Source organism: uncultured Schumannella sp., assembly GCF_905479755.1.
Lineage (GTDB): Bacteria > Actinomycetota > Actinomycetes > Actinomycetales > Microbacteriaceae > DCRR01.
In genome coordinates, this window is the sequence record NZ_CAJQNT010000010.1 from 1 (window position 1) to 173,420 (window position 173,420).

The following is a 173,420-nucleotide window of genomic DNA, read 5'->3' on the forward strand; positions in this document are numbered from 1 at the left end:
GACGGCACGCAAGACAACGGGATCGCGGTCGACGAGGCGGTTCGTCGCATTCGCGAGGCGATCGACAGCCACGCGCAGGTCTGATGAGCGACGAGGCCGGAGCCACCGACTACGACGGGATCCGTTATCCGAACGCCGAACGCGCGGCGGCGTTCGCCGGCGTTCCCGACGGTTTCCAGCGGCTGTGGAGCCCCCATCGGATCGCCTACATCCAAAGCGGACTCTCGAGCCCCACGGAGGACGAGTGCGTGTTCTGTGCCGCTCCGAAGCTCGACGACGCCGAGGCGCTCATCGTGCATCGCGGTGAGCTGGCCTACGTGATTCTGAACCTGTATCCCTACAACGCCGGCCACCTGCTGGTGGTGCCGTACCGCCACGTTGCGACGTATGACGCCGCCACACCCGCCGAGGCGACCGAGATTGCTAGCCTGACGCAGACGGCCATGCGGGTGCTCCGCGAGACCTCCCGGACGGACGGCTTCAACATCGGCATGAACCAGGGGGCGATCGCCGGTGCCGGGATCGCCGCGCACCTGCATCAGCATGTCGTCCCGCGCTGGGCTGCCGATGCCAATTTCTTTCCGATCATCGCCCAGACGAAGTCGATCCCCCGGCTTCTGGGCGAGGTGCGCGACGAGCTGGCCGCGGCCTGGCCCGCCTGAAATCAAGCCACGCACATCCCTGCGGCACGGAGCCGCATCCCAGTCACGAAAGTAGAATCAAGGTCATGAGCGACACCACGAGCACCGAATTCGGCACCAACCGCGTCAAGCGCGGTCTGGCGGAGATGCTGAAGGGCGGCGTCATCATGGATGTCGTCACCGCGGAGCAGGCGAAGATCGCCGAGGACGCCGGTGCGGTCGCGGTCATGGCGCTTGAGCGCGTTCCGGCCGACATCCGCGCCCAGGGGGGCGTCGCGCGGATGAGCGACCCTGACCTGATCGACGACATCATCTCGACCGTGTCGATCCCGGTCATGGCGAAGGCGCGCATCGGCCACTTCGTCGAGGCGCAGGTGCTGCAGACGCTCGGAGTCGACTACATCGACGAGTCCGAGGTGCTCTCGCCCGCGGACTACGTGAACCACATCGACAAGTGGCCCTTCACGGTGCCGTTCGTCTGCGGTGCCACGAACCTGGGGGAGGCGCTTCGCCGCATCACCGAGGGCGCGGCCATGATCCGCTCGAAGGGCGAAGCCGGAACCGGTGACGTCTCTGAGGCGACCAAGCACATCCGCACGATCACGGGCGAAATCAACGCCCTGAAGTCGAAGACCAAGGACGAGCTCTACGTGGCGGCCAAGGAGCTGCAGGCTCCCTACGATCTGGTCGCCGAGATCGCCGAGACTGGCAAGCTCCCGGTGGTGCTCTTCACCGCCGGCGGCGTCGCGACGCCGGCGGATGCGGCGCTGATGATGCAGCTCGGCGCCGACGGCGTGTTTGTCGGATCGGGCATCTTCAAGTCGGGCAACCCGGCGAAGCGCGCCGCCGCGATCGTCAAGGCCACGACGTTCTACGACGACCCCTCGGTCATCGCCGAGGTCTCGCGCGGACTCGGGGAGGCGATGGTCGGCATCAACGTCGCCGACCTCGCGGCGCCGCACCGTCTCGCCGAGCGCGGGTGGTGACAGCCGCGACGTCGAGCCTGGGCGAGGCGCTGACGGTCGGGGTGCTCGCCCTGCAGGGCGACTTCCGCGAGCACCTCGCGTCGCTGCGCGCGCTCGGAGCGGATGCGCGGCCGGTGCGCCGCCCGGAGGAGCTCGCCGCGGTCCAGGGTCTCGTGATCCCGGGCGGTGAGTCGAGCGTGATGGACAAGCTGAGCCGCATCTTCGGCCTCGCCGAACCGCTGCGTTCCCGCATTGCCGACGGGATGCCGGTCTATGGCACGTGTGCCGGCCTCATCATGCTGGCCGATCGCATCGTCGACGGGATCGAGGGGCAGCAGACGCTCGGCGGGCTGGACATCACGGTCCGCCGCAACGCCTTCGGAAACCAGAACGACTCCTTCGAGACGGACCTGGCGATTCCGGCGCTCGGCGAGGAGCCGGTGCATGCGGTGTTCATTCGCGCTCCCGCCATCGAGAGCACCGGCCCGGGGGTGACCGTCCTGGCCTCGCTTCCGGACGGTCGCGGCGTCGCGGTTGAGCACGGCAACCTGCTCGGCACCGCGTTCCACCCGGAGGTCACGGGGGAGCGCCGGTTCCACGAGCGCTTCCTGCAGCTGGTCCGCGCCGCGGCGTAGCCGCTCGCGCACGGATGCGGGACCGGCCATGCTGGGAACATGAACTGGTACTCGGACTTCCCGGCCCGTCGCACCCGGCAGGTGATCGGCGATCTCATCGCGATCGCCACGATCGTCATCGCGATTCTCGTCGGCGTCTCGGTGCAGACGTTCATCGCGACCTTCGCCGATGTCGGCGTTCAGCTGGAGGAGGCCGGGACTGGCTTCGAGGAGACGATGACGGAGGTGGGGGAGAATCTCGGTGGGGTTCCGCTCATCGGGTCCGGCATCCGCGCCCCCTTCGACGCCGCCAGCGGTGCCGGTGGCGCCCTCGCGGAGGCAGGTCAGGCGCACCAGGATCTGGTCAACCAGGGGGCGCTGCTCGCCGGCGTGCTCGTGGCGTCCGGGCCGATCCTCGCGGTGCTCGTGCTGTGGCTGCTGCCGCGGCTCTCCACGGCCCGCCGGGCGCGAGAGGCGCGGGCCCTGGCGGGAAGCCCCGACGGCCATGAACTGCTCGCGCTGCGCGCGCTGGCGAACCGGCCTTTCCGCGAACTGGTGACGGTGCATGCGGAGCCGCTGACCGCGTGGCGTTCGCGCGACCAGGTGGCCGTGCGGGGACTCGCGCAACTCGAACTCCGGCGCGTGGGCGTGCGGCTGCGCTGAGGCGCTACAGGGTCTCGGTGTGCAGGAAGATGGCCGCCGGGATCGCCGTCTGGATCGCCCGGTAGGCGGCGGAGGCGCGCAGGGACTTCTCGAACTCGATGCTGGCGGGCGGGCTGAAACACCAGGCGTGCCCGCGCCCGAGCGCCCGGCGGGCCGGAGTCCAGCGGTAGGCGAGTGTCACCGAGAGCTGCACGATCGGTTCGTCGTCGCCCTCTCGCACCAACTGCCGCGTCAAGTCCACCGTGAAGCGCTCGGCGTCGGCATCCGGTCCCCACTGCCAGAGCAGTCCGTCTCCCTGATCGGTGATGCGCGCGTGCTGGGCGCGGAACTCGCGATAGAACGCGAGCACGAGCGTCGTCGCCTCGGGCACGCGCAGACCCGGGAGAGCCGTGCCGCGGGCGTCGAGGAATCGGCGAAACGCGTTCTCGGCGTAGGTGATACGAAACCAGCGTGACGGCATCCCGCGAGCCTAGTCGGCGGGCGGTCGCTGCGGCCTCGCTAGAATGGGCGAGATTTCCAGCAGCGAAGGAGCACCGTGAGCGGGCATTCCAAATGGGCCACGACCAAGCACAAGAAGGCGGTCATCGACCAACGCCGGGCGAAGTCGTTCGCGAAGCTCATCAAGAACATCGAGGTCGCCGCCAAGATGGGCGGCGCCGATCTGTCGGGCAACCCGACGCTCGTCGACGCCGTGCAGAAGGCCAAGAAGACCTCCGTTCCCAACGACAACATCGACCGCGCGATCAAGCGCGGCGCGGGTCTCAGCGGTGAGTCGGTCGACTACCAGACGATCATGTACGAGGGCTACGGCCCCAACGGCGTCGCCCTGCTGGTCGAGTGTCTGACCGACAACAAGAACCGCGCCGCCGCCGAGGTGCGCACCCTCATGACGCGCAACGGCGGGACGATGGCCGACCCCGGCAGCGTCGCCTACAACTTCAGCCGCAAGGGCGTCATCTCGATCACCAAGACCGAGGGCGTGACCGAGGACGACATCCTGCTGGCGGTGCTCGACGCGGGCGCCGAGGAGGTCATCGACCAGGGCGGCGGGTTCGAGGTTCACACCGACCCCTCACAGCTCGTCGCGGCGCGAACCGCGCTCGTGGACGCCGGCATCGACTACGACTCCGCAGAAGCCGAGTTCGTGCCGAGCCTTCAGGTGGAGGTCGACGCGGATACCGCGCGCAAGGTCTTCAAGCTGATCGACGCGCTCGAAGACAGCGATGACGTGCAGAACGTCTTCAGCAACTTCGACATCCCCGCCGACGTGCAGGCCGAGCTCGACGCCGACGAGTAGTCGCTCGGGCGGACGACTCGTCGCCCGGCTCGGCGCGCCCTCGTACATATGTTCGAGTGAATCGAGTAGCGTCGAGGTATGCGCGTTCTGGGAGTCGATCCGGGTTTGACCCGGTGCGGGGTCGGGGTGGTCGACGTCTCGGCCGACCGCCGCGCACGGCTCGTTCACGTGGGTGTCATCCGCACCGCGCCCGAGGTGCCGCTCCCGGAGCGGCTCCTCGCGATCTCGACCGAGCTGCGACTTCTCGTGGCGGAGCATCGTCCCGAGGCGCTCGCGGTGGAGCGGGTCTTCGCGCAGCACAACCTTCGTTCGGTGATGGGAACCGCCCAGGCGAGTGGCATCGCGCTGCTCGTCGCCGCGGAACACGAGTTGCCGATCGGGCTGCACACGCCGAGCGAAGTCAAGGCGGCGATCACCGGCTACGGCGCCGCCGACAAGGCGCAGGTCGGCGCGATGGTGGCGCGCGTGCTCTCGCTTCCCGAGATTCCACGCCCGGCGGATGCCGCCGACGCGCTCGCGATCGCGATTTGCCACGCGTGGCGCGGGGGAGCCGCCGAGGCGTCGACGGCGGCGCTGACTCCCGCCCAGCGCGCGTGGCGCGACGCCGAGCGCCGCGGGGCTCGTAAGGTGGCGCCATGATCTCGTCGGTTCGCGGCCTCGTGCTGGCGGCATCCGGCTCGCTCGTCGTGATCGAGGTGGGCGGCATCGGCCTCTCGGTGCAGACCACGCCCGCGGCCGTTCTGTCGGTGCGGGTGGGCCACGAGGCGCGCTTGCACACCGCGCTGCTCGTGCGGGACGACGAGTTGGCCCTGGTCGGATTCCCCACGACGGAGGAGCTCGAGGTCTTCGAACTGCTGCGCAGTGTCTCGGGCGTCGGCCCGAAGTCAGCGATCGGCGTGCTCGCCGCGCTCAGCCCGGCAGAGGTCGCCGCGGCCGTCGCTGCCGACGATGACGGGGCATTCCGCAAGGTCTCGGGCATTGGGCCGAAGACCGCGAAGCTCATCGTGGTGTCGCTGGCCGGCAAGGTGCACGCCCCGGCTCATGCGGCTCCCGCGATCCGCGCGCGGGGCGTCGACGAGAGCGTCGTCACGGCGCTCATCGGGCTCGGCTGGCCCGAGCGCGTCGCGAGTCAGGTGGTCAGCGAGGTCGTCGACGGGGCGCCCGACGAATCCGACGTCCCCGCCGTCCTGCGGCTCGCGCTGGCCAGGCTCGGCCCCGGAGGGCGTTCGTGAGCGAGCCGGATGACGTGATGCGCGCGGCGCCGGAGTCGGATGTGGAGCTCGCCTTCGAAGGCGCGCTCCGCCCGCGCTCCCTGGCCGAGTTCGTTGGCCAGGCGAAGGTGCGCGGTCAGCTGCAACTGCTGCTCGATGCCGCCGCCTTGCAGAACCGGACCCCCGACCACATTCTGCTCGCCGGCCCTCCCGGCCTCGGCAAGACGACCCTCGCGATGATCGTGGCGCACGAGTCGGGTCGACCGCTGCGCATGTCGAGTGGCCCCGCGATCCAGCACGCGGGCGACCTCGCGGCGATCCTGTCGAGCCTGGTGCCCGGCGAAGTTCTGTTTATCGACGAGATCCACCGCATGGCGCGCTCCGCGGAAGAGATGCTCTACCTCGCGATGGAGGACTTCCGCATCGACATCATGGTCGGCAAGGGCGCCGGAGCGACGAGCATCCCGCTTGAACTCGCGCCGTTCACCCTCGTCGGCGCGACAACGCGCTCGGGCTTGCTTCCCAACCCGCTGCGCGACCGCTTCGGGTTCACCGCCCATCTCGAGTTCTACGGGGACGGTGAACTCGAACAGGTCTTGGATCGCGCGTCGCGACTGCTCGAGCTCGACATCCCGACGGAGGCGCGCCACGAGATCGCGTCACGAAGCCGGGGGACTCCGCGCATCGCCAATCGACTGCTGCGCCGCGTTCGCGACTACGCCCTCGTGCACGGCGCCGACGACGGCCGCGCGCGGCTCGAGCACGTGAATGCGGCCCTCGAGCTCTACGACGTCGATGCGATCGGACTCGATCGCCTGGACCGCGCGGTCCTCGACGCGATCGTCCGCCGTTTCGACGGCGGCCCGGTGGGACTCGGAACGCTGGCCGTGTCGGTGGGCGAAGAAGCCGAAACCATCGAGTCCGTGGTGGAGCCGTTTCTGGTGCGGATCGGGCTGCTCTCTCGGACGCCTCGCGGTCGCGTCGCGACCCGTCAGGCCTGGTCGCACCTCGGAGTGGCGAGGTCGGACGCCGGAGTGCTCTTCGACGATGACGTATGATTTCTAGGAACCGTCGAGCCGTTCTCTGACGCTCCGAATCGGTTCCCCCTCAACTTGGAAGGTCTCCCTCTCCCCATGGATCCGCTCACAATCGGCCTGTTCGCGCTCATCGCAGTCATGATCTTCTTCATGTTCCGCAACTCGCGGAAGCGTCGCCAGGAGGCCGAAGAGCTCGCGCTCAAGATGGTCCCCGGCGCCGAGATCATGACCCAGCACGGCATCTACGGCACGCTCATCTCGCTCGACGAGGAGAAGAACGAGGCGATCGTCGAGACGATGCCCGGAACGCAGCTGCGCGTGCACCGTCAGACGCTCGCGCGCGTCGTCGAGCCCGAGGTGGCCGAGGAGGCCGAGGCCGACGCGGCCGAGCCGACCTACTCGCTCAACGAAGACACCGCGATTCCGGCGGAGCCGGAGTTCGGTGAGCGCACCGAAGACGCGAAGCCGAAGCGCGCCCCGCGCAAGAAGGCCGCGGAGTAACCGCTAACCTGAGGTGCTCTCCCGGTCTGACCGGGATGAGCCGCCCGGTCTTTGCCGGGTGCCCGTTGCACGCCTGAAAGAAAGCAGAGCCGCCCCGTGGTGACGACGACGAGATCGACCCCGGTCCGCAAGGCCTGGAGATCGCTCATCTGGCTGGTCGTGATTTTCGCGGTCCTGTTCGGTATTCAAGGCGCCGGTGCGATGTTCGCGAACTGGGGATGGGCGCCGAAGCTTGCGCTCGACCTCGAAGGCGGAACTGCCCTCACGCTCACCCCGCAGCTCGCGGAGGGCCAACAGGTCTCGCAGGAACAGCTCGACCAGGCTGTGGCGATCATCCGCCAGCGCGTGGATGCGGCGGGTGTCGCCGAGGCGGAGATCTCGACCCTGGGTGTTGGGACCGAGCAGAAGATCGTCGTCAGCCTTCCCGGCGAGCCGGACGCGGAGACGCTCGCGCGCATCCAGTCGTCGGCGAAGCTCGAGTTCCGTGCGGTGCTCGCCGCCGATCTGGCGTCGAACGTCATCGCGCCGGAGCCGACCGAGACGGCCGAACCGACGGATGGCGATGCGACCGACGGCGATGGAACGGATTCGGAGGCCGAGCCGACTCCCGATCCCACCCCGACCGATGCGAGCGACCTCGCCTGGATCACGGACGAACTCCAGGCCGAGTTCGACACCTTCGACTGCTCGACGATCGACGCGGCCGAGACGAACGTCGCGCCGGCCGACGAGCCGCTGATCACCTGCGACGACATCAGTTCGGTGAAGTACATCCTCGGCCCGGTCGAGGTGAGCGGTGAGACGATCTCCGACGCCACGCACGGCCTCGTGACGACCTCGACGGGCGCCTCGACGGGACAGTGGGCCGTCAACATCGTCTTCAACGACGAGGGCACGACGCAGTTCGCGCAGGTGACGACACGACTGATCGCCCTCTCCGGAGTGCAGAACCAGTTCGCGATCGTCCTCGACGGCCGCGTCATCTCCGCGCCGACGACGAATGCGGCGATCACCGATGGCCGGCCGCAGATCACCGGCAGCTTCACCGAAGCCAGCTCGAAGTACCTCGCCGACCAACTGAAGTTCGGTGCACTGCCGATCGGCTTCCAGCTGGAGAGCCAGGAGACGATCGACGCGACCCTCGGGGCCAACCAGCTCGAGAGCGGCATTCTCGCCGGACTGATCGGTCTCGCGCTCGTCGTCGTGTACTCGTTCTTCCAGTACCGCGCGCTCGCCTCGGTGACGATCGCGTCACTCGTGGTTGCGGGGGCCCTGACCTACTCGGTCATCACGATCATGTCCTGGCACTACGGCTACCGCCTGTCGCTGGCCGGCGTCGCGGGTCTGATTGTCGCCATCGGCTTCACCGTCGACTCGTTCATCGTCTACTTCGAACGCATCCGCGACGAGTTGCGCGACGGTCGCGGTCTGGTCGGGTCGGTCGAGTCCGGCTGGAAGCGCGCACTCCGGACGATCTACGCCGCCAAGGGCGTCAACCTGCTGTCGGCGATCGTGCTCTTCATCCTCGCGGTCGGAAGCGTCCGAGGCTTCGCCCTCACCCTCGGAGTGACGGTCATCATCGACGTGCTCGTCGTCGTGATCTTCACGCACCCGATGATGCAGCTGCTCGCGACGACCCGCTTCTTCTCCAGCGGCCACCCGTTGTCCGGTCTTGACCCGCAGGCTCTCGGCGCCGTGTACCGCGGCCGTGCCGAATTCCGCTTCACCGCCGAGTCCCGCAAGTCGGGCGCCAACCGCGAGGCCCAGCGTCGTCAGACCATCGCCGAACGCAAAGCCGCCGAACTCGCCGGGACACCGCGCGACGGCGGGAAGGAGTCCTGATGGCGGCCAGCATGCTGACCCGGTTCGGCAACGACCTCTACACCGGTGAGCGCTCCGTCGACTTCGTCGGCAAGCGCAAGATCTGGTTGACCATCGCGGTCGCCCTCATGACGCTTGCGGTGCTCGTGCCCTTCGTGCGCGGCGCGGGGGACTACGCGGCCGGCTTCAACTTCGGCATCGAGTTCCGCGGGGGATCGCAGTTCCAGGTGCTCGGAGTCTCCAACACCGATCCGACGATTGCAGAAGACGCGATCCAGGAGATCGTTCCCTCCACGGTTGTGCGCGTCACCACCGTCGGGGGCGACGGCCTGCGGATCCAGACCGAACAGGTCACCAACGACGAGACCCAGGAGATCGCCGCGGCGCTCGAAGTCGCCTACGACACCGACTCGATCACGAGCTCGTTCGTCGGCGCCACCTGGGGTGCCGACATCACGCGTCAGGCCCTGATCGGTCTCGGCACCTTCGTGCTGCTGGCGGCGCTCATCATGGCCATCTACTTCCGCACCTGGAAGATGTCGGCGGCCGCGATGCTCGCGCTCCTCCACGACCTCGTGATCACCGTCGGCGTGTACGCCGCATCCGGATTCGAGATCACCCCGGCGGCGGTCATCGGCTTCCTGACGATCCTCGGCTACTCGCTCTATGACACGGTCGTGGTCTTCGACAAGATCCGCGAAAACACGAGCGAGCTCGCCACCGACAGTCCGCGCACCTTCGGCGAGACGGTCAACCTTGCCGTCAACCAGACGCTCGTCCGCTCGATCAACACGAGTGTGGTCGCGGCGCTGCCGGTGGCCGCGATTCTGTTCCTCGGCTCCCTCGTGCTGGGCGCGGACACGCTGCGCGACATCTCGCTCGCGCTGTTGGTCGGCATCCTCGTCGGCACCTACTCGACGCCGTTCATCGCGGCGCCGCTCTACGCGCTGTTCCGTCGCAACGAGCCCGAGATCGTCGCGCGCGACAAGCGCACGCTCGCCCTCCGGGACAAGAGCGTCGCGGCCTGATCGCGGCGCCCAGCCTTCGCATCTTCGTGACTCGTAGAATCAACGTGTGAGAGCGGAGGCAGGCACGCGATGACCGAAACACAGTCGCCGAGCTCCGCGTCGCTGCGGACGATCTTGCCGAGGCTGTTTTCGCGTGCGCAACCGGCGGGTTCGGTGGAACGGCTGCTTCGCACGATTCGCTCACACCACCCCAAGGCCGACCTGGCGCTCGTCGAACGGGCATATAAGGTCGCGAACAAGGCCCACGCCGGCCAGACGCGCAAGAGCGGCGAGCCGTACATCACGCATCCGGTCGCGGTGGCGCAGATCCTCGCCGATCTCGGCATCGGCGCGAAGACACTCGCGGCCGCGCTCCTGCACGACACCGTGGAAGACACCGAGTACGCGCTCGACGAGCTTCGCGCCGACTTCGGTGACGAGGTGGCCATGCTCGTGGATGGGGTCACGAAGCTCGACAAGCTGAAGTACGGCGACAGTGCGCAGGCCGAAACGGTGCGCAAGATGGTTGTCGCGATGAGCAAGGACATCCGCGTCCTGATCATCAAGCTCGCAGACCGCCTGCACAACGCACGCACGTGGGGCTTTGTCCCTGCCGAGTCGGCGCGGCGCAAGGCCCAAGAGACGCTCGAGATCTATGCGCCGCTCGCTCATCGGCTCGGAATCCAGACGATCAAGTGGGAGCTCGAAGACCTGAGCTTCGCTATCCTGCACCCGAAGCTCTACGTCGAGATCGAGAGCATGGTGCGTGAGCGCACCCCGCAGCGCGAAGAGTTCGTTCAGCAGGTGATCGACGCCGTCACGGAGGACCTCCGCGAGAGCCGCATCAAGGGGCAGGTCGTCGGGCGGCCGAAACAGTACTACTCGATCTACCAGAAGATGGTCGTGCGCGGGCGCGAGTTCAGCGACATCTACGACCTGGTTGGGATCAGGGTCCTGGTCAACAACATTCGCGACTGCTACGCGGTGCTGGGCGCGATTCACGCCCGTTGGAACCCCATCCCGGGTCGGTTCAAGGACTACATCGCGACACCGAAGTTCAACCTCTACCAGTCGCTCCACACGACGGTGATCGGCCCCCAGGGGCGCCCCGTCGAGTTGCAGATCCGCACGCACGAGATGCATCAGCGTGCCGAGTTCGGGGTGGCCGCGCACTGGAAGTACAAGGAGCGGATGGCGACCGGCCGCTCCGATCCCACGACCGGGCCGGACACCGAGATGGCCTGGCTCGCGCACATCAGTGACTGGCAGTCCGAGACCGCCGATCCGGGGGAGTTCCTCGACAACCTGCGCTTCGAGATCGGCGCCAAAGAGGTCTACGTCTTCACCCCGCAAGGCAAGGTCATCGGCCTCCCCGCGGGCGCCACACCGGTCGATTTCGCCTACGCGGTGCACACCGAAGTCGGCCATCGCACGATGGGGTCGAAGGTCAACGGACGCCTCGTGCCACTGGAGAGCACGCTCAATTCCGGCGACGTCGTCGAGGTCTTCACCTCGAAGAACCCGGATGCCGGGCCCAGCCAGGACTGGCTGAACTTCGTCAAGAGCCCCCGAGCGCGCAACAAGATCCGCGGATGGTTCACCAAGGAGCGCCGCGAAGAGGCGATCGAGCAGGGCAAAGACTCGATCGCGCGCGCCATGCGCAAGCAAAACCTCCCCTTGCAGCGCCTGATGTCGGCCGATGTCGTCACGGAGATCGCGTCGCAGATGCGCTACGAGTCGGTGGAGGCTCTCTACGCCGCGGTGGGCGAGGGGCACGTCTCGACGCAGCACGTCATCGAGAAGGTGCTCGCCTCGATGCAGGCGGCCCCCGAGAACGACGAGAACGACGTTCCCTTCACGACCAAGGGGCGCGCGCGTCAACTTCGGCCGAGCGAGTCGGGGGTCTTGGTGCGCGGCGCCGACGACATCCTCGTCAAGCTCGCGAAGTGCTGCACGCCGGTGCCCGGTGACGACATTGTCGGCTTCGTGACGCGCGGAACGGGCGTCTCGGTGCACCGCTCCGACTGTCAGAACGTCGCATCGTTGCTCGCCGAGCCGGACCGGATGATCGCCGTCGAGTGGGCGCCGACCTCGTCGAGCGTGTTCCTGGTTCAGATCCAGATCGAAGCCCTCGATCGCTCGGGTCTGCTCTCCGATGTCACGCGCGTGCTCTCCGAGCACCACGTCAACATCCTGTCCGCCTCCGTGAATACGTCGACGGATCGCTTGGCGATCAGCAGGTTCGTTTTCGAGATGGGCGACACCGTGCACCTCGATCGGCTCTTGAGCGCGGTTCGACGCATCGAGGCCGTCTACGACGCGTACCGCGTCACGGGCGGCTGAGGTCGCGGTCGCCTCGGCGACCGAGCTCTTCGAGTCGTTGCCTCGCGCGCGCGGCATGCGTGAGGTGCCGCCGCGCATCCATCTCCCGGCGCGCGGCGGCCGGATCCATGCGGGCGTGCACGAGCAGTGCGGCGACGACATCCGAGTCGTAGGCGTCGTCCGCGCGAAACCGCGCGAGGTCGATCGCCGTTCGCACCGGTGACGTCACGCGGCGCCCAGCGAGCGTCACGATCTCCTCCTCGGCAATCGCGACCTCCCGCAGCGCGTCGACGGCGCCCGGTGCGAGGCGAGCGCGCTCCGCGAGACGCGCGCAGAACTCGAACCGAGCGGGGGAGGTCGCCCGTGCGCCCCAGATCCAGGCGGCGGTGTCGAGTTCGGCGATCAGGCGGCGAGAGTGTCGACCGAATGCACCCCGGATCCGATCGCCAGCGCTATCGAGGCCATCGGCGACCACGCAGGCGTTGCCGAGGGGGAACACCGTGTGGTCAAGCCGCAGGGCGCACAGTTCGGCCGCGGGCAGTTCGTCGATGAGGACGTCGGGAAGGCGGTGCGACTCGCGAGAGAGCGGCGCGGAGGTCGAGTCGAGCATGCTGAGAGGATGCCGACCGCGGCCACACTGCGGAGAGTCCGTGGGCGCATTCGTGGAGAACGACGCCTGGGGACGAACGCTCAGCTGCCGATGGCGCCGAGCCACACCTTGCGGGCGGCGATGGCCTCCTCGGCCTCTTTGATCTTCTTCTTATCGCCCGCCGACTTCGCCTCGGCGAGTTCGGCTTCGAGTTTCGCGATCGCCGATTCGAGCTGCGAGGCGAGGCCTTCCGAGCGCGCCTGCTTCTCCGGGTTCGAGCGGTTCCAGTGATCCTCGTCGAGCTTGCGCACATGCGTCTCGACCTTGCGCAAGCGGTCTTCGACGGCGCGGAAGTGGTCACGCGGGACCTTGCCGATCGCATCCCACTTGCGCTGAATGCCGAGCAGCTTCTCTTTCGCGGCGGTGCGGTCGGTCACCGTGAGGAGCTTCTCGGCCTCCTCGAGCAACGCCAGCTTCTCGGTGAGGTTTCCGGCGTACTCCTCGTCCTCAAGCGCCAGCTGCTCGGCCTTGGCGGCGTAGAGCGCGTCGCCGGCCTCCTTGAACTTGGCCCAGAACGCGTCATCGAGCTTCTTGCCGGCGCGACCGGCCGCCTTCCACTCATCGAGCAGGCGACGGTACTCGGGGATCGCGTCGGCGCCCTGCGAGGCGAGCTTCTCGGCACGCTCGATCAGCGCCTGCTTGCGCGCACGGACCTCCTTGTGCACCGAATCGAGTTCGGCGAAGAAGGCCTTGCGGTGGGTCTCGATCGTCGTCCGAGCCGCGCGGAATCGCTTCCACAGCTCGTTGCTCTCGTTCTTGGGAAGACGGGGGCCGTTCTTCTGGTGGTCCTGCCACCGCGCGAACAGAGCATCGAGCTCGGCGCCGACCTGCTTCCACTGCGCCTTGGCGGGGTCGGCCGCTGCAAGCGCTTCGGCTTCGGCGACGAGCGCCTCGCGTGCGGCGAGTGCGTCGGCGACGGCGGCCTTGTTCTCTTCGAGCTGCTTCTCGGTCAGTTCGCCGACCGTGCCACCCAACTTCTGCAGGCGCTCCGTGAGCGACGCGAGGTCGCCCACCGCGTTGGCGCCGGTGATGGATTCGCCCAGATGCTCAACCGCCTTGGCGACGTCCTTGGCGGGAGCACCGCCGCGCACGCGCTGCTCCAGCAGCGCGACCTGGCCTTCCAGCTCGGTGAATTTGCGCGTGAAGTACGCGAGCGCTTCCTCGGGTGTCGCATCGGGGTATTGCCCGACCATCCGCTCACCGTCCGCCTCGCGGACGTACACGTTTCCCTCGTCGTCGACGCGGCCCCACGGGGCCTTCTCGTCAGTCGCCACTGGTCAATTCACCTCACGTCGTCGTCGGCGGCCTCTCGCCGGACCGACTCAGCCTATTGCACCGGTGTCGGCACACCCTTACTGCAGGGAGATCTCGGTGATCGTGGTCGCGACCAAAGGGGCTCCCGTGCCGTCGATCCCGAGTTGCTCGGGATCGATCCCCGCCGAGGTGATCTGCGCGATCAACTCGTCGAGCCCACTCGTGATCGTGCCGAGCACGGTGTATCCGCCGGCCTCGTCGGAGGGAATCGTCGAGTCGCCGTAGACGAGGAAGAACTGGTGCCCGTTGCTGGAGGCATCGCCGCTCGCGCGGGCCATGGCGATCGTCCCGGCGGGGTAGACGTCATCCGCCGGGGCGTTCTCGATCGGACCGTAGGTGAAGTCCGGGTCGCTGGATCCGAGACCATCGATCGACCCGCACTGCAGAAGCTCGAAACCCTCGCTCGTCGCCAGGCGGTGGCAGGTCTTGTCGACGTAGTAGCCGGTATCGACATCGGACAAGAAGGCGGAGACCGCTTGCGGAGCCGCCGCGCCGTCGAGCTCGATGCCGAGTGTGACGTCGTTCAGCGTCAGCTCGCCCGTCCAGGTGCGGTACTCCGCATAGTCGGCCGAGGGGACGCCGACGTTCGCCCCCGACACGGCGCTTGCGCTCGGCTCGGGGGTCGGGGCGCCGGGGCCGGCGGAGAAGTAGAAGTACTGTGTCGTCGCCGTGAGCGCGATGATGGCCGCGACACCGAGCACGGCGATCAGGTTGTCGCGAGTGCGACGTGAACGGGCGTGCTCGTGGACCTGCTGCCGCGCGGTGTAGGCCTTGAGGCGCTCGCGAACTTCTCGCGAAGTGCGGTCCTTGTTCTTCGATGCCACGCGGTGCTCCTCCATCTGGCCGCGCTCGCGCGGTCCACGAGAACTCTAGTCAGGGCGGTCCGCCTGGCGCCAAACGCGGGCGCCGCATCGGTCTGCCCGATTACGATGACAGGCATGAGCGCATCGTCGGGACTGCGAACGGGCGCCACGCCCCTCGCCGTCCGGATGCGACCGACCTCGCTCGACGAAGTCGCCGGTCAACGCCACCTGTTGCGCCCCGGTTCGCCGCTCGTCAACCTGGCCAACGACGTCACCGGGGAGTCCGGGTCGGTGTCGGTGATCCTCTGGGGACCGCCCGGCACCGGCAAGACGACACTCGCTCAGGCGATCGCGCACAGTTCCGGCCGACGCTTCGTCGAGCTCTCGGCCGTCACCGCGGGCGTCAAGGACGTGCGCGAGGTGATGGAGCGCGCGCACGCCGATCGTGACCTCTACGGGCTCTCGACGGTCCTGTTCCTGGACGAGATCCACCGGTTCTCGAAAGCGCAGCAGGACGCCCTGCTCCCGGGTGTCGAAAACGGCTGGGTCATCCTGGTGGCCGCCACGACCGAGAATCCGTCGTTCTCGGTCGTCGCGCCGCTGCTGTCGCGCTCCCTGCTGCTGACCCTGGAGGCGCTGAGCGACGACGACCTCGGTGTGGTCGTGGATCGTGCCGTCGATGACCCCCGCGGACTCGCCGGCAAGGTGTCGCTCTCGGAGGAGGCGCGGGAGTCGCTCATCCGGCTCGCCTCGGGTGATGCGCGCCGCGCCCTGACTGCGCTGGAAGCGGCCGCGGTCGCGGCGAGCGCCGACGCGGAGGTGGAAGGGGCGCCGGTAGTCACCGCCGAGATCGTTGCTGAGACCGTCGACCGCGCGCTACTTCGCTACGACCGCCAGGGTGATGAGCACTACGACGTCATCAGCGCCTTCATCAAATCGGTCCGGGGGAGCGACGTCGACGCCTCGCTGCACTACCTCGCGCGCATGATCGAGGCGGGGGAGGACCCGCGCTTCATCGCTCGGCGCATCATGATCCTTGCCGCCGAAGACATCGGCATGGCCGACCCGCAGGCGCTGCCGCTCGCCGTCGCCGCAGCCCAGGGTGTCCAGCTCATCGGAATGCCCGAGGGGCGCATCCTGCTCGCCGAAGCTGTCGTGTATCTGGCCACGGCGCCCAAATCGAACGGCTCCTACCGGGCGCTCGACGCCGCGATCGCCGACGTGCGGGCGGGCCGCATCGGATCGATTCCCGCGCACCTGCGCGACGCGCACTATCCGGGAGCCAAGCGCCTCGGTCACGGCAAGGGATATCAGTACTCGCACGACGCCGAGCACGGCATCGCGACCCAGCAGTACCTTCCGGATGCCTTGCGTGGCACCCGCTACTACGAGCCGACCTCCCATGGCTACGAGCGGGATGTGGCGGCCAGGCTCGAGCGGATCCGGGCGATCCTTCGCGGCGAGTAGAGCCGCGCGCTCGGTCTGGTAGTCTTGATCGGCTTGCCAGTGTCGATCGAGACCGTCGAGCGCATCCCCTTCTTTCACAATCCACCGGCACGTGTCGACGTGCGCGCCGGCCAGGTGAACGGGATGGACGTCTGTGAGGCGCGAAAGACGCGTCCACGTGGTGGAAGGATTTCCGTTTTGGTTACCAAGTCTCAGGACCGTCGCAAGGTCCGCCTTTCTCGTGCGCTCGGCATCCCGCTGACGCCGAAGGCGGCCCGTTACCTCGAGAAGCGTCCCTACGCTCCGGGTGAGCACGGCCGCACCAAGCGCAAGGCCGACAGCGACTACGCCGTTCGTCTGCGCGAGAAGCAGCGTCTGCGCGAGCAGTACGGCATTCGCGAGAAGCAGCTTCGCATCGTCTTCAACGAGGCCCGCCGCACCCAGGGTCTGACCGGTGAGAACCTGGTCGAGCTGCTCGAGATGCGTCTCGACGCCCTCGTCCTGCGCGCCGGCTTCGCCCGCACCACCTCGCAGGCGCGTCAGTTCGTGACGCACCGCCACATCCTCGTTGACGGCAAGATCGTGGACCGCCCGTCGTTCCGCGTGAAGCCGGGCCAGGTCATCCACGTCAAGGAGCGCTCCGAGGGCACCGAGCCCTTCCAGGTCGCTGCCGCCGGTGGCCACGCCGAGGTTCTTCCCCCGGTTCCGGGCTACCTCGAGGTCGAGCTCGACAAGCTGCAGGCGCGCCTCGTGCGCCGCCCGAAGCGCGCCGAGGTTCCCGTGACGGCCGAAGTCCAGCTCGTCGTCGAGTACTACGCGGCTCGCTAGACCCGTCGTTTCGCGATTCCAGACGGCCCCGGGGTTTTCCTCGGGGCCGTCTCGTATTCCCGGCAGGGGATGCACAGCACCGGGGGAGCCTGCAACCGGGCCTCCGATGCCGACTAGGCTGGAGGGGCGGCGCCGTGTCCGGCGTCCGATCACTTCACCGGAAGGATTCGCTCTCATGAAGAACGTTCTGCTGCTGATCGTTGGTGCCGCGGTGGGGTTCGTCGCGGCGCACCAGTTCTCGAAGACCCCGCAGGGTCAGGAGTTCTTCGCCGACGTCGACGCCAAGGCGAAGGACTTCGGCTCGGCCGTCGTCGACGGCTACAAGGCCCGCGAAGCCGAACTCCGCGAGGCCGTCGCGAACGCCGAAGAGGTCATCAACGACCTCACCAACCGCACCAAGTAGCGCCGCGCCGGCGCAGCGCCCCCGTCGTCACCCTCACCAACCCGGCACCGCTGTGCCCGTCAGGATCACCCCGTGCAGACCGCTGAAATTCAACGCCGTTGGCTGACCTTCTTCGGAGAGCGCGACCACACGGTCGTGCCCTCGGCGTCGCTCGTGAGCGACGATCCGGCGCTCCTGTTCACGGTCGCGGGCATGGTCCCGTTCATCCCGTACTTCACCGGCGTCGTGCCGGCGCCGTACCCGCGTGCCACGAGCGTGCAGAAGTGCATTCGCACGCTTGACATCGAAGAGGTCGGCAAGACCACGCGCCACGGCACGTTCTTCCAGATGAACGGCAACTTCTCGTTCGGCGACTACTTCAAGGAACAGGCGATCGCCTACGCCTGGGAGCTGCTGACCAGTTCCGAGGCCGACGGCGGTCTCGGGTTCGCCGAGAAGGACCTCTGGGTCACCGTCTACGAGGACGATGACGAAGCCGCCGCGCTCTGGACCAAGATCGCAGGTCTGCCGGCGGAACGCATCCAGCGTCTCGGCCGTGCCGACAACTACTGGCACACCGGCCAGCCGGGCCCCGGCGGACCGTGCTCGGAGATCTACTTCGACCGCGGTCCCGAATTCGGGCCCGAGGGCGGCCCGGCCGTTGACGATACGCGGTACATCGAGATCTGGAATCTCGTCTTCATGCAGTACCTGCTCACCGATGTGACCAGCAAGGTCGACTTCACGGTGCTCGGCGAACTGCCGAAGAAGAACATCGACACCGGCATGGGCATGGAGCGCGTCGCGTTCCTCAAGCAGGGCGTCGACAACATGTACGAGATCGACCAGGTGCGCCCGGTGCTCGATCGCGCCGCCGAAATCTCGGGCCGTCGCTACGGCGCCGACCACGATGACGACGTGCGGATGCGGGTCATCGCCGACCACGTGCGCTCGAGCCTCATGCTGATGACCGACGGCGTCACGCCCGGCAACGAGGGCCGCGGCTACATTCTGCGTCGCCTGATGCGCCGCGTGGTGCGCGCGATGCGCCTGCTCGGGGTCGACTCGACGAGCTTCCCGGAGCTGTTCGCCGCCTCGCGCGACGCGATGTCGCCGGCCTACCCGGATGTGGCCGAGCACTGGGAGCGCACCTCGCGTCTTGCGTTCGGCGAGGAGGAGACGTTCCTCCGCACGCTCGCCGGCGGCACCACGATCCTCGACACCGCCGTCGCCGACACCAAGAAGTCGGGCGGTGAGGCACTCCCCGGCGACACGGCGTTCCTGCTGCACGACACCTTCGGGTTCCCGATCGATTTGACTCTCGAGGTCGCCGAGGAGGCGGGCCTCACCGTCGACCGCGCGGCGTTCGACACGCTCATGCAGGAGCAGCGCCAGCGCGCGAAGGCCGACGCGAAGGCCAAGAAGGGCCAGATCGCCGACCTCTCGGTGTACTCCGACATCCGTGCCGAGGGCGAGACGGTCTTCACCGGCTACGAATACCTCGAGACCGAGTCGCGCATCCTCGGCATTCTCGTCGGCGGGCAGCCGGTGCTGAAGGCGAGCGCGGGCGAGATCGCCGAGGTCATCCTCGCCGAGACCTCGCTGTATGCGGAGTCCGGCGGCCAGTCGGCCGACCAAGGCTCGATCGTCGGGAACGGCTTCGACCTCGAGGTGCTCGACGTGCAGAAGCCCGTCAAGGGCCTCATCAGTCACACCGTGCAGGTGCGCTCGGGTGAGGTCGCCGTCGACGACGCGGCGACGACGGTGGTGGATGCGGTCTACCGCCACGCGGCAGCGCAGGCGCACTCGGCCACCCACCTGATCCACGCGGCCCTGCGCGACACGCTCGGCCCCGACGCGCACCAGTCCGGATCCTTCAACAAGGCCGGCTACATGCGCCTCGACTTCTCGTGGAACCAGGCGCTCAGCCCGGCGACGCGCAGCGAGATCGAGGAGATCGCCAACAACGCGGTGCGCGACAACCTGGAGGTGACGACGCGCATCATGCCGCTCGATGAGGCGCGCAAGGCGGGCGCGATGGCGCTGTTCGGCGAAAAGTACGGCGAGACGGTGCGCATGGTCGATATCGGCGGACCGTGGTCGCGGGAGCTCTGCGCCGGTACGCACGTGCGTAGCTCGGCCGAGGTCGGCCTCGTCAACCTGGTCAGCGAGTCGAGTGTGGGGGCGACCAACCGTCGCGTGGAGGCACTCGTCGGTATCGACGCGTTCCGCGAACTTGCGGCCGAGCGCACCCTCGTCTCGCAACTGACGAGCGCACTCAAGACCCCGAAGGACCAGCTTCCGGGCCGCATCGAACAACTTGTCGCCGATCTCAAGGCGGCCGAGAAGAAGATCGCCGCGTTCGAGGCGCGGCAACTTGCGGGCCGGGTGCCGGCCCTCGCCGACGCGGCCTCACCGATCGGCAACGTAGTCGCCGTGGTCGAGGATCTCGGCGAGCTGAGCTCGGCCGACGAGGTGCGTTCGCTCGTCACGAGCGTGCGTGAGCGCCTGGCTGCGCAGCCGGCGGTCGTCGCCCTTGCGGCGCGCATCGATGGCAAGCCCGTCGTGATCGTCGCGACCACCCCGGCGGCGCGCGATGCGGGTGCGAAGGCGGGTGCCCTCGTCAAGGTCGCCGCGACCGAACTCGGCGGCGGCGGAGGCGGCAAGGACGACATGGCGCAAGGCGGCGGCGCGAACGCGGCGGCGATCCCGGCGGCTCTCGACGGCATCCGTCGCGCGCTGAAGGGCTAGCGTGCGCCCGGGAGTCCGCCTCGGCGTCGACGTCGGCCGTGCCCGCGTCGGTGTGGCGGTCTGCGACCGCGACGGCCTGCTGGCAACGCCCGTCGTCTCGCACCCGCGCGGCAAGGACGACGAGGGGGCCTTCCGCGGCTTGATCGAGGAGTACTCGCCCGTTGAGATTGTCGTCGGACTGCCGTTGTCGCTCGCGGGCACGGATACGCCCTCGACGGCGGATGCGCGGGAGTTCGCGCACTGGCTGACGACGCTCGGCGGGCCGCCGGTGCGCCTCGTTGATGAGCGGATGTCGACCGTGAGCGCTCAGCGCGGGCTGCACCAGGCCGGACGGAATACCCGCACCTCGCGCGCCGTGATCGACCAGGCGGCCGCTGTTATCATCCTGCAGAACGCCCTCGACTTCGAACGCTCGGCCGGTCGCCCGGCCGGGACTGCGGTCGCCCCTGACGAAGGACTCTGATTCGTGGCTCAAGAACCCAGCTGGGACGACATCTTCCGGCCGAGCGGGACTCCGGCGCCCGCAGCGCCCCGAGCTGTCGCGCCCGAGGCGCCGACTCCGGACTCCGCAGTGGGGTCGCGCCGCGCCGCCCGTGAGGCGGGCAGCCACGGGGGAGGGCGCGGACCTCGCAGGAAGCGCAACCTCTGGTGGCTCTGGGTCCTGATCGCGCTGCTCGCGATCGGCATCGGCGGTGCCGCGACGGTGTGGGTGCTGTACGAAGACAAGGTGCGCGAGGTGCTCGGCTGGGAACTGCCGAACGACTACGAGGGCTCGGGCAACGGCGTCGAGGTGACGATCGTCATCCAGAGCGGCGACATCGGGTCCGACGTCGCGCGCACCCTGAATGAGGCGGGGGTCACGATGACCTTCGACGCCTTCTACGACCTCTTGCTGACGCGCCCCGATGTCAGCTTCGAGCCCGGAAACTTCCTGCTCCAGGAGCAGATGAGCGCCTCGTCGGCGCTCGACGCGCTGCTCGATCCGGCGAACAAGATCACCAATACCGTCACGATCCCGGAAGGCACCTCCTACGAAGACGCGCTCGCGCTGATCGGGTCGGCCACCGGGATCTCGGTGGATGAACTAATGGCGGCCGCCTCCGACCCGACGGTCTACGGGGTGCCGGCCGAGGCTCCGAACCTCGAGGGCTGGTTGTTCCCGGCTACCTATCCGCTCGATCCCGGCGTCACCGCCGAGGAGGTCATCCAGCGCCTCGTCGACGAGATGATGACGCGACTCGATGGGTTCGGCGTCGAGCCGGAAGACCGGCTCGAGGTGCTCATCAAAGCCTCGATCGTGCAGCGCGAGGCGGGCTCGAACATCGACGACTTCTACAAGGTCGCGCGGGTCTTCCAGAACCGTCTTGACCAGGGCTGGCGCCTCGAGTCCGATGCGACCGTCGCCTACGGCACCGGCAACACGCACACCGTCTGGACCACGGGCGAGGAGCGCGCGGACGCGAGCAATCTCTACAACACCTATGCCAACGACGGGCTTCCGATCGGGCCGATCGGTCTGCCCGGCGAGGCGGCGATCGAGTCCGTGTTGAACCCGGCCGAGGGCGACTGGATGTTCTTCGTTCCGATCAACCTGAAGACCGGTGAGACGGTGTTCTCGGAGACCGTGGCGCAGCACGAGGCCGCGGTCGCGCAGTTGCAGGCCTGGTGCCGCGCGAGCACGGAGAACGCGTCCTACTGTGCCTGAGTCGCCGCGGTCCCGTCTCGCGGTGCTGGGGTCGCCGATCGCGCACTCGAAGTCGCCCGCGCTGCACGCGGCGGCCTACGAGGTGCTCGGCCTCGACTGGAACTACGAGGCGATCGAACTGGATGCCGCGGAGCTTCCCGCGTTCGTCGAGGGCCTCGATGCCTCGTGGCGCGGTCTGTCGCTGACGATGCCGCACAAGCACGTCGTGCTGTCGGTGCTCGACGAGCGCGACCCGCTGGTCGACCTGGTCGGTGCCGCGAACACGCTGCTGCTCGACGGCGGAGTGCGGCGCGGCTTCAACACCGACGTCGAGGGGATCGTGCGCGCGTTCCGGGACCACGGGGTGACCGAACTCGAGTCCGCCGACGTGCTCGGTGCCGGGGCGACCGCACAGAGCGCTCTCGTCGCGGCGCACCGGTTGGGCGCGCACACCGTTCGGGTCGCGGTGCGCGACCTGGACCGCGGTCGAGCGCTCCTGCCGCTCGCGGAACGACTCGACCTCGAGCTGACGCTCGTGCGTTTCGGCGAGCCTCGCGCGGCGGACCTGCCCGACGCAGTCATCTCCACACTCCCCGGCGGAGCGGCCATCGATCACGAGTACTCCGCCGAGTTGCGCTCGCACGCGGTGCTGTTCGACGTCGCCTACGACCCATGGCCGAGTGCCCTCGCGGTCTCATGGGCCGAGGCATCCGGACGCGTCGTGAGCGGCCTCGAGATGCTCGTGAATCAGGCGGTGGCACAGGTGCGAATCTTCGTCTCGGGGAAGATGGAGACCGAACTTGACCTCGAAGACCAGGTCCGCGGTGCCATGCGGTCGGTCGTCGGCTTGTGAACCTGGAAGAATCGATCCCATGCTTCGTTGGTTGACCGCCGGAGAGTCGCACGGCCCCGAACTCGTCGCGATTCTCGAAGGCATGCCCGCGGGCGTGCCGATCTCGCCCGAACAGATCCAGGACGACCTCCAGCGTCGCAAGCTCGGCTATGGCCGCGGCGCGCGCATGAAGTTCGAACAGGACGAACTCTCGATCTCGGGCGGTATCCGTTTCGGCAAGACCGTCGGTGGCCCGGTCGCGCTGCGGGTGGGCAACACCGAGTGGCCGCGCTGGGTCGACGTCATGAGCGCAACCCCCGTGGACCCGGAGACGCTGCCCAAGGGTCGCGGCGCCGCGCTCACGCGCCCGCGGCCGGGCCATGCCGACCTCGTCGGCATGCAGAAGTACGACTTCCCGGAGTCGCGCAACGTGCTCGAGCGCGCGAGCGCCCGTGAGACGGCGGCGCGCGTCGCGCTCGGCGCGGTTGCGCGCGCCTTCCTCGCCGAGCTGGGCGTGCGCCTGGTCGCGCACACCCTGTCGATCGAAACGGTGCGCGTGCCCGAGGGTGCCGCCCTGCCGACGCCCGACGACGTCGAGGCGCTCGACGCGGATCCGCTGCGCTGCTTCGACGCCGCCACGAGCGCCGAGATGGTCGCCCGCATCGATCGCGCCCACGACGACGGCGACACGCTCGGCGGCGTCGTCGAGGTGCTCGCCTACGGCCTGCCGCCGGGGCTCGGCAGCTACGTGCACTGGGACCGACGGCTGGATGCCCAACTCGCCGCCGCGATCATGGGAATCCAAGCGATCAAGGGCGTCGAGATCGGCGACGGGTTCGAGACGACCCGCCGTCCCGGCTCGCAGGCGCACGACGAGATCGTCACCACCGGCGGCATGATCGGTCGGTTGAGCGATAAGGCCGGCGGCACCGAGGGTGGCATGTCCACGGGCACGCTCCTGCGCGTGCGCGCGGGGATGAAGCCGATCGCGACGGTCCCGCACGCCCTGCGCACCGTGGACGTCGCCACCGGCGAACAGGCGGCGGCGCACCACCAGCGCTCCGACGTCTGCGCGGTTCCCGCCGCGGGCGTCGTCGCCGAAGCTATGGTCGCCCTCGTGCTTGCCAACGCGATGCTCGAGAAGTTCGGCGGGGACTCGATCGGCGAGACGCGCCGCAACCTCGACGCCTACCTGGCGGCCATTCCCGAGTCCTTGCGAACGGCCTCGGCGACGGTCTTCGAGTGAACGCGGCGCGTCCGGCGGCGGTGTTCATCGGCCCGATGGGGGCCGGCAAGTCGCGCATCGGCAAACGCGTCGCCAAGCTCCTCGGCGTCGGGTTCACCGACACCGACAAGGTTGTTGTCGCCGCGCACGGACCGATCGCCGAGATCTTCGAGACGCACGGCGAGGCGCACTTCCGGACTCTCGAACGTGCGGCGGTCGCGGCGGCGATCGCGACCGACCACGTCGTCTCGCTGGGCGGTGGGGCGATTCTCGACTCCGACACGCAGGCCGAGCTGCGCGACCTCCCCGTCGTCTATCTGACGGTGACCGCCGAGTCCGTCGAGCCTCGGTTGACGGACGGCAGCCGCCCGCTGGTGAAGGACGGGATCGAGAGCTGGCAGCGGATCTTCGACGCCCGCCGCCCCATTTACGAACGGCTGGCGCACCTCACGGTCGCCACCGACGGCCGCCGCAACGACGAGATCGCCCAGGAGGTGGCCGAATGGCTGCGCACGAAGTAGACGCGACGACGATCCCGGTGGCGGGGACGCCGGGCTACGACGTGACGATCGGTCGGGGCCTGCTCGGCGCGCTCTCGACCCAGCTGGGCGCGGGGGTGGCGCGCGTGCTGATCGTGCACGCGCCGACGTTGGGCGCCCGAGCCGAGGCGCTACGCGAGCAGTTGTCGTCGCAGTACCAGGTCTACCTCGCCGAGATCCCGGATGCCGAGGGCGCCAAGCGCGTGGAAGTGGCGGCGTTCTGCTGGCAGATCATGGGCCAGACCGACTTCACCCGCTCCGACGTCGTCATCGGTCTCGGCGGCGGCGCGACGACGGATCTTGCCGGATTCGTGGCCGCCACCTGGTTGCGCGGCGTGGATGTCATCCAGATCCCGACCACGGTGCTCGGGATGGTGGATGCCGCGGTCGGCGGCAAGACCGGGATCAACACGGCCGAGGGCAAAAACCTGGTGGGGGCCTTTCATGCTCCCCGGGCGGTGCTGTGCGACCTCGACCTGCTCGACGCCCTTCCCAAGAACGAGATCCTCGCGGGCTACGCCGAGGTGGTGAAGGCAGGCTTCATCGCCGAGCCGGAGATCCTCGACATCGTCGAGGCCGATGTGGATGCGGCCACCGACCCGACCACGCCGGAGTTCCGGCGCTGCATCGAACTCGCCATCGGCGTGAAGGCATGCGTCGTGGGGGAGGACTTCACCGAGCAGGGCCTGCGCGAGATCCTGAACTACGGTCACACGCTCGGACACGCGATCGAGCACGCCGAGCGCTACCAGTGGCGGCACGGCGCCGCCGTCGCCATCGGCATGATGTTCGCCGCGGAGCTCTCCCGCCTCACCCGCTCGCTGAGTGACGACGAGGTGGATCGGCACCGCCGCATCCTGGAGTCGCTCAGCCTGCCGACGACGTACCCGGTGGGACGGTGGAAGACGCTGTACGCGACGATGCAGCGCGACAAGAAGGCGCGCGGGTCGATGCTGCGGTTCATCGTGCTCGACGGAATCGGGCGTCCGACGACGCTCAACGGCGCCGAAGAAGCGCTCCTCTTCACGGCGTATCAGGAGATCGCCGAGTAGTCGCGGCCCCTGCGCGACCGAGGTGGAACGCGAGGTCTTCTTGACGTCGTCGGCGCGATGTCTACGCTGGCGGTATGAAGGGCGAAGAGCTCCTCGGCGGTGAGCCGGGTGAGGTGATTCTTCCGGGTGACGATGGCTACACCGAGGCCGCCACCTCGGACTTCCTGGTGGGCAGCCCGCTCGCCATCGCGCGGCCTGTGACACCCGCCGGAGTCGCGTCCGTCGTCCTCGCGGCGGCCCGGACGGGGCGTGCGTTGTCGGTGCGCAGCGGAGGTCACACGACCTGGGGAACGAACGAAGGCGGGGTCGTCCTCGACCTCTCCGCGATCGCCGACGTCGAAGTCGATGGCGAGGTTGTGCGGGTCGGTGGCGGCGCGCGCTGGGGCGACGTCGCTCTGGCACTGGCCGAGCACGGCCTCGTCATGACCTCGGGCGACACGGCGAGTGTCGGCGTCGGCGGAATCGCACTCGGTGGCGGCATCGGCTGGATGGTCCGCGCGCACGGCCTCACGATCGACAATCTGCTCGGTGCCGAACTGGTGACCGCCCGGGGCGAGGTCGTCCGCGCCGACCCGGTCACGAATCCGGACCTGTTCTGGGCGCTGCGCGGAGGCGGCGGCAATTTTGGCGTCGTGACGCACTTCGAGCTCCGCGCGCGCCGACTCGACGGCGTCGTCGCGGGATCGTTCGAGTTCGACCCCCCGCAACTCGTCGACGCAGTGAAGCTGTGGCGCGACGTGATGGCGGGAGCGCCCGACGAGCTCACCGCCACCTTCGTCTCCATGCCGGAACTGGGGCCCGGGATGCCCGCGGCCGTGCAGATCGTCGCCGTGTGGGCGGGGGACGACCTCGACGCGGCGCGGGCTGCCACCGCGCCCTTCGCACAGCACCCCGGCGTGCGCGGGGGAGACCTTGCGCGCGTGTCCTACCGATCACTCCTCGACGAAGACATGGAGTTCGAGGGCGCCGCGCCGGTCATGGCCGTCGCCTCCGACTTCCTGCGGGTGCTCGAGGACGACACGGTGGAGGAGCTGGCGAGAATCCACGCGGCGTATCCCGGTTCGATGCTCATGCTGCGGAGCCTCGGCGGTGCGTTCGGGCGCGTGGCGCCCGACGCGACGGCGCTCGCACACCGCGACGCCGAACTGCTCGCGCTCTTCGTCGCATTCCTGCCGCCGGGGGCTGCTCCCGCCGACGTCGACGCCGTGCACAGCACGTGGCGCGCCGCAACCAGGACGCAGAGCCTCGGCACGTACGGCAACTTCCGGACCGATGAGTCGCCAACCCTCCTCGACGAGATGTACCCGCCGGCGACCCTTGAACGGTTGCGCGCGGTCAAGCGCGAGTGGGACCCGGAGAACGTCTTCCGGCGCAACCACAACCTCGCGCCCGCCTGAGCGTGGCTCCCGGCTTCGCTAGGCTCGCACCCATGACGCGCGTCTTCGTTCTCAACGGACCCAACCTCGGCCGCCTCGGCAGCCGGGAGCCGGAAGTCTACGGGCACCAGGATCTCTCGGCCCTGCGCGTCATGCTGGCGAGCGATCCGAGCGCCGAGGGCGTCGAGATCGATCTGCGCCAGACCGACGACGAGGGCGAACTGATCGGCTGGTTGCATGAGGCGGTCGACGCGAACGCCCCGGTCATCCTGAATCCGGCCGCCTTCACCCACTACAGCTACGCCCTGCGCGACGCGGCGGCGCTCGTGACCAAGGCCGGGTTGCCGCTCGTCGAGGTGCACATCTCGAACCCGCACGCACGCGAGACCTTCCGGCACACGAGCGTCATCTCGGGGGTCGCCTCGGGCGTCATCGCCGGGTTCGGCTTCGACTCCTACGTGCTCGCCCTCGTGGCGGTTCGTCGCGCGAACTAGCGCTCGTCTACACTCGACTGCGGCACTGCGGGGTCTCGATACGCCGCTTCACGGCTACCCGACCCGCTCCAGGAGGCAAACATGGCGACCACCAACGACATCAAGAACGGCAGTGTGCTGTCGATCGACGGGCAGCTTTGGAACGTGATCGAGTTCCAGCACGTCAAGCCCGGCAAGGGTGGCGCGTTCGTTCGCACCAAGCTCAAGAGCGTGATGAGCGGCAAGACCGTCGACCGCACCTTCAACGCAGGCACCAAGATCGACTTCGCCACGGTGGATCGTCGCGACTTCCAGTACCTGTACAAGGACGGCGAAGACTTCGTGTTCATGGACATGAGCGACTACGACCAGCGGACCGTTCCGGCCGCGGTCGTCGGCGATGCCGCCAACTTCATGCTCGAGAACCAGATCGCGACGATCGCGACGCACGAGGGCGAGGCGCTCTACGTCGAGCTGCCCGCCTCGGTGATCCTCGAGGTCACCTACACCGAGCCGGGCCTGCAGGGCGACCGTTCGAGCGCCGGCACCAAGGCCGCGACGCTCGAGACCGGCTACGAGATCCAGGTTCCGCTCTTCCTCGAGCAGAACACCCGGGTCAAGGTCGACACCCGCGACGGGTCGTACCTCGGCCGCGTGACCGACTAGTGAGCGCACGGACCAAGGCCCGCAAGCGCGCCCTCGACATCCTGTTCGGAGCCGACGTGCGCGGCATCCCGATCGCCGACCTGCTCGCCGATGAGTCGGTGCGGGCTGCCTCGCAGCCGCAGCGCGAGTCGTCCTGGCTCTACGCGCGCGAAATCGTCGCCGGCGTGCAGGAGCACCTCGACGAGATCGACGCGGCCATCGTGGAGCACGCACAGGGCTGGAAGCTCGATCGGATGCCCGCCCTCGACCGCGCGCTCGCCCGGCTGGCGACGTGGGAGATCCTCTTCAACCCCGAGGTGCCGAACCCGGTCGCGATCTCCGAGGCCGTCGAGGCCGCGACGATCATGAGCACGGACGACTCCGCGGGCTTCCTCAACGGCCTGCTCGGCGGGGTCGCACGCAGCCAGGAGTAGCGACATGCGCGGCGCGCTGATTCTCGATTTCGACGGCACCCTGTGCGTCGGTGACGCGCCCGTGCGGGAGTTCGCGCGGCACGCGTTCGAGAGCGTCTCGGACGGCCCGACACGGTTGGCGCGCCTGGACGCGTTCCTGGAGCGGGGCGACGGGATCGACTCGGCGCGCGATGGGTACCAGGCGGTTGCGGCGCTGGCGCGCGAGGTGGACGTGCCCCGTGCGGTACTCGAAGCGGCGTTCCAACGCAGTCGTGCCGACATCGCGAGTTGGATCGACGAGGTGCACGCCCCGGCTGGCATGCGGGATCTTCTCGCCGAGATCGGCCACGTGACGCGCGTTCTCATCACCAACTCGCCCGCGGGCGGACTCGACCAGGTGATCGAGGGCCTCGGCATCCGTGACGTTCTCGACGTCATCGTCACCGACGCCGGCAAACCCTCGGGGATGGCATCCGCGCTCGAGGCCGCCGGGGTGCAGATCGACGGGCCGGCATTGGCGAGCCTGGGTGACATCTGGGTGAACGATCATGCCGAGATCCAGGCGCGGGGCGGCACGACGTTTTTGATCGATCGGCACGCCCGAGGTGACGGTCTTCCCACGCGGCGCGCCGTGCGTGCCGAAGACCTCTACCCGGAGATTCGCGCCTGGGCCGCGCCGCTTGCAATGTAAACGTTGGGGAAACTCTCACATCTGGTGTCCTCCACCGAATCGAGGCACGCTTAACGTGGAGCGGTGGCCCTGTCTGAGGGGTCGCGATTCCAGCGCCGCACCTCGGCGGCGATTGAGGCATGGAGGACAACGTGAAGAAATCGTTCCTGACCCTGGCGACCCTTGCGGTCGCGGGTCTTGCACTTGCGGGCTGCACGCCCGCCGAAGATGCGGCGCCCGAAGCACCCGAGACGCTCGTCGTCGGCCTGGTGCCCTCGCAGGACGTCGACCAGCTCGTCCTCGACGGTGAAGAGCTCGCGGGCCTCCTCGGAGAGCAGCTCGACATGCCCGTCGAGGTCATCGTGACCGACAGCTACAACGCCCTCGTCGTCGCGATGCAGGCCGGCCAGGCCCATGTCGGCATGTTCGGCCCCATCGCGCTCGTCCAGGCCGTCGACCAGGCCGGCGCCGAGGCAGTTCTCCAGTCGGTGCGCTTCGGCTCGAGCACCTACGTGACGCAGTGGTTCACCAACGACACCGACCGCTTCTGCACGACCGACATCGTGACCGACGAGGACGGCTACACCTTCTGCAACGGCACCGACTCCGCCGACGGCGGCCCGGTCGGCCAGGAGGCTCTCGCGAACATCACCGAAGACGAGATCATCGCCTTCGTCGACGAGGGTTCGGCCTCGGGGTACTACTACCCGGCCACGCAGCTCCAGGAGGTCGGACTCGACCCGTTCAACCTGAGCGGCGCGTTCTTCGCCGGGGGACACCCGAACGCGGTCAGCGCCGTGGCGCGCGGTGAGGCCACCGTCGGAACCAGCTACAACGATGCGCGTTCCAACGTCGTCGAAGAGATCCCGACCGTCGGCTCCGACGTGACGGTCTTCGCCTGGTCGACCAACATCCCGAACGACGGCATCGCCGTCGGCGGCGACCTGCCCGAGGACCTGAAGGAGGCCATCACGGCGGCCTTCCTCGCGATCGCGGACACCGAGGACGGCATCGCCATCCTCAACGCCATCTACAACATCGACGGACTCGTGCCGGCCGACCTCGAGGCGCTTGACGCCGCGCGTCAGGTCGAGGCCAACTTCGGCGAGTAACCGAAGCAGTTCCGTGGCTCGGGGGCGGCGCGAAAGCGTCGCCCCCGGGTCGTTGGTTGGACCCGTCGCCGGGCGATGGGAGAGGATGTCAGAGTGATCCGGTTTTCGAAGGTCTCGGTGCGCTACCCGAACGGGACCGTCGGTCTCGACGAGATCGATCTGGAGATCCCAGACGGGCAGTTCGTCGTCGTCGTCGGGCTCTCCGGTGCCGGCAAGTCAACGCTCGTCCGCTCGATCAACGGGCTCGTCGCCACGACCGGGGGCGAGCTCGAGGTGTCGGGCCAGCGAGTTGACGCATCCAAGAAGGGTGCTCTGCGGCGACTGCGTGCCAAGGTCGGCATGGTCTTCCAGTCCTTCAACCTGGTCACCCGCACGAGCGTGCTCAACAACGTTCTCGTCGGCCGGTTGCACGCGACGCCCACCTGGCGCGCGATTCTCGGCTGGTATCGCAAGGCCGACGTCGAGATCGCCTTCCAGTCGCTGGAGCGCGTCGGCATCGTCGAAAAGGCCTACACGCGCGCCTCGCAGCTCTCGGGCGGGCAACAGCAGCGCGTTGCCATCGCGCGCGTGCTCGCGCAACAACCCGACGTGATCCTCGCCGATGAGCCGGTCGCCTCGCTCGACCCGCCCACCGCCAACCTCGTGATGCGCGACCTGCGCCGGATCAACCGCGAACTCGGCATCACCACCGTCGTTAACCTGCACTTCCTCGACCTCGCTCGCACCTACGCGCAGCGGATCATCGGGATGCGCGCCGGCAAGATCGTGTTCGACGGGCCACCCGAAGACGCCGACGACGCCGTGTTCGCCGAGATCTACGGTCGCTCGCTGACCGCCGAGGACCTCCTGCCGGACGTCGAGGCGCCGGCCACGACGGCCCCGGGCCTGACCGAATGACGTCGGTGAGCACCCCAACACCCCCGGCCGCTGTCGCCCGACCTGCGCGTCCCGCGCCGCCGCTCGGCGCCTGGTCGCTCCTCGCGATCGCGGTCGTGATCACGATCGTCGCCGGCAGTTCGATCGACTTCACGATCCTCCCGCTGTTCACCGACACCGGGCGCGGTTGGTTCATCGTCAGTCAGTTCTTCGCTCCCGACTGGAGCTTCCTGGTCCAGACGATCCAACCGATGTCGGTCACCCTCGCCACGGCCGTCGTCGCGACCGTCATCGGGACGGGCATCGCGCTCGTCGTGTCGTTCCTCGCGTCGACGGTGTCGAACCCCAACGCGTTGGTGTACCGCGCGGCGAAACTGGTGCTGTCGGTCGGCCGTTCGCTGCCCGACGTCGTCTGGGGTCTGCTGTTCGTCGCGTTTGTCGGCATCGGTGCCCTCGCGGGCGTGCTGGCCCTCGTCATGTTCAACATCGGCATCATCGCCAAGCTCACCGCCGAAACGATCGACGCCGTAGATCCGGGTCCGCTCGAGGCCGCCGACGCATCCGGGGCGAACGTCGTCCAGCGCTCGCGCGTCGCCGTCCTGCCGCAGATCCTGCCCAACTACGTGTCGTACTCGATGTACGTCTTCGAGCTCAACGTGCGCGCCTCCGTCGTGCTCGGCTTCGTGGGGGCCGGCGGCATCGGAACCCAGATCGCCGTGCAGCTCGCGAGATTCAACTACGACAACCTCTCGGCGATCATCGTGTTGCTGTTCGTGGTGGTGTTCCTGATCGATCAGTCCTCCAGCTACCTCCGACGGAGGCTCGCCCGATGACCTCGACCGCACCCGTCCCGGTGACCACGGTCACGCGCCCCACGCCGCCGAGGAAATGGCGCGTCATCACGATCGAGCTCCTCGCGCTCGCGATCGTGCTGCTGTGCCTCTCGGCGATCGAGATCAAGTGGGAGCGTCTCGCGCAGTTCCCCGAAAACTTCGTCACCTACACCGGGCTCATGCTCCGCGGCGCGCTCAACAACCCGCTCGAGGCGCCGTACACCGAGTACTGGCTGACCTCGCTCGAATTCATGGGGCAGTCCCTCGCCATGGCGTGGGTCGGAACGGTGATCGGCGCGCTGCTGTCGTTCCCGATCGGATTCCTGGCGGCATCCAACACCGCCCCGCGCTGGATCGTGCTCCCGACGCGCCAGGTGCTCAACGCCATCCGCACGGTGCCCGACGTCATCTTCGCGATCGTCATCATGGTGCCGATCTTCGGCCTGGGGCCGCTGCCGGGAGCGCTGGCGCTCGGGGTCGGATCGATCGGCACGCTCGGCAAACTCACCAGCGAAGTGATCGAAGGAATCCAGACCGGCCCGGTCGACTCGGTGCGCTCCTCCGGCGCCACCCCGCTGCAGGTGCTGCGGTGGGCGGTCATCCCGCAGATCATGCCGGAGGTCATCGCGTTCTGGCTGTATCGCTTCGAGGTCAACATCCGCGCCGGGGCCATTCTCGGCGTCGTCGGGGCGGGCGGAATCGGGTCGCTGCTGTCGCGGGTCTTCGACCAGCGCGACTGGGATCGCATCGGGATCGCGCTCATCGTGATCATCCTCGTGACGATGATCGTCGACGCCATCTCCGGCGCGGTGCGCCATCGCATCATCGCGGGCGCCCCCACGAAGGCCGCCGGCGCCGTCGTGTAACCGCGTCTGCGTCGAAGTGTGACGCAAGATTTCGTTCCATGACGGCCCGCGTTGAGGTGCGGCAGAGATGTCCGTAACTTCACAGCCATGCCTTCCGTCACCTCCGTCGCCACCGCGCCCGCGCTTCGCGTGGGTCTGCGTGGTGTCGGTCGCAGTTTCCCGACCGACACGGGGACGTCGCGTGTCATCCTGCAGGACGTCGACCTCGATGTCCGGCCCGGCGAGATCGTCGCCCTGCTCGGTCCCTCCGGCTGTGGCAAGTCGACGCTGCTGCGCCTGATCAGCGGACTGGACCAGCCGGGCGCGGGGGAGCTGCAGATCGACGGTGCGCCGGTCGCGTCCGTCGACCAGCGCTGCGCGGTCGCGTTCCAGGAGCCGAGGCTGCTGCCGTGGCGCTCCTTGGAGAAGAACGTCGAACTCGGACTCCCGCGCGGCACCGACCGCGCCGAGGGGAGCGCGCGCGTCAACGAGCTGCTCTCGCTCGTGCAGCTCGACCACGCGGCGCAGCTTCGCCCGCGCCAGATCTCGGGCGGCATGGCGCAGCGCGCCTCGCTTGCCCGGGCGCTCGCTCGAGGCCCCGGCGTGCTCCTGCTCGACGAGCCCTTCGGTGCGCTCGACGCGCTCACCCGGCTGACGATGCAGGATCTGCTGCTCAACATCCACGCGGCCGAGCCCGCGACGATCGTGCTCGTCACGCACGACGTCGACGAGGCGCTCCAGCTCGCCGACCGCATCGTGCTCCTGGGCACGCAAGAGGATCACCCCGGACCGTCGATCCGGCGCATCCTCGAGGTGGGCAAGCCCCGCCCGCGCGATCGCGCCGACCCCGGAATCGCGATCCTCCGCGCCGAACTTCTCGACCTTCTCGGAGTCGAGACGCACCACCCCGAGAACTACATCACCAAGGCGATCAAGGCGCAGCGCGCGCAACGCGGCTCTTGATCGCACCTCCACCCGAATCCCCACACAGCACAAAGGACATCCCATGAAGAAGACCCTCCTGGCCGCCGCGGCGACCGCGGTCATCGCCTCGCTTGCCCTCACGGGCTGCGCCGGCGAGAACGCGACGCCCGACGCCGGCACCGGCGGTGAGTGGAGCAAGTCGACGCTGAGCCTCGACTTCGCCACCTACAACCCGCTCAGCCTCATCATCAAGGAACAGGGCTGGATCGAGGACACGCTCGGTGACGACGTCGCCGTGACCTGGACCCAGTCGCTCGGGTCCAACAAGGCGAATGAGGGCCTGCGCGCCGGTGCCCTCGATGTCGGATCGACGGCCGGTTCGGCGGCGCTGCTGGCGCGCGCCAACGGCTCGCCCATCCAGACCATCGGGATCTACACCCAGCCCGAGTGGTCGGCGCTCGTCACGCTGCCCGGCAGCGGCATCGAGACCGTCGCCGACCTGCGCGGCAAGACGGTCGCCGTCACTATCGGAACCGACCCGTACTTCTTCCTGCTGCAGGCGCTCGACGAGGCGGGCGTCGACCCGAGCGAGGTCGACATCCAGAACCTGCAGCACGCGGACGGCGGCGTGGCGCTCGTCAACGGCAGCGTCGACGCCTGGTCGGGTCTTGACCCGATGATGGCCGCGCACGAGTTGAACGACGGCGTGGAGCTGTTCTACCGCCACGTCGAGTTCAACACCTACGGCTTCCTCAACGCCACCGAGGAGTTCATCCAGAACAACGCGGATCTGGCTCAGGTCGTCGCCGACGCCTACGAGAAGGCCCGCGCCTGGGCGCTCGAGAACCCGGACGAGACCGCGCAGCTGCTGGCTGACGTGTCGGGTCTCGACCTCGAGGTCGCCTCCGTCGTGCTCCTGGAGCGCACCGTCATCGACCTTCCGTTCGCCCCGGGCGCCGCGCAGTACTCGGTGCTCGAGGTGGTCGGCCCGATCCAGGTCGCCAATGGCGACATCCCCTCTCAGGACCAGGCCGACGCGGCGCTCGAGACGTTGTTCAACACGACGTTCGCCGACGCCGCCGACCCGAGCCGGGTGGGCTGAGCATCATGGCGGCTTCCCCCGAATACCTGACCGGCGACACGGTCGTGCGCGGCGGCAACGCCGGGCCCTCCGCCGACCCGCAGGTGACGGGGGAGGCCGCCTCGCTCGTCGCGGGCGGGCGTCCGCGCGCCGGCCGTCGCGCCGGGTCGCGCGCGGTGCTCGGCGCGATCATCCCGCTCGCGCTGCTCGCGTTGTGGTGGGCGGCGTCCCACCTCGGGTGGGTTCCCGCCTTCAAACTGCCGACTCCCGAGTCGCTCGTCGTTGCGGCGATCGACCTCGCCCAGCGCGGGCTGCTCTGGGAGCACATCGGCATCTCCACCCAACGCGTCTTCCTCGGTTTCGCGATCGGCGCCGTGGTTGGGCTTGCGCTCGGCTCGCTCGTCGGACTCTCGCGTCTCGCCGACGGGTTCCTCGCCGCGACGATCGGCGCGGCGCGTGCCGTACCGTCGCTGGCCTGGGTGCCGCTGCTGATCCTCTACCTGGGATTCGGCGAAGACTCGAAGGTGACGCTGGTCGCCATCGGCGCCGTGTTCCCCGTCTACACGACCGTGGCGGGCGCGTTGCGGCATGTCGATCCGCACCTCGTCGAGCTGGGTCGGGCCTACGGCTTCCACGGCGTCCGCCTGCTCTTCACGGTGCAGCTGCCCGCCGTCATCCCGGCGATCGTGTCGGGTCTGCGCCTCGCGCTCGCGCAGGCGTGGCTGTTCCTCGTCGCCGCCGAGCTCCTCGGCTCGACGATGGGACTCGGCTTCCTGCTGATCGAATCGCAGAACAACGGCCGCATCGATCGCCTGTTCCTCGCGATCATCGTCCTCGCCATCCTCGGCAAGCTCTCCGACGCCCTCATCGGCCTCCTCGAGCGAGCCCTTCTCACCCGCTGGGGCTAGCCCCGGCCCCACCGTTTTCAGGAGGAAGTGTGACGGATGTGGGAGAAGCGTCCCATCGACGTGACGCACGCCACATCCGTCACACAAACTCCTGAAAAGGGAAGTGCTAGTGTGAGCGGAGTTTGACCACCTTTAAGTCCGTCCGGGAGGCGGGGAAGGAGGTCCAGATGCGCACGCGAACCGTGCTGCAACAGGACGACATCCAGAGGGCTCTCACCCGCATCGCGCACGAGATCCTCGAAGCCAATCGCGGAGCGTCCGATCTCGTGCTCCTGGGCATCCCGACCCGGGGAGTGCTCCTCGCCGAGCGCCTCGCCACGACGCTGGAACAGCTCGAGCCCGGCTCCGCCACCGTCGGCGCGCTCGACGTCACCATGTACCGCGACGATCTCGCCGCCCAGCCGACGCGCACGCCGAGCCCAACGCGCATCCCCACCGGCGGGATCGACGGCAAGACCGTCGTGCTCGTCGATGACGTGCTCTACTCGGGCCGCACCATTCGTGCCGCACTCGACGCGCTCAACGACCACGGCCGTCCTCGCGCGGTGCGCCTGGCGGTCCTCGTCGATCGCGGCCACCGCGAGCTGCCGATCCGCGCCGACTACGTCGGCAAGAACCTCCCCACCTCGACCACCGAGCGCATCAACGTGCACCTCGCCGAGACCGACGGCGACGATCTGATCGCGATCGCGACGCCGGATGCGGGGGATGCGGCATGACCGAACTCCGTCACCTGCTGAGCGCGCACGACCTCGATCGCGGTACCGCGATCGCCATTCTCGACATCGCCGAAGACATGGCCGAAGTCGCCACGCGCGCCGTGCCGAAGCTCCCGACGCTGCGCGGTCGCACCGTCGCCAACCTGTTCTTCGAGGATTCGACCCGCACGCGCCTGAGCTTCGAGTCGGCGGCGAAGAAGCTCTCGGCCGACGTGATCACCTTCAGCGCCAAGGGGTCGAGCGTGTCGAAGGGCGAGAGCCTGAAGGACACCGCCCAGACGATCGCCGCGATGGGCATCGACGCAGTGGTGATCCGCCACGGCGCCTCGGGCGCCGCCCACACCCTCGCCACGAGCGGCTGGATCGACGCCGCCGTCGTCAACGCGGGCGACGGCACCCACGAGCACCCCACCCAGGGCCTCCTGGATGCGTTCACCATGCGCAAGTCGCGTCACGGCGCCGCCTCGCGCGGCAAGGATCTCACCGGCCTCACCGTCACGATCGTCGGCGACGTGCTTCATTCGCGTGTCGCCCGCAGCAACGTCTGGTTGCTGACGACGCTCGGCGCGCGGGTTCACCTCGTCGCGCCGGAAACTCTGCTGCCGACCGGGGTCGGATCGTGGCCGGTGACGACCGGTTCGAGCCTCGACGAGGCGATTGCGGCGAAGCCCGATGTGCTGATGATGCTGCGCATCCAGCAGGAGCGGATGCATGCCGCGTTCTTCCCGCACGAGCGTGAGTACGCCCGCCAGTGGGGGCTCGACGACGCCCGATTCGCCCAGCTTTCGCCGCATACGATAGTGATGCACCCCGGACCGATGAATCGCGGTCTCGAGATCTCGGCGGCGGCCGCCGATTCGCCGCAGTCGCGCGTGCTGGATCAGGTCACCAACGGGGTGTCGATTCGAATGGCGGTGCTCTACCTCGTGCTCTCGGGAACCTCGACGACCGCACCCACCACGACCGGAGGCCTTCGCGCATGACCATCCTGATCCAGGGCGCGACGCTCCCGACCGGTGAGACGACCGATCTGCTCGTCGAGGGCGGCGTGATCGCCGAACGCGGAACCGGGATCACCTCCGCCGGCGCGCAGGTCATCGACGCGAGCGGTCTCCAGGCTCTGCCCGGCCTCGTCGACCTGCACACCCACCTGCGGGAGCCCGGCTTCGAGCAGAGCGAGACGGTGCTGACCGGTTCGCGCGCGGCGGCGGCCGGCGGCTTCACGGCCGTGCACGCGATGGCGAACACCTTCCCGGTGGGTGACACCGCGGGCGTCGTCGAGCAGGTCGCGTCACTCGGCGCCCAGCACGGCTACGTCACGGTGCGCCCGATCGGCGCGGTCACCGTCGGACTTGCGGGGGAGCGCCTCAGCGAGATCGGCGCGATGGCCCAGTCCCGCGCCCAGGTGCGCGTGTTCAGCGACGACGGGATGTGTGTACACGACCCGCTGCTGATGCGGCGCGCGCTCGAGTACGTCTCGACCTTCGGCGGAGTGGTCGCCCAGCACGCGCAGGAACCGCGCCTGACCGAGAACGCGCAGATGAACGAGGGCGAGCTTTCCAGCCGCCTGGGGCTTGCGGGCTGGCCCGCCGTCGCCGAGGAGTCGATCATCGCCCGCGACGTGCTGCTCGCCGAACACGTCGGCGAGCGCCTGCACATCTGTCACCTTTCGACCGCGGGCAGCGTCGAGGTGGTCCGCTGGGCGAAGGCGCGCGGCATCCGGGTCACGGCGGAGGTCACCCCGCACCACCTGCTGCTGACGGAGCAGCTGGTCGAAAGCTACGACCCGCGTTTCAAGGTCAACCCGCCGCTGCGCCGCGATGAGGACGTGCACGCGCTCCGCGCGGCGCTGGCCGACGGCACGATCGACATCGTGGCCACCGACCACGCCCCGCATCCGGTCGAGTCGAAGGAGTGCGCCTGGGCGGAGGCCAGCTTCGGCATGGTCGGCCTCGAAAGCGCGCTGAGTGTCGTGCAGGAGTCCGTCGTCGACAGCGGCCAGCTCGACTGGAGCGATGTGGCCCGCGTGCTCTCGAGTGCCCCGGCGCAGATCGGCCTGCTCGAGGGCTACGCCGCCGCCTTCGAGGTGGGCAGCCCCGCACACGTCACCCTCTACGACCCGAGCGCCCGCTCCGACTTCGGCATCGAGCGACTCCGCGGCAAGGGCATCAACTCGCCCTACCTCGGGCGTTCGCTTCCCGGCCGCGTCGTCGCGACCCTCCACGGCGGTGTGCCGACCGTGCTGGACGGGGAACTGCGGCCCGCCGAGGAGGTGGCGCGTGGATAAGGTGCTGCCGACCCTGATCGTCGTCGCGGTTCTTGCGCTGGTCTTCGGTTCCCTCGCGGTCGCCTGGCGCGCCCGCGCGCGCCGGCACGCGGCACTCGGCCAGGTCGAGACGCTTCCCGCCGGGCTGGGGGAGGCGCGCGACAGTTTCGACGTGCTCTACCTCGCCACGACGCACGCCGAGAAGCCCCTGGAGCGGATCGCGCTGCCCGGCCTCGGGTTTCGGTCAAACGCGACGCTGCGCATCCACGAGGCTGGTCTCGAACTCGACCTCGGCGGGCGCTCCGGCCCCGCGTTCATCCCACGCGAGCGGATGCTCGGCGCCGGCCGCGCCAATTGGACGATCGACCGCGCCTCGGGCGGCGACCGTCTGGTCTTCGTCCGCTGGCGCCTGGGCGACGGCGACCCGGGCGACGGCGAGCTCGCGGTCGACTCCACCTTCCGCGCCGCCGATCCCGCACGCCTCGCCGACGCCCTCCTTTCTCTCGTTCCTGTTTCAACCGAAAGCGACGCCTCATGATCCGTCACGACCCCGCCGTCCTCGTCCTGGAGGATGGCACGCGCTACCCGGGCCACGCCTACGGCGCGCGCGGCCGCACCCTGGGCGAGGCGGTGTTTGCCACCGGCATGACCGGCTACCAGGAGACCCTCACCGACCCGAGCTACGCGGGACAGATTGTCGTGCAGACCGCGCCGCACATCGGCAACACCGGCATGAACGACGAAGACCCCGAGTCGCGCCGCATCTGGGTGGCGGGCTACGTCGTGCGCGACCCGTCGCGCGTGGTCAGCAACTTCCGTGCGAAGCGCTCCTTGGATGACGAACTCGTCGACACGGGGATCGTCGGCATCAGCGGGATCGACACCCGCGCCCTCACGCGCCGCTTGCGCGACGCGGGTTCGATGCGCGCCGCGATCTTCTCCGGGGTCGACGCCGAACTGGATGCCGATGCGCAGCTCGCGATCGTCCGCGAAGCTCCGAAGATGGCCGGGCAGAACCTCTCGGCCGAGGTCTCGGTCGAGGCCGCGGCCGTGACGCCCGCCCAGGGCGAGCGTCTCGGCAACCTCGCCGTGCTGGACCTCGGCATCAAGCAGTCCACCGTCGACAACCTGGCCGCCCGCGGCTTCGAGGTGCACGTGCTGCCGCAGTCGGTCTCGCTCGACGAGGTGCTCGCGATCGACCCGGTCGCCGCGTTCTACTCGAACGGCCCGGGCGACCCGGCGGCGAGCGACGGCCACGTCGAGCTGCTTCGCGGCGTGCTCGACGCGGGCCTGCCGTTTTTCGGCATCTGCTTCGGCAACCAGCTGCTCGGACGCGCGCTCGGCTACGGCACCTACAAGCTTCCCTTCGGTCACCGCGGCATCAACCAGCCGGTGCTCGACAAGGCGACCGGCAAGGTCGAGATCACCGCGCACAACCACGGCTTCGCGGTCGACGCGCCGCTCGACGCCCCGAGCGAGAGCCCGAACGGCTACGGCAAGGTCGAGGTGAGCCACATCGGCCTCAACGACCAGGTGGTCGAGGGCCTCAATGCGCTCGACATCCCCGCGTTCTCGGTCCAGTACCACCCGGAGGCGGCGGCCGGACCCCACGACGCCAACTACCTCTTCGACAAATTCCGCGACATGGTCGTGGCCCACCAGAGCAAGAAGGCAAAGAACTAGTGCCCAAGCGCCCCGACATCAACTCCGTCCTCGTCATCGGCTCCGGCCCGATCGTCATCGGGCAGGCGGCCGAGTTCGACTACTCCGGCACGCAGGCTTGTCGCGTGCTCCGCGAGGAGGGCGTCCGCGTAATCCTGGTGAACCCGAACCCGGCGACGATCATGACCGACCCGGACTTCGCCGACGCAACCTACATTGAGCCGATCAACGCCGAGGCGTTGGAGGCGATCATCGCCCACGAGAAGCCGGATGCGATCCTGCCCACCCTGGGCGGCCAGACCGCGCTGAATGCCGCGATCGCGCTGGACGCCGCCGGCATCCTCGAGAAGTACGGCGTCGAGCTGATCGGCGCCAAGGTCGAGGCGATCAACAAGGGCGAAGACCGCCAGATCTTCAAGGACCTGGTGATCGAGGCGGGTGCGGACGTCGCGCGCAGCTACGTCGTCAAGACGGTGCCGGCGGCGGTGGAGGCGGCCGAGGAGCTCGGCTACCCGCTCGTGGTGCGTCCCTCGTTCACGATGGGCGGTCTCGGCTCGGGCTTCGCGCACGACCGCGCCGAGCTGGTGCGGATGGTGACCGACGGTCTGCACCAGTCGCCGACCACCGAGGTGCTCCTGGAGGAGTCGATTCTCGGCTGGAAGGAGTACGAGCTCGAGCTCATGCGCGACACCGCCGACAACACGGTGGTGGTCTGTTCCATCGAGAACGTGGACCCGGTCGGCGTGCACACCGGTGACTCGATCACGGTGGCGCCCGCGCTCACCCTGACCGACCGCGAGTACCAGCGACTGCGCGACATCGGCATCGACATCATCCGCGCGGTCGGTGTCGACACCGGTGGCTGCAACATCCAGTTCGCGATCGACCCCGCCAACGGGCGGATCATCGTGATCGAGATGAACCCGCGCGTCTCGCGCTCCAGCGCCCTCGCGTCGAAGGCGACCGGGTTCCCGATCGCGAAGATCGCGGCAAAGCTGGCGATCGGCTACCGGCTCGACGAGATCCCGAACGACATCACCAAGGTGACCCCGGCGAGTTTCGAGCCGACCCTCGACTACATCGTGGTGAAGGTCCCGCGCTTCGCGTTCGAGAAGTTCCCGAGCGCGGATGCGACCCTCACGACGACGATGAAGAGCGTCGGCGAGGCGATGGCGATCGGCCGCAACTACGCGACGGCGCTGCAGAAGGCGCTCCGCTCGCTGGAGAAGCGGGGGAGCAGCTTCCACTGGGGCGAGGAGCAGCGCTCGAAGGCGGAGCTGATCGAGATCAGCCGCACCCCCACCGACGGCCGCATCGTGACGGTGCAGCAGGCGCTCCGCCACGGCGCCACCGTGGACGAGCTGTTCGAGGCGACGGGGATCGACCCGTGGTTCCTCGACCAGATCGTGCTCATCAACGAGGTGGCGGAGGAGATCGCGGCCTCCGCCGAGCTCGACCTCGAGGTGCTCTCCTTCGCGAAGGACCACGGCTTCTCGGACGTGCAGATCGCGCAGCTGAGGGGGCTCGGCGAGCAGGAGGTGCGCGAGCTGCGCTGGCAGCTGGGCCTGCGGCCGGTGTTCAAGACCGTGGACACCTGTGCCGGCGAGTTCCCCGCGCTCACGCCGTACCACTACTCGAGCTACGACACCGAGACGGAGGTGGCGCCGTCGGAGGGCAAGAAGGTCGTCATCCTCGGTTCGGGGCCGAACCGCATCGGCCAGGGCGTCGAGTTCGACTACTCGTGCGTGCACGCGAGCTTCGCGCTCTCGGCCGCCGGGTACGAGACGATCATGATCAACTGCAACCCCGAGACGGTCTCGACCGACTACGACACGAGCGACCGACTGTACTTCGAGCCGCTCACCCTCGAAGACGTGCTCGAGGTGATTCACGCCGAGTCGCAGTCGGGTGAGCTGGTCGGCGTCATCGTGCAGTTGGGCGGTCAGACCGCGCTCGGGCTCGCGAAGGGGCTGGAGGCCGCCGGCATCCCAATCCTCGGGACGAGCCCGGAAGCGATCGACCTCGCCGAGGAGCGCGGGCACTTCTCGCGCATCCTCAAGGAGGCGGGCCTCGTCGCCCCCCGCAACGGCACCGCGACGGATGCGCCGAGCGCCATCCGCGTGGCCGAAGAGATCGGCTACCCGGTGCTGGTGCGCCCGAGCTACGTGCTCGGCGGTCGCGGCATGGAGATCGTCTACGACTCGCCGAGTCTTGCGGACTACTTCGAGCGGGTGCGCGAGCACGCCATCATCGGCCCCGACGCGCCGCTGCTCGTCGACCGCTTCCTGGATGACGCGGTCGAAATCGACATCGATGCCCTCTATGACGGCACCGAGCTCTACGTCGGCGGCATCATGGAGCACATCGAGGAGGCCGGGGTTCACTCGGGCGACTCGGCCTGCACCCTGCCGCCCGTCACGCTCGGGCGCGGCATTCAGGATCAGGTCGTCGACGCGACCCGCAAGATCGCCGAGGGCATCGGCGTGCGGGGTCTCATCAACGTGCAGTTCGCGATCGGCGCGGGCGTGCTCTACGTGCTCGAAGCGAACCCGCGCGCCAGCCGCACGGTGCCGTTCGTCTCGAAGGCGCTCGGAATCCCGCTCGCCAAGGCGGCTTCGCTCGTCATGGTCGGCCGCTCGGTGCGCGACCTGGTCGCCGAGGGTCTGCTGCCCGAGCACGACGGCTCGATCGTCTCGCTCGATTCGCCGGTCTCGGTGAAGGAGGCGGTGCTGCCGTTCAAGCGCTTCCGCACGCGTGAGGGCAATGTCGTGGACTCGGTGCTCGGCCCGGAGATGCGCTCGACCGGCGAGGTCATGGGCATCGACGCCGACTTCCCGCGGGCCTTCGCCAAGAGCCAGGACGCCGCCTACGGTGGGCTGCCCGAGAGCGGCACGGTCTTCGTGTCGGTCGCCGACCGCGACAAGCGCGCGACCGTGCTGCCGATCCTGCGCCTCAGCCAGCTCGGCTTCGAGATCGTGGCGACGGAAGGCACCGCCGAGGTGCTCGCCCGCAACGGCATCGAGGCGACGACGGTGCGCAAGTACTTCGAGGGCCAGATCGACGACGGCGGCGAGCCGACGGTCGTCGACCTGATCAACGCGGGCGAAATCGACGTCGTCATCAACACGCCGAGCGGTCGCGCGGCGCGCGCCGATGGCTTCGAGATCCGCACCGCGACGGTCGCCGCCGACAAGCCGCTGTTCACGACGATCGCGCAGCTCGCGGCCGCCGTGGCGGCGTTCGAGATCAAGCGCGGAGACATCCGGGTGCGCAGCCTCCAGGACTACGCGGCCGATCGCGCCGTGCGGGAGGCCGCGCGGTGAGCGAGCCGGCCGAGGTCTCCGCGGCCGCGAGCTTCGGCTCGCGACTCGCGGCGGTGTTCGAGGCGCGGGGTCGGCTCTGCGTCGGCATCGACCCACACCGGGGCCTGTTGGATGCCTGGGGGCTCAGCGACGACGCCGCGGGAGTGCGCGAGTTCGGTCTGCGCGTCGTGGAGGCGTCTTCGGACACCGCGGGCGTCGTCAAGCCTCAGGTCGCCTTCTTCGAGCGCCACGGCTCGGCCGGTTTCGCCGCTCTCGAGGAGGTACTGGCCGCGGCGCGGGCGGCAGGCCTGCTGGTGATCGCCGACGTCAAGCGCGGCGACGTGGGCAGCTCGGTCGACGCCTACGGCGAGGCCTGGCTGACCCCCGGTTCGCCGCTGGAGGCGGACGCCATGACGGCGGTCGCCTATCAGGGCGTCGGTTCGCTCGACGGCGTGCTCGCGCAGGCCTCGACGCACGGCAAGGGCGTCTTCGTGCTCGCGGCCACCTCGAATCCGGAGGCCGCCGGCGTGCAGACCGCGCTCGTCGGCTCCGGCGAGTCGGCGGGTCGCACGGTCGCGGCGGCGACGGTCGACGAGTTGCGGGCCCGACGGACCGCGTCGAGCCTGGCCGCCCCGCTCGACGACTACGGCGTGGTCATCGGCGCCACGGTGAACCTCGCCCAGTACGGGCTGGCGGCCGAGGAGCTGGCGCGCACGCCGATCCTCGCGCCCGGCTTCGGGCATCAAGGCGCGACTTTCGCCGAACTTCCCGCGCTGTTCGGCCCGGCGCTCGGCGCGGTGGTCGCGAACGCGTCGCGCAGCATTCTGTCGGCCGGCCCGCGCGACGTGGCCGCCGCGATCGCCCGGGCCGTCTCGGAGGTGGAGGCCGCATGCCGCGCCTGACGCCGCCGGAGGTTGACCGGGTTGCCGCATCCCGCGCCGCAGTCGCCGCACGTCGTGCGCGCGCCGCGATCAAGCACTCCGTCGCCACGGGAGACAAGCGGGCGCTGGAGATCGCCGAGACCGGGTGGGCCGCCGAGCCGACCGCGCCGGAGGCGACGCTCCGGGTGCGGGAACTGCTCATGAGCATCCCGACCGTGGGTGCCACCCGCGCCGATCGCGCGCTCGAGGAGCTCGGGATCGCGAGCTCGAAGCGGGTCGGCGGTCTCGGCGTCCGGCAGCGCGCCAAGCTCCGCGACTACCTGTTGACGCGCGAGGGTCGCGTCGAGGTCCCGCACAGTCGACTCGTCGTGCTTGCCGGTCCGACGGCCGTCGGCAAGGGCTCGGTGTCGACGTTCATCCGCGAGAACTATCCCGACGTGATGTTCAGCGTGTCGGCGACGACGCGCGCGCCGCGCCCGGGCGAGATCGACGGCGAGCACTACTACTTCGTGAGCAACGACGAGTTCGACCGGATGATCCGCGACGGCGAGTTCCTCGAGTACGCGACGGTGCACAACGCCTACCGCTACGGAACACCGCGTCCGCCCGTCGACGCCGCCCTGGCCACGGGCCGCAGCGTCCTGCTGGAGATCGATCTGCAGGGGGCGCGTTCGGTGCGAGAGGCCATGCCGGAAGCGCTTCTGGTGTTCCTGTTGCCACCCAGTTGGGAGGAACTCGTGCGCCGGCTGGTCGGGCGCGGCACCGAGGATTCCGCCGAACAGGCCCGCCGTTTGGAGACCGCGAAGATCGAATTGCGCGCCCAGGACGAGTTCGATGTGCGCGTCGTCAACCGCGACGTCGGCCAAGCGGCACGCGAGGTCGTAGAATTGCTGGCAGTGCCCGGCGCCTGAGCCGCGGCGCGACAACTCTCCGGAAGGAATCCCATGGCTGACAAGAGCAAGGGCATCATCGACCCGCCCATCGACGAGCTGCTGTCGCGCGTCGACTCGAAGTACCAGCTGGTGATCTTCGCGTCCAAGCGCGCCCGCCAGATCAACGACTATTACGCCGACCTCCACGAGGGTTCGCTGTTCGACAATGTCGGCCCGCTCGTCGACTCGACGATCGAGGACAAGCCGCTCTCGGTCGCGATGCACGAAATCAACGAGGACAAGCTGGTCCTCACGCGCACCGCGGAGTAGTCCGGTCCCGCAATGAGGATCGTCGTCGGGATCACCGGCGGCATCGCCGCGTACAAGGCGGTGAATGTCGTGCGCGCCTTCGTGCTCGCCGGTCACGACGTCCAGGTCATTGCAACGGAGGCGGCGCTGCGCTTCGTGGGTCGCCCGACCCTCGAAGCGATCAGTCGCAACCCCGTGCACAGCGAGCTCTACGAGGGCGTCGCGGAGGTGCGCCACGTGGCCCTCGGCCAGCGCGCCGAGCTCATCGTGATCGCCCCGGCGACCGCCAACACGCTCGCGAAACTCGCGCACGGACTCGCCGACGATCTGCTCGGCAACACCGTGCTCGCCAGTACCGCCCCGCTCGTACTGGCCCCGGCGATGCACACCGAGATGTGGCAGCACCCCGCCACGGTCGCGAACATCGCGATACTGCGTGAGCGAGGGGCCACGATCGTCGGACCGGCGTCCGGGCAGCTGACGGGGGCCGATTCCGGTCCCGGGCGGATGTCGGAGCCCGAGGACATCGTCGCCGCGGCGCTGGCGGTTGCCAGCCCGCGAGACCTGGTCGGTCAGCGCATCGTGGTGACCGCCGGCGGGACGCGCGAGCCGCTGGATCCGGTGCGCTTCCTCGGCAATCGTTCCAGCGGCAAGCAGGGAGCGGCGATCGCACGTGCCGCCGCGGCTCGCGGGGCCGAGGTCACACTGATCGCCGCACACGTCGATCCGGGCGTTCTCGAAGGGCGGCTCGCGGGGATCGAGCTGGTGACCGTCGAGACGGCGCGGGAGCTCCGCGACGCGACCCACCGGGCCGCGAAGCAGGCGACGGTCGTCGTGATGGCCGCTGCGGTGGCCGACTACCGCCCGGAGGCAGTTTCGGACCGCAAGATCAAGAAGGAGACGCAGGGCGACGTGCTCGAACTGCGGCTCGTGAAGAACCCCGACATCCTGCGCGAGGTGGTCGAGGCGCGCCGCCCGGGTCAGACGATCATCGGTTTCGCGGCCGAGACCGAGCCCGACCGTGAGGCGCTGCTCGAGTTGGGGCGTCGGAAGGTGCAGCGCAAGGGCGCTGACTTCCTCGTCGTCAACGCCGTCGGCTGGTCGGAGGGTTTCTCGCGCGATGACAACCGGATCATCGTCCTCGATTCGGCGGGGTCTATAGTGGCGGAGGCCTCCGGCAGCAAGGCGTCGGTGGCCGACCGTATTCTGGATCTCACGCGGTGACCTCCGGATCACCGCCGATCCCCGCCCCTCGACCGACAGGCCGACCGTGACTTCTGCTTCCTCCTCTTCGCTCCGACTCTTCACCTCTGAATCGGTGACCGAGGGCCACCCCGACAAGATGTGCGACCAGATCAGTGACGCGATCCTCGATGCGCTGCTCGCCCTGGATTCCGGCGCGCGCGTTGCCGTCGAGACGCTCGTCACCACCGGTCTCGTCCACGTCGCCGGCGAGGTGTCGACGCACGGCTACGTCGACATCCCGGGAATCGTGCGCAAGACGATCACCGACATCGGCTACGACTCCTCCGATGTCTGGTTCGACGGCCGCTCCTGCGGTGTGTCGATCTCGATCGGCGAGCAGTCACCTGACATCGCGGGTGGCGTCAACACGGCCCTCGAGGTCCGGGAGCACGCGAGCGTCGACGACCTCGACAAGCAGGGTGCGGGCGATCAGGGGATCATGTTCGGCTACGCCGTGCGCGAGACCCCGAGCCTGATGCCGCTCCCGATCTGGCTGGCCCACCGGATGTCGGAGCGGCTCGCCCAGGTGCGTCACGAGGGGATCGTCGACTACTTGCGCCCCGACGGCAAGACCCAGGTCACGGTCGGCTACGACAACGGCGTTCCGGCGTCGATCCACACGGTCGTTCTGTCCACGCAGCACGCCCCCGAGGTGACGCTCGCCACACTGCGCGCCGAGATCGAAGAACTCGTGATCCGCCCGGTGCTGGATGCGGTCGATCTGCCGTCCACGACGCCGCGACTATTGATCAACCCGAGCGGCAAGTTCGAGATCGGCGGCCCGCACGGCGATGCCGGGCTCACCGGTCGCAAGATCATCGTTGACACCTACGGCGGGGCTGCCCGTCACGGTGGCGGTGCCTTCAGCGGCAAAGACCCGTCGAAGGTCGACCGCTCCGCCGCCTACGCGATGCGCTGGGTCGCCAAGAATGCCGTCGCCGCCGGCCTCGCCGACAAACTCGAGATCCAGGTTGCCTACGCCATCGGCGCCGCCTCGCCCGTCGGCCTGTATGTCGAATCCTTCGGGACGGCCCACGTGCCGGAGGAGCGCATCATCGAGGCGATCCGTGAGGTGTTCGACCTGCGCCCCGCCGCGATCGTGCGCGACCTCCAACTGATGCGCCCGATCTATTCGAAGACGGCGTCCTACGGCCACTTCGGGCGCGAACTGCCCGACTTCACGTGGGAGCGCACCGACCGCGTCGACGACCTTCGCGCCGCAGCAGGTCTCTGAGGAAGCGAGCAGTGTGAGAATCGCCCGGGTTCTCGTCGATTCGCCGCTGCCGCAACTCGATCGACTCCTCGACTATCGGATTCCCGAGCAGCTGGAGGGCGTCGAGCGCGGGCAACGCGTGTCGGTTCCCCTGCGCAGCGCGGGTCGGCTCGCGACCGGGTTCGTGGTCGAGATCACTCAGCAGCGCGAATACCCGGGCCCGCTGAGCGACGTGTCCGCGCTGGTCTCCCCGGTGCCCGTGCTGGCGCCCGAGGTGTGGCGTCTCGCGCGCGCGGTCGCCGATCGTGCCGCCGGCTCGGCCAACGATGTGCTTCGCCTGGCGATCCCGAAGCGCCAGGCGCGGGTCGAGAAGACCTGGCTGGCTCGCGACTCCGACGTGCTGCTGGAGGCCTTCGAAGCCCCCGTGGTCACCGACTTCGCCCCCGGCGAGCTCGAGACCGCGCTCGCGGAGCGACGGCGCATGGCGCTTGCCGTGCGGCCGGGGGTGACCCGCACGGCCGACGGAGCGTGGGTCGGTCGCTGGGCGCGCACGCTCGCCCAGTTGGCGGCACGCACGCTGGCCTCGGGGGAGTCGGCGATCCTGGTCGCGCCCGATCACCGCGACCAGGAACAGCTTGTGGCCGCCCTCTCGGAGCTGGTTCCCGCCGAGGCGCTCGTCCGTGCGGATGCCCGGCAGAGCGATCCGGAACGGTATCGCGGGCTGCTGCGCGCCCTCGAAACGGCCCCGACGATCATCGTCGGCAGCCGCTCGGCGATCTACGCTCCCGCGACGAAGCTGGGGCTGATCGCCCTCTGGAACGACGGCGATCCGCTGCTCGGCGAGCCGCTCGCGCCCTACGTGCACGCGCGAGATGCCGCCCTCGTGCGACAGGAACAGCAGGGCGCCGCGCTCGTCTTCGCCGGGCACACCCGCACCACCGAGGTGCAGCGCCTCGTCGAGGTCGGCTGGCTGGGGGAGGCGGCTCCGGAGCGGCCACGGCACCCGCGCGTCGTGCCCACGGCCAATATGGCGGCCAACGACGGGCTCGCCGCTCAGGCGCGGATTCCGTCGTTCGCCTGGAACCAGGCGCGTGCCGCGCTCGAACACGGTCCCGTGCTCGTCCAGGTGGCGCGGCCCGGCTATGCGCCGGGGCTCCGTTGTCAGGACTGCGGCACGGCGGCGCGATGCCGCACCTGTGCCGGTCCGCTGCGCGAACGCGCGCAGGGCGCGGTGCCCTCCTGCACCTGGTGCGGCGCGCTCGAGACGTCGTGGAGGTGTCCGTCCTGCGAGTCGACGAGACTTCGCCGCAGCGGGGTCGGCGCGGGGCGCACCGCGGAGGAGCTCGGACGAGCCTTCCCCGGCGTGCGCATCATGATCGCCGACGGGGACCGCACCGTTCTCGAGGTCGATCACCGGCCCGCCCTGGTGATCGCGACCCGCGGTGCGGAACCGATCGCAGCCGAGGGCTACCGCGCGGTGCTGCTGCTCGACGGCGACCGGATGATCGCGCGCGAGAGCCTACGCGTCGCCGAGGATTGCGCGAGGTGGTGGGCCGATGCCGCGTCGTTGGCGGCGGACGACGCCGTCGTGGTGCTCGTCGGCGTGGGCGGCGCTCTGGCCTCGGCGCTCGTCACCTGGCGCTTCGACTCCCTCGCGGCATCGGAGCTCGCCGATCGTCGCACCTTGCGTTTCCCGCCCGCGGTGCGGATGGCGACCCTCGACGGGTTCCCCGACGTCGTGTCGGCCGCCGTGGCGGAGCTCCCGCCGAGCGTCGACGTGCTCGGGGTGACCGAACACGACGGCCGCAGTCGTGCGCTGCTGCGCTTTGACTACAGCGCGGGGGCCGCGGCCGCTCAGGCCGTGCGCGGCGAGATCGTGCGGCACGCGACACGCCGACGCAAGCCCGTCCCGGGAAGTCCGCGACGAGGTCGTCAGCCCTTGCCACTGCGGGCCCGGTTCGATGATCCGGAGCCCTTCGAGGAATAGCCCACCCGGTTGCTGAGAGAATGGTCCAATGCCCGACCCGCTCCGCCTCATCTTCGCCGGCAGCCCGGCGGCTGCCGTTCCCAGCCTGGAGGCGCTCATCGCGGGCCCGCACGAGGTCGTTGCCGTCGTCACTCGAGAAGACTCCCCACAGGGGCGGAAGCGCCAGCTGACGCCCACTCCCGTCGCCGAGCGCGCCGAGCGCGCGGGAATCCGGGTGATCCGGGCGAATCGACTGGCCCCGGTCAGTGACGAGTTGCGCGCCCTCGGCGCCGACCTCGGTGTGATCGTCGCCTACGGCGGCCTGATCCGGGAGCCATTGCTCTCGGCGCCTCGGAACGGCTGGATCAATCTGCACTTCTCGCTGCTTCCGAAGTGGCGTGGCGCCGCGCCGGTGCAGCGCGCGATCATGGCGGGCGACACCGAGACGGGCACCGCGGTGTTCCAACTCGTCGAGGAACTCGACGCGGGCCCGGTGTTCGCCCAGGAGTCGGTGCCGATCACCCCGCTGCAGTCCGCGGGACACCTGCTCGATGCCCTCGCGGTGTCCGGCGCTCGCCAGCTGGCGCGGGTCGTCGACGACATCGCCGCCGGTCGCGCGCACGCGGTGGCACAATCCGGTGAGCCGAGCGCCGCGCCCAAGCTCGGGCTCGAGGACGGACGCATCGACTGGAATCAGCCCGCCGACCGCGTGAGCGCGCGGATTCGCGGGGTCACGCCGGAGCCGGGCGCCTTCACCACGCTCGGCTCGGATCGCCTCAAGATTCTTGAGATCGCCCCGGCGCGCGATGCGGCACGAATCGCTCCGGGGGAGCTGGTGGGCGCGAACGCCGCCGTGCTCGCCGGGACGGCGACCGACCCGATCGAGCTGGTGCTCGTGCAGCCGGCCGGGAAGAAGCCTATGCGCGCCGCCGACTGGTGGCGAGGGCGCCCCGTCGACGCCGAGGCGGTGGCCTCGTGACCGAGACGCGGACCGACGCGAAGCGCCCCCGGCCCACCCGCGCCTCGAGCTCCCGTCGCGTCGCCTACGACATCATCGCCGCGGTGCGCGAAAGCGACGCCTACGCCAACCTGCTTCTTCCCGCCCGCTTGGCCGAGGCCGGCCTCGATGCCGCCGACTCCGCCCTGGCCACCGAGCTCACCTACGGCACGCTGCGCGGCCTGGGGCGCTACGACCGCGTGATCGAACTCGCAGCCGGGCGCCCCACCCACAAGATCGATGTCGAGGTGCTCGACGTCTTGCGGCTCGGCGTCCACCAGCTGCTCTCGACCCGCATCCCGCCGCATGCCGCGGTGGATGAGTCGGTGCAGTTGGTGGTCGCCCTCGGTCGTCGTTCGGCGAGCGGATTCGTCAACGGGGTCTTACGCTCGATCGCGCGCAAGCCCCCCGAGACGTGGCTCGCGGAGTCCGTCGAGGGGCTGACGGGCGAGGCGCGACTCGCCATGGAGCATTCGCATCCGCGGTGGATCGTGGAGGCCTTCCGTGCGGCGCTCAGTGCCGAGGGGCGTGCCGACGAACTCGATGAGCTCCTGCACGCCGACAACGTGCCGCCCGCGGTCAGTCTCGTGGCGCTACCGGGCCTTGCCGAGCCGGCCGATGTCGGTCGAGCGGGGACCGTCTCTCCGGTCGCGGTGCGTTCGCCCGGCGGCGACCCGCGTGCGCTGCCGCTCGTGGCAAGCGGGCGCGTTCGGGTGCAGGATGAGGGATCCCAGCTGGCCGCGCTCGCGCTCAGTCGGGCACGTCCGATCCGCGCGGGGGAGCGCTGGCTCGATCTGTGCGCCGGACCCGGTGGCAAGGCCGCGCTGCTCGCGGCGGAGGCGCTGCGAGGTGGCGCGAAGCTCACCGCGAACGAGCTGATTCCGGCACGTGCGGGGCTCGTCCGGAACGCGCTCGCAGTGTTCGAGGCGCCGCCCGTCGTGCTCGAAGGCGACGGCGCGCGCTTCGGCACGGGCGACGGGGCGCAAGCGCCTGGCCGCTACGACCGCATCCTGCTCGACGCTCCGTGCACGGGCTTGGGAGCTCTGCGACGCCGTCCGGAGGCGCGCTGGCGCAAACAGCCCGGCGACCTCGCTGAGTTGACCCCTCTGCAGGGCCGGCTGCTGGACGCCGCCATCGACGCCCTCGCGCCGGGCGGGATCCTGGCGTATGTGACGTGCTCGCCGCACCTCGCCGAGACCCGCGAGGCGGTCGAGGCTGCGCTGACGCGGCACCCGGCGCTGCGCACCGTCGATACCGGAGAGGTCGTCTCCCGCATCGCCACGAGCGACCTGGAGTTGCCGGACGGAACCGCGGTCCAGCTCTGGCCGCACCGGCACGGGACCGACGCCATGTTCATCCAGCTTCTGACTACGCTCGACTCGTGACCGCGCGCATCCAGCCGAGCATTCTCTCGGCCGACTTCGTCAACCTCCAGGCCGAGATCGAGCGGATCGGCCGCGCCGATGGCGTCCACGTCGACGTGATGGACAACCACTTCGTGCCGAACCTCACGTTCGGGCCGCAGATGGTGGGGCGCATCCAGGAGGTGTCCGCCCTTCCGCTCGACGTGCACCTGATGATCACCGACGCGGACCGCTGGGCCCCGGGCTACGCCGAACTGGGGTGCTTCTCGGTCACCTTCCACGCCGAAGCGACCCAGGATCCGGTCGCCCTCGCGCGGCGGATGCGTGACATCGGCTCGCGCGTCGGTCTCGCAGTCAAGCCCGGCACGGCCATCGAGCCCTACCTGGAGCTGCTGCCCGAGTTCGATCAGATCCTGGTGATGACGGTCGAGCCGGGCTTCGGCGGGCAGAGCTTCATGCGCGACATGATGCCCAAGCTGCGGTTGCTGCGCGCCGAAGCGGACCGCACGGGGTCGGCGGTGTGGCTGCAGGTCGACGGCGGGATCAGCGCCGACACGATCGGGGTCGCGGCGGAGGCGGGAGCCGACACCTTCGTCGCCGGATCGAGCGTCTACGGCGCCGGCGACATCGACGGCGCGATCGCGGAGTTGCGCGCCGCGGCGGCAGGACATTCGCACGTCTGATTGACTTGAGCCATGAGCAACAAGACGAAGCCCGAGATCGAACCGACCCTCGGCGATGCGCCCACCGACCTCGTCATCACCGACCTCGAGGTGGGTGACGGCGCCGAGGCGACGCCCGGCGCGAACGTCGACGTCCACTACGTCGGAGTCGACTTCGAGACCGGCGAGCAGTTCGACGCCAGCTGGGACCGCGGCGCCTCGATCCAGTTCCCGCTCAACGGCCTCATTAAGGGCTGGCAGGACGGCATCCCCGGCATGAAGGTCGGCGGTCGCCGTCAGCTGATCTGCCCGCCGCAGTACGCCTACGGTCCCGCGGGCGGAGGCCACCGCCTCTCGGGCCGCACGCTCGTCTTCGTGATCGACCTTCTCGCCGTCGGATAAGGCTCCGCGCGCCGGTACCCTGGAGTCGTGAAGACTTTCGACTCGCTCTACTCGGAACTCGCCGAGAAGGCCGCGACCCGTCCCGCTGGCTCGGGGACGGTCGCGGAACTCGACGCGGGCGTCCACGCGATCGGCAAGAAGATCGTCGAGGAGGCCGCCGAAGTGTGGATGGCCGCCGAGTACCAGAGCGACGCCGAGACGGCGGAAGAGATTTCGCAGCTCCTGTACCACCTCCAGGTGCTCATGCTCGCGAAGGGCTTGAGCCTCGAGGACGTCTACCGACATCTGTGAACGTCGCCCTGACCGTCACGTTCACCACCAGAAAGCAGAATCATGCTGAGAATCGCGGTGCCCAATAAGGGCTCGCTCTCGGAGACCGCCGTCGAAATGCTGCGCGAGGCGGGCTACGCCACCCGTCGCGACCCCAAAGAGCTCATCGTCGCTGATCCGCGCAACAACGTGGAGTTCTTCTACCTGCGCCCGCGCGACATCGCGACCTACGTCGGCTCCGGAGCCCTGGATGTCGGGGTCACCGGCCGCGACCTGCTGCTCGACTCGCAGTCGCCGGCCGTCGAGATCGATGAACTCGACTTCGGCGCCTCCACATTCCGGTTCGCCGGGCCGACGGGTCGCTTCACCGAGCTGAGCGATCTCGCCGGGTTGCGCGTGGCCACGAGCTACGACGCGCTGGTCCGGGACTTCCTCGCCTCGCACAATGTCGAGGTGGAGGTCGTCCGGTTGGATGGCGCCGTGGAGTCCGCGGTGCGTCTCGGCGTCGCCGATGCGGTCGCCGACGTGGTCGAGACCGGTTCGACGCTGAAGAAGCAGGGCCTGGAGATTTTCGGCCCAGTGATCCTCAAGTCGCAAGCCGTCTTGATCGCTGCGCAGCCCGACGTCGCGGGGCTGCAGACGCTCCGGCGTCGGATCCAGGGCGTCATGGTCGCCCACCAGTACGTGCTCATGGACTACGACCTCCCGGCCGAGCTCGTCGAGCAGGCATCCGCGATCACCCCCGGATTCGAGTCCCCGACGGTCTCGCCGCTGCGCGACAGCGGCTGGGTCGCGGTGCGCGTCATGGTGCCGCGCGCGGAGACCAACCAGGTGATGGACGAGCTCTACGGCCTGGGCGCGCGTGCCATCCTGGTCAGTTCCATTCACGCCGCACGGATCTGATCATGACCGTGGCTGTGACTGTTCCCGCGGTGACCCGGTGAGCGTCGCCACGCGGGTGATCCCGTGCCTGGATGTGGCGGCCGGCCGCGTCGTAAAGGGCGTGAACTTCCTCAACCTCCGCGACGCCGGTGATCCCGTCGAGCTGGCGAAGCGCTACTACGAGCAGGGCGCCGACGAGGTGACCTTCCTCGACGTCACGGCGACGGTGGAGGACCGCGCCACGATGTACGAGACAGTGACCGCGACGGCCGAACAGGTGTTCATTCCGCTCACCGTCGGTGGCGGCGTGCGCTCGACCGACGACGTCGGTCGCCTGCTCGGCTTCGGCGCCGACAAGGTGGGGGTCAACAGTGCCGCGATCGCGCGTCCCGACCTGCTCGGCGAGATCGCCGACCGCTTCGGCGCGCAGGTGCTGGTGCTCTCGCTCGACGTGAAGCGGTCGACGCGCACCCCGAGTGGTTTCGTGGTGACGACGCACGGCGGTCGGAGCGAGACCGATCTCGACGCGCTCGCCTGGGCGCGGGAGGCGATCGAGCGGGGCGCGGGCGAACTGCTCGTCAACTCCATCGACGCTGACGGAACCAAGCAGGGCTTCGATCTGGAGATGGTCGCGGCCATGCGCGAGTTAAGCACCGTCCCGGTGATCGCGAGCGGCGGAGCCGGCGCGCTCGAGCACTTCGCCCCGGCGGTGGCGGCGGGCGCCGATGCGGTTCTCGCCGCCTCGGTGTTCCACAACGCGGAGCTCACGGTGGGCCAGGTCAAGGATGCGCTGCGGGCAGAAGGAGTGGTGGTTCGATGAGCACGCTCGACGCGACGACGGTCGGCGAGGTGGTGGCGCGAGCTCGCTTCGACGCCCAGGGTCTGCTTCCCGCGGTCGTGCAGCAGCACGACACGCGCGAGGTTCTCATGCTCGGCTACATGAACGCCGAGGCGCTGCGCCGCACGCTCACGGAGGGCCGCGTGACCTACTGGTCTCGCAGCCGTCAGGAGTATTGGCGCAAGGGTGACACGAGTGGCCACATCCAGCTGGTGCGCGGCGCGGCGCTCGATTGCGACGGCGATACGCTGTTGCTCCAGGTCGAGCAGGTCGGGCCCGCGTGTCACACCGGCGCCCACGCCTGCTTCGACGTCGACCCGCTCGAGCCTGTTCTCGGAGAGACCGAATGACGACCACCACGCGCGACGACTTCGCCGGATCCATCGCGGCCGGACACCGCGTCGTTCCCGTGCTGCGGAGCCTGTTCGCCGATGGGGAGACGCCGGTCGGCGTCTACCGGAAGCTCGCCGAGGGGCGGCCCGGGACCTTCCTCCTCGAATCGGCGGAGCAGGGCGGCATCTGGTCGCGTTATTCCTTCGTCGGCGTCGGCTCTCTCGGCGTGCTCACGCAAGAAGATGACCGCGCCGTCTGGCTCGACTACGGGCTCTCGGCCGAGCGCGCGCTCGGCGACGACGCCCCCACCGCCCCCCTCGACGCCTTGGCGCACCTCTACGCGCGCTGGTCGACACCGCATGTCGTCGACCAACCGCCGCTCACGGGTGGTCTCGTCGGATTCGTGGGCTGGGAGGCGATCCGCCAGCTCGAGCGCCTCCCGAATCAGCCTCCCGCGGATTACGTTGTTCCCGGTCAGGCACTGAGTTTCGTCTCCGAACTGATCGTGCTCGACCACCGCACCGGCACCGCGACGCTCATCGTCACGGCGCTGAACGATGGGGTGGAGTCGGCCGATGAGTTGTGGGAGACGGCACAGCAGCGCCTCGATGCCCTCCAGCTCGGACTCGCCGCGCCGACGGAGGCGTGGATCGGCGAAGTCGATCTGAGCGTCGAGCCCTCGCCGATCGCGCGGGTTCCCGCGCAGGCTTTCCTCGACGCGGTCGAGACCTCGAAGCAGTACATCCGCGACGGTGACGTGTTCCAGGTCGTGATCTCGCAGCGGTTCGACCATGAGATCACCGCCACCCCGCTCGAGGTCTATCGCGTGCTGCGGATACTGAATCCGAGTCCTTACATGTACCTGTTGGCGCTCGAGTCGCCCGCGGGGGAGGCGTATTCGGTCGTGGGAAGCTCGCCGGAGGCGCTCGTGAAGGTCAAGGACGGCCGCGCCTTCACGCATCCGATCGCCGGATCCCGCCCGCGCGGCGAGACGCCCGAGCACGACGGCGAACTCGCCGACGAACTGCTCGCGGACCCGAAGGAGCAGGCGGAGCACCTCATGCTCGTCGACCTGGCGCGCAACGATCTCTCGAAGGTGTGCGTGCCCGGCTCGGTCGATGTCACCGAGTTCATGCAGGTGGAGCGATTCAGCCACATCATGCACCTGGTCTCGAGCGTCGAGGGCGACCTGCGACCGGACGCCACCGCGATCGATGCCTTCCGCGCGACCTTCCCCGCCGGAACGCTCTCGGGCGCCCCCAAGCCGCGGGCTCTCGAAATCATCGACGAGCTCGAGGTCGCGCAGCGCGGCGTCTACGGCGGAGTGGTCGGGTACTTCGGTCTCGCGGGCGACGCGGACCTGGCGATCGCGATTCGCACCGCCACGATCGTCGGCGGTCTGGCACGCGTTCAGGCGGGCGCCGGCCTTGTCGCCGACTCCGACCCCGCGAGCGAGCACCTCGAAGCCCAGAACAAGGCCGCGGCCCCGCTGCGTGCCGTCGCCATCGCCAACGCCCTCCGCCGCGTCGCGTCGTGATGCGGCGACCCAAGTCCCTCCTGCTGTCGCTCGTCGCGCTGGCGGGGCTGGCGTTGCTGCTCGCCTGGTCGCAGGACTGGTTCGTCGTCGAGATGGCCGGCACCGCGCATCCCGTCGGGGGCGACGTCGCCGCCGGAGCGATCGCCGCGCTCGCCCTGACGGCCCTTGCGGTTGTGGCCGCGCTCGCGCTCTCGGGCCCCGTCTTCCGGGTGATTCTCGGGGCCTTGACCGTCCTCGTCGGCGGCAGCGTCGTGCTCGTCACCGTGTTCGTGCTCGCCGAGCCGATCCTGGCGGTCGCGCCCGCCCTGAGTGAGCAGTCGGGAATTTCGGGTCTGGCCTCGCTGACCGAACTCGTGGACGCCATCGAGCCGACCGCGTGGCCGTCGGTCGCCGCCGCCGTCGGCGTCGTGCTCGCTCTGGCCGGCGTCGCCGTCATCGCGACCTCGGCGCGCTGGCCGCGCTCGGGTCGCCGTTTCGCGCGCGAACCGGTGCAGTCCGTCGACGGCGGGAGCGCCATCGACGAGTGGGATGCTCTGAGTCACGGCGACGATCCCACCGAAGAGCACGGCCCCACGCGCGACGACCGCTAGACTCGTCACGCCGACACACCTTGAAGGAGCATCGCTGTGAGCAACGAAAACGAGCCGGGACACGGACACTCGGTCGCCGCCTGGACCTCGGTTGTGGTGATGCTCATCGCAGTGACCGGCGGCACCATCGCGTACTGGTTCGCGGTGGAGTGGCTCGTCTGGGCCTTCGCCGGCCTGCTGCTGGTCGGCGCGGTCCTCTGGGGTCTCCTGAACAAGCTCGGCTTCGGCGAGAAGGTTCACGAGTCCATCGAGAAGGTGCACTCCTAGAGTGCTCTCCGATCTCGTTGCCGGGGCCGTCGCAGACGCCTCGGAGCGGCGCGCTACGCGCAGTCTGTCCGAGGTCGAGGCTGCGGCGCTCGAGCGCTCGCCCGCCCTCGACGCCATGACGGTGCTCGCTCCCGCCGATCGCGTCAAGATCATCGCCGAGGTCAAGCGTGCGAGTCCCTCGCGCGGTGCGCTGGCCGAAATCGCCGATCCTGCGTCCCTTGCCGTCTCGTACCAGACGGGCGGCGCCAGCGCGATCAGCGTGCTGACCGAGGGGCGGCGTTTCCAGGGATCGCTCGCCGATCTCGAGAACGTGCGCGCCGCGGTCGATGTGCCGGTCCTCCGCAAGGACTTCATCGCCGAGCCCTACCAGGTGTTCGAGGCACGTGCGGCGGGCGCCGATCTCGTGCTGCTCATCGTCGCCGCGCTCGAGCAGCCCGTGCTGCGCGAACTCCACGACCTCATCCTCCAGCTGGGCATGACCCCTCTCGTCGAGACGCATTCGGCGGATGAGGTGGAACGAGCGCTCGACGTCGGAGCCTCGATCATCGGGGTTAACGCGCGCGATCTGAGTACCTTCGAACTCGATCGCGACCTGTTCGGCCGTCTTGCCGATCGCATCCCGTCGGGCGTGATTCGCATCGCGGAGTCGGCCGTGCTCACCCCAGAGGACGTCACCCATTACCGCTCGGCGGGTGCCGATGTCGTGCTCATCGGCGAGGCGCTCGTCCGCGGGGCCGACCCGGTTTCCACTCTCGAGTCGTTCCTGGCGGCCGGATCACACGGAGCAGAATCATGAGCCTGCGGGATCAGCCCGGCCCCTTCTTCGGAGACTTCGGCGGGCGCTTCATGCCCGAGTCGCTCATCGCGGCGATCGACGAGCTCGCCGCCGCCTACGAGTCGGCGAAGGCAGATCCGGGCTTCCAGGCGGAGCTCGCCGAACTGCACCGCACCTACACGGGGCGCCCCTCACTTATCACCGAGGTGCCGCGCTTCGCCGAGCACGCCGGCGGCGCGCGCATCATCCTGAAGCGCGAGGATTTGAACCACACCGGCTCGCACAAGATCAACAACGTGCTGGGCCAGGCACTGCTGACGCGGCGCATCGGCAAGAAGCGCGTGATCGCCGAGACCGGAGCGGGCCAGCACGGCGTCGCCACCGCCACGGCCGCCGCGCTCTTCGGGCTCGAGTGCACGATCTTCATGGGCGAGGTCGACACGCAGCGTCAGGCGCTCAACGTGGCACGCATGCGGCTGCTCGGCGCCGAGGTGGTTTCGGTCACGACGGGGTCGCGCACGCTCAAGGACGCGATCAACGAGGCCTACCGCGAGTGGGTGACGAGCGTCGAGACGACCAACTACGTGTTCGGCACCGCGGCGGGCCCGCACCCGTTCCCGGCGATGGTGCGCGACTTCCAGAAGATCATCGGCGAAGAAGCCCGAGAGCAAGTGCTCGCGCTCACCGGCCGCCTGCCCGATGCGGTTGCCGCGTGCGTCGGCGGCGGGTCGAATGCGATCGGCATCTTCCACGCCTTCCTCGACGACGCCGACGTGAAGCTCTACGGTTTCGAGGCAGCCGGCGATGGCGTCGACACCGAACGCCACGCGGCGTCGATCGAGCGGGGACGCCCCGGCATCCTGCACGGAGCCCGCAGCTATCTGCTGCAGGACGAGGACGGCCAGACCATCGAGTCGCACTCGATCTCGGCCGGACTCGACTACCCCGGGGTCGGCCCGGAGCACGCCTTCCTGGCGGATGCGGGCCGCGCCGAGTATCTGCCGGCGACCGACACCGAAGCCATGGAGGCGCTGCGCCTGCTGAGCCGCACCGAGGGCATCATCCCGGCGATCGAGTCCGCGCACGCGCTCGCGGGCGCGTTGCGGCTCGGGCGCGAACTCGGCCCCGACGCGATCATCCTGGTAAACCTCTCCGGCCGCGGCGATAAGGATGTCGCGACCGCGGGGGAGTGGTTCGATCTGTTCGACGAGGGAGCGGTGCAATCGTGAGTGCGACCCCGTTGTCGGTGGGAACCCGCATCGCCGAGCGTCGCATCGACGGTCGCGGCGTGCTCGTCGGTTACCTTCCGGTCGGCTTCCCCGACCTGGCCACGAGCATCGATGCGGCGGTGGCGCTCGTCGAGAACGGCGTCGACGCGATCGAGTTGGGGTTGCCGTACTCCGACCCCGTCATGGATGGGATCGCGATCCAACAGGCGACGCAGGTCGCGCTGTCGGCCGGTTTCCGCATCCGCGATGTTTTCACCGCGGTCGAGGCCGTTCGGTCGCGGGTGGATGCCCCCGTGCTGGTGATGACCTACTGGAACCCGGTCGTGCAGTACGGCGCCGACCGTTTCGCCGATCAGCTTCGGGACGCCGGCGGCGCCGGTCTCATCACTCCCGATATCACTCCCGATTCCGCCGCGGACTGGATCGCCACAAGCGTTCGCACCGGGTTGGATCGGGTCTTTCTTGCCGCACCGTCCTCGACCGACGAGCGTCTCAAGCTCACCGTCGAGAACTCGCGCGGCTTCGTCTACGCCGTGTCGACGATGGGCATCACCGGTGCCCGCGCCGACGTCGCCGCCTCGGCCCGAACCCTCGTCGAGCGACTGCGCGCCGCCGGTGCCGAGAACACCTGCGTCGGCATCGGCATCTCACGCGGTGATCAGGTCGCCGAGGTGCTCGAGTACGCCGACGGCGCAATCGTCGGCTCGGCCCTCGTGACGGCTCTCGCCGAACGAGGCGTTGCGGGGGTCGCGGCGACCGCCGCCGAATTGGCGACCGGCCTCCGCTCCGGCACCGCCCGCCCGCAAGCTCACTAGACTCGTCCCCGGCGCTTCGCGCCTTCGATCCTCGCCGAAAGGTCCGCCGTGTTCCCGCTGAGTATCCCGAGCCCGCCGTCCGATTGGCGCTACTTCGATCTCGGTGCGTGGCTCGCCTCCGTGCTGCCATTCGTGCCGGAGGGCTTCTCGCTGCGCATCCACGCGTACGCGATCCTGATCCTGATCGGGATCTTCGCCGCCGTGGTGCTGACCAACCACCGCCTCACCAAGCGCGGCGGCGAGCCGTGGATCATCATCGACATCTCGCTCTGGGCCGTCGTCTTCGGCATCGTCTTCGCGCGGCTTTATCACGTCGTGACGCACCCCGGCGACTACTTCGGCGAGGGCAAGGACCCGTGGGAGATCGTCCAGATCTGGGACGGCGGAAACGCGATCTTCGGCGCCCTGATCGGCGGCGCGATCGGCATTGCGATCGCCTGCCGAATGACGGGACTCCGTTTCTGGAGCGTCGCCGACGCACTCGCCCCCGGCCTCCTGCTCGCCCAGGCGATCGGACGCCTCGGCAACTACATGAACCAGGAACTCTTCGGTCTTCCCACCGACCTGCCCTGGGGGCTCGAGATCGACCGCCCGAATTCGGCGATCCCGGTCGGCATCCCGGAGGATGCGCTCTTCCACCCGACGTTCCTCTACGAACTCCTCTGGAACCTCGCGGGTGTCGCCGTGATCCTGTTGATCGAGAACCGCGTGCGCGTCGTCGCCGGCCAGAAGCTGCCGGAGTTCGAACGCCGCGCCGACTGGCAGTGGGGCAAGGTCCTCGGCCTGTATCTCATCTGGTACGGCATCGGCCGCACCTGGTTCGAGTCGATCCGCCTCGACCCGAGCGAGACGTTCCTCGGAGTGCGATCCAACGTCTGGGCTGCGCTCGCGGGCATCGTCATCGGCTTGTTCATCCTGCTCTACCAGTCGCGCAACCACCGCGGCGTCGAGCCGAGCGTCTACGCCCCGGGCCGCGAGTGGTCGCCGTCGACTGCGATAGACTCCGAAGACACCTACTCGGAGGTCGACGACATCGACGACGCTCTTGGGGGCGTGGATGAGGCACCCGCCACAAGTGGGAGCGCCAGCCGCTCGTAGCAGAGCTCCACGTCGACAGGTCGGACTCCGCACCCTGGCGGCCCGGCACCCCTCCACCTGTTGGGCCAGCGACGTCCCACCACCAGCACCATCGTGAGGACGGTACTCATGGCGCCACGCAGCCCTTTTAACTCTTTTTCCAGCGTTCCCGCAGCGCAGGGTCTCTACAACCCGCGCAGCGAACGCGACGCCTGTGGGCTCGCGATGGTGGCGACGCTGCGCGGCACCGCCGGGCACGACATCGTCCAGAACGCGCTCGATGCGCTGCGACACCTGGAGCACCGCGGCGCGGTGGGATCGGATGCGGGCACGGGTGACGGGGCCGGCATCATCACGCAGATCCCCGACGAGTTCTTGCGGGCGGTCGTGCCCTTCGAGCTTCCGGCCGTGGGCCGCTATGCCGTCGGCATGGCGTTCTTGCCGCTGGATGAGCAGGAGCGCGCCGAGCAGAAGGCCGGGATCGAGTCGATCGCGCGCGCCGAAGGCCTGAAGGTTCTCGGCTGGCGCGAGGTGCCCACCGACCCCACTCACCTCGGGAACCTGGCCCGTGAGGCGGCGCCGGCGTTCGAGCAGCTGTTCCTGACCGACGACATCACCGACCCGGAGGACACCCCGCGCGACGGGATCCACCTCGACCGCGTCACGTTCCGGGTGCGCAAGCGCGCCGAACGCGAGTTGGGGGCGTACCTGCCGTCGCTGTCCAGCCGCACCCTCGTCTACAAGGGCATGGTCACGACGCTGCAGCTGGAGCCGTTCTACCCGGATCTCTCGGATGAGCGCTTCGCGACCAAGCTCGCCCTGGTGCACTCGCGCTACTCCACCAACACGTTCCCCTCTTGGCCGCTCGCGCAGCCCTTCCGCATGATCGCGCACAACGGCGAGATCAACACGGTGCAGGGCAACCGCAACTGGATGCGCGCGCGGCAGTCTCAGCTCGAATCCGAGGTGCTCGGCGACCTGCGCCCCGTGTTCCCGATCGTGAGTGAGGGCGCGAGCGACTCCGCCTCCTTCGACGAGACCGTCGAGCTGCTCGAGCTCGCCGGTCGGCCACTCCCGCACGCGATCATGATGATGGTCCCGGAGGCGTGGGAGAACCAGGCCGACATCGACCCGACGCGTCGCGCGTTCTACGAGTTCCACTCGATGCTCATGGAGCCGTGGGACGGCCCGGCCGCTCTCGTCTTCACCGACGGCTCGCTGGTCGGAGCCACGCTCGACCGCAACGGCCTGCGCCCCGGCCGGTTCCTCGTCACCGACGACGGCCTCGTCGTCCTCGCGAGTGAGATCGGCGTGCTCGACTTCCCGGCGCACAAGATCGTCCGCAAGGGTCGCCTGCGCCCCGGGCGCATGTTCCTGGTCGACACGGCGGAAGGCCGCATCGTCGAAGACGATGAGATCAAGGCCGAGCTCGCCGCCTCCGGTCCGTGGCAGGAGTGGCTCGACGAGGGGCGGATCAACCTCGCCGATCTCCCCGAGCGCGAGCACATCACGCACACCCCGGCCTCGGTGAACCGTCGCCAGCGCACCTTCGGCTACACCGAAGAAGAGGTGAAGATCCTCATCACGCCGATGGCGCAAAACGGCGCCGAACCGCTCGGGGCGATGGGGTCCGACACGCCGATCGCGGTGCTGAGCGACCGCCCGCGCCTGCTCTTCGATTACTTCACGCAGGCCTTCGCACAGGTCACAAACCCGCCGCTCGACTCGATCCGCGAAGAAGTCGTCACGTCGATGAAGCTGGGGCTCGGTCCCGAGCGCAACCTGCTCGACGCCACGCCCGAGCACGCGCGCCAGATCGTGCTGGACTTCCCGGTGATCGACAACGACGAGCTCGCCAAGATCCAGCACTTCGAGACGCGCAGCGGTCGCCGTCCGGCGCACATCATCCGCGGCCTCTACCGTGTGGACGACGGCGCCGAGGGGCTCACCGAGCGCCTCCAGGCGATGTGCGACGAAGCCGATGAGGCGATCGAGGCCGGCGCGCAGTTCCTAGTGCTGAGCGATCGCGACTCGACGGCCGACCTCGCCCCGATTCCCTCGTTGCTGATGCTCGCCGCCGTGCACCACCACCTGATTCGCCAAGAGACCCGCATGAAGGTCGGCATCGTGGTCGAAGCCGGCGACGTGCGCGAGGTGCACCACATTGCGCTGCTGATCGGCTACGGCGCGAGCGCGATCAACCCCTATCTGGCGATGGAGACGGCTGAGCGGCTCGTGCTGAGCGGCATGATCCAAGGTCTGACCACCGAGAAGGCGCAGAAGAACCTGATCAAGGCGCTCGGCAAGGGCGTTCTGAAGATCATGTCCAAGATGGGCATCTCGGTCGTCGGCTCCTACGCGGGCGCCCAGGCGTTCGAGGCGGTCGGGCTCAGCCAGCAGTTCGTCGATCAGTACTTCACGGGAACCACGTCGCTCCTCGGCGGCGTCGGCATCGACGTGATCGCGCGCGAGAACGCCGCGCGTCACAAGGCCGCCTACCCGGACGACTCCGCCGCGCTCGCGCACCAGCGGCTCGAGGTCGGCGGCGAGTACCAGTGGCGTCGCGAAGGCCCGCCGCACCTCTTCAACCCGGAGACGGTGTTCCGCCTGCAGCACGCGACGCGGTCGAAGCGCTACGACATCTACCGCGACTACACGCGCATGGTCGACGACCAGGCCGAGAGCCTGAAGACGCTGCGCGGGCTGTTCCGGTTCAAGGAGGGCGTCCGCCCGCCCGTGCCTCTCGACGAGGTCGAGTCGGTCGCCTCGATTGTCTCGCGCTTCAACACGGGCGCGATGAGCTACGGCTCGATCTCTCAGGAGGCACACGAGACCCTCGCGATCGCGATGAACCGCCTCGGCGGTCGCTCGAACACCGGTGAGGGCGGCGAAGATGTCGAACGTCTCCTCGACCCCGAGCGTCGCAGCGCGATCAAGCAGGTCGCGAGTGGACGCTTCGGCGTCACGAGCATGTATCTGACGCACGCGACCGACATCCAGATCAAGATGGCGCAAGGCGCGAAGCCCGGAGAGGGCGGGCAGCTGCCGCCCACCAAGGTGTACCCGTGGGTGGCGCGCACACGCCACGCGACCGCGGGCGTCGGCCTGATCTCGCCTCCGCCGCACCACGACATCTACTCGATCGAGGATCTCAAGCAGCTGATCTTCGACCTCAAGCGCGCCAACCCCGAGGCGCGCGTGCACGTCAAGCTGGTCTCGCAGTCGGGCATCGGCGCGGTGGCCGCGGGCGTCACGAAGGCCCTGGCCGACGTCGTGCTCGTCTCGGGCCATGACGGCGGCACCGGTGCGAGCCCCTTGAACTCGCTCAAGCACGCGGGCACGCCGTGGGAGATCGGCCTCGCCGAGACCCAGCAGACCCTCATGCTCAACGGCATGCGCGACCGCGTCGTCGTGCAGGTCGACGGCCAGATGAAGACGGGTCGCGACGTGGTGATCGCCGCGCTGCTGGGCGCGGAGGAGTACGGCTTCGCGACCGCACCGCTCGTCGTGAGCGGCTGCATCCTGATGCGCGTCTGCCACCTCGACACCTGCCCGGTCGGCGTCGCGACCCAGAACCCGGAGCTTCGCGCGCGGTACACCGGCAAGCCCGAATTCGTCGAGACGTTCTTCGAGTTCCTGGCCCAAGAGGTGCGCGAGTACCTCGCGGAGCTCGGCTTCCGCTCGCTGGAGGAGGCGATCGGGCACGCCGAACTGCTCGACGTCGACCGCGCCGTCACGCACTGGAAGTCCGACGGACTCGATCTGACGCCCGTGCTCGTCGGTCCCGTGTTCGCTGACGACGCCCCGCGATCGCACCGTCGCAACCAGAACCACGAGCTCGAGGAGCACTTCGACCAGGAGCTGATCCGGCACAGCACCGCCGCGCTCGAGCGCGGCGAGCACGTGCAACTGGACTACGCGATCAAGAACACCGAGCGCGCCGTCGGAACGATGCTCGGCCACGAGGTGACCAAGCGCTACGGCGAGCACGGACTGCCGGAGGGCACGATCGAGGTGCTGCTGCGCGGCTCCGCCGGGCAATCGCTCGGCGCCTTCGTGCCGAACGGCATCACGTTGCGGCTCGAGGGCGACAGCAACGACTACGTCGGCAAGGGGCTGTCGGGCGGACGGATCGTTGTGCGCCCGCCGCGCGACGCCGTTCTTGCGGCGGAACGCAACGTCATCGCGGGCAACGTCATCGGCTACGGCGCCACGCAGGGCAGCATGTTCATCCGCGGTGTCGTCGGTGAGCGCTTCCTGGTGCGCAACTCGGGTGCGACCGCGGTGGTTGAAGGCGTGGGAGACCACGCGCTCGAGTACATGACGGGTGGTCTCGCGGTCATCCTCGGCAGCACCGGCCGCAACCTCGGCGCCGGAATGTCGGGAGGGACGGCGTACATCTACGACCTGAAGCGAGAACGCGTCAACCGCGACGCGCTCGCCAGCGGCGAGTTGGAGCTGCACCCGCTCGACAGCGCCGACAAGGAGATCTTCGTCGACCTGCTGCGCCAGCACATCGAGGAGACCGACTCGGCACTCGCTTCGCGACTGCTCGATGACATCGATCACTCGATCGAGAAATTCGTCAAGGTTGTTCCTCGCGACTATGCCGCGGTGCTGAAGACACGACAAGCCGCGCTCGACGAGGGACTCGATCCCGACGGCGACGTGACGTGGCAACGAATTCTGGAGGTGACCGGTGGCTGATCCCAAAGGCTTTTTGAAGACCCAGGAGCGCGAGCTCCCTAAGCGTCGGCCTGTGCCGGTCCGCATCATGGACTGGAAAGAGGTCTACGAGAATCAGGATCCGGCGCAGCTTCGGCGGCAGGCCGGTCGCTGCATGGACTGCGGTGTGCCGTTCTGCCACGCCGGCTGCCCGCTCGGCAACCTGATTCCCGAGTGGAACGACCTGATGTGGCGCGGCGAAGGGCGTCAAGCGATCGAACGCCTCCACGCGACCAACAACTTCCCGGAGTTCACCGGGCGGCTGTGCCCCGCGCCGTGCGAGTCGAGTTGTGTGCTCGGCATCAACCAGCCGGCGGTCACGATCAAGCAGGTCGAGGTCTCGATCATCGACCAGGCGTTCTCGAACGGATGGGTGACCCCGCATCCGCCCGAGCGCCTCACCGGCAAGACGGTCGCCGTCGTCGGCTCCGGCCCCGCTGGCCTCGCCGCGGCGCAGCAGCTCACACGCGCCGGCCACACCGTCGCGGTGTTCGAGCGCGATGACCGCATCGGCGGACTGCTTCGCTACGGCATCCCGGACTTCAAGATGGAGAAGCGCCAGATCGAGCTGCGGCTCGCTCAGATGCAGGCCGAAGGAACCCGCTTCCGGGCGGGCGTCGAGATCGGCCGCGACATCTCCTGGGATGACCTGCGGACGCGCTACGACGCCGTCGTGGTGGCGACCGGGGCCACGGTTCCGCGCGACCTGCCGATCCCCGGTCGTGATGCCCTCGGCGTTCACTTCGCGATGGAGTACCTGGTTCAGCAGAACAAGGTCGTCGCGGGCGGCACGGTGCCGAACCAGATCACGGCCGAAGGCAAGCACGTCGTGGTGATCGGCGGCGGCGATACCGGTGCCGACTGCATCGGCACCGCGCACCGTCAGGGTGCGTTGAGTGTGACGAACCTCGCCATCGGCGTGCAGCCGCCGAGCGAGCGCCCCGAGCACCAGCCGTGGCCGATGGACCCGACGCTCTTCGAGATCTCGAGCGCGCACGAGGAGGGCGGCGAGCGGATGTTCCTCGCCTCCACGGTCGAGTTCTTGACCAACGACGCCGGCGAAGTCCGGGCCCTGCGCGTGGCCGAGACCGAGTACCTCGACGGTCGCCGTGTGCCGAAGTCGGGCACCGAGCGTGAGATCCCCGCCGACCTCGTCCTCATCGCGATGGGTTTCACCGGTCCCGAGAAGGAGTACCTCGCCGAGCAGATCGAGATCCCCTTCGATGACCGCGGCAACGTCGTCCGTGACGACGACTACCAGACATCGCTCGCGGATGTCTTTGTCGCCGGAGATGCCGGTCGCGGCCAGTCGCTCATCGTCTGGGCCATCGCCGAGGGCCGTGCCGCGGCCGCCGCGGTGGACCGCTACCTTGAAGGGGAGACGCAGTTGCCATCTCCCGTTCGCCCGCGCGATCGAGGGATCACGATCTAAGTAGCCGCACGGTGCACGAACGCCGTGCGGTACTTCGACTCCCACCACCACCACCAATTCGAAGGAAGTCATGAGACGCGCCAAGATCGTCGCCACCCTAGGGCCCGCGACATCGAGTTACGAAAACGTGCGAGCCATCATCGAGGCCGGCGTCAACGTCGCCCGCATGAACCTCAGTCACGGCAGCTACGACGTTCACAACGAGGTCTACGCCAACGTCCGCAAGGCCGCCGCGGATCTCGATGCGCCGGTCGCCGTGCTCGTCGACCTCCAGGGCCCCAAGATCCGCCTCGGCAAGTTCGAGAACGGCCCGCACGAGCTGGCCGTGGGTGACATCTTCACGATCACCACGGAAGATGTGCTGGGAACCAAGGACCTCGTCGGCACGACCTTCAAGGGTCTTCCCGCCGATGTCGCTCCCGGCGACTTCCTGTTGATCGACGACGGCAAGGTCAAGGTCAAGGTTCTCGACACCGACGGTGTCCGCGTGCGCACCGAGGTCATCGTCGCGGGACCGGTCTCCAACAACAAGGGGATCAACCTCCCCGGCGTCGCGGTCAACGTTCCGGCGCTCTCCGAGAAGGACGAGGCGGACCTCCGCTGGGGCCTCGACCTCGGCGCCGACTACATTGCGCTGTCGTTCGTGCGCGACGCCGCCGACGTCACCCGCGTGCACGAGATCATGGCCGAGCAGGGCCGCCGCGTCCCCGTGATCGCGAAGATCGAAAAGCCGCAGGCCGTCGAGAACCTCGAGGAGATCATCGACGCCTTCGACGGGATCATGGTCGCCCGCGGCGACCTGGGCGTCGAGCTGCCGCTCGAGGCCGTCCCGATCGTGCAGAAGCGCGCCGTCGAGCTCTGCCGTCGCATGGCGAAGCCCGTCATCGTGGCGACGCAGATGCTCGAGTCGATGATCTCGAGCCCGGTGCCGACGCGCGCCGAGACCTCCGATGTCGCCAACGCGATCCTCGACGGCGCGGACGCCGTCATGCTGTCGGGCGAGACGAGCGTGGGGGAGTACCCCGTCGTCACCGTCTCGACGATGGCGCGCATCGTCGCCTCCACGGAAGAGCACGGCCTGGAACGCATCCCCGAGCTCGGTACCAAGCCGCGCACCCAGGGCGGGGCGATCACGCTCGCCGCAGCAGAGGTCGCGGACTTCGTCGACGCGAAGTTCGTGTGCGTGTTCACCGAGTCGGGCGATTCGGCGCGCCGAATGTCGCGACTGCGCTTCCGCATTCCGATGAAGGCGTTCACGCCGGACGAAGCGATTCGCCGTCGCATGAACCTCACCTGGGGCATCGAGTCGTTCCTCGTCGAGCGCGTCGATCACACCGACGCGATGTATCGCCAGGTCGACGAGACGCTGCTCGCACGCGGACTCGCCGAGGTCGGAGACAAGGTCGTGGTGATCTCGGGTTCCCCTCCCGGAATCGCGGGGTCGACGAACGACCTGCGCGTGCACGTTGTCGGGGATGCGGTCAATGCCGCAGCACCCGCCTGGCAGAGCGGCGCACACGCCGACTGAGCACCCCTCACGAAGATCCCCTCGACCGAGCGCGTCGTCTCCGGCAGAGTAGAGACGACGTGCTCGGCCCCCAGGAAGTGGAATGAATCGGATGACAGCTGGCCCCGCGGCCCCTGGCTGGTATCCGGACCCCTGGAGAGCGGGATTCTCGCGCTGGTGGAACGGTTCCGCGTGGTCGGAGCATTCGCAGCCGGGGGCGCCCCCGCCACCGAAGGCCGAGCAGACGTATCGGGTCGAACCGGAGGTGGTCGTCGAGCGACAGTCGAGCGCTCCGCAGGCTGCGTCCGACGACCACTTCCGCCGCATGGCCGAAGTCGCCGAGGCGACGCGCACCGCGGAGATCCCGCGCGTCGCACCGCACGCGGCTCTTCCTCCGCGCGAACGGATGCCGGAGGTCCGACGTCGACGCCCGTGGGCCGCCGCCCTCGTGGGTGCAGGCGTCCTGATCGCTCTTGTGGGCAGCGCCAGCGTGGCCATCGGCACCGGGGCGCTCGAGACGCTGGCCGACGTCTCGGCCAGCCAGAACTCCTACGCCAACGATGTCGAGAATCTTCTCGTGACGAGCATCGCCGAGGCCGACGAGGTCGACGTCGAGTCGGTCGAATGTCCCGACCTGACCGAGCGCACCGCGGACACCGAATTCAGCTGCACCGCGATGCTGGCCTCGGGCGAGAAGCTCGCGATCGTCGCGCGCGTCGAGGGCGCCGGCGAGAAGATCGTCTGGATGCACGCGACGCCGTAAACGGTGCCGGATGTGGGACTTGAACCCACACGTCCTCACGGACAACCGATTTTGAGTCGGTCGCGTCTGCCATTCCGCCAATCCGGCCTGTGCCGCCCGCCTTCCGGCGAAGCACAGCATCCCAAACGATACCGTAGGCTGAACGCGTGACAGACCCGCAGGAAACCACCACCACCGCTCCGCGACGCGTCGTCGTTGCCGAGGATGAGTCGCTCATCCGACTCGACATTGTTGAGATCCTTCGTGACAACGGTTTCGAGGTCGTCGGTGAAGCGGGCGACGGGGAAACCGCCGTCGCCCTCGCGACCGAACTGAAGCCGGACCTCGTCGTGATGGACGTCAAGATGCCTCAGCTCGACGGGATCTCGGCCGCCGAACGGCTCTCCAAGAACCACATCGCGCCCGTTGTTCTGCTCACGGCGTTCAGTCAGAAGGAACTCGTCGAGCGCGCGAGCGAAGCGGGCGCTCTCGCCTACGTCGTCAAGCCGTTCACCCCGAGCGACCTGCTGCCGGCGATCGAGATCGCGCTGAGCCGCTACCAGCAGATCGTTGCGCTCGAGTCCGAGGTCGCCGACATGGTCGAGCGCTTCGAGACCCGCAAGCTCGTCGACCGCGCCAAGGGCCTTCTCAACGAGAAGATGGGCCTCAGCGAGCCGGATGCGTTCCGCTGGATCCAGAAGGCGTCGATGGATCGTCGCCTCACCATGCACGATGTCGCGCAGGCGATCATCGAGCAGCTGTCGGCGAAGAAGTAGCGTCTACCGGTCGCGGAGGAAGTTGGTCATCCGCACCGTGGAGAGCCGGCGACCCTGCTCGTCGGTCATCACGATCTCGTGGGTGCAAAGCGTCCGGCCGAGAACGAGCGATCGGCAGGTGCCGGTGACAAGGCCTTCGGTGACCGACCGCGAGTGCGTGGCGTTGATCTCGATGCCGACCGCGTAGCGACCCGGGCCGGCGTGGATCGCGGACGAGATCGAGCCGAGCGACTCGCCGAGCACGACGTGCGCACCGCCGTGCAGCAGTCCGACCACCTGGGTGTTGCCCTCCACCGGCATGGTCGCGACCGAGTACTCCGCCGAGAGCTCCAGGAAGTCGATGTTCATCTTCTGCGCGAGCGCGCCGCCCCCGGTGCCGGTGAGCCGTTCGATGAGTTCGGGATCCAGATCGGCGGGGAGCTTCGTCATGAACTTCCGTTCCTTGAGGTGTCGGGAGCCGCGACTAGGCTGACTCCGTGCCGGACAGCGTCGAAAAGCCTACCCTTCTGATCATTGACGGCCACTCGTTGGCCTTCCGAGCGTTCTACGCGCTCCCGGTGGACAGCTTCGTCACCCGCGACGGGCAGCACACGAATGCGATTCACGGCTTCATCTCGATGCTGCTGAACCTGCTGCAGGCCTACAAACCGACCCACCTCGCGGTCGCCTTCGACATCTCGCGGTTCTCGTTCCGCACGCGCGAATACCCGGAGTACAAGGGCACGCGCGCCGAGACCCCGCCGGAGTTCAAGGGTCAGATTCCCCTGCTGGAGGAGGCGCTCACGGCGATGGGCATCCAGACCCTGAGCAAGGAGGATTTCGAGGCCGACGACATCCTCGCCACGCTCGCGGCGCGGGGGAGCGCCGATGGGTTCAAGGTCTTCGTGGTCTCGGGCGACCGCGACACGATCCAGCTCGTCACCGACGAGGTCACGCTGCTCTACCCGAACGTCCGCGGCGTCTCCGAGCTCAAGGTCTACGACCCCGAGGCCGTGCGCGAGCGCTACGGCATCGAGCCGCAGCAATACCCCGACATCGCCGCCCTCGTCGGCGAGACCAGCGACAACCTGATCGGTGTCGACAAGGTCGGCGAGAAGACCGCCGTCAAGTGGATTCAGAAGTACGGATCCCTCGATGAGGTGATGGCGCACGCCGAGGAGATCACCGGTGTCGTCGGACAGAATCTGCGCGACCAGATGGATCGCGTGGTGCGCAACCGCAAGCTGAACCGCCTGCTTCCCGACATCGAGTTGCCGATGGGTCCCGCCGAGCTGAAGCGCGGAGAGCCGGATGCCGCCGCGATTCGCGAAATCTTCGGCCGACTGCAGTTCCGCACGCTGCTCGATCGCGTCTTCAAGCTGGAGGGCATCACCGATTCCGGAGAGCCGGCCCCCGAGGCGGATGCCACCGCGGTGCCGGCGATCCGAACGATGGTGGACGAAGAACTCGCGAAGTGGCTCGACGACGCCTCGAAGAAGGGCACCGAGCCACTCGGGTTGCGCGTCGCCGCCGTCGACGGTGAGATCACCGGTTTCGGCATCGCGAGCGCCACCGACTCGGCTTGGGTGCCGTGGGCGCCCGGTCGCCCGGACTATGTGGCTCTCGAAGCATGGCTCGCGAGCGACGCACCCAAGTACGTGTACGACGGCAAGGGGCAGGTCACGGCGCTGGCAGCGGCCGGGCTCGAGCTCGGCGGGATCGCCTTCGACGTCAGCCTGGCGGCGTGGCTGTTGAAGCCCTCCTCGAAGTTCGAGAGCCTGGCGAGTCTCGTCTACGCCCAGCTCGGCGAAACGCTCCCCGAGCCCGATCCGCGCCAACTCGTTCCCGAGACCGAGCCGCTCAGCCCCGCCACGGAGGCGTGGTACGTGCGACGACTGGTCGACGAATACACCGAGCAACTCGACGAGGGTTCACTCGGCGTGCTCACCGACATCGAAATCCCGCTGATCTCCGTGCTCGTGCGCATGGAACGCCAAGGCATCACCGTCTCGCGCGAGCTGCTCGCCGGCTTGAACTCGCGCCTGGCGGCGCGCGCTGCCGAGGTGGAGACCGCGGCCTTCGCGACCATTGACCGCGAGGTCAACCTCGGCTCGCCCAAACAGTTGCAGGAGGTGCTCTTCGAGCAGCTCGGGATGCCGAAGACCCGCGCCACCAAGACCGGATTCTCGACCGACGCGGCCGCCCTCGCCGACCTGCAAGACCAGCACCCGCATCCATTCCTGGAGCTGGTGCTCCAGCACCGCGACGCGACGAAGATCCGCCAGATCGTCGAGACGCTCGAGAAGAGCATCGGCGACGACGAGCGCATCCACACCACCTACGAGCAGACCGGCTCCGCGACCGGGCGGATCAGCTCGAACGACCCCAACCTGCAGAACATCCCGATCAAGACCGAGGTGGGTCGCGAGGTGCGCGCCGCGTTCCAGTCCGGCGCCGGGTTCGAGACCCTGCTCACCGCCGATTACTCGCAGATTGAGATGCGGATCATGGCGCACCTCTCCGACGACGAGGGACTCATCGAGGCCTTCCAGTCGGGGGAGGACCTGCACCGTTTCGTCGGCTCGCGCGTCTTCGGCGTTGACCCCTCCGAGGTGACGCCGACGATGCGCACCAAGGTGAAGGCGATGTCGTACGGTCTGGCCTACGGGCTGTCGGCCTTCGGACTCAGCAAGCAGCTGCGCATCGAGCAGTCCGAGGCGAAGGCGCTGATGACCGACTACTTCGCCCGGTTCGGGGGAGTGCGCGACTACCTCCGCGGCGTCGTCGAGCAGGCCCGCGTCGATGGCTACACGACGACGATCTTCGGACGTCGTCGGCCATTCCCGGAGCTGTCCTCGTCGAACCGGGTGCTGCGTGACAACGCGGAGCGTCAGGCGCTCAACTCGCCGATCCAGGGCTCCGCGGCCGACATCATCAAGCGCGCGATGCTGCACATCGACGCCGACATCCGTGAACACGGGCTCGCCTCACGCATGCTGCTCCAGGTGCACGACGAGCTGGTCTTCGAGGTCGGCGAAGGTGAGCTCGAGACGATGACGCGCATCGTCACCGAGCGGATGTCGACCGCGGCAGAGCTCAAGGTTCCCCTCGACGTGCAGCTCGGCACCGGGCCGAACTGGGACGCTGCGGCGCACTAGCTTTCCGGCGTCGGCGAACTACGCTGGCACCATGACGGAAGCTTCGACTCCTCCTGTCCGCACGCCCAGCGCGATCGATGAGATCGCGGAGGAGTGGGTCACCACTCTCGTTGATCTGGACCCCGACTACGCGATCTGGATCGGCGTCGAGGGCCGCACCGGGGAGTACGGCGATCTCTCCCCGGCGGGTCACGAGGAGCGGATCGCGGCGGCGCGCGTCGCGGCGGCGAGGCTGACGGCGGCTGCGCCGGTCGACGCAGTCGACGAGGTGACCAAGACCGATCTGCTCGCGCAACTGAACCTCGACATCGAAAGCGCCGAACTCGGGCTCCACTACCGCGATCTGAACGTCATCGCCTCTCCCGCGCAGGGCATCCGCGACTCCTTCGACCTCATGCCCACGGCAACGGAAGAGAACTGGGCGCGCATCGCCGAGCGCATGTCGAACGTGCCCGGCGCGGTCGGCGGCTACATCCAGACCCTGCGCGAGGGCATCGCACGCGGGGTCGTGCCCGCGCGGCGGCAGGTCACCGAGGTGGCGCAGCAGGCGCGGAAGCACGCCAACCCGTCCGGGTTCTTCGGGGAGTTTGCCGAGGGAGCCGCGGCGGACGGTGAGACGCCGTTGCCCGCCTCGCTGCACGCGTCGCTGCGCGCCGGTGCCGCGACGGCGGCCACCGCCTACGGCGAACTCGCCGAGTTCCTTGAGACTGAGCTCGCCCCGGTCGCCGGCGAGCAGGACGGCGTAGGGCGCGACATGTACGCGCTCCACTCCCGCTCGTTCCTCGGCGCCGAGATCGACCTCGACGAGACCTACGAGTGGGGCATCGCCGAACTCGCGCGCATGATCGAGGAGCAGACCCGCACCGCGGGGGAGATCATGGCGGGAGCCAGTGTCGAGGAGGCGATCGCCGTTCTCGAAGGCGACCCGTCGCGGAAGCTGCACGGCACGAAGGCGCTGCAGGAGTGGATGCAGGAGACCTCGGACCGTGCCGTCGCCGAGCTCGCCAAGACCCACTTCGAGATCCCGGATGCGATCCGCCGACTGGAGTGCATGATCGCGCCGACCCAGGAGGGCGGCATCTACTACACCGGCCCGAGCGACGACTTCTCGCGCCCCGGCCGGATGTGGTGGAGCGTTCCGGAGGGCGTCACCGAGTTCGACACCTGGCGCGAACTCACCACCGTCTATCACGAGGGGATCCCCGGTCACCACCTGCAGATCGGGCAGGCGACCTACAACCGCGGCACGCTCAACACCTGGCGGCGCCAGCTCGCCGGCACGAGCGGTCACGCCGAGGGCTGGGCGCTGTATGCCGAGCGTCTGATGGAGGAACTCGGCTACCTCGATGACCCCGCCGACCGCCTCGGCATGCTCGACGGCCAGCGGATGCGCGCGGCTCGCGTCGTGCTCGACATCGGTGTGCACCTCGGCAAGCCGCGCCTCGACGGCTCCGGCGTCTGGGATCACCAGTACGCGCTCGACTTCATGCGCCAGAACGTCAACATGAACGACGCCTTCGTGCGCTTCGAGGTGAACCGCTACCTCGGCTGGCCCGGACAGGCGCCCTCCTACAAGGTGGGGCAGCGCATCTGGGAGGAGATCCGTTCGGCGGCCCAGCAGCAGGCGGGTGCGAACTTCTCGTTCAAGGACTTCCACAAGCAAGCGCTCGACCTCGGCGGTGTCGGCCTCGACACCCTGCGGTCGGCGCTGCTGGCGTGACTCGCACCGTCGTCGTCGCCGGAGCATCCGGCTTCATGGGTCGGCACCTGGCCGACGAGTTCCGTGCCGCGGGCGACCGCGTCATCACCATCGGGCGCGGGTCCGGAAGCGATGTTCGCTGGTCGGATGCGGAGGGCATCCGAGCGGCAATCGACGGGTGCGCGCTCGTGATCAATCTCGCTGGTCGCACCGTCAATTGCCGTTACACGGCGCGCAACCGGGCCGAGATCGTGGACTCGCGCGTCGACACGACCCGCACGTTGGCGGACGCGATCGGTGTCGCGATGGCGCCGCCGCCGCTGTGGATCAACTCCTCGACCGCGACGATCTACCGGCACGCCGACGATCGCCCGCAGGACGAGGGCGCGGGGGAGCTCGGGACCGGGTTCTCGGTCGAGGTCGCGAAAGCGTGGGAGGCGTCGTTCTTCGAGCGACCACTCGCGGGAACTCGCCGGGTGGCGTTGCGCACCGCGATCGTGCTGGGCGACGGTGGCGTGCTGACCCCGCTCATCCGACTCGTCCGTCTCGGTCTGGGCGGCGCCCACTACGACGCTCCGTGGCTTCCGAGCGCGCGTCGACGCCGGTTCGGCACCGAGCACCGCTTTGGCACGCCGGGCGGTCGCCAGCGCTTCTCCTGGGTGCACCTCGCGGATGTGGTGCGTGTGATTCGCTTTCTCGAGACTCACCCGGAGCTCGACGGGCCGATCAACCTGTCGTCGCCGAATCCCGTCGACGACCGGACCTTCATGGCGGCGCTCCGTCGGGTGCTGCGCGTGCCCGTCGGTCTGCCGATGCATCGTTGGATGCTCGAACCCGGCGCGTGGGTGATCCGCACCGAGACCGAGCTCGTGCTGAAGAGTCGGTGGGTGGTCCCGACGCGGCTGCTCGAGGCTGGGTACGCGTTCGAATACCCCGAAATCGACGGCGCACTGCGGCAGGTCGTGGACTCGAGGGCCAAGAATCGCTAGACTCGAGTGTTGCTTTCGCAACGTTCTGTCCGCATGCCTGCGGCGACCGCAACCCGCAACACCCGTCTCAGGCCCTATTTTGTCCCCATTCGGAGCATCTACTACATGACCACCGCAACGACCGCCACGGCCCCCAAGCAGGTCGCCATCAACGACATCGGATCTGCTGAAGACTTCCTGGCCGCGGTCGAAAAGACCCTGAAGTTCTTCAACGACGGAGACCTCATCGAAGGCACCGTCGTCAAGATCGACCGTGACGAGGTTCTCCTCGACGTCGGCTACAAGACTGAGGGTGTCATCCCCTCTCGCGAACTTTCGATCAAGCACGACGTCGACCCCAGCGAGGTCGTCAACGTCGGCGACAGCGTCGAGGCCCTCGTTCTCCAGAAGGAGGACAAGGAAGGCCGGCTGATCCTCTCCAAGAAGCGTGCTCAGTACGAGCGTGCGTGGGGCGACGTCGAAAAGATCAAGGACACCGATGGCGTCGTGACCGGTCAGGTCATCGAGGTCGTCAAGGGTGGGCTCATCGTCGACATCGGCCTCCGCGGCTTCCTCCCGGCCTCGCTCATCGAGCTGCGCCGCGTGCGCGACCTCACGCCGTACCTCGGCCAGGAGATCGAGGCGAAGATCCTCGAGCTCGACAAGAACCGCAACAACGTCGTCCTGAGCCGCCGCGCGCTGCTCGAGCAGACGCAGAGCGAGTCGCGTTCGACCTTCCTCAACAACCTCCAGAAGGGCCAGGTCCGCAAGGGCGTCGTGTCCTCGATCGTCAACTTCGGTGCGTTCGTCGACCTGGGTGGCGTGGACGGCCTCGTGCACGTCTCCGAGCTCTCGTGGAAGCACATCGAGCACGCCAGCGAGGTCGTCGAGGTGGGCCAGGAGGTCACCGTCGAGATCCTCGAGGTCGACCTCGACCGCGAGCGCGTGTCGCTCTCGCTCAAGGCGACGCAGGAAGACCCGTGGCAGGTGTTCGCCCGGACCCACGCGATCGGTCAGATCGCTCCGGGTAAGGTCACCAAGCTCGTTCCGTTCGGCGCCTTCGTGCGCGTCGCGGACGGCATCGAGGGCCTGGTTCACATCTCGGAGCTCAGCGGCAAGCACGTCGAGCTCGCCGAGCAGGTCGTGTCGGTCGGCGAGGACGTCTTCGTCAAGGTCATCGACATCGACCTCGACCGTCGCCGCATCTCGCTGAGCCTCAAGCAGGCCAACGAGGGCATCGACCCGAACAGCTCGGAGTTCGACTCCGGCCTCGCCGCGCTCTACGGCATGGTCACCGAGTACGACGAGCAGGGCAACTACAAGTTCCCCGAGGGCTTCGACGCGACGAGCGGCGAGTGGCTCGAGGGCTTCGACACCCAGCGCGAGGCGTGGGAGGCCGAGTACGCGGCCGCCCAGACCCGCTGGGAGGCCCACAAGGCGCAGATCATCGCCGCCGAGGCCGCGGATGCGGCTGCCGAGAGCGCGCCGCGTGCGGCGTCCTCGGGTTCGGCATCGGGCGGGTTCTCGAGCGAGTCGAGCTCGGCGGGAACCCTCGCCGACGACGAGTCGCTCGCCGCGCTTCGCGAGAAGCTGTCGAGCAGCAACTAAGTCAGCTTCTCAGCGGGTCGGCTGCCTTCGGGCAGCCGACCCGCTGGTCGTTTCCGGCCAGGCGCGCCACCCCGACCGCGGCGAGTTTGCCTACGCGGTGCCGCCGCGGTGCGGGATCGGGGGAATCGTTCCACCGTCCCGCGCGGTGCGCCGGGCAGCAGCGCGGCGGCGCATGCGGCGCCGCAGCAGCACGAAGCCGACGATGAGGCTCGCGAGTCCGGCGATGACAAGCACGGGCAGCACGATCGCCAGGGCGCTGAGAACCAGCGCCGACAGGTCTTCGACCGTGCTGAGGACGGGCGCCGCGACCCCGGCGGTCGCCGCGTTGGCGATCGGCCGCGCCGCCATCTTGCCCGCGTGGACGGTCAGGGCCAGGACGATCCCGATGACGATCGGAACCCACTGGTTGCTGGCGAAGAACGCCGCCGGATCCGTCACCGTGGCCGTCTCGGCGGCGGTGCCGGAGCCGAACACGATTCCGCCCGACGCGGGACGCACCACCGTCTGGATCCAGTCGTTGATGGTGTCGACCGCCGGAATCTTGTCGGCCACGATCTCGAGCAGCAGCAGCACCGCGAGAATTCCGAGCACCCACTCGTTCTCCAGCCATGCCCACCCGGCCGGCAGGTTGACGACGTCGAACAGCCGACTCGAGAGGCCGAGCACGAGCATCGGGATGTACGCGTTGAGGCCGGCGGCCGCCGCGAGACCCGTTCCGGTCAGGAACTCCAGCATGCGGTGAGGCTAGCACCCGCCCGCACTCCGGGCGATCGCCACTAGCATGACGGGATGCTGCTCGTCGCCGTCACCGGGGGGATCGCCTCCGGCAAGTCGTCCGTCGCGAGCCGGCTCGGCGAGCTCGGCGCCGTCGTGGTCGACGCGGACCAGCTGGCGCGTGACGTCGTCGCACCGGGGGAGCCGGCGCTCGAGCGCATCGCCGAGGTGTTCGGCGCGGGCGTCATCGCGGCGGATGGAACTCTCGATCGGGCGGCCCTCGCCTCCCTCGTGTTCCGCGATCCCGAGAAGCGCCTCGCCCTGAACGAGATCACGCATCCGGCCGTCGGCGCGCTCTCGCAGGCGCGTTTCGCCGAGGCCGCAGCCCAGGATGCGAACGCGATCGTCGTCTACGACGTCCCGCTCCTGGCCGAGAGCGGTGCGCGGCTCGGGGAGTTCGACCTCGTCGTGGTCGTGCACGCCGACAGCGACACCCGGATTCAGCGGCTGGTCGAACTGCGCGGCATGACCCGGGAGGAGGCGCGGCACCGGATCAACTCGCAGGCCAGTGACGCCGAGCGGCTTGCGATCGCCGACGTCGTGATCGACGCCAACGGCACACTCGCCGACACCCGCGCGCAGGCCGAGGCGCTGTGGAGCTCGCTGCGAGCCCGGCAGTCTGACGGTGGTCGCGCCTAGGCTGGAGCCATGGAGCCCACGCGTGCTGTTCGACCGTTCGAGGTCGTCAGCGAGTATCAGCCGAGCGGCGATCAGCCGGCCGCGATCGCCGAACTCGCGCACCGGGTGACGGCGGGCGAGAGCGATATCGTGCTGCTCGGCGCCACCGGAACCGGCAAGTCGGCGACGACGGCCTGGCTCATCGAGCAAGTCCAGCGCCCCACGCTCGTGCTCGCGCACAACAAGACGCTCGCGGCGCAGCTCGCGAACGAGTTCCGCGAACTCATGCCGAACAACGCGGTCGAATACTTCGTCAGCTACTACGACTACTACCAGCCCGAGGCCTACGTTCCGCAGTCCGACACCTTCATCGAAAAGGACTCGTCGATCAACGCCGAGGTCGAGCGACTGCGGCACTCGACGACGAACTCGCTGCTGAGCCGTCGCGATGTCGTCGTCGTCTCGACGGTGTCGTGCATCTACGGGCTCGGCGCCGCCGAAGAGTACCTGGGCGCGATGACGGCGCTACAGGTTGGAGAACACATCTCGCGTGATCGCCTGGTGCGCCGTTTCATCAACATGCAGTACGAGCGCAACGACATCGACTTCAGCCGCGGCAAGTTCCGCGTGCGCGGCGACACGATCGAGATCATTCCCGTCTACGAAGAGCATGCCGTGCGCATCGAGATGTTCGGCGATGAGATCGAGGCGCTCTACGCCCTGCACCCGCTGACCGGCGAGGTGCTGCAGAAGATGGATGCGGTCTCCGTCTTCCCAGCGACCCACTACGCGGCGAGCACCGAGGCGATGCAACGCGCCATCGGAACGATCCGCGAGGAACTCGCCGAGCGTCTCGACGAGTTCGAAAAGCAGGGGAAGCTGCTCGAGGCGCAGCGCATCCGCATGCGCACGAGCTTCGACCTCGAGATGATGGAGCAGATCGGCTTCTGCAACGGCATCGAGAACTACTCGCGCCACATCGACGGCCGGCAGCCGGGCCAGCCGCCGAACACGTTGCTCGACTACTTCCCCGACGACTTTCTCGTCGTGATCGATGAGTCGCACCAGACCGTGCCGCAGATCGGCGCGATGTATGAGGGAGACGCGAGCCGCAAGCGCACCCTCGTCGACCACGGCTTCCGACTGCCGAGCGCCCTCGACAACCGGCCGCTGCGCTGGGAGGAGTTCCTCGAGCGCGTCGGGCAGAAGGTCTACCTCTCCGCGACGCCCGGCCGGTATGAGCTGGGCGTGGCCGACGGCGTCGTCGAGCAGATCATTCGACCCACCGGTCTGGTCGATCCCGAGATCGTGGTCAAGCCGAGCGCCGGCCAGATCGACGATCTGCTGGAAGAGATCCAGGTGCGGGCCGAGCGCGACGAGCGCGTGCTCGTCACGACCTTGACCAAGAAGATGGCCGAAGAACTCACCGCCTTCCTCGACGAGCACGGTGTCCGCGTGCGCTACCTGCACTCCGACGTCGATACGCTGCGTCGCGTCGAGCTGCTGACCGAGCTTCGAGCGGGCGTTTACGACGTGCTCGTCGGCATCAACCTCCTGCGTGAGGGGCTCGACCTGCCGGAGGTCTCGCTCGTCGCGATTCTCGACGCCGACAAGGAGGGATTCCTGCGCTCCTCGACCTCGCTCATCCAGACCATCGGGCGCGCGGCGCGCAACGTGGGCGGGCAGGTGCACATGTACGCCGACAACCTGACCGATTCGATGAAGCGGGCGCTCGAGGAAACCGACCGGCGTCGCGAGAAGCAGGTCGCCTACAACCTTGAGCACGGGATCGACCCGCAGCCGCTGCGGAAGAAGATTGCCGACATCACCGCGGTGCTCGCGCGCGAGGGCGCCGACACGGCGAAGCTGCTCGCCGAGCGCGGCGGAAAGAAGCGTTCCCCCACCCCGAACCTGCGCCGCGAAGGCGTGGGCGCCGCCGGCGCCGCCGAGCTCGAGTCGATCATCTCCGATCTCAACGACCAGATGCTGCAGGCCGCCGCCGAGCTGAAGTTCGAGCTCGCCGCGCGGCTGCGCGACGAACTCGGCGACCTCAAGAAGGAGCTGCGGCAGATGGAGGCGGCGGGGCACGTGCGATGAGCGCCCCCGCTCGGTGCCGACGACAAGGCGGTTTCGCCGTGGGCGTGCGCCCACGACGAGCGCAATGACGGCAGCGCTCCGTAGACTCGCGGGGTGTCGATTTCTGCCGTGCCCGCAAAAGCCTCCCAGAACTCCGTTCTGAGCGTTCGAGGTGCGCGAGTCCACAATCTGAAGAACGTCGACCTGGAGATTCCGCGCGATTCCCTCGTGGTCTTCACGGGGCTCTCCGGTTCCGGCAAGTCCAGCCTCGCCTTCGACACCATCTTCGCCGAGGGGCAGCGCCGCTACGTCGAGTCGCTCTCCTCGTATGCCCGGCAGTTCCTCGGCCAGGTCGATCGGCCCGACGTCGACTTCATCGAAGGCTTGAGCCCGGCCGTCTCGATCGACCAGAAGTCGACCAACCGCAACCCGCGGTCCACCGTCGGCACCATCACCGAGATCTACGACTACATGCGCCTGCTCTGGGCGCGCATCGGCATTCCGCACTGTCCCGAGTGCGGGGAGCGCATCCAGCGGCAGACGGTGCAGCAGATCGCCGACCAGCTGATGGAGCTCGAAACCGGCACGCGCTACCAGGTGCTCGCGCCGGTGGTCAGCCAGAAGAAGGGCGAATTCGTCGACCTGTTCGCCGAACTGGCGGCGAGCGGGTACTCGCGCGCCGTCGTCGACGGCGACATGGTCCAGCTCACTGAACCGCCGACGCTCAAGAAGTCGTACAAGCACGACATCTCGGTCGTCGTCGACCGGCTCGTCGCCTCCGATGAGCTGCTGACGCGGCTGACCGATTCGCTCGAGACGGCACTCCGGCTGACCGACGGGATCGTGATGATCGATTTCGTCGACGTCGAAGGCGCGGGAGGCATTCGCACCTTCAGCGAGAAGCTCTCCTGCCCCAATCAGCACCCGATCCAGCTGACCGAGATCGAACCGCGCACCTTCTCCTTCAACGCGCCCTTCGGCGCCTGCCCCGAATGCTCGGGCCTCGGCACCAAGATGAGCGTCGACTCCGAACTGCTCATCGGCGACCCCGAGCTGACGCTCAACGAGGGCGTCATCCTGCCGTGGAACCAGGGCGGAAAGGGCCTCTACAGCTACTTCCAACGCCTCCTGGAGGGCCTGGCCCGCGATCTCGACTTCTCGCTGGACACGCCCTGGGGCGAGTTGAGCGAGGAGGTGCAAACCGCGATCCTGCGCGGCAACGACTTCGAAGTCTCGGTGCAGTGGCGCAACCGCTTCGGCCGCACCATGAAGTATTCGACCGGTTTCGAAGGCGTCATGCCCTACATCGAACGCAAGTACCACGAGGCCGAGTCCGACTGGTCACAGCAGCGCTACGGGGAGTACCTGCGCGAGATCCCGTGCCCGGTCTGCGACGGCAAGCGGCTGAAGCCCGAGATCCTTGCGGTGCAGGTGGCCGGCAGCAGCATCTCCGACGTCGCCGAGTTGAGCCTTCAGGAGTCGTACGAGTTCATGGCCGAGCTCTCGCTCACCGAGCGGGAGGCGCGCATCGCCGCCCAGGTGCTGCGCGAGATCCGCGTGCGCCTGGAGTTCCTGCTCGAGGTCGGTCTCGGCTATCTGACGATGGCCCGCGCGGCCGGCAGCCTCTCCGGCGGTGAGGCGCAGCGCATCCGGCTCGCGACCCAGATCGGATCCGGGCTCACCGGCGTGCTCTACGTGCTCGACGAACCGAGCATCGGCCTGCACCAGCGCGACAACCGACGACTGATCGACACCCTCGTCAAACTCAAGAACCTCGGCAACACGCTGATCGTCGTCGAGCACGACGAAGACACGATCCGTACCGCCGACTGGATCGTCGACATCGGTCCGGGCGCGGGGGAGCACGGCGGCGAGGTGGTGCACTCCGGCGGCTACGACGAGCTGCTCGCCAACCGTCGCTCGATCACGGGCGACTACGTCGCCGGCCGCCGGTCGATCGCGGTGCCCGTCGAGCGTCGCACGATCGACCCGGCACGCGTCATCACGGTCGAAGGCGCACGCGCCAACAATCTCAAGGATGTGACGGTCGAGTTCCCGCTCGGCGTCTTCGTCGCCGTGACCGGCGTCTCGGGCTCCGGCAAGTCGAGCCTGGTCAACGACATCCTCTACAAGGTGCTCGCGAACCAGTTGAACGGCGCCAAGCAGGTGCCCGGCAAGCACAAGCGTGTGCTCGGGCTCGACCAACTCGACAAGGTCGTGCACGTCGACCAGGCGCCGATCGGGCGCACGCCGCGCTCGAACCCGGCCACCTACACGGGCGTCTTCGACCGCATCCGCGCGCTGTTCGCCGAGACGATCGAGGCGAAGGCCCGCGGCTATCAACAGGGCCGATTCAGTTTCAACGTCAAGGGCGGGCGCTGCGAGAACTGCTCCGGCGACGGCACCATCAAGATCGAGATGAACTTCCTCCCCGACGTCTATGTGGCGTGCGAGGTCTGCGAGGGCGCACGGTACAACCGCGACACCCTGCAGGTGCACTACAAGGGCAAGAACATCGCCGAAGTGCTCGAGATGCCGATCAGCGAAGCGGCCGAGTTCTTCGAGCCGATCACCGCCATCCACCGCTATCTGAAGACACTCGTCGACGTCGGGCTCGGCTACGTGCGACTCGGCCAGAGCGCCACGACGCTCTCCGGCGGCGAGGCGCAGCGCGTCAAGCTCGCGACCGAGCTGCAGAAGCGGTCCAACGGGCGCAGCGTCTACGTGCTCGACGAGCCGACGACCGGGTTGCACTTCGAAGATGTGCGCAAGCTCTTGCTCGTGCTCGACGGGCTCGTCGACAAGGGCAACACGGTCATCGTGATCGAACACAATCTGGACGTGATCAAGAGCGCCGATTGGCTGATCGACCTGGGACCCGAGGGCGGCGCGGGCGGCGGCGGCGTGCTCGCCGTCGGGACGCCCGAACACCTCGCCACCGTCGACGAGAGCCACACCGGACTCTTCCTGCGCGAGCTCTTCGAGGCCGAACGCGGGGCGGGTGGCCGGAAGGCCGGCTGATGGCCGCCCCGGTTTCGCGACCGCCGCGCGCCGACACCCTCGCCTGGCGACCCAAGCCGAGCGAGATCCCCACCGGCCCCGGCGTCTACCGTTTTCGGGACGGCACGGGACGCGTGCTCTATGTCGGTAAGGCGATCAACCTCCGCGCCCGCCTCGCCAACTACTTTCAACCGCTCAAGAGCCTTCACGAGCGCACCCGGCACATGGTGCTCTCGGCCGCGAGCGTCGAATGGACCAGCGTCGGAAGCGACGTCGAGGCGCTCCAGCTCGAGTACAGCTGGATCAAGGAGTATGCGCCGCCGTTCAACATCAAGTTCCGCGACGACAAGACCTACCCGCTGATGGCGATCACGCTCGCCGACGAGGCACCGCGCGTCATGGTCACCCGCAACGATCGGATCCCCGGCGCCAAGTACTTCGGTCCGTACCCGAAGGTGTGGGCGGTGCGCGAGACGATCGACGAGATGGTGCGGGCCTTCCCGATTCGGACCTGTTCGGATGCGAGCTACAAGCGAGCCATGCAGACCGGTCGCTCGTGTTTTCCCGGCCAGATCGGCCGCTGCGGGGGACCGTGCTCGCAGCGCGTGACGGTGGCCGAGCACCGGAAGATCGTCGACCAGTTCATCGCGTTCATGTCCAGCCACGATCGACGGTTCATCGCCGAGCTGGAGAAGCAGATGGCGGCCGCCTCGGCGGAACTCGACTTCGAGCACGCCGCGGTGCTGCGCGACCGCATCCACGCACTCCAGAACGTTCTCGAAAAGAGCGCCGTCGTGCTGCCGGGAGCGCCCGACGCGGACGTGTTCGGCATCGACCACGATGAACTCGCCGCCGCCGTGCAGCAGTTCATGATCCGGGGTGGGCGCGTGCGCGGCGTGCGCTCGTGGGTCGTCGACAAGGAGCTCGACGTGCCGCTCGATGAGCTCGTCGAGTCGGTGCTCGAGCGCGCCTACGACCGCGACGAGCCGCCCAAGGAGGTCGTGGTGCCCGCGCTCCCCGTCGACGCGCCCGCCCTGGAGACCTGGCTCACCGGCCGGCGTGCGAAAGGCCGCGTGTCGGTGCGCACGGCGCAGCGCGGCGATCGGGCCGCCGTGCTCGAGACAGCGACCCTCAACGCGCGCCAGGCGCTCGCGCTGTACAAGTCGCGCCGCAGCGCCGACTACGTGGCCCGCACCACCGCGCTCAACGAGCTGGCGGAGGCGCTCGGGCTCGCCGAGGCTCCGCTGCGGATCGAGTGCTACGACGTGTCGCACCTGGGTGGCACCGGGATCGTCGCGTCCATGGTGGTGTTCGAGGACGGACTGCCCAAAAAGAGCGACTACCGCAAGTTCTCGATCGCCGAGTACGCGGACGACACCGCCGCACTCGCCCAGGTGATGCGCCGCCGACTGGCCCGGCTCGACGATGACCCCTCCGGCGTCGAGACCGAGGGGGAGTCGCCGCGACGCCGATTCGCCTACCGTCCCGGACTCCTGCTGGTCGACGGCGGACAGCCGCAGGTCGCGGCGGTCGCGCGCGTGCTCGACGAACTCGGAATCGATGACATCCCGGTGGTCGGCATCGCCAAGCGCCTCGAAGAGCTCTGGCAGCCCGGGAGCGACTTCCCGGTGATCCTGCCGCGCAACAGCGAGGCGCTGTTCCTGGTGCAGCGACTCCGGGACGAGGCGCACCGATTCGCCATCACGTTCCAGCGCCAGAAGCGGAAAGCCAGCGTGTCGTCGACGCTCACCGACATCCCCGGACTCGGCCCGGCGCGGGTGAAGGAGCTGCTCGCGCACTTCGGCTCCGTCTCCCGGCTGCGCGGCGCCAGCGCCGACGAGGTCGCCGAGGTCCGCGGAATCGGACCCGCCCTGGCCGCGTCGATCGTCGCTAGGCTGAACCCACCCGAGGGAAAGCAGCCCAGCGCATGACCGATACCCGAGCCGAGCGCGAGATCCTTCTCGTCACCGGCATGTCCGGCGCGGGCAGGTCCACGGTCGGCAACGCACTGGAAGACCTCGGCTGGTACGTCGTAGACAACCTGCCGCCGCAGATGCTGCGCCCGCTCGTCGAGCTCGCCGAGCACACCGGGGAGGCGATTCCCCGGGTGGCGGCGGTCGTCGACATTCGCGGCGGCAAGCTCTTCGCCGACGTCGAAGCGGCGCTGGAGCTCCTGCGCGGCTCGGCGGCGGTCCGTGTCGTCTTCCTCGATGCCACCGACGCGGTGCTCGTGCGCCGCTTCGAGCAGGTTCGCCGTCCGCATCCGCTCCAAGGGCAGGGGACGCTCCTCGACGGGATCGCCGAAGAGCGTCGCCGAGTGCAGGCGCTGCGCGCGGCGAGCGACCTGATCATCGACACCTCGGACCTCAACATCCACGAGCTGTCTCGCGTGGTCAACGATCACTTCGGCGACGCCGCCAGCAAAGAGACGCGCGTGACCATCATGAGCTTCGGCTACAAGTACGGGCTCCCGCCCGACGCCGACCTGGTGGCCGACTGCCGCTTCCTGCCGAACCCGTTCTGGATCCCGGAGTTGCGTCCGCACACCGGCCAAGACGCCGAGGTGCGAAACTACGTCCTCGGCCAGCCCGATGCGGATACATTCATCTCGGCATATCTGACGGCGTTGGGCCCCGTGCTCACGGGGTACCGTAAGGAGAACAAAAGACACGCGACGATCGCCATCGGCTGTACCGGTGGAAAGCACCGCTCGGTGGCCGTCGCTGAAGAACTCGCTCGACGCATGAACGCCCTGCCCGGCGTTGCGGTCAGCGTGAAGCACCGCGACCTCGGTCGCGAATAGAAGACGAAGGGCATCCGGTGGCACTGACCTCCGACGTGAAAGAAGAACTCACGGCCGTCGAACTCGGCAAGACGACCGTTCGAGCCGCCGAGCTGACGGCACTGCTGCGCTTTGCCGGCGGCCTGCACATCATCTCCAACCGCATCGCGGTCGAGGCCGAAGTCGACTCCCCGCAGATCGCGCGACGCATCCGCAAAGATCTCGCCGAGCTCTACGGGATCCGCAGCGACGTCTCGGTGATCTCCGGCAGCAACGCGCGGCGATCCAACAGCTATCTCGTCCGCGTCATGGAGGGCGGCGACACGCTCGCCCGCCAGACCGGCCTTCTCGACGCGCGTCGTCGTCCCGTGCGCGGCCTCCCCAACCGGCTCACCACCGGCTCGCGCGAAGAACTCGCGGCGATCTGGCGTGGTGCGTTCCTCGCGGCAGGTTCGCTGTCCGACCCGGGGCGGTCGGCCGCCCTCGAGATCTCGTGCCCGGGCAACGAGTCGGCCATGGCGCTCGTCGGTGCCGCGGGCCGACTCGGGATCTCCGCCAAGGCGCGCGAGGTGCGCGGCGTGCACCGCGTCATCGTGCGCGAGACCGAAGCGATCGCCGAAATGCTGCGCGCGATCGGCGCCGAGAAGACGCTGGGGGACTGGGAGGCGCTGCGACAGCGACGCGAAGTGCGGGCGACCGCCAACCGGCTCGTCAACTTCGACGACGCCAACCTGCGCCGCTCCGCCCAGGCAGCCGTCGCCGCCTGCGCCCGCGTGGAGCGCGCGCTCGAGATCCTCGGCGACGACGTGCCGGAGCACCTGCGCTACGCGGGCGAACTGCGACTGAACCACCGCGACGCGAGCCTCGACGAGCTCGGCCACCACGCCGATCCGCCGATGACGAAGGACGCCGTCGCTGGACGCATCCGACGCCTCTTGGCGATGGCCGATAAGTCGGCGAGCGACCGGGGCATCCCGGGCACCGAATTTGGCGTCCCGGCCGAGCTCGCCGACTGAGCCACCGGCGCCGAACGTTGCGGCGCTGACCTGCGCCCACCGGCGCGCAACCCTAGACTGGAATCGTCACTCGGGCGCGGAATCTGCGCCCCCGGAGACCGAACGCGAGGAGAGACAACCGATGGCCGTGTACACGCTTCCCGAACTTCCCTACGACTACGCAGCCCTGGAGCCGCACATCAGCGCGCGCATCATGGAGCTTCACCACGACAAGCACCACGCCGCGTATGTGGCCGGCGCGAACACGGCGCTCGAGCAGCTCGCCGAGGCCCGCGACTCGGGCAACTTCGGTTCGATCCCGAAGCTCGAAAAGGACCTCGCCTTCCACCTCGGCGGCCACATCAACCACTCCATCTTCTGGAAGAACCTGTCGCCGAACGGCGGCGACAAGCCGACCGGTGAGCTGGCGGCAGCGATCGACGAGTTCTTCGGCTCGTTCGACAAGTTCGTCGCGCACTTCACGGCCGCGGCGATGAGCCTGCAGGGCTCCGGTTGGGCCGTCCTCGCCTGGGATCCGGTGGGCTCGCGCCTCCTGATCCACCAGCTCTTCGACCAGCAGGGCAACACCCCGCTCGGCGTCATTCCGATCCTCCAGCTCGATATGTGGGAGCACGCCTTCTACCTCGACTACGTCAACGTCAAGGCGGACTACGTGAAGGCCTTCTGGAACATCGCCAACTGGGCCGACGCGGGCGCACGCTTCGAAAGCGCGCGCAAGACCGGCGACGGGCTCCTGCTACTGTCGTAGAGGTCCCGTGCGGGGAGTTCCGGCCCCCCGCACGCACCCGATTTACCCCACCACAACCACCACAAAACCGGATGCGCGTGCGCGCGCTGCAGCTAGGAGACCCAGTGTCCGTCAAGATCGGTATCAACGGATTCGGCCGCATCGGCCGCAACTTCTTCCGCGCCGCCCTCGCCAAGGGCAGCGACATCGAGATCGTCGCCGTCAACGACCTCACCGACAACAAGTCGCTTGCCCACCTCCTCAAGTACGACACCATCACCGGCCGTCTGGACGCCACGGTGGAGTACGACGAGACGCAGATCATCGTGAACGGCAAGGCCATCAAGGTCTTCGAAGAGCGTGACCCCGCGAACCTGCCCTGGGGCGAGCTCGGCGTCGACATCGTGATCGAGTCGACCGGCCGCTTCACCAAGTCGTCGGATGCCGCGAAGCACGTTGCCGCCGGCGCCAAGAAGGTCATCGTGTCGGCCCCGGCCTCGGGCGACGACGTCGCCACGCTCGTGCTCGGCGTCAACGAGGACAGCTACGACCCCGCCGTGCACACGATCATCTCGAACGCGTCCTGCACGACGAACTGCCTCGCGCCGCTCGCCAAGGTGTTCATGGACAACTTCGGCATCGAGCGCGGCCTGATGACCACGGTGCACGCCTACACGGCCGACCAGAACCTTCAGGACGGCCCCCACGGCGACCTCCGCCGTGCGCGCGCCGCGGCCGCGAACATCATCCCGACCTCGACCGGTGCCGCGAAGGCGCTCGGCCTGGTCATCCCGGAGCTCGTCGGCAAGCTCGACGGCTACGCGCTGCGCGTCCCAGTGATCACCGGATCGATCACCGACCTCACGCTCACGGCGACGAAGTCGGTCACGGTCGAGGAGATCAACGCCGCGTACAAGGCGGCCGCCGAGGGTCCGCTCAAGGGCATCCTCAAGTACACCGAGGACGAGATCGTCTCCAGCGACATCGTCGGCGACCCGCACTCCTCGATCTTCGACGCCGGCCTCACCAAGGTGATCGGCGACCAGGTCAAGGTCGCGTCGTGGTACGACAACGAGTGGGGCTACTCGAACCGACTCGTCGACGTCACCGAGTTCGTCGCCGCGCGTCTCTAAGACACAAGGACACGACACCATGGCGCTCCGCACCATCGAGAGCCTCGGTGAGCTCTCCGGCAAGGTCGTTCTGCTTCGCTGCGACCTCAACGTTCCTCTCACAGACGGTGTGATCGGCGACGACGGGCGCATCCGCGCGTCGTTGCCGACCATCAACGCGCTGCTGCACTCCGGTGCGACGGTCGTCGCGATGTCGCACCTCGGACGGCCGGACGGCGAACCGAATCCCGCGTACAGCCTGGCGCCCGTCGCGCAGCGCATGAGCGAGTTGTTGGGTTGCCCCGTGGTCTTCTCGGGCGACACCTTCGGGCCGGGTGCGGTCGAGGCGATCTCGAGCCTCAGCGAGCCCGGCGTCGTTCTGCTGGAGAACCTCCGCTTCCACGCGGGGGAGACGAGCAAGGACGCGGCGGAGCGCGCGGAGTTCGCGGCCAAGCTCGCGGCGCTCGGCGATGTCGTCGTCGAAGACGGTTTCGGAGTCGTGCACCGCAAGCAGGCGAGCGTGTTCGAGCTCGCCGAGCAGCTTCCGAGTGCCGCGGGAACGCTGATCGCGGCCGAGCTGGATGTGCTGGAGCGCCTCACGAGCAAGCCGGAGCGGCCCTACGCGGTCGTTCTGGGCGGCTCCAAGGTGTCCGACAAGCTCGGTGTCATCGGTCACCTCCTGCCGCGCGTGGACACGCTGCTGATCGGCGGCGGCATGCTGTTCACCTTCCTCGCAGCGCTTGGCCACAAGGTCGGCTCGAGCCTGCTGGAAGCCGATCAGATCGAGACCGTGCGCGGCTACCTCGCCGAAGCCGAGAAGCGCGGTGTGGAGATCGTCCTTCCGACGGATGTCGTGGTCGCCTCGACGTTCGGCGCCGACGCGGAGCACGTCGTGGCTCCCGCCGACGGGATCGAGGACACGCCCTTCGGCGCGAGCGGATTGGGCCTGGACATCGGCCCGGAGACCGCTGCGAAGTTCGCGGAGATCATCGCGGGCTCGAAGACGGTCTTCTGGAACGGCCCGATGGGCGTGTTCGAGTTGGCGCCGTTCGCGGCCGGCACCCGCGCGGTCGGCGAGTCGTTGACCGCGGTCGACGGACTGAGCGTCGTCGGCGGGGGAGACTCCGCGGCCGCCATCCGCCAACTCGGGTTCCGTGACGAGCAGTTCGGTCACGTGTCGACCGGCGGAGGCGCAAGTCTTGAATTCCTGGAGGGCAAGCAGCTCCCGGGCCTGGAAGTTCTCGGATGGGAGCAGCACTGATGGCTAGCCGTACCCCGCTCATCGCGGGCAACTGGAAGATGAACCTCGATCACCTGCAGTCGATCGCGTTCGTCCAGAAGCTCGCCTGGACGCTCAAGGATGCGGGCCACGACTTCGGCGCGGTCGAGGTGGCGGTGTTCCCGCCGTTCACCGACCTGCGTTCGGTGCAGACCCTGATCGGTGCCGACGACCTGCCGATCAAGTTCGGCGGCCAGGACCTGTCGCGGTTCGACAACGGTGCGTACACCGGCGAGATCTCCGGTGCGTTCCTCGCGGCCCTCGATGCCGAGTACGTGATCGTCGGACACTCCGAGCGCCGCCAGTACCACGGCGAGACCGACGAACAACTCGCCGAGAAGGTCGCCGCGGCGCACCGTCACGGGCTCGTTCCGATCCTGTGCGTGGGCGAGACCGCCGAAGACCTGGAGCAGCACGGACCGAGCGCCGTTCCCGTGGCCCAGATGCGCGCGGCTCTCGCCGGCGCCGCGAAGGGCAAGGAGATCGTCATCGCCTACGAGCCCGTCTGGGCGATCGGCTCCGGCCAGGCCGCGACCAGTGACCAGGCCCAGCAAGTGTGCGCCGCCTTGCGGGTCGCGCTCGCTGAAGAGCTGGGAGACGAGGTCGCGCAGGCGACGCGCATCCTCTACGGCGGCTCCGTCAAGTCGGGAAACATCGCTGGCTTCATGCGCGAGGCCGACGTGGACGGCGCTCTCGTCGGCGGGGCGAGCCTTCAGCTCGAGGAGTTCGCGAGCATCGTGCGCTTCCAGAAGCACGTCGGCCTGTAGACCAGCCGATATACTGACCCCCGGCCGAGTTTCGGCATCGAAAGGTTTCGCGTGGAATTTCTGACAGTCGCCGTGCAGGTCGTGCTGGGTATCACCAGCCTGCTCTTGACGCTCCTGATCCTGTTGCACCGCGGTCGCGGTGGCGGCCTCTCCGACATGTTCGGAGGCGGCGTGACGTCGAACCTCGGCTCATCGGGTGTCGCCGAGCGCAACCTCAACCGCATCACGGTCATCCTCGCGCTGGTCTGGGTCGCGAGCATCGTCGTGCTCGGCCTCATCATCAAGTTCGACACCGGCGCCTGAGTCACCGGGCCCGACCACTCACTTCACAACGGAGGCATCATGGCATCTGGCGGTAGCGCGATTCGAGGATCCCGCGTCGGATCCGGTCCGATGGGCGAGCAGGACCGCGGGTATCACGCGGACCGCGTCGCGATCTCGTACTGGGATGCTCTCGGCAACGAGACGGTGCGGCACTTCGCGGCGAATCTCCCCGATGAAGAGATCCCCGAGACGATCGACTGCCCCGCATCGGGACTGCCGGCCGGTCGCGACAAGGCGAACCCGCCCGCGGTCTCCAAGATGGAGCCGTACAAGACTCACCTGGCCTACGTCAAGGAGCGTCGCAGCGAGGACGAGGCGAAGCAGATTCTCGACGACGCGGTGCAGCAGTTGCGCGAGCGCCGCGGAACCGCCGCCGCATCCTGAACTGAGCCACCTCGGCGTCGCAGCGTTCGCTGCGGCGCCGTCTCAGTTCGCGGGCAGGTCGTGCGCCGCGGTCCAGTAAGAGTTCGGCGCGATGAGCGCCTCCGGGACCTCCGCCGCCGCGTCCCGGTCGACGAAGAACACGGTGCGCTTTCGCCCTTCGGCGCCGGCTGCCGGAACATCGTTGATGCTCGCGCCCGCGAGCGTCAAGCCCAGAGCACCGGCCTTGTCGGCGCCGGCGAGCACCAGCCAAATGCGGTCCGAGGCGTTGAGCACGGGCAGGGTGAGCGTGAGCCGCTCCGACGGCGGCTTGGGGGAGTCGGTCTCGGCGAGGACGACGCGGTCGGTGTCGTGCACCGCCGCGTGATCGGGAAACAGCGAGGCGATGTGACCGTCCGGGCCCACGCCGAGGAAGGTGACATCGAACCGCGGGAAACGCCGCCCCTCGGGCGCCGCCTCCGCAAGCACCGTCTCGAAGTACTCCGCGGCCGCGTGGATGTCGTCGTGTTCGCCCGGTGCCGGAAAGCTCTTGATCTGCGACTCGTCGAGGGGCAGGTGGTCCAGGAGCGCGTCGCGCGACTGGGTCTCGTTGCGCTCGGCATCGCCGCGCGGAAGGTAGCGCTCGTCGCCCCACCAGAACGTGATCCGACTCCAGTCGACACTGTCGCGCGCGGGGGACGAGTTGATCGCCGCGAGAACCGCGGCTCCCATCGTGCCGCCCGTGAGGCAGACGTGGGCGAACTCCTGCTCTTCGATCACGTCGATGATCTTGGTGATGAAGCGCGCCGCCACACTGCCCGCAAGTGACGACTTGTCGGGGTGGACGAGAACTCGCCGTTCGTTGGTCATAGAGTCTGCCTCACTTGCCACGGGACGACGTCGCGTCGTGCGCGATCGCGTCCATGTGTCCGATTCCTTGCGTGAGGACCTCTCCGTAGAGGTCATCGGGGTCGAGCCTACGCAATTCCTCGGCGAGGCAATCGCGCAGGTTGCGGCGCGGCAGCGAAATGTCGTGAGTCGGCTGGTTCGGCTGACTGAGCGTGGCGACGTTCGGCTGTCCGCGCTCGAGCACGACGTCTCCGGATGCGCGCTCCAACGTGACGCCGTGGATGCCGCTGGATCCGTGTGAGTGGTTGCTCATCTCGAGCGCGACATCGACCTTGAGCTGAAGCCCCAGCCATGCAGCGAGCAGGGATGTCGACGCCGAGTCCGCCGCGCCGCTCACCGAGACGGCCGTGACCGGCTCGTAGGGCGGTTGGTCGAGCACCGCGGCCAGCTGGGCGCGCCAGAGCGTGAGACGGGTCCAGGCGAAGTCGGTGTCGCCGGGACCGTAGTTGCGAGCGAGCATCGTCATCGACTCGAGCGGACTGCCTGCCGCCGCGGAGTCGGTGATGCGCCGCTGGGCGATCCGTCCGAGGGGAGACTTCGCGGGGTTCTCGGGGTGCGCGGTGGGCCACCAGACGACGACGGGGGCGTCCGGCAGCAGGAGGCTCGTTACGAGTCCCTCCTCGTCGCCGCCGACCGCGCCGTAGGCGCGCAGCACGACGACCTCGCTCGCCCCGGCGTCGCCGCCCACGCGAATCTGGCCGTCGAGGCGGGCTTCTTCGTCGTCCGGGTTCTCGCTGCGCGACAGCACGATGACACGCATCGGATGCTCACGGGAGGCGTCGTTCGCCGCCTCGATCGCTTCCTCCTCCGCGCCGTGGACGGCCGCGATGACGAGCGTGAGAACGCGGCCCAGGGCGACGGCGCCGCCCTCTTCACGGATCTTGACGAGAGCCTTCGACACCTGGCTGGTGGTCGTGGCGGGCAGATCGACGATCACGGGCGTCTCCAGACTCGGCCGTCGCGGGCCAATAGCTCATCCGCCGAAGACGGGCCCCAGGTTCCCGGCCGGTACTGCTCCGGTTGCCCCTGGGTGGCCCAGTACTCCTCGATCGGGTCGAGAATCTTCCAGCTGAGTTCAACTTCTTCGTGGCGCGGGAACAACGGCGGGTCACCCAGCAGCACGTCGAGAATGAGGCGTTCGTAGGCTTCCGGGCTCGCCTCGGTGAAGGCATGGCCGTAGCCGAAGTCCATCGTGACGTCGCGCACCTGCATCCCCGCGCCGGGGACCTTGGAGCCGAAGCGAATCGTCACGCCCTCGTCCGGCTGGACGCGGATCACGAGCGCGTTCTGGCCGAGTGCGCTCGTCTGGCTCTCTGCAAACAGGTACTGCGGCGCGCGCTTGAACACGACGGCGATCTCGGTGACCCGACGGCCCAGTCGCTTCCCGGCGCGCAAATAGAACGGCACCCCCGCCCACCGGCGCGTGTTGATGTCGAGGCGCATCGCCGCAAAGGTCTCGGTGACCGAGTCGGGGTTCATGCCGTCCTCGTCGAGGAAGCCCGGCACGCGTTCGCCGCCCTGCCACCCGCTCGAATACTGACCACGTGCCGTCGCCGCCCCGAGGTCCTTCGGCAGACGAACCGCCGACAGCACCTTCTCCTTCTCCGCGCGCAGGTCGGCGGCGTCGAAGGACACCGGCTCCTCCATTGCGGTCAGGGCGAGCAACTGCAGCAAGTGGTTCTGGATCACATCGCGAGCGGCACCGATGCCGTCGTAGTAGCCGGCTCGACCGCCGACCCCGATGTCCTCGGCCATCGTGATCTGCACGTGGTCGACGTAGTTCGCATTCCAGATCGGTTCGTAGAGCTGGTTGGCAAATCGCAGCGCCAGGATGTTCTGGACGGTCTCCTTGCCGAGGTAGTGGTCGATGCGGAACACGCTGTCGGGCGGGAAGACCGACTCGACGACGTCGTTCAACTCGCGCGCCGTCGTCAGGTCGGACCCGAACGGCTTCTCGATGACGACGCGACGCCACTGCCCGTCGACCTGCTCGGCGAGGCCTGAACGGCGCAACTGCTCGGTGACGAGGGGGAACGACTTCGGCGGAATCGACAGGTAGAAGGCGTGGTTGCCCATCGTGCCGCGGTGCGCATCGAGGTCTTCGATCGTCGCCTTGAGCCGGTCGAAGGCCGCATCGTCGTCGAAGTCACCCTGGACGAAGCGGATGCCCTGGCTGAGCTGGCGCCAGACGTCCTCATCGAAGGGCGTCCGCGCGTACTGCTTGACCGCGTCGTGGACCTCTTTCTCGAAGTCCTCGTCCGCCCACTCGCGCCGAGCGAAACCGACGAGCGCGAAGCCCGGCGGCAAGAGCCCTCGGTTGGCGAGATCGTAGACGGCGGGCATCAACTTCTTGCGTGACAGGTCTCCCGTGACACCGAAGATGACCAGTCCGCTCGGACCGGCGATTCGATTGAGGCGGCGATCCGACGCCAACCGGAGTGGGTTGAAGTCCGGCGTGATCTCGACAGGCATGCGTGTTCCTTGACGTTCGGTCGGGGAGGGGTCAGCCGATCGCGGCGCGCAGCGCCACGGCCGCACTCGCCACGTCGTCGATCGTGAGCGACAGCACCGGCCGACCGTGCTCGGCCAGAACGCTCGCGTCACCGACCGCCTGCGCCTGAATGAGCTGGCCGAAGGTGAACGGGCGATCCGGGATCTCAAGGTCGGTCGCGGTCGTGCCGACGATCTGCAAGAACACGCCGATCGCGGGTCCGCCCTTGTGGAACTGGCCGGTGGAGTGCAGGAACCGCGGTCCCCAGCCGAAGGTCACGGGGCGACCGGCGCGTGCGGCGAGCAGCGCCCGCAGCTCTTCGAGCTCCGGATAGGCGATGCGGTCGAGGTACGCCTGAATCGAGAGGTAGCCGTCCGCCGGGAGCGACGCGAGGAGCGCGTCGATCGCCCCGGAGAGCGTCGTTCCCTCGATCGCGAGCGGGCCGGAGGTGCGCACCTCGATGCCGTCCACGACGAAGGCCGGCTCGGTCGGTTCGGGACGCGCGTCGAGCAATGCGCGGGCGGCGACCTTCGCCGACTCGACGTCGGGCTGGTTGAAGGGATCGATCGCGAGCAGCCGACCGGCAACCGCGGTGGCGTACTCCCAGACCAGAATCTGGCCGCCGAGACTGCCCGAGATCTCGATCTCGCCCTCGAGCACCTCGCGCGTGGCGCGCGCATCGGCGACGAGACGCACGATCTGGAGGTCGGGGAGGTCCATCGACAGCTCGGGAGCATCCGTCTCGAGCACAACCGGCAACAGGCCGGTGCCGCTCTTGCCCGTCGACTCGGCGATGAGCTGCTCGGCCCAGTCCGCGAATCCGACGATGTGGGTGCCGTCGGCGACGATGCCCAGCTTGTTCTTGAGCGGGCGCGTTCCCGCGATCGCGGCCCCCAGGACGAGTCCCGGGTTGCTCGCGGAGTCGAGGGCGAGCTCGAGCGAGACCGCCTCCGCTTCATCCAGCAGCTGCTGGATGTCGACGCCGGCCAGGCCGCTCGGAACGAGACCGAACGCGGTGAGGGCCGAGAACCGACCGCCGACGTTCGGGTCGGCGTTGAAGACGCGGTAGCCCGTCTCGCGGGCCGAGACATCGAGCGGCGAACCCGGGTCGGTCACGATCACGATGCGCGAGATCGGGTCGATCCCGGCGTCGCGGAACGCCTGCTCGTAGGCGCGGCGCTGGCTGTCGGTCTCGACGGTCGAGCCCGACTTCGACGAGATCACGACGGCGGTGCGTGCCAGACGATCGCTGATCGCCGCGCGCACCTGCGCCGGGTCGGTCGAGTCGAGCACGGTGAGGGCGACGCCGTAGGTCTTGGTAATGACCTCGGGTGCGAGCGACGAGCCGCCCATTCCGCCGAGCACGATGTGGTCGATGCCGTTCGCACGCAGCGAGTCGCGCAGGGCGAGGATGTCATCGACAAGCGGCGTCGAAAGCGCGACCGCTTCGGTCCACCCCAACCGGATCGCGGCCTCGGCCTCGGCCTCGGGGCCCCAGAGCGTCGCATCAAGCGAGGTGATTCCGCTCGCGACCCCGTCCGCGACGAGCTGCGGCACAACGCGCGCAACAGCTTCGGCCGCCGCGCCCGTGGCGTGGACCGTGACGGTCACTTCGAGGCCTCCAGCGCCGCCGTGACGGTGTCGAGGAGTTCGTTCCAGGAGACGATGAACTTCTCGACGCCCTCCTTCTCGAGCAGCGCCGTGACGTCGTCATAGTCGACGCCGACGGCGGCCAGCTGGTCGAGGACCTGCTGCGCCTCGCCGTACGAGACGGTCACCCGGTCGCCCTCGATGACGCCGTGGTCGAAGGTCGCCTCGAGCGTCTTCTCCGGCATCGTGTTCACGACGCCAGCCACTGCGAGCTCGGTGACGTAGAGCGTGTCCGGGAGTTCGGGGCTCTTGACGCCGGTCGAGGCCCAGAGCGGACGCTGCTTATTGGCCCCGGCCGCGAGCAGCGCCTGGGCGCGCTCGGTCGCGAACTGCTGCTCGAAGAGCTGGTAGGCAAGCTGCGCGTTGGCCACACCCGCCTTGCTCTTCAGCGCGATCGCCTCGGGAGTGCCGATCGCCTCAAGCCGCGAGTCGATCTCGGTGTCGACGCGCGACACGAAGAACGAGGCGACCGACTCGATCGTCGACAGGTCGATGCCCGCCGCCTTCGCCTTCTCGAGACCGGCGAGGTACGCCTCGATGACGGCCTGGTGACGCGCGAGGCTGAAGATCAGCGTCACGTTGACGCTGATGCCCGCGCCGATGACCTCCGTGATGGCCTCGAGACCGGCGATCGTGGCGGGGATCTTGATCATCGCGTTGGGGCGGTCGACCTTGGCCCACAGCCGCTTCGCCTCGGCGATCGTCCCCGCGGCGTCGTGGGCGAGATCCGGTGCCACCTCGATCGACACGCGGCCGTCGACGCCGTTCGTGGCGTCGTAGACCGGACGGAAGATGTCGGATGCCGCTTGCACGTCATCCGTGGTGATCTCGAAGACCGCCTCCGACACGCTCGCGCCCGCCGCCGCGAGGCTGGCGACCTGCGCGTCGTAGGCCTCACCCTTGGCGAGGGCCGCGGCGAAGATCGTCGGGTTCGTGGTGACCCCGACGACGTTGCGCTCGGCCATGAGCTTCTGCAGGCCGCCGGTCGAGATGCGTTCGCGCGAGAGGTCGTCGAGCCAGATGCTGACGCCGACCTCGGAGAGCTGAGCGGTGGGGGAGGTGTTGACTGCCATGAGCGTGATCTTCCGTGTGTGGTGAAAAAGTGGTGGACCGGAACGGTGTCAGTTGCTCGCGGCCGCGAGCGACTCCTTGGCGGCCGCGATGGTCGCCTCGGTGGTGATGCCGAACTCTCGGTAGAGCGTCTTGTAGTCGGCCGAGGCGCCGAAGTGCTCGATCGAGACCGAGCGTCCGGCGTCGCCGAGGTACGGTGCCCAGGTGAGCGCGAGGCCCGCCTCGACCGACACGCGGGCCTGGACGCTGGCCGGCAGCACCGACTCGCGGTACTCCGCACTCTGCTCTTCGAACCACTCCTGGCACGGCACCGAAACGACCCGAGCCTGGATGCCGTCCTCGGCGAGCGCGGCGCGAGCCTCGACCGCGAACTGAACCTCGGATCCGGAGGCGAGGAGGATGACGTCGGGGGTGCCGTTCGGCGCCTCCGCGAGCACGTAGGCGCCCTTGCTGACAAGCGCTGCCGAGGCGAAACTCTCGCCCGAGGCCGCACCCTCGCCACGCTCGAAGACCGGCAGGTTCTGGCGGCTGAGCACGATGCCGGCCGGCGCGTTGCGACGCTCCAGGATCGTCGTCCAGGCGATGCCGACCTCGTTGGCGTCGGCGGGGCGAACCACGTCGAGACCGGGAATGGCGCGCAGCGTCGTGAGCTGCTCGACCGGCTGGTGCGTCGGGCCGTCCTCGCCGAGGGCGACCGAGTCGTGGGTCCAGACGAAGATCGACGGCACCTGCATGAGCGCGGCGAGACGAACCGCCGGACGCATGTAGTCGCTGAAGATCAGGAACGTTCCGCCGAAGGCGCGCGTCTTGCCGTGGAGCACGATGCCGTTCAGGATCGAGCCCATCGCGTGCTCACGAATTCCGAAGTGCAGCACACGGCCGTAGGGGTCACCCGTCCATTCGTGCGTCGAGTGCTCGGCGGGCACGAACGACTTCGCCCCACCGATCGTCGTGTTGTTCGACTCGGCGAGGTCGGCGGAGCCGCCCCACAGCTCGGGAACGACGGCGCCGAGCGCCGTGATGACCTTGCCGCTCGCGGCGCGGGTCGAGACCTCGGTGCCGGCCTCGAAGCTCGGCAGTGCCTCGGCGACGCCCTCGGGCAGTTCGCCACGCTCAAGGCGCTCCAGCAGAGCCTTGCGCTCGGGGTTGGCGGCGGCCCAGGCGTCGAACCCGCGCTGCCATTCGGCGTGGGCAGCTGCCCCGCGTTCGGCGAGCTTGCGCGTGTGGGCGATGACCTCATCCGAGACCTCGAAGGTCTTCTCGGGGTCGAAGCCGAGTACCTGCTTGACGGCGGCGAGCTCGTCGGCACCGAGCGCCGAACCGTGGATCTTGCCGGTGTTCTGCTTCTTGGGGCTCGGCCAGCCGATGATGGTCTTCAGGATGATGAGCGACGGCTTGTCGGTCTCAGCCTTCGCTTCCTCGATTGCCGCGTAGAGCGCGTGCACGTCCTCGACGTACTCGCCGGTCTTCTTCCAATCAACCGTGAGCACCTGCCAGCCGTAGGCCTCGTAGCGTTTCGCCACGTCCTCGCTAAACGCGATCTGCGTGTCGTCCTCGATCGAGATCTGGTTCGAGTCGTAGATCGCGATCAGGTTGCCGAGCTTTTGGTGCCCGGCGAGCGGTGCCGACTCGGCGGTCACACCCTCCTGGATATCGCCGTCGCCGGCGACCACGTAGACGAAGTGGTCGAACGGGCTGGTACCCGCCGCCGCCTCCGGGTCGAATAGACCGCGCTCGTAGCGCGCCGCGTAGGCGAAGCCGACGGCGGAGGCGAGGCCCTGGCCGAGCGGACCGGTGGTGATCTCGACGCCGTCGGTGTGTCCGTACTCCGGGTGACCGGGAGTCTTCGAGCCCCAGGTGCGCAGCGCCTTGAGATCGTCGAGCTCGAGGCCCTCGCCGCCCAGGTAGAGCTGGACGTACTGGGTGAGCGAGGAATGACCCGCCGACAGGATGAACCGGTCGCGGCCGAGCCAGCTGTGGTCCTTCGGGTCGCGGCGCATCACCTTCTGGAAGAGCAGGTACGCAGCCGGCGCGAGGCTCATCGCCGTACCCGGGTGGCCGTTGCCGACCTTCTCGACCGCGTCGGCGGCGAGGATCCGAGCGGTGTCGACGGCCTTCGCGTCGAGTTCATCCCAGGAGAGTGGTGCCACGAGGTGTAGACCTTTCGATAACCGGGCAGGAGGCAGAAGCTCCTGCAGTGCAGGTTCCACCGACCGACATCGTTGGCGCACCGCGGCAACCGGCACCCACGGTCACGATGTGTGGGGAGTCCGGCTCGCGGCCAGGGAACGCTACGAGTATAGGGAATCGCCCTGGTCGACGCGTCGGGACCGGGTGGGAGCGCGCCCGGCGCCGAAGCTTCGCCGCCGGGTCGGACGGTCACCGCGGCGTCGCTTAGACTGAACCGGCCGAACCACCATCCGAGGAGCTATGTCCGGAGCCGTCGACACGTCCGCTGTGAACGCCGAGCGGACCGCTGACCCGCGGCGCATCGGGGTCGTGCAGAAGATCAAGGCGTACGTCGCGCTGACCAAGCCGCGCGTCATCGAGCTGCTGCTCGTGACGACGGCGCCCGTGATGGTGCTGGCCGCCCAAGGCATCCCGAACCTGTGGCTCGTGCTCGCCACGCTCGTCGGCGGCTCGCTCTCTGCCGGCAGCGCGAACGCGTTCAACTGCTACCTTGACCGCGACATCGACCGGGTGATGAAGCGCACCCAGAAGCGTCCCCTGGTGACGGGCGAGTTGAGCGATCGCGAGGCGCTCGTCTTCGCCTGGGTCACGGGCGTCGTCTCGATCGCCTGGCTCTGGGTGTTCACCACCTGGCTCGCCGCCGTGCTCTCGCTCGCGGCGATCCTGTTCTACGTCCTCGTCTACACGCTCGTGCTCAAGCGCCGCACGCCGCAGAACATCGTCTGGGGCGGCGCAGCCGGATGCATGCCCGTGCTGATCGGCTGGGCGGCGGTAACCGGCTCCCTCGACTGGGCTCCCGTGATCCTGTTCGGCATCGTCTTCCTGTGGACGCCGCCGCACTACTGGCCGCTGTCGATGCGCTACCGCGCCGACTACGCATCCGTCTCGGTTCCGATGCTCGCCGTGGTGCGCGGACGCACCGTGGTCGGACTCCAGATCGTGCTCTACGCGTGGGCCACCGTCGCCTGCTCGCTCCTGCTCATCCCGATCGCCCCGATGGGCGCCCTGTACGCCGTAGCGGCCACGCTCGCCGGTGCCTGGTTCGTGCTCGAGTCGCACCGTCTCTACTCGCGGGCGATCCGCGACGGAGAGGTGCAGCCGATGCGCGTCTTCCACGCCTCGATCACCTACCTGACGGTGGTCTTCCTCGCCGTGGGGCTCGACCCGCTGCTCTTCCTGCCGGTCTTCTGAGCCCCCGACCGGCGGACGTCACCCGCGCGGGCGACGCAACCGCGTGCTGGCGACCGTGAAGGCGGCCGCCGCGAGCGCCGCGAGCACCATGTGGGCGCCGACGGCGAGTTCCGGAAGTCCCGTGCGGGCCTGATACAGCCCCACCGCGATCTGGACAACCTCGACGGCAAGAAGGACGAGCATCCAGCGCAGCGGCGCCAAGCGGCCGCGCCACGCGGCCACCACGAGCACGAGCGTGAGCGCGAGCAGGGTGTACCCCGGCCACGAGTGGAAGTGCGAGAGCAGCTCCGCGTCGAAGCCGTTGCGTCCCGCCTCGGAATCGCCCGAGTGCGGTCCGGCGCCGGTCGTGAGCACGCCGACGAAGATCGTGACGGCGAGCGCCAGCCCTGTCAGCCGCGACACCATCGCGTACCAGCGCGGCACGGCGAGTTCGCGCGGGCCGGGCGTCTGGTTGCGACGCGCGAGGAACGCGGCCGCCACCGCGACGAGCGCGACCGAGGCGATGTAGTGGAACCCCACGATGAAGGGGTTCAGCCCGGTGAGCACGGTGATTCCGCCGACGATCGCCTGCGCCACGACGCCGCCGAGCACCACGAGGGCGAGGACGAACAGGTCGCGGCGTTCGCGACGCATCCGCCACACCAGCACCACCACCGCGAGCGCGAGGATGCCGACAAGTCCGGTGAGCGTGCGGTTGCCGAACTCGATCACGCCGTGGATGCCCATCTCCGGCGTCGACACCAGCGACTCCGCGGTGCACGTCGGCCAGGTCGGGCAGCCGAGCCCGGAGCCGGTGAGACGCACCGCACCCCCGGTCGCGATGATGAGCACCTCGGCCACGAACGAGGCCCAGGCGGCAACGCGCAGGCGCGTGTCGTCCACGCTCGTCGGCAACCATCCGCGACCGCGGCTCGAAGGCTTCAGGGTGGACGAGTTGCCGAGTGTCACGGGCGAGGAGCCTTTCGAATCCGAGATGCGTGCGCCAGAGCCCGGCGCCACAACGAGTCTAGGTCGGCGCGATCCGCGCTTCCCGCGCGCGACCACGCCGCCGCCCTCTGCGGAAGCCCAGGCCGTGCCTGTAAGATCGAGTAGTTCAGGCGCACCGCGGCGCTGCGCTCGGTCGCCGGAACTTCCGCGCGCGAGCCTGGACCAACACACCGACACGGGCAGAACAGTCCGCTTCGGCAGGAGAGAGGTAACGCATGTCAGACGTGCTCATCGACCGACCAGAGCTTGCGAGCCTCGGTCAATACGAGTTCGGGTGGTCGGATTCCGATGCCGCTGGCTCGGTGGCCAAGCGCGGACTCTCGGAAGACGTGGTCGCCGGGATTTCGAAGCTCAAGAACGAACCCGAGTGGATGCTCAAGATGCGCCTCAAGGCGCACAAGATCTTCGGGATGAAGCCGATGCCGACCTGGGGTGCCGACCTCACGGGCATCGACTTCGACAACATCAAGTACTTCGTGCGCTCGACCGAGAAGCAGGCGCAGTCCTGGGAAGACCTCCCCGAGGACATCCGCAACACCTACGAGAAGCTCGGAATCCCGGAGGCGGAGCGTTCGCGACTCGTCGCCGGTGTCGCCGCGCAGTACGAGTCGGAGGTGGTCTACCACCAGATCCGCGAAGACCTCGAGGCGCAGGGCGTCATCTTCATGGACACCGACACGGCGCTGCGCGAGCACCCGGAGTTCTTCGAAGAGTACTTCGGCACCGTCATCCCGTCAGGCGACAACAAGTTCGCCGCCCTCAACACGGCCGTCTGGTCGGGTGGCTCCTTCGTCTACGTTCCGCCGGGCGTCCACGTCGAGATCCCGCTGCAGGCCTACTTCCGGATCAACACCGAGAACATGGGCCAGTTCGAGCGGACGCTCATCATCGCCGACGAAGGCTCGTACGTGCACTACATCGAGGGCTGCACCGCCCCGATCTACAAGTCCGACTCGCTGCACTCGGCCGTTGTCGAGATCATCGTGAAGAAGAACGCCCGCGTTCGCTACACGACGATCCAGAACTGGTCGAACAACGTCTACAACCTCGTCACCAAGCGCGCGGTCGCGCACGAGGGCGCGACGATGGAGTGGATCGACGGCAACATCGGCTCCAAGGTCACGATGAAGTACCCGAGCATCTTCCTCGTCGGCGAGCACGCCAAGGGCGAGACGCTCTCGGTGGCCTTCGCGGGCCCCGGTCAGCACCAGGATGCGGGCGCCAAGATGATTCACATGGCGCCGTACACGACGTCGTCGATCGTCTCCAAGTCCATCGCCCGCGGCGGCGGACGCGCCGGATACCGCGGCGAGGTTCGCGTCGCGGAGAACGCGCACCACTCGGCCAACACTGTCCGGTGCGATGCGCTGCTGGTCGACACGATGTCGCGTTCGGACACCTACCCGGCGATCGACATCCGCGTCGATGACGTTCAGCTCGGTCACGAGGCGACCGTGTCGCGGGTGAGCGAAGAGCAGCTCTTCTACCTCCAATCGCGCGGTCTCCCCGAGGACGAAGCGATGGCGATGATCGTGCGCGGGTTCATTGAGCCCATCGCGCGCGAACTCCCGATGGAATACGCACTCGAGCTCAACAAGCTCATCGAGATGAGCATGGAAGGCAGCGTCGGCTAGATGTCCGCAGTTCCCACGACGACCACCGATCAGGCCGTCGCGCCGAATCAGCACGGCCTGGCGCAGCATTCGCACGGCCCCGGCACGGCCCCGGTCCAGACGCGCTCCGAGCGCTTCGCCTCGACCGACCCGTCCGCCTTCCCTGAGGTCACCGGCCGCGAGGCCGAGTGGAAGCTCTCACCCGTCGAGCGGCTCCGGCCGCTCATCGACGGCGAACTCGATGGCAGCCCCTACGCGGTCATGTACCCCGAGGTCGAGGGCATCTCGGTCGAGTGGATCGGTCGCGACGATGCGCGCATCGGATCTGCCGGAACACCGGAAGATAAGGCGGCCGCGAACGCCTGGGCGAGCTTCGAGCACGCGCTGCACATCTCGGTCACCGGCGAGGGCGACGTGCTCACGGTCACGCGCAACGCCCTCGATGAGACTCCGCGTGCCGCGCACGTTCTGATCGAGGCCGCCGCGCAGAGCTCCGGCCTCGTCGTCCTCGACAGTCAAGGTGCCGCACAGCTCTCCGAGAACGTCGAGATCATCGTCGGCGACGACGCACAGCTCACCGTCGTGAGCCTGCAGGAGTGGAACGACGAGGCGATTCACCTCTCGAGCCAGTTCGCCACGGTCGGGCGGAACGCCAAGCTCAAGCACATCGTCGTCTCGCTCGGCGGGGGAGTCGTGCGGGTCAACCCCAGCACCGCTCTCGCCGACGAAGGGGCCGACGTGGAGGCCCTCGGGGTTTACTTCGCCGACGCCGGCCAGCACCTCGAGCAGCAGGTTTTCGTGCACCACATCGCCCCGCACACGGTGAGCCGCGTGACCTACAAGGGCGCGCTCAACGGCGCGGGAGCGCGGACCGTGTGGATCGGCGACGTCTTGATCGGCCGCGACGCCACAGGCACCGACAGCTACGAGCAGAACCGCAACCTGGTGCTCTCCGAGGGCACGCGCGCCGACTCGATCCCGAACCTCGAGATCGAAACCGGAGATATCGCCGGTGCGGGCCACGCGAGCGCGACCGGCCGCTTCGACGACGAGCATCTGTTCTACCTTCAGTCGCGCGGCATCACCGAGAAGGAGGCGCGTCGACTCGTCGTCCTCGGCTTCCTCGTCGAGGTCGTGCAGAGGATCGGAGAGCCCGCGCTCGAGGCGCGACTCATCGAGGCTCTCGAGAACGAGTTGGAGGGCGCCGCGTGAGCGCAACGAAGGTCTGCCCGGTGAGCGAACTGTCGCCGAGCACCGCCAAGAAGGTCGTGGTCGACGGCGTGCCCATCGCCGTCGTCATGGACTCCGCCGGTGCCGTCCACGCGCTCGGCGACACCTGCACGCACGGCGACATCTCGCTGTCCGAGGGTTTCGTCGAGGACGACACGCTCGAATGCTGGGCGCACGGCTCGAAGTTCGAACTGACCACCGGCAAGCCCCTCACCCTCCCGGCCTACGAGCCGGTTCCCGTTTTCGCCGTCGAGATCATCGACGGTGACGTCTACATCGACGCGAGCCAGCGGCTCGCGGTCTGAAGCAAGGAACGCACACACATGAGCACTCTCGAGATTCGCGACCTTCAGGTCAGCATCGACACCGACACCGGCAAGAAGCCCATCCTCAAGGGCGTCGACCTCACCATCAACTCGGGTGAGATCCACGCGGTCATGGGCCCGAACGGCTCCGGCAAGTCCACGCTCGCGTACACGATCGCGGGACACCCGCGCTACAACGTCGACGGCGGCACGATCACCTTCGACGGCGAGGACGTCCTCGCGATGAGCGTCGATGAGCGCGCTCGCGTCGGGCTGTTCCTCGCGATGCAGTACCCGGTCGAGATCCCCGGCGTGACGGTCTCCAACTTCCTCCGCACCGCCAAGACCGCCCTCGACGGCGAAGCCCCCGCGATCCGCGGCTGGACCACGACCGTGCGCGAGTCGATGAAGAACCTCCGCATGGACGGCGACTTCGCCGCACGCAACGTCAACGAAGGTTTCTCCGGCGGCGAGAAGAAGCGCCACGAGATCCTGCAGCTCGAGCTTCTGAAGCCCAAGTTCGCGGTGCTCGACGAAACCGACTCCGGTCTCGACGTCGACGCGCTCAAGATCGTGTCCGAGGGCGTCAACCGCGCCCACGAGACGACGGGCCTCGGCATCCTGTTGATCACGCACTACACGCGGATCCTGCGCTACATCAAGCCGGACTTCGTGCACGTCTTCGTCGACGGCAAGGTCGCCGAAGAGGGCGGACCGGAACTCGCCGAGCGTCTCGAGGACGAAGGCTACGACCGCTACCTCGTCGAGGCGTGATCAGGTGACTCTCGGCGTTTTCCCGACGAAGCGCGTAGCCTAAGCGCATGCCTACCGCCCTCGAACCGAAGCTCTTCGACCAGGTCGAAGAGGGACTCAAGGACGTCATCGATCCCGAGCTCGGCGTCAACATCGTCGACCTCGGCCTGATCTACGATCTGGCGTGGGACGACGAGAACGACGCTCTCGTGATCTCGATGACCCTCACCTCGGCCGGCTGCCCGCTGACCGACGTCATCGAAGAGCAGATCGGCCAGTCGCTCGACGGCATCGTCGAGCGCTTCCGCATCAACTGGGTGTGGATGCCGCCGTGGGGTCCCGAGCGGATCACCGACGACGGCCGCGACATGATGCGCGCGATCGGCTTCAGCATCTGAGAGCCCGGTGGGCTGTCAGTGCCGATCGCGCCGCCGACAGGCGGATCGGCTTCAGCAGCTGACAGCCATGCGAAAGGCCCCGGATTTCTCCGGGGCCTTTCGCGTGCGTGCGGTGGCTACGCGGCGTCGTTCGCGCGACGCTCGGCGAGCTTCTCGGCTCCCCACCAGGCGGCGGGCAGCAGCGCCGCAGCGATCGCGGCCTTGATGACGCCGCCGATGATGAACGGCGTGAAGCCCCACGCGAAGGTCTGGGCGAGGTCGGCACCCGTGACGAAGGCAAGCCACGGAAGGCCGAAGGCGAACACCACCAGCGATCCACCGACGAAGGTCGCGAGCGCTTTCAGGAACTTGCGGTCCCAGGTGCGCTCCGAGAGCCAGCCGACGATCGCCGCGGCGACCACGAACCCGATGATGTAGCCGAAGCTCGGGGCGGCCAGGGCGAGGAATCCGGTCAGGTGAGTGCCATCGGCCTGCGGCGCGTAGACCGGAAGCCCGACGAGGCCGAGCACCGCGTAGAGCGCGAGCGAGGATGCTCCGCGGACGGCGCCGAGCGTGGCGCCGACGAGCAGGACCGCGAGCGTCTGTCCCGTGATCGGCACCGGGAACATCGGGATCGACACCTGGGCGAGGATCGCGGTCAGTGCCGCGCCCGCGGCGACCAGCACCACATCGGTGGCGAGCGTGCGCGAAACGAGGCGGTCCGCGAGGACGAGGCGCGGGGCAGCAGGTGCGAGAGACGTCATATCGGAATCCTTGGCGTTCGTCGGGGGGAATGAGGCGGGCGCCTCACTGGTTAGACTAGCGGGCTGGCTCTTCCAGCCTCTTGTCGTAAACCTCCCGAAGAAACGGAACGTCACAGTGCTCGCCGTGCAAGACCTCGAAATCCGCGTGGGGGCTCGCCTCCTCATGGAAGAGGTGTCCTTCCGAGTCGACAAGGGCGACAAGATCGGGCTTGTCGGCCGCAACGGTGCGGGCAAGACGACCTTGACGAAGACCCTCGCGGGGGAGACCGCGCCGAGCGGCGGCAAGATCGATCGCCACGGTGAGATCGGCTACCTGCCGCAGGACCCGCGCTCCGGCGATCCGGAGCAGCTGGCCCGCACGCGCATCCTCGATGCCCGCGGTCTCGGCAGCCTCGTGATCGGCATCCAGCAGGCCACGATGGACATGGCGAGCCCGGATGCCGCCATCAGCGAGGCCGCCATGTCCCGCTACGCGAAGCTCGAAGATCGCTTCCTCGCGCTCGGGGGCTACGCCGCCGAGGCGGAGGCCGCGGCGATCGCGTCGAACCTCGCGCTTCCGGACCGCATCCTCGACCAGCCACTGAAGACCCTCTCCGGCGGCCAGCGCCGCCGCATCGAGCTCGCACGGATTCTGTTCTCGGGCGCCGACACGATGATCCTCGATGAGCCCACGAACCACCTCGACGCCGATAGCGTCGTCTGGCTGCGCGAATTCCTCAAGCAGTACCAGGGCGGCGTGATCGTCATCAGCCACGATGTCGACCTCGTCGAAGAGGTCGTCAACAAGGTCTTCTATCTGGATGCCAACCGCCAGGTGATCGACGTCTACAACATGGGCTGGAAGCACTACCTGCGCCAACGCGAAGCCGACGAGGACCGCCGCAAGAAGGAACGCGTCAACGTGGAGAAGAAGGCGACCGCGCTGCAGCTGCAGGCCGCCAAGTTCGGCGCCAAGGCCTCCAAGGCCGCGGCCGCGCACCAGATGGTCGCGCGCGCCGAGAAGATGCTCTCCGGGCTCGAGGAGGTCCGCGCCGCGGATCGAGTCGCCAAGCTGCGTTTTCCCGATCCGGCCGCGTGCGGCAAGACTCCGATCTCGGCGAGTGGCCTCAGCAAGAGCTACGGCTCACTCGAGATCTTCACGGCCGTCGATCTCGCGATCGACCGCGGCTCGAAGGTCGTGGTGCTGGGGCTCAACGGCGCCGGCAAGACCACCCTGCTGCGCATCCTGGCGGGCGTCGATCAACCCGATACCGGCCAGGTCGAGCCCGGGCACGGACTCCGGATCGGGTACTACGCGCAAGAGCACGAGACGATCGACGTCAAGCGCACCGTGTTGCAGAATATGGTCGCCGCAAGCCCCAACCTGACCGAGACCGAGGCGCGCAAGGTGCTCGGCTCGTTCCTGTTCACGGGCGACGACGGGCACAAGCTCGCGGGCGTGCTCTCCGGTGGCGAGAAGACCCGGCTCGCGTTGGCGATGATCGTGGTGAGCGGGGCGAACGTGCTCCTGCTGGACGAGCCGACCAACAACCTCGATCCGGCCAGCCGCGAGGAGATTCTCGGTGCCCTGGCGGGCTACACCGGCGCGGTCGTGCTCGTCAGCCACGACGAGGGGGCGGTCGAGGCGCTCAACCCGGAGCGCGTGCTGATCCTGCCCGACGGCGTCGAAGACCACTGGACGCCCGACTACGCCGACTTGATCTCGCTGGCCTGATCATGCCGAGCTGACGCTCGGCTACTGACGGTCCAGGATCGCGTCTTCTTCTTCCGCATCGAGCTCACGCGGACGCGCCGCGCGCGCCGCGGCCTGCTCCTCGAGCGGGAGCGCGGCGATGCGGCGTTCGCGCCGATAGGCCCAGACCAGCCCGACCACCGCGATGACGGCGAACAGAATCCACTGCAGGGCGTACGAGGCGTGCGGACCCTCGTCCGCCTCCGGCTTGACCGCGGCCGCCGGGCGCTCCGCGGGCGCCGGGTCTTCGCTCGCCAGCAGACCGTACATCCCGGTGTACACCGAGGCCGGCACCAGCTCGTCGATGGTCGGCAGCTGGATCGTCGCGATCTGACCCTCGGGGGCACTTCGGCCGGGGATCTCCGGCTCGCCGAGCTGAAGGCGCGCGACGACCTCGACCTGACCGCTCGGCGCATCCGGGACGAACTCGGGGAGCGAGCCGGTGGCCGCGAGCGGCACCCAGCCGCGGTCGACGACGAACACGCGACCGTCCTCGAGTTGGAACGGCACGAGAACCTCGAAGCCGGGCAGACCATCCTGAACGCGGTTCCGCACGAGCAGCTGGTGCTCGCTCAGATACTCGCCGCGCAGCACGACCGGCGTCCACTCGAGCTCCTGGTCGGCCTCGTCGAGGTGGGGGAGCACGGCGGCGAGAGGCTCGGCGGGAGCGTCGTAGTTGGTCTCGACGCGGACGATCTCACTGACCGCCTCGTCACGCCGCGACCACTGCCACCAGGACAGCAGACCGCACGCGATCGCGAAGAGGACGACGAACGCCACGTAACCTCCCCAGCGCTGGACTCCCGTGGGGGCCGAGGGCTGCGAAACCTCGCTCACGCGCGGTCCGGCACGAGCTCGGGCACGTCATCGCGCGCGGTCACCAGCGTCGGAAAGCCCCGCGTCGTCAGATACTCGTCGAGCGTGCCCCGGTGCGCGTCGCACGCCAACCAGACCTTGACCCGGTCGGCGGCATGGATGCGGGGGTTCCGCCAGTTGACCCGCCACTGCGCGGCCTCCGTGCATCCCGACGCGGAGCAGCGGACCGTCGTCTCGCCGAACCCGATCACGCCGACTCGCCCGTCGGGGCGGGCGTCACGCGAACGACGACGCCGCCGGGGGATTCGATCGAGCCCGCCTTCGAGGTGGTCGAGTTGGCGATCAACACCGCGAAATAGGGCAAGAAGACCGCACCGAGCACCGGAATCAGCACCCACCAGCCTGGCACCACGATGCAGAGGATGATGCACACCACGCGAATCGCCATGGCGATCAGGTACTTGATCATGCGTCCGCGCCGCTCGTCATCGGGCGACGGCGGGAGCGACGTGATCGAGGCGGATGTGGTTCTCATGGGTCTGTCCAGACTACGCGCGTCGTGGCATCCGCGTTGGCTCGGTAGGCTCCCAGATATGACTACGCGCACCATCCTCGTGACCGGCGGCAATCGCGGCATCGGCCGCTCGATTGCGGAAGAATTCGTCGCCCAGGGCCACCGCGTCGCGGTGACCGCACGATCCGGCGAGGGCCCGGAAGGCACGCTCACGGTGCGCGCCGACGTCACCGACAGTGCCGCGCTGGACGCCGCCTTCACCGAGGTCGAGGAGAAGCTCGGACCGGTCGAGGTCGTCGTCGCGAACGCCGGCATCACGCGCGACACACTCCTCATGCGGATGAGTGACGAAGACTTCGAACAGGTCGTCGACACGAACCTCGGCGGGGCCTTCCGCGTCGTGAAGCGCGCGAGCAAGGGAATGCTGAAGGCCCGCTTCGGCCGGATCATTCTCGTGTCGAGCGTTGTCGGTCTGTTCGGCGGCGCCGGGCAGGTGAACTACTCCTCGTCCAAGGCGGGTCTCGTGGGGATGGCGCGATCCATCACGCGCGAGCTCGGCGGCCGCGGCATCACGGCGAACGTGGTCGCGCCGGGGTTCATCGAGACCGACATGACGGCGGAGCTGCCCGAGGCGCAGCAGGCGGAGTACAAGAAGTCGATTCCGGCGGGCCGTTTCGCCCAGCCCACCGAAGTCGCCAAGGTGATCGCGTGGCTCGCCTCCGATGACGCCGGCTACATCTCCGGCGCCGTCATCCCGGTGGATGGCGGACTCGGCATGGGTCACTAAGCCCGGGCGAACCCCAACAGGGGAAGCACGAGCGCCAGGTCGCGCTCGTCGAGGATCACGTGCGCCTCGTCGCGCACGGGCGCCTTGGCATCGAATCCGATCGCCAGACCGCAGCGCGCCATCATCTCGAGGTCGTTGGCGCCGTCGCCGATCGCGACGGTCTGCGACAGCGGGATGTCGCGCGCGCTCGCCCACTCCTCGAGCGCCAGGGCCTTCGCCCCGGCGTCGATGACGGGAGGGATCACCGTGCCGGTGAGCCGTCCGTTGACGACCTCCAGCCGGTTGGCACGCCACTCGTCGAGACCGAGCCCGGCGGCGATCGGGTCGATGACCTCGTGGAATCCGCCCGAGACGACCGCGACCGCACCCCCCGCCGCCTGCACCGCGGCCACGAGCTCGGGAACACCCCGCGTCACCGTGACGCGCTCGCGCACGCGGGCGATCGCGTCGGTCGAGAGCCCGTCAAGAGTCGCGACCCGCGAGCGCAGACTCTGCTCGAAGTCGAGCTCGCCGTTCATCGCGCGGAAGGTGATCTCGGCGACCTCATCGAGCACACCCGCCTCTTCAGCGAGCAGTTCGATCACCTCCTGCTCGATGAGCGTGGAATCGACGTCGAGCACGACGAGGAAGCGTGCCATGCGGGGGAGCCTTCCGGGTGCAGCGCCGGATGCGGCATCCGGTCGGGGAGAATCAGCCGACGCGGAGTCCCTTCCCGACCACGGTGATTCCGCTCTCGGTCACGGTGAAGCCTCGCGCGCGATCCGCATCGTGATCGACACCCACCGTCGCGCCGGCTTCGACCACCACGTCCTTGTCGAGAATAGCGCGCTGCACGACGGCCCCCGCGCCGACCGTCACCCGCTCGAAGACGACCGAGTCGACGACCTTCGCGCCTGACTCGACGCTGGCCCACGGTCCGAGCACGCTGCGTTCGATGTGCCCGCCCGAGACGACGCAGCCGAGCGACACGATCGAGTCGATCATCGTGCCGACGGCGTTCTTCTCGTCGCGGACGAACTTCGCGGGCGGCGAATTCAGTTGTTGGCTGAAGATCGGCCAATCGCGGTTGTAGAGGTTGAAGACCGGCAGCGCCGACACGAGATCCATGTGCGCGTCGAAGAACGAATCGATCGTTCCCACGTCGCGCCAGTAGAAGCGATCGCGCTCGGTCGATCCCGGCACCTCGTTCTGGATGAGGTCATAGACCCCCGCCTCGCCGCGCGAGACGAAGTCCGGGATCAGGTCGCCGCCCATGTCGTGGCTCGAGCCGACGAGTTCGCTGTCGCGCTCGACGGCGGCCATGAGGGCGTCGGCGTCGAAGACATAGTTGCCCATCGATGCCAAGAACTCGTTCGGCGAATCGGCGAGCCCGGCGGCGTTCTTCGGCTTCTCAAGGAACGCCGAGATGAGACCGGGATTCGTCGGATCGACCTCGATCACCCCGAACTGGTCGGAGAGACCGAGCGGCTGGCGGATCGCCGCCACCGTCGCCGGCAGACCCGAGGCGATGTGCGCCTCGACCATCTGATTGAAGTCCATGCGGTACACGTGATCCGCGCCGACCACGACCACGATGTCGGGCTTTTCGTCGCGGATCAGATTGAGACTCTGGAAGATCGCATCCGCCGAACCGCTGAACCAGCGCTTGCCGAGTCGCTGCTGCGCAGGCACCGAGGCGACGTAGCTGCCGAGCAGTCCCGACAGCCGCCAGGTCTGCGAGACGTGGCGGTCGAGGGAGTGGGACTTGTACTGCGTCAGCACGACGATCTGGCGCAGCCCCGAATTGATCAGGTTCGACAGCGCGAAGTCGATCAATCGATACGCTCCCGCGAACGGGACTGCCGGTTTTGCTCGGTCTGCCGTCAGCGGCATCAGCCGCTTCCCCTCGCCCCCGGCGAGAACGATCCCGAACACCTTCTTCGCTACCATGTCCTTACAGTAGGTCAGCCACCGCGCCTGTACTAGCGTCAAGACGTGCGAGTCGATGTGATTACCCGGGAATATCCGCCAGAAGTGTACGGCGGGGCAGGAGTGCATGTCGCGGAGCTCGTGGCGGCGCTTCGCGCGGACGTCGATGTCCGCGTGCGCTGCTTCGGCGCGCCGCGCGACGAAGCCGGCGTTCACGCCTACGGCGTTCCCGCAGAACTCGTCGGGGCGAACCCCGCACTCACGACCCTCGGCACCGATCTGCTGATCGCGGGCGACGTCGCGGGCGCGGATCTCGTGCACTCGCACACCTGGTACGCCAACGCCGCGGGCCACCTCGCCAAGCTGCTCCAGGGCATTCCGCACGTCGTCAGCGCGCACAGCCTCGAGCCGCTGCGCCCGTGGAAGGCCGAACAGCTCGGCGGCGGGTACCGCATCTCGAGTTGGGTGGAGCAGAGCGCCTACGAGGCGGCCGACGCCGTGATCGCCGTCAGCGACGGGATGCGCGCCGACATCCTGCGCAGCTATCCCGCCATCGACCCGGCGCGCGTCCATGTGGTGCACAACGGCATCGACCTCGAGCGCTGGCACCGCCACGACGATCCGGCGACGCTCGAGCGCTTCGGCATCGATCCCGCCCGCCCGAGCATCGTGTTCGTCGGACGCATCACCCGCCAGAAGGGCCTGCCGTACCTGCTGGCCGCGGCACGCCTGCTGCCGCCGGAGGTGCAGCTCGTGCTGTGCGCGGGCGCTCCCGATACTCCCGAGATCCTCGCCGAAGTCCAGGCGGGCGTCGCCGAATTGCAACGCGAGCGCAGCGGCGTCGTCTGGATCGAACAGCTGCTCCCGCGCCACGAGCTGTCGGCGATCCTGTCGAACGCCACCACCTTCGTCTGCCCGTCCGTGTACGAACCGCTCGGCATCGTGAACCTCGAGGCGATGGCCTGCGGGGCCGCGGTCGTCGGAACCGCGACCGGGGGCATCCCGGAGGTCGTCAGCAACGGGATCACCGGCCGACTGGTGCCGATCGAACAGGTCGACGACGGCACCGGCACCCCTCTCGATCCCGAGCGCTTCATCGCCGATCTCGCGGAGGTGCTCACCGAGGTCACGAGCGATCCGGAGACGGCGCGACGCATGGGGGAGGCGGGCCGTCAGCGCGCCGAGGAGCACTTCTCGTGGACGTCGATCGCCGAGCGCACGCGGCGAATCTACGAGTCGCTCCTGCCGTAGGCTAGGAGCATCATGTCTGCGGTGCTTACGCTCTCCGACCTCGCCGTCGTCCGCGACGGCAATCGCATTCTCGACGCCGTCAACTGGGTCGTCAATCCCGAGGAGCGGTGGGTGATTCTGGGCCCCAACGGCGCCGGCAAGACCACGCTGCTGTCGATCGCCTCGGCGAACGTCCACCCGACGGAGGGCACCGCGGTGCTGCTCGACGAGCGGCTCGGCAAGACGGACGTCTTCGAGCTGCGCCCGCGCATCGGCTTCGCGTCGACCGCCTTCGCCCGTCGCATTCCGGCCGATGAGACCGTGCTCGACGTCGTGATGACGGCGGCCTACGCGGTCACCGGCCGGTGGAACGAGAACTACGACCTCGTCGACAGCAAGCGCGCCACACGCGTGCTCGCCGAGTGGAAGCTCGACCACCTCAAGGATCGCCGGTTCGGCACGCTGAGCGACGGAGAGCAGAAGCGCACCCAGATCGCGCGCGCCGTCATGACCGACCCCGAACTGCTGCTGCTCGATGAGCCCGCCGCAAGCCTCGACCTCGGCTCGCGCGAAGAGCTCGTCGGTCTCCTGGGCGCATTCGCGCGGAATCCGGAGTCGCCCGCCATGGTGATGGTGACGCACCACGTGGAGGAGATTCCCGTGGGCTTCACGCACGCGATGCTGCTTGCCGGGGGACGCATCCAGTCCGCCGGACCGATTGCCGAGGTCATCACGGCCGAAAACCTGTCGGATGCCTTCGGGCTGCGACTCGAGGTCTCGACGAGCGACTCGGGCCGTTTCGCGGCGCGCGCGGTCTGAATCGGCTCGCCACCTGGTATAGTCGTCCCTTGGTCCGCTCTGGCCATTCAAGCTTCCATTTACTTCCGAGGTTTCCCATGAAGTCCGAAATTCACCCGGCGTACGCGCCCATCGTGTTCCGCGACCTCGCGAGCGGTGAGACGTTCCTCACGCGTTCGACGGTCACGAGCGACAAGACGATCGAGCTCGACGGCCAGACCTACCCGGTCATCGACGTCGAAATCTCGTCGGCCTCGCACCCGTTCTACACGGGCAAGCAGCGCATCATGGACTCGGCCGGTCGCGTCGAGAAGTTCAACCAGCGCTTCAAGAGCTTCGGCGGCTCCAAGTAAGTCGCCACCCGAAGGCCCCCGCTCCGGCGGGGGCCTTCGTCGTTGTCGTCAGCGCGCCGCGAGGACGAACGGAACGAGGAAGTCGCGGCTGAGCGGCGCCATCGCGGGCAACGACGTCGTCGGATCCCACCAGATCGCCTCCGCGATCTCCGCAGCGATGGCGGGCACGCCGGTGAGCGGCGCGCGAAAGCACCAGGCATCGAGCGTCATCCCGGGCTCGTTGGCCGCATCCGCGTCGAAGCGGCCGATCTCGGTGAGCTCGGCGGGGGAGAGCACGAGGCCGAGCTCTTCCTCGAGCTCCCGGACGAGGCACTCAGCCGGAGACTCGCCGGGCTCGATCTTTCCGCCCGGCTGCATGAAGGCGGACGTGCCGTGCTTGCGCACGAACAGCAGCTGCCCGGCCTCGTTCTCGATGACCGCGGCCGCGATCCGCAGCACGGTGGAACTCACCGGACCGGCCAGCCGCGTGCCGCGACGAACGACGGGTCCTTGACGCGGCGCATGTACTCCTCGAAGCTTGCCGCCTGCTCGGCGAACCAGCTCGCCTGGCGGGTGTGGAGTTCACGGGGGTCGAGGTCGAGCTCGGCCGGGAAGGCCTTCGCGAGGGCCTGGGCCACGCGACCGGCCGCGATCGCGTCGGCGCCGGCGTCGTGAGCGTCGTCAAGAGCCACGCGGTAGTGCTGGGCGGTGATCTCGAGTGTGCGCTTGCCACGCCGGTAGCGATCCACCGCCTTGTCGAGAACGAGCGGATCGATCACCGGGCCGGGGTGCGCGAGCACCTCGAGCGAGTAGCGCACGCACTCGTGCGCGAGCAGCGTCAGATCGTACGGCGCGTTGTAGACGGTGACCGGGGTGCCCCCCGCGAAGAGTTCGCGCAATGCGGACGTGATCTCGGCCACGACCTCGACCGCCGGGCGACCTTCCCGCCGCGCGCGCTCGGTCGTGATGCCGTGCACGGCGGACGCCTGCTCGGGAATCTCGACGCCGGGGTCGGCAAGCCAGTCGCGGCGTTCGATCACCGTGCCGTCGGCGTCGAGCACGGCAACGCACGCCGAGACGATGCGTGCCGTGCGCACATCGACGCCCGTGGTTTCCAGATCGAAGACTCCGAGTCGGCCGCCCCAGTTGTTCATGGCTCCAGGCTAGGGGGTGCCGCGGACAGCACTGCTCACCGAGCACCGCCCTGGAACCGGGCCTCGCCGAGGTGCAGCCAGAAGAAGCCCTGCGATCCCATCGTGAGCGTCGCCACGCCGTCGTCCCCCACGGCGGGGAACTCGGCGCCGCCGAACAGGTCGTAGAGCGGCTGGCCCGCGAACTCCTCGCCGACCTCGATCCGCACGGCGACCGGGTTGTGGGCGAAGGAGAACACGCACACGATGCGTTCGGGAGCATCGCCGAACTGACTCCCCGAACCCGAGTACTCACGCACGAAAGCCAGCACCGACTCGTGATTGGTGCGCAGCACCTGCATCGTGCCGAGCCCGAACGTCGGGTGGCTCTTGCGCACGTGGATCACGTTGCGCACCCAGTGCAGCAGCGAACGCGACTGGGCGAGCTGCGACTCGACGTTGACGAGCGTGTAGTTGTAGACGAGCGACTGCACGACCGGCAGGAAGAGCTTGCCGGGGTCGGCGGTGGAGAACCCGGCGTTCCGGTCCGGCGTCCACTGCATCGGCGTCCGCGAGGCGTCGCGGTCCGGCAGCCAGATGTTGTCGCCCATCCCGATCTCGTCGCCGTAGTACAGGAACGGAGACCCGGGGAGCGAGAACAGCAGCGCGTGAGCGAGTTCGAGCTCGGCGCGCGAGTTGTCGAGCAGGGTGGCGAGGCGCCGGCGGATGCCGACGTTGACGCGCATCCGCGGGTCGTAGGCGTACCAGCCGTACATGGCCTGGCGGTATTCCTCGCTCACCATCTCGAGCGTCAGCTCGTCGTGATTGCGCAAGAACACGCCCCAGCCGGCGCCCTCGGGCACCTCGGTGGTCTCCGACAGCACGCGCGTCAGCTCCTGAGCCGATTGTGAGCGCAGCGAGTAGAAGATGCGCGGCATCGCGGGGAAGTCGAACGCCATGTGACACTCGGGCTCCTCGTTGGTGCCCATGTACTCGACGACCTCCGACGGCCACTGGTTCGCCTCGGCGATCATCACGCGGCCGGGGTATTCGGTGTCCATCATGTGGCGGACGGCGCGGATGAACTCGTGCGTCTCCGGCTCGCTCTCGCCGGTGCCGCCCTCCGACTCGTAGAGGTAGGGGATCGCATCGAGGCGGAAGCCGTCGACGCCGAGATCCATCCAGAACCGGATCACCTCGAACACCGCCTCGTGCACGGCGGGGTTGTGGTAGTTCAGGTCCGGCTGGTGCGAGAAGAAGCGGTGGAAGTAGAACTGGCGCCGCTCCGAGTCGAAGGCCCAGTTCGACTCTTCGTAGTCGGTGAAGATGATGCGGATGTTGTCGAACTTCTCGTCGGTGTCGCTCCAGACGTAGAAGTCGCCGTACGGCCCCTCCGGGTCGCTGCGCGACTGCTGGAACCACTCGTGCTGATCCGAGGTGTGGTTCAACGGCAAGTCGATGATGACGCGCATGTTGCGCTCGTGAGCCTTGGTGACGAGTTCGCGGAACTCCTCGATCGTGCCGAACTCCGGCAGGATCGAGTGGTAATCGGAGACGTCGTAGCCGCCATCGCGCAGCGGCGAATCGAAGATCGGCGGAATCCAGAGCGCGTCGACACCCAGCCACTGCAGGTAGTCGAGTTTGGAGATCAGGCCGCCGAGGTCGCCCGAACCGTCGCCGTTGGAGTCGACGAAAGAGCGGACCATGACCTCGTAGAAGACCGCGCGACGGTACCAATGCGGGTCGAGAGTGAGACCGGGCAGGGTGTGGGGTGCGGTGAAAGACACCGTCCGAGTCTACGAGTGCTCGCACCTAGGATGGCAATGATGACTGTCCCCGCCCCGCACGCCGACGAGTTGGCCAGAATTCCCGTCCGCGAGAACACCGTCGAGGTGCTCGGGAGCACAACGCGCTACTGGGAGTACGGGCCCGCCGATGCGCGCGACACGATCGTGATCGCGCACGGCTACCGCGGCGACCACCACGGTCTGGAACCCGTCATCGCCCTCTTGCCGGGGGTGCGCGTCATCAGCCCCGATCTGCCCGGATTCGGCGCCTCGACCCCGATGACCGAACGCGCCCACGACATCGCCGGCTACGGCGACTGGTATGCCGCGTTCGTGGACGCACTGGGTCTGCGCGGCACCGCGATCGTGCTGGGGCACTCGTTCGGCACGATGGTGACCAGTCACGTGGTCGCCGCGGGCCTGGAGACGCCGGCGCTCATCCTCGTCAACCCGATCTCGAGCGACCCGCTCACGGGTGCCGGTGCGGGGATCACCAAGCTGACGAAGTTCTACTACGACGTCGCCCGGAGGCTTCCGGTTCGCCTCGGCCGGGCGCTGCTGGGCAGTTGGTTCATCGTGCAGTTCATGAGCATGTCGCTCGTGACCACGTCGGACCGCCGCCTGCGGCGGTGGATCCACGAAGAGCACCACCGTTACTTCAGCGGCTTCTCGGACCCGGAAACGGTCGCCGAGGCCTTCGATGCGTCGCTCAGCACCCAGGTCGGCGAGGCCGCGCCCGGCGTCACCGTGCCGACGCTGATGATCGCCGGGGGAGTGGACCGCATCACGCCGGTCGCGGGGCAACGCGTCACGGTGACCAAGTTCCCGGATGCGCGACTCATCGTGCTTCCGGACGTCGGGCATCTGATCCACTACGAGGCACGCGCGGAGGCCGCGGAGGCGATCCAGCAGTTCTTGAACGAACTGCACGAGCGGGCGTGAGTCGATGAAGCTCGTGATCGACTGCCGGTACACGCGTCTCGGCCACCACGACGGAATCAGCCGATACGCGGCCCGCATCACCGAGGCGGTGGCTCGACGGCATCCGGTGACGATGCTGATCAGCGACGAGCGACAACTCGAGATGCTCCCCGACCTGCCGTGGGTCAAGATCTCCTCGCCCACGAGCGTGCGCGAGCTGTTCGTGGCGCGCCAAGTCAACCGGCTCGCGCCGGACGTCGTCTTCACGCCGATGCAGACGATGGGGTCGCTGGGGCGCAGGTACGGCCTGGTGCTCACCCTGCACGACCTGATCTACTACCGGAACCGCACGCCTCCGCGCGACCTGCCCGCCGTGATCCGCCTGCTGTGGCGGCTCTACCATCTCGCCTGGTGGCCGCAGCGGCTGCTGCTCAATCGTGCCGACGAGGTGGCGACCGTCTCGGAGACGAGCAAGTCGCTCATCCAGCAGCACGCGCTCACCCGTCGACCGATCACGGTCGTGCGGAACGCCGCCGACCCGGCGCCCGACACGCCGCCTTCGGCTCCGTCGGCCGACGGGATGCGCGAGCTCGTCTACATGGGCTCGTTCATGCCGTACAAGAACGTCGAGACCCTCGCGCGCGCCCTGCACGAACTTCCGGGGCATCGTCTGCACCTGATGAGCAGAATCGGTGACGCGGACCGCGCCCGGCTCACCGCGCTCGCCCCCGAGGGCGCCCTCGTCGTCCATGACGGTGCGAGCGATGAGGAGTACCACGCCGTGCTGTCGCGCGCGACAGCGCTGCTCAGCACCTCGCTCGATGAGGGCTTCGGTATTCCCCTGGTCGAAGCGATGTCGCTCGGCACACCCGTCGTCGTCAGCGACATCCCGATCTTCCGCGAGATCGGGGGGACGGCGGCGCGCTTCGTGCCGCCGACGGATGCCTCCGCCGTGGCCGCCGCGGTGCGGGAACTCGGGGACGCCGAGACGTGGATTCGCGCGTCGCGAGCCTCACGCGAGCAGGCGGCGACGTTCGACTGGGATCGCAGCGCCGCAGATCTGCTGGAGCTTCTCGAACGCGTCGTCAGTCGACGCGCAGCACCTGTGCCGCGCTGAGTTCGACGAGCCGAGTCGGCGTGATCGGGAACACCGAGTTCGCACTGCCGGCCGCCGCCCACAGCTCGTCGAGTTCGAGAAGTCCCTCGTCGACGACCGTCCGCAACGGTTTCGGATGCCCGAACGGCGGCACGCCGCCGATGCTGAAGCCGGTCGCCGACTTCACCATCGCCGCGTCGGCCTTGCCGATGGTCGCTCCGAGGCGCGCGCCGAGCGCGTCGGTGTCGACTCGGCGCGGACCCGACACGAGCACCAGCAGCGGCTGATCGTCGGCCACGAAGACGAGGCTCTTGACGATCGCGGCGACATCGCACCCGATTGCTGCGGCGGCCTGCGCAGCCGTGTGCGTCGTCTCGTCGAAGAAGCGAATCTCGGGGTGCAGGCCACGCGGCGCGACCGCCGTGACGAACCGCTCCGTCGCCGCGTTCACGTGAGCTCCCGATCACGCGCCTCGACGGCGTTCTGCACGCTCAGGGCGCCCGTGTCGTCCCCGATCGACTCGAACTCGATCGGGTCGTCGAACGCGATCAGACGCAGTGTTCCGTCGATCACGCGGAAGCTGTGCACCGAGCCGTTGGTGATCATGCCGTGTGAGACGCCCGGTTCGGCGACCGAGAGCGCGGCGCGAATGGCGCCGCCGTGACTGACGATCACGAGCGACTGCCCGAGACGCTGGCGTGCCAACTCGACGAGTGCCGGAACGACCCGTTCGGCCACCTCCTCGCGGGATTCCCGACCGGGAACCTCCGTGCCCTCGGGGAAACGTTCGTCGACCTCGTGGAAGTTGAGTCCCTCCGCTGCGCCGTAGTTGCGCTCGATCACGCCGTCGATGAGTTCGGGCCCGGGCAGGCCAAGTTCGAGTGCGATCAGGCTGGCGGTTTCGCGGGCGCGCGAGAGCGGGCTGGCGAGCACCGCATCCCAGCGACGACGAGCCAGCAGCGCGCCGGTCGCGCGCGCCTGTGCGCGCCCCGTCTCGTTCAGCGGGATGTCGGTGCGACCCTGGATCCGTCGTTCGCGATTCCACTCGGTTTCGCCATGGCGGACAAGAAACAGCTCGGTCACAGAAGGCCTCCCGGGCAGCCGGGTGGCGAATCTCGCTCAGCCCGCGAGTCGGTCCCGCAACGCGGTCAGGATCTCGGAGGTGCCCGCCTCGATCTTAAGGGTTGCGCGGGCGTCACCCTTCGTCTGACCGCGGTTGATGATGACGACCGGCACGCGCTTCTTGATGGCCTGATCGAGCAGGCGGATCCCCGAGTTGACGACGAGAGACGAGCCGGCGATGAGAAAGGCGTCGGAGGAGCGGACGAGGGCCCGCGCCTCGGTGTACTTCTCGGTCGGCACAAACTCGCCGAAGAACACGACCTCCGGCTTCAGCACCCCGCCGCACACGGTGCAGTCGGGCACCACCATCTCGTCGACGTGCTCGACGCTGACGTCGCCATCGGGATTCAGTTCGAGCGCGCCCGGCTCCGCCAGCCACGGGTTGGCGGCCCCCATTCGCTCGGCGATGCTGCCACGGTCGAAGCTCTGCCCACAGGTCAGGCAGCGCACCCGATCGAGCGATCCATGAAGATCGACGACCCGCCGCGATCCGGCGCGCAGGTGGAGTCCGTCCACGTTCTGCGTGACGATGCCGTTCACGATGCCGCGACTCTCGAGCTCGGCGAGTGCGCGGTGACCGGGGTTCGGTGCCGCCGAGGCGAAGCGCTGCCAGCCGAGGTGGCTGCCCGCCCAATAGCGCTGGCGCGCTCGCGGATCGGCGATGAAGGTCTGAAAGGTCATCGGCGAGCGCACCGGAGCGCCCGTGCCGCGGTAGTCCGGGATGCCGGAGTCGGTGCTCACGCCCGCGCCGGTCAGGATCGAGATTCGACGGCCCGCAAGCACATCGAGAACCCGCTCGATGTCCTCCTCGAGCTCGCGCGAGCCGTCGGCGGATGCGGTCATCGCCACGGGAATCGTCGTCACGCACACCTCCACTGCCGGTGACTCCAGCCTACGGCCACGAGTTTTCCGATATGTTTCCGGGGGCTGTCAGCCCGGCGAGCGGAAGGTGAGGTGCGTCATGCGAATCGTGCCCATCAGCGACGCCGCCGACGAACGCCTTCGCGATTATCGCGACCTCACCGATGGCAAACTGCGGCGCCTGCTCGAGCCCGCCGGGGGCCTGTACCTGGCCGAGTCGAGCAAGGTGATCATGCGAGCTCTCGCGGCGGGTCATCGGCCGCGTTCGGTGCTGTTGCAAGAGAAGTGGCTCCCCGACATCGAACCGCTGCTGCGCGATCACGATGTGCCGGTGTATCTCGCCGAGTCGGGCGTCCTCGAACAGCTCACCGGCTTCGCGATGCATCGCGGCGCGCTCGCCTCCTTCCACCGCCCGGAGCCCCTCGACGTCCCCGCCCTGCTCGCGACCGCGCGGCGCGTCGTGGTGCTCGAGGACATCGTCGATCACACGAACGTCGGCGCCGTCTTCCGCGCGGTGGCGGGCCTCGGCGCCGACGCGGTCCTGATCAGTCCCGGCTGCGCCGATCCGCTCTACCGGCGCTCCGTGCGCGTCAGCATGGGCACGGTGCTGCAGGTGCCTTGGGCTCGGCTCGATTCCTGGCCCAGAGCACTCGACGAGCTTCGTACCGCCGGATTCACGGTCGCGGCGCTCGCCCTCGACGAACGCGCGCGGGGGCTCGACGAGTTCGCCGCGAACCCGCCGGAGCGCGTCGCCCTCCTGTTGGGCACGGAGGGCGACGGCCTGAGCCGCCGTGCGCTCAGCTCGGCGGATGTCACCGTGACCATTCCCATGTCAGGCGGAGTGGACTCGCTCAACGTCGCCGCCGCGTCCGCGGTGGCGCTCTGGGCGCTGCGCGTCGCTTAGCATGGCCGGGTGAGCCGGACCGCGACGACTCCGCGACAGCGGCATCCGACGTCGGTGTATCGACGCCGACGTTTCGTCGCCGCAGTCATCGTCCTCATGACGCTCGCCGTCGGCTTCTACGTGCCGATGACGCTCCTGGCGCCGTTGCCCGCGACTGCGGCCGAGACCTCCGTTCCGGCCGCCGTCGCGATCGACGCCCCGGATCTCGACTGGCCGAACTACGGCGCGAGCGCCCTCGGTGTTGTCGAGCTGCCGGAGGTGCGCGCGCACGACGGCTCCGAGAAGGCACTGCCGCTCGCGAGCATCACCAAAGTCGTCACGGCACTGACGGTGCTCGATGCGCATCCGCTCGCCCTCGGCGAGGACGGCCCTGCCGTCACCATGACGCCTGCGGACCTCGGCTACTACACGAGCCAGCTCGCCCAGAACGGGAGCGTGACCGCCGTCGCCGCGGGGGAGCGATACACGCAGCGCGACCTCCTCGAGCTCACCTTGATCAAGTCGGCGAACAACTTCTCGACGACCCTCGCGGTGTGGGCCTTCGGCTCGGAGGAGGCGTTTCGCACCGCCGCGGCCGCGTGGCTCGCCGAGCACGGGCTCGACTCGATCAGGGTGGTCGAACCGACCGGAATCGACGACGCGAACGTCGGCAGCGTCACCGATGTCGTCGAACTGGGTCGTCTCGCCCTCGCCGACCCGCTCGTGGCCGAGATCGTGGGCAGCGCGAGCGAAACCGTGAGCAACCGGGGAACGATCGAGAATACGAACGCGCTGCTCGGCAACGACGGGGTGGACGGAATCAAGACCGGCACCCTGTTCTCGTTCGGCGCGAACCTGCTCTTTTCGGCCGACCGGGCCATCGAGGGTCGTGCCGAGCCGGTGACGGTGATCGGTGTGATCCTCGGGGCGCCCGACCACGATGTGCTCAACGGCGACGTTGAAGACCTGCTCGACTCCGCCTTCGCGAACCTCACCGCCGTCACCCTCATTGAACCGGGCGTCGAGCTCGGCGCGTTCTCCACGCCGTGGGAGGCCGAGTCGGCCATCGTCGCGGCGGAGGCGGCGGAGGCGCTCATCTGGGGGGACGCGGTCATCACGGCGCGCGTCGAGGTCGAGGACGTCATGCTCGTCGGCGCGGGTGAACGCGTGGGGTCGCTCGCCTTCCAGGTCGACGGCGAGAGCGCGGCACCCGAACTTCGGGTTGCGCTACAGACGACCGCCGCGCTGACCGACCCCGGACCGTGGTGGCGACTGTCGCATCCGGCCCTCATCACGGGGGATCTCTAGCCCCGAAACCGCGTCGGAGCTCAGCTGTCGCCGACGCGCCCCGCGGTCGGTCGCTTGGGTTCGATGAAGTCCCCCGAGGACTGGTGCCGGATGCGCCGCAGGATCCACGGCGCGAGATGCTCGCGCGCCCAGCCGATGTCGTCGATCCGGGCCTGCCGCCACGACTGCGGCGGCAAGGGCTCGGCCTCGAACGGTTCGAGGTCGTTCTCGACGTTGAGCGCCGAGAGCACCATGCGAGCGATCGACTGGTGCCCGATGGGCGAGAAGTGCAACCGATCGGGGGCCCACATGCGCGGATCGGTGAGTTCGCGCAACGACCACATGTCGGCCACGATGCAGTCGTGCTTCTGCGCGATCGTGCGAAGGTTCTCGTTGTAGATGGCGACCTTGCCGCGAATGCGGCCGAGGACGGGGGTGCCGCCGATGTCGGGTCCGTTGAACATCACCACGGTCGCGTGATCGCGGCGCAGACGCACGATGCCCTCCTCGATGCGCGCGGCGACGTCGTCCGGGTCGGTGCGCGGGCGGATGATGTCGTTGCCTCCGGCCGAGATGGTGATGAGGTCGGGACGCAGCGCCAGCGCCGCATCCACCTGCTCGTCGAGGATCTGCTGCAGAAGTCGACCGCGGATCGCGAGGTTCGCATAGGCGAAGTCTTCGGTCTGTTCGCTCAGAACCTCAGCGACGCGATCGGCCCAGCCGCGGTGGCCGCCCGGGCTTCTCTCCTCCGGATCTCCGATGCCTTCCGTGAAAGAATCGCCGATCGCGACGTAGCGAGACCAGGGGTGTCGAGCACTCATGTCTTTATCGTGCATCCGGATTCTCCATTCGGCAAGTACGCCCGGGCGCGGGCGATACACCCTCTCATGCAGTGCACGATAAACACTCAGCTAGAACCCACCGAACGGCCAGGGGATTCGGGCTTGACCCTCGTTCGGGGGGCGGGGATCGTAGAGACGTCACTTCGAGACCCGGAGTGATTCCTCGATCGACTGGGAGGTTGACATGGGGTTCTTGGGATTCCTTTTGCTTGGGCTGATCGCCGGAGCCATCGCGAAGCTCATTCTGCCGGGACGACAGGCGGGCGGTTGGCTCGCGACTCTGTTGCTCGGCGTTGTGGGAGCACTGCTCGGCGGCTGGCTGGGCGGACTGATCTTCGGGGAAGGCCTGGAGGAGTTCTTCTCGCTCCAAACCTGGCTTCTCGCCATCGGCGGTTCGATCATCGTGCTACTGATCTGGGGGCTCGTGACGCGCGGCTCGCGACGGGCCTAGCGCATCGACGGGGACGCGCGGCCTTGTCGCCCGCGTCCCACACTGCTTAACTGAGGGCGGTTCCCGTTTTGGGACCGCCCTCAGCCGTGCGTCGTCCGTCGCCGGTGGGGTGCTCCCGTTCTTGCGTACCGGGGCCTCGACAACGACGTCGGGGCCTCTTTTTCGCGCCGCGCTGGCGTCGGCGGGCGGTGACAAGATAGCCAGATGAGCAAGCAGGATGGCCGCAATCGGCTCGTCAGCGACGCACCCGTCGCCGACGAGACGGCGACGATCCTGCACGTCGACCTCGACGCGTTCTACGCCTCGGTCGAACTCCTCGAACGTCCCGAACTCGTCGGACGGCCAGTCATCGTCGGGCACGCGAGCGCGCGGTCGGTGGTCACCGCCGCCAACTACGAGGCGCGCCAGTTCGGCGTCAACTCGGCGATGTCGATGGCGCTCGCCCTTCAGCGCTGCCCCCAGGCGATCGTGCTCGAGCCGCACTTCGAGCGCTACCAGCACTACTCGGCGTTGTTCATGACTGCGCTTGGCGAGATCTCACCCCTCGTTGAACCTCTCGGGATCGACGAGGCGTTCGTCGACATCGCCGGCGCGCGTCGGCTGTTCGGCACCCCGTGGCAGATCGCGACGCGGCTGCGCGCCGACGTGTTCGACGCGACCGGGTTGCGCGCCTCGGTCGGCGCCGCCAGCACCAAATACGTCGCGAAACTCGCCTCCGGCCGCGCCAAGCCCAACGGCCAACTCGTGGTGCCCGCCGACGACACCCTCGCGTTCTTGCACCCGCAGCCGATCTCGGCGCTCTGGGGGGTCGGCGCGAAGACCGAGGAGCAGCTCGCTCGGCTGGGCCTGCGCACGATCGGCGATCTCGCGCAACTGCCGATCGACACCCTGCGGCACAGCATCGGCGACGCGGGCGCCGCACGCCTGCACGAACTGGCGTGGGGCCGAGACCCGCGGGTGATCGCCCCGGGTCGCGACGAGAAGTCGGTCGGGCACGAGACCACCTTCGAGACGGATGTCGTGGATCCGTCGGTGATCCACCGCACTCTGCTGCAACTCGCCGATGGCGTCGGCGTGCGCCTGCGGCGTTCGGGCGTTCGCGCCCGCACGGTGAGCCTCAAGCTCCGCTTCTCCGACTTCACCACCATCACGCGGTCGCGCACCCTCGCCGATGCCACCGACGTCGGACGGCGGCTCTCGGAAGAGGTGCGCGCACTCTACGACGCCGCCAACACGGCACGGCGACCCGTGCGACTGGTGGGCGTGCGCGCGGAGCAGCTCACCGGCGACCTGGCCCGGCTGAGCCTGTGGGACGACGACGAGGCGTGGCGCGACGCCGAGACGACGGTCGACGAATTGAATGCGCGCTTCGGCGACGGCAGTGTGCGCTCGGCCGCCCTGTTGCGCGGCACCCGAACACGGCGTTTCGGGCACGGCGACTGACGAGGTCGGTGGCGGGCGGTATCGTCTTTTCAAGTGAACACTCCCGCCGAAATCGACGCCGCCGCGCGCGCGTCCGGCGACTCCGGGAGCACGTTCCGTGCGGCCGCCGCGGCCGAGCATCTGCCTCCGAGCTACCCGCAGCGCGCGCCCTGGGGGACCGCGGGCCGCCTGCGCGCCTGGCAAGAAGAAGCGCTCACCGCCTACTTCGACGCGGAAGACGGACGCGGGGGCGGAACCGGCCCGCGCGACTTCCTCGTCTCTGCCACCCCGGGCGCCGGCAAGACCACCTTCGCACTCCGGCTCGCGAGCGAACTCCTTCAGCGCCACGTCGTGGATCGCGTCACCGTGGTGGCGCCCACCGAGCACCTCAAGACCCAGTGGGCGGATGCGGCGCACCGGGCCGGCATCCGCCTCGATCCGCGTTTCAGCAACCGCCACTCCCGCGAGTCCCGGCAGTATCACGGCGTCGTCGTCACCTACGCACAGGTGGCCGTGCGCGCGGGACTACACCGCCAGCTCACCGAGTCATCACGCACACTCGTCATCCTCGACGAGATCCACCACGGCGGCGACGCACTCAGCTGGGGTGACGCGATCCGGGAGGCCTTCGAGACGGCTGAGCGCCGGCTGTCGCTGACCGGAACCCCGTTCCGCTCCGACACCGCCCCGATCCCGTTCGTGCGCTACCTGCGCGACGAGCGCGGGGTGCGCCTCTCGCAGACCGACTTCGCCTACGGCTACGGGCGCGCGCTGCGCGACGGGGTCGTGCGTCCGGTCGTGTTCTTGAGCTACGCGGGGTCGATGCGCTGGCGCACCCGGCAAGGCGAGGAGTGGGAGGCGACGCTCGGCCAGGACGACACCAAAGACGTCACCGCGCAGGCCTGGCGCGCCGCCCTCGACCCCGACGGCGACTGGATGCCCGCGGTGCTCACCGCCGCCGATAAGCGCCTGAGCGAAGTACGGCAGTCGGTTCCCGACGCGGGCGGGCTCGTGATCGCGACAGATCAGACCACCGCGCGCGCCTACGCCACGATCCTCGAGAACCTCACCGGGGAGGCCCCCGTCGTCGTGCTGAGCGACGAGAAGGCCTCGAGCGATCGGATCTCGGAGTTCTCCGGAAACACCCACCGATGGATGGTGGCGGTCCGCATGGTGTCCGAAGGCGTCGACGTTCCGAGGCTTGCGGTCGGTGTGTACGCGACGAGCGCCTCCACCCCGCTGTTCTTCGCGCAGGCGATCGGGCGATTCGTGCGCGCGCGGCGCCGCGGTGAACTCGCCTCGATCTTCGTGCCAAGTGTTCCGGTGCTGCTGCGGCTGGCGAGCGAGCTGGAGCGCGAACGCGATCACGCGCTCGATCGCGAATCCTCCGGCGACGACCTGCTCGACGACTCGCTCCTGGAGCGCGCCGAACAGAGCGACACGGCCTCGGATGCGCTGCTCGACGAGTACGAGTGGACGGCGCCCGGCTCGGAGGCGACCTTCGAGAAGGTGCTCTACGACGGCGAGGAGTACGGTGCGCTCGCCCAACCGGGCAGCGACGAGGAGTGGGATTTCATCGGTCTTCCCGGAATCCTGGAGCCCGAACAGGTGAGCGAGCTGCTGAAGCACCGCCAGGCGCGCCAGGCTCGGCGCTCCGCCTTCCACGGCGAGGGCGGCCACGAATCCGCGGCGCCCGCCCCCGCGCCGCAGCCCCTGCACCGCACGCTCGCCGAGCAGCGCAAGCTGCTGAACTCACTCGTGTCGATTCGCGCTCGCGGCACCGGCCAGACCCATGCGATGGTGCATGCCGAGGTGCGCCGCGCGTGCGGCGGGCCGGAGGTGGCGCGGGCGACCGTCGCGCAGCTTCAGGCTCGCATCGACTGGATCCGCGGCCGCCTCAACGCGGGGAAGTGAACTCGCCGCGCCACTCGGTCAGGAAGACGGCCGCCGCCTCGTCGTGGATCAGCGAGTCGTGCATGCGCACCGCGTACGGCGTTTCGGGGACGCCGTCGGCGGGGCGCACATCGAGGTGCTCCACGTCGTAGCCGGCCTCGTGCAGCCAATCGGCCATCGCGTAGTCGCTGCGGGAGTCGCCCGCCGTGCGCCACACGCGGGGTACGCCGGATGCCTGGAGCAGTTCGATCGCGCGCCGGGCGCCCATGTCTTTGCCGACGCGGGCATCTTCGACGTCCGTCGAGATGATCGACGGGTCGAGCCGGAGCCGGCCGTCGAGGCCCTGCTCGCGCATCCGGTTCGCGACGATCTCGTTGAACTCGGCCTGCGCCGCGTGATAGGTCGCGCTCGGCACCTCGACGCGCTGCTCGACCGAGATCATGGTGAGCTTGGTGTCGTCCCAGAACATCGTGTCGCCGAAGCGGTCGTCGACGAGGTCGTGCACGAAGGCGCCGAGGTCGGCGGGCACCTGAAGCTCCGGGTCGACCTGCGTCTTTCCGGCGACGCCGTCGGTGATCGAGAACCAGGTGGCGCCTTTCTCGCAGATCGCGTGCACGGGGGTTCCGGGCTTGAGACCCGCGGTCACCATCACGTCGAGGACGACGTCGCGGATGAACGCATCCGATCGTCCGGTGTTGAAGATCACCGGGTTGCCGGCGTTCGCGAGCGCCACCAGGTCGCGCGCGATCGAGTCGATCGCGATCGTGCGGGTGACGGGGCTCGCGATGGGGCCGTCGACGTCGAGCAGGAGTCCAAGAGCGGGGGAGTTCACCGTCCAATCCTCTCAGCCCGGCGCCCGCGCCTCGACCCGCGGGGTGAGTAGCCGCGGGTTGAGTAGCCGCCTGCGGCGGCGTATCGAAACCGCAAGGCTCCGCGGGTTGAGTAGCCGCCTGCGGCGGCGTATCGAAACCGCAAGGCTCTGCGGGTTGAGTAGCCGCCTGCGGCGCTACTCAACCCGCTCACGCGGTTTCGATACGCGCTTTCAGCGCTACTCAACCGGCTCACCGCGCCTGCGGCGCTACGCACCCCCGCTCACGCTCAGCGGAAGTCACGGGAGGCGTGCCGCACCCCGAGCTGCAAGGGTTCGGCCCGGTCGGCGAGCAGGTTCACGACGCCTTCGGGGGAGCGCTCCAGGATGCCGCGCACGATGAGGGCGGGCTCTTCGCGCCAGACGCGGCGGTAGCGCCCCCAGACGCCCATCGAGCAAACCACGTTCATCACCCCGGTCTCGTCTTCGAGGTTGAGGAAGGTGATGCCGCTCGCGGTCGAGGGGCGCTGCCGGTGGGTGACGACCCCGGCGAGTTCGACCCGGCGGCCGTCCTCGGCGGTGCGCATCGATGCCGCGGTCAGCACCCCGCGCTCACTGAGCCCATCGCGGAAGTGGGCGAGCGGGTGATCGTCAACCGAGAGCCCGGTTGCCCACAGGTCGGAGGCGAGCACCTCGAAGGAGCTCGGGTCGGGGAACAGCGGCGGCTGCACCGTCACCGCGCTATCGGGGAGGTATTCGGCCCGATGCTGGGATGCGCTACCGGCGCGCCAGAGCGCGTCTCGACGGCCGAGCCCCAGGGTCTCGAAGGCACCCGCGCTGGCGAGCGCTTCGAGTTGGGCGGTGTTCAGCCCGGTGCGATGCACGAGGTCTTCCATCGAGGCGAAGGGGCCGTGTTCGGTGCGTTCGGCGACGATGCGCTCGGCGAGCTTGGCGCCGATCCGGGTGACTCCGGCGAGCCCGAGTCGCACCGCGTTCGGTTCCTCGAGGGTGGCGTGGGCTGCGGAGAGCTGCACGTCGGGGCGGCGGACCTCGACGCCGTGTCGGCGGGCATCCGCCACGAGGGTGGCCGGGGAGTAGAAGCCCATCGGCTGAGAACGCAGCAGCCCCGCCAGAAACGCCGCCGGGTAGCGCAGTTTGACCCACGAGCTCGCGTACACGAGCAGCGCGAAGCTCAGCGAATGGCTCTCGGCGAAACCGAAGTTGGCGAAGGCCTGAATCTGCCGGTAGATCGTGTCCGAATCCTCGAGACTCAGCCCGTTGCGCGCCATCCCCGCGTAGAGCTTCTCGCGCAGGCTGTCGATGCGCTCCAGGCCCCGCTTGGATCCCATCGCGCGCCGCAACAGATCGGCATCTTCCCCCGTGCAGTCGCCGACCGCCATCGCCATCTGCATCAGCTGCTCTTGAAACACCGGCACGCCGAGGGTGCGTTCGAGCACCGGCTCGAGCTTCGGGTGCAGGTAGGTGATCGGTTCTTGGCCGAGCCGACGTCGTACGAAGGGGTGAACCGCCCCGCCCTGAATCGGCCCGGGGCGGATCATCGCGATCTGCACCACGAGGTCGTAGAAGCGGCGCGGCCGAAGCCTCGGCAGCAGGCCCATCTGGGCGCGCGACTCCACCTGGAACACCCCGATCGAGTCGGCCGCGCAGAGCATGTCGTAGACCTCGGGATCTTCTTTCGGGATCGTCGACAGCTCCCACTCTTCGCCGGTCGAGCCGCGAATCAGGTCGAAGGAGTGCTGCAGCGCCGAGAGCATCCCGAGGCCCAGCAGGTCGAACTTGACCAGGCCCATCCAGGCGCAGTCGTCCTTGTCCCACTGCACGACGGTGCGCTTCTCCTTGCGCGCATGCTCGATCGGCACCACCTCGCCGACGGGGCGATCGGTGAGCACCATGCCGCCGGAGTGGATGCCGAGGTGACGCGGCGCCTTCAGCAGCTCGGTGGCGAGCTCGACGACATTCTCGGGGATCGTGTGCGCACTCGAGTCAGTCTGACGGCCGAGACGGCCGTCAGCGCTGGCGTCGCGGCGGAGGCCAGAAATGGCCTCCGCTCCCAGCTCCAGCGCGCCACCCTCCACCTGCTTGCTCCAGGCATCCTGCTGCCCGGTGGAGTAGCCGAGCGCCTTCGCCATGTCGCGCAGGGCGTTCTTGGGGCGGTATTGGATCACGTTCGCCACCTGCGCGGCGTTGCGGCGCCCGTACTTCTCGAACACCCACTGGATGACCTCCTCACGGCGATCGGAGTCGAAGTCGACGTCGATGTCGGGCTCCTCATCGCGCAGGCTCGACAGGAAGCGTTCGAACGGCAGGCGGTAGTAGATCGAGTCGACCGCGGTGATGTCGAGCAGGAAGCAGACGGCGGAGTTGGCGGCCGAGCCGCGCCCCTGGCAGAGAATGCCGCGGCTGCGCGCGAAGGCGACGATGTCGTGCACGATGAGGAAGTAACCGGGGAAGTCTTTCTTCTCGATCACCGCAAGCTCGTTCTCGATGCGCGCTCGGTCGGCCTCCGACAGATCGGGATACTTGCGCGGCACGGCGCGCCAGACCAGTTCGCGCAGCCACGACATCGGGGTGTGCCCCTCGGGGACCTGCTGCTTCGGGAGGGCGGGCTTGGCGCGCCGCAGCGGGAAGGCGAGTTCGGCCGCGAGTTCGACGCTGCGCGCGACGGCGCCGGGGTAGCGCGCGAACCGGGCCTGCATCTCGCCCCCCGAGCGCAGATGCGCGCTGCCCGCGGGCGGAAGCCAGCCGTCGAGCTCGTCCAGACTGCGTTGCGCGCGCACCGCAGCAATCGCGGTCGCCAGGCGATGCTCCTCCGGGCGGGCGTAGTGCACGTTGCCGGTCGCCACGACCGGCAGCCCGCGCTCGGCGGCGAGGGCGGCCAGGACGTCGTTGTGGGCGCTGTCGAGCGGCAGGCCGTGGTCGATGAGTTCGACGTTGACGTTGTCTCGCCCAAACAGCGCCACCAGCCGGTCGATCTCGGTCATCGGATGCGTCTCGACATCACCCACGAGGGCCTGGCGCACCGCGCCCTTGCGACACCCGGTGAGGATCGCCCAGTGCCCGTCGGCGTGGGCGGCCAGCTCGTCGAGGTCGTAGACGGGGCGCCCCTTCTCGGCCCCGCGCAGCTGCGCCTCGGTGATGGCGGCCGCGAGCCGGTGATAGCCCTCGATCCCACGCGCGAGCACCAGCAGGTGGGTGCCCTCGGGGTCGGCCTCGCCGTTTTGCGGACCGGAGAGTTCGAGCGAGAGCTCGGCACCAAAAACGGTCTCGACCTGTGCGGTTTCGGCCGCCTCGGCGAACCGCACGATGCCGTAGAAGCCGTCGTGGTCGGTGATGGCGAGCGCGCGGAGCCCCAACCGCTCCGCCTCTTCCAGCAGCGCCTCGGGGCTGGAGGCGCCGTCGAGAAAGCTGAAGCTGGAGTGCGCATGCAGTTCTGCGTAGGGCACGGCGGCCGTATCGCGGACGCGTTCCGGCGGCGCGACGTAGGGCCCGCGCTTGCGCGAGAGCGGGGTGTCGAGCGCGGCGACGGGACGCGAACCCGAGAGGGTGCGCTCCAGTTCACTCCACTGAATCGGTGGGTTCTGCCAGCCCATCAGCGCACCCGGATCGGCTCAGAATTCAGCTCAGTCATAGCGGCCCGCCGCCCACCATTCGCCGGCCTCGTCGAGCTCGAGCAGCCACGCCTCCCCGGCCGTGTCGACCGCCTGGAAGCGCTGGGCGCGGCGGGCGGTCGCCGGGTCCCACCAGCGCTCGTCGAGCGGCCAGGGGCCCGCCCAGGCGGTCAGGTCGCGTCGCGCGCCGGTCTGCGACACGAGCACCGCGGGGGAGGCGCTGAGCGCGCCGCGCGCATCCACCGCAACCGGACGCCCGCGAGCGTCTTCGACCCGCAGCGGGCGCGGCACCTCGTAGACCGTGGCCGGGGCGGGCGGCGGCACGGAGCCCGGCCAGGGGCGCCGCGCATCGCGCCGCACGACGGGCCGATCGCCCCACGGCACGAGCGTCTGCCGCTCGGCCGGGGAGCGCCCGCCCTCCCGGGTCGCGGTCACCACGCCCTCGTGCCCGACCATGCCCTGCACGCGCGACAGCACCGAGTGCACCTGCTCTTCGGGCCCCGAACCCCAGAGCCCCCGCTCGTGCGCGCCCACCGGGTCGACGGATTCGGGGGCGAGCCGCACGCGGGCGACGGGGGAGCGCAGGCCGTGATCGCGATCCGATCCGGTCTGGGCTTCGAGCGACCAGCGGATGCGATCCACCACCTCGGCGGGAGCGAACGACCTCGGGTGCAACCAGACCCGATCGCTGGCCTCGCCGTTCTCGCCCGTGAATTCGACGCGCAGCGCCGTGCAGACGAGGTTGTCGGCCAGCAGCGCCGCCACGAAGTCGTCGGCCGCCACGCGCATGCCGAAGGCGATCTGGTCGATGCGCTCCAGGGGTGGTTCGAAATCGACGACGGCGTCAAGATCGCGCGGGGGGATGCGCGGGGTGGCGGCGCGCGCATCCCGCCCGCGGGCGAGGGCGTGCCAGCGGGCCCCGTTCTCGCCGAAGCGCGCGGCGACATCGAAGGCGGTCAGTTCGGCGAAGGCGCCGAGCGTGCGGATACCGAGCCGCGGCAGCAGCGAGACCAGTTCGGGGTCGTCGATCAGGGTAATCGGCAGCGGGGCGAGGAACGCCGCCGCGTCACCCGCGGCCACGATGCGGGTGCGCTCATCGATCGGGGTGCGCCGCGCCGCCAGCTCGGCAGCGAACAGCCCGTCGGCGATGCCGACCGCCGCCGGCAGGTCGAGACCTTCGGCGATCGTCAGCAGGGTCTTCGCCGCCGCGCGCTCCCCGCCGTAGTAGCGCGCCACCCCGCGGGCGCGCACCGCCACGAGTCCGGGACGCAGCGGATGCCAGCCCGGCACCGAATGCTCGAGCGCGGTCAGCACCGGCTCGAAGGCCCGCGCGTCGAGGGAGCGATCGTAGGCGAGCACGTGCACGGCGGCGCAGCGCGACTGCGCCTCACGCTGCCGCATGCCGCGCCGAACCCCCTCGGCGCGTGCTGGCTGGTTGGCGGCGAACACCACGCCCTTGTCGATCAGGATGATCGGCTCGCTGTTTCTGAGTCGCTCGGCGCGCGCGTGGGCGACGACGGGCCAGTCGGGGCACCACAGCACGGCCATCCGTGCGTCGGCGGCGTTCATCTCGCGTTCCACAATCTAGTTTCGAACATGTGTTCGAGTGTGTCAAACGCGACCGACACTCACGCCGGTGGCCCTACCCGACCGCGCTGACCCGTTCCGCGCGCTCCCGGCGCGGCTCCACCGCCGCGACCTGCTGCTCAGCACCGGGGAGCCAGAGCCGCCGAGAACGCGGCCGACCGGCCCAGGACTTCGAACTCGAACTCACGCTGACCTGCCGCGCCTGCAGATGCCCGAACCCGGACCCGAGACCCGCCCAGCTGCTCGCCGTGATGGCCAGGCGCGCATCGGCGCCCGGCCAGTCGCCGATGCTCACGAGCGCCCCTTCGCGCTGCCGCAGTCGGGCCGAGAGCTTGCTCGCGGCCGAGTCGCTCAGCTTCGCCGCCCCCGACGCCCGACGTGGAGGCCTCACCACCACCACGGTGACCACGTCGACGAGCGCCGACACGACCGACAACCACTGTTCGCCCGGGTGCGGCACCAGCACCACCCGCTCCAGGTCGAGCCCGAGACCGGCGACCGCTTCGATGCCGAGATCAGGCATCCCCACAATCGCGCACCATGCCCCGGCCGCGCTCGGCCCTTGGGCGAGCCCGAGCGCGAGGGTCGTCGAGCCTTCGACCGCGTAGCTGCCGCCCGCGGCGAGCGCACCCCCGGGAATCAGCCCGGCGAGCGCGTCGTGCGTGGGGAGCGCGCGCGAATCCAGGCGCGTGCGCTGCATGCCGCGAATCCGCTCCTGCAGGGCGCGCACCACTTCGTCGCGGTCCGGAGCCTCGGCCTCGATCGGCTCCGCCCGCAGCGCGACGGCGGGGGAGGCGTTCATTCCTCCAGTCTCGAACATGTGTTCGAGTGTGTCAATGGCGACCGACGCCGCTGCGGCTAACCGTCCTCGCGCGACAGTTGGGTGACGATCTTCGCCAACCGCCGCTGACGGGTGAGCTCGTTGGGCGCCGTCATGAGCGGATGCAGCACCGAGTACCGTTCGGACGCGTTGAGCGCCTCGAAACGCTCTCGAGCCGTCGGCACCACCCGCAGCGCCATGATCAGGTCATCCGGCACCAGGGCCGTCGCGGAGCCCGCGTAGGCCCGTTCCCACCGACCGTCGGACTTCGCACGGTCGATCTCCATCTGGCCACGCTCACGCATCCGCCCCTCGGCGATCAGCCGCGCAACATGTTCTTGATTGCGTTGCGACCAGAGCGAGCGCGCCCGACGCGGGGTGAAGCGCTGCAGGAAGGTCGCGTCGTCGAAGCCGCGCTTCTGACCGTCGATCCAGCCGCTGCAGAGTGCCTCGTCGAGGGCTTCGGCGTAGCTCAGGGTCGTCGGCGAGGTGGTGCCCTTCTTGGCGAGCATGAGCCACACGCCGTCCGTGCTCTCTTCGTTCGCGTCGAGCCAGGCGCGCCACGCGGCGACGTCGGCGACCACGAATGGTTCGGGCGCCGCGCTCAACTGTCGACCACCTCGAGCCGGACGGTGACCATGTCACCGGGGGAGAGGCGCTCGGCGTCGCGCACCGCCTTCTTGACCGGCAGGATGTACGCCGCCTCGGTTTTCGACGGAAAGATCGAGGTCGCCCACTCGGTCTGTCCGACCCGGGGGCGCACCCGCACCGACCCGAATCCGCGCCGGGGGCCGTCCTGGAACTCGGCGATCTCGGCGCTCAGCTCGGCAGGGACGGTGACGAAGGTCCAGGAGCCTTTGCCGTCGGCATCCCAGATCCACAGCTCCGATTCGAACTCGACGATCATGCCCAACACTGTGCCACACCCCGGCGACCCTCATCGGGTCGGGTCTCGCGACGCCGGCAGCTACGCGGGGGTCGCGGCCGCAAGCACCACGCACGTGGCGACAAAGAGGAGAACGTTCGCCACCACGGTCATCCAGAAGCCCAGTCGGAACGACAGTTTCGTGCTCTTGTGCCGCAGCAACGCCTGCGCCAGAAACGCCCCCGGCCAGCCGCCGAGCAGCGAAAGCACGTGCAGCGTCGACTCGGAGATGCGCCACGCACCTTGGCGCGCGGCCCGCTTGTCGAGCGCGTAGAAGACCGCGGTCATTACGCTCACCACGGTGTAGAAGGACGGAATCCAGACCGGCACCGGCCACAGGGTCTCGATCAGCGCGGCGAAGGCGAGGAACGCAACAACCAGCACGAGCGCGACCAGGATTCCCACCGCACGCCCGCCTCGGCGAGCCTTGCGAGCTGTCACCGGGACCCGGCGATCCCGCGGCGCCACCGCGATCGCACGGATGCGACCGTCGGGAGCCTGCTCGATGTCGAAGGTGACCTCGTCGCCGAGGGCGGGCCGGCGCGTCGTGTCGATGAACGCGTGCACGTGGGCGAAGACGTCCGCACTGCCGTCGTTCGGTCGAATGAAGCCGAATCCCCGGTCCTCGTTCCAGCCCACGAGTTCACCCGAGAGTCGACGCTGACTCTTTGTCATTTCGCCAGCGTATCGCCTGCAGGACCAAGGACTCAGGCGAGTTGGAGGCGCCGCGCGTAGCGTCGCGCCCATGGAGCAGAAAGCACTGAATCCTCAGACTCTTGCCCGCATCGACGCCTGGTGGCGCGCCGCCAACTACCTCAGCATCGGCCAGATCTACCTGCTCGACAATCCGCTGCTGTCGCAGCCTCTCGCCCCCGAGCACCTCAAGCGGCGCCTGCTCGGGCATTGGGGCACGACCCCGGGACTCAACTTCCTCTACGCGCACCTCAACCGCGCCATCCGCGAGCGCGACCTCGACACCCTTTACCTCACCGGCCCCGGCCACGGCGGCCCCGGGATGGTCGCCAATGCCTATCTCGACGGCACCTACAGCGAGCTCTACACCGACATCACCCGTGACGAGGAGGGGATGCGGAAGCTGTTCCGCCAGTTCTCCTTCCCCGGCGGCATCCCGAGCCACGCCGCCCCCGACACTCCCGGCTCGATCCACGAGGGCGGCGAGCTCGGCTACGCGCTCAGCCACGCCTACGGCGCCGCCTTCGACAACCCGGAGCTACTGGTGGCGTGCGTGATCGGCGACGGGGAGGCCGAGACGGGGGCGCTCGCGACGGCGTGGCACTCGAACAAATTCCTCGACCCGCAGCACGACGGCACGGTGCTGCCGATCCTGCACCTCAACGGCTACAAGATCGCCAACCCGACCGTGCTGGCCCGCATCCCCGAGGAGGAGCTGTTCGACCTGATGCGCGGCTACGGCCACGAGCCGTTCCTGGTCTCCGGCGGCTTCGACGGCGAGGACCCGATGGCGGTGCACGAGCGTTTCGCGACGACGCTCGACACGGTGCTCGACCGCATCCGGCAGATCCGCGCGGATGCCGCCGCTGGGAGCACCGAACGCCCCCGCTGGCCGATGATCATTCTGCGCACCCCCAAAGGCTGGACCTGCCCGCGCGAGGTCGACGGGGATCCGGTCGAGGGCAACTACCGTTCGCACCAGGTGCCGTTGTCGGGGGTGCGCGACAACGCCGAGCACCGCGCGCTGCTGGAGGAGTGGATGCGCTCCTACCGCCCGGAGGAGCTCTTCGACGTCTCCGGCGCTCCGCTCCCCGAGACGGTCGAGCTCGCTCCGGCCGGAGGCCGACGGATGAGCGCCAACCCGGTCGCGAACGCCGGACTCCTGCGGCGCGACCTCGACCTCCCCGACTTCCGCGAGTTCCGGATCGACGTCACCGAACCGGGGGCAGAGACCGTTTCGGCGACCGGAACCCTCGGCACCTGGCTCGCCGAGGTGATCCGCCGCAACCCCGACAACTTCCGCTTGTTCGGACCCGACGAGGTCGCCTCCAATCGCCTCGCCCCCGCCGTCTACGACGTCACCGCGAAGCAGTGGAACGCCGAATTTCACCCGAGCGACGAGCACCTGGCCCGCGCGGGGCGGGTGATGGAGATGCTGAGCGAGAACCAGTGCCAGGGTTGGCTCGAGGGCTACCTGTTGACCGGGCGCCACGGGCTCTTCACGAGCTACGAAGCGTTCATCCACATCGTCGATTCGATGTTCAACCAGCACGCCAAGTGGCTCGACGCGAGCAAGAAGATCCCCTGGCGCGCCCCGATCGCGAGCCTCAACTATCTGCTCTCGAGCCACGTCTGGCGGCAGGACCACAACGGCTTCACGCACCAGGATCCGGGCTTCCTCGACGTCGTCGTCAACAAGAGCGCCGACGTGGTGCGGGTGTACCTGCCCTTCGACGCCAACACCCTGTTGTCGACGATGGATCACTGCCTCCGCTCGGTCGACTACGTCAACGTGGTCGTCGCCGGCAAGCAGCCCGAACCGCAATGGCTCGGCATGGAGGAGGCGATCGAGCACTGCACGCGCGGGCTCGGCGTTCTGCCGTGGGCCGGAACCGAGGTCGCGGGGGAGGAACCCGACGTGGTGCTCGCCTGCGCGGGCGACGTGCCCACCCTCGAGACGCTCGCGGCGGCCAAGCTCCTGCGCGAGGTGCTGCCCGGGTTGCGGGTGCGCGTGGTCAACGTCGTCGACCTGATGCGCTTGCAGTCCGAGGGCGAGCATCCGCACGGCCTGAGCGACGCCGACTTCGACGCCGTGTTCACCAGCGACACGCCGATCATCTTCGCCTTCCACGGCTACCCCTGGCTCATCCACCGCCTCGCCTACCGGCGGCGCGGCCACGCCAACCTGCACGTGCGCGGCTATAAGGAGAAGGGCACCACCACGACTCCGTTCGACATGGTGATGCTGAACGACCTCGACCGCTATCACCTGGTGATGGATGTGATCGATCGGGTGCCGGGGCTCGCCGAGCGGCATCCCGACGTTCGCCAAGCGATGCAGGATGCGCGGCAGCGCGCCCACGCCTACACGCGCGAGCACGGCGTCGACATCCCCGAGGTGGCCGACTGGCGCTGGGGCGACTGACGGACGACGCTAGAAACAGCGAAGGCCCCGGATCTTTCGATCCGGGGCCTTCAACAACTCTCGTGCGCGGAGGGGGACTTGAACCCCCACGCCCTTTCGGGCACTAGCACCTCAAGCTAGCGCGTCTGCCATTCCGCCACCCGCGCGAGTGTTTTCTGTTCGGCGCCCCGCGAGGAGCACCGAGGAACGAGATTAGCACGACGACGACGTACTGCGTGACGCCCTCGGCGGGCTAGCGTGGTGCCATGACCGCCGACACGGAGCTCGATGCCACCGCTCGGATCGCGCGCGATCTGATCCGGATTGACACCACGAACTGGGGCGAGGGGAAGTCCGCCGGCGAGACGGTCGCCGCCGAGTACGTCGAGGCCGAGCTCCGCCGTCTGGGCCTCGAGCCGCAGCTCTTTGACGCGGCCCCCGGGCGCACAAGCGTGGTCGCCCGAGTTCCCGGGCGCGACAGCGAGCGGCCCGCGTTGGTGCTCCACGGCCACCTCGACGTCGTTCCCGCCGATCCGGCGAACTGGAGCGTCGATCCCTTCGGCGGCGAGGTCCGCGACGGCATGCTCTGGGGCAGGGGCGCGGTCGACATGAAGGACATGGATGCCATGATCCTGACCTCTCTCGACGAGATCCTGAGCAGCGGCCAGCTGCCCGCCCGGGAGCTGATCGTGGCCTTCTTCGCCGATGAGGAGAACGGCGGCGACTTCGGCTCGCACTACCTCGTCGACTCCAAGCCCGAGCTCTTCGCCGGGGCGACGGAGGCGGTCAGCGAGGTCGGCGGCTACTCGGTGCACGTCGCCGGGCAACGCGCCTACCTGTTGCAGACCGGCGAGAAGGCGCTCCTCTGGATCCGGTTGACCGCGCACGGCGTCGCCGCACACGGCTCGCGGGTGATCCACGACAACGCCGTGACGAAACTCGCCCGGGCCGTGACGAAGCTGGGGGAGCGCGAGTGGCCGCTGCACCTCACGACGACGACCTCCGCCCTGCTGGCCGAACTCGCCCGCATGCACGGCGCACCCGCCGACACCGATCCGGTCGACCTCGTGGAGCGCAGCGGCTCGGCGGCCGGCTTTCTGCTTGGCACACTCCGGGTGACGAGCAACCCCACACTGCTGAACGCGGGATACAAGCACAACGTGATCCCGGATCGCGCCGAGGCGCTCATCGACGTCCGCCCCTTCGCCGGGCAGGAGGACGAGGTGCTCGCGCAGATCCGCGAACTGATCGGCCCGGAGATCGAGATCGAGATCGTGCACCACGACGTGGGGCTGGAGAATCCCTTCGAGGGCGACATCGTCGACCGGATGGTCGCGGCACTGCACCGCCACGACCCGGGCGCGCCCATCCTGCCGTACCTGATGAGCGGCGGAACCGACAACAAGGCGCTCGCCAAATTGGGCATCGACGGCTACGGTTTCGCGCCCCTGAAACTGAGCGCCGACCTCGACTTCCCGGCAATGTTCCACGGGGTCGACGAGAGGGTTCCGCTCGACGCGTTGTCGTTCGGCCACGCCGTCTTGCGCGACTTCCTCCTCGATTGTTGATCTGAGCCTTCCTCCTGACACAATCGACGATCGTGAGCTATTTAGAGGCGTTGATCCTCGGCCTGGTGCAGGGTCTGACCGAGTTCCTTCCGATCTCCTCGAGCGCTCACCTGCGCATCGTGGGGGAGTTCCTGCCGAACGCCACCGACCCCGGCGCGACCTTCACCGCGATCACGCAGCTCGGGACCGAATTGGCGGTCCTGATCTTCTTCCGCAAGCAGATCGGACGCATCCTCTCCAAGTGGTTCCGTTCTTTCGGAGCCCGCGGCGGCTCGCACTCGGCGGGGATCCTGAAGGGCGATGCGGATGTGCGGCTCGGCTGGCTGATCATCCTCGGCACGATTCCGATCGTGATCGTCGGGTACTTCGGTCAGGAGTACATCCGCGGAGCCTTCCGCTCACTGTGGCTCGTCGCGATCGTGTTGATCGTCTTCGGCATCCTGCTCGGGGTCGCCGACTGGCTGGGACGCCGCACCCGTCACCTCGAGGATCTCGGCTACGGCCACGGCATCGCGATCGGTTTCGCCCAGATGCTCGCGCTCATCCCCGGGGTTTCGCGATCCGGCGCGTCGACGAGTGCGGGGCTGGCGCTCGGCTACACCCGCACCGCGGCGGCCGAGTTCTCGTTCCTGCTCGCCGTGCCCGCGGTGTTCGGGAGCGGGCTCTACGAGCTCGTCACGGCGCTGCGCGAACCCGACGAATCGCCCTACGGCTGGCCGGAGACGATTCTCGCGACGGTCGTGGCGTTCGGGGTCGGGCTGGCGATCATCGCCTTCTTGATGCGCTACATCAAGACCCGGTCGTTCCTGCCGTTCGTGATTTACCGACTCGTGCTCGGCGTCGCGCTCCTGGTGCTGCTGTCGCTCGGCGTCATCCAGGCGTACTAGCGAACCGCGGAGGCTACGGCCCGCCGGGGCGGTCCTCGCCGCCGGCCTTGCCGTCACGCTTGCGCAGATAGCGCTCGAACTCTTCGGCGATCGCGTCGCCGCTGGCTTCCGGCGAGTCGACGGTGTCGCGTGCCTGCTCGAGCTGCGAGATGTAGGCGGCCATGTCGTCGTCATCACCGGCGAGCGCATCGATCCCGCTCTCCCAGGCCGCCGACTCCTCGACGAGGTTGCCGCGCGCAACGACGATCGGCACGAAGTCTTCGAGCCGCGAGATCAGCGCCAGTTGCGCCTTCGGCGAGGGCGCGTTGTGCACGTAGTGCGGCACCGAGGCCCAGATCGACATGCTGGGGATGCCGGCGGCCTGAGCCGCCATCGACAGCACCGAGATGATGCCCACCGGCCCCTCGTAGGTGCTGCGCTCGAGCTCGAAGTCCGCGCGCAACTCGGAGCTTTCGCTGCTGACGAAGATCGAGATGGGACGCGTGTGGGGAACGTCGGCGAGCATGGCGCCGAGGAACACGATCCCGGAGATGTCGGCGGTGGTGAGCGCGTCGATCACCTCGCTCGCGAAGGTCTTCCAGCCCCGCGACGGCTCGGTGCCGAGCAGCACATGCAGGCCCGGTCCGCCTCCGGGCGGGCCGTACAGCGTCACGGTCGGCCACTCCAGAATGCGTTCGCCCGAGTCGTCGAACGAGACGGTCGGCCGATTGAACTGGAAGTCGAAGTAGTCCTCGGGCTCCACCTCGACGAGGGGAACGAGCTCGAGTTGATCGCGCACCGCACGGGCGGCGCCGCTGGCCGCCTCGCCCGCATCGTTCCAGCCTTCGAAGGCGACGATCAGCACGGAGCCGTCGTCGAAACCCGATGCGTCAGTCACTCTCACATCCTCCCGCGGGCCGGTCTGCTCGCGTCCCCACCAGAATAGGCCGCGCCTAGACTGAGTGCTCGTGACCGACACCTCGCCCGCCGCCGTCCTCTGGGACATGGACGGCACCCTGATCGATTCCGAGCCCTACTGGATGCGCGCCGAGCACGACCTCGTCGAGGCCTACGGCGGCGTGTGGACCCATGAGGATGCCGTTCAACTCGTCGGCCAGGGCCTCGAGCACTCGGCCCTGATCCTGCGATCCCGCGGCGTCGCGCTCTCGGTCGAGGAGATCATCCAGACGATGACCGACCGCGTCACGGAGCAGATCCGCGCCGAGGTGCCGTGGCGTCCGGGTTCGCGCGAGTTCTTGCTCGCGCTGCGCGATGCGAGAATCCCGACGGCGCTCGTGACCATGTCGATCGGCCGGATGGCGCGTCTCGTCGCCGAGGCGATTGGGTTCGAGGGCTTCGATGTGATCGTCGCGGGCGACGAGGTCGAGGAGCCCAAGCCACATCCGGAGCCGTACCTCCGCGCCGCCGAACTGCTCGGCGTCGAGCCGAGCGCCTGCATCGCATTCGAGGACTCCGAACCGGGCGTCGCCTCGGCCGTCGCCGCGGATGTGGCGACGATCGCGGTGCCGCTGCACATCTCGCTGCCGGAGAGCACCGCCTACACGCTGTGGCCCGACGGCCTGGGCGACCGCGTGCCGAGTGATCTGAACGCGGTCCTCGCGGCCCACCAGAGCGGCGCGCGACGATGACGCGCTTTTCGGGCCCGTTCCGCACCGGCGAGCGCGTGCAGCTCACCGGACCGAAGGGCCGCCTGCACACGATTTCGCTGACCCCCGGCGGCGTGTTCCATACCCATCGGGGCATGCTCGATCACGACTCCTTGATCGGCGCGCCCGACGGCTCGGTCGTCAGCGCGAGCAACGGTGACCAGTACCTCGCCCTGCGCCCGTTGCTGTCCGACTTCGTCATGTCGATGCCGCGCGGCGCCGCGATCATCTATCCGAAGGACGCCGCCCAGATCCTCGCTCTGGCCGACATCTTCCCGGGCGCGCGCGTCGTCGAGGCGGGGGTCGGTTCGGGGGCACTGTCGATGTGGCTGCTGCGCGCCATCGGCGATCACGGTGAGCTGATCTCCTTCGAACGCCGCGCGGAGTTCGCCGATGTCGCGCGCGCCAATGTGACGGCGCACACGGGGGAGACCCCCGGCAACTGGAGCATCGAGATCGGCGATCTCGTCGAGGCCCTGCCCCGCGTGGTGGAACCGGCCTCCGTCGACCGCGTCATTCTCGACATGCTCGCCCCCTGGGAGTGCCTCGACGTCGCCCTCGAGGCTCTTGCTCCGGGTGGCGTGCTGTTGTGCTACATCGCGACCGTCACGCAGCTCTCGCGCGTTGCCGAAGCGATCCGCGCCACCCGCGCGTTCACCGATCCGCAATCCAGCGAGACGATCGTGCGCGGATGGCATGTCGAGGGCCTGGCCGTCCGTCCGGATCACCGCATGGTCGGGCACACCGCGTTCCTGCTGACAGCGCGGCGACTCGCGCCCGGCGCGGTGCTGCCGCCCGTCGCACGTCGCGCGTCCAAGAGCGAGTACGGCGACGAGGATGTCGAGCTCTGGACCCCGGGAGCCGTCGGCGACCGCGTCAAGAGCGACAAGCGACTGCGGAAGGTCGTGCGCGAGGCCGGGGCGATCGCCGAGGCGCGCGCGGCGACCGAGGAGACACAGGGCAACGGCTAGAGTGGTGGCGGTTCAGCCCCACGGCAGCCCACCGATTTAGCACCCAGAAAGCAGGATCTCTCCGTGCGCAAGATTCCCGCACTCTTCGCCGCCACTGCTCTCGTCGCGACCCTGTCGGCGTGCACCGCCTCCGGTCCCGCGGCGATCGACGGCTGCACGCCCGCCTACGACGCCGGTGACTCCGCGCGGCTCGTGACGGCGACGGGTGCGCTCGGTTCGGCGCCGGATGTCGACTTTCCGACGCCGCTCGTGACGGACGGTGCCCAGCGCGCCACCCTCGAGGCCGGTGAGGGCACTCCGGCGGCCGAGGGCTCGCAGGTGGCGGCCGACTTCACGATCTACGCGGGCAGCGCGGTCACCCCGCTCGGCGGAACCGCCTACGACACGACCAGCCCGACCCTCATCTCGGCGGTGACCGACTCCGCGGTGCAGGCCGCGCTGATTTGCGCACAGGCCGGCGAACGTTTCGCGCTCACCATGACCGCGGAGCAGGGCTATGGCGCGGGAACGCTCGAGGCGAACGGAATCGCCGACGATGACACGCTCGTCTTCGTCTTCGACGTCTCCGCGATCTACCTCGGCAAGGCCGACGGAGTCAACCAGCTCCCGGTCGACGGCATGCCCATCGTCGTCACGGCGGTCGATGGAACGCCGGGCATCAGCGTGCCGAGCTCGGCGCCGCCGGCGGAGCTCCAGACCGCCACGATCAAGCTCGGCGGCGGCGCGACCGTCGCCGAGGGCGACGTGATCGTCGCGCACTATTCCGTCTGGAACTGGCCCGCGGCGGGCGGCGAGGCAACCGCCTCGTCCTCGTCCTGGTCGGAAGGCACCGCGGCGACCTTCACCGTGAGCTCGGACGAGCTTCCCGAGGGCTTCCTCGCCGCCGTGACCGGCGCCACGGTCGGCTCACAGCTGCTCATGGTCTCCCCGCCGGCGACCGAGGGCTCCGCGAACACGATCATGGTGATCGACGTGCTCGGAATCGTCGAGTAGCGCTCACCCCGCCTGCCGCGCGCTCTAGGATGACATCCGTGTCGACCCCACCTGCTCGCGTCCCGGTCGAGGAACGGCTCTTCAGCCTCGTTCTCGCCCTGCTAGCGACGGATGTCGGTCTGATGAAGAACGACATCCTCAAGACGGTGCACGGCTACAGCCAGAAGTATCGCGACGGTCACGATAACGCCAACCTGGAGCGCCAGTTCGAGCGCGACAAGGAAGACATCCGTGAGCTCGGGGTTCCGCTTGAGACCATCGACTCGCCGAGCGATCCCGGCAACAACCAGTTGAAGCGCTACCGCATCCCGCGCGGACGCTACGAGCTTCCCGAGGACATCACCTTCACCCCGGAAGAGTCGACGCTGCTCACCCTGGCGGCCCGGGTGTGGCGAGAAGGCTCACTCTCCGCCGAATCGCGCCGCGCGCTCACCAAGCTGCGTTCGCTCGGCGCGGCCACGACGGAGCCGGTGATCGGCTTCGCACCGCGTGTGCGCCTGGGGGACCTGGCCTTCGAACCTCTGACCGCCGCGATCGACCGCGGTGTCAGCGTGCGCTTCGACTACCTCAAGCCGGGGGAGCACGCGGCGCGCACGCGCGCCGTTCTGCCGCTGGCGCTCGTGAACTACGAGGGGCGCTGGCACCTGTCGGCGCGCGAACTCGACAGCGGTACGCCCAAGATGTTTTTGCTGCGCCGCATCGTGGGCAAGGTCACGTCCGGACAGCCGGTCGACATCCCGCCGGGCGATCACGTCGCCGAGGCCGTCGCGCGACTCGACGCGCTCGCGACGACGCAGTTCGCCGACGTCGAGGTCGTTCCCGGCTCCGACGCCGCGTTGCGCCTCGCGCGTCGGACCACGGCCGAAGACATCGGCCCGAACCGACTGCGACTGCACTTCGTCGATCGCGCGATTCTGGCCGATGAGCTCAGCGGATTCGGTCCCGAGGTTCTCGTGCTGTCACCCCCCGAACTGCGCGAGGCCGTGCGCGAACGACTCGAACGAACGGCGGAGCTCCATGGCTGAGGCGCGCAAGAACCCGCCGCTGCTCGCTCGCGACAAGCTCACCTTCCTGCTGTCGTTCGTCCCGTGGCTCGTCGACCATGAGCGCGTGTCGGTGACCGAAGCTGCCGAGCACTTCGGAATGACGCCCGAGCAGATCCGCGAAGCTGTTCGACTGATCGCGATGAGTGGCGTGCCCGGCGACACCGCGCAGTACCAGCACGGCGATCTGTTCGACATCTCCTGGGACTCGTTTGAGGACGACGACGAGATCGTGCTGACTCACCGCGTCGCGATCGACGGCTCGCCGCGGTTCTCGGCGCGCGAGGCCGCGGCCGTGATCGCGGGCCTGCAGTATCTTTCCGCCGTTCCCGAGAATGCCGACCGTGCCGCGCTCACCTCACTGCTGGGGAAACTCTCACGCAGCGCGTCGTCGGCCCCGAGCCCGCTCGGCGTCGACGCGTCAATGCACTCGGATGCGACCCTCAGCCTCGTGCGCGCCTCGGTCGAGCGCGGGGTGCAACTGGAGTTCGACTACCTCAACGCGCGCGGCGAACGCGAACGTCGACGGATCGACCCGCTGCGCGTCGAATCTGCGGATGCCGATTGGTATGTACGCGGGTGGTGCCACCTGCGCCGCGCCGTCCGGACGTTCCGCGTCGATCGCATCGCGAGCGCCGTCGTCACCGACGAACCGATCGAGCATCACGCCGGACAGATTCAGGTTCCCGAGACGCTGTTCGACGCCTCGCTGACCGACCTCGACGTCAGAATCGAGGTCGCGAGCGCCGCGATGCCGCTGCTCGACGACTACCTCCACGACGATGCAGCCGTCGAGGCGCACGGCGATCGGATGCGCGCCACCCTCCGCGTCTCGCACTTCCACGGTCTGAAGCGCCTCGTCGCGGGCCTTCCCGGCATGGTCGTCGTCGTCTCGCCGCCGGAGGCCCGCGAGGCTGTTCGCGCGTGGGCGGCGGAGGGCGCGGCCCGCTACCGCTGACGGGCCTAGAATGGCCTGAGAACTTGACGGACGTCGGATCCCACGGCGACCCTCCGAACGGAAGGACATCGTCCATGCTCGGCAACCTCTCCGGCTGGCACTTCCTCATTGTGCTCGTGGTCGTGCTGCTCCTGTTCGGCGCCACCAAGCTCCCCGCCTTGGCCCGCAGCGTCGGCCAGTCGATGAAGATCTTCCGCAACGAGATCAAGAGCGACGACACGACCACCCCCGAGGCCTCCAAGGCCGCGGATGACGACGACCAGAAGTCGTCCGACTCGAAGTAGCTCGTGGCCGCTCGAACGCGGCGCGGTCGCACGGCCGAAGGCCGGATGTCGCTCGGCGAACATCTCATTGAGCTTCGCAAGCGGCTCATGCGCGCCGCCCTGTCGATCGTGCTCGGCGCGATCGGCGGGTGGTTCCTCTACGACCCGGTGTGGGCCGCGCTCTACGACCCGATCGTGCGCATCGCCGCCGCGCGCGGGATCGACACCGCGGAGGTCAACCTCAATTACGGCACGATCACCGGGGGCTTCGAACAGCACCTGCAGATCGCGCTCGTCGTCGGGCTCGTCATTTCGAGCCCGGTGTGGCTTTACCAGATCTTCGCATTCCTCGTCCCGGGTCTCACGCGCAAGGAGAAGCGCTACACTTTCGGCTTCTTCTTTTCGGCCGTCCCGCTGTTCTTCGGCGGTTGCGCGACGGGGTGGTTCATCCTGCCCCACATCGTCGAGCTGATGGCGAGCTTCATCCCTGCCGAGTCGACCTCGCTGTTCGACGCCCGCACGTATCTCGACTTCGTGTTGAAACTGGTGATCGCGGCGGGCATCGCGTTCGTGCTTCCGGTGTTCCTGGTACTGCTGAACTTCGTCGGGGTGCTCTCCGGCCGCGCCATTCTCGCGGGATGGCGGTGGGCGATCCTGGCCATCACCATTTTCACCGCCATTGTGACTCCCGCGGCGGACGTCATCTCGATGTTCCTGCTGGCGATCCCGATGATCCTGCTCTACTTCATCGCGGTCGGCATCGCGTTGCTCCACGACCGACGCGTCGCGAAGCGCCAAGCGGCGTTCGTCGGCGAGGGATAGCGTGAGAGCGTGAGCCTGACACCCGCCGAGCGCTACGCCCGGGCGAAGGCCCGCCAGGGCAGTCCCGAGGTCGAGCGGTTCCGCGCGCGTCAAGAGTTCGACCTGGATCCGTTCCAGCGCGATGCCTGCGCCTCGCTTGAAGCGGGCAACAGCGTCCTGGTCGCCGCTCCCACGGGCGCGGGAAAGACGATTGTCGCCGAGTTCGCCGTCCACCTCGCCCTGCGCGATCCGCGCGCCAAGGTCTTCTACACGACGCCGATGAAGGCGCTCAGCAATCAGAAGTACAGCGAGTTGGCTGCCGAGCACGGGGCCGCGCAGGTGGGGCTGCTCACCGGCGACAGCAACATCAATTCGGGCGCTCGCGTCGTCGTGATGACGACCGAGGTGCTGCGCAACATGCTGTACGCCGACTCGGCGCTGCTCACCGACCTCGCCTTCGTCGTGATGGACGAGGTGCACTATCTCGCTGACCGGTTCCGCGGGGCCGTCTGGGAGGAGGTCATCATCCACCTCCCGCCCGCGGTGCGTCTCGTCTCGCTGAGCGCGACCGTGTCGAACGCCGAGGAGTTCGGCGACTGGCTTCAGGCGGTGCGCGGCCACACCGAGGTGATCGTCTCGGAGGAGCGGCCGGTTCCGCTCGAACAGCACGTCCTCGTGCGCGGCAAGCTGCATGACCTGTTCGATGGCACGGCCGACTCGACGGCTCTCCGGGTGAACCCCGAACTCGTGCGTCTCGCCTCCAGCGGCGGCCGCGCACCGTATCCGCGCCAGCATCCCGGACGCGACCGCTACCGGCGCAGCTCCGGCGGCGGTTTCCGTGATCGCGGAGGAGATCGGATCGGACGTCCCGAGCTGATCAAGATCCTCGAATCGCAAGAACTGCTGCCGGCGATCTTCTTCATCTTCAGCCGAATCGGATGCGATTCGGCCGTCAAACAGGTCGTCGGATCGGGAATCCGGCTCACGGAGAAGTGGGAGCGCGACGAGATCCGCGCCATCGTCGAGGAGCGCACCCGCCCGATTCCCGATCCCGACCTCAGCGTGCTCGGCTATTGGGAGTGGCTCGACGGGCTACAGCGCGGCGTCGCGGCCCACCATGCCGGCATGCTCCCCGCCTTCAAAGAGATCGTGGAAGAGCTCTTCCAGCGCAAGCTCCTCAAGGCGGTGTTCGCGACCGAAACGCTCGCGCTCGGGGTCAACATGCCGGCGCGCACCGTGGTGCTCGAAAAGCTCGAGAAGTTCAATGGCGAGGCGCGTGTTCCGATCACACCGGGGGAGTACACCCAGTTGACCGGCCGCGCCGGGCGGCGCGGGATCGATACCCAGGGGCATGCGGTCATCCAGTGGGCCGCCGGACTCGATCCGCAGGCCGTCGCCTCGCTCGCCTCGCGGCGGACCTACCCGCTGAACTCCAGTTTCCGCCCGACCTACAACATGGCCGTGAACCTGATCGAACAGTTCGGTCGGGAGCGCACGCGCGAGATCCTCGAGAGCTCCTTCGCCCAGTTCCAGGCCGACCGGGCCGTCGTCGATCTCGCGCGCCGGGTGCGCAAGCAAGAGGAGGCCTTGCGCGGCTACGCCGAGGCGATGACCTGCCACCTCGGCGACTTCCCCGAGTACTCGAAGCTGCGCCGCGAACTCAGCGACCTCGAGCGCAAGAACGCACGGAGCGAGGGCCGCGGCGGCAAACGCGGCTCCGAGATCGGCGGCGAGAGCCGCGGAGTGCGCGACCGGCGTCAGCGCCAGATCGCCGACCTGCGTCGCCGCATGAAACAGCACCCTTGCCACAGCTGCAACGATCGCGAGGCGCACTCCCGCTGGGCCGAGCGCTGGTGGCGCCTCAAGCGCGAGAACGACCAGCTGAGCTCCCAGATCCGCGGTCGCACCGGTGCCGTGTCGGTCGTGTTCGATCGGATCAGCGACCTCCTGCTGGATCTCGGCTATCTCGAGCACACCGACGGCGTCTGGGGCGCGACGGCCCCCGGTCGCGCACTTCGCCGCATCTACGGGGAGCGCGACCTGCTGGTGGCGGAGTGTCTGCGGCGCGGAGCCTGGGCGGGGCTCGATGCTCCCGCCCTCGCCGCGCTCGCGAGTTCCCTCGTCTTCGAGCCGAGACGAGAAGAACGCGACATCCAGGACCGCGACCTCCCGCGCGGTCCGTTCCGCGCCGCGAAAGAGGCCACCGAGACGATCTGGGCAGAGCTGTCGATCATGGAAGAGGATCGGCGCTTGCCGAGCTCCGGACCACTGTCGCATGGCCTGTCGCTGGCGACCTATCGCTGGGCCCAGGGCGCATCGCTCGACGCGGTTCTCCGCGACGCCGATCTTGCCGCCGGCGACTTCATCCGCTGGATGAAGCAGGCTGTCGACCTGCTCGACCAGCTCTCGCTCGTGGCCGATGGCGAGCTCGGCCGCACCGCCCGCCACGCCATCGACGGGATCCGTCGTGGCATCGTCGCGTACTCCGGAGTCGCCTGAATGACGCCCGACACCACCCGCGCGCCGCTTCCCCTGGGAGTCGCGCTCATCGTCGCCGCGGCCGCGGGACCGATCCTGGATGCCTCGTTCCCCGATCGGGGCTGGTGGCCGCTCGCGATTCCGGCCGTCGCACTCGCGCTGCTCGCCGCCCAGGGTCGGCGCCCCGGCGCCGCGCTGCTCGTCGGGCTCGTCTTCGGGGCCGCGTTCTACTTCCCGCACATCGAGTGGGCCACGCTGTTCTTGGGGCCGATCCCGTGGTCGGCACTGTCGACGCTGATGGCACTCTGGGTGATGCTCGGCACCGCCGCGATCAGCCTGGTCTACCGCTGGGCGCCGCGTGTCTGGTCGGGCCCGGCCGGGCGGTTGCTGCTCGTCCCCGCGATCGTGGCGGGACTCTGGACCGCCCGGGAGGCCATCGCCAGCGTGTGGCCCTACGGCGGGTTCTCCTGGGGACGTGTCGCGTTCTCGCAGTCGGAGAGCCCGGTGGCGCCGCTGTTCGCGTGGCTCGGCGTCTCGGGGGTGAGCTTCGTCCTCGTCTTTCTCGCCGCTGCCGGGCTCGCCTTCGCACAGGAGGCCTGGCACGTGGTCGCCGCAGGGCGCAGACTCGAGGTGGTCACCACCGGGACGCGCGTCGCCGCTCTGCGGCTCGGAACGGCCTACGTCGCGCTCGTGCTCGTGGCACTCGTGTTTCCGGCGTTCCCCTCCGCCGCCGACGGCACCATCCGCGTCGCCGCGGTGCAGGGCAATGGCAAGACGAGCTACTTCGATCCGCCTGAACGCACGGGAGACAACCTGCTCGCCCAGGTGGCCGCAACCGAACCGACCTACGGCGACGACGTCGACGTCGTGGTCTGGCCCGAGGGCGGCAGCGACCTCGACCCGCTCCGCAGCGCCTCGGCGGCGCGGATCTTCGATGAGGTGTCGCAGCGCGCCGGGGCTCCGCTCGTCTCCGGCATCATCACGGCACGACTGCCCGAAGGGGGAGACCCCGAGACCGACACGGAGTACTTCAACACCGCGGTCGTCTGGCGCGACGGGCAGGGCGCCGGCGACTACTACGACAAGAAGCACCCGGTGCCCTTCGGCGAGTACGTTCCGGATCGTGACTTCTGGCGCCAGTTCGCCCCCGACCTGATCGATCTGATCGGGCGCGAGTACACCCCGGGAACCACCGACACGGTGCTCGAACTCGATGACGGCCTGCTGGCGGGTGTCGCGATCTGCTTCGACATCGTCGACGACCAGGTCATGACCGACACCGTGCGCGAGGGTGCGGATCTGGTCTTCGCGCCCACCAACAACGCCGATTTCGGGCGCACCGACGAGAGCCTCCAGCAGCTCGCGATCGCGCACATCCGCGCGATCGAGTTGGGCCGTTCCGTCGTCAGCATCTCGACGGTCGGCACGAGCGCGATCATCGCCCCCGACGGGACGATCCTGGACGAGCTGACCTGGTACACCGCCGACGCGATGGTGGTCGATGTTCCGCTCGGGACCTCGACCACTCCGGCCGTGCTTCTGGGACGTCAGATCGAGTGGGGTGTCTCCGCGCTCGGACTCATCGGGCTTCTGCTCGCCGCGTTCGCCGGTCGGCGCGTCACGCGCCGCTGAGCGCACGAAAGGGCCGCTGCCCGAAAGGACAGCGGCCCTGCGAAGACCCGTCGTTCGGCGGGAGACCTATGCCGTCTTGCGACCGGTCTTCGAAGCTCCGCGGCGCGCGCGGAGGTATTCGAGGCGCTCCTGCAGGAGCTCCTCCAGCTCGGGGCGCGTGCGGCGCTCGAGCAGCATGTCCCAGTGAGTGCGCGGAGCCTTGGTCTCGGCTTCGTCGGACTGCACGAGTGTGCCGTCCTCCGCGACGAGCCGTCCCTCGAGACCGGTGCGCGGCGACTCCCACGTCTCCGGCACCTCGGCGTCGGACGAGAAGGTGACCTCGAAGGTCTTGCCGTCGTCGGTTCGGTAAATGCTCTTCTTTCGCGGCGAGAACTCGACACCGTCCTCCGTCTGGAGACTCTGTGAACCAAGTCGCATGCCGCGCAAACTACGATCTGCCATCGTGTGGCCTCCTCTGCGCTCTCCCGATCGAAGCGAGCGCTGGCGGATTGCCGCACGCTCGCCGATCCGGCACTCATGTATAACGTCAGCGTGGCGAGGAACATGCCTCGACGGGTCTGTTTACAGTCCTTTCACAGCCGCCTCGTGACGGATTGCGAGATTCCCCCGAGCGTCGCTCAGGATGCACGCTCGCGCACCACGGCGAGAGCCGTGTCGGAGCGGTCCGAGACGAGACCATCGACGCCGATCTCGAGCAGCCGCACCATCGTCGGGGCGTCGTTGATCGTCCACACGTGCACCTCGATGCCCGCGGAGTGGAAGCTCTCGACCGAGCGTGACGTGATCGCCGGGATCCCCGCCATCCGCAACGGGAACTGCACGGCATCGACGCCGCCCAGGATGCCTCGCAGCGGTGCGATGGCGCCTGCTCGGGCCGCGAGCACGGCGGGAATCGCGCGGCTTGCCGAGAGCGAGGTCGCCACCCCCGGGAGTGCGTCCACGGCCGCACGGCGACGGGACTCGCTGAAGGAGGACACCAGCACCCGGCGCGTCGCGCGGAGGTCTCGGATCGCGGCCGCGGCAGGAAGAGCGGCGCCCGCCGTCTTGATGTCGATGTTGAAGCAGGTGTCGGGGAAGGCATCCAGAGCCTCGGCGAGGGTCACGAACCCCTGCCCCTCGCCGAGCGGCACCTCCGCGAGCTCCGCTGCCGTCAGCTGCGCGACGGTGGCATCACGACCGGCGACCCGCGTCAGGTCGGCGTCGTGGCTGACGATCGCGACGCCGTCCGCCGAGACATGCACATCGGTTTCGATGTGGGTGACGCCGAGCGCCACCGCACGCGCGAAGGCGAGCAGGGTGTTCTCCGGCGCGTCGACGGCCAGACCGCGATGGGCGAGGACGCGCGGCGTTGGGGCGTCGAAGAAGACCGACGGCCCCGATTCGGCGACCACCTACTTCGACGGCGGGGTCGCCCCGCGGAGGAAACCGTTGCCGATGCCCTTGATCGCCTCGGTGAGCTCGCTCGGAATGATCCAGAGCTTGTTCGAGTCGCCGTTGGCGAGCTTGGGGAGGATCTGCAGGTACTCGTAGGCGAGGAGCTTCTCGTCGGGGTTGCCCTTGTGGATCGCCTCGAACACGGTGCGAATCGCCTCCGCTTCACCCTCGGCACGCAGCACCGCGGCCTTGGCGTCACCCTCGGCCTGCAGGATCGCCGCCTGACGCGCACCCTCCGCCTCGAGAATGGCCGACTGCTTCGTGCCCTCGGCCGTCAGGATCGCGGCGCGACGGTCGCGCTCGGCGCGCATCTGCTTCTCCATCGAGTCCTGGATCGAGTGCGGCGGGTCGATCGCCTTCAGTTCGACGCGGCCGACGCGGATGCCCCACTTGCCGGTCGCCTCATCCAGCACGATGCGCAGCTGCCCGTTGATGTTGTCGCGGCTCGTGAGCGCCTCTTCGAGGTTGAGGCCGCCGACGACGTTGCGGAGCGTCGTGGTCGTGAGCTGCTCGACAGCGCCGAGGTAGTTGGCGATCTCGTAGGTGGCCGCGCGCGCGTCGATCACCTGGAAGTACACGACCGTGTCGATCGAGACCACGAGGTTGTCCTCGGTGATCACCGGCTGCGGCGGGAATGAGACGACCTGCTCGCGCATGTCGACGAGCGGACGGACCCGGTCGATGAACGGCACCAGGATGTTGAGGCCGGGGGAGAGGGTCTTGTGGTACTTCCCGAGCCGTTCCACGACACCGGCGTAGGCCTGCGGGATGATCCGGATCGCGCGGAACAGCGTGGTGAGCACGAAGACGCCGAGCACCACCAGCAGGGCGATGATGAACAGCTGCCCGATGATGTCACCGAATTCCATGAGAGATCCTTTCGCGGGTGAACTCAGACGCCGGGGGAGCCGGGCGCTTCGGCAGAGCCTTCGGGGGCGACCTCGACGCTGGCGCCGTCGACGCGCGTGACGACGACGCGGTCGCCCTCGTCCAGCGCGGCATCGGGAGCCTGACGAGCGAGCCGGGCCGTCCAGGTCTCGCCGTTGTCGAGTTTGACGATTCCCGCGTCCTCGACGAAGCGCGTCGTGACGCGGCCTCCCAGGTCGAAAAGCGCATCCACGTTGCTCTTCGCCGGGTCGGCGCTCTTCTTGAGCGCCTTCAGCAGCAGCGGACGGATCGTGAAGATCAGCAGCCCGGAGATGACCGCGGCGAGGCCGATCTGCAGCCACCACGGGCCGCCCAGAAGGTTCGTGCCGAGCCCGCCGAGCAGACTGCCTGCGGCGATCATGAGGAACGTGAACTCGAGGGTGAGCAGTTCGACGACGATGAACAGGAAGACGAACACCAGCCAGATGATCCACAGATACTGCGTCAGATCGAGCCACATCGGCGCGTTCACCCTTCGTGCTCCGTCGGCGCTTTCCGACGTTGGCTCGACGCTATCACCCCCGGGCACAGCGGGCGGGGACGAGTTGCGGCCTCGGGATTGCTACAGTCGAGACTCGTGAACAGCGCCGCAGACTCGACCGTCCTCCCTCCCGCCTCTCTCGACGGCGTTCGCGCCCTCGTCACCGGATCCTCTCGTGGGATCGGCGCCGACACGGCGGGCTATCTCGCCGCCGCCGGCGCCAAGGTCGTCATCAACTTCCGAGCCAAGGCGCCGCGCGCCGACAAGGTCGTCGCGAGCATCGTCAACGCCGGGGGAGAGGCGCTCGCCATCGGCGCCGATCTCACCTCGCCGGAGTCGGTCGCGACCATGATGGGAACCATCGAGGAGGCCTGGGGCGGACTGGACCTGCTCGTGCTGAATGCCTCCGGCGGCATGGAGAGCGGCATGGGCGAGGACTACGCGCTGCGCCTGAACCGCGACGCCCAGGTCAACGTGCTCGAGTCGGCGCTGCCGCTCATGAAGGCCGGCGGTCGCGTCGTGTTCGTCACGAGCCACCAGGCGCACTTCATCAACACGGTTTCGACGATGCCCGAGTACGAGCCGGTCGCCCGCAGCAAGCGCGCGGGCGAGGATGCACTGCGCGAGCGACTGCCGATGCTTGCCGAGAAGGGCATCGAGTTCGTCGTCGTGTCGGGCGACATGATCGAAGGCACCATCACCGCGACGCTGCTCGACCGGGCGCGCCCCGGCGCCATCGAAGCGCGTCGCGAGGAGGCGGGCAAGCTGTTCACCGTCTCCGAGTTCGCGGCCGAGGTCGCCCACGCGGCGATCGACCCGATTCCCGCCGACAACACGCGCTACGTCGGCGACGTGAGCGGCTTCCAGCAGGCCTGAGATGGCGCACCGGGCGCTCTCGCGCGTCCTGCTCGTTGACGAGCACGATCGCGTGCTCATGTTCCTGCAGTACGGCAAGACGCGGGACGTCCCGCCGCGCTGGATCACCCCCGGCGGGGGAGTGGACCCGGGGGAGACGCACGACGACGCCGCGAAGCGCGAGGTCTACGAAGAGACCGGGCTGCGCCTGAAGACGGTCGGGGCCCCGTTCCTCGACGAGGATTTCGACCCCGATCAGCGCTGGCATCCGTACCAGACCGGTCATTGGGCCTGGTATCTGGAGCGGGTCACCGAGTTCGAGCCGTCCCGCGAGGAGTGGACCGACGAGGAGCGCGTCGACATCGTCGAGTGGCGCTGGATCCCGCTGGCGGAACTCGACGGCGGCGAAGTCGACGGGTTCGAGCTGGAGCCCGCCCGTCTGGCGGATCTCGTGCGCACGGGGCTCGCGCGACTCGCTGGCTGACGGGGGCGCCTTCGTTATGTCAGCTACGACGGTGGAATCTCGGAGCACCGTGACACCGGGATTGCTCACACCGTCCGCCTGACGCGGCACCGGGGCGCTCCGAGCGCCCTCGTGTGCGCCGACAGCGGCATCGACGGGTCCCGCTCGTCATTGTTGGCGCCCGAATCGCCGTCGCTGCGCTGCGCAACCCGGACACCACCAGGCGACAAGCCGCGCCTGACCCGTGCAGATGGGCCCCGTTCGGCCCCTGTGGCTCGCATCCGATAATCTTCATTATGTCAGTTCGAGCCAGCCCCGCGATACCCCCTGAGTCTCGGGACGCGCCGCGCACGGCTGCGACTCGTGTGCGTGTGCCAGTTACCGTGGAGTCGATGACGCACGGCGGATCGGGACAGGGCTCGTCGCCACTGATGCGAGTGGCGCGGGCCTTCGTGCTGGCAACGTTCGTTTCGCTGGCGCTCGCCTTCGTGGTCGGGGGCGCCGTACACCATGCGAGTTCGCCGTCGGCACCGTCGACCACGATCCTTGAGGTCGGGGCACCAGGCCCTATTGCCGCATCCCCCGATCCGGCCACGGCCGTTTGGGAGAGCCCGATCGCATCAGGAGGGCTCGAGTCCCTCCTGATCGCCGGCTGTGTGTTCATCATCATCTGCTGCGCCATGCTCGTGGCCAGACGATCGTTCTCGCAGATCGTGTCAGCGCGTCTCGCGCGGCCCCGCACGACGTCGGTTCCCCGATCGCCGAGGATCTCGCAATCGAGGCCGGCCATCTCGCTCCTCGCCCTCTCCATCAGCCGGACGTGACGCTCCGGCGCCTTTCGCTACCGATTCGGGAATAGCGAAGCGCCGAGCCTCCTACCAACGTTCGAGCCCGCCCATCCAACGTGGGCGCTGAAGCCGTGGAGACGCATCCTTGAGTAACAGCAGGGTCAGGCACAATGACGCCCGCGCCGGAACGCACGCGAAGGGGTCAAGCAGCATTCGGGCCCGGAGATCGTGGAGCCGAGCCCTCCAGATCGCGCTACGCGCGACCTGCGTGGCCTCCTTCCTTCTGGCTGCCGTCCTCGGGCCAGGTACAGCGTCCGCTCGCGCGGACAACCACTATCCCTCCTGGGACGACGTGCGGGCAGCGCAGTCGGCCGAGGCGTCGACGAAGACCCTGATCACAAGCATCCAGGCACAGCTCGCCGGGCTGCGAGAGGAAGCGACGCGCACACAGCAGATCGCGGCCGAGCAGGGCGCCCGCTGGTCGAGTGCGCAAGAGGCCGCAGATGAGCAGGCTTTTGTCGCGGAGGGGCTGCGGGCCCAGGCCGACGCCGCGGCCGCGGAGATGTCTACCGCGCGAACTCAGATCGCCGCTCTCATCAGGACCACACAGCGATCCGGCGGCCTTGATCTGACCGCCACGTTGCTGTTCTCTTCCCCGGACCCCGAATCGCTGCTCTACGGGCTCGGTCTCGTCGCGAAACTGGTGGAGGCCAACTCCCAGCTCTACGATCGCGCTGCCCAGCTGATGAACACGGCCAGGGCACTCGAGGATCAGGCCGTCGTCGCGCAAACCGAGCTCGAGAAGCTTCAGGATGAGGCGCTCGCTGCGTTCGAGGCCGCTCAAGCGGCGGCCCTGGAGGCGGAAGCCATCCTCATCGAGCAGGAGGAGAACGAAGCCAGGCTGACCGCGCAGCTCGCGGTGTTGAGCGAGAACCGCCGGGCTACCGAGGCCGACTACAACAAGGGCATACAGGAGCGATGGGGTGCCGGCGCTGCGGGGATCGTAACCGCAAGCGGATGGGCTCTACCGGCGCGCGGGTACATCACGTCAGGTTTCGGCTGGCGACCGCCTCCGATCGCGGGGGCAAGCAGCTTCCACGGCGCGCTGGACATCTCCGGCGGCAACTACTGCGGAACCCCGATCTACGCGGCCGCCGGGGGCCGCGTGACCTATGCAGGCCCGAACGGCGGCCTGGGCAACTACATCCAGATCGACCACGGCAACGGGTATGTCACCGGCTACGCCCACCTACAGAACGGCGGAATCGGGGTGCGGATGGGCGAATCGGTAGGTCCGGGACAGAACATCGGAAATGCTGGTACGACGGGATTATCCACCGGCTGTCACCTTCATCTGATCCTCCGTCAGAACGGCACGCCGATCGACCCACTCTCCTTCCTGCGGAATCAAGGAGTGGTGTTCGGTTGATGCTTTCCGCGCTAGGGGTGACGAGTGTGGCTAAGCATCTGCTGGATCATCGCCCGCACGTGGTCATCCTGGAGTCGGTAGATCACATGCCGCCCATCGCGATCTCCGACCACGAGATTCAGGTGGCGGAGAATGCGCAAGTGATTGGATACCGACGCCTGTCCGAGCCCGAGTTCCTCGACGAGTTCACCGACAGTTGCCGGCTCGTCGAGCAGCCGGGCGAGGATACGCACCCGTGCCGGGGTGGCCAGCGCGCTCATAACCTCGGCGATGTGCTCGGCCTCGTCAGCGTCGAGTTGCATCACGCTCCTTCCCTCCCTCACGATAACGATTCCTAAGATCATATCATGCTGATATTTATCAGTAGTGATATGTTATGGGGATGACTAAGGCAGAACCCGTGGATGCAAGTACCAGCTCGCAGGACAGCGCCCGCACCGGCCGCCCCTGGGAGCTCTATTTCGCCATCGCGGCAGGCGTCACCTACGCCTCTGGCCTCATCGCCGAATATGCCGTGGGGGCGCCGGGGGCGGTGTACATCCCGCTGTTCCTCGCGACGTACTTCTTCGGCGGCTACTTCACAGTGATCGAAGCGTTCAGTGCCGTGCGACGCGGGCGCTTCGAGGTCGACTTCCTGATGATCGTCGCCGCAGTCGGTGCGGCGGCCGTCGGGCAGTTCGGCGAAGGTGCGGTGCTGCTGTTCCTGTTCAGCCTCGGCCACGCGCTCGAGGAGTACGCCATGTCTCGGGCAACGAAGTCGATCGAGGCGCTTGCGGCGCTCGCCCCTCGCACCGCGGCCGTGCGCGTCGGAGGAGTCGTCGAAGAACGCCCGGTGGAAGCCCTCGTGCTCGGTGACGTCGTGGTGGTACGACCGAACTCTCGAGTTCCCGCAGACGGATTCGTCAGCGTCGGTGACACCGCAATCGACCAGTCTGCGGTCACTGGCGAGTCCATCCCGGTGGAGAAGGCGGCGGTGCCGGATTCCACCGCCGCGCTCGCGCGCCCGGAAGGCGTCGCCCTCGAGTCGCGGGTGTTCGCCGGCACGGTGAACGGACCTGGCGCCTTCGACATGGTGGTCACCGCCGCAGCCAGCGACAGCACACTCGCACGGGTGGTCGCCCTGGTCCGGGAGGCCGACACTACCCAGTCCCCCACACAGCGGTTCATCGACAGGTTCCAGCGAATCTATGTCCCTGCGGTCATACTTGGCGTCCTCGCGGTTCTGGCGTTCGGTCTTGTCGTCCTCAGCGAACCTTTCGCCGACGCGTTCTATCGCGCGATGGTCGTGCTCGTCGCGGCGAGCCCGTGCGCCTTGGCGATCGCTACCCCTGCAGCAGTTCTGGCGGGGCTTGCCCGCTCGGCGCGGGCGGGGGTGCTCACCAAGGGCGGAGGCCCATTGGAGAATCTCGCGAAGGTGCGGGCGATCGCCTTCGACAAGACCGGGACGCTCACCTGGGGCCACCCGTCCGTCACGGACCTCGCTCCCGCTCCTGGGACGCGCGTCGACGAGCTGCGGGCGGTGGCAGTCGCGGTTGAGTCGCTCAGCGATCACCCGCTGGCGGGAGCGATCGTCCGCGACCTCTCGGCGCGCGTCGCCGCCGGCGACGCGCTGGTCGCCAAGGACCTCGAAGGCGTGACCGGCCGGGGAGTCCGCGCGATGATCGGAGGCGATGAGATCCTCGTCGGCAACCTCCGAATGATGACGGATGCCGGCCTCACGCTTCCGCCCGACGTCGCCGCGGATGTCGACCGTTTGCAGGGACTAGGCCGCACCACGATGGTCATTTCTCGCGGGGGCCGTTTTCTCGGCGTCATCGGGGTCATGGACCAGCCCCGACTGGAGTCGAGGGACACGCTCGAGGCCCTGCGCCGCGACGGAGTGAGCGAGCTCGTGATGATGTCGGGCGACAACCAGCAGGTGGCCACCGCCGTCGGGGAGGCCGTCGGGATCGACCGGGCTATGGGTGAGCTGCTCCCCGAGGATAAGGTCGCCGCCATCCGCGAGCTGGGAAGAGGCGGCCGACTGACGTGCATGGTCGGCGACGGCGTTAACGACGCCCCCGCGATGGCGAACGCGACCATCGGCATAGCGATGGGGGCGGCGGGTTCCACCGTCGCGCTCGAAACTGCGGACATCGCCCTGATGTCCGACGACCTGGGCCGAGTGCCGTTCATCCGCCGGCTCAGCCGGGCTACAGCACGCATCATCCGCCAGAACCTCATCGCGGCTCTGGCGATCGTCGCATTCCTCGTGCCCGCCAGCCTCATCGGACTCGAGATGGGACCTATCGTGCTCGTGCATGAGGGCTCGACGATCATCGTGGTGCTGAACGCTCTACGGCTGCTGCGCTTCGAGAAGGACGGCGAGCACCGTGGCATCGTCCACGAGGACCGCCCAGGGATGCCCGGCCCGAGTACGGGCAGCTAGCTCGAAGCCAGGGCCTCGTTCACCTAGGCCAGCCCGCCCTACAACGAGAGGACAGAAGGGAACTGCACGAGGATCGTGAGCACGATCACCGCGTAGTTGGCGAGCACCGCCACCCAAGCGAACGGGAAAATCTGCCGACCCACCCGCCGCGTGCGGTCCCCGAAAATGGTGCCGTGCTTGAGCCCCCAGGCGAGCAAGTACCACCACATCGGGATCGTGGCGGCCCAGACGACCATGCAGTACGGGCAGAGCACGCCGATGACGTAGACGCTCTGGGTGTAGAGCCAGGTGACGAAGACCCACGCCGAGAACACGCCGAGGGTGAACAGTCGCCAGTACCAGGAGCCGAACCGCGCGCCTGTAAGGAGGCCGGCCGCGACGGCAATCGGCGCGACGAAGCCGGCGACTCCCAGGAGCGGGTTGGGGAAGCCGAACAGCGATGCCTGCCATCTGTCGAACAGGGCACCGCAGGACACGAAGGGGCTGATGTCACAACTCAGAGCCGTGCCTGGGTTCTGCAGGCTCCGAATACGCTCGATGAGCAATGCCGCGGAGCCGATCCAGCCGATCGAGCCCGTAACAAGCAGGACGACCGCTAGCCCTAGCGCCGGCCGAGGACGCCGAGCATCGCTGGGTGTCATGGCCATATTCCTCCATCACTCGGTGCCGTCAGGTCTCAAGCCTACGGACGCTGTCCTTTCGACCCGCGTCGCGCTCCTCGCCCGACCTCGCACTCGACCGTGGAGAAGGCACAGTAGTATTATTTCGATGAGCCTTACACCCTCCCTTTGCTTGCAGGCCCCGCCGGGGCCTGCGGCGATGACGCGGCTCATCACGGTCGTTCTGGCGCTCATGATGATCGGTCTGGGCGTGATGGCTGCGCATCATGCCCAGACCGCTCAAAGCGCGCCCGGCCACGCGGTTGTGGTGGAGCTCAAGACCGCTCATCAGCCGGTGTCGGCAGAAGGTCACGCACCGCCCGACTTCATCGTCGGGGACATCGCTGTCGGGCTGGCCACGGGCTGCATCGTACTGATCGCCTGCTGTGCGCTGGGCCTGGCCCTCATGGCCGCGCGGGCGTGGCGGGCGGACCTGTTCAGAAGGCTCATCGCAGCCGCACGATCTCTTCCCGCGACCATCATCGACGCGGCACCGGGTGTCGCCGGCGTTCCACGACCCAGCCTGATCGCTCTCTCCATCAGCCGCACGTAGGCCCGAACCGGCACCAAAGCTTGCGGCGCTGTGCGCCCTTTGCTCGTGCCGTCGTTCTCTGCGCGCCCGCCCGCTTCCCGGCGCGCTCTACCTGATGTGTCCCATAAGCCTTGGAGAGAGCCCGAATGAACACCAACGTTAAAGTCGCCCTCGTCTTCTCCGGCGCGATAGTTCTCATCGTGATTGCCTTCATCGTCGTCGCGATCCTGCAAGCCCAACCGCCCAGTCCCGAAACAGAAGGCAGCCCCGCGCCCCCTGCCGCCTCTGCCATCCGAGAGGACAGCCACATTCTGGATGACGGTGGCGCCGGCGCCGTGACCGTGGTCGAGTTCCTCGACTTCGAGTGCGAGGCGTGCGGAGCCTTCTACCCGGTGGTGGAGGATCTGCGCGCAGAGTTCTCCGGGCAGATCACCTTCGCCATCCGCTACTTCCCGCTGCCCGGTCACTTCAACTCGAAGAACGCCGCGATAGCCGTGGAAGCCGCCTTTCAGCAGGGTCAGCTCGAGGCGATGTACAAGCGGATGTTCGAAACCCAGGCCGAGTGGGGTGAAGCGCAAGAGTCGCGGGCGGCGCTGTTCCGTCAGTTCGCCGAGGAGCTCGGTCTGGACCTAGCGGAGTACGACGCCGCTGTGGCCGATCCGGCCACAGCCGAGCGGGTGCAATCAGACTTCGATGATGGCGTGGCGCTCGGCGTCGGTTCCACCCCAACCTTCTTCGTCAACGACCGGATGGTACAGCTGACCTCGTTCGATGACCTTCGAGAGGCGATTGAAGCGGAACTAGGGCGTTGACGTCGCCGCTGGAGGACCTCCGGCTGAAGCGGGTAATCGTGGTGGGCGCCGGTCAGGCCGGGCTCGCGATGGGACACGCCTTGGCCCGCACCGGGCTGAAGCCACAGGTCGACTTCATGATCGTCGACGCCAGCGCCGCAGGCGATCGTGCGTGGATTCGACGATGGCACTCCCTCCGGCTGTTCACCCCGGCCAGGCATTCCTCGCTGCCCGGCATTCCCTTCCCTGGCCCCCGATCTCACTACCCGAGAACCGACGAAGTAGCCGACTATCTGGAGAACTACGCCGCCCAGCTCGGCCTCCTCCCCATGTGGAATACCAGGGTTCATGGCGTCCAGGTCGACCCGCACGGGCATCGGCTGACCCTCATAACGAACGTCGGCGAGGTCGAGGCCCGTAACGTCGTGGCCGCGACCGGCCCGTTCGCGGAGCCTCGGTTCCCCGAGTTCGCCGGCCGAGTCCGGGTGCCGGGACGGAATCTGCACAGCGACGACTACACCCATCCGAAGCAGCTTCCCGACGGATCGGTGCTGATCGTCGGCGCCGGCAACACCGGCCGTCAGATCGCTCGCGAGCTCTCGAGTTCCCACCAGGTGACGCTCGCCCGGTTCCCGCAGGCCGGCCTCTCAAGCGATCAAGGGGAAACGCGATCGTGAGGACGATGAGACGCCTTGGCATCCGTCTGTCGGCGCTACGTCCTCGTCGGGCGGGGCGTCATCGTGCCCAACCCGGCCGCGGTGGGAAGGCTGGCGCCCGTCGGTCGCTCGGAGCGCAGGTGATGAGCGCGGCGTCGTTCGGGTTCGTCTCCCTCTTGCTGCTCGCCGCGGCGCTGCCGGCCGCGAGCGGTCTTTCCGCGTCTGCCGTCGTGTCGGCGCCCGCCGCCGAGCTGCCCGCGCAGGCGTTCGTCAATCTCAGCGAAGCTTCGAACGGCCCCGTGTCCCGTGATGCCTACGGGGTCACGACCCGCGCCGAACTCCTCCGCCAGCAGTACACCCTGACCTACACGACCACATGGTCGGGTCCGATCCGATGGCCCTTCCCCACCCCCGTGCGGATCTCGTCCGACTTCGGATACCGTCCCCCACCCTGCAGCGGGTGTTCGAGCTACCACACCGCCGTCGACTTCGACCCTGGTGCCGGGCAGCCGATCTATGCCATCGCCGAAGGGGTGGTCAAGGAGTCCGTCGACGGGTACGGGTCGTGGGGGAACTACGTCGTCCTCGAGCACCGGATCAACGGGCAGACGGTGGTGAGCAGCTACGCGCACATGCAGCGCGGCTCGAGCCCGCTGGTAGCGGGCCAGGTGGTGAAGGTCGGGGAGTTCGTTGGGCTCGTCGGTGCTACCGGGCAGGTCACCGGCGCGCACTTGCATCTCGAAATCGACGTCGACGGCCAGAAGGTCGACCCGTTCGCCTGGCTCAGCGCGAACGCAGGATGAGTGAGCTCTGTCAGCGGTGAACGACGACTGGGTGAACATCCCCGATGCCCCGCCGGACATCGGGCAGTTCCTCGCCCCGAATCTGCAGCCGCTACCGCTCCTCCCCCTCATCGGCCTCATACTGGCGGGACTCTATCTGCTGGGTGCCATCCGACTCTGGGCGACCGGACGGCCCTGGTCGGTCGGCAGAACCATCACCTTCCTGCTCGGATGCCTGACTATCGTGCTCGTCACCGGCCTCGGGGTCGAGGGCTACGGCTACGTCATGCTCTCGGTGTTCATGTTCCAGCAGCTCACCCTGATGATGCTCGTCCCGGCGCTGCTGGTCCTGGGCTCCCCCGGCACGTTGCTTCTGCGTGCGACCCCGCATCGCGGGTGGGGCCGCATCGTTCTACGTGTCGCGTTCCACGGCCTCCGCAGCCGAGTCGCACGCTGGCTGTTGCACCCCGCCTTCACCGTCCCCCTGTTCCTGCTGTCCTTCTATGGGCTGTACCTCATGAATCTCGCCGACCCGATCCTCGCCCTTCCCTTCGGCCATCTCGGCCTGGAGCTCGGCTTCTTGGTCGCCGGAATGTTCTTCACGCTCCCCATCCTCAGCAACGACCCGCTTCCGATCAGGATGTCCTATCCCGCACGCGCCATCGACCTCACCGTCGAGGTTGCACTACACGCCTTCTTCGGCGTGTTCCTGATGATGAGCCCCTACCTCCTCCTCGACTCCTTCGCAAGCCCGCCGCCATCGCTGGGTGTCGATCCCCTTGCAGACCAAGGGATCGCGGGCGGTCTCGCCTGGTCATACGGCGAGGGCCCCAACGTTCTCATGCTGCTCTACATCCTTCAGCGATGGTTCCGCGACGACACATCCAAGGCAGCGGCGGCGGACATTCGGGCCTCTCGCTACGGCGACCCTGACCTCGATGCCTACAACGAGTATCTCGCGCAGCTCCACCGGCGCGAGGAGAAGCGTCCACCACGGGAGGCGCCGTAATGAGCGCACCCGGACCAGCCGAGAAGATCACGAGGAGAGTCCGCCAACGCCATGCTTCCCATCGAGAACTGGTGGCTCAACGCCCTGTGGTCGGTCTCGCCGACCATCCTGCTGGGTCTGGTGTTCTGGTTCATCATCCGAGTGATCGTTCGGGCCGATCGGGCCGAGCGCCGCGCCTATGCGCAGATCGAGGTCGAGGAGCGCACTCGCCGCGCTGCGGCTACACCTGAGTCCGCCGAAGCAGCTGAGAACGAGTAGCACGACCACTACGAGAAATATGGAGCCCCTGTGAACACGTACTCCCTCCGTCCCGCCGCCGCCATCGTGATCGCCGGCGCGGCGATCGCCCTGCTCGTCGCGGTCCCATCCCCGGCAGCTGCACATGACGGCCTCGTGTCCAGCTCGCCGGCCGCCGGCAGCACAGCGACGTCTGAGATCGAGACGGTCTCGTTGACCTTCAGCGATGAGCTGCTGGACATCGGGGACTCCAACGGGGCGTTCGCGATCCAGGTGGTAGGGCAGGACGATCTCTACTACAACCTCGACTGCGTGCAGCGGGACGGCCCAACGGCGTCAACGGCGGTGGCACTTGGGGAGTCGGGGACCTACGAGATTCGCTGGCAAGTGGCTTCCTCAGACGCTCACATCACCTCCGACACCTTCGATTTCGTCTATGAGAAGCCGACCGGCGCGGTCGCCGCCCCTGGCGCCACGAGTGCTCCGTGCGGAACTGGCAGCGAGGACGACAGCACCGCTGAGGAAGGTGCCTCCGGGGATGCGGATGAGAGCCGCACCGTGACCGGGCTCTGGGTCTTTGGCGGCGGACTCGTCGCCTTCCTGGTCGCCTCCGCGATCCTGGTCGCCGTGCTCGGGGCGCGGAGCCAGCGTCGCCGAGAGGCCAGCCGGGGGAAGCAACCCGAATGACACAACAACAGGCCCGCTATGGACGGTCATCATTCCACCGCACGGCGCTCGCCCCCGGCTTGCTGGCGGGCATCGTGGCGGTTGTGGGAGTCGCGCTCGTCGATAGCGACTCCTTCGTGATTATCCGGTACGTCCTCGCGATCATGGCGCTCGTCATCGCCTGGTTCACCTTCCAGGCGCGGCAATGGTGGTGGCTGCCGATTCTGTTGGCGATCGCCGTGGTCTGGAATCCGGTCGTCCCGTTCGAGTTCACAGGGCCGTGGTGGTTGGCCGGCCAGTACATCGCTGCGCTCGGGTTCATCATCATCGGCATCTTCGTCAAGGTGCCGACCTCGGCCGACGCCGAGCGCCCGCGCCGCGCATGGAAGTAGCTGAGATTCAGAACCCGAACCCGCCCGGCCGGATGGTCCACCGCCCAGTCCTTCTGCCGCTATGGGCCGCTCTGCCGGTTGCTGCGATGGCCGGCGTCGTCCTTGACGCCGGTTTCCCGGATCGCGACATCTGGCCCTTGGCATTCGTCGGCATCGGCCTCATCCTGGTCGCGCTTATCGGCCGCAGGGCTGCTAGTGCTCTGCTCGTCGGATTCGTCGGCGGCGGCTCGTTCTACCTGGCCCAGATTCAGTGGGCGTCGCTATTCCTCGGCCCTCTGCCGATGTCCGCGCTCGTGGTCCTGCAGGCTCTATTCTTCGCTCTCGGCTGCGTGACGATCACCCTCGCGTGGCGATGGGTGCCTCGGGCCTGGCCCGCCGGCCGGCTTCTGCTGCCGGCGGCCACGATCGCTGGACTCTGGACCCTCCGCGAGGCGATCTCGAGCACTTGGCCCTACGGGGGGTTCTCCTGGGGACGGGTCGCGATGTCCCAGTCGGACAGCCCGATCAAGGAACTGTTCCCGTGGGTTGGCATCGCCGGCGTGAGTTTCCTCATGGTCTTTCTCGTCGCGCTCATCATCGACGCCTTACGGCTATCCGCGGTGGACCCGTTGCGCCGCCTGTCAGCGCCCGTGATCGTCGCAACGATCCTGGTCGCGGTGCCGGGCTGGTCCCTCGAGCCCGTCGGCACGCTGCGGATCGCCGCCATCCAGGGCAACGGCCCCGCCGGGTACTTCGACGACCGCAGTCCCGGCGACCTCCTCGCCGCGCAGCTCGCCGCCACCCTCCCCATACTCGATCCCGACCTCGACGCCGTGCTTTGGCCGGAAGGCTCCACCGACCGCAGCCCACTCGAGGACATCTACACGGCGGCCGTCTTCGACCGGATCTCCGGTGAAGCGGATGCTCCGCTGGTCGGATGGGCGATTACCGAGCGGGGCGGGCTCACCTACAACACGCAGATCCTGTGGCAGGCCGGGCAGGGTGCGGTCGACCTCTACGACAAGAAGCGCCCCGTTCCCTTCGGCGAGTACGTGCCCGCCCGCGCCTTCTGGCGTCCCTTCGCCCCGGAGCTGATCGACCTGGTGCAACGCGACTACACACCGGGCACCACCGACCCCATCTTCGGCATCGGCGGCGTCCCGGTGGGCGTGAACATCTGCTTCGATATCGTCGAGGATCAGGTGCTCCGCGACTCGGTGCTGCAGGGCGCGCAGCTGATCGTCGCCGCCTCCAACAATGCGGACTTCGGCCGCACCGATCAGAGCGCGCAGCAGCTCGCGATCGCCCGAGTCCGCGCCCTCGAGCTCGGGCGCACCGTCGTCAACGTATCGACGGTTGGACTCACCGCCGTCATCGCCCCGGACGGCCGCATCGTGGAGCAGCTGCCCTGGCACACCGCGGGCAGCATCGTCAGCGACGTCGATCTTGTCGAAACTCTCACCCCGGCCTCCCTCATCGGTCAGAGGCTCGAGTGGCTGCTGGCCGGCCTCGGCGTGGGCGCCCTGCTCGCCGCACTTCCCTGGCGCCGCCCTTCCGCGACAGCGGCATCCGCCGCGATTGGAGCACCTGCCCATGGACGATGACACCGACCGCCTGGCTCCTTCCGTCGGCGGCCGAGCAATGGGCGGGAGCGCGGCCGCCACCGCTCGATTGAGGCTGGGAGCGGCCGCGCTGCTCATTTTCGCGGCAGGAATCGCCGCCGACCAACTCACGAAGTCGTGGGCGCTCTCAGCTTTGGCCGATGGCGCAGCGATCCCGCTTCTGCCTACCGTCAGCCTTCGTCTCGCATTCAATCCCGGTGTGGCCTTCGGCCTCGGGGCGAATCTCGGGCCGGTGGTCGCAATCGCAATCCTCGTCATCCTTCTCGCCCTCACGTCGTGGATCTCTTGGGCCATCGTGAGCGGCCGACCGCGGCGGCGTGTGCTACTGCTCGCCGCGGTAGCCGCAGGCGGCTGGGGAAACATGTACGACCGCGTGAGTCGAGCCGAGGGCCTGCCGCTATCCGGGACCGTTGTCGACTTCATCGCTGTGGACTGGTTCGCCATCTTCAACGTCGGCGACATTCTCACCGTCTGCGGCATGATCGCATGGGCGGCGACATCCCTATTCATTCGCGAGAAGACTGCCCGCAAGTAGCATCGCCACCCTGTTGGGCGTCAGGGCGGAGGAGTTGCGCGAGGTCTGACCGACGTCGAGCCCCGTGATGACAAAGACCTCGCGGCTATACAGCGATCACTGTATGGTCATTACATGCTGACCATAGCCTCGCGCATCGACGTGATGAACCGCCTCGGCCGCGCAATGGCCGATCCCACCCGCTCCCGCATCCTGCTCAGCCTGCTCGAACGCCCCGGATACCCGGCCGAGCTCTCCCGCGACCTCGAGCTGACCCGCTCGAACGTGTCGAACCATCTGGCGTGTCTGCGCGGCTGCGGGATCGTGGTCGCCACCCCGGAGGGGCGGCAGACCCGCTACGAAATCGCGGACCCGCACGTCACCCGCACCCTGTCCGCGCTGGTCGACACCGTGCTCGCCGTCGACGACGGCGTGGCCTGCACGGATGAGAACTGCGACGTGCCGCTGTGCTGCGGGGTGCCGGCATGAGCCGCGAGTGCTGTGGCCCCGAGGACGGTGTGGAGCCCCAGCGGCTCACCCTGACCCGCCGGGACGCGACCACCGCCGGTCCGGCCGGCCATGTCGACGAGCACGCCGCGGCCGACGCGCACGGTCACGACGCGCACGACCACGACGAGGACGACGAGCACGACCACGGTGGCGACAGCGACGAGCTGGTGCCGTGGTGGCGCGACCGGCACCTGCTCCTGCCGATCGCCTCCGGCCTGCTCCTCGCGGTCGGCTACGGCCTGGAATGGTCCGGGATCGAACTGCCGGCGACGATCGTCCTGGCCGGCAGCCTCCTCGCCGGCGCCGCCACCTTCGTCCCAGGCGCGATCAGGCGGCTGCTGCGCCGCCGCCTGGGCGTTGGCCTGCTCATGACGATCGCCGCCCTCGGCGCGGTGCTCCTGGGCCACGTCGGAGAAGCGGCCGCGCTGGCGTTCCTGTTCTCGATCGCCGAAGCCCTCGAGGACCGCGCGATGGACCGCGCCCGCTCCGGGCTGCGCGCGCTGCTGTCGCTGATCCCGGAGACCGCCACCCTCTCGCGGCTCTCCGGCGAGGTCACTATCCCCGCGAGCGAGCTTCGCGAGCTTGACATCCTCGTCATCCGCCCCGGCGACCGGGTTGCCACGGACGGGATCGTGGTCAGCGGGCGAAGCAGCATCGACACCTCCGCGATCACCGGAGAGTCAATCCCGCTCGAGGTCGGCCCCGGCGACACGGTGCCCGCCGGGTCGATCAACGGCACCGGCTCCCTGCAGCTCGAGGCCACCGCGGACGGCCGAGACAACTCGCTCACCAAGATCGTCGAGCTCGTCGAGCAGGCCAACGCCCGCAAGGGCGAGCGCGCCCGCCTCGCGCACCGGATCGCCAAGCCGCTCGTGCCGACCGTGCTGATCCTCGCCGGCCTGGTGGTCGTGTTCGGCTTCATCGTCGGTGACCCGCTCACCTGGACCGAACGCGCACTCGTGGTCCTGGTCGCCGCCTCGCCCTGCGCGCTGGCGATCGCCGTCCCGGTCACGGTCATCTCCGCGATCGGCGCCGCCAGCAGATTCGGCGTCGTCATCAAGTCCGGCGAGGCCTTCGAGCAGCTCGGCACCATCAAGCTCCTCGCCTTCGACAAGACCGGCACACTCACCCGCGGCCGCCCCGAGGTCGTCGCCGTCGAGACCGTCGACCCGGAC

The 173,420-nt window shown here is 68.5% G+C and carries 169 protein-coding genes and 2 tRNA genes; 129 read left to right on the top strand and 42 right to left on the bottom strand.

Annotation, left to right across the window (positions count from 1 at the left end; all coding sequences use genetic code 11):
• Nucleotides 1-83: 83 nt before the first annotated feature.
• From QZ258_RS02925 to QZ258_RS02940, 4 genes are all read left to right on the top strand, one after another.
• Complete coding sequence (locus tag QZ258_RS02925; RefSeq protein WP_294178879.1) at nt 84-662, top strand: HIT domain-containing protein; 579 nt, start codon at nt 84-86, stop codon at nt 660-662.
• 65 nt (nt 663-727) lie between these two features.
• Nucleotides 728-1,627, top strand: coding sequence for a pyridoxal 5'-phosphate synthase lyase subunit PdxS (gene pdxS, locus QZ258_RS02930; RefSeq protein WP_294178880.1), 900 nt, complete (start codon nt 728-730; stop codon nt 1,625-1,627).
• Complete coding sequence (gene pdxT / locus QZ258_RS02935; protein ID WP_294178881.1) at nt 1,624-2,241, top strand: pyridoxal 5'-phosphate synthase glutaminase subunit PdxT; 618 nt, start codon at nt 1,624-1,626, stop codon at nt 2,239-2,241. The genes pdxS and pdxT overlap by 4 nt, the downstream gene beginning before the upstream one ends.
• Nucleotides 2,242-2,280: 39 nt before the next feature.
• A complete protein-coding gene (locus QZ258_RS02940) occupies nt 2,281-2,883 on the top strand; it encodes a hypothetical protein (RefSeq protein WP_294178882.1) in 603 nt (200 codons plus the stop codon).
• Nucleotides 2,884-2,887: 4 nt separating this feature from the next.
• On the opposite strand, the gene QZ258_RS02945 is transcribed toward QZ258_RS02940, so the two are convergent.
• Complete coding sequence (locus QZ258_RS02945) at nt 2,888-3,343, bottom strand: hypothetical protein (RefSeq protein ID WP_294178883.1); 456 nt, start codon at nt 3,341-3,343, stop codon at nt 2,888-2,890.
• Nucleotides 3,344-3,418: 75 nt separating this feature from the next.
• On the opposite strand from QZ258_RS02945, the gene QZ258_RS02950 reads away from it, so the two are divergent.
• From QZ258_RS02950 to QZ258_RS02985, 8 genes are all read left to right on the top strand, one after another.
• A complete protein-coding gene (locus QZ258_RS02950) occupies nt 3,419-4,180 on the top strand; it encodes a YebC/PmpR family DNA-binding transcriptional regulator (RefSeq protein ID WP_294178884.1) in 762 nt (253 codons plus the stop codon).
• A gap of 78 nt (nt 4,181-4,258) precedes the next feature.
• Nucleotides 4,259-4,819 (top strand): crossover junction endodeoxyribonuclease RuvC, encoded by a 561-nt coding sequence (gene ruvC, locus QZ258_RS02955; protein ID WP_294178885.1) that lies wholly within the window; start codon nt 4,259-4,261, stop codon nt 4,817-4,819.
• Nucleotides 4,816-5,412 carry a Holliday junction branch migration protein RuvA gene (ruvA, locus tag QZ258_RS02960; protein WP_294178886.1) on the top strand — a complete coding sequence of 199 codons (597 nt, stop codon included), beginning with the start codon at nt 4,816-4,818 and terminating at the stop codon, nt 5,410-5,412. Before ruvC ends, ruvA begins: the two co-directional genes overlap by 4 nt.
• 17 nt (nt 5,413-5,429) lie before the next feature.
• The gene (gene ruvB / locus QZ258_RS02965; protein WP_294179145.1) at nt 5,430-6,449 is read left to right on the top strand and encodes a Holliday junction branch migration DNA helicase RuvB; all 1,020 of its coding nucleotides are present in this window, start codon (nt 5,430-5,432) and stop codon (nt 6,447-6,449) included.
• 75 nt (nt 6,450-6,524) lie between these two features.
• Nucleotides 6,525-6,929, top strand: coding sequence for a preprotein translocase subunit YajC (locus QZ258_RS02970; protein ID WP_294178887.1), 405 nt, complete (start codon nt 6,525-6,527; stop codon nt 6,927-6,929).
• Between the two features lie 201 nt (nt 6,930-7,130).
• Complete coding sequence (gene secD, locus QZ258_RS02975; protein WP_294179147.1) at nt 7,131-8,771, top strand: protein translocase subunit SecD; 1,641 nt, start codon at nt 7,131-7,133, stop codon at nt 8,769-8,771.
• A complete protein-coding gene (gene secF / locus QZ258_RS02980; protein WP_294178888.1) occupies nt 8,771-9,778 on the top strand; it encodes a protein translocase subunit SecF in 1,008 nt (335 codons plus the stop codon). The genes secD and secF overlap by 1 nt, the downstream gene beginning before the upstream one ends.
• 69 nt (nt 9,779-9,847) lie before the next feature.
• The gene (locus tag QZ258_RS02985) at nt 9,848-12,100 is read left to right on the top strand and encodes a bifunctional (p)ppGpp synthetase/guanosine-3',5'-bis(diphosphate) 3'-pyrophosphohydrolase (RefSeq protein WP_294178889.1); all 2,253 of its coding nucleotides are present in this window, start codon (nt 9,848-9,850) and stop codon (nt 12,098-12,100) included.
• On the opposite strand, the gene QZ258_RS02990 is transcribed toward QZ258_RS02985, so the two are convergent.
• From QZ258_RS02990 to QZ258_RS03000, 3 genes are all read right to left on the bottom strand, one after another.
• The gene (locus QZ258_RS02990; RefSeq protein ID WP_294178890.1) at nt 12,087-12,689 is read right to left on the bottom strand and encodes a type IV toxin-antitoxin system AbiEi family antitoxin; all 603 of its coding nucleotides are present in this window, start codon (nt 12,687-12,689) and stop codon (nt 12,087-12,089) included. The genes QZ258_RS02985 and QZ258_RS02990 overlap by 14 nt on opposite strands.
• Nucleotides 12,690-12,769: 80 nt before the next feature.
• Nucleotides 12,770-14,002, bottom strand: a complete 1,233-nt coding sequence (locus QZ258_RS02995; RefSeq protein ID WP_294178891.1) for a DUF349 domain-containing protein — start codon at nt 14,000-14,002, stop codon at nt 12,770-12,772.
• A 78-nt stretch (nt 14,003-14,080) separates the two neighbouring features.
• Nucleotides 14,081-14,866, bottom strand: a complete 786-nt coding sequence (locus tag QZ258_RS03000) for a peptidylprolyl isomerase (RefSeq protein WP_294178892.1) — start codon at nt 14,864-14,866, stop codon at nt 14,081-14,083.
• 114 nt (nt 14,867-14,980) lie between these two features.
• On the opposite strand from QZ258_RS03000, the gene QZ258_RS03005 reads away from it, so the two are divergent.
• The 53 genes from QZ258_RS03005 (at nt 14,981) to QZ258_RS03265 (ending at nt 70,640) form a co-directional block, all read left to right on the top strand.
• On the top strand, nt 14,981-16,312 hold the full coding sequence (locus tag QZ258_RS03005) for a replication-associated recombination protein A (RefSeq protein WP_294178893.1): 1,332 nt from the start codon (nt 14,981-14,983) through the stop codon (nt 16,310-16,312).
• Between the two features lie 177 nt (nt 16,313-16,489).
• On the top strand, nt 16,490-17,119 hold the full coding sequence (rpsD, locus tag QZ258_RS03010) for a 30S ribosomal protein S4 (RefSeq protein WP_294178895.1): 630 nt from the start codon (nt 16,490-16,492) through the stop codon (nt 17,117-17,119).
• A 175-nt stretch (nt 17,120-17,294) separates the two neighbouring features.
• Nucleotides 17,295-17,522, top strand: a complete 228-nt coding sequence (locus QZ258_RS03015) for a hypothetical protein (protein ID WP_294178896.1) — start codon at nt 17,295-17,297, stop codon at nt 17,520-17,522.
• 72 nt (nt 17,523-17,594) lie between these two features.
• Complete coding sequence (gene alaS / locus QZ258_RS03020) at nt 17,595-20,252, top strand: alanine--tRNA ligase (RefSeq protein WP_294178897.1); 2,658 nt, start codon at nt 17,595-17,597, stop codon at nt 20,250-20,252.
• Nucleotide 20,253: 1 nt separating this feature from the next.
• Complete coding sequence (gene ruvX, locus QZ258_RS03025; RefSeq protein WP_294178898.1) at nt 20,254-20,715, top strand: Holliday junction resolvase RuvX; 462 nt, start codon at nt 20,254-20,256, stop codon at nt 20,713-20,715.
• A gap of 3 nt (nt 20,716-20,718) precedes the next feature.
• A complete protein-coding gene (gene mltG / locus QZ258_RS03030) occupies nt 20,719-21,957 on the top strand; it encodes an endolytic transglycosylase MltG (RefSeq protein ID WP_294178899.1) in 1,239 nt (412 codons plus the stop codon).
• A complete protein-coding gene (locus QZ258_RS03035) occupies nt 21,950-22,789 on the top strand; it encodes a shikimate dehydrogenase (RefSeq protein WP_294178900.1) in 840 nt (279 codons plus the stop codon). Before mltG ends, QZ258_RS03035 begins: the two co-directional genes overlap by 8 nt.
• Before the next feature lie 19 nt (nt 22,790-22,808).
• The gene (gene aroC, locus QZ258_RS03040; protein ID WP_294178901.1) at nt 22,809-24,014 is read left to right on the top strand and encodes a chorismate synthase; all 1,206 of its coding nucleotides are present in this window, start codon (nt 22,809-22,811) and stop codon (nt 24,012-24,014) included.
• Nucleotides 24,011-24,514, top strand: a complete 504-nt coding sequence (locus tag QZ258_RS03045; RefSeq protein ID WP_294178903.1) for a shikimate kinase — start codon at nt 24,011-24,013, stop codon at nt 24,512-24,514. Before aroC ends, QZ258_RS03045 begins: the two co-directional genes overlap by 4 nt.
• Nucleotides 24,496-25,584: a 3-dehydroquinate synthase gene (gene aroB, locus QZ258_RS03050; RefSeq protein ID WP_294178904.1), complete on the top strand. Its 1,089-nt coding sequence runs from the start codon at nt 24,496-24,498 to the stop codon at nt 25,582-25,584. The genes QZ258_RS03045 and aroB overlap by 19 nt, the downstream gene beginning before the upstream one ends.
• 74 nt (nt 25,585-25,658) lie before the next feature.
• Nucleotides 25,659-26,981 carry an FAD-binding oxidoreductase gene (locus QZ258_RS03055; RefSeq protein WP_294178905.1) on the top strand — a complete coding sequence of 441 codons (1,323 nt, stop codon included), beginning with the start codon at nt 25,659-25,661 and terminating at the stop codon, nt 26,979-26,981.
• 32 nt (nt 26,982-27,013) lie between these two features.
• Nucleotides 27,014-27,454 (top strand): type II 3-dehydroquinate dehydratase, encoded by a 441-nt coding sequence (locus tag QZ258_RS03060; protein WP_294178906.1) that lies wholly within the window; start codon nt 27,014-27,016, stop codon nt 27,452-27,454.
• Nucleotides 27,455-27,535: 81 nt separating this feature from the next.
• The gene (gene efp, locus QZ258_RS03065; protein WP_294178907.1) at nt 27,536-28,099 is read left to right on the top strand and encodes an elongation factor P; all 564 of its coding nucleotides are present in this window, start codon (nt 27,536-27,538) and stop codon (nt 28,097-28,099) included.
• Nucleotides 28,099-28,512, top strand: coding sequence for a transcription antitermination factor NusB (gene nusB, locus QZ258_RS03070; RefSeq protein ID WP_294178908.1), 414 nt, complete (start codon nt 28,099-28,101; stop codon nt 28,510-28,512). Before efp ends, nusB begins: the two co-directional genes overlap by 1 nt.
• 4 nt (nt 28,513-28,516) lie before the next feature.
• Nucleotides 28,517-29,182 carry an HAD family hydrolase gene (locus tag QZ258_RS03075; protein ID WP_294178909.1) on the top strand — a complete coding sequence of 222 codons (666 nt, stop codon included), beginning with the start codon at nt 28,517-28,519 and terminating at the stop codon, nt 29,180-29,182.
• Nucleotides 29,183-29,313: 131 nt separating this feature from the next.
• Entirely contained in the window at nt 29,314-30,273 is a 960-nt protein-coding gene (locus QZ258_RS03080) for a phosphate/phosphite/phosphonate ABC transporter substrate-binding protein (RefSeq protein ID WP_294178910.1), read from the top strand.
• A 93-nt stretch (nt 30,274-30,366) separates the two neighbouring features.
• Nucleotides 30,367-31,170, top strand: coding sequence for a phosphonate ABC transporter ATP-binding protein (phnC, locus tag QZ258_RS03085; protein WP_294178911.1), 804 nt, complete (start codon nt 30,367-30,369; stop codon nt 31,168-31,170).
• 5 nt (nt 31,171-31,175) lie between these two features.
• Nucleotides 31,176-31,982 (top strand): phosphonate ABC transporter, permease protein PhnE, encoded by an 807-nt coding sequence (gene phnE / locus QZ258_RS03090; RefSeq protein WP_294178912.1) that lies wholly within the window; start codon nt 31,176-31,178, stop codon nt 31,980-31,982.
• Complete coding sequence (gene phnE / locus QZ258_RS03095; RefSeq protein ID WP_294178913.1) at nt 31,979-32,848, top strand: phosphonate ABC transporter, permease protein PhnE; 870 nt, start codon at nt 31,979-31,981, stop codon at nt 32,846-32,848. The genes phnE (QZ258_RS03090) and phnE (QZ258_RS03095) overlap by 4 nt, the downstream gene beginning before the upstream one ends.
• Before the next feature lie 87 nt (nt 32,849-32,935).
• Nucleotides 32,936-33,790 carry an ABC transporter ATP-binding protein gene (locus QZ258_RS03100; RefSeq protein WP_294178914.1) on the top strand — a complete coding sequence of 285 codons (855 nt, stop codon included), beginning with the start codon at nt 32,936-32,938 and terminating at the stop codon, nt 33,788-33,790.
• A 43-nt stretch (nt 33,791-33,833) separates the two neighbouring features.
• Entirely contained in the window at nt 33,834-34,853 is a 1,020-nt protein-coding gene (locus QZ258_RS03105) for an aliphatic sulfonate ABC transporter substrate-binding protein (protein ID WP_294178915.1), read from the top strand.
• 5 nt (nt 34,854-34,858) lie between these two features.
• Nucleotides 34,859-35,740 carry an ABC transporter permease gene (locus QZ258_RS03110; RefSeq protein WP_294178916.1) on the top strand — a complete coding sequence of 294 codons (882 nt, stop codon included), beginning with the start codon at nt 34,859-34,861 and terminating at the stop codon, nt 35,738-35,740.
• Between the two features lie 167 nt (nt 35,741-35,907).
• Entirely contained in the window at nt 35,908-36,459 is a 552-nt protein-coding gene (pyrR, locus tag QZ258_RS03115; protein ID WP_294178917.1) for a bifunctional pyr operon transcriptional regulator/uracil phosphoribosyltransferase PyrR, read from the top strand.
• Nucleotides 36,456-37,442, top strand: coding sequence for an aspartate carbamoyltransferase catalytic subunit (locus QZ258_RS03120; protein ID WP_294178918.1), 987 nt, complete (start codon nt 36,456-36,458; stop codon nt 37,440-37,442). Before pyrR ends, QZ258_RS03120 begins: the two co-directional genes overlap by 4 nt.
• On the top strand, nt 37,439-38,746 hold the full coding sequence (locus tag QZ258_RS03125; RefSeq protein ID WP_294178919.1) for a dihydroorotase: 1,308 nt from the start codon (nt 37,439-37,441) through the stop codon (nt 38,744-38,746). Before QZ258_RS03120 ends, QZ258_RS03125 begins: the two co-directional genes overlap by 4 nt.
• A complete protein-coding gene (locus tag QZ258_RS03130; protein ID WP_294178920.1) occupies nt 38,739-39,263 on the top strand; it encodes a hypothetical protein in 525 nt (174 codons plus the stop codon). Before QZ258_RS03125 ends, QZ258_RS03130 begins: the two co-directional genes overlap by 8 nt.
• Nucleotides 39,260-40,408, top strand: coding sequence for a glutamine-hydrolyzing carbamoyl-phosphate synthase small subunit (carA, locus tag QZ258_RS03135; protein ID WP_294178922.1), 1,149 nt, complete (start codon nt 39,260-39,262; stop codon nt 40,406-40,408). The genes QZ258_RS03130 and carA overlap by 4 nt, the downstream gene beginning before the upstream one ends.
• The gene (gene carB, locus QZ258_RS03140) at nt 40,408-43,710 is read left to right on the top strand and encodes a carbamoyl-phosphate synthase large subunit (protein ID WP_294178923.1); all 3,303 of its coding nucleotides are present in this window, start codon (nt 40,408-40,410) and stop codon (nt 43,708-43,710) included. Before carA ends, carB begins: the two co-directional genes overlap by 1 nt.
• Nucleotides 43,707-44,591 (top strand): orotidine-5'-phosphate decarboxylase, encoded by an 885-nt coding sequence (pyrF, locus tag QZ258_RS03145; protein WP_294178925.1) that lies wholly within the window; start codon nt 43,707-43,709, stop codon nt 44,589-44,591. Before carB ends, pyrF begins: the two co-directional genes overlap by 4 nt.
• Nucleotides 44,579-45,481, top strand: coding sequence for a guanylate kinase (gmk, locus tag QZ258_RS03150; RefSeq protein ID WP_294178927.1), 903 nt, complete (start codon nt 44,579-44,581; stop codon nt 45,479-45,481). The genes pyrF and gmk overlap by 13 nt, the downstream gene beginning before the upstream one ends.
• Nucleotides 45,482-45,514: 33 nt before the next feature.
• Nucleotides 45,515-45,772, top strand: coding sequence for a DNA-directed RNA polymerase subunit omega (rpoZ, locus tag QZ258_RS03155; RefSeq protein ID WP_294178928.1), 258 nt, complete (start codon nt 45,515-45,517; stop codon nt 45,770-45,772).
• Nucleotides 45,773-45,784: 12 nt separating this feature from the next.
• A complete protein-coding gene (coaBC, locus tag QZ258_RS03160) occupies nt 45,785-46,975 on the top strand; it encodes a bifunctional phosphopantothenoylcysteine decarboxylase/phosphopantothenate--cysteine ligase CoaBC (protein WP_294178930.1) in 1,191 nt (396 codons plus the stop codon).
• A 46-nt stretch (nt 46,976-47,021) separates the two neighbouring features.
• Entirely contained in the window at nt 47,022-48,230 is a 1,209-nt protein-coding gene (metK, locus tag QZ258_RS03165; RefSeq protein WP_294178931.1) for a methionine adenosyltransferase, read from the top strand.
• Nucleotides 48,231-48,243: 13 nt separating this feature from the next.
• A complete protein-coding gene (locus QZ258_RS03170; protein WP_294178933.1) occupies nt 48,244-50,196 on the top strand; it encodes a primosomal protein N' in 1,953 nt (650 codons plus the stop codon).
• Between the two features lie 28 nt (nt 50,197-50,224).
• Nucleotides 50,225-51,154 (top strand): methionyl-tRNA formyltransferase, encoded by a 930-nt coding sequence (gene fmt / locus QZ258_RS03175; RefSeq protein ID WP_294178935.1) that lies wholly within the window; start codon nt 50,225-50,227, stop codon nt 51,152-51,154.
• Entirely contained in the window at nt 51,151-52,557 is a 1,407-nt protein-coding gene (locus QZ258_RS03180; RefSeq protein WP_294178938.1) for an RsmB/NOP family class I SAM-dependent RNA methyltransferase, read from the top strand. Before fmt ends, QZ258_RS03180 begins: the two co-directional genes overlap by 4 nt.
• Nucleotides 52,554-53,219 carry a ribulose-phosphate 3-epimerase gene (gene rpe / locus QZ258_RS03185; protein WP_294178940.1) on the top strand — a complete coding sequence of 222 codons (666 nt, stop codon included), beginning with the start codon at nt 52,554-52,556 and terminating at the stop codon, nt 53,217-53,219. The genes QZ258_RS03180 and rpe overlap by 4 nt, the downstream gene beginning before the upstream one ends.
• A gap of 12 nt (nt 53,220-53,231) precedes the next feature.
• The gene (locus tag QZ258_RS03190; protein ID WP_294178941.1) at nt 53,232-53,600 is read left to right on the top strand and encodes an FKBP-type peptidyl-prolyl cis-trans isomerase; all 369 of its coding nucleotides are present in this window, start codon (nt 53,232-53,234) and stop codon (nt 53,598-53,600) included.
• A 27-nt stretch (nt 53,601-53,627) separates the two neighbouring features.
• On the top strand, nt 53,628-53,891 hold the full coding sequence (locus QZ258_RS03195; RefSeq protein WP_294178943.1) for a phosphoribosyl-ATP diphosphatase: 264 nt from the start codon (nt 53,628-53,630) through the stop codon (nt 53,889-53,891).
• 42 nt (nt 53,892-53,933) lie between these two features.
• On the top strand, nt 53,934-54,773 hold the full coding sequence (gene hisG, locus QZ258_RS03200; RefSeq protein ID WP_294178945.1) for an ATP phosphoribosyltransferase: 840 nt from the start codon (nt 53,934-53,936) through the stop codon (nt 54,771-54,773).
• Between the two features lie 37 nt (nt 54,774-54,810).
• Nucleotides 54,811-55,572 carry an imidazole glycerol phosphate synthase subunit HisF gene (hisF, locus tag QZ258_RS03205; RefSeq protein ID WP_294178946.1) on the top strand — a complete coding sequence of 254 codons (762 nt, stop codon included), beginning with the start codon at nt 54,811-54,813 and terminating at the stop codon, nt 55,570-55,572.
• Nucleotides 55,569-55,940 carry a phosphoribosyl-AMP cyclohydrolase gene (gene hisI / locus QZ258_RS03210; RefSeq protein WP_294178947.1) on the top strand — a complete coding sequence of 124 codons (372 nt, stop codon included), beginning with the start codon at nt 55,569-55,571 and terminating at the stop codon, nt 55,938-55,940. Before hisF ends, hisI begins: the two co-directional genes overlap by 4 nt.
• Nucleotides 55,937-57,460: an anthranilate synthase component I gene (locus QZ258_RS03215; RefSeq protein WP_294178950.1), complete on the top strand. Its 1,524-nt coding sequence runs from the start codon at nt 55,937-55,939 to the stop codon at nt 57,458-57,460. The genes hisI and QZ258_RS03215 overlap by 4 nt, the downstream gene beginning before the upstream one ends.
• Complete coding sequence (locus tag QZ258_RS03220) at nt 57,460-58,050, top strand: Trp biosynthesis-associated membrane protein (RefSeq protein WP_294179148.1); 591 nt, start codon at nt 57,460-57,462, stop codon at nt 58,048-58,050. The genes QZ258_RS03215 and QZ258_RS03220 overlap by 1 nt, the downstream gene beginning before the upstream one ends.
• Before the next feature lie 36 nt (nt 58,051-58,086).
• Nucleotides 58,087-58,317 (top strand): DUF6704 family protein, encoded by a 231-nt coding sequence (locus tag QZ258_RS03225; RefSeq protein WP_294178952.1) that lies wholly within the window; start codon nt 58,087-58,089, stop codon nt 58,315-58,317.
• Between the two features lies 1 nt (nt 58,318).
• A complete protein-coding gene (gene trpC / locus QZ258_RS03230) occupies nt 58,319-59,113 on the top strand; it encodes an indole-3-glycerol phosphate synthase TrpC (RefSeq protein ID WP_294178954.1) in 795 nt (264 codons plus the stop codon).
• Nucleotides 59,110-60,321, top strand: a complete 1,212-nt coding sequence (gene trpB / locus QZ258_RS03235) for a tryptophan synthase subunit beta (protein ID WP_294178955.1) — start codon at nt 59,110-59,112, stop codon at nt 60,319-60,321. Before trpC ends, trpB begins: the two co-directional genes overlap by 4 nt.
• Nucleotides 60,318-61,136, top strand: a complete 819-nt coding sequence (trpA, locus tag QZ258_RS03240; RefSeq protein ID WP_294178957.1) for a tryptophan synthase subunit alpha — start codon at nt 60,318-60,320, stop codon at nt 61,134-61,136. Before trpB ends, trpA begins: the two co-directional genes overlap by 4 nt.
• 57 nt (nt 61,137-61,193) lie before the next feature.
• Nucleotides 61,194-62,234, top strand: a complete 1,041-nt coding sequence (lgt, locus tag QZ258_RS03245; protein ID WP_294179150.1) for a prolipoprotein diacylglyceryl transferase — start codon at nt 61,194-61,196, stop codon at nt 62,232-62,234.
• 108 nt (nt 62,235-62,342) lie between these two features.
• Nucleotides 62,343-66,920: a glutamate synthase large subunit gene (gene gltB, locus QZ258_RS03250; protein ID WP_294178964.1), complete on the top strand. Its 4,578-nt coding sequence runs from the start codon at nt 62,343-62,345 to the stop codon at nt 66,918-66,920.
• Nucleotides 66,913-68,370 (top strand): glutamate synthase subunit beta, encoded by a 1,458-nt coding sequence (locus QZ258_RS03255; RefSeq protein WP_294178965.1) that lies wholly within the window; start codon nt 66,913-66,915, stop codon nt 68,368-68,370. The genes gltB and QZ258_RS03255 overlap by 8 nt, the downstream gene beginning before the upstream one ends.
• A 70-nt stretch (nt 68,371-68,440) precedes the next feature.
• Complete coding sequence (gene pyk, locus QZ258_RS03260) at nt 68,441-69,898, top strand: pyruvate kinase (RefSeq protein ID WP_294178966.1); 1,458 nt, start codon at nt 68,441-68,443, stop codon at nt 69,896-69,898.
• Between the two features lie 91 nt (nt 69,899-69,989).
• The gene (locus tag QZ258_RS03265) at nt 69,990-70,640 is read left to right on the top strand and encodes a DUF2510 domain-containing protein (RefSeq protein ID WP_294178968.1); all 651 of its coding nucleotides are present in this window, start codon (nt 69,990-69,992) and stop codon (nt 70,638-70,640) included.
• Between the two features lie 4 nt (nt 70,641-70,644).
• On the opposite strand, the gene QZ258_RS03270 is transcribed toward QZ258_RS03265, so the two are convergent.
• Nucleotides 70,645-70,727, bottom strand: a tRNA-Leu gene (locus QZ258_RS03270).
• Nucleotides 70,728-70,786: 59 nt separating this feature from the next.
• On the opposite strand from QZ258_RS03270, the gene QZ258_RS03275 reads away from it, so the two are divergent.
• Nucleotides 70,787-71,395: an ANTAR domain-containing response regulator gene (locus tag QZ258_RS03275; RefSeq protein ID WP_294178970.1), complete on the top strand. Its 609-nt coding sequence runs from the start codon at nt 70,787-70,789 to the stop codon at nt 71,393-71,395.
• 3 nt (nt 71,396-71,398) lie between these two features.
• On the opposite strand, the gene QZ258_RS03280 is transcribed toward QZ258_RS03275, so the two are convergent.
• Nucleotides 71,399-71,824, bottom strand: coding sequence for a hotdog fold thioesterase (locus QZ258_RS03280; RefSeq protein WP_294178972.1), 426 nt, complete (start codon nt 71,822-71,824; stop codon nt 71,399-71,401).
• 47 nt (nt 71,825-71,871) lie between these two features.
• Between QZ258_RS03280 and polA the strand changes: the two genes are divergently transcribed.
• From polA to rpsA, 4 genes are all read left to right on the top strand, one after another.
• Nucleotides 71,872-74,532 carry a DNA polymerase I gene (polA, locus tag QZ258_RS03285; protein ID WP_294178973.1) on the top strand — a complete coding sequence of 887 codons (2,661 nt, stop codon included), beginning with the start codon at nt 71,872-71,874 and terminating at the stop codon, nt 74,530-74,532.
• Between the two features lie 31 nt (nt 74,533-74,563).
• Nucleotides 74,564-76,252 (top strand): DUF885 domain-containing protein, encoded by a 1,689-nt coding sequence (locus tag QZ258_RS03290; RefSeq protein ID WP_294178975.1) that lies wholly within the window; start codon nt 74,564-74,566, stop codon nt 76,250-76,252.
• Entirely contained in the window at nt 76,249-77,220 is a 972-nt protein-coding gene (locus QZ258_RS03295; RefSeq protein WP_294178977.1) for an epimerase, read from the top strand. The genes QZ258_RS03290 and QZ258_RS03295 overlap by 4 nt, the downstream gene beginning before the upstream one ends.
• Nucleotides 77,221-77,325: 105 nt before the next feature.
• The gene (gene rpsA, locus QZ258_RS03300) at nt 77,326-78,807 is read left to right on the top strand and encodes a 30S ribosomal protein S1 (protein ID WP_294178979.1); all 1,482 of its coding nucleotides are present in this window, start codon (nt 77,326-77,328) and stop codon (nt 78,805-78,807) included.
• Between the two features lie 90 nt (nt 78,808-78,897).
• Here the strand turns inward: rpsA and QZ258_RS03305 are convergent, their stop codons facing one another.
• Nucleotides 78,898-79,542, bottom strand: a complete 645-nt coding sequence (locus tag QZ258_RS03305) for a DUF4126 domain-containing protein (protein ID WP_294178982.1) — start codon at nt 79,540-79,542, stop codon at nt 78,898-78,900.
• Between the two features lie 54 nt (nt 79,543-79,596).
• Between QZ258_RS03305 and coaE the strand changes: the two genes are divergently transcribed.
• From coaE to QZ258_RS03365, 12 genes are all read left to right on the top strand, one after another.
• Complete coding sequence (gene coaE / locus QZ258_RS03310) at nt 79,597-80,220, top strand: dephospho-CoA kinase (protein ID WP_294178984.1); 624 nt, start codon at nt 79,597-79,599, stop codon at nt 80,218-80,220.
• 9 nt (nt 80,221-80,229) lie between these two features.
• Nucleotides 80,230-82,296 carry an excinuclease ABC subunit UvrB gene (gene uvrB, locus QZ258_RS03315; RefSeq protein WP_294178985.1) on the top strand — a complete coding sequence of 689 codons (2,067 nt, stop codon included), beginning with the start codon at nt 80,230-80,232 and terminating at the stop codon, nt 82,294-82,296.
• Between the two features lie 93 nt (nt 82,297-82,389).
• A complete protein-coding gene (uvrA, locus tag QZ258_RS03320) occupies nt 82,390-85,296 on the top strand; it encodes an excinuclease ABC subunit UvrA (protein ID WP_294178987.1) in 2,907 nt (968 codons plus the stop codon).
• Complete coding sequence (gene uvrC / locus QZ258_RS03325) at nt 85,296-87,206, top strand: excinuclease ABC subunit UvrC (protein ID WP_294178989.1); 1,911 nt, start codon at nt 85,296-85,298, stop codon at nt 87,204-87,206. Before uvrA ends, uvrC begins: the two co-directional genes overlap by 1 nt.
• The gene (gene rapZ / locus QZ258_RS03330) at nt 87,203-88,078 is read left to right on the top strand and encodes an RNase adapter RapZ (RefSeq protein WP_294178991.1); all 876 of its coding nucleotides are present in this window, start codon (nt 87,203-87,205) and stop codon (nt 88,076-88,078) included. Before uvrC ends, rapZ begins: the two co-directional genes overlap by 4 nt.
• A gap of 17 nt (nt 88,079-88,095) precedes the next feature.
• Nucleotides 88,096-89,073, top strand: coding sequence for a DNA-binding protein WhiA (gene whiA, locus QZ258_RS03335; RefSeq protein WP_294178993.1), 978 nt, complete (start codon nt 88,096-88,098; stop codon nt 89,071-89,073).
• 121 nt (nt 89,074-89,194) lie between these two features.
• Nucleotides 89,195-89,821 (top strand): superoxide dismutase, encoded by a 627-nt coding sequence (locus tag QZ258_RS03340; RefSeq protein WP_294178995.1) that lies wholly within the window; start codon nt 89,195-89,197, stop codon nt 89,819-89,821.
• 104 nt (nt 89,822-89,925) lie between these two features.
• Entirely contained in the window at nt 89,926-90,933 is a 1,008-nt protein-coding gene (gene gap, locus QZ258_RS03345) for a type I glyceraldehyde-3-phosphate dehydrogenase (RefSeq protein WP_294178997.1), read from the top strand.
• Nucleotides 90,934-90,952: 19 nt separating this feature from the next.
• Nucleotides 90,953-92,173: a phosphoglycerate kinase gene (locus QZ258_RS03350; RefSeq protein ID WP_294179000.1), complete on the top strand. Its 1,221-nt coding sequence runs from the start codon at nt 90,953-90,955 to the stop codon at nt 92,171-92,173.
• Nucleotides 92,158-92,958, top strand: a complete 801-nt coding sequence (tpiA, locus tag QZ258_RS03355) for a triose-phosphate isomerase (RefSeq protein WP_294179002.1) — start codon at nt 92,158-92,160, stop codon at nt 92,956-92,958. Before QZ258_RS03350 ends, tpiA begins: the two co-directional genes overlap by 16 nt.
• Nucleotides 92,959-93,009: 51 nt before the next feature.
• Complete coding sequence (gene secG / locus QZ258_RS03360; RefSeq protein ID WP_294179003.1) at nt 93,010-93,261, top strand: preprotein translocase subunit SecG; 252 nt, start codon at nt 93,010-93,012, stop codon at nt 93,259-93,261.
• A gap of 39 nt (nt 93,262-93,300) precedes the next feature.
• Nucleotides 93,301-93,666, top strand: a complete 366-nt coding sequence (locus QZ258_RS03365) for an RNA polymerase-binding protein RbpA (RefSeq protein ID WP_294179006.1) — start codon at nt 93,301-93,303, stop codon at nt 93,664-93,666.
• A gap of 42 nt (nt 93,667-93,708) precedes the next feature.
• Here QZ258_RS03365 and pgl read toward each other — a convergent pair whose 3' ends face one another.
• Genes pgl through tkt form a run of 6 tightly spaced genes read right to left on the bottom strand, consistent with a single transcriptional unit; the run spans nt 93,709 to nt 101,913 of the window.
• Nucleotides 93,709-94,512: a 6-phosphogluconolactonase gene (gene pgl / locus QZ258_RS03370; protein ID WP_294179008.1), complete on the bottom strand. Its 804-nt coding sequence runs from the start codon at nt 94,510-94,512 to the stop codon at nt 93,709-93,711.
• Nucleotides 94,513-94,522: 10 nt separating this feature from the next.
• Nucleotides 94,523-95,488: a glucose-6-phosphate dehydrogenase assembly protein OpcA gene (locus tag QZ258_RS03375; protein WP_294179009.1), complete on the bottom strand. Its 966-nt coding sequence runs from the start codon at nt 95,486-95,488 to the stop codon at nt 94,523-94,525.
• Nucleotides 95,485-97,023, bottom strand: coding sequence for a glucose-6-phosphate dehydrogenase (gene zwf / locus QZ258_RS03380; RefSeq protein WP_294179011.1), 1,539 nt, complete (start codon nt 97,021-97,023; stop codon nt 95,485-95,487). The genes QZ258_RS03375 and zwf overlap by 4 nt, the downstream gene beginning before the upstream one ends.
• A 31-nt stretch (nt 97,024-97,054) precedes the next feature.
• Entirely contained in the window at nt 97,055-98,653 is a 1,599-nt protein-coding gene (locus tag QZ258_RS03385) for a glucose-6-phosphate isomerase (RefSeq protein WP_294179013.1), read from the bottom strand.
• Nucleotides 98,650-99,765: a transaldolase gene (tal, locus tag QZ258_RS03390; RefSeq protein WP_294179015.1), complete on the bottom strand. Its 1,116-nt coding sequence runs from the start codon at nt 99,763-99,765 to the stop codon at nt 98,650-98,652. The genes QZ258_RS03385 and tal overlap by 4 nt, the downstream gene beginning before the upstream one ends.
• 48 nt (nt 99,766-99,813) lie before the next feature.
• Entirely contained in the window at nt 99,814-101,913 is a 2,100-nt protein-coding gene (gene tkt, locus QZ258_RS03395; protein ID WP_294179016.1) for a transketolase, read from the bottom strand.
• A gap of 280 nt (nt 101,914-102,193) precedes the next feature.
• Here tkt and QZ258_RS03400 point away from each other — a divergent pair, with 280 nt between their 5' ends.
• Nucleotides 102,194-103,144: a heme o synthase gene (locus QZ258_RS03400; RefSeq protein WP_294179018.1), complete on the top strand. Its 951-nt coding sequence runs from the start codon at nt 102,194-102,196 to the stop codon at nt 103,142-103,144.
• A gap of 18 nt (nt 103,145-103,162) precedes the next feature.
• Here the strand turns inward: QZ258_RS03400 and QZ258_RS03405 are convergent, their stop codons facing one another.
• Entirely contained in the window at nt 103,163-104,092 is a 930-nt protein-coding gene (locus QZ258_RS03405; protein ID WP_363181931.1) for a COX15/CtaA family protein, read from the bottom strand.
• 254 nt (nt 104,093-104,346) lie between these two features.
• Between QZ258_RS03405 and sufB the strand changes: the two genes are divergently transcribed.
• The 5 genes from sufB to QZ258_RS03430 are packed head-to-tail and all read left to right on the top strand — an operon-like array spanning nt 104,347 to nt 108,430.
• A complete protein-coding gene (gene sufB / locus QZ258_RS03410) occupies nt 104,347-105,765 on the top strand; it encodes a Fe-S cluster assembly protein SufB (RefSeq protein ID WP_294179020.1) in 1,419 nt (472 codons plus the stop codon).
• Complete coding sequence (gene sufD / locus QZ258_RS03415) at nt 105,766-106,956, top strand: Fe-S cluster assembly protein SufD (RefSeq protein WP_294179024.1); 1,191 nt, start codon at nt 105,766-105,768, stop codon at nt 106,954-106,956.
• A complete protein-coding gene (locus tag QZ258_RS03420) occupies nt 106,953-107,279 on the top strand; it encodes a non-heme iron oxygenase ferredoxin subunit (protein ID WP_294179025.1) in 327 nt (108 codons plus the stop codon). Before sufD ends, QZ258_RS03420 begins: the two co-directional genes overlap by 4 nt.
• Before the next feature lie 18 nt (nt 107,280-107,297).
• Nucleotides 107,298-108,053, top strand: a complete 756-nt coding sequence (gene sufC, locus QZ258_RS03425) for a Fe-S cluster assembly ATPase SufC (protein ID WP_294179027.1) — start codon at nt 107,298-107,300, stop codon at nt 108,051-108,053.
• A 47-nt stretch (nt 108,054-108,100) separates the two neighbouring features.
• A complete protein-coding gene (locus QZ258_RS03430) occupies nt 108,101-108,430 on the top strand; it encodes a metal-sulfur cluster assembly factor (protein ID WP_294179029.1) in 330 nt (109 codons plus the stop codon).
• 116 nt (nt 108,431-108,546) lie between these two features.
• Here the strand turns inward: QZ258_RS03430 and QZ258_RS03435 are convergent, their stop codons facing one another.
• Nucleotides 108,547-109,173, bottom strand: coding sequence for a biotin transporter BioY (locus QZ258_RS03435; protein ID WP_294179032.1), 627 nt, complete (start codon nt 109,171-109,173; stop codon nt 108,547-108,549).
• 115 nt (nt 109,174-109,288) lie between these two features.
• Between QZ258_RS03435 and QZ258_RS03440 the strand changes: the two genes are divergently transcribed.
• Nucleotides 109,289-110,887, top strand: a complete 1,599-nt coding sequence (locus QZ258_RS03440) for an ABC-F family ATP-binding cassette domain-containing protein (RefSeq protein WP_294179035.1) — start codon at nt 109,289-109,291, stop codon at nt 110,885-110,887.
• Between the two features lie 21 nt (nt 110,888-110,908).
• On the opposite strand, the gene QZ258_RS03445 is transcribed toward QZ258_RS03440, so the two are convergent.
• The 3 genes from QZ258_RS03445 to QZ258_RS03455 are packed head-to-tail and all read right to left on the bottom strand — an operon-like array spanning nt 110,909 to nt 112,256.
• The gene (locus QZ258_RS03445; protein ID WP_294179036.1) at nt 110,909-111,685 is read right to left on the bottom strand and encodes an SURF1 family protein; all 777 of its coding nucleotides are present in this window, start codon (nt 111,683-111,685) and stop codon (nt 110,909-110,911) included.
• A gap of 53 nt (nt 111,686-111,738) precedes the next feature.
• Nucleotides 111,739-111,972, bottom strand: coding sequence for a hypothetical protein (locus QZ258_RS03450; protein WP_294179037.1), 234 nt, complete (start codon nt 111,970-111,972; stop codon nt 111,739-111,741).
• The gene (locus QZ258_RS03455; RefSeq protein ID WP_294179039.1) at nt 111,969-112,256 is read right to left on the bottom strand and encodes a DUF3099 domain-containing protein; all 288 of its coding nucleotides are present in this window, start codon (nt 112,254-112,256) and stop codon (nt 111,969-111,971) included. The genes QZ258_RS03450 and QZ258_RS03455 overlap by 4 nt, the downstream gene beginning before the upstream one ends.
• 58 nt (nt 112,257-112,314) lie before the next feature.
• Between QZ258_RS03455 and QZ258_RS03460 the strand changes: the two genes are divergently transcribed.
• Nucleotides 112,315-113,022 carry a beta-ketoacyl-ACP reductase gene (locus QZ258_RS03460; protein ID WP_294179041.1) on the top strand — a complete coding sequence of 236 codons (708 nt, stop codon included), beginning with the start codon at nt 112,315-112,317 and terminating at the stop codon, nt 113,020-113,022.
• Here QZ258_RS03460 and serB read toward each other — a convergent pair.
• On the bottom strand, nt 113,019-113,660 hold the full coding sequence (gene serB, locus QZ258_RS03465; protein WP_294179043.1) for a phosphoserine phosphatase SerB: 642 nt from the start codon (nt 113,658-113,660) through the stop codon (nt 113,019-113,021). The genes QZ258_RS03460 and serB overlap by 4 nt on opposite strands.
• A 52-nt stretch (nt 113,661-113,712) precedes the next feature.
• Nucleotides 113,713-114,951 (bottom strand): glucose-1-phosphate adenylyltransferase, encoded by a 1,239-nt coding sequence (locus QZ258_RS03470; RefSeq protein ID WP_294179044.1) that lies wholly within the window; start codon nt 114,949-114,951, stop codon nt 113,713-113,715.
• A 45-nt stretch (nt 114,952-114,996) separates the two neighbouring features.
• Here QZ258_RS03470 and glgA point away from each other — a divergent pair, with 45 nt between their 5' ends.
• The 3 genes from glgA (at nt 114,997) to QZ258_RS03485 (ending at nt 117,311) form a co-directional block, all read left to right on the top strand.
• A complete protein-coding gene (gene glgA / locus QZ258_RS03475) occupies nt 114,997-116,181 on the top strand; it encodes a glycogen synthase (protein WP_294179046.1) in 1,185 nt (394 codons plus the stop codon).
• A 12-nt stretch (nt 116,182-116,193) separates the two neighbouring features.
• Nucleotides 116,194-116,979, top strand: a complete 786-nt coding sequence (locus QZ258_RS03480; protein ID WP_294179048.1) for an ABC transporter ATP-binding protein — start codon at nt 116,194-116,196, stop codon at nt 116,977-116,979.
• Nucleotides 116,980-117,056: 77 nt separating this feature from the next.
• Entirely contained in the window at nt 117,057-117,311 is a 255-nt protein-coding gene (locus QZ258_RS03485; RefSeq protein WP_294179050.1) for a type B 50S ribosomal protein L31, read from the top strand.
• Nucleotides 117,312-117,359: 48 nt separating this feature from the next.
• Here the strand turns inward: QZ258_RS03485 and QZ258_RS03490 are convergent, their stop codons facing one another.
• Genes QZ258_RS03490 through treS form a run of 3 tightly spaced genes read right to left on the bottom strand, consistent with a single transcriptional unit; the run spans nt 117,360 to nt 120,207 of the window.
• Nucleotides 117,360-117,761 carry an NUDIX domain-containing protein gene (locus QZ258_RS03490; RefSeq protein WP_294179052.1) on the bottom strand — a complete coding sequence of 134 codons (402 nt, stop codon included), beginning with the start codon at nt 117,759-117,761 and terminating at the stop codon, nt 117,360-117,362.
• Nucleotides 117,758-118,444, bottom strand: a complete 687-nt coding sequence (locus QZ258_RS03495; protein ID WP_294179054.1) for a 3'-5' exonuclease — start codon at nt 118,442-118,444, stop codon at nt 117,758-117,760. Before QZ258_RS03495 ends, QZ258_RS03490 begins: the two co-directional genes overlap by 4 nt.
• Nucleotides 118,445-118,479: 35 nt before the next feature.
• Nucleotides 118,480-120,207, bottom strand: coding sequence for a maltose alpha-D-glucosyltransferase (gene treS / locus QZ258_RS03500; RefSeq protein WP_294179056.1), 1,728 nt, complete (start codon nt 120,205-120,207; stop codon nt 118,480-118,482).
• 39 nt (nt 120,208-120,246) lie between these two features.
• Between treS and QZ258_RS03505 the strand changes: the two genes are divergently transcribed.
• Both QZ258_RS03505 and QZ258_RS03510 read left to right on the top strand, forming a co-directional pair.
• Entirely contained in the window at nt 120,247-121,149 is a 903-nt protein-coding gene (locus QZ258_RS03505) for an alpha/beta fold hydrolase (RefSeq protein ID WP_294179152.1), read from the top strand.
• A 4-nt stretch (nt 121,150-121,153) separates the two neighbouring features.
• The gene (locus tag QZ258_RS03510) at nt 121,154-122,245 is read left to right on the top strand and encodes a glycosyltransferase family 1 protein (RefSeq protein WP_294179058.1); all 1,092 of its coding nucleotides are present in this window, start codon (nt 121,154-121,156) and stop codon (nt 122,243-122,245) included.
• Here QZ258_RS03510 and QZ258_RS03515 read toward each other — a convergent pair.
• From QZ258_RS03515 to QZ258_RS03525, 3 genes are read right to left on the bottom strand one after another with little or no spacing between them, the layout of a single operon-like run.
• Complete coding sequence (locus QZ258_RS03515) at nt 122,214-122,675, bottom strand: YbaK/EbsC family protein (RefSeq protein WP_294179059.1); 462 nt, start codon at nt 122,673-122,675, stop codon at nt 122,214-122,216. The two genes, QZ258_RS03510 and QZ258_RS03515, sit on opposite strands and share 32 nt — an antisense overlap.
• Entirely contained in the window at nt 122,672-123,307 is a 636-nt protein-coding gene (locus QZ258_RS03520; protein ID WP_294179061.1) for a histidine phosphatase family protein, read from the bottom strand. The genes QZ258_RS03515 and QZ258_RS03520 overlap by 4 nt, the downstream gene beginning before the upstream one ends.
• Nucleotides 123,308-123,343: 36 nt before the next feature.
• Nucleotides 123,344-124,189, bottom strand: a complete 846-nt coding sequence (locus QZ258_RS03525) for a Sir2 family NAD-dependent protein deacetylase (RefSeq protein WP_294179154.1) — start codon at nt 124,187-124,189, stop codon at nt 123,344-123,346.
• Nucleotides 124,190-124,307: 118 nt separating this feature from the next.
• On the opposite strand from QZ258_RS03525, the gene QZ258_RS03530 reads away from it, so the two are divergent.
• Both QZ258_RS03530 and QZ258_RS03535 read left to right on the top strand, forming a co-directional pair.
• A complete protein-coding gene (locus QZ258_RS03530; RefSeq protein ID WP_294179063.1) occupies nt 124,308-125,111 on the top strand; it encodes an RNA methyltransferase in 804 nt (267 codons plus the stop codon).
• Between the two features lie 9 nt (nt 125,112-125,120).
• Complete coding sequence (locus tag QZ258_RS03535; RefSeq protein ID WP_294179064.1) at nt 125,121-126,398, top strand: D-alanyl-D-alanine carboxypeptidase family protein; 1,278 nt, start codon at nt 125,121-125,123, stop codon at nt 126,396-126,398.
• Nucleotides 126,399-126,418: 20 nt separating this feature from the next.
• Here QZ258_RS03535 and QZ258_RS03540 read toward each other — a convergent pair whose 3' ends face one another.
• Nucleotides 126,419-127,198, bottom strand: coding sequence for an SGNH/GDSL hydrolase family protein (locus tag QZ258_RS03540; RefSeq protein ID WP_294179066.1), 780 nt, complete (start codon nt 127,196-127,198; stop codon nt 126,419-126,421).
• A gap of 205 nt (nt 127,199-127,403) precedes the next feature.
• Here QZ258_RS03540 and QZ258_RS03545 point away from each other — a divergent pair, with 205 nt between their 5' ends.
• From QZ258_RS03545 to QZ258_RS03555, 3 genes are all read left to right on the top strand, one after another.
• Nucleotides 127,404-127,670, top strand: a complete 267-nt coding sequence (locus QZ258_RS03545) for a GlsB/YeaQ/YmgE family stress response membrane protein (RefSeq protein WP_294179068.1) — start codon at nt 127,404-127,406, stop codon at nt 127,668-127,670.
• A gap of 204 nt (nt 127,671-127,874) precedes the next feature.
• Nucleotides 127,875-129,113 carry a DNA polymerase IV gene (gene dinB, locus QZ258_RS03550; protein WP_294179070.1) on the top strand — a complete coding sequence of 413 codons (1,239 nt, stop codon included), beginning with the start codon at nt 127,875-127,877 and terminating at the stop codon, nt 129,111-129,113.
• 51 nt (nt 129,114-129,164) lie between these two features.
• A complete protein-coding gene (locus QZ258_RS03555) occupies nt 129,165-131,006 on the top strand; it encodes a DEAD/DEAH box helicase (protein WP_294179156.1) in 1,842 nt (613 codons plus the stop codon).
• Here the strand turns inward: QZ258_RS03555 and QZ258_RS03560 are convergent.
• From QZ258_RS03560 to QZ258_RS03590, 7 genes are all read right to left on the bottom strand, one after another.
• The gene (locus QZ258_RS03560) at nt 130,990-131,817 is read right to left on the bottom strand and encodes a hypothetical protein (RefSeq protein WP_294179071.1); all 828 of its coding nucleotides are present in this window, start codon (nt 131,815-131,817) and stop codon (nt 130,990-130,992) included. The two genes, QZ258_RS03555 and QZ258_RS03560, sit on opposite strands and share 17 nt — an antisense overlap.
• Before the next feature lie 266 nt (nt 131,818-132,083).
• Entirely contained in the window at nt 132,084-135,404 is a 3,321-nt protein-coding gene (locus QZ258_RS03565) for an error-prone DNA polymerase (RefSeq protein WP_294179073.1), read from the bottom strand.
• Nucleotides 135,405-135,434: 30 nt separating this feature from the next.
• The gene (locus QZ258_RS03570; RefSeq protein ID WP_294179075.1) at nt 135,435-136,991 is read right to left on the bottom strand and encodes a DNA polymerase Y family protein; all 1,557 of its coding nucleotides are present in this window, start codon (nt 136,989-136,991) and stop codon (nt 135,435-135,437) included.
• Nucleotides 136,992-137,064: 73 nt separating this feature from the next.
• On the bottom strand, nt 137,065-137,811 hold the full coding sequence (locus QZ258_RS03575) for a hypothetical protein (RefSeq protein WP_294179077.1): 747 nt from the start codon (nt 137,809-137,811) through the stop codon (nt 137,065-137,067).
• A gap of 56 nt (nt 137,812-137,867) precedes the next feature.
• The gene (locus QZ258_RS03580; RefSeq protein ID WP_294179079.1) at nt 137,868-138,437 is read right to left on the bottom strand and encodes a YdeI family protein; all 570 of its coding nucleotides are present in this window, start codon (nt 138,435-138,437) and stop codon (nt 137,868-137,870) included.
• On the bottom strand, nt 138,434-138,736 hold the full coding sequence (locus QZ258_RS03585; protein ID WP_294179081.1) for a DUF1905 domain-containing protein: 303 nt from the start codon (nt 138,734-138,736) through the stop codon (nt 138,434-138,436). The genes QZ258_RS03580 and QZ258_RS03585 overlap by 4 nt, the downstream gene beginning before the upstream one ends.
• Before the next feature lie 60 nt (nt 138,737-138,796).
• Nucleotides 138,797-139,429: a cold shock and DUF1294 domain-containing protein gene (locus QZ258_RS03590; protein ID WP_294179084.1), complete on the bottom strand. Its 633-nt coding sequence runs from the start codon at nt 139,427-139,429 to the stop codon at nt 138,797-138,799.
• Nucleotides 139,430-139,499: 70 nt separating this feature from the next.
• Here QZ258_RS03590 and QZ258_RS03595 point away from each other — a divergent pair, with 70 nt between their 5' ends.
• Nucleotides 139,500-141,872, top strand: a complete 2,373-nt coding sequence (locus QZ258_RS03595) for a phosphoketolase (protein WP_294179086.1) — start codon at nt 139,500-139,502, stop codon at nt 141,870-141,872.
• 63 nt (nt 141,873-141,935) lie between these two features.
• Here the strand turns inward: QZ258_RS03595 and QZ258_RS03600 are convergent.
• Nucleotides 141,936-142,018: transfer RNA gene (locus tag QZ258_RS03600), tRNA-Leu, on the bottom strand.
• A 99-nt stretch (nt 142,019-142,117) separates the two neighbouring features.
• On the opposite strand from QZ258_RS03600, the gene QZ258_RS03605 reads away from it, so the two are divergent.
• Both QZ258_RS03605 and QZ258_RS03610 read left to right on the top strand, forming a co-directional pair.
• Nucleotides 142,118-143,419 (top strand): M20/M25/M40 family metallo-hydrolase, encoded by a 1,302-nt coding sequence (locus tag QZ258_RS03605; RefSeq protein WP_294179087.1) that lies wholly within the window; start codon nt 142,118-142,120, stop codon nt 143,417-143,419.
• Nucleotides 143,420-143,451: 32 nt separating this feature from the next.
• Entirely contained in the window at nt 143,452-144,306 is an 855-nt protein-coding gene (locus tag QZ258_RS03610) for an undecaprenyl-diphosphate phosphatase (protein ID WP_294179088.1), read from the top strand.
• 13 nt (nt 144,307-144,319) lie between these two features.
• Here QZ258_RS03610 and QZ258_RS03615 read toward each other — a convergent pair whose 3' ends face one another.
• A complete protein-coding gene (locus QZ258_RS03615) occupies nt 144,320-145,183 on the bottom strand; it encodes a proteasome assembly chaperone family protein (protein ID WP_294179090.1) in 864 nt (287 codons plus the stop codon).
• A 70-nt stretch (nt 145,184-145,253) separates the two neighbouring features.
• Here QZ258_RS03615 and QZ258_RS03620 point away from each other — a divergent pair, with 70 nt between their 5' ends.
• The 9 genes from QZ258_RS03620 to lnt (QZ258_RS03660) all read left to right on the top strand — a co-directional run bounded on the left by QZ258_RS03620 (nt 145,254) and on the right by lnt (QZ258_RS03660) (nt 155,091).
• Nucleotides 145,254-145,934 carry an HAD family phosphatase gene (locus QZ258_RS03620; protein ID WP_294179091.1) on the top strand — a complete coding sequence of 227 codons (681 nt, stop codon included), beginning with the start codon at nt 145,254-145,256 and terminating at the stop codon, nt 145,932-145,934.
• On the top strand, nt 145,931-146,923 hold the full coding sequence (locus QZ258_RS03625) for a tRNA (adenine-N1)-methyltransferase (RefSeq protein ID WP_294179092.1): 993 nt from the start codon (nt 145,931-145,933) through the stop codon (nt 146,921-146,923). The genes QZ258_RS03620 and QZ258_RS03625 overlap by 4 nt, the downstream gene beginning before the upstream one ends.
• 63 nt (nt 146,924-146,986) lie before the next feature.
• Nucleotides 146,987-147,916, top strand: a complete 930-nt coding sequence (locus QZ258_RS03630; RefSeq protein WP_294179097.1) for an FKBP-type peptidyl-prolyl cis-trans isomerase — start codon at nt 146,987-146,989, stop codon at nt 147,914-147,916.
• A gap of 29 nt (nt 147,917-147,945) precedes the next feature.
• Entirely contained in the window at nt 147,946-148,941 is a 996-nt protein-coding gene (locus QZ258_RS03635; protein WP_294179099.1) for a YafY family protein, read from the top strand.
• A complete protein-coding gene (locus tag QZ258_RS03640) occupies nt 148,934-149,917 on the top strand; it encodes a YafY family protein (protein ID WP_294179100.1) in 984 nt (327 codons plus the stop codon). Before QZ258_RS03635 ends, QZ258_RS03640 begins: the two co-directional genes overlap by 8 nt.
• A 74-nt stretch (nt 149,918-149,991) precedes the next feature.
• Entirely contained in the window at nt 149,992-150,201 is a 210-nt protein-coding gene (gene tatA / locus QZ258_RS03645) for a twin-arginine translocase TatA/TatE family subunit (protein ID WP_294179102.1), read from the top strand.
• Between the two features lie 45 nt (nt 150,202-150,246).
• Nucleotides 150,247-151,002, top strand: a complete 756-nt coding sequence (gene tatC / locus QZ258_RS03650; protein WP_294179158.1) for a twin-arginine translocase subunit TatC — start codon at nt 150,247-150,249, stop codon at nt 151,000-151,002.
• Nucleotides 151,003-151,017: 15 nt separating this feature from the next.
• Entirely contained in the window at nt 151,018-153,480 is a 2,463-nt protein-coding gene (locus QZ258_RS03655; protein WP_294179160.1) for an RNA helicase, read from the top strand.
• Entirely contained in the window at nt 153,481-155,091 is a 1,611-nt protein-coding gene (gene lnt, locus QZ258_RS03660) for an apolipoprotein N-acyltransferase (protein ID WP_294179104.1), read from the top strand.
• A gap of 66 nt (nt 155,092-155,157) precedes the next feature.
• On the opposite strand, the gene QZ258_RS03665 is transcribed toward lnt (QZ258_RS03660), so the two are convergent.
• The 4 genes from QZ258_RS03665 to QZ258_RS03680 form a co-directional block, all read right to left on the bottom strand.
• Nucleotides 155,158-155,532 carry an RNA polymerase-binding protein RbpA gene (locus tag QZ258_RS03665; RefSeq protein ID WP_294179106.1) on the bottom strand — a complete coding sequence of 125 codons (375 nt, stop codon included), beginning with the start codon at nt 155,530-155,532 and terminating at the stop codon, nt 155,158-155,160.
• 176 nt (nt 155,533-155,708) lie between these two features.
• Complete coding sequence (locus tag QZ258_RS03670; RefSeq protein ID WP_294179109.1) at nt 155,709-156,482, bottom strand: glycerophosphodiester phosphodiesterase family protein; 774 nt, start codon at nt 156,480-156,482, stop codon at nt 155,709-155,711.
• Entirely contained in the window at nt 156,483-157,394 is a 912-nt protein-coding gene (locus QZ258_RS03675) for an SPFH domain-containing protein (RefSeq protein ID WP_294179111.1), read from the bottom strand.
• A 23-nt stretch (nt 157,395-157,417) separates the two neighbouring features.
• The gene (locus QZ258_RS03680) at nt 157,418-157,924 is read right to left on the bottom strand and encodes an NfeD family protein (protein WP_294179113.1); all 507 of its coding nucleotides are present in this window, start codon (nt 157,922-157,924) and stop codon (nt 157,418-157,420) included.
• Nucleotides 157,925-158,029: 105 nt separating this feature from the next.
• Here QZ258_RS03680 and QZ258_RS03685 point away from each other — a divergent pair, with 105 nt between their 5' ends.
• The 4 genes from QZ258_RS03685 to QZ258_RS03700 all read left to right on the top strand — a co-directional run bounded on the left by QZ258_RS03685 (nt 158,030) and on the right by QZ258_RS03700 (nt 161,468).
• Nucleotides 158,030-158,809 carry an SDR family oxidoreductase gene (locus QZ258_RS03685; protein ID WP_294179115.1) on the top strand — a complete coding sequence of 260 codons (780 nt, stop codon included), beginning with the start codon at nt 158,030-158,032 and terminating at the stop codon, nt 158,807-158,809.
• Nucleotide 158,810: 1 nt separating this feature from the next.
• Entirely contained in the window at nt 158,811-159,272 is a 462-nt protein-coding gene (locus tag QZ258_RS03690; protein ID WP_294179117.1) for an NUDIX domain-containing protein, read from the top strand.
• 371 nt (nt 159,273-159,643) lie between these two features.
• Nucleotides 159,644-160,075, top strand: coding sequence for a hypothetical protein (locus QZ258_RS03695; RefSeq protein ID WP_294179121.1), 432 nt, complete (start codon nt 159,644-159,646; stop codon nt 160,073-160,075).
• 232 nt (nt 160,076-160,307) lie between these two features.
• Nucleotides 160,308-161,468 carry a peptidoglycan DD-metalloendopeptidase family protein gene (locus QZ258_RS03700; protein WP_294179123.1) on the top strand — a complete coding sequence of 387 codons (1,161 nt, stop codon included), beginning with the start codon at nt 160,308-160,310 and terminating at the stop codon, nt 161,466-161,468.
• 11 nt (nt 161,469-161,479) lie between these two features.
• Here the strand turns inward: QZ258_RS03700 and QZ258_RS03705 are convergent, their stop codons facing one another.
• Nucleotides 161,480-161,770, bottom strand: a complete 291-nt coding sequence (locus QZ258_RS03705) for a helix-turn-helix transcriptional regulator (RefSeq protein WP_294179125.1) — start codon at nt 161,768-161,770, stop codon at nt 161,480-161,482.
• An 80-nt stretch (nt 161,771-161,850) separates the two neighbouring features.
• Between QZ258_RS03705 and QZ258_RS03710 the strand changes: the two genes are divergently transcribed.
• Nucleotides 161,851-163,896 carry a heavy metal translocating P-type ATPase gene (locus QZ258_RS03710; protein ID WP_294179126.1) on the top strand — a complete coding sequence of 682 codons (2,046 nt, stop codon included), beginning with the start codon at nt 161,851-161,853 and terminating at the stop codon, nt 163,894-163,896.
• Between the two features lie 38 nt (nt 163,897-163,934).
• Here the strand turns inward: QZ258_RS03710 and QZ258_RS03715 are convergent, their stop codons facing one another.
• Nucleotides 163,935-164,537, bottom strand: a complete 603-nt coding sequence (locus QZ258_RS03715) for a vitamin K epoxide reductase family protein (RefSeq protein WP_294179128.1) — start codon at nt 164,535-164,537, stop codon at nt 163,935-163,937.
• A 178-nt stretch (nt 164,538-164,715) separates the two neighbouring features.
• Between QZ258_RS03715 and QZ258_RS03720 the strand changes: the two genes are divergently transcribed.
• The 12 genes from QZ258_RS03720 to QZ258_RS03775 all read left to right on the top strand — a co-directional run.
• Nucleotides 164,716-165,108 (top strand): hypothetical protein, encoded by a 393-nt coding sequence (locus QZ258_RS03720; RefSeq protein ID WP_294179129.1) that lies wholly within the window; start codon nt 164,716-164,718, stop codon nt 165,106-165,108.
• 125 nt (nt 165,109-165,233) lie between these two features.
• Entirely contained in the window at nt 165,234-165,899 is a 666-nt protein-coding gene (locus QZ258_RS03725; protein ID WP_294179131.1) for a thioredoxin domain-containing protein, read from the top strand.
• Nucleotides 165,896-166,555, top strand: a complete 660-nt coding sequence (locus QZ258_RS03730) for an NAD(P)/FAD-dependent oxidoreductase (protein WP_294179132.1) — start codon at nt 165,896-165,898, stop codon at nt 166,553-166,555. Before QZ258_RS03725 ends, QZ258_RS03730 begins: the two co-directional genes overlap by 4 nt.
• Before the next feature lie 122 nt (nt 166,556-166,677).
• Nucleotides 166,678-167,337, top strand: coding sequence for a M23 family metallopeptidase (locus QZ258_RS03735; protein WP_294179133.1), 660 nt, complete (start codon nt 166,678-166,680; stop codon nt 167,335-167,337).
• Between the two features lie 37 nt (nt 167,338-167,374).
• Nucleotides 167,375-168,325, top strand: a complete 951-nt coding sequence (locus tag QZ258_RS03740; protein WP_294179162.1) for a cytochrome c oxidase assembly protein — start codon at nt 167,375-167,377, stop codon at nt 168,323-168,325.
• 51 nt (nt 168,326-168,376) lie between these two features.
• Nucleotides 168,377-168,583 carry a hypothetical protein gene (locus tag QZ258_RS03745; protein WP_363181953.1) on the top strand — a complete coding sequence of 69 codons (207 nt, stop codon included), beginning with the start codon at nt 168,377-168,379 and terminating at the stop codon, nt 168,581-168,583.
• Between the two features lie 30 nt (nt 168,584-168,613).
• Complete coding sequence (locus QZ258_RS03750; RefSeq protein ID WP_294179135.1) at nt 168,614-169,249, top strand: copper resistance CopC family protein; 636 nt, start codon at nt 168,614-168,616, stop codon at nt 169,247-169,249.
• On the top strand, nt 169,246-169,620 hold the full coding sequence (locus QZ258_RS03755) for a DUF6804 family protein (protein WP_294179137.1): 375 nt from the start codon (nt 169,246-169,248) through the stop codon (nt 169,618-169,620). The genes QZ258_RS03750 and QZ258_RS03755 overlap by 4 nt, the downstream gene beginning before the upstream one ends.
• 86 nt (nt 169,621-169,706) lie before the next feature.
• The gene (gene lnt, locus QZ258_RS03760) at nt 169,707-171,203 is read left to right on the top strand and encodes an apolipoprotein N-acyltransferase (RefSeq protein WP_294179139.1); all 1,497 of its coding nucleotides are present in this window, start codon (nt 169,707-169,709) and stop codon (nt 171,201-171,203) included.
• Nucleotides 171,193-171,756, top strand: a complete 564-nt coding sequence (locus QZ258_RS03765) for a signal peptidase II (RefSeq protein WP_294179140.1) — start codon at nt 171,193-171,195, stop codon at nt 171,754-171,756. Before lnt (QZ258_RS03760) ends, QZ258_RS03765 begins: the two co-directional genes overlap by 11 nt.
• Nucleotides 171,757-171,870: 114 nt before the next feature.
• Nucleotides 171,871-172,224, top strand: coding sequence for a helix-turn-helix transcriptional regulator (locus QZ258_RS03770; RefSeq protein ID WP_294179142.1), 354 nt, complete (start codon nt 171,871-171,873; stop codon nt 172,222-172,224).
• Nucleotides 172,221-173,420, top strand: a 1,200-nt coding sequence (locus tag QZ258_RS03775) for a cation-translocating P-type ATPase (RefSeq protein WP_294179143.1), incomplete at its 3' end; no start/stop codon positions are given. The genes QZ258_RS03770 and QZ258_RS03775, both read left to right, overlap by 4 nt.

Excerpts from the sequence above, each read along its gene's own strand:
- QZ258_RS02925 (WP_294178879.1), top strand. The coding sequence starts at position 84 with ATGAGCGACGAGGCCGGAGCCACCGACTACGACGGGATCCGTTATCCG.
- pdxS (WP_294178880.1), top strand. The coding sequence starts at position 728 with ATGAGCGACACCACGAGCACCGAATTCGGCACCAACCGCGTCAAGCGC.
- QZ258_RS02940 (WP_294178882.1), top strand. The coding sequence starts at position 2,281 with ATGAACTGGTACTCGGACTTCCCGGCCCGTCGCACCCGGCAGGTGATC.
- QZ258_RS02945 (WP_294178883.1), bottom strand. The coding sequence starts at position 3,343 with ATGCCGTCACGCTGGTTTCGTATCACCTACGCCGAGAACGCGTTTCGC.
- ruvC (WP_294178885.1), top strand. The coding sequence starts at position 4,259 with ATGCGCGTTCTGGGAGTCGATCCGGGTTTGACCCGGTGCGGGGTCGGG.
- ruvA (WP_294178886.1), top strand. The coding sequence starts at position 4,816 with ATGATCTCGTCGGTTCGCGGCCTCGTGCTGGCGGCATCCGGCTCGCTC.
- ruvB (WP_294179145.1), top strand. The coding sequence starts at position 5,430 with ATGCGCGCGGCGCCGGAGTCGGATGTGGAGCTCGCCTTCGAAGGCGCG.
- QZ258_RS02970 (WP_294178887.1), top strand. The coding sequence starts at position 6,525 with ATGGATCCGCTCACAATCGGCCTGTTCGCGCTCATCGCAGTCATGATC.
- secD (WP_294179147.1), top strand. The coding sequence starts at position 7,131 with ATGTTCGCGAACTGGGGATGGGCGCCGAAGCTTGCGCTCGACCTCGAA.
- secF (WP_294178888.1), top strand. The coding sequence starts at position 8,771 with ATGGCGGCCAGCATGCTGACCCGGTTCGGCAACGACCTCTACACCGGT.
- QZ258_RS02985 (WP_294178889.1), top strand. The coding sequence starts at position 9,848 with ATGACCGAAACACAGTCGCCGAGCTCCGCGTCGCTGCGGACGATCTTG.
- QZ258_RS02990 (WP_294178890.1), bottom strand. The coding sequence starts at position 12,689 with ATGCTCGACTCGACCTCCGCGCCGCTCTCTCGCGAGTCGCACCGCCTT.
- QZ258_RS03005 (WP_294178893.1), top strand. The coding sequence starts at position 14,981 with ATGAGCGCATCGTCGGGACTGCGAACGGGCGCCACGCCCCTCGCCGTC.
- QZ258_RS03015 (WP_294178896.1), top strand. The coding sequence starts at position 17,295 with ATGAAGAACGTTCTGCTGCTGATCGTTGGTGCCGCGGTGGGGTTCGTC.
- aroC (WP_294178901.1), top strand. The coding sequence starts at position 22,809 with ATGCTTCGTTGGTTGACCGCCGGAGAGTCGCACGGCCCCGAACTCGTC.
- aroB (WP_294178904.1), top strand. The coding sequence starts at position 24,496 with ATGGCTGCGCACGAAGTAGACGCGACGACGATCCCGGTGGCGGGGACG.
- QZ258_RS03055 (WP_294178905.1), top strand. The coding sequence starts at position 25,659 with ATGAAGGGCGAAGAGCTCCTCGGCGGTGAGCCGGGTGAGGTGATTCTT.
- QZ258_RS03060 (WP_294178906.1), top strand. The coding sequence starts at position 27,014 with ATGACGCGCGTCTTCGTTCTCAACGGACCCAACCTCGGCCGCCTCGGC.
- efp (WP_294178907.1), top strand. The coding sequence starts at position 27,536 with ATGGCGACCACCAACGACATCAAGAACGGCAGTGTGCTGTCGATCGAC.
- QZ258_RS03075 (WP_294178909.1), top strand. The coding sequence starts at position 28,517 with ATGCGCGGCGCGCTGATTCTCGATTTCGACGGCACCCTGTGCGTCGGT.
- phnE (WP_294178913.1), top strand. The coding sequence starts at position 31,979 with ATGACCTCGACCGCACCCGTCCCGGTGACCACGGTCACGCGCCCCACG.
- QZ258_RS03100 (WP_294178914.1), top strand. The coding sequence starts at position 32,936 with ATGCCTTCCGTCACCTCCGTCGCCACCGCGCCCGCGCTTCGCGTGGGT.
- QZ258_RS03105 (WP_294178915.1), top strand. The coding sequence starts at position 33,834 with ATGAAGAAGACCCTCCTGGCCGCCGCGGCGACCGCGGTCATCGCCTCG.
- QZ258_RS03110 (WP_294178916.1), top strand. The coding sequence starts at position 34,859 with ATGGCGGCTTCCCCCGAATACCTGACCGGCGACACGGTCGTGCGCGGC.
- pyrR (WP_294178917.1), top strand. The coding sequence starts at position 35,908 with ATGCGCACGCGAACCGTGCTGCAACAGGACGACATCCAGAGGGCTCTC.
- QZ258_RS03120 (WP_294178918.1), top strand. The coding sequence starts at position 36,456 with ATGACCGAACTCCGTCACCTGCTGAGCGCGCACGACCTCGATCGCGGT.
- QZ258_RS03125 (WP_294178919.1), top strand. The coding sequence starts at position 37,439 with ATGACCATCCTGATCCAGGGCGCGACGCTCCCGACCGGTGAGACGACC.
- carA (WP_294178922.1), top strand. The coding sequence starts at position 39,260 with ATGATCCGTCACGACCCCGCCGTCCTCGTCCTGGAGGATGGCACGCGC.
- gmk (WP_294178927.1), top strand. The coding sequence starts at position 44,579 with ATGCCGCGCCTGACGCCGCCGGAGGTTGACCGGGTTGCCGCATCCCGC.
- rpoZ (WP_294178928.1), top strand. The coding sequence starts at position 45,515 with ATGGCTGACAAGAGCAAGGGCATCATCGACCCGCCCATCGACGAGCTG.
- coaBC (WP_294178930.1), top strand. The coding sequence starts at position 45,785 with ATGAGGATCGTCGTCGGGATCACCGGCGGCATCGCCGCGTACAAGGCG.
- fmt (WP_294178935.1), top strand. The coding sequence starts at position 50,225 with ATGCCCGACCCGCTCCGCCTCATCTTCGCCGGCAGCCCGGCGGCTGCC.
- QZ258_RS03190 (WP_294178941.1), top strand. The coding sequence starts at position 53,232 with ATGAGCAACAAGACGAAGCCCGAGATCGAACCGACCCTCGGCGATGCG.
- hisG (WP_294178945.1), top strand. The coding sequence starts at position 53,934 with ATGCTGAGAATCGCGGTGCCCAATAAGGGCTCGCTCTCGGAGACCGCC.
- hisI (WP_294178947.1), top strand. The coding sequence starts at position 55,569 with ATGAGCACGCTCGACGCGACGACGGTCGGCGAGGTGGTGGCGCGAGCT.
- QZ258_RS03215 (WP_294178950.1), top strand. The coding sequence starts at position 55,937 with ATGACGACCACCACGCGCGACGACTTCGCCGGATCCATCGCGGCCGGA.
- QZ258_RS03220 (WP_294179148.1), top strand. The coding sequence starts at position 57,460 with ATGCGGCGACCCAAGTCCCTCCTGCTGTCGCTCGTCGCGCTGGCGGGG.
- trpB (WP_294178955.1), top strand. The coding sequence starts at position 59,110 with ATGAGCCTGCGGGATCAGCCCGGCCCCTTCTTCGGAGACTTCGGCGGG.
- gltB (WP_294178964.1), top strand. The coding sequence starts at position 62,343 with ATGGCGCCACGCAGCCCTTTTAACTCTTTTTCCAGCGTTCCCGCAGCG.
- pyk (WP_294178966.1), top strand. The coding sequence starts at position 68,441 with ATGAGACGCGCCAAGATCGTCGCCACCCTAGGGCCCGCGACATCGAGT.
- QZ258_RS03265 (WP_294178968.1), top strand. The coding sequence starts at position 69,990 with ATGACAGCTGGCCCCGCGGCCCCTGGCTGGTATCCGGACCCCTGGAGA.
- QZ258_RS03280 (WP_294178972.1), bottom strand. The coding sequence starts at position 71,824 with ATGACGAAGCTCCCCGCCGATCTGGATCCCGAACTCATCGAACGGCTC.
- QZ258_RS03290 (WP_294178975.1), top strand. The coding sequence starts at position 74,564 with ATGACGGAAGCTTCGACTCCTCCTGTCCGCACGCCCAGCGCGATCGAT.
- rpsA (WP_294178979.1), top strand. The coding sequence starts at position 77,326 with ATGACCACCGCAACGACCGCCACGGCCCCCAAGCAGGTCGCCATCAAC.
- QZ258_RS03305 (WP_294178982.1), bottom strand. The coding sequence starts at position 79,542 with ATGCTGGAGTTCCTGACCGGAACGGGTCTCGCGGCGGCCGCCGGCCTC.
- coaE (WP_294178984.1), top strand. The coding sequence starts at position 79,597 with ATGCTGCTCGTCGCCGTCACCGGGGGGATCGCCTCCGGCAAGTCGTCC.
- uvrB (WP_294178985.1), top strand. The coding sequence starts at position 80,230 with ATGGAGCCCACGCGTGCTGTTCGACCGTTCGAGGTCGTCAGCGAGTAT.
- uvrC (WP_294178989.1), top strand. The coding sequence starts at position 85,296 with ATGGCCGCCCCGGTTTCGCGACCGCCGCGCGCCGACACCCTCGCCTGG.
- rapZ (WP_294178991.1), top strand. The coding sequence starts at position 87,203 with ATGACCGATACCCGAGCCGAGCGCGAGATCCTTCTCGTCACCGGCATG.
- QZ258_RS03340 (WP_294178995.1), top strand. The coding sequence starts at position 89,195 with ATGGCCGTGTACACGCTTCCCGAACTTCCCTACGACTACGCAGCCCTG.
- QZ258_RS03350 (WP_294179000.1), top strand. The coding sequence starts at position 90,953 with ATGGCGCTCCGCACCATCGAGAGCCTCGGTGAGCTCTCCGGCAAGGTC.
- tpiA (WP_294179002.1), top strand. The coding sequence starts at position 92,158 with ATGGGAGCAGCACTGATGGCTAGCCGTACCCCGCTCATCGCGGGCAAC.
- QZ258_RS03365 (WP_294179006.1), top strand. The coding sequence starts at position 93,301 with ATGGCATCTGGCGGTAGCGCGATTCGAGGATCCCGCGTCGGATCCGGT.
- pgl (WP_294179008.1), bottom strand. The coding sequence starts at position 94,512 with ATGACCAACGAACGGCGAGTTCTCGTCCACCCCGACAAGTCGTCACTT.
- zwf (WP_294179011.1), bottom strand. The coding sequence starts at position 97,023 with ATGCCTGTCGAGATCACGCCGGACTTCAACCCACTCCGGTTGGCGTCG.
- tal (WP_294179015.1), bottom strand. The coding sequence starts at position 99,765 with ATGGCAGTCAACACCTCCCCCACCGCTCAGCTCTCCGAGGTCGGCGTC.
- QZ258_RS03400 (WP_294179018.1), top strand. The coding sequence starts at position 102,194 with ATGTCCGGAGCCGTCGACACGTCCGCTGTGAACGCCGAGCGGACCGCT.
- sufB (WP_294179020.1), top strand. The coding sequence starts at position 104,347 with ATGTCAGACGTGCTCATCGACCGACCAGAGCTTGCGAGCCTCGGTCAA.
- sufD (WP_294179024.1), top strand. The coding sequence starts at position 105,766 with ATGTCCGCAGTTCCCACGACGACCACCGATCAGGCCGTCGCGCCGAAT.
- sufC (WP_294179027.1), top strand. The coding sequence starts at position 107,298 with ATGAGCACTCTCGAGATTCGCGACCTTCAGGTCAGCATCGACACCGAC.
- QZ258_RS03430 (WP_294179029.1), top strand. The coding sequence starts at position 108,101 with ATGCCTACCGCCCTCGAACCGAAGCTCTTCGACCAGGTCGAAGAGGGA.
- QZ258_RS03435 (WP_294179032.1), bottom strand. The coding sequence starts at position 109,173 with ATGACGTCTCTCGCACCTGCTGCCCCGCGCCTCGTCCTCGCGGACCGC.
- QZ258_RS03455 (WP_294179039.1), bottom strand. The coding sequence starts at position 112,256 with ATGAGAACCACATCCGCCTCGATCACGTCGCTCCCGCCGTCGCCCGAT.
- QZ258_RS03460 (WP_294179041.1), top strand. The coding sequence starts at position 112,315 with ATGACTACGCGCACCATCCTCGTGACCGGCGGCAATCGCGGCATCGGC.
- serB (WP_294179043.1), bottom strand. The coding sequence starts at position 113,660 with ATGGCACGCTTCCTCGTCGTGCTCGACGTCGATTCCACGCTCATCGAG.
- QZ258_RS03470 (WP_294179044.1), bottom strand. The coding sequence starts at position 114,951 with ATGGTAGCGAAGAAGGTGTTCGGGATCGTTCTCGCCGGGGGCGAGGGG.
- QZ258_RS03480 (WP_294179048.1), top strand. The coding sequence starts at position 116,194 with ATGTCTGCGGTGCTTACGCTCTCCGACCTCGCCGTCGTCCGCGACGGC.
- QZ258_RS03485 (WP_294179050.1), top strand. The coding sequence starts at position 117,057 with ATGAAGTCCGAAATTCACCCGGCGTACGCGCCCATCGTGTTCCGCGAC.
- QZ258_RS03495 (WP_294179054.1), bottom strand. The coding sequence starts at position 118,444 with ATGAACAACTGGGGCGGCCGACTCGGAGTCTTCGATCTGGAAACCACG.
- QZ258_RS03505 (WP_294179152.1), top strand. The coding sequence starts at position 120,247 with ATGACTGTCCCCGCCCCGCACGCCGACGAGTTGGCCAGAATTCCCGTC.
- QZ258_RS03510 (WP_294179058.1), top strand. The coding sequence starts at position 121,154 with ATGAAGCTCGTGATCGACTGCCGGTACACGCGTCTCGGCCACCACGAC.
- QZ258_RS03525 (WP_294179154.1), bottom strand. The coding sequence starts at position 124,189 with ATGACCGCATCCGCCGACGGCTCGCGCGAGCTCGAGGAGGACATCGAG.
- QZ258_RS03530 (WP_294179063.1), top strand. The coding sequence starts at position 124,308 with ATGCGAATCGTGCCCATCAGCGACGCCGCCGACGAACGCCTTCGCGAT.
- QZ258_RS03540 (WP_294179066.1), bottom strand. The coding sequence starts at position 127,198 with ATGAGTGCTCGACACCCCTGGTCTCGCTACGTCGCGATCGGCGATTCT.
- QZ258_RS03545 (WP_294179068.1), top strand. The coding sequence starts at position 127,404 with ATGGGGTTCTTGGGATTCCTTTTGCTTGGGCTGATCGCCGGAGCCATC.
- dinB (WP_294179070.1), top strand. The coding sequence starts at position 127,875 with ATGAGCAAGCAGGATGGCCGCAATCGGCTCGTCAGCGACGCACCCGTC.
- QZ258_RS03565 (WP_294179073.1), bottom strand. The coding sequence starts at position 135,404 with ATGGGCTGGCAGAACCCACCGATTCAGTGGAGTGAACTGGAGCGCACC.
- QZ258_RS03570 (WP_294179075.1), bottom strand. The coding sequence starts at position 136,991 with ATGAACGCCGCCGACGCACGGATGGCCGTGCTGTGGTGCCCCGACTGG.
- QZ258_RS03575 (WP_294179077.1), bottom strand. The coding sequence starts at position 137,811 with ATGAACGCCTCCCCCGCCGTCGCGCTGCGGGCGGAGCCGATCGAGGCC.
- QZ258_RS03585 (WP_294179081.1), bottom strand. The coding sequence starts at position 138,736 with ATGATCGTCGAGTTCGAATCGGAGCTGTGGATCTGGGATGCCGACGGC.
- QZ258_RS03590 (WP_294179084.1), bottom strand. The coding sequence starts at position 139,429 with ATGACAAAGAGTCAGCGTCGACTCTCGGGTGAACTCGTGGGCTGGAAC.
- QZ258_RS03595 (WP_294179086.1), top strand. The coding sequence starts at position 139,500 with ATGGAGCAGAAAGCACTGAATCCTCAGACTCTTGCCCGCATCGACGCC.
- QZ258_RS03605 (WP_294179087.1), top strand. The coding sequence starts at position 142,118 with ATGACCGCCGACACGGAGCTCGATGCCACCGCTCGGATCGCGCGCGAT.
- QZ258_RS03625 (WP_294179092.1), top strand. The coding sequence starts at position 145,931 with ATGACGCGCTTTTCGGGCCCGTTCCGCACCGGCGAGCGCGTGCAGCTC.
- QZ258_RS03635 (WP_294179099.1), top strand. The coding sequence starts at position 147,946 with ATGACATCCGTGTCGACCCCACCTGCTCGCGTCCCGGTCGAGGAACGG.
- QZ258_RS03640 (WP_294179100.1), top strand. The coding sequence starts at position 148,934 with ATGGCTGAGGCGCGCAAGAACCCGCCGCTGCTCGCTCGCGACAAGCTC.
- tatA (WP_294179102.1), top strand. The coding sequence starts at position 149,992 with ATGCTCGGCAACCTCTCCGGCTGGCACTTCCTCATTGTGCTCGTGGTC.
- tatC (WP_294179158.1), top strand. The coding sequence starts at position 150,247 with ATGTCGCTCGGCGAACATCTCATTGAGCTTCGCAAGCGGCTCATGCGC.
- lnt (WP_294179104.1), top strand. The coding sequence starts at position 153,481 with ATGACGCCCGACACCACCCGCGCGCCGCTTCCCCTGGGAGTCGCGCTC.
- QZ258_RS03665 (WP_294179106.1), bottom strand. The coding sequence starts at position 155,532 with ATGGCAGATCGTAGTTTGCGCGGCATGCGACTTGGTTCACAGAGTCTC.
- QZ258_RS03675 (WP_294179111.1), bottom strand. The coding sequence starts at position 157,394 with ATGGAATTCGGTGACATCATCGGGCAGCTGTTCATCATCGCCCTGCTG.
- QZ258_RS03690 (WP_294179117.1), top strand. The coding sequence starts at position 158,811 with ATGGCGCACCGGGCGCTCTCGCGCGTCCTGCTCGTTGACGAGCACGAT.
- QZ258_RS03695 (WP_294179121.1), top strand. The coding sequence starts at position 159,644 with ATGACGCACGGCGGATCGGGACAGGGCTCGTCGCCACTGATGCGAGTG.
- QZ258_RS03705 (WP_294179125.1), bottom strand. The coding sequence starts at position 161,770 with ATGCAACTCGACGCTGACGAGGCCGAGCACATCGCCGAGGTTATGAGC.
- QZ258_RS03710 (WP_294179126.1), top strand. The coding sequence starts at position 161,851 with ATGACTAAGGCAGAACCCGTGGATGCAAGTACCAGCTCGCAGGACAGC.
- QZ258_RS03715 (WP_294179128.1), bottom strand. The coding sequence starts at position 164,537 with ATGACACCCAGCGATGCTCGGCGTCCTCGGCCGGCGCTAGGGCTAGCG.
- QZ258_RS03720 (WP_294179129.1), top strand. The coding sequence starts at position 164,716 with ATGACGCGGCTCATCACGGTCGTTCTGGCGCTCATGATGATCGGTCTG.
- QZ258_RS03725 (WP_294179131.1), top strand. The coding sequence starts at position 165,234 with ATGAACACCAACGTTAAAGTCGCCCTCGTCTTCTCCGGCGCGATAGTT.
- QZ258_RS03735 (WP_294179133.1), top strand. The coding sequence starts at position 166,678 with ATGAGCGCGGCGTCGTTCGGGTTCGTCTCCCTCTTGCTGCTCGCCGCG.
- QZ258_RS03745 (WP_363181953.1), top strand. The coding sequence starts at position 168,377 with ATGCTTCCCATCGAGAACTGGTGGCTCAACGCCCTGTGGTCGGTCTCG.
- QZ258_RS03755 (WP_294179137.1), top strand. The coding sequence starts at position 169,246 with ATGACACAACAACAGGCCCGCTATGGACGGTCATCATTCCACCGCACG.
- lnt (WP_294179139.1), top strand. The coding sequence starts at position 169,707 with ATGGCCGGCGTCGTCCTTGACGCCGGTTTCCCGGATCGCGACATCTGG.
- QZ258_RS03765 (WP_294179140.1), top strand. The coding sequence starts at position 171,193 with ATGGACGATGACACCGACCGCCTGGCTCCTTCCGTCGGCGGCCGAGCA.
- QZ258_RS03770 (WP_294179142.1), top strand. The coding sequence starts at position 171,871 with ATGCTGACCATAGCCTCGCGCATCGACGTGATGAACCGCCTCGGCCGC.